172 protein-coding genes and 2 pseudogenes (2 of these 174 cut by a window edge) are annotated in these 230,686 nt (G+C 39.8%); 58 read left to right on the forward strand and 116 right to left on the reverse strand.

Annotated features, from left to right (window positions below):
* Positions 1 to 275 carry the final stretch of a UDP-galactopyranose mutase gene (gene glf / locus FHT21_RS10800; protein WP_167294674.1) on the forward strand. Its footprint begins 832 nt before the window's first position, so only the last 275 of its 1,107 coding nucleotides appear in the window; its start codon lies off the left edge, out of view; the stop codon is at positions 273 to 275.
* 16 nt (positions 276 to 291) lie between these two features.
* Entirely contained in the window at positions 292 to 930 is a 639-nt protein-coding gene (locus FHT21_RS10805) for a DUF707 domain-containing protein (RefSeq protein ID WP_167294675.1), read from the forward strand.
* A gap of 49 nt (positions 931 to 979) precedes the next feature.
* Here the strand turns inward: FHT21_RS10805 and FHT21_RS10810 are convergent, their stop codons facing one another.
* Complete coding sequence (locus FHT21_RS10810) at positions 980 to 1,945, reverse strand: beta-1,6-N-acetylglucosaminyltransferase (RefSeq protein WP_167294676.1); 966 nt, start codon at positions 1,943 to 1,945, stop codon at positions 980 to 982.
* Between the two features lie 12 nt (positions 1,946 to 1,957).
* Between FHT21_RS10810 and FHT21_RS10815 the strand changes: the two genes are divergently transcribed.
* Positions 1,958 to 3,598 carry a beta-1,6-N-acetylglucosaminyltransferase gene (locus FHT21_RS10815; protein ID WP_167294677.1) on the forward strand — a complete coding sequence of 547 codons (1,641 nt, stop codon included), beginning with the start codon at positions 1,958 to 1,960 and terminating at the stop codon, positions 3,596 to 3,598.
* Positions 3,599 to 3,819: 221 nt separating this feature from the next.
* Here the strand turns inward: FHT21_RS10815 and FHT21_RS10820 are convergent, their stop codons facing one another.
* From FHT21_RS10820 to FHT21_RS10860, 10 genes are all read right to left on the reverse strand, one after another.
* The gene (locus FHT21_RS10820; RefSeq protein WP_167294678.1) at positions 3,820 to 4,422 is read right to left on the reverse strand and encodes a DUF416 family protein; all 603 of its coding nucleotides are present in this window, start codon (positions 4,420 to 4,422) and stop codon (positions 3,820 to 3,822) included.
* Between the two features lie 175 nt (positions 4,423 to 4,597).
* Entirely contained in the window at positions 4,598 to 5,086 is a 489-nt protein-coding gene (locus FHT21_RS10825; RefSeq protein ID WP_167294679.1) for an ankyrin repeat domain-containing protein, read from the reverse strand.
* A gap of 341 nt (positions 5,087 to 5,427) precedes the next feature.
* Positions 5,428 to 5,562 carry a hypothetical protein gene (locus FHT21_RS25055; protein ID WP_279590022.1) on the reverse strand — a complete coding sequence of 45 codons (135 nt, stop codon included), beginning with the start codon at positions 5,560 to 5,562 and terminating at the stop codon, positions 5,428 to 5,430.
* Between the two features lie 188 nt (positions 5,563 to 5,750).
* Positions 5,751 to 6,089: a hypothetical protein gene (locus FHT21_RS10830; RefSeq protein WP_167294680.1), complete on the reverse strand. Its 339-nt coding sequence runs from the start codon at positions 6,087 to 6,089 to the stop codon at positions 5,751 to 5,753.
* A gap of 221 nt (positions 6,090 to 6,310) precedes the next feature.
* On the reverse strand, positions 6,311 to 6,922 hold the full coding sequence (locus FHT21_RS10835; protein WP_167294681.1) for a class I SAM-dependent methyltransferase: 612 nt from the start codon (positions 6,920 to 6,922) through the stop codon (positions 6,311 to 6,313).
* 299 nt (positions 6,923 to 7,221) lie between these two features.
* Positions 7,222 to 8,157: a hypothetical protein gene (locus tag FHT21_RS10840; protein WP_167294682.1), complete on the reverse strand. Its 936-nt coding sequence runs from the start codon at positions 8,155 to 8,157 to the stop codon at positions 7,222 to 7,224.
* Between the two features lie 139 nt (positions 8,158 to 8,296).
* Positions 8,297 to 10,573, reverse strand: coding sequence for an AAA family ATPase (locus FHT21_RS10845; RefSeq protein ID WP_167294683.1), 2,277 nt, complete (start codon positions 10,571 to 10,573; stop codon positions 8,297 to 8,299).
* Between the two features lie 192 nt (positions 10,574 to 10,765).
* On the reverse strand, positions 10,766 to 12,463 hold the full coding sequence (locus tag FHT21_RS10850) for a hypothetical protein (RefSeq protein WP_167294684.1): 1,698 nt from the start codon (positions 12,461 to 12,463) through the stop codon (positions 10,766 to 10,768).
* Positions 12,464 to 12,507: 44 nt separating this feature from the next.
* Positions 12,508 to 14,532 (reverse strand): P-loop NTPase fold protein, encoded by a 2,025-nt coding sequence (locus tag FHT21_RS10855; RefSeq protein WP_167294685.1) that lies wholly within the window; start codon positions 14,530 to 14,532, stop codon positions 12,508 to 12,510.
* 148 nt (positions 14,533 to 14,680) lie between these two features.
* On the reverse strand, positions 14,681 to 15,490 hold the full coding sequence (locus tag FHT21_RS10860) for a TdeIII family type II restriction endonuclease (protein WP_167294686.1): 810 nt from the start codon (positions 15,488 to 15,490) through the stop codon (positions 14,681 to 14,683).
* 108 nt (positions 15,491 to 15,598) lie between these two features.
* Here FHT21_RS10860 and FHT21_RS10865 point away from each other — a divergent pair, with 108 nt between their 5' ends.
* Positions 15,599 to 16,363: an Eco47II family restriction endonuclease gene (locus FHT21_RS10865; RefSeq protein WP_167294687.1), complete on the forward strand. Its 765-nt coding sequence runs from the start codon at positions 15,599 to 15,601 to the stop codon at positions 16,361 to 16,363.
* Positions 16,364 to 16,394: 31 nt separating this feature from the next.
* Here FHT21_RS10865 and dcm read toward each other — a convergent pair whose 3' ends face one another.
* Complete coding sequence (dcm, locus tag FHT21_RS10870; RefSeq protein WP_167294688.1) at positions 16,395 to 17,654, reverse strand: DNA (cytosine-5-)-methyltransferase; 1,260 nt, start codon at positions 17,652 to 17,654, stop codon at positions 16,395 to 16,397.
* Positions 17,655 to 17,810: 156 nt separating this feature from the next.
* Entirely contained in the window at positions 17,811 to 18,365 is a 555-nt protein-coding gene (locus FHT21_RS10875; RefSeq protein WP_167294689.1) for a hypothetical protein, read from the reverse strand.
* A gap of 282 nt (positions 18,366 to 18,647) precedes the next feature.
* Between FHT21_RS10875 and FHT21_RS10880 the strand changes: the two genes are divergently transcribed.
* From FHT21_RS10880 to FHT21_RS10890, 3 genes are all read left to right on the forward strand, one after another.
* A complete protein-coding gene (locus tag FHT21_RS10880) occupies positions 18,648 to 19,262 on the forward strand; it encodes a hypothetical protein (protein WP_167294690.1) in 615 nt (204 codons plus the stop codon).
* A gap of 86 nt (positions 19,263 to 19,348) precedes the next feature.
* Positions 19,349 to 21,811, forward strand: a complete 2,463-nt coding sequence (locus FHT21_RS24850) for an AAA family ATPase (protein ID WP_208398906.1) — start codon at positions 19,349 to 19,351, stop codon at positions 21,809 to 21,811.
* Position 21,812: 1 nt separating this feature from the next.
* Positions 21,813 to 23,102 (forward strand): restriction endonuclease, encoded by a 1,290-nt coding sequence (locus tag FHT21_RS10890; protein ID WP_167294691.1) that lies wholly within the window; start codon positions 21,813 to 21,815, stop codon positions 23,100 to 23,102.
* 198 nt (positions 23,103 to 23,300) lie between these two features.
* Here the strand turns inward: FHT21_RS10890 and FHT21_RS10895 are convergent, their stop codons facing one another.
* Positions 23,301 to 23,480, reverse strand: a complete 180-nt coding sequence (locus FHT21_RS10895; RefSeq protein ID WP_167294692.1) for a histone H1 — start codon at positions 23,478 to 23,480, stop codon at positions 23,301 to 23,303.
* Between the two features lie 227 nt (positions 23,481 to 23,707).
* Between FHT21_RS10895 and FHT21_RS10900 the strand changes: the two genes are divergently transcribed.
* The 4 genes from FHT21_RS10900 to FHT21_RS10915 all read left to right on the forward strand — a co-directional run bounded on the left by FHT21_RS10900 (position 23,708) and on the right by FHT21_RS10915 (position 30,737).
* Positions 23,708 to 24,520, forward strand: coding sequence for a hypothetical protein (locus FHT21_RS10900; protein ID WP_167294693.1), 813 nt, complete (start codon positions 23,708 to 23,710; stop codon positions 24,518 to 24,520).
* Between the two features lie 27 nt (positions 24,521 to 24,547).
* Positions 24,548 to 26,374 carry an ATP-binding protein gene (locus FHT21_RS10905; protein WP_167294694.1) on the forward strand — a complete coding sequence of 609 codons (1,827 nt, stop codon included), beginning with the start codon at positions 24,548 to 24,550 and terminating at the stop codon, positions 26,372 to 26,374.
* Positions 26,374 to 26,982: a hypothetical protein gene (locus FHT21_RS10910; protein WP_167294695.1), complete on the forward strand. Its 609-nt coding sequence runs from the start codon at positions 26,374 to 26,376 to the stop codon at positions 26,980 to 26,982. The genes FHT21_RS10905 and FHT21_RS10910 overlap by 1 nt, the downstream gene beginning before the upstream one ends.
* A gap of 854 nt (positions 26,983 to 27,836) precedes the next feature.
* Complete coding sequence (locus tag FHT21_RS10915) at positions 27,837 to 30,737, forward strand: SIR2 family protein (protein WP_167294696.1); 2,901 nt, start codon at positions 27,837 to 27,839, stop codon at positions 30,735 to 30,737.
* A gap of 170 nt (positions 30,738 to 30,907) precedes the next feature.
* On the opposite strand, the gene FHT21_RS10920 is transcribed toward FHT21_RS10915, so the two are convergent.
* Entirely contained in the window at positions 30,908 to 31,471 is a 564-nt protein-coding gene (locus FHT21_RS10920) for a helix-turn-helix transcriptional regulator (RefSeq protein ID WP_167294697.1), read from the reverse strand.
* Between the two features lie 728 nt (positions 31,472 to 32,199).
* On the opposite strand from FHT21_RS10920, the gene FHT21_RS10925 reads away from it, so the two are divergent.
* From FHT21_RS10925 to FHT21_RS10935, 3 genes are read left to right on the forward strand one after another with little or no spacing between them, the layout of a single operon-like run.
* Positions 32,200 to 35,172, forward strand: a complete 2,973-nt coding sequence (locus FHT21_RS10925; protein ID WP_167294698.1) for a SusC/RagA family TonB-linked outer membrane protein — start codon at positions 32,200 to 32,202, stop codon at positions 35,170 to 35,172.
* Between the two features lie 7 nt (positions 35,173 to 35,179).
* Positions 35,180 to 36,553 (forward strand): RagB/SusD family nutrient uptake outer membrane protein, encoded by a 1,374-nt coding sequence (locus tag FHT21_RS10930; RefSeq protein WP_167294699.1) that lies wholly within the window; start codon positions 35,180 to 35,182, stop codon positions 36,551 to 36,553.
* Positions 36,543 to 37,886 carry a TlpA disulfide reductase family protein gene (locus FHT21_RS10935; RefSeq protein WP_167294700.1) on the forward strand — a complete coding sequence of 448 codons (1,344 nt, stop codon included), beginning with the start codon at positions 36,543 to 36,545 and terminating at the stop codon, positions 37,884 to 37,886. The genes FHT21_RS10930 and FHT21_RS10935 overlap by 11 nt, the downstream gene beginning before the upstream one ends.
* A gap of 56 nt (positions 37,887 to 37,942) precedes the next feature.
* Here FHT21_RS10935 and FHT21_RS10940 read toward each other — a convergent pair whose 3' ends face one another.
* The 3 genes from FHT21_RS10940 to FHT21_RS10950 all read right to left on the reverse strand — a co-directional run bounded on the left by FHT21_RS10940 (position 37,943) and on the right by FHT21_RS10950 (position 39,446).
* On the reverse strand, positions 37,943 to 38,224 hold the full coding sequence (locus FHT21_RS10940; RefSeq protein ID WP_167294701.1) for a hypothetical protein: 282 nt from the start codon (positions 38,222 to 38,224) through the stop codon (positions 37,943 to 37,945).
* Positions 38,225 to 38,255: 31 nt separating this feature from the next.
* Entirely contained in the window at positions 38,256 to 38,726 is a 471-nt protein-coding gene (locus FHT21_RS10945; protein ID WP_167294702.1) for a MauE/DoxX family redox-associated membrane protein, read from the reverse strand.
* 132 nt (positions 38,727 to 38,858) lie between these two features.
* The gene (locus tag FHT21_RS10950) at positions 38,859 to 39,446 is read right to left on the reverse strand and encodes a Crp/Fnr family transcriptional regulator (RefSeq protein WP_167294703.1); all 588 of its coding nucleotides are present in this window, start codon (positions 39,444 to 39,446) and stop codon (positions 38,859 to 38,861) included.
* Positions 39,447 to 39,743: 297 nt separating this feature from the next.
* Here FHT21_RS10950 and FHT21_RS10955 point away from each other — a divergent pair, with 297 nt between their 5' ends.
* Entirely contained in the window at positions 39,744 to 40,472 is a 729-nt protein-coding gene (locus FHT21_RS10955) for a LytTR family DNA-binding domain-containing protein (protein ID WP_167294704.1), read from the forward strand.
* Here the strand turns inward: FHT21_RS10955 and FHT21_RS10960 are convergent.
* Positions 40,469 to 40,621, reverse strand: a complete 153-nt coding sequence (locus FHT21_RS10960) for a hypothetical protein (protein ID WP_167294705.1) — start codon at positions 40,619 to 40,621, stop codon at positions 40,469 to 40,471. The two genes, FHT21_RS10955 and FHT21_RS10960, sit on opposite strands and share 4 nt — an antisense overlap.
* Positions 40,622 to 40,707: 86 nt before the next feature.
* Here FHT21_RS10960 and FHT21_RS10965 point away from each other — a divergent pair, with 86 nt between their 5' ends.
* From FHT21_RS10965 to FHT21_RS10975, 3 genes are all read left to right on the forward strand, one after another.
* Positions 40,708 to 41,760, forward strand: a complete 1,053-nt coding sequence (locus tag FHT21_RS10965; RefSeq protein ID WP_167294706.1) for a histidine kinase — start codon at positions 40,708 to 40,710, stop codon at positions 41,758 to 41,760.
* 676 nt (positions 41,761 to 42,436) lie between these two features.
* Positions 42,437 to 44,053, forward strand: coding sequence for a hypothetical protein (locus tag FHT21_RS10970; protein ID WP_167294707.1), 1,617 nt, complete (start codon positions 42,437 to 42,439; stop codon positions 44,051 to 44,053).
* Between the two features lie 904 nt (positions 44,054 to 44,957).
* Positions 44,958 to 45,419 (forward strand): Arm DNA-binding domain-containing protein, encoded by a 462-nt coding sequence (locus FHT21_RS10975; RefSeq protein WP_243853964.1) that lies wholly within the window; start codon positions 44,958 to 44,960, stop codon positions 45,417 to 45,419.
* Here FHT21_RS10975 and FHT21_RS10980 read toward each other — a convergent pair.
* A complete protein-coding gene (locus FHT21_RS10980) occupies positions 45,379 to 46,956 on the reverse strand; it encodes an NAD(P)/FAD-dependent oxidoreductase (RefSeq protein WP_167294708.1) in 1,578 nt (525 codons plus the stop codon). The genes FHT21_RS10975 and FHT21_RS10980 overlap by 41 nt on opposite strands.
* A gap of 475 nt (positions 46,957 to 47,431) precedes the next feature.
* Here FHT21_RS10980 and FHT21_RS10985 point away from each other — a divergent pair, with 475 nt between their 5' ends.
* Positions 47,432 to 48,859: a hypothetical protein gene (locus FHT21_RS10985; RefSeq protein ID WP_167294709.1), complete on the forward strand. Its 1,428-nt coding sequence runs from the start codon at positions 47,432 to 47,434 to the stop codon at positions 48,857 to 48,859.
* On the opposite strand, the gene FHT21_RS10990 is transcribed toward FHT21_RS10985, so the two are convergent.
* Positions 48,849 to 50,357 carry a hypothetical protein gene (locus FHT21_RS10990; protein ID WP_167294710.1) on the reverse strand — a complete coding sequence of 503 codons (1,509 nt, stop codon included), beginning with the start codon at positions 50,355 to 50,357 and terminating at the stop codon, positions 48,849 to 48,851. The two genes, FHT21_RS10985 and FHT21_RS10990, sit on opposite strands and share 11 nt — an antisense overlap.
* 42 nt (positions 50,358 to 50,399) lie before the next feature.
* Positions 50,400 to 52,421 carry a hypothetical protein gene (locus FHT21_RS10995; RefSeq protein ID WP_167294711.1) on the reverse strand — a complete coding sequence of 674 codons (2,022 nt, stop codon included), beginning with the start codon at positions 52,419 to 52,421 and terminating at the stop codon, positions 50,400 to 50,402.
* Positions 52,422 to 52,524: 103 nt separating this feature from the next.
* Here FHT21_RS10995 and FHT21_RS11000 point away from each other — a divergent pair, with 103 nt between their 5' ends.
* The 3 genes from FHT21_RS11000 to FHT21_RS11010 all read left to right on the forward strand — a co-directional run bounded on the left by FHT21_RS11000 (position 52,525) and on the right by FHT21_RS11010 (position 56,019).
* Positions 52,525 to 53,796, forward strand: a complete 1,272-nt coding sequence (locus FHT21_RS11000) for a hypothetical protein (protein WP_167294712.1) — start codon at positions 52,525 to 52,527, stop codon at positions 53,794 to 53,796.
* 208 nt (positions 53,797 to 54,004) lie between these two features.
* Positions 54,005 to 55,321: a hypothetical protein gene (locus FHT21_RS11005; RefSeq protein WP_167294713.1), complete on the forward strand. Its 1,317-nt coding sequence runs from the start codon at positions 54,005 to 54,007 to the stop codon at positions 55,319 to 55,321.
* Positions 55,322 to 55,521: 200 nt separating this feature from the next.
* The gene (locus FHT21_RS11010; RefSeq protein WP_167294714.1) at positions 55,522 to 56,019 is read left to right on the forward strand and encodes a hypothetical protein; all 498 of its coding nucleotides are present in this window, start codon (positions 55,522 to 55,524) and stop codon (positions 56,017 to 56,019) included.
* A gap of 337 nt (positions 56,020 to 56,356) precedes the next feature.
* Here the strand turns inward: FHT21_RS11010 and FHT21_RS11015 are convergent, their stop codons facing one another.
* From FHT21_RS11015 to FHT21_RS11045, 7 genes and pseudogenes are all read right to left on the reverse strand, one after another.
* A complete protein-coding gene (locus FHT21_RS11015; RefSeq protein ID WP_167294715.1) occupies positions 56,357 to 56,830 on the reverse strand; it encodes a hypothetical protein in 474 nt (157 codons plus the stop codon).
* Between the two features lie 259 nt (positions 56,831 to 57,089).
* Positions 57,090 to 59,128: pseudogene (mobC, locus tag FHT21_RS11020) on the reverse strand (conjugal transfer protein MobC).
* Positions 59,129 to 59,137: 9 nt separating this feature from the next.
* Complete coding sequence (locus FHT21_RS11025) at positions 59,138 to 60,061, reverse strand: DUF5712 family protein (protein ID WP_167294716.1); 924 nt, start codon at positions 60,059 to 60,061, stop codon at positions 59,138 to 59,140.
* 2 nt (positions 60,062 to 60,063) lie between these two features.
* The gene (locus FHT21_RS11030) at positions 60,064 to 60,606 is read right to left on the reverse strand and encodes a BfmA/BtgA family mobilization protein (protein WP_167294717.1); all 543 of its coding nucleotides are present in this window, start codon (positions 60,604 to 60,606) and stop codon (positions 60,064 to 60,066) included.
* Between the two features lie 232 nt (positions 60,607 to 60,838).
* Complete coding sequence (locus FHT21_RS11035) at positions 60,839 to 61,183, reverse strand: hypothetical protein (protein ID WP_167294718.1); 345 nt, start codon at positions 61,181 to 61,183, stop codon at positions 60,839 to 60,841.
* Positions 61,184 to 61,739: 556 nt separating this feature from the next.
* Entirely contained in the window at positions 61,740 to 62,147 is a 408-nt protein-coding gene (locus FHT21_RS11040; protein ID WP_167294719.1) for a hypothetical protein, read from the reverse strand.
* Positions 62,148 to 62,721: 574 nt separating this feature from the next.
* The gene (locus tag FHT21_RS11045) at positions 62,722 to 63,177 is read right to left on the reverse strand and encodes a JAB domain-containing protein (protein ID WP_167294720.1); all 456 of its coding nucleotides are present in this window, start codon (positions 63,175 to 63,177) and stop codon (positions 62,722 to 62,724) included.
* A gap of 474 nt (positions 63,178 to 63,651) precedes the next feature.
* Here FHT21_RS11045 and FHT21_RS11050 point away from each other — a divergent pair, with 474 nt between their 5' ends.
* The gene (locus FHT21_RS11050; protein WP_167294721.1) at positions 63,652 to 63,966 is read left to right on the forward strand and encodes a hypothetical protein; all 315 of its coding nucleotides are present in this window, start codon (positions 63,652 to 63,654) and stop codon (positions 63,964 to 63,966) included.
* A gap of 475 nt (positions 63,967 to 64,441) precedes the next feature.
* Here FHT21_RS11050 and FHT21_RS11055 read toward each other — a convergent pair whose 3' ends face one another.
* A complete protein-coding gene (locus tag FHT21_RS11055; RefSeq protein ID WP_167294722.1) occupies positions 64,442 to 65,209 on the reverse strand; it encodes a helix-turn-helix transcriptional regulator in 768 nt (255 codons plus the stop codon).
* Positions 65,210 to 65,310: 101 nt separating this feature from the next.
* Between FHT21_RS11055 and FHT21_RS11060 the strand changes: the two genes are divergently transcribed.
* A complete protein-coding gene (locus FHT21_RS11060; protein WP_167294723.1) occupies positions 65,311 to 65,955 on the forward strand; it encodes a DUF1349 domain-containing protein in 645 nt (214 codons plus the stop codon).
* Positions 65,956 to 66,678: 723 nt separating this feature from the next.
* Here FHT21_RS11060 and FHT21_RS11070 read toward each other — a convergent pair.
* The 4 genes from FHT21_RS11070 to FHT21_RS11085 all read right to left on the reverse strand — a co-directional run bounded on the left by FHT21_RS11070 (position 66,679) and on the right by FHT21_RS11085 (position 72,842).
* Positions 66,679 to 67,116 carry a hypothetical protein gene (locus FHT21_RS11070; RefSeq protein WP_167294725.1) on the reverse strand — a complete coding sequence of 146 codons (438 nt, stop codon included), beginning with the start codon at positions 67,114 to 67,116 and terminating at the stop codon, positions 66,679 to 66,681.
* A 168-nt stretch (positions 67,117 to 67,284) separates the two neighbouring features.
* Entirely contained in the window at positions 67,285 to 70,413 is a 3,129-nt protein-coding gene (locus FHT21_RS11075; protein WP_167294726.1) for a CusA/CzcA family heavy metal efflux RND transporter, read from the reverse strand.
* Between the two features lie 26 nt (positions 70,414 to 70,439).
* A complete protein-coding gene (locus tag FHT21_RS11080; RefSeq protein ID WP_167294727.1) occupies positions 70,440 to 71,546 on the reverse strand; it encodes an efflux RND transporter periplasmic adaptor subunit in 1,107 nt (368 codons plus the stop codon).
* A gap of 9 nt (positions 71,547 to 71,555) precedes the next feature.
* Positions 71,556 to 72,842: a TolC family protein gene (locus tag FHT21_RS11085; RefSeq protein WP_167294728.1), complete on the reverse strand. Its 1,287-nt coding sequence runs from the start codon at positions 72,840 to 72,842 to the stop codon at positions 71,556 to 71,558.
* Between the two features lie 294 nt (positions 72,843 to 73,136).
* Between FHT21_RS11085 and FHT21_RS11090 the strand changes: the two genes are divergently transcribed.
* From FHT21_RS11090 to FHT21_RS11110, 5 genes are all read left to right on the forward strand, one after another.
* Positions 73,137 to 73,610, forward strand: a complete 474-nt coding sequence (locus tag FHT21_RS11090) for a hypothetical protein (protein WP_167294729.1) — start codon at positions 73,137 to 73,139, stop codon at positions 73,608 to 73,610.
* A 28-nt stretch (positions 73,611 to 73,638) separates the two neighbouring features.
* A complete protein-coding gene (locus FHT21_RS11095; RefSeq protein WP_167294730.1) occupies positions 73,639 to 73,860 on the forward strand; it encodes a hypothetical protein in 222 nt (73 codons plus the stop codon).
* A gap of 281 nt (positions 73,861 to 74,141) precedes the next feature.
* Positions 74,142 to 74,609: a hypothetical protein gene (locus FHT21_RS11100; RefSeq protein WP_167294731.1), complete on the forward strand. Its 468-nt coding sequence runs from the start codon at positions 74,142 to 74,144 to the stop codon at positions 74,607 to 74,609.
* A 33-nt stretch (positions 74,610 to 74,642) separates the two neighbouring features.
* The gene (locus FHT21_RS11105) at positions 74,643 to 74,858 is read left to right on the forward strand and encodes a hypothetical protein (protein ID WP_167294732.1); all 216 of its coding nucleotides are present in this window, start codon (positions 74,643 to 74,645) and stop codon (positions 74,856 to 74,858) included.
* Between the two features lie 287 nt (positions 74,859 to 75,145).
* A complete protein-coding gene (locus tag FHT21_RS11110) occupies positions 75,146 to 76,297 on the forward strand; it encodes a glycosyltransferase family 87 protein (protein WP_167294733.1) in 1,152 nt (383 codons plus the stop codon).
* Positions 76,298 to 76,701: 404 nt separating this feature from the next.
* On the opposite strand, the gene FHT21_RS11115 is transcribed toward FHT21_RS11110, so the two are convergent.
* The 6 genes from FHT21_RS11115 to FHT21_RS25125 all read right to left on the reverse strand — a co-directional run bounded on the left by FHT21_RS11115 (position 76,702) and on the right by FHT21_RS25125 (position 84,249).
* Positions 76,702 to 77,292, reverse strand: a complete 591-nt coding sequence (locus tag FHT21_RS11115; RefSeq protein ID WP_167294734.1) for a DUF6134 family protein — start codon at positions 77,290 to 77,292, stop codon at positions 76,702 to 76,704.
* 229 nt (positions 77,293 to 77,521) lie between these two features.
* Positions 77,522 to 78,319 carry a DUF4249 family protein gene (locus tag FHT21_RS11120; RefSeq protein WP_167294735.1) on the reverse strand — a complete coding sequence of 266 codons (798 nt, stop codon included), beginning with the start codon at positions 78,317 to 78,319 and terminating at the stop codon, positions 77,522 to 77,524.
* Positions 78,320 to 78,347: 28 nt separating this feature from the next.
* Positions 78,348 to 80,909, reverse strand: a complete 2,562-nt coding sequence (locus tag FHT21_RS11125) for a carboxypeptidase-like regulatory domain-containing protein (RefSeq protein ID WP_167294736.1) — start codon at positions 80,907 to 80,909, stop codon at positions 78,348 to 78,350.
* Between the two features lie 50 nt (positions 80,910 to 80,959).
* Entirely contained in the window at positions 80,960 to 81,958 is a 999-nt protein-coding gene (locus tag FHT21_RS11130) for a FecR family protein (RefSeq protein ID WP_167294737.1), read from the reverse strand.
* A gap of 13 nt (positions 81,959 to 81,971) precedes the next feature.
* Positions 81,972 to 82,598 carry an RNA polymerase sigma-70 factor gene (locus FHT21_RS11135; RefSeq protein WP_167294738.1) on the reverse strand — a complete coding sequence of 209 codons (627 nt, stop codon included), beginning with the start codon at positions 82,596 to 82,598 and terminating at the stop codon, positions 81,972 to 81,974.
* A 250-nt stretch (positions 82,599 to 82,848) separates the two neighbouring features.
* Complete coding sequence (locus FHT21_RS25125; RefSeq protein WP_167294739.1) at positions 82,849 to 84,249, reverse strand: phosphatase PAP2 family protein; 1,401 nt, start codon at positions 84,247 to 84,249, stop codon at positions 82,849 to 82,851.
* A gap of 576 nt (positions 84,250 to 84,825) precedes the next feature.
* On the opposite strand from FHT21_RS25125, the gene FHT21_RS11145 reads away from it, so the two are divergent.
* Together FHT21_RS11145 and FHT21_RS11150 are read left to right on the forward strand one after the other, a co-directional pair.
* Positions 84,826 to 85,473, forward strand: coding sequence for a mechanosensitive ion channel domain-containing protein (locus FHT21_RS11145; protein WP_167294740.1), 648 nt, complete (start codon positions 84,826 to 84,828; stop codon positions 85,471 to 85,473).
* 57 nt (positions 85,474 to 85,530) lie between these two features.
* The gene (locus tag FHT21_RS11150) at positions 85,531 to 86,139 is read left to right on the forward strand and encodes a DUF6134 family protein (protein ID WP_167294741.1); all 609 of its coding nucleotides are present in this window, start codon (positions 85,531 to 85,533) and stop codon (positions 86,137 to 86,139) included.
* Between the two features lie 50 nt (positions 86,140 to 86,189).
* Here the strand turns inward: FHT21_RS11150 and FHT21_RS11155 are convergent, their stop codons facing one another.
* Positions 86,190 to 86,888 (reverse strand): LytTR family DNA-binding domain-containing protein, encoded by a 699-nt coding sequence (locus FHT21_RS11155; protein ID WP_167294742.1) that lies wholly within the window; start codon positions 86,886 to 86,888, stop codon positions 86,190 to 86,192.
* A 2-nt stretch (positions 86,889 to 86,890) separates the two neighbouring features.
* On the reverse strand, positions 86,891 to 87,913 hold the full coding sequence (locus FHT21_RS11160) for a histidine kinase (RefSeq protein ID WP_167294743.1): 1,023 nt from the start codon (positions 87,911 to 87,913) through the stop codon (positions 86,891 to 86,893).
* Between the two features lie 214 nt (positions 87,914 to 88,127).
* On the opposite strand from FHT21_RS11160, the gene FHT21_RS11165 reads away from it, so the two are divergent.
* On the forward strand, positions 88,128 to 90,569 hold the full coding sequence (locus FHT21_RS11165; protein ID WP_167294744.1) for a TonB-dependent receptor: 2,442 nt from the start codon (positions 88,128 to 88,130) through the stop codon (positions 90,567 to 90,569).
* A 735-nt stretch (positions 90,570 to 91,304) separates the two neighbouring features.
* Positions 91,305 to 93,962, forward strand: coding sequence for a phosphatidylglycerol lysyltransferase domain-containing protein (locus FHT21_RS11170; RefSeq protein ID WP_167294745.1), 2,658 nt, complete (start codon positions 91,305 to 91,307; stop codon positions 93,960 to 93,962).
* Positions 93,963 to 94,718: 756 nt separating this feature from the next.
* On the opposite strand, the gene FHT21_RS11175 is transcribed toward FHT21_RS11170, so the two are convergent.
* Both FHT21_RS11175 and FHT21_RS11180 read right to left on the reverse strand, forming a co-directional pair.
* Positions 94,719 to 97,247 carry a DUF5686 family protein gene (locus FHT21_RS11175; RefSeq protein ID WP_167294746.1) on the reverse strand — a complete coding sequence of 843 codons (2,529 nt, stop codon included), beginning with the start codon at positions 97,245 to 97,247 and terminating at the stop codon, positions 94,719 to 94,721.
* A gap of 483 nt (positions 97,248 to 97,730) precedes the next feature.
* Positions 97,731 to 98,645: a hypothetical protein gene (locus tag FHT21_RS11180; protein WP_167294747.1), complete on the reverse strand. Its 915-nt coding sequence runs from the start codon at positions 98,643 to 98,645 to the stop codon at positions 97,731 to 97,733.
* Positions 98,646 to 99,421: 776 nt separating this feature from the next.
* Between FHT21_RS11180 and FHT21_RS11185 the strand changes: the two genes are divergently transcribed.
* Entirely contained in the window at positions 99,422 to 99,991 is a 570-nt protein-coding gene (locus FHT21_RS11185) for an outer membrane beta-barrel protein (RefSeq protein ID WP_167294748.1), read from the forward strand.
* 273 nt (positions 99,992 to 100,264) lie between these two features.
* Here the strand turns inward: FHT21_RS11185 and FHT21_RS11190 are convergent, their stop codons facing one another.
* The 9 genes from FHT21_RS11190 to FHT21_RS11230 all read right to left on the reverse strand — a co-directional run bounded on the left by FHT21_RS11190 (position 100,265) and on the right by FHT21_RS11230 (position 117,941).
* Positions 100,265 to 100,444, reverse strand: coding sequence for a histone H1 (locus FHT21_RS11190; RefSeq protein ID WP_167294749.1), 180 nt, complete (start codon positions 100,442 to 100,444; stop codon positions 100,265 to 100,267).
* 75 nt (positions 100,445 to 100,519) lie between these two features.
* A complete protein-coding gene (locus FHT21_RS11195; RefSeq protein ID WP_167294750.1) occupies positions 100,520 to 102,112 on the reverse strand; it encodes a RagB/SusD family nutrient uptake outer membrane protein in 1,593 nt (530 codons plus the stop codon).
* 18 nt (positions 102,113 to 102,130) lie between these two features.
* Positions 102,131 to 105,232, reverse strand: coding sequence for a TonB-dependent receptor (locus FHT21_RS11200; RefSeq protein WP_167294751.1), 3,102 nt, complete (start codon positions 105,230 to 105,232; stop codon positions 102,131 to 102,133).
* 148 nt (positions 105,233 to 105,380) lie between these two features.
* Positions 105,381 to 105,875, reverse strand: a complete 495-nt coding sequence (locus tag FHT21_RS11205; RefSeq protein ID WP_167294752.1) for a hypothetical protein — start codon at positions 105,873 to 105,875, stop codon at positions 105,381 to 105,383.
* Positions 105,876 to 105,975: 100 nt separating this feature from the next.
* A complete protein-coding gene (locus FHT21_RS24945) occupies positions 105,976 to 106,458 on the reverse strand; it encodes a response regulator (RefSeq protein WP_347878497.1) in 483 nt (160 codons plus the stop codon).
* A gap of 560 nt (positions 106,459 to 107,018) precedes the next feature.
* Positions 107,019 to 108,530, reverse strand: a complete 1,512-nt coding sequence (locus FHT21_RS11215; protein ID WP_167294753.1) for a family 43 glycosylhydrolase — start codon at positions 108,528 to 108,530, stop codon at positions 107,019 to 107,021.
* Between the two features lie 1,358 nt (positions 108,531 to 109,888).
* A complete protein-coding gene (locus FHT21_RS11220) occupies positions 109,889 to 115,630 on the reverse strand; it encodes a LamG-like jellyroll fold domain-containing protein (RefSeq protein ID WP_167294754.1) in 5,742 nt (1,913 codons plus the stop codon).
* 1,545 nt (positions 115,631 to 117,175) lie between these two features.
* Positions 117,176 to 117,427 carry a helix-turn-helix domain-containing protein gene (locus tag FHT21_RS11225; protein WP_167294755.1) on the reverse strand — a complete coding sequence of 84 codons (252 nt, stop codon included), beginning with the start codon at positions 117,425 to 117,427 and terminating at the stop codon, positions 117,176 to 117,178.
* A gap of 124 nt (positions 117,428 to 117,551) precedes the next feature.
* Positions 117,552 to 117,941: a helix-turn-helix domain-containing protein gene (locus FHT21_RS11230; RefSeq protein WP_167294756.1), complete on the reverse strand. Its 390-nt coding sequence runs from the start codon at positions 117,939 to 117,941 to the stop codon at positions 117,552 to 117,554.
* Positions 117,942 to 118,146: 205 nt separating this feature from the next.
* Here FHT21_RS11230 and FHT21_RS11235 point away from each other — a divergent pair, with 205 nt between their 5' ends.
* Complete coding sequence (locus FHT21_RS11235) at positions 118,147 to 119,031, forward strand: PhzF family phenazine biosynthesis protein (RefSeq protein WP_167294757.1); 885 nt, start codon at positions 118,147 to 118,149, stop codon at positions 119,029 to 119,031.
* Positions 119,032 to 119,916: 885 nt separating this feature from the next.
* On the opposite strand, the gene FHT21_RS11240 is transcribed toward FHT21_RS11235, so the two are convergent.
* The 4 genes from FHT21_RS11240 to FHT21_RS11255 form a co-directional block, all read right to left on the reverse strand.
* The gene (locus tag FHT21_RS11240) at positions 119,917 to 120,261 is read right to left on the reverse strand and encodes a DUF4288 domain-containing protein (RefSeq protein WP_167294758.1); all 345 of its coding nucleotides are present in this window, start codon (positions 120,259 to 120,261) and stop codon (positions 119,917 to 119,919) included.
* A 160-nt stretch (positions 120,262 to 120,421) separates the two neighbouring features.
* Positions 120,422 to 121,357 carry a DUF6268 family outer membrane beta-barrel protein gene (locus FHT21_RS11245; RefSeq protein WP_167294759.1) on the reverse strand — a complete coding sequence of 312 codons (936 nt, stop codon included), beginning with the start codon at positions 121,355 to 121,357 and terminating at the stop codon, positions 120,422 to 120,424.
* Between the two features lie 66 nt (positions 121,358 to 121,423).
* A complete protein-coding gene (locus tag FHT21_RS11250) occupies positions 121,424 to 122,311 on the reverse strand; it encodes an SDR family NAD(P)-dependent oxidoreductase (RefSeq protein ID WP_167294760.1) in 888 nt (295 codons plus the stop codon).
* 53 nt (positions 122,312 to 122,364) lie between these two features.
* Positions 122,365 to 123,228 (reverse strand): AraC family transcriptional regulator, encoded by an 864-nt coding sequence (locus FHT21_RS11255; RefSeq protein WP_167294761.1) that lies wholly within the window; start codon positions 123,226 to 123,228, stop codon positions 122,365 to 122,367.
* 787 nt (positions 123,229 to 124,015) lie between these two features.
* On the opposite strand from FHT21_RS11255, the gene FHT21_RS11260 reads away from it, so the two are divergent.
* The 6 genes from FHT21_RS11260 to FHT21_RS11285 all read left to right on the forward strand — a co-directional run bounded on the left by FHT21_RS11260 (position 124,016) and on the right by FHT21_RS11285 (position 133,605).
* Positions 124,016 to 124,783, forward strand: a complete 768-nt coding sequence (locus tag FHT21_RS11260; protein WP_167294762.1) for a methyltransferase domain-containing protein — start codon at positions 124,016 to 124,018, stop codon at positions 124,781 to 124,783.
* Positions 124,784 to 125,215: 432 nt separating this feature from the next.
* Positions 125,216 to 125,809: an RNA polymerase sigma-70 factor gene (locus tag FHT21_RS11265; RefSeq protein ID WP_167294763.1), complete on the forward strand. Its 594-nt coding sequence runs from the start codon at positions 125,216 to 125,218 to the stop codon at positions 125,807 to 125,809.
* 100 nt (positions 125,810 to 125,909) lie between these two features.
* Complete coding sequence (locus tag FHT21_RS11270) at positions 125,910 to 127,064, forward strand: FecR family protein (protein WP_167294764.1); 1,155 nt, start codon at positions 125,910 to 125,912, stop codon at positions 127,062 to 127,064.
* 286 nt (positions 127,065 to 127,350) lie between these two features.
* Positions 127,351 to 130,644, forward strand: coding sequence for a SusC/RagA family TonB-linked outer membrane protein (locus tag FHT21_RS11275; RefSeq protein WP_167294765.1), 3,294 nt, complete (start codon positions 127,351 to 127,353; stop codon positions 130,642 to 130,644).
* 11 nt (positions 130,645 to 130,655) lie between these two features.
* Entirely contained in the window at positions 130,656 to 132,044 is a 1,389-nt protein-coding gene (locus FHT21_RS11280; RefSeq protein WP_167294766.1) for a RagB/SusD family nutrient uptake outer membrane protein, read from the forward strand.
* Positions 132,045 to 132,117: 73 nt separating this feature from the next.
* Positions 132,118 to 133,605 carry a redoxin domain-containing protein gene (locus FHT21_RS11285; protein ID WP_167294767.1) on the forward strand — a complete coding sequence of 496 codons (1,488 nt, stop codon included), beginning with the start codon at positions 132,118 to 132,120 and terminating at the stop codon, positions 133,603 to 133,605.
* Between the two features lie 283 nt (positions 133,606 to 133,888).
* On the opposite strand, the gene FHT21_RS11290 is transcribed toward FHT21_RS11285, so the two are convergent.
* From FHT21_RS11290 to FHT21_RS24960, 48 genes and pseudogenes are all read right to left on the reverse strand, one after another.
* A complete protein-coding gene (locus tag FHT21_RS11290; RefSeq protein ID WP_167294768.1) occupies positions 133,889 to 136,159 on the reverse strand; it encodes a tetratricopeptide repeat protein in 2,271 nt (756 codons plus the stop codon).
* Between the two features lie 312 nt (positions 136,160 to 136,471).
* Complete coding sequence (locus tag FHT21_RS11295; RefSeq protein ID WP_208398907.1) at positions 136,472 to 138,235, reverse strand: glycoside hydrolase family 9 protein; 1,764 nt, start codon at positions 138,233 to 138,235, stop codon at positions 136,472 to 136,474.
* Between the two features lies 1 nt (position 138,236).
* Positions 138,237 to 138,785 (reverse strand): hypothetical protein, encoded by a 549-nt coding sequence (locus FHT21_RS11300; RefSeq protein WP_167294769.1) that lies wholly within the window; start codon positions 138,783 to 138,785, stop codon positions 138,237 to 138,239.
* A gap of 268 nt (positions 138,786 to 139,053) precedes the next feature.
* The gene (locus tag FHT21_RS11305) at positions 139,054 to 140,166 is read right to left on the reverse strand and encodes an IPT/TIG domain-containing protein (RefSeq protein ID WP_167294770.1); all 1,113 of its coding nucleotides are present in this window, start codon (positions 140,164 to 140,166) and stop codon (positions 139,054 to 139,056) included.
* Positions 140,167 to 140,172: 6 nt separating this feature from the next.
* Entirely contained in the window at positions 140,173 to 141,750 is a 1,578-nt protein-coding gene (locus FHT21_RS11310) for a RagB/SusD family nutrient uptake outer membrane protein (protein WP_167294771.1), read from the reverse strand.
* A gap of 22 nt (positions 141,751 to 141,772) precedes the next feature.
* Complete coding sequence (locus FHT21_RS11315; protein WP_208398908.1) at positions 141,773 to 145,246, reverse strand: TonB-dependent receptor; 3,474 nt, start codon at positions 145,244 to 145,246, stop codon at positions 141,773 to 141,775.
* Between the two features lie 200 nt (positions 145,247 to 145,446).
* Positions 145,447 to 146,610 carry a FecR family protein gene (locus FHT21_RS11320; protein ID WP_167294772.1) on the reverse strand — a complete coding sequence of 388 codons (1,164 nt, stop codon included), beginning with the start codon at positions 146,608 to 146,610 and terminating at the stop codon, positions 145,447 to 145,449.
* A gap of 238 nt (positions 146,611 to 146,848) precedes the next feature.
* Positions 146,849 to 147,433: an RNA polymerase sigma-70 factor gene (locus FHT21_RS11325; RefSeq protein ID WP_167294773.1), complete on the reverse strand. Its 585-nt coding sequence runs from the start codon at positions 147,431 to 147,433 to the stop codon at positions 146,849 to 146,851.
* A gap of 296 nt (positions 147,434 to 147,729) precedes the next feature.
* Positions 147,730 to 148,677, reverse strand: a complete 948-nt coding sequence (locus FHT21_RS11330) for a hypothetical protein (protein ID WP_167294774.1) — start codon at positions 148,675 to 148,677, stop codon at positions 147,730 to 147,732.
* Between the two features lie 94 nt (positions 148,678 to 148,771).
* Positions 148,772 to 149,722, reverse strand: coding sequence for a hypothetical protein (locus tag FHT21_RS24950; RefSeq protein ID WP_243853971.1), 951 nt, complete (start codon positions 149,720 to 149,722; stop codon positions 148,772 to 148,774).
* A 24-nt stretch (positions 149,723 to 149,746) separates the two neighbouring features.
* Positions 149,747 to 150,733: a TMF family protein gene (locus FHT21_RS11340; RefSeq protein ID WP_167294775.1), complete on the reverse strand. Its 987-nt coding sequence runs from the start codon at positions 150,731 to 150,733 to the stop codon at positions 149,747 to 149,749.
* A gap of 1,556 nt (positions 150,734 to 152,289) precedes the next feature.
* A pseudogene (locus FHT21_RS11345) lies at positions 152,290 to 152,637 on the reverse strand (RHS repeat-associated core domain-containing protein); the annotation flags it as partial.
* Between the two features lie 358 nt (positions 152,638 to 152,995).
* Positions 152,996 to 157,069: a DUF6443 domain-containing protein gene (locus FHT21_RS24955; RefSeq protein ID WP_243853972.1), complete on the reverse strand. Its 4,074-nt coding sequence runs from the start codon at positions 157,067 to 157,069 to the stop codon at positions 152,996 to 152,998.
* A 78-nt stretch (positions 157,070 to 157,147) separates the two neighbouring features.
* Positions 157,148 to 160,261, reverse strand: a complete 3,114-nt coding sequence (locus tag FHT21_RS11355) for a hypothetical protein (RefSeq protein WP_167294776.1) — start codon at positions 160,259 to 160,261, stop codon at positions 157,148 to 157,150.
* A 618-nt stretch (positions 160,262 to 160,879) separates the two neighbouring features.
* A complete protein-coding gene (locus FHT21_RS11360; protein WP_167294777.1) occupies positions 160,880 to 161,425 on the reverse strand; it encodes a hypothetical protein in 546 nt (181 codons plus the stop codon).
* Between the two features lies 1 nt (position 161,426).
* Positions 161,427 to 162,614 carry a hypothetical protein gene (locus FHT21_RS11365; RefSeq protein WP_167294778.1) on the reverse strand — a complete coding sequence of 396 codons (1,188 nt, stop codon included), beginning with the start codon at positions 162,612 to 162,614 and terminating at the stop codon, positions 161,427 to 161,429.
* Between the two features lie 2 nt (positions 162,615 to 162,616).
* The gene (locus FHT21_RS11370; RefSeq protein WP_167294779.1) at positions 162,617 to 164,560 is read right to left on the reverse strand and encodes a type II and III secretion system protein; all 1,944 of its coding nucleotides are present in this window, start codon (positions 164,558 to 164,560) and stop codon (positions 162,617 to 162,619) included.
* Complete coding sequence (locus FHT21_RS11375; RefSeq protein WP_167294780.1) at positions 164,561 to 165,985, reverse strand: GspE/PulE family protein; 1,425 nt, start codon at positions 165,983 to 165,985, stop codon at positions 164,561 to 164,563.
* Complete coding sequence (locus FHT21_RS11380; RefSeq protein ID WP_167294781.1) at positions 165,975 to 166,505, reverse strand: hypothetical protein; 531 nt, start codon at positions 166,503 to 166,505, stop codon at positions 165,975 to 165,977. The genes FHT21_RS11375 and FHT21_RS11380 overlap by 11 nt, the downstream gene beginning before the upstream one ends.
* A complete protein-coding gene (locus FHT21_RS11385; protein ID WP_167294782.1) occupies positions 166,502 to 166,918 on the reverse strand; it encodes a type IV pilin protein in 417 nt (138 codons plus the stop codon). The genes FHT21_RS11380 and FHT21_RS11385 overlap by 4 nt, the downstream gene beginning before the upstream one ends.
* Positions 166,919 to 168,525: 1,607 nt before the next feature.
* Positions 168,526 to 171,816, reverse strand: coding sequence for a DUF6443 domain-containing protein (locus FHT21_RS11390; RefSeq protein ID WP_167294783.1), 3,291 nt, complete (start codon positions 171,814 to 171,816; stop codon positions 168,526 to 168,528).
* An 8-nt stretch (positions 171,817 to 171,824) separates the two neighbouring features.
* Positions 171,825 to 175,112, reverse strand: a complete 3,288-nt coding sequence (locus FHT21_RS11395; RefSeq protein WP_167294784.1) for a hypothetical protein — start codon at positions 175,110 to 175,112, stop codon at positions 171,825 to 171,827.
* Positions 175,113 to 175,320: 208 nt separating this feature from the next.
* Positions 175,321 to 176,460: a type II secretion system F family protein gene (locus tag FHT21_RS11400; protein ID WP_167294785.1), complete on the reverse strand. Its 1,140-nt coding sequence runs from the start codon at positions 176,458 to 176,460 to the stop codon at positions 175,321 to 175,323.
* A 1-nt stretch (position 176,461) separates the two neighbouring features.
* Positions 176,462 to 176,938, reverse strand: coding sequence for a hypothetical protein (locus FHT21_RS11405; RefSeq protein ID WP_167294786.1), 477 nt, complete (start codon positions 176,936 to 176,938; stop codon positions 176,462 to 176,464).
* Positions 176,919 to 177,284 carry a hypothetical protein gene (locus FHT21_RS11410; protein ID WP_167294787.1) on the reverse strand — a complete coding sequence of 122 codons (366 nt, stop codon included), beginning with the start codon at positions 177,282 to 177,284 and terminating at the stop codon, positions 176,919 to 176,921. The genes FHT21_RS11405 and FHT21_RS11410 overlap by 20 nt, the downstream gene beginning before the upstream one ends.
* Positions 177,272 to 178,510 (reverse strand): hypothetical protein, encoded by a 1,239-nt coding sequence (locus tag FHT21_RS11415; RefSeq protein ID WP_167294788.1) that lies wholly within the window; start codon positions 178,508 to 178,510, stop codon positions 177,272 to 177,274. The genes FHT21_RS11410 and FHT21_RS11415 overlap by 13 nt, the downstream gene beginning before the upstream one ends.
* A gap of 155 nt (positions 178,511 to 178,665) precedes the next feature.
* Complete coding sequence (locus FHT21_RS11420; protein WP_167294789.1) at positions 178,666 to 179,667, reverse strand: hypothetical protein; 1,002 nt, start codon at positions 179,665 to 179,667, stop codon at positions 178,666 to 178,668.
* Positions 179,668 to 179,677: 10 nt separating this feature from the next.
* Entirely contained in the window at positions 179,678 to 180,604 is a 927-nt protein-coding gene (locus FHT21_RS11425; RefSeq protein ID WP_167294790.1) for a tail fiber protein, read from the reverse strand.
* Between the two features lie 4 nt (positions 180,605 to 180,608).
* Entirely contained in the window at positions 180,609 to 181,508 is a 900-nt protein-coding gene (locus FHT21_RS11430; protein ID WP_167294791.1) for a hypothetical protein, read from the reverse strand.
* Positions 181,505 to 182,434, reverse strand: a complete 930-nt coding sequence (locus tag FHT21_RS11435) for a hypothetical protein (protein WP_167294792.1) — start codon at positions 182,432 to 182,434, stop codon at positions 181,505 to 181,507. The genes FHT21_RS11430 and FHT21_RS11435 overlap by 4 nt, the downstream gene beginning before the upstream one ends.
* Before the next feature lie 3 nt (positions 182,435 to 182,437).
* Positions 182,438 to 183,286: a hypothetical protein gene (locus tag FHT21_RS11440; protein WP_167294793.1), complete on the reverse strand. Its 849-nt coding sequence runs from the start codon at positions 183,284 to 183,286 to the stop codon at positions 182,438 to 182,440.
* The gene (locus FHT21_RS11445) at positions 183,267 to 184,259 is read right to left on the reverse strand and encodes a hypothetical protein (protein ID WP_167294794.1); all 993 of its coding nucleotides are present in this window, start codon (positions 184,257 to 184,259) and stop codon (positions 183,267 to 183,269) included. Before FHT21_RS11445 ends, FHT21_RS11440 begins: the two co-directional genes overlap by 20 nt.
* Positions 184,249 to 185,127, reverse strand: coding sequence for a hypothetical protein (locus FHT21_RS11450; protein ID WP_167294795.1), 879 nt, complete (start codon positions 185,125 to 185,127; stop codon positions 184,249 to 184,251). Before FHT21_RS11450 ends, FHT21_RS11445 begins: the two co-directional genes overlap by 11 nt.
* 1 nt (position 185,128) lies before the next feature.
* Positions 185,129 to 186,325, reverse strand: a complete 1,197-nt coding sequence (locus FHT21_RS11455) for a hypothetical protein (protein ID WP_167294796.1) — start codon at positions 186,323 to 186,325, stop codon at positions 185,129 to 185,131.
* Positions 186,326 to 186,364: 39 nt separating this feature from the next.
* On the reverse strand, positions 186,365 to 187,192 hold the full coding sequence (locus FHT21_RS11460) for a hypothetical protein (RefSeq protein ID WP_167294797.1): 828 nt from the start codon (positions 187,190 to 187,192) through the stop codon (positions 186,365 to 186,367).
* Positions 187,189 to 188,061 carry a hypothetical protein gene (locus FHT21_RS11465; RefSeq protein WP_167294798.1) on the reverse strand — a complete coding sequence of 291 codons (873 nt, stop codon included), beginning with the start codon at positions 188,059 to 188,061 and terminating at the stop codon, positions 187,189 to 187,191. The genes FHT21_RS11460 and FHT21_RS11465 overlap by 4 nt, the downstream gene beginning before the upstream one ends.
* A gap of 40 nt (positions 188,062 to 188,101) precedes the next feature.
* Positions 188,102 to 189,211: a pyocin knob domain-containing protein gene (locus FHT21_RS11470; RefSeq protein WP_167294799.1), complete on the reverse strand. Its 1,110-nt coding sequence runs from the start codon at positions 189,209 to 189,211 to the stop codon at positions 188,102 to 188,104.
* Between the two features lie 18 nt (positions 189,212 to 189,229).
* Positions 189,230 to 190,219 carry a hypothetical protein gene (locus FHT21_RS11475; RefSeq protein ID WP_167294800.1) on the reverse strand — a complete coding sequence of 330 codons (990 nt, stop codon included), beginning with the start codon at positions 190,217 to 190,219 and terminating at the stop codon, positions 189,230 to 189,232.
* Complete coding sequence (locus FHT21_RS11480; protein WP_167294801.1) at positions 190,216 to 191,133, reverse strand: hypothetical protein; 918 nt, start codon at positions 191,131 to 191,133, stop codon at positions 190,216 to 190,218. The genes FHT21_RS11475 and FHT21_RS11480 overlap by 4 nt, the downstream gene beginning before the upstream one ends.
* Positions 191,133 to 191,276, reverse strand: coding sequence for a hypothetical protein (locus FHT21_RS11485; protein WP_167294802.1), 144 nt, complete (start codon positions 191,274 to 191,276; stop codon positions 191,133 to 191,135). Before FHT21_RS11485 ends, FHT21_RS11480 begins: the two co-directional genes overlap by 1 nt.
* A 139-nt stretch (positions 191,277 to 191,415) precedes the next feature.
* Positions 191,416 to 192,429, reverse strand: coding sequence for a hypothetical protein (locus FHT21_RS11490; protein ID WP_167294803.1), 1,014 nt, complete (start codon positions 192,427 to 192,429; stop codon positions 191,416 to 191,418).
* Entirely contained in the window at positions 192,429 to 193,412 is a 984-nt protein-coding gene (locus FHT21_RS11495) for a hypothetical protein (protein ID WP_167294804.1), read from the reverse strand. Before FHT21_RS11495 ends, FHT21_RS11490 begins: the two co-directional genes overlap by 1 nt.
* A complete protein-coding gene (locus tag FHT21_RS11500; protein WP_167294805.1) occupies positions 193,409 to 194,026 on the reverse strand; it encodes a hypothetical protein in 618 nt (205 codons plus the stop codon). Before FHT21_RS11500 ends, FHT21_RS11495 begins: the two co-directional genes overlap by 4 nt.
* Positions 194,023 to 194,511 (reverse strand): hypothetical protein, encoded by a 489-nt coding sequence (locus tag FHT21_RS11505; RefSeq protein WP_167294806.1) that lies wholly within the window; start codon positions 194,509 to 194,511, stop codon positions 194,023 to 194,025. Before FHT21_RS11505 ends, FHT21_RS11500 begins: the two co-directional genes overlap by 4 nt.
* Before the next feature lie 2 nt (positions 194,512 to 194,513).
* Entirely contained in the window at positions 194,514 to 195,458 is a 945-nt protein-coding gene (locus FHT21_RS11510; protein WP_167294807.1) for a hypothetical protein, read from the reverse strand.
* Positions 195,455 to 196,300, reverse strand: coding sequence for a LytTR family DNA-binding domain-containing protein (locus FHT21_RS11515; protein WP_167294808.1), 846 nt, complete (start codon positions 196,298 to 196,300; stop codon positions 195,455 to 195,457). The genes FHT21_RS11510 and FHT21_RS11515 overlap by 4 nt, the downstream gene beginning before the upstream one ends.
* Positions 196,301 to 197,147: 847 nt before the next feature.
* Entirely contained in the window at positions 197,148 to 197,513 is a 366-nt protein-coding gene (locus FHT21_RS11520) for a hypothetical protein (protein ID WP_167294809.1), read from the reverse strand.
* Positions 197,514 to 197,560: 47 nt separating this feature from the next.
* Complete coding sequence (locus FHT21_RS24960; RefSeq protein ID WP_347878499.1) at positions 197,561 to 198,472, reverse strand: RHS repeat-associated core domain-containing protein; 912 nt, start codon at positions 198,470 to 198,472, stop codon at positions 197,561 to 197,563.
* Positions 198,473 to 198,775: 303 nt separating this feature from the next.
* Here FHT21_RS24960 and FHT21_RS11530 point away from each other — a divergent pair, with 303 nt between their 5' ends.
* Together FHT21_RS11530 and FHT21_RS11535 are read left to right on the forward strand one after the other, a co-directional pair.
* Entirely contained in the window at positions 198,776 to 198,961 is a 186-nt protein-coding gene (locus FHT21_RS11530) for a hypothetical protein (protein ID WP_167294810.1), read from the forward strand.
* 28 nt (positions 198,962 to 198,989) lie between these two features.
* Complete coding sequence (locus FHT21_RS11535; RefSeq protein WP_167294811.1) at positions 198,990 to 199,268, forward strand: hypothetical protein; 279 nt, start codon at positions 198,990 to 198,992, stop codon at positions 199,266 to 199,268.
* 52 nt (positions 199,269 to 199,320) lie between these two features.
* On the opposite strand, the gene FHT21_RS11540 is transcribed toward FHT21_RS11535, so the two are convergent.
* The 8 genes from FHT21_RS11540 to argS all read right to left on the reverse strand — a co-directional run bounded on the left by FHT21_RS11540 (position 199,321) and on the right by argS (position 212,987).
* Positions 199,321 to 199,854 (reverse strand): hypothetical protein, encoded by a 534-nt coding sequence (locus FHT21_RS11540; protein WP_167294812.1) that lies wholly within the window; start codon positions 199,852 to 199,854, stop codon positions 199,321 to 199,323.
* Positions 199,855 to 203,262, reverse strand: a complete 3,408-nt coding sequence (locus tag FHT21_RS11545) for a DUF6443 domain-containing protein (protein ID WP_167294813.1) — start codon at positions 203,260 to 203,262, stop codon at positions 199,855 to 199,857.
* Between the two features lie 9 nt (positions 203,263 to 203,271).
* Positions 203,272 to 206,805 (reverse strand): hypothetical protein, encoded by a 3,534-nt coding sequence (locus FHT21_RS11550; protein ID WP_167294814.1) that lies wholly within the window; start codon positions 206,803 to 206,805, stop codon positions 203,272 to 203,274.
* Between the two features lie 145 nt (positions 206,806 to 206,950).
* Positions 206,951 to 207,943, reverse strand: a complete 993-nt coding sequence (locus tag FHT21_RS11555; protein WP_167294815.1) for a hypothetical protein — start codon at positions 207,941 to 207,943, stop codon at positions 206,951 to 206,953.
* A gap of 75 nt (positions 207,944 to 208,018) precedes the next feature.
* Positions 208,019 to 209,002, reverse strand: a complete 984-nt coding sequence (locus FHT21_RS11560) for a hypothetical protein (RefSeq protein WP_167294816.1) — start codon at positions 209,000 to 209,002, stop codon at positions 208,019 to 208,021.
* A gap of 2 nt (positions 209,003 to 209,004) precedes the next feature.
* Entirely contained in the window at positions 209,005 to 209,625 is a 621-nt protein-coding gene (locus FHT21_RS11565; protein ID WP_167294817.1) for a hypothetical protein, read from the reverse strand.
* A gap of 781 nt (positions 209,626 to 210,406) precedes the next feature.
* Positions 210,407 to 211,180 (reverse strand): TSUP family transporter, encoded by a 774-nt coding sequence (locus tag FHT21_RS11570; protein ID WP_167294818.1) that lies wholly within the window; start codon positions 211,178 to 211,180, stop codon positions 210,407 to 210,409.
* A gap of 34 nt (positions 211,181 to 211,214) precedes the next feature.
* Positions 211,215 to 212,987: an arginine--tRNA ligase gene (argS, locus tag FHT21_RS11575; RefSeq protein WP_167294819.1), complete on the reverse strand. Its 1,773-nt coding sequence runs from the start codon at positions 212,985 to 212,987 to the stop codon at positions 211,215 to 211,217.
* A gap of 282 nt (positions 212,988 to 213,269) precedes the next feature.
* Here argS and FHT21_RS11580 point away from each other — a divergent pair, with 282 nt between their 5' ends.
* From FHT21_RS11580 to FHT21_RS11605, 6 genes are all read left to right on the forward strand, one after another.
* Positions 213,270 to 214,715, forward strand: coding sequence for an arginine deiminase family protein (locus FHT21_RS11580; RefSeq protein ID WP_167294820.1), 1,446 nt, complete (start codon positions 213,270 to 213,272; stop codon positions 214,713 to 214,715).
* 87 nt (positions 214,716 to 214,802) lie between these two features.
* Complete coding sequence (locus FHT21_RS11585; RefSeq protein WP_167294821.1) at positions 214,803 to 215,717, forward strand: arginine deiminase-related protein; 915 nt, start codon at positions 214,803 to 214,805, stop codon at positions 215,715 to 215,717.
* A gap of 20 nt (positions 215,718 to 215,737) precedes the next feature.
* A complete protein-coding gene (locus FHT21_RS11590; RefSeq protein WP_167294822.1) occupies positions 215,738 to 216,070 on the forward strand; it encodes a hypothetical protein in 333 nt (110 codons plus the stop codon).
* Between the two features lie 254 nt (positions 216,071 to 216,324).
* A complete protein-coding gene (locus FHT21_RS11595; protein ID WP_167294823.1) occupies positions 216,325 to 216,903 on the forward strand; it encodes an alkylphosphonate utilization protein in 579 nt (192 codons plus the stop codon).
* 353 nt (positions 216,904 to 217,256) lie between these two features.
* Positions 217,257 to 218,645: an arginine decarboxylase gene (locus FHT21_RS11600; RefSeq protein ID WP_029277861.1), complete on the forward strand. Its 1,389-nt coding sequence runs from the start codon at positions 217,257 to 217,259 to the stop codon at positions 218,643 to 218,645.
* A gap of 292 nt (positions 218,646 to 218,937) precedes the next feature.
* Complete coding sequence (locus FHT21_RS11605) at positions 218,938 to 219,834, forward strand: DUF72 domain-containing protein (RefSeq protein ID WP_167294824.1); 897 nt, start codon at positions 218,938 to 218,940, stop codon at positions 219,832 to 219,834.
* Positions 219,835 to 219,876: 42 nt separating this feature from the next.
* Here the strand turns inward: FHT21_RS11605 and FHT21_RS11610 are convergent, their stop codons facing one another.
* Entirely contained in the window at positions 219,877 to 220,374 is a 498-nt protein-coding gene (locus FHT21_RS11610) for a DUF1579 domain-containing protein (protein WP_167294825.1), read from the reverse strand.
* A 179-nt stretch (positions 220,375 to 220,553) separates the two neighbouring features.
* Between FHT21_RS11610 and FHT21_RS11615 the strand changes: the two genes are divergently transcribed.
* The 6 genes from FHT21_RS11615 to FHT21_RS11640 all read left to right on the forward strand — a co-directional run bounded on the left by FHT21_RS11615 (position 220,554) and on the right by FHT21_RS11640 (position 225,000).
* Positions 220,554 to 220,778: a hypothetical protein gene (locus FHT21_RS11615; RefSeq protein WP_167294826.1), complete on the forward strand. Its 225-nt coding sequence runs from the start codon at positions 220,554 to 220,556 to the stop codon at positions 220,776 to 220,778.
* Positions 220,778 to 221,107 (forward strand): PH domain-containing protein, encoded by a 330-nt coding sequence (locus FHT21_RS11620; RefSeq protein WP_167294827.1) that lies wholly within the window; start codon positions 220,778 to 220,780, stop codon positions 221,105 to 221,107. The genes FHT21_RS11615 and FHT21_RS11620 overlap by 1 nt, the downstream gene beginning before the upstream one ends.
* A 172-nt stretch (positions 221,108 to 221,279) precedes the next feature.
* Positions 221,280 to 221,993, forward strand: coding sequence for a 3'-5' exonuclease (locus tag FHT21_RS11625; RefSeq protein WP_167294828.1), 714 nt, complete (start codon positions 221,280 to 221,282; stop codon positions 221,991 to 221,993).
* Entirely contained in the window at positions 221,994 to 222,257 is a 264-nt protein-coding gene (locus FHT21_RS11630) for a hypothetical protein (protein WP_167294829.1), read from the forward strand.
* A complete protein-coding gene (locus FHT21_RS11635; protein WP_167294830.1) occupies positions 222,257 to 223,960 on the forward strand; it encodes an ABC transporter ATP-binding protein in 1,704 nt (567 codons plus the stop codon). Before FHT21_RS11630 ends, FHT21_RS11635 begins: the two co-directional genes overlap by 1 nt.
* Positions 223,961 to 223,968: 8 nt before the next feature.
* Positions 223,969 to 225,000 (forward strand): sialidase family protein, encoded by a 1,032-nt coding sequence (locus FHT21_RS11640; protein ID WP_167294831.1) that lies wholly within the window; start codon positions 223,969 to 223,971, stop codon positions 224,998 to 225,000.
* A 16-nt stretch (positions 225,001 to 225,016) separates the two neighbouring features.
* Here the strand turns inward: FHT21_RS11640 and FHT21_RS11645 are convergent, their stop codons facing one another.
* Positions 225,017 to 225,838, reverse strand: a complete 822-nt coding sequence (locus tag FHT21_RS11645; RefSeq protein ID WP_208398909.1) for an alpha/beta hydrolase-fold protein — start codon at positions 225,836 to 225,838, stop codon at positions 225,017 to 225,019.
* An 83-nt stretch (positions 225,839 to 225,921) separates the two neighbouring features.
* Between FHT21_RS11645 and FHT21_RS11650 the strand changes: the two genes are divergently transcribed.
* The 3 genes from FHT21_RS11650 (at position 225,922) to FHT21_RS11660 (ending at position 229,557) form a co-directional block, all read left to right on the forward strand.
* A complete protein-coding gene (locus tag FHT21_RS11650) occupies positions 225,922 to 226,308 on the forward strand; it encodes a helix-turn-helix domain-containing protein (protein ID WP_167294832.1) in 387 nt (128 codons plus the stop codon).
* A gap of 95 nt (positions 226,309 to 226,403) precedes the next feature.
* Positions 226,404 to 228,536: a ribonuclease R gene (gene rnr, locus FHT21_RS11655; RefSeq protein WP_167294833.1), complete on the forward strand. Its 2,133-nt coding sequence runs from the start codon at positions 226,404 to 226,406 to the stop codon at positions 228,534 to 228,536.
* 46 nt (positions 228,537 to 228,582) lie between these two features.
* On the forward strand, positions 228,583 to 229,557 hold the full coding sequence (locus FHT21_RS11660; protein WP_167294834.1) for a polyprenyl synthetase family protein: 975 nt from the start codon (positions 228,583 to 228,585) through the stop codon (positions 229,555 to 229,557).
* A gap of 367 nt (positions 229,558 to 229,924) precedes the next feature.
* On the opposite strand, the gene FHT21_RS24855 is transcribed toward FHT21_RS11660, so the two are convergent.
* Positions 229,925 to 230,686 carry the 3' portion of a hypothetical protein gene (locus tag FHT21_RS24855; RefSeq protein WP_208398910.1) on the reverse strand. Its footprint extends 81 nt past the window's final position, so the window shows 762 of its 843 coding nt (coding positions 82-843); its start codon lies beyond the right edge, outside the window; its stop codon occupies positions 229,925 to 229,927.

Here is a 230,686-nt window from a genome sequence, read left to right on the forward strand (position 1 = left end):
CATATACACGGATTGTTGAACATAAGTACTTCGAATTTGGAAATCAACCCAGGACAGTTATTACCAAAGAATATCCGCAAGAATGGCTACCTGGTACCGAAGCCTATTATCCAATAAATGATCTTAAAAATAACCTTATCCTAAAAAAATACGCACAATTGGCTAAAGAGGAAGAAAAGGTCATTTTCGGTGGTAGATTGGCAGAATATAAATATTATGATATGCACCAAGTTATAGCATCTGCCCTCGCGAAGTCTCGGGTTTTAAACAAATAAGTTAATCTTAGTGAGTATGAAGAAGAATTGTATCATCGCTGCTGTTGGAAGAGGAAGTTTACATAAAACCTGGCTTCATGAAGAACATCCTAATATAGATATTCATTTAATCGTTTATGATGACTCTTTTGAGGATTTTCAATTTGACACCCCTTTTATACAGCAGGCGTACGGGAGTAAATTTAAACTTATAAATGATTACCTAACTGATGAATTAATCGCTAAATATGAATATTTTTATTTGCCTGATGATGATGTCCTGATAGATCATGCAAATATCGATCTCCTGTTTCAATGCATGAAAGAATTTAGGCTGTCTGCAGCGCAACCGGCAATTTGTAACGAATTTTATTCTTTCGGTCACACCTTTAAACGAGAAAATTCCGTTATCAGATTTACAAACTTTGTTGAAATTATGCAGCCATGTTTTTCTAGAGAGGCCTTGAAAAAAGTTCAGTTTACATTTAGTGAAACTCTAAGCGGATGGGGAATTGACTATCATTGGGGGGTGATATTAGATTTCAAAAAATATAACATGGCTATTTTGGATATTGTAGATTCGGAGCACACCAGGCCAGTTCGTTCAAATTACCAGGCGGAACTCGATAATTATCTATTAAAATATAATCTGAAGAAAGATATTTATTCGACCTGATTATTCGGATTGAATCTAAGTATCCACCGGTAAAATCTTTGATATTCTTTTACATGATGCTTTCCAATTCTTGCAGTAATTCATAGGAATCTGAGGGATCAAACTTTCTAGCAAAAAGTTTCTCGCTATTTTTCAGCTCCGTTAAATCGGTACGAATCATTGTGTTAGGATGCATAAATGGCGGTGACCATTTGATATAATGAAGATTTTGGTTTATTATATTTTCCGATATATATTCTTCTCCGCAATTTAAAAATAGCGTTTGGAAGAAACTTTCATCGGGAATCCTAACATATCTAAAGTATTCGGTAAAATCCGGATTTAAATCGAGAAACTCGAAAATAATATCCAATGCTTTGTATGGTATAGAAAACCATTGGGATCCTCCATACAATGCTATTTTTGTTTTAATGTCATCGTAAAAGGGAAAGCGATTAGTACCGCCTGTATGCCAAACACGTTTAGGAATAGCTTCATATTCAATAAAAATGGATTCCGGATGACTTTTTAAGTAGTCATTAATGTGAATCGAATTTTTTATCGGGTAGCAGGTTCCGCTTAAAAGTACAACCCTGCCTTTATGGTTTAAATTATTTTTAATGTATTTGAATCCCTGAAGGGTGGCCTCCACCAAATTGAATGAGCCCCATTTAGTAGCTAATCGGTCATAAATGAAATAACAGTTTTGTATTTCAGAAAGTGACATCTTAAAAGGAAAAATATCGGAGTTCTTATCTATATGGATAACGAAATAAACCTCCTGATCTTGTAATTTTTTCACCAAATTATATAAAGATTCAGGAGAATCGTGTGCGAGAATTAAATATATCATTGATAGAGCGCGTTGATGCAGATACGCAAGATAAGGATTTAGCATCAAAAATTTAATACTTAGATCAAAAATAACAAATTTCTTGTTTTGCCTTGTATTTACCATTAATAACAACCATTTTAGACTATAGGTTCTATTATTAATTGTATCCATGCCGGATATAGCCACAAATAGTAATTTCACAAAAAAAGCACGATGATTACAATTAGTTACCTCATATTGGTCCATCAAAACCCACTACAGCTGTATCGATTGATTGAGACATTAAGGAGCAATAATAGTCGCTTTGTCGTACATATTGATGCAAGGATAGGACACGATAACTTTATCTCTTATTTTGAAAATGATGCTCAGGTATTCTTTCTACAAGATAGATTTGAATCCAAAGAAGGCAGCTTTGGGCTAGTAGATGCGACACTTTCAGGAATGAAATTCATTCAGAAGCATCTACCCAAAACCAGCCGCGTAGTATTAATGAGTGGCAATGATTATCCTATAAAGCCAATACGGTATATTGAAAAGTTTTTGGAAGCTAACCCAAAGAAAATCTATCTAGAATACTTTACACTGCCCCATTCGAAATGGAATAACGATGATAAAAATCGCTTTCCAGGTTTCGAGGTTATTCAGGAAAGGATGAAATTATACGGAGGATCACAATGGTGGTCGTTCCCTTATGAGGTTGTAGAATTTATTTTAGGATTTTTAGCTCTCAATCCTGAATTTATCTCTTATTTTAAATTAGTTAGCATTCCTGAAGAAAGCTTTTTTCAGACATTACTGTTTGCTAGCGAAGAGCCTTTTATTCTAGACAATCTGGTAAACACTAGCCTCCAACTCATTAAATGGGACTACCCTTTCAATCGGCCAGAAATACTTACTCTTAAACACAAAGGTTTCATTGAAATAAGTAAACATTTATTTGCAAAAAAGTTCGGATACGGCATTTCGGATTCATTGCTAAACTTTCTTGATCAAAACATAATTAAATCCCAGGCTTTATTTTTTCCTGACTCTAAAACGAGGTCGGGTAAACCAATAGTAAGCCAGATTGTCGCCTTTTTAACCAACAAAAAGGATATTCGAATACTTGATGAATATCATCGCCTGAAAACCCAGATTTCAGGACTTTCGGATGTTACGATGTTATACCATAAAACCGATGAAAAATTATTGGATAATGAACTTCTGGATATTGCTCCATACACATTTACCGATAAAATATTTACAGAATTGGGGTATCAAACCTTTCGACATTCGGAATTGGACGGAAGTAACCACTTCCCATTGATTAAATTTTTTAGGGATTTTCCAGAATATGATTATTACTGGTATATTGAAGATGATGTTAGATTTTTAAAGGGATGGGATATATTTTTTGCTTATTTTTTAAATAATGAAGTTCAGGATGACTTTTTGAGCAGCCATATCAGAGACTACGAGGATGAGCCAGGTTGGTATTGGTGGAGTAGCTTGCAGAATGATCTGGAACCTGACAAAAAACAACGCATAAGGTCCTTCAATCCAATATTTCGTATATCGAGAGCCGCGCTGGCATATATTGATCAGTGTCACCTTAATGGCTGGTCGGGACACTTCGAAGTTTTATTGCCGACGCTACTGAAATCAGCAGGCTTTAGCATAGCAGAATTCGGTGGAGAGGGGAAATATGTATTACCCGGCTGTACCAACTTTTTTTATAACGCTTCGCGCCCTGACAAGTTGGGAAATGTGTTAACTGGAAGCATGAGGTATCGTCCTGTAATAAAGGCAGAGGAAATGACGGAAGCCCTGATCTATCACCCGGTTAAATTTTCTAATATAATTACTGGGTGAAAGCTCCTTATGGCTTTTTCATTAGTGCATTACGGTCGCATGTGATGGTGTCTTTTTTTAGCGTTCCAGTACCTGCAGATAGGTTTTGATCTTTAGAAACGTAGCAAGGCTCCTCAAACTTGAGCTTATACAAAAAAAAGCCCGGTAATTTTTAAGCCACTGTAGCGTGTGAAGGACGGCTAAGTTACATTTGATCTCTAATATCAAACATATTGAAGGACCTATGATATCGCTTCGGCATCAATTATAAATGACTTATCTCTTAAGTCTTCTATTATACTATCAGTAACGTTCTCACCATCCAGAGCTTTCAGTTTTTCTATTATGGACAACTGCCTACCTTTTTCTTGTATCATCAAGGGATCGTTGGCAATTCTAGTTTCCAGATCCTTAACGTGCATATCAAGGTTGTCCCTAACCTGGATAAACATATCGACGGTATCTCGGGCATAGCTTGCGACATCTGCGACATGATCTAGATTTTGGTCCCGCATAAAGTTTAGTGTGCTATAGACAGAAGTGCATGCATCCAAAGCAAAAGATACAAAAACCTCTGAATAATCCTCAGTATCGGGTGTTACCATATCAACAGCCTCTGCATGCTCCTGGATTTCGTCGCTACCAAAAAGGGTTTTAAAGAATAGAGATTGGTATATAATCTCCATTGAATCAAGAAGTACTTTGGGGTCACCCCAGTCAAACCTCTTATGAAAGTAAACATAGTTTGGATAGAGCCTTTCACATGTAAGCGCAGCAAACAAAAGTTGCTGTTCTGTCGTAAGAGATTTTAATTTGCCTTTTATATCTTCTCTATATATATCCATATGATCTTATCGCAATCGGTTTATAACTGGTTTTAGCGGTAATACGGGTTTCACTGGCTTCAATGGTGTTACAGCTGCTATACCATTAACCTGTATAGTGAGAGCGCACAGTTGAAACATATAGGCTTGCTCGCACCTATAACATTATTGATTACCTAAAACGTAAATCCTATTTCTAGAAAAAACGTCTAACATCATAATTGGCAATTGTGTTTGCTAATTTGACCGGGCTAATTTGTGAATGATTATCATGGTTTTGGTCAGCTCCACTTTTTAATAAGAATTCAATTATTTTACCGTCACCTCTGTAAGAAAAAACTGCTCTCCAAAGAGGTGTATTGCCATAGTTATCCTCACAATCAATGATTGCTCCAAATTGCAGTATAATCTCTGCTGCTTCTACAGAATTATCCTGTGCAGCATAGTGTAAGGGATCCCAACCGGTCCTATCTTTGATGTTAGGATTCTCGCGAAGCTCTAAAGCCAATTTTAATGTGTTGTTGTTTTTTGCTATAATTGAATGAATGACTATATTCCTACCATCCGCATCAACAGTATCTACTCCTTCTTTATTTATCCAATTTTCAATCTCGAAAATTCTGTTACCATAAATTGCTCTTATTATTTCATCCGACAATTTAGTTTTTTTTAGGTTTTTCTTCATGTTTATGACTTCTATTTTCACTTGTATCTTCCAAATGATACAAGCTGGCATCAATTTCTTTAAGTAGATTCTTACTTGTCTTAATCTATTCCACGTTTTACTCAGTCTCAAGGTTGCCTTAAGGTGTTATCTATACTCTTAATAACCGCTAGTTAAAAGGGGATTAAATAATTTGTTTATGCAAAAAAATCCAACCCCAAAAGCTTAACACCATTGAAGTTGGATTGGATTTCATTATTTAGCCTAACTCTGGATAATCGTGATATAATCCGTATACTAGATAAAGAAATAAAACAAGAAGATTAATTGTAATAATTAACAACCCAACATATATGATAGGTTTATAATTGTTCGGGGCCATTTTCTATTTCTTTTTTAATTTCCTCGGTAACTTTTGTACTTGTGCCTTCATCAATGTTTGAAAGTTCAACTTTCACCTTTTGTTTTTTGTTATCCACAACTTTTGTGTTTGTCACCTTTGTTTTTTCACCGTCCTTCGCCTTAATTTTTATTGCCTACTAAAAACCTTATATTAGTTTTGTGGACAGCTTGCTTATGTCATTTAATGTGTTAAATAATCAAAATACATTAGCTCATTTTATCCTAAATACATTAAACTCAAATACCCAATAAAAATATCCGATATTTGAGTTTAAAGTACTTACTATTTATCTGATTTAAATAAAGGTGGCAATTCACTGTAATAATCAGGTTGATATTTGGACATGAGATCACCCGTTAGGCTAACACTATACTCGAATAAGTCGAAATCGAACCTAAAAAAAATTTCCTCATCAAAAAACTTCTTATTCTTCTTGTAAAGTTTTTTACTAATCTGATAGGTCATCGCATCATCAAAAAGAAACCGCTCCGCTACAACCTGGTCAAGAAAAAGCTCTTCCAGCTTTTTATATGGGATATGGGAGATATTGATGGACCCAAACATATGTTCTTCGTTACGTAATGCCACATCTAAGTAGACCTGATAATAATATTTTTCCATGATATTGTTTTTAACATTTATTATGCACCTCCCAAAGATAAGCAGCCCAACGACAATAAATCCAATTGGACCTGGTCTACTAATTACAGCAAGATTGATTAAAGAACCACTCTAAGCTGAAATGGGGTGACAGTTTAAATGCGGAATGGGCGGCCATTTTTGCCGAAATGCCTACACACAGCTGATGGATATTCTATGCTAAAAACTTTTAAAATCGATTATTATTTCCGCACGCACCATGTGGTCATAGCCCTCATGTTCTGTACGTTGGTCGTCTTGATCGGTTCGTGAAGTTGTCCCCCAAGTTTTTTGGTAAGCCGCAGAAGCATTTCCTGGTTAACGAGGAACCGCTCCGATCCGTCCGGAAGAATATACCTGCCATTTCCGATAAAACGGACCAGTGATTCAATACCGATTTCCGAGGCCAGGCGACAGAAGAAATATCCACCGGGTTTAAGTACACGCCACATAGCGCTTAACATCGCTTCAAAATGTTCCTGGTTTTCTGCAAAGTGGAGTACAGCAGAACTGATAACCAGATCAAAATTTTCATGTTCAAACGGCAATTGCTCTACAGGCGCTATCCTGAAATTTTCTTCGGGATTGATATGGGGAAAGGCACTGGCCATATTTCTAAGCTGTGCAATAGCTTCAGGGCTTTGATCTACCCCATAAACCTGTGCACCACTTCTTAAAAAGTAAAGCAGGTTTCTCCCTGTTCCACATCCGGCATCCAAAACAGTTTTGCACCCGCCATAAGTACCTTTTAATAACTGGTCGAATAAATAAATATCAATATTTCCGAAGGTTTCCCGTATATGCTCGCTTTTCATCTCTGGTGCAAAGATAACCACAAATAGTCCGGGACGAAAATCATTGTCCCGAGAAATGACGGCGTTAGCACCTGGTCTTTTGCAAGCCACCGCCTTTGCCACCTCTTCCACAACCAACAATCCTTTTCCTTTCTCATATCAGACCATTTTAATCAAAAAAAATAAACGGGCAAATAAAAGCGCACCTATCCCAACGCCAGAACAACCATTTCGAAGGCCCAGATTACCAAGATGGAATACCAATTTGTGATAGCAGAAATAGGCAATAATTTGAATACGGGGATATGCCCGTCACGGCTTTAAGGCATATCGTCAAGCATACCCAGTTTTTTCAGAATATCTTTTTTGAATTTACTCAATGGCCGTTTATGGTAATTTTCCTGTTCATAAACAACGCCAAAAAGTATTCGGTATACTTCACTTTTACTCATGTTTTTTTTCAGCAGGGACTGCATTATCCTGATGTAACTTGCGGAATAATTCTTTCTTATAGTAAGCAGATCCCGTAGTTCGGAGATATTGCTATTGTAGATTTCATCGATATACATAGCCTCAAGTGTATTTTTGGCTTTAGATCCCGCGACCGTACCGGCGGCTGTATCCCTTAATGAAATCCGGTACCCGTTGAGAGCAGTGTAGGCGTAGTCAAATTCAAACTCTTCGCTTTGTGCCTCATCGTTGTAAGGATGGATATGATCTGTAAGATTGAAATTGATGGTACCTTTTACCGAACTATTGCAACTCGCGCAAGACGGCACCAGATTGAAAAAAGAAATTCTCAGTAAGGGATACTCTGACTTGGGAAACCAATGGTCGAGAGTTGGACGTACTACCGGTTTTCCACTGTCGGTAATGACGGTTGAGGTGTAGCTCCTATTGCAATAACTACAGGTATATCTATCCAAGGAATTACATAGTGTATAGGCGTTATAAGGCTTTGTTTCTTTGCTACTCAACCATTCGTAGTCGAATATACTTTTGATCTGTTTGACATAGGGATGGATTTCATTGTAATTGTCTTGGAAATCTTGGCTTTTATTTTCCAAGGTCTTTTTACTCAGCTCTCCAAAATAGGGAATCAGATCGTTGAGGTCAGCGCCTGGAAATATTTCATTCCAAAAATCGATATTTATAGCCTGTAGAACCGGGGGTAATCCAGTGAGGATATCATCAATGTGGTTTCCTGTCAGTAGGAACGTTTTAATCCTCGCATCAAGGTTTTTAACTGCCCTCATCCCAGAAGTACATACTGCGCAATCATCATTGGCACATTTCGGTTCACCAATTTTTTTATTTACATAACATTTTGTACCTCTCTGATGACTGAGTTTTGCTACAACGATTCCTGGATGCAATGGATTAATATATAACATTTTACAACTCGTTAAGATCAATATTGTTTTTCCTCATTAATTCCTGGATATAGCGCTTCGCCCTATCCTTTTCACTCTCTTCGCGCCGTATCAATTCGTCGTACATCTCCATAAGCTTAAACCGCACCACAGGTTCACCTACCAACCTAATAGTCTTGCTCAGTTTTCCACTCTGAAGTTCCTCTTGCAACGCTTGCTGGAAACTTTCAAATGGTATCCGGTATTCAAGCCCGTTTATCTGCTTTTCCAGGATTGTGATCATATCGAGTTCAGATGCCGTCTTATCCTTTTTCGATCGCATGCTTTCTATTAGTTTGTACAATCTCATCTGCTCGAGATGCGAGATGCATCTTCCAACTATCTTTTCTGCATAGGAACCTATCAGTTTCTCGTCAAGAAAAAAGGAGTCTGCCAGCATATCATGAATATTGGCGCCAAAGGTCTGGCTCTCGATCTCTGTGCGAAAGGGCTCCCCTCGCTGTAGCCTTAACACGTTTGTATGTGGGATATCAGAAAGAATAAAAGGTGAATGGGTTGAAAAAACAATATTCAGTCCCGAGATCTTTTTTAAGTTGATCTTTTCGATGTTCTCCAGTAGCCTCCTCAGAAAATCCCGCTGATAACTCGGATGATAATAGAGCTCGATCTCATCAAGTATAAGATTGACAACCTCATAACTGTATTTCCCTTCTCGAATACTATCGATGTTAATCAGGTGATAGAGTATTGAGTGGATAGAATGTACCATCTGCTGTTCACCGGAACTAAGCTGGGAGAATCCGTGCTCCTGATCTCCTGAGGTAACGTGTATAGTTGGATTAAAGAAAGCGACTGGAACAAATTGGGCCAAAATCTTCCCCTTGTAGCCTGCGGCACTAAAACTATTTCTGGCAAGTGACTTTATCTTATCAAATGTAAGTGTCGCAGTATAGGCGGAATATTCCGGATACTCATCATCCTGAATAGTTGCCCAGTCAAGTTCATCTAGTAAACCAAAATTATGTGCATTGATAGCCTGTTTAAGTTTGAGGGTTACATGATTCTGGCTGTTAAGTATCTGCTGGCTCAAACCTTTCGGGTCTGATATCACATTGAACATAAACTTTCCTTTATTATCAAAATAAGGAGTTGTAAATGCCATAAATTCTGCATATTTATTGGATATCTTAAGCACTTTGGTCATGATATATGTAGCCAGAAATCCATAAAGCGAATCCAGATCCGGCTTTTCCTCGTCTACTCTGAATAAACCATGGGAATTAAATTTATTTACAGAACTGATACGCTCTCGAAGCTCGAGAATAGTTTTTGCTAGACGGCTTAGCTTATCTGAGGATCCGCCAAATGCGATCATCAGAATACTAAAAAAGCTGATCAGATCAACCTTGTTTTCTTCAAATGTTGCGCGAGCGACCTCCACAATATTACTCTCCTCAACCGCCCCTAATCTCGCAGGCCTGATTTTAAAGATAATATCCTTAATTGCTTTATCGTCAATCAGAAATGATGAATTGAAATCTTCACTGCTAAGATTGGTCAGGATCCTGGTCTGCGCCAAATGCAGTTCGGTATTTACGTTAATGTTTCCTTCTTCGCGGTAAGGATTTAGTACAATGGGTGTGCGATAACCATCGTTTTTACTAAAAAGTGGGGTTAGCCAATCAAAGCTACCCATCGAATTCAATCCATATTGCGAATAGTTGATACAGATGGAGTAAAAGAATTTTTTGAATTCAAATCCCCTTGGCACCCACTTGCCTTCCTTGAGTACGTACTGCAAGAATGCTTTTTTGGCCTTCGTTAGCACCAGGTACTCATCGTTGAGTTGATAGTAAAGCTCAATATTAACTGTTTCAAGAAGTTTTTCTGTATTGACCCGAAGTGACGACCAGTAGGTAATATCTGGATATTGGCTAATCTGTTTCTCGAGAAAGCTGCGTCGATGGAGTAAGTCTTTTTGTTCTGCCAGGCAGAAGATTGTTAGATATAACAATTCCAATAAGGTACTCTTACCTGATCCGTTCCTTCCAAGTACGGCAGAGATATTGACATCTATTTTCCTGTCGTTAAATCCCTTTATAGCATAAAGATCCTGCGGGTAGCTCTGCTGATCTGTGATTTTTGTAATTTCCCGATAGCCTTCAACTTTCTCCAGTTGCTGCTGCTTATCATTTTCGAATACGATGTCGTCCGAAAACTTGTAGAGCAGGTCTGGTTTAAGATTTTTAGTAAATGGAAAATCTGAATTAATTCGGAGCGCTAAAAGTTTAAATTTCATTGAGAGCGGCTTTTACTGATAGGAGAGCCTGGATGTAAAAATATCCAAATTTATTAAACTTGCAGTATTTTTATTTCAGCTTCACATTTCCCAAAATCAACTTTTTAGCCATCTATTTTAACAACCCAAACAACTGACTATGAAAACATTGACAAACAGTAAATAATGCAAATTTCTGAAACAACAAAAAAATCAGATGTATTTCCTAAACGCGGCAACCGTCTGGTAAATCCCATAGGCTATTATAACTTTCCCAATAATAAACAAGGTAGCTCCCCAGGCTCCGCCGGCCAGCCGTCCATCCTCAATTAATTGTTTAAATCCTGCAGGCAACCAGAAATAATCAATGAACCCAGTCCAAAATCGGCCATCAAACAAAATAAAACCAGTACTGCTTTCTCCGAAGAACGCAAAATCAATTCTAAATAACTCAAAGAGCATGTAAAATAGCAGCCCACCAAAAAAGGTAAAAAACACACCCAAAAGCCAGTTTGTACCATAATTATTTGATAGGCGATTTAGCGTCAATATTGCCAGATCAGCTACATTTCTCAAACCTACCTCCTTTCTATGAAGCCTCATTTCTAGTTTGTTGTAGGCAACAGCGGAAATTATATTATTCACTTTTTTTGATTCATGTTTTAACAGTCTCGCCGTCGGCCGATCATGAATGGATGCCCAGAGTGTATTATTATCCTGGATATTACCCAGTACTATTGTAGCATCCAAGGATATAGCTGTTACAAATACATCCCTGATATCGAGATAGCCTTTGATCAATGCATGCGAAAAGACAAGCTGGCCTGCGGAGTTCCCTTTAGCATTCAGTCCATATACCCTGATCAGCGACTCAGAAGAAATAAAGGCACCCTGAAAGGAAATCATCCCGGTAAAAGCCAATGGTGCCTGTCCTGGATGACTACCCAACCAAATATCTGAATGGATCTTAGCCTGCGCGAAATAGACCTCGGCAGAATAGATGTCACAGCTACTAAGATTAAGCCTGGAATGAAATACCGAAGAGTTAAAACTTAGCAATTTTCCAACCTTTACATTGTGGAAAATAATCTCCTTTTCAAATATGCACTGAGTGAGGTAGACCTTTTCAGAAATATCTACATCGATAAAGAATGAACTATCTGAGAAAACTGCACCCCGTCCCCTTAGACTTCCGCTAATTGAAACCCTGTTCACCTCGACCGCGCCAGAACACTCCATCTCCGAGCAATTAAGATCTTCAATGGTAGACTTTTCCTGCTTGGAATCACTGCTTACGATATTCAGCGAGGAAAGTTTAGAGAGTGAGAGGTCTAAAGTCCCCTTAATTGTATTACCCACAAAATTAAGCTGACCTCCAACCACTGCCCGGCTCATATTAATGCCGGAAAGAAATACCGTATTCTCTATATGAAGCATTTTCTCTACCTCCATAGCTGGCAAAGACCGGATCTCGAGCTCAAACTGGCTATTAATTATTACCACATTTGATGAAGAATTAAACACCAATCTCGAAAGACCTAGCGCCGATACCGATCGGATATTTACCTCCTGAGAAAAGCAGCAGTAGCAGATATCCAGCCCATGCTTAAAGACCAGATCGGAAAAACGAACTTCAACACTAAAGCTGCAGTTTGTAAACCGGACAGGCCGATCGAAGGAAAGCGCAGAAAAATCTAGCTGTGGATTGAGCTCCTTAATCATCATCGGCCTGGTTTCTCTTCTCTTTTCCCTAACAAGACGAATCCCCTCAACTGGATTCTCGCTGATCAAGTGGTAAATATCGATATCCGATTCAAAGCTGATGCTCTGAAAGTTAAACTCTCCTTTCAATCCCCTAAGTAAAGAAAGCATATCTGTATCAGTTTTGATTACGACATGGTATGTACTCATATTAAAACACCAATTATTTGTAAAAAGCTTAAAAACAGTCTATGCTACTTTGATTCAAGGGTTTCGCTCCGGACCAGCTCTCTTGCCCCTTCAGCAAAAAACAACAGATTTTTATAATCGAGTGCGCTAAGCTCACTCCTACTATAACCACGGATTGCGCCCAGTAATTTTGCCAGCAAACCGCCCGGCAGCAGCAGCTCTCTCTGACCAAAATCAACCGTACCTGCATTCCCCTGCTGATCAAGCAATAAAAAATGTTTAACTATAGCCACTCCCATCTGCGGATGCTGAAGATTCTCCTCCAGCTTTTCGATATACTCCTTTTGAAGAAACCTTGCCATAGCGAACAGAAAAGTACTATCTACCCAACTAATCTCCCCTTCACGAAAATGCATAAAACTAAAACCTGACTCATCTGCCAGATACTTCTCAAAAGGCGCTGTCAGTCCGGCCTTCTTTGAGCGGAACTGCTCAATGACAGCTGGGCTGACACCCGAGACACGATCAATCAGTATCTGATAGATAATTACAAAGCCGATCTTACCTCCCGGTTTTCTGTTTAAAGAAACAGCTTCAGTTGCGTAATTGACCGCCTTATGGCTATCATCGAAAAAATTGATCAGATTGAAATATGCCGATATGATCAGACTTTTATAACTATAATCTATCCTATCGGGTCTTTGGTTCCAAAAACCGATGAAATTAGCGAAGATATCTTTTGAACTGGAAGAAAGACGAATCTCCAGATTAGGGTTAGAGATGCGCTTTAGAAAGTTATGCATCTTATCTGTTCCAAGGATCTGGCTAAGCAACGCAAACTTATTAGAACCCTCGCTAAAAAAAGCTGTGATATAGCTCTCGGTCACATCAGTAGAAGGAACCATTAAAGAGAAGTAACGCTCAAAATATTCCGGGTCACGCAACCTTTTAGGATCCATATACTTTCTTTTGCCATAATCATTGAGCAATAATAAATCCAATAGCGAGGCAGTTGTGCCGTTCGTAAACCGTTTGACAAAATTCTCATTCACCGCTACATCAGCCCATATTGCCTGGCGCCTAATCATTGGGATCTCTATATGTAAACGCTGATAGCTCCTGTGGTCAAATGTCCGGATCGCCTCCAGCAACAGAAAATCCAACAGAAAAATATCATTCTGTATATTGGGTAAGCTGAAGACCAAGTTATTGAGATATCGGTTGATATCCCTTATCGACTGCAAATATTCTCCTAAGCCATGTAATCTCCATGCGCTCTGCAGATCCTCCAGATCAACATTTAATTCCAGTTTAATCAGATAAGCCTTTAAACGCGAAAAGAATATTTCCTCCAACTGACGCTCAAGTACAGGCGGCATCGAAAAATCGACCTGAATAATCTTCTCCAGGTACCGCTCTCCATTCACTCCATATTCGGTTTCCAATGCACGGATCACCACCTCCTTATCATAGGCGATAAGAAAAAAGGTATTCACCATATTAAGGTTCACCTTTAACATTTTGAAAACAGCCGTAATCTCTTTAGGTGTCAGCCTATCCAGGTCATCTATCAAAATGTAGAGTTTGACATTATTCTCCGCCAGTAACCCGCCTATCGCCTCCTTTAAGTCCCCAACCGTTCCAACACCTTCCCCATTGACATAATCATCCACCCCATCAAGTATACCCTTGACCACGCCATTGGTATGTTTTAAAAACTTGACATATTTAAGGTAGCTCAGGTATTTTTTGAGTTTCTGATTGGCTTTGGATATATCTTTTCCCCATTTAAATCCCGATAATTTTTCGAGTATCGTCTCCAGGAAATTGCGTTCAAGACCATCTTCACCAGTATTTCCCCAGCTATTGAATTCAATTATTTTAATGCCCTGTCCGCTGCTTTGATTATCCAGATGGTTTTTGATATAGGATAGTAGCGTGGATTTCCCAGATCCCCAATTGCCGGCAATCCCTACCACCAGACTCTCACTAGTATCCTTAAAGGAGCTCGTCAAACTTTTAACGATCTGTCTAGCGAATATATCTCTGCCCAAAAGGTCTTTATCGGCTTTGCCGTCTGTTGCGATCATTGTGAACTGTTTCTATTTGGTTATATTTTTATTAAAAGAGGGATAATACCGCGTATTTCTGCACATTATCAGCTATGGCTAAACTGAAATAGGTTTAGCATATCCGACAATTCAGATTTATACAAGCTAAAATCCGATTATTCTAAACTCAATTGAAAAGTGCTTTAAATTCAAGCTCAAGGGTATTATCCGTCTTTACTTCCATAAAGGCCTCAAAAATAAGTTCAAGCGTATTTTCTCTTTCAGAGAGAAAGTTCCAAAACTCATTTCCCACCCATGCCTCGCTATGCGCCGCAAGCGGCCAGCCTTTTTTTATACTTTTTTCCCAAAAATCTTTTGCCCCAAATGGATTATATGGAAACACAATTCGGCATTCGGCCTTTTCTAACGGAAACTCGGTATAGAAGTAACTATACCAGTCAACAATTTGGCGAAAAAGATCTTTGAACTTCTCCATATTAGGGCGTACAGTTTTGGTATCAAAAAGATAATGGATCCCAGTCTTCTTTTTTCTTAGCCAGATATCAACTCCCTGTCCCTTTGTGGTAACCTTGAGGGGAATATTCTTACCGGCGAAATGCTGGCAGTTTTCCCTGATCACGCTATTGATGTCCCTAACAACAGATCGCGTTATCCTCTCCTCCTTGACATTCGCTATCACATTGGAAAGAAAGGTAGTGCTCTCTTCAGGCTGATTAAGTTTTTGATCCAAAACCTCAAAACCGCCTAATTCGGCAAGTCTCTTTGCCAAAGGTTCCCACAATGTACTTCCGATTGAGGTTTCAATGCCGCCGACAATGGAACGTATCTTCCGTTCTGTTGGAATGAGGTAATCTAAGGGGTGAAATGTTTTACTCTTTTTATCGTAGTTTTTAATATATGTCCTAATGCTTGAGACCACAACTGTTTTGATCTCCACCATTAGCTCAGCATCTGAGAGTTTTCTTTGTTCGAGCATTATTTTTAGATTATTTCCCTAAAGTAATGATAAAGTCCGCTTTTTGGCTGATCATCTATCGCAAAAAAATAAATATTGAGGATTTTGCTACATTTGAAAAAAAAACGAATGGCCAATACCTATCTAAATTACATCTCCGATGAGCACTTCTTAAAGTGTATCGCAAATCTCCATAGCTCTTACCTGCGTGCAAAGAATAATGTTAGCAAAAAGGATTTTTATAAAAACAAGGTTGATACCATTAAGCTGACCTTTGATACCAAGTTCAATGAAATTGATGAGGAAGCCTTGATTGAATCCGAGATTTTACGTCAGATCGATAAATCGATCAACAACTCCATTGGAACTTTTCACGAGCAGATTCTTGGAGGGATTAATGGTTTTGAGGTGGGTAAACTTAGCGGGTTTGATATCAAGGCTTCAGATGATACCCTTTTTGCCGATATAAAGAATAAACACAATACCATGAACAGTAGCGCTGCTGAAGCGCTTTTCCAGAAACTTGCCAAGTACGCAGATACCTATAAGAAGTCTACCTGTTATTGGGTGCAGATTTTGGCGACAGATAGCTTTGACAGTAAATGGGCAGGTATTATCAACGGTAAGGAATATAGCCATAGCCGGGTGAACAAGATTTCCGGTGACCGTTTCTATGCCCTTTTATCCGGTGAGGACGATGCCCTGGCGAAACTCTATCTTGCGCTTCCCAAAGCTACTGATGCTTATTTGGCTACGATCCCCAAGGCGGAAGAACAGGCGAAGAATTCTGCGCTTTCTGAGATCAATAAAGAGATTGAAAAAAGCCATCGCAGTATCCTAGATCAGATCACTTTTGATAATTTCGGATATTACAATGGCTTTGATAAGCTTTGATATTATGTATTAAGTAGTTTCTTTTATCAGGCTAAGCGCTTTTGCGTTTATCGGCCTGCGCATAATAGGCGTTCAGGAACTCAACGATTGCGCCGCCTATGGCCGCTGCTAAATTGACCGGCACCGCATTTCCGATCTGTTTGTACTGAGCGGAAACTGGCCCCTGAAATTCCCATTCATCCGGAAAAGTCTGTATGCGGGCGTATTCCCTTACCGTAAACGGACGGGTATGATCGGGATGGCATCTCTCGGTCTGTTTTTGAGCTGGACTGCAGGTCAGGGTGAGTGATGGCTCATCCCAGCTGATCCTTCTGGCCATGCCTGTTTTTCCGCCGCCCAGATAGAAACTTTTCTGCATATACTCCTTTTGGATATCCAATGGCAGATCTCTCCAATAACCGCCCGGGGGAACCAGGTCCAGTACTTCTTTTTTTGAGGCTGGATATTTTGTTCCCGCCGAATGGGGCACATCGGTACCGAAAAGTGGCCCTGCCTTGAGCGCATCGCGCAACGTAAATACTTTTTTACTGGCCACCGGGTATTCGAAATCGATATCAATATCTTTTCTTACCCCTACCAGTATCAACCTTTCTCTCTTTTGGGGTACGTTATAGAAAATTGCACGTAATACTTTTGGATCCAGTACCCTATAGCCGATCTCATCTAAAATGGCAATCATCGTTTTGAGCGTTCGTCCAGAATCGTGGTTCTGTAAGCCTTTTACGTTCTCTCCTATACAGATTTTAGGGTTAGTCTCCTGTACTGTCCTTGCAAACTCGTAGAAAAGCGTTCCCCTTGCATCATCAAAGCCGAAACGTTTTCCGGCATAACTAAAGGCCTGGCAGGGAAATCCTCCCGTGACCACATCAACTTTATCCCTGTATTCTTTAAAAGAGATATCCCTGATGTCGCCGGGAACCACGTTCCACTCCGGCCTGTTCGCCTGTAGGGTCTTTACCGCGTATTTATCTATTTCATTTAAGGCAAGGCACTTAAGACCTGCCTTCTCCATTCCAATGGCCAATCCGCCGGCTCCTGCGAAGAGCTCCAGCACATTATATTGGTTATCGGCTTTGGGCAATGATATTCTCTCATCGAGTTTTTTGTTTTTGGGCATATTCTGGAATTCTTCGAACTGTTGGAGTTGATCTAGGTTATAGTATCTGTAATTGCTCATAGGGTCGCGATGGGCACGTAGCTTTTCTGCCCGATCCCATCTCCTTAAAGTTTCTTTGCTCTTGGAGAGTATTGAGGATACTTCCTCCAGAGAGTATTTATCTTTTATAACCATATTATACAACCTTACACATGGTTACAAATATAAAAAGATATTTGGAGCTGCCAATATGCTAAAATATTTAGTTTTCCACATTTTTTCAGACCATTTTTCAGCACCCTGAAAATAAATCACCTGCAGTGCAGGGGATATGGATTTTTATTTTTTTGCTCAGGCAATCCTGGTAAAGCCGTCGGCATTAAGATCCAGCACAAAGCTTCCCTTGGCATTTCCTTTTTGATCCCCCACCCTTTGAATATAGCGATGTAGCGGTGCCGATGCTACTGCTTTAATCATATCGGCGTATTTGAGGCGCCAAACACCGACCATTGGCTTCACCGATATATCCCCTGCGCCCACGAACCTGATTGCCTGCCAATCAACCCAAAAATAAATATCGATTCCGGGATAATTTTCCCGGTAGCGCAAAAAGTCCTTTTCATTAAAAGTAACCGCATACTGGGGATCGATCTCATATCTGGACTGTGAGAGAAAAAATGGGGTATTCTGTGTTTTAAGATCAGCGTAGGTACCGTTTTCGATATAGGATAGATCCGGAGCGTAAATATTGTTTTGCTTCTCCGGGTTGATCATAAGCCCAAGATGAGGGTAGCGCCCAATGAATACTTCCTCGAAGCTGGCTCCCTTTCCGCACCAGTCTCCCTTGTCCTGCAGATCATGCTGTACAATTTCTTTCCCCTCTATGTCAAAGGTTTTATAGGTCATGATGTTTTTCTGCTAAAGTAAGCAATGACCGAATAAACCACAAGTGAAACCTAAGGAGCTAAGGTATAAGGCGATGAACAGCCTGGAGATGAAAAGATTTGTATATCTTGCCAAACTACCTTAAATTGCATTTAACTATTTAACGCCAAGTCTAGAACATTGTCTTAAGTCTAAAGGATACTCTTTTTATTTCCTTTGAATACCTCATTCTTTTGAGTGTATCCTTCCTCAGGGCTTATCAATATCAATTCATGGCATTTATTAACGCTATTTTTTACTTTCATGCCACAACAGATTCCAGCCTCGAAACTCGATAAGAGTATCCACATTCTAAATACCCTGCTCGGTGGGCTTAATACCCACTTAACGACCTTGGTAACCATTGCAAAAGGAGGTCTTTTGGATGGCGAACTACTCCACAACATTCATATCCTAACCTATAATAATGGTTTAATTGCTGTTGCCAGCTATCTGGATGAGATCAACGATTTCTTTATTCCAGCTTTAAATCCGGCAGAAGCGAACAGTATCATGCCCTATATTTCAAGGATCAAAACTGAGATTGACCGTTTTGCTGATATTAAAAAATATAGGAATAATGTTCTTGCCCATAATTTGAGAAAGAATGATAAAAACATTTATTTAAAAGGGCATCTTAGAGACTATAAGGTGCCTCAGAATCTTGAGGAATATATGTTTTTATGCCACCTGCTCAATCTCCTCACCGAAAAGATCAATGAGGTCTTCCCAGGCGCTTATGACCGCGTATTAGATGAGGTGAGGGATGCCCAGGAGAATATTGCGGTACCTCTTCAGCCAGTACTAAGCGAGGCGGATATAAAAAGTATCTTAAGCACCCTGGATCAGGATCTTATAAACATCCCATCGGCAGTTTAGTCTTCGGATTAAAACCGCTAAGGGCAGAACAAAAAGGCCGGAGATAAAACCAGATCTACGAAACGAACACCAACAACTACTACTACATGGATCTTCAAGATAAACAATATGTTAAGGGATTAATGGATCTCCCTCATTTTAAAGATGTAGGCCAATCCGATGTTTTTTATTTCAAAAAGGGTCAGGAGGTATTGAACCAATGGCTCAACCTATCGGTAAGCGGAGAAGAGCAGGAGCATCTATTGATGTTATCCCGGAATTATGCGCTCTTCCAACAGGAAGCCGAACCAGATGGGCTGGTTCAACGGGTGGCCGGCTTATTTTATAGGGTGATCTCCTATTGTGATTCCAGGGCACGCGATAAAGATAATTTCAATGAATATCCCGATAAGCGTACGCTTGCAAGGGCGGGCGTTTATATGGGCGATTGGCTGAGTCATTTTTTACTTTTCAAATTCGCCCCCGATAAGCTAAAGCAGGGCTCTCCCGTTAATGCATTCAATTATCTGCTCGAACCAGAAAATAACATAACTGTTTTATCTGAAAGCCACAGAAAACAGATAGCCGAAAATGTTTTGGAACTCGAATATCATCCGGCATCATTTGTCGGAGATCTTTTAGCCTATTTTTCTGATTTTGATCTACAGGTATCGAATCCCAATAACTTAAGCTATTTGGTATCGATTATCCTCTATCATAAAAAAGATGAATGGTTTGATCAGGTAGTTGCGCTGGTAGCCAATGATGAGCCGGCTTATCTTGAGCAGATGAGCCAGATCTCCAAAGATCATAACGGCATTATCTTATGGAACAGCAAAAAACCTTCTGATGCCGTTGCCTCTGTTAGGGATTTAAGGGCGATGATCCAGGATACCGGCTTTTTTCATCTCTATTACAGTACTGAAGGAGCGGTCAATTACCGGGCGAAGATTATAGATTTTGCGCTCGATCAAAAACAGCTTCAGGAAAAGAACTGGCACCAAAGGGACAATTTATTTGGATTTGAGGCTGAAATGTCCGCTTATCAGAAAGGAAATTTATCTGCATCGATCGTTTTTTTGGCTGAGGAAATAGAAAAGATAAAACCATTGCCAAAGGAAGCCTTCACCACTTATAACAATAGAAAATGGCCATTGCACGATAACCTCACACCATTGAAATCTGCTCCAGAGGATGCGGATACCGAGGGCGGCTCAGTGGGAAATGATGGCCAAAGTGATCAGCAGCCTTTAAACCAGATCCTTTACGGCCCACCGGGAACCGGTAAAACTTTTGGCACCATTGAGCGGGCTCTTCGTATTCTTGGCGATGAAACAAAAGGTAAATCCAGGGCAGATATAAAGGAACTCTTCAAGATCAGAATGGAAGAAGGCCGCATCGTTTTTACAACGTTTCACCAGAGCATGGGCTATGAGGATTTTATTGAGGGTATTAAGCCCATATCGCCAAAAGAAGCCGGAAAAACACTCAACTTTAAGGTAGTGGATGGAATATTCAAATCCCTTTGTATGCGCAGCTCCATCTTTAAGGTTGGCGAAAAAATTGGGAAACATGAGGTAATAGGAGTAACTGCTGAGCTACTCACGCTAAAGAAACCCGGCGGAAACTACCTGCCTTTGGCTTTTTCAATTTTAAATAGCCTTTTGGCATATCTGGATAAAAAGAAGATAAGACTGGAGGATTTTAAGGGCAAGATAGATTCTGAAGATACAGAAAAAGGGAATTTTCCCGAGCTTGAATCTTATCTGATCAACGGCTATCCCAATATTATCCCTGCCCTGCTCTTAAAGATGAGAGATTATAAGTGGGATCAGCTTAAAGAGGAAAAAACGGTTCTGATCATAGATGAAATCAACCGTGGAAATGTCTCCCAGATATTCGGGGAACTCATTACTCTCATCGAAGAGGATAAGCGCCTTGGTGCAGATGAAGAACTCACTGTTACCCTGCCCTACAGCAAAACCCGTTTTGGTGTCCCCCCTCATCTTCACATCATTGGCACGATGAATACCGCTGACCGTAGCGTAGAGGCCTTGGATACCGCTTTGAGAAGGCGCTTTGTTTTTGAGGAGGTTCCGGCTGATCCATCGTTGATTACTAAAATCAGGATGGACTTGGGAAAAGGAATAGCTATAGAGGGGATAGATCTTGCTCTGCTGCTGACCACTATCAACTCGCGTATCGAACGTATCCTGCACCGGGATAATGTAATCGGCCATAGTTTTTTTCTAAAGTGCACTACTTTAGATGAGTTAAGAACAGTGTTCTACAAGAATATTATTCCGCTTTTGCAGGAATATTTCTTCGGGGATTACGGCAAGATCGGACTTGTACTCGGTGCCGGTTTCGTCCAGCCAAGCCTCACTGACAAACAGATAGGCTTTGCAGATTTTGAATACCCTGACGCAGAATATCTAAAGGAGCGGAAAGTACTCCATATCGTACACTATGACAGGCAAAGCGCTATTCCCATCGTGCTCAACAACTCGACAGTTGAGGGCAGCTTTGCGCTGGCTATACAGGTTTTGATGAAAGGGGCTGCCCTATAAAATGATCACCGTCTACGAACATGACTCGCTCTATCTCCATAAGGGCAACCAGCGTTTAAGCGATGATGAGCTTTTAAGCTTACAGCTTTTTTACAGGGAAAAAAACTTTCCCTATTATAGCCTGGTGCATAACGGGGTAAGGTTCTGCGAATATGTCGGTGTGATAAGGGTTGGCAAATTGACCATTGAGATTTTACCAAAGGCAGACAGGCAGCATAATGAGACGCACTGGCGGGAACTGCTCATCGATATGTTAAAGTCTTCTGTCTTCCCCGAGACCAGAGCGCCCTCAACGGCGCAGCTGAGCTTAAAATCCAATTCGATCCTGGATCATTACTTCGAGCTATTTATCGCCGAGGTAGAACAGCTTACACACAGCGGACTGATCAAAAAGTACAGGAAGATCGAGCAGAATTCAACCACCCTGAAAGGCAAACTGCTTTTCCCCAAACATATCGCGGTTAATCTGGTACATCAGGAGCGCTTTTATATCTCCCAACAGACATATGACCACAGTCACCTATTGAACCAAATCTTGCTAAAGGCATTACGCATGTTAAACCGCAGCCGCCTTCATCCTTCCCTTAGCAGCAGACTGGCCAACCTGATGTTAAATTTTCCGGATCTTGCCGATATCAAGGTAAGTGAGGATACCTTTAGCGGCATCAGCTACGACAGAAAGAACGCCGGGTATCAAAAAGCCATTGATATTGCCAGGCTAATCCTGCTCAACTATCATCCCGACCTAAACAGCGGTTCCAGAGACGTACTGGCACTGCTGTTCAACATGAATGTGCTCTGGGAACGGTTCGTTCTAAAGAGCCTCCAACGCTACCGGCCGGACATCTATATGGTAAGGGGGCAGACGAACAGAAATTTCTGGCGGCCAGAAACAGGTTATACCAGAACGATGAGGCCTGATATCCTGATCGGATCTGATGAAAAACCGCTATGCCTTCTTGATACCAAATGGAAAAATGTTAAAGATAGCGCCGCATCGGATGATGACCTTCGGCAGATGTATACCTATAGCCGCTATCACAACGGAGCAAAGATATGCCTAATCTACCCAGGTGAAAGCTATCAGTTCTTTAAGGGTGTTTTTATGGATGAAATAGATAATCATACCGTTTCTAACCAGGAGTGCGGGGTATTAAAGATCAAACTTTTAAACGGGCGCAGCAGCGGTCAGCAGGAACTTGCCTATCAGGTGATGTCTTTATTGGGTTTTGAGCCACGCAAGAAAACAGTACCAGAGATCGTCAGAGATTTTTCAGTTCCATTGATTTAAAACGCCAATAACTCGGTATCTTTTATAGATCTCAAAACACAATCGATTTTAAATTATTGACGATCAATTGACGACAGGTAGCTGTTCTTTCTGTTGAGCTATTACCAATAGAACCGTTATTTCTCCTAGTAATCGGAACAGACATTAAACAAAAAGGGGAAGCATGTGCCTCCCCTTTTCCAAAACAGTGATAGTGATTTATTTCGCTGTGTTTTTCTTTTCAGTAACTTCTGCACGGATGTCCTGAGCAAGCACCTTTAGATCTTGCATTGCTTTACGAACTCTGGTTCCAGCTGCTGCGTTTCCGCCATTGTAAAACTTCTCTACATCTGCTTCTATTGATGCAATGGTTTCTTTAACTTTTGAAAATTTTTCCATTTGATTTTTTATTTAATATTTTTTACTGGGATAGAACCAATAAGCGAAGTTAGAAAATTTTGGTTATCTGCCAACGGAAACTCTTGTCAATCGCGAATGTTAATTGTTTGAGAATGGAAGATCTGTTTTCCATGGATCATTTATGGAACCGTGTAGATAAAAATAACTGGATTCTTTGAAAAACATTTTTAATGCGGTACTTTGCACAATAAATTAACTTCTCAAACATGCTTCTCTCCATAAGACAATTTATATCCGAGAATCTTAATATTTTCAATGCCATCGTGGGTCTAGGCTCACTAGTTTACACTATTGTCGCCGTTATCACCCTCAAAGAATTGATCAAACAGCGCCTATCTACATATAAGCCTGAGGTTTTGATCAAATCCTTTAATCTGAGTATCTCCAAAAGCCCTCTTTTTAAGGCAAAAGAGGAGGTGCTATTATATAAGACCTCGCCGTTTAATGATTCTTCCATCAACGCCAATGACTTAAAGTTTGGCGTTTCCAAAAACTATAAGATTGACAATATAGGTTTCGGACCGGCAAAGAATGTTTTGTGCAAGTGGCAGTTTGACATTGAAAAAGCTATTGGTATGATTAAAGACGTCCTTCCCTCCGATTATGAGATACTGCACTACAAATTTCCCAGTTATGAATCTTATTCACTGCTTAAAACCCTGGATGTGGATTTCCATTATTCTTCTGGCACAGAGATATACGAACATCGTATAGATTATATTTCTCCGATTAATGTTATGGACAATTTTCAATTACATGCAGTACCTGATATTATCATTTTCACCCACTATCTCTACTTGATATTCAAGCAAAAACTGACCTCTCGTACGGTTCCAAACTTTTATGTAGCCGATTTTGAACCTTTCCCCCGGCCTACATTGATAATCGACTATAAGGATATAAACGGAAAGAAATATAGGCAAAAATCGACTTTTAAGGTATCCGCCGTATCTATACAATTCGAGGAGGCCATGCGCATGGATGAAGAATTTGCCTATCTAAACTTTGAACTGTGTTAGGCTAAATCTAAACTAAAAACAATTAATATGAAACTAACTGCTCTCACCATTAAAAATTTCCGTTGTTATCAACACGAGATCTCCGTTAAAATTTCTGATCTGACAACTTTTGTCGGTAAAAATGATATTGGCAAGTCTACCGTTCTTGAAGCTTTGGAGATTTTTTTTAACAACCAAACGGTAAAATGCGACCAGGGGGATGCCAATATTTATTCTGGAAGCAAGGAAATTGAAATAACTTGTGAATTTGAGGAGCTTCCCGCAGTAATCACATTAGATGCCGGTGCTGAGACTAGCCTTCAAGAGGAGTTTTTGCTGACCTCAACAGGAACCCTAAAGATCAAAAAAACATTTGACTGCAGTAAAAAATCAGTAAGTGAGGATGTTTTCATTATTGCCGATCACCCGACTGCTGATGGGGCTGCTAACCTATTAGAGCTTAAAGAAAGCGACCTGAAAGCGTTGGTTAAAAATATCGGGCTGGATATTCCGTTGAAAGGAAACCCAACGATGAGGAAGGCGATCTGGCAGCATATTGGTGATCTCCATCTAGCGTCAACAGAGATAGGGGTGTCCAAGCCCAAGGAGGATAGCAAACGGATCTGGGAGCAAATTGAGAGCCATCTTCCAATATTTGCGCTTTTTCAAAGTGACCGGAATAGCCAGGATTCTGATAGCGAAGTTCAAAACCCCATGAAGGCGGCCATAGCATTGGCCATTTCCGAAGTGCAAGATGATATTCAAAACATCCAGGATAAGGTTAGGGAACGCGCCGAAGATATTGCCAACAGTACCCATGCCGCTTTGCAGTCTATCGACCCACAGTTGGCAAATAAACTCGTTCCCCAGTTCGTTCCGCCTACTACTGCAAAATGGACGAGTTTATTTTCAATAGGTATGGATACCGATGAGGGCATTCCATTAAATAAGCGGGGTAGCGGTATCAGAAGAATGATCCTGGTCAGTTTCTTCAAAGCAGAAGCGGAGCGGCGTTTAAAAGCATCGAATAAAAGAAGTATTATTTACGCGCTAGAAGAACCGGAAACGGCACAACATCCATCTAATCAGCGTATCCTAATTGATTCCTTTAAAGCATTGGCTAACGGCCCTAACTGTCAGGTGATACTTACCACACACAGCCCTGGTTTGGCAGGCGATCTACCGACAGAAAGCATCAGGTTCGTTCATAGAAATGATCAGGGGAATCCAACGATAGACTCTGGGGTTGATGTTTATGCAGAGGTTGCGCGTGTGCTGGGGGTAACTCCGGATAGCCGTGTAAAGGTAATTTTATGTCTGGAAGGACCTACTGATGTTGTTGCAATGAAATGTCTTAGTAAAGCACTGCATGAACATGATCCTACCATTATCAATATTTTTACAGATCCTAGGGTCGCTGTTATTACCATGGGCGGTTCTACCCTCCAGTATTGGGTGTCAGAGAATTTTTTAAAAGGGCTTGGAAGACCTGAGGTGCATATATATGATAGTGATGTGAAGAAATACCAGGAATCGATCGATCTGGTCAACGACCGTGGCGACGGTTCTTGGGGAACGCTTTGTGAAAAACATGAAATTGAATGCTACCTTCACTCCGATGCAATACATGATAGCAGTGGAATAGCAATGACCATAGTAGATATGCCTGGTGCGGATGGGAAATCAGTGCCTAAAATGTTTGCAGAGCTTTACTCGGCCACGCAAAAATTTGATGGTGTTATGAAGGACAACACATCCAAGGGCTATTTGAGCAAGGCGTTCGCACACATGAACTATCAGCGTTTAAAAGAGCGCGATCCAAAAGGTGAAGTCGAGGGCTGGTTTAGGAAGATAACAGCGATGGTAGAAAAATAATGACCGCGAAGATATATCAAAATGAACTGTTTCCAAAGATGGAAAGAGTATTTGCAGAACTCGAGGTAAAGAACGAGTGGGCAGCTTTTTCTGGACGTATCCATCAGTATTCTCCCAGGATCGATCTAGCTATCGGCCCTTTCAATGTGGAAGGTCCCAATTTAAACCACATATATGATGAGCTGGTTGAGGATGAACACATTCGTCATTTTCTATTGCTCTGCTTTAAATACCATAAAGAGAATTTAAATGCCCAAGTATACGATGAAATTATTCATCCAGAATTTGAGACCATTATTCATAAAAATAAAAATGCAAGGTGTTTTATCGCTATTGAGATCGAAAACCAAAACTCAAAGAAACACATTATGGGCAGTGTGGTTAATGCTGCCTCGCTTGGAAGAGTGGGTATTGGGGTGGCATTCAATGAAAGTACCCTGCGGTCGTTCTGTAGGATTGCCAATTATCTGGCCTTTTTAAAACGGGTGGAAAAGAACACCTATGACACCTACAATTTTATGATCCTAACTGTAGATCAGCTTGAAAGTATTTATCAAGATGTTGTCCACAAATTTCCTGAATCAATATTAGCTAATAGAGTAGAGTGATAAACTAGACAAACCAATCTAATTGTCCCATTTCCACTAAATTACCAGCGTACCGGTAAGCATCAATTTACAACAAATTTATTTCCTATTAGAAGTGGATCAGTTAACTATGATTTATCTAAAAGACTTCAAAATAAAGTAATAAACAATGCTTTCGAGAGTGTAAAATAAACAGTATCAAAAGCTAAAATTACTAACGTATAACACAACTTATTTTACACTCTCCAAACAACACAAAAAAAGCTGGTCAATCTGTAAACAGCAAGATTGACCAGCTTTTGATAATAAATGCCTTATATCATCTCCTCGTCCCTGAAGCTAAAACATCCATAAAAATTACCACTTACCCCTCTAATTCTGCGGGATACCGCTCTACGCTATAACCGTATTTGGGATACAGAATGCATATCTATTATTATTTGGCGGCAGGGAATAAACCACACCGTTCAACACCCTTTTAATGATTACAGCAAACCGGGATTCCATGTTCAAACGTCTGAGATCCGGCCACCTCAGACTCCTGAACACCAATTCCTTCCTTCTTTCTTTCAGTACAAGACCCTATATCGAACATTCACCATAAAACCATGGCGGTTTTAGGAGTGGTACAAGATGACCTTCGAAAATGAAAGATTCCAACTGCCATTAGCAAATGAAGATTGATTCAAGGTTAGTCACTTTGAACACTGCTAAGACTCAATAAAATTATTATTTTTATTTCTATCTGAAATATTGATGAGCAGAAAAAATAATTGATCTGCGAAGATTAGCAGAATTAATTCACCGTTTTTTGTGTATCTAAACTTAATTAATGTAATTTACAACTTCAATTTAATAACGCTTATCAATATTAGATGACACTCTCAATTCCTGAACATTTACAGAAAAAAATTCAACAAAATAATTTGGTAATTTTTGTTGGAGCTGGTATTTCAATGCATGCAGGTTTACCAAATTGGAATACACTCCTTGAAAAAATCCTCGATGGATTGGGATCGAAAGAACCCAAAGCTGAGAAATATAAAGGTGCATTGAAAGATGAACTTTTTAGTGCTATAGAAATATTGGGGAAACTTGAATATCTCAAAGAAAGTGCTATTGAGGTTTTCTTCAAAGAAATGAAAAATTTTGAAGCTTGTCAACCAACTTTAATACATAACAAGATTGGTGAAATCGCCGACAAAATACTTACAACAAATTATGATGGCCTACTTGAAAAAGCGTTACCAACCTTTGAGAAAATTATATATACTAATACTTATAAGGTAGCAAAGCTTTCGGAATTTGAAAAGTACATTTTTAAAATTCATGGCGATATACATGAACCGGATAAATGCATACTCTTTCCTTCTGGCTATGACAATCTTTATTCCAACGACGAAAAATCATCCACCTTTGAGCTTAAAAAAATAATATCTGACAAGTCTATTTTGTTTTTAGGTTTCAGCTTAAACGACCCCTATATTAATTATGTGTTCAACTACATAAACAATCTATATTCTGGTTTTAATCCTGAGCATTTTATTATTACTACTCAAAAAAATAAAGCATGGCCTAAAAAAGTTACACCAATTGAGTTAGATGATTTTAATGATCTGGAAAATTTCCTTGATCAATTAGTTCAAATTAGGGCGAGCCAAAAAAAAGAAATGGAAGTGATTCAGCAAAGACTAGAGGAGCGAGAAGATATTTCTATTGTTGAATTTACTCAAAGTTCTGAGTTTGACTCTCCACCAGTAAATAAGTTTTGGGTAGGTAGAGGAAAGGAAATTATAAACATCGGAAATGATAATTTCAAGGTTGTTTTTATCACCGGCATAGGCGGACAGGGAAAATCAGCTTTGGCAGCACATTTTCTTCGAAATTACTTCAACTCAAAGGTATACGAATTTGGAGATTGGAGAGATTTCAAAGAGGAAACTAATCGGTTTCAGACAAAGTTGTTTTCCATGATTAAAAGGCTTGCCAACAAAGACTCTCCTCCGATTCTCGAAAACCTAAAGTCAAACGAATTAGTGGACGTATTCTTTCACTTTTTAGGGGAGCGAAAAATTGTTTTTGTTTTTGATAATGTTGACAGTTATATTGATTTGGAGACTTTCAAACCGACGGGTAGTCTTGGGTATTTTTTTGAAAATATTCTTTCAAAAAATCATAACTCTAAATTTATTTTCACATGCCGGCCATTCATTAGAGAGGCAAGTGTGAATTTCTATCAAATTTCTCTAACTGGTTTGTCTGAAGAGGAAACTGAAGAACTTTTTATATATTTTAAAATTTCTATAAATCCTACAGAACTAAAAAATTTAAGTCAGAGGGCTCATAAGATAACTAAAGGACACCCTTTATGGTTGAATCTAATTGCGGGGCAGGCTTTGCGAGGAATAGAAATCGTGAATTATTTTATACAACAGATTGAGAAAAAATCAGCTTTTGATGAAGATAATTTTTCTGCAATTCTATCAGAAAAGATTTTGAATGAAGTTTGGATATCACTAAACGATAAACAAAAAACTTTAATTCGTGGAATTGCTGAAACTGTTAAGCCGGAAAGAGAGGATAGCCTAAAAACCATTCTAGATAGTGAGCTAAATAATAACCAATTTACAAAGGCATTGCGAGTTTTAAAAAACTTGAATCTTGTTGAAACCCTTAGCGATGGTGAGATCGAGCTGCATCCACTAGTTAAAGAATTTATTTTGACAAAGTACCCAAAGAATGAACGTGCAAAATTCATAACCTTATTTGTTCAGTACTATGATAAGTTTATTTACATATTAAAGCCTAAGCTTAACTCAAACTTGACGATTGGCGAATTTCAAAATTGGACTTCAAAAATTGAGCTACAAATAAACAAGAATGATTTTATTTCCGCCTTGATTTCGTTGGAAGAAGTGAGTTATGCCATCCTTACTTCCGGATTTACGGAAGAATATCTGCGTGTTTCTGAGATATTGTATAATACCTTGGACTGGAATGAAGCAATTAGCAAAGAATATCCCTACTTTCATACTCAATTATTAGGGTTTACAAGAACTCAAGTACATTTAGGGAAATATGTAGACTGTGATGCTACTTTAAAAAAATATTTAAAACTAATCCCTGGAAAAAGTTCAAATTATTTATCTTATTGCGGAATGAAATCCTACACTTTGTGGTATCAAGGATTACATGAGGAGGCAATAGCTATAGCTGAGGAGGGCGCTTATTTACTTGACGAGTCAAGTTTACAGGATAGTTATAGTTTAAGGCATAATCTAGCCCTAGGTTTAAGAGATTCTAAGGTGGAAAAGAATATAAAAAAAGCGCTGGAACATTTCTTACAGAACGAGAAAATTGAGGATGTTTTGAACAGAGAAAAGATAAACTTCGAATTTAGCGGTCATTTTTATGGGAATATTGGGAAGTGCCTTGAATATATTGGTCTGTCTGATGATGCATTATTTTGCTATTATGTTTCTCTTAAATTATTATTGAAAGAGCAAAGTGATACAAATTCAATTCTAAATATTGGGTACGCTTCGCATTGGATCTCGCAAATCTTACTAGACAATAAATATTTTAAAGATGCACTATACTTTCTAAAATATAGCAGAAATTCATACGAAAAAGTTTCACCACCAATGGCAAAGGTTTTAGAGGTTGTTTGGGCAAATATCCCTTTTGATAAAACAACTAAGCAATCTATAGAGCGGTTAACCAACTGGAAAATTGAAAATCATTGCAAAGAACATCTAGGAAAAGCCCTGCTATAGTTCAGGTGGAAAAATTTACAATTATCTAATTTACATATCAGGTAACATCTTTTAAAATCCAGGGAATCATATTTCGAAATGAGAACTTTAAGCAATTACACTTATTAATCAATCCCATATGATATCTCGTGCGCTATATGAGATCCTTAGTTAAAGGTATCACTTTGAGATTATAATTTTCGTTTGTATTGAAATACTCTTCTATTTCCTCTTAAATCGTCTCTATCCAACAAATCTGTATTCATATAAATTCTACCTAGGGCCTTTGATACTGCTTTACTGTTAAAAATAGCTTTATATGCAGAGTATTTTTTGTCTTCACCTACGTAAGTAATGATCTCCTTTGCTCTTACCCAGGTATCAAAAAGTGGGCTTGGTATCAAATCATTTTTTAGTATCATAGTAACACTGTTCTCCAATGCCTTTTGAACAAAAAATTTTTCGTTACGTACATTTTCTTGATAGAACTTCACTATTGCAGGAATAGACCTTGGTTCCTTAAGTTTGATAATTTCATCTAAAAATAACCTACCCGCCTCAATTGAAAATAAAGCTGCTATATTTTCAGCCGTCTTAATTGTGATCGACGCTTTACCATTCATAATTACTCTTGCATGATTTAGAGATATTCCAGTTGCATGGGAAAAACCTGAGATTGTGATGTCCGTTTGCTCAAGTAAAGACCTAAGGTTTTTGCCAACATTAAAATTACTTTTATTTTCCAGGTATTGCATAACCTAGCAAAATGAAATAAAAAGTAGGCGACATTATTAACGAAATATTTGTTTTATTGTCTCCTTTTAATTAAATTTGATTCTAATAAACAGGTAGTAATAAGAGTCTTGTGATTACAAATTCTGAGGCCGTGACACAAGACAGCAGATTAATACCCATATCTATGTGTAGATGTATATCTTTGTACATCGAAATAGATGTGGGACTGCTGTAATTCCATGTCACTTAAGGCCTCAGAAACTTTACTGTAATCATGGTCTGTAGTCCCACATCTATTATAAATGTGGAACAAGGCAAGACTCGTATCAACCATACGAGCATGAAAAGAAAAAACAATCAGGCAACCCACCCTACATCACTCCCACTGATGAACGGTATTGCCCTGTTTTTTCCTTTCCACCCCCCAAAACCCCATCCCTTCTACCCCTTTGACCGGCTTTACGCCCTCAAGCCCAAAAACCCCATCTAGCTTCGGCATAGTTCTGCCCCTCCGCTTGCAACAGGTGCTTTAATAATGTACCGGACGGGCAGACCTATGCCTAACAAACAAAACATCACCCAAAACCAATCACCAAACCAAAAAATTAAACTACAAAACATAACATACTAAATAGTCCCCATAGACCAGGCGGGACCGCCACGTTCATCGGTTAATGATTATTTCAAACATGGCCCCCGTCCTGGCTTTTTAGCAAACAGTAGTAAACCAACAACTAACCCAAACCACATGAAAAAAACAATAATATTTATTGTACTGGCCGCGCTTTGCCCAATATTCCGGTTAAGCGCCCAGAACACCACCCAGATCAGTGGACGCGTCGTCACGGCAAAGGACGGCAAAGCCCTGCCAGGCGCCACCATCAGCATCAAAAATTCAAGCACTTCTGTCCAGTCTTCACAGAACGGCACTTTCACGCTAAGCGCAAAAACAGCCACCGGCATCCTGCTCATTACCTACACCGGATATCAAAGCCAGGAAATCAGCTTTGGCGGAAACCTAAAAAACCTGGAAATCAACATGCAGGAAAAAACGGGTTCTTTCGATGACATCCAGGTCATCGGATACGGCACAACCACCAGAAGGCTCAACACCGGATCAATCTCTTCTATCGGCGCCAAACAGATCGAAGAACAGCCCGTCACCAATATCCTTTCCACACTCTCCGGCAGAATGCCCGGCGTTTTCATCCAGACCACCAACGGCCTGCCAGGTGGAAACATCAATGTACAGATCAGGGGTAAAGGATCCATGGTCGCCGGTACCGATCCCCTTTACATTGTTGACGGCGTACCCTATGATGGCACGCCCATTGGCAAAGGAAATACCGACGTGATCAATATCGCAGGTGCCCTGAGCCCCTTGAATAACCTCAACCCCGCCGATATCGAAAACATCAGTGTGCTCAAAGATGCAGATGCCACCTCTATCTATGGCAGCAGGGGTGCAAACGGCGTAGTCCTGATTACCACCAAAAAAGCACGATCCGGAACGACCAAAATCGACCTCAACATCCGCCAGGGCATCAGCACGGTCAGCGCAAAACCAAAACTCCTCGATCTGCAGGCTTATCTGCAGATGCGAAGGGATGCTTTTGCCAATGATAAACTCATCCCCTCATCCGACCCAGCTTCTACCAATTATGCCCCCGACCTTACCCAGTGGAGCCAGACGCAGGGCACCGACTGGGTAGACTATATCTTTGGCCGCTCCGCGAGTTCCACTGATCTCCAGACGAGGGTATCCGGCGGAAAAGGAAACACCACCTTCTCGGTCAACGGAAATTTCAGGAATGAAGGAACGGTACTGCCCGGGAACAACAGCTATTACCGCGGCGGACTATCCTCCCAGCTCCAACACTATTCCGAAAACCAAAAATTCAGCATCACGATCTCCAATCAGCTCAGCAGGCAATATAGCGACCTCAGCAATATCGTGAACAATATTGACCGGAGTTTCCTCATCGCCCCCAATTATCCGCTAACAATGCCAGACGGAACGGTAAACTGGTATGCCGGGAATATCGAGGCCGAAACCCGTGCACGCAGTAAAAACACCACCGATAACAGCATTACCAGCGCAGCACTCGCTTACCGGATCCTGCCCAACTTAAGCTTTAAGCTCAATACAGGTTATACCCGGAGCAGTTACGATCAGACCTTTATTTCCCCTTCCTCATCGCTCCCACCCGGTACAGCCAACAGTACCAACTTCACTAAAAGTAGCGCGCAGTCCTTTATCACTGAGCCACAGGCCGACTACAACATCACTTTTGGCCAACATAAATTCACGATTCTGCTTGGGGGAACCTATCAACGCAAAAGCACGGAACGCATGTCCGTTATTGCCAGCAACTTTAGCCTGGAAAGCCTGATGGAAAATCCCGGATCTGCCGGAACCATTGCCAGTACCGGGAGTGACTCCCAATACAGATATGCTTCCCTTTTCAGCAGGGTTACCTACAACCTACAGGACAGCTATATCTTAAACCTGACCTTAAGGCGGGACGGTTCTTCCCGTTTCGGCCCGGGCAACCGCTACGGCAACTTTGGTTCCATCGGCGGCAGCTGGATCTTTTCCAACCTGAACTGGCTCAAAGAAAAATTCCCTGTACTTTCTTTTGGCAAGTTAAGGGCCAGCATCGGCACCAACGGCAATGACCAGATTCCGGATTACGGCTACCTTTCGACCTTCAGCAGCCCCGGTTCCTCCAGTTACCAGGGCACAGCCATTATCCGTCCGAGCAGGATCAGCAATTCCGATTTCAGATGGGAAAGCACCCGCAAAATCGATATCGGCCTGGAACTTGGCTTTTTCAGAGATGCCCTGAGCCTTAGCGCCGATTACTACCTTTCCACCAGCTCCGACCAACTCGTCAACTACGCCATTCCGCTGATCACCGGTTTCAGCAGCTACCAGGCCAACCTGCCCGCCGTCATCCAGAACAGCGGATGGGAACTCAGTATCAGTTCCACCAATATGAAAGGAAAAAAACTAAGCTGGTCAAGCAGCTTCAACATCACGCTCCCTAAAAATAAGCTTAAATCTTTTGAAAATTTCGATAATTCCAGTTACGCTGCAGTTTACGAACTGGGTTATGACATCAGCCGCATCCGAGGTTATCAGGCCTTGGGAATCGATCCTGCAACAGGAAAGGTGCTGTACGCAGGCCGGGACGAACAGGCCTCAGCTAGCCCTTATGCCAATTTCACCCTTGGCAAAACCGCCCCGGACTTTTACGGCGGACTAGGCAATACCCTTACTTACCGAAACTTCGAATTCAGCCTGTTTTTACAGTTCGTCAAACAGCGTACAAAAGGAGGCCTTAACCGGAACCCCGGCGGCGGCGGAACTTTTAATGAATTTGACCTGGAACCCTGGTCGGCAGCCAATCCCACCGCTACGGTACCGCCGCCTTCCACGCAGTTCGACTTTTACTACGGCCAGTCTTCAGCCAATATTTTTGATACCTCCTATCTCAGGTTAAAGAATATATCCCTTTCCTATCTGCTCCTCACCAGGGAGGCCAGGAAAATGGGACTCAGCGTTTTAAGGATCTTTGCCGAAGGACAAAACCTGTACACATTGTGGCACCGGGATTCCGCAGTCATGGACCCTGAATCCGGCGCAATATCGACCACCACCGGCAGGAACATCCCGCCACTGAAAACCTTTGTCTTAGGCCTTCAACTCAGTTTATGATACGACTATGAAAACAACACTAAAATTTACGGCAGTCTTACTGCTGCCCCTGGCCTTCCTAAATTCTTCCTGCGAAAAACTACTGGAAATACCAGCCTCCAAAAACCAGGTGGAAAGCGGCACCGTATTCGCAGACAGTACCACAGCCAATGCCGCTTTGCTTGGCGCCTATTTTACCATGGGCACTGTACACAGCTCGATGAAATTCATCAGCCTATATGCTGATGAATACAATACGACCTCCAGCGCATTGATCAATTTAGAATATGCAAATGGCAAACTCCAGAGCAACAACACCAACAACAATGCGCTCTGGAACAACCTTTATTCCGTCATCTATCAGGCCAACATGATGATCGAAGGTGTAGAAGGTTCCGCAGGACTATCTCCCTCCGCAAAAAAACAGTTCGCGGGCGAAGCTAAATTCCTTCGCGCATTCGCCTACTTTTACCTGGTCAACTGTTATGACGATATCCCCTTGATCCTTTCTACCGATGTTGAACTCAACCGCAGCGCCAGCCAGGTAGACAAGGGTCAGGTCTATCTCCAGATCAAACGTGACCTTACCGAAAGTAGCACCGCCCTTGCGGACAGTTACCAGGGTGCCGGCCGCGTCCGGGCGAACAAAGCCAGTAGCCTGGCCCTGCTTGCCCGGGTCCATCTTTACAACAACGAATGGACGGACGCCATAACTGCATCTTCGAAGGTGATCGCAAACCCTGTTTACCAGATAACAGCAGTCAAAGCGGAAGATGTTTTCCTTGCAGGGAGCCCAGAGGCTATCCTCCAGCTATGGATGGTCAACGGATTCCTGACCGATGTGGCACAGCTCATTCCGGCCACTCCGGCCACGCTCCCTGTTTTCCCCTTAAGGGATGAATTTTATTCCGGTTTTGAAGCCGGTGACCTGCGCAAAAATAATTGGACAGGCCTGGCGAGCGTAACCGGTTCCGGACAAAGCCGGATATACGCCTACCCGGCTAAATACAAGAACCGCATCGCCAGCACCACAAAACCCGAATTTGTCATGGCCTTAAGACTCGCCGAACAGTACCTGATCCGCGCAGAAGCAAAAGCACAGCTCGGCCAGACCGGCAGCGCAACAACCGACCTCAACCTGATCAGGGCCCGGGCAGGTCTTAGCCCCATAAATTCAGACATCAGCAGGGAAGACTGCCTGGAAGCTATTGCAAAGGAACGCAAAACCGAACTGTTCGGTGAATGGGGACACCGTTTCCTGGACCTTAAACGCGACGGAAAACTAGCGGCCACAATGTCCCCAATAAAAACCAATTGGAAGACCGGTATCTCAGCAGCTTTTCCCATTCCCAATAATGAAATTATCTACAACCCTAATTTGAAACAAAACAATGGTTACTAAAATCAAACCACTAATTATGCTGCTTTTGCTGGCCATTTCAACCTATGGATCCGCTCAGCAGGTTACCACCGCTCTAAAGATCGGCGACCAATTACCTGATCTGGCATTCACAACCTACTCGGGCAAAAAGATAATGATCAAGGATCTTTATCAGAACGGGCCTCTGATCATTGATTTCTGGGCTACCTGGTGTGTCCCCTGCCTGAAAGAAATCAGGCTAATGGACTCCTTCGATCAAAGAAAACCAAACCAGTTCAAATTTTTATTAGTCAGCTCGCAAAACAAAAAAGCCATAACAGATTTCATGGCACGCCCGACAAATGAGGATATGAGATCACTCGGCGATAGGATAATTATAGAAGACAGCCTTCTAAACAACTTGTTTCCCCATAAAACTATCCCGCACAATATTTGGATCGACAGCAAAGGGATCATCAGGGCCATTACAAGTGGTGAGGAAATTACTGAAAAGAATATTTTTGATTTCCGGGCAAACCCGAGTGCTTTTAAGATAAGGACCAAAAGTGATAAGCTGGATTTTCGGCCAATGGAAGTATTTCATCTGGGCGATTCTACCTTCACCTACCGTTCCATCATTTGTCCATTTATTGAAGGTATCGCTTCTGGCGAGGTAATCTCGCAACGCGGCGAAATGAAAAGCTACTTTCAGTTCAATCAGCCGATATTGAGAGCACTCTGGGGGGCATACAGTAGTTATAACCATGGAATCAGGCCTGAGATGATCGAAATCCACACACCGGACTCAAGCCGGTTTTTTCAACCAAAAGTACGGAACACCATACATCAGAAATATGCCGACCGGACTGAATGGAAGCAGAAAAATCTCTTTTGTTACTCCCTTACACTTCCTTATGTTGTTCCGGATTCATTATTTGCTTCCTATATCTACAACGACATGGAGCGTCAATTCAATCTCAAAGTAAGTGTAGAAAAGCGTAGGATTAACTGCATTGTTGTCACAGCAGATCAAAAGTTACCAAAACGAAATCCTGAAAGAAAGGAGAATAAGCTAAAAATTAACTACACCAAAGATCGGATTCTAAAGGTTAACAATGCGACGATCACCGAGTTACTGGACTTTTTATTCCGGCTTTTCCCTCCTGAACGCTTACCATATCCTTTTATCAATAATACGGCTTACCCTGCCGATCTGCGTTTTGACATTGAAGAAGACTTTTCATTAGAACCAGATATCTTAAAATCCGGACTATCCTCAGAGATGATTTTTAGGAGACTAAAAAAGTATGGCTTGAATTTTAAGACACAGGTCCAACCCTATCCGGTTCTAGTTATCCATGACTTAAAAAAATAACAGAAAGCCCCTGCACAGAAGTGACAGGGGCTACCTTTGAGCACTAACTTCAAAGGCTAGTTGGGATAACGCAGGATCTGCTCTGTTTGACCTGAAACAATAGGTGTGCCGATTGCGCAGATATTGTTTTCACCATCACACTGCTCGGCAAAAGGGCCGGTAGAATCACCCAATACAGGATCACCATCCGGTGTGGTTCCATCAGGCAGGTATTTCTGCCAGCTGTGGGTGTTGGTCGCTTTGCCATTAAACAGGCTTGAGATTTCGGAAGCGTATGCTCCGATAACACTGGCCATTAATGCAATGCCCAGAATTGCGGTTTTGATGTTTGTTTTCATCTTGTTTAACATTTAAAGTTTTAAAAATTGGTTATTTATATACTCCGCGGTGAATATACTTTGGAAAAAACCTGCCCCAGATAAAAGGAAACAGGGAAATCAGCATAAAAAATGCATTAAAAAACAGGTGCTGCCGCCAACCCAGTTTTGAGATCAGCCCCCCACAGGTGCAGGGCAACCTAAGGCCTGATAGCAACATCAGGGAAATATATAGCGTAAAGGACAGCAGCAAAAAGAAAGAAAGCCAAAGCCCTGTCTTTCTGAAACGTTCCGTGAACAGCAGTCCAACCAACGCCAGCTCGGCAACAGGAACAGCAATTCCCAATACGGGCGCAAGCTGTTTCATCAGCGGCACCGGTGCCAGCTGCATCTGCTGAACGAAACGGTGGTAGTCCGCTAACTTGGAAAAACCTGCGTATCCCCATAGCAGCACCAGCAGCAGCGATGAGATCAGCATAAGCAGTTCACGAGGAAAGTATTTCGTTTTGGATTCTCTGGTCATGGGTCAGTTCCTTTTTTTCCTGGCCATTCCAACCCTGGAAAGGCCAGTACTAATCTCGCGACTAAAGCGTCTGACTATGGAAGGTTTTTGCCTAGAAAGGCGGCGACAAATACCGTGTTTTTTAATACCTGGTCAAAGCCCTTTTTTAAAACGGTGGATACCGTTGTCCTTGATCCCAAGGAAGGATGCGATGTCTTTTGCCCTGGCGGTGAGGAATGCCGCTTTATGGCCATGATAAAATCTGCGTACCATTTCGGCATGTTTCAGGTTCATCAAATCCCCGATATGTGCGGCCCTTGCCGCCTGGTTATGGTAACGCAGTGTTTCGGTAAGCAACGGTCCTTCCTCAAAATCCTGCATCAGTACCGCCAGGTCCACACGCGATAACTCCAAAAGTACTGTTCCACCATAAGCCTCTATTTCCACCAGACTGGGGAGCCCCGCGAAGAAACCCGGATGGGCGAATACAAAATCCCCCTCATACCAAAACCAGGATGTTCTCCCTGTGGCGGTGTCCAGCGAGAGACTGACCTCCCTGACCAGTCCGTTGACCACAAACCAGATCTGCTGCTGTACCTCACCCTCCCTGAGGATATTCTTCGGCCCGGTAAACTGCCTGGAGCAGACCAAGGGCTCCAATGCGTTTTCAAACCCGTCTGATAACGGGCACAGGCGCTCCAGTACCCTGAGCAGTTGCCCGAAGTATTCTTTACTGACCATAATTGAATAGACTATACACCCGGCCCAAAAAAGGGAGCCCTGAGCTCCCTTCCTGTATCCAAGAATCCTATCGGATCCGTTTAAAGAACGATGGCCGAAATGATCGGTTAAAAGTTGATTATTTCGGAAGTCAAGATATGCCTGAAAGGCGTAAAAAATTGAGTTTATTATATAAAACCCGTTAACCACTATATGAAATACCAAAAAAACATAGCGTATTTTGTCTTCATTTCAGTCATCAACTTGTTGATTTAAAAGACAATAACGATATTGCAACTAGCTTAACCTTTTCTGCCTATGGAACTTACCAGTATCGCCATCGATGATGAGCCACATGCCCTTGCCGAAATCGGAGAACTTTTATCACTTACCCCAGGGATCAATCTCCGTACGACCTTCAACAATATAAACGAGGCCATCGTCAATCTCCAGGATTTTGGGCCGGTGGATATCGTTTTCTGCGATATCAGCATGCCGGTTACCGACGGAATTGAAGGCGCAAAGATGTTGAAAGTCTATTGTGACCATCTTGTATATACCACCGCCCACCGGAACTACGCGGAAGAAGCGTTTCACGAAGGCGCATCCGGATATCTGGTCAAACCCATCATCCATGAACGGTTGATCGAAAAAGTGGAACAGTTAAAGGAAATACAGGAAAAAAGCCGACGGATAGAATACGGCGAAAAGAAGTTCGCCTTCGTGACCGGTAATACCAAGCATAGTTTTATCAGGGTGTTCTACAATGAGATCATATACTTTGAGGCGCTGCTGAACCACATCAAGATCATCACGACCAAAAATACCGAGATTACTTATGTGGGCCTGAAACAACTGGAGCGGGACCTGATGCGCCATCCTGATTTCATCAGGATCGGCAAATCGCACATGATCTCGATCAACTACCTGAAAAAAGTTGAAGGCAATATGGCCTTTATGACCAGCGGTGAATGTCTTCCGATCGGCGAAAAATACCGAAATGCATTTACCGAAATCCTGCGCAAGGGCATGCTCAGTGGCGGTTAAATGACAGCGCTGGTATTGGCCGTTGTGGTCAGTACCGTGGTCGGATCTGTACTTGTGGTTGTGGGTTCTGTTGCCGGTCTGATCGGTTTGTTTACACTTTTGAATATGAATACCGTTCTTTTTTGAAGTTTTTTTACCGTGTTTTTCATGGTCTATTGGATTGATTGACCAATTTTACCCACGGCAGACTGCCTGGACATTTTTATTATATGACATGCCCTAACCACTATATGAGATGCGAAATTTTAGCAAAAACGAGTTACGGATCCACCTGATCTGCTGGATGGTCTACATTTTTGTAGAGGTCGTATTGGCCGGATTTATTGCTGGCAAATTCAACAGTTTTTTTCTGTATGTATTATTCTATCCTATCAACATCGGGGTCTTTTACCTACATGCATTATGGGCAATGCCCCTGTTGAACCGAAAGCATAAAAACCGCTTCCTGCTTTTCTTCCTGGCAGTGATTCTTGAATGTATTTTATACTTGGCTGCGGCAACACTGGCAAACCTGCTGCTCAATACTATAGGGCTAAGAGAAACGCCATTGGTGGTCGATTTAAAATACATTTGCATCACCATCTGGCGGGGAAGCTTTTTCATCATGTATGCCAGCGGTTATTTTTATCTTAACAGGCACCTGGAGCAAAAGGATCTGGAGATGCTGCGGGCCTTGGAGATCGAAAGGCTTAGGTATCAACTGGTCATTGCAGAAAAAGACTTCCTGCGCGCACAGATCAACCCCCACCTGCTCTTCAATACCCTTAACTTTATCAAACACTCGACCAAGCATAATGGCGACAATGCAGCACTCGCCATCTCCAGTCTGACCGACCTGATGGAATATGCACTGGAGGACAGCAAAAATGATTATGTTGCCCTTACCAAGGAAATTGAACAGATGGAAAACCTGATCAAGCTGAACCGCCTGCGTTTTGAACACCTGCTTAACCTCAGTTACACCAAGGATATCAGCAACAGCAAAGCGGAAATCTTACCGATCATCTTGCTGACACTGGTCGAAAACCTATTCAAACATGGGATATTAAACGATCCGGATAACCCAGCCAATATTGAGATCCGCGCCGATGAACGGGAAATCTTTTTCCGGACCAGCAACCTGGCCGCAGCGAACGGTAAAACTACAGGGGGACAGACCGGACTAAAAAACATCAGTGCCAGGCTTGAGCATGCTTACCCCAACAGTTATGATTTTGCATATGAGACCAAAGGAAACCGCTTTGAGACGCGGCTGACAATCAACCTGAATAACCAATCAGGGACATGATTTCAATATGCATCATCCTCTGCATATTGTCAATGTAAAGACATTACCAAGAAAATTTTGGGCCGGAACTAAAGTCCGGCGCTTTCGCCACGCCTGCCCCTTGCGGTTAAGGCATATTGGCGTGATTAATACCATATCCAGCAGACATGCCGACATACATCAAATCAATTGACCGCATCGTTCATAAGTTCTGAATAAGCAGGTACGATAGTTATTTTCGATTTAAATGTTTTGAAATTTGGAGGTACAATCGTTTCAGTAGACCTTAAAATAAACCGGACCTGTCAAAAGACAGGATCCGGTATTATTAACGCTCTCGATATACAAGGTATAAAAAATAAGTCACTATACCCACTTTGAACAAGAATTAAAAGCTTTTATAATAATCAACATATACACCATACAGAAAAAACCTCAAGTTTCCCAAACTGATCAGTCCCTTTATAAATTCGTCTGCACTGGTTTACCCTTATCTTGGCCGTCCTTTTTCCATGATAGCCGCTATTATGCCAGCGTTCAAGCCAGTATCGGCCACATAAAACCCTGTTCTATTCTTCTCAACAACAGCTGAGCCGACAAAACCGGAATGCGGGCAATTGTCTTTGGCTTTACCCCAGACAGCGTATCAGAACAGCAAATAATTCTTATATTAGCCGCTTTAAAATTGATCGCTCTCATGAGATATAATATCCTGCACTTCCTTAGGGCATTTGCCTTGCTCTTAACCGTTTTGTCTACCTTACTCATTCAGTCTTGCAAAAAAGAACCGGAAATTCTGCCTGTAACTTCTCCTACCGTTCAGGGACTCGCTAAACTTTTTACTGATAGCGTCTCAGACCTGAGCAACTTCTCGGTCACCTTCCGTGGCAAGATACTCGACCAGGGAGTATCAGCTGTGAGTGAATCCGGGATGGTTGTTGATACGGTATCAAACGCCACCATCAGTAAAAATCTCAATAAGTTTAAAGCAACTCCCGATGCCTCAGGACAGATGAAAGTAATTGTGACCTACGTCCCTGAAGGAACTACTTATTATATGCGCACTTACGCGGTCAACAGCGCCGGAACGGCTTATGGCAATGAAGTCGTATTCCACTCCCCTGAAGGAAAAAGCACCCTGGAGACCTTCGAAATCAAAACCCAGGAGCAACTTGTCGCCCTTGGCGCAAAACATTACACCAGCGTGCAGTCCCTGCGCATCGGTGGCACGGTGAGTGACCTGAGCCCATTAAAGGACCTGGCCTTCGTAACAGGAGGTATGGAAATCAGCGGAACCAGCCTTTTGAAGGACTTCAGCGGGCTCGAACACCTAGAGATGGTCGGTACTAATTTCCCTAACAGCCTTCGCCTGGAGGGCAACCGGGGACTCATTTCGCTTAAAGGACTCAATAAGCTCAAAATGGTCCGGGGCTATTTCTATATTCTTAGCAATCCGTTACTTACAGACCTCAAGGGCCTGGACAGCTATACAATGACCAATGCAGGGGAATTCAGGGTCGACAACTGCGCCAGTTTGCGTAGCCTTGACGGCATTGAAAGCATGATCTATTGTTATGATGGCCTCGCTATTATGAACAACCCGCTGCTGAACGACCTAAAGGCACTGCGGAACCTTAAAGGAACAACTGGAATCATTATCGGCGCAAATAGCACCCTGACCAATTTAAATGGACTGGAAGGATTGACCCAGGTGGGCATTGGCGACCTGGAGTATGCCGGCATCACCCTACAGGGCAACCCTTTACTAACTAGCCTTGAAGGACTTAGAAACATCAGTAAGTGCGGCAATCTGAATATTAACGGGAACGCTTCACTGAGAAGCCTCAACGGTTTGAACGCCCTTTCAGAACTGAACTATGTACAGGTCACCAATAACACTTCCCTTGCGGATCTTCAAGGACTTAACGGCCTGAAAACGGTCAATAATAACCTGAAAATATGGGAAAACCACCAATTGGCAAATATGGAAGGGCTTCAAAAGCTGGAGAAAGTAGGCCGGCTGGACATTGTAATGAATAAAGGAATAAAAGACCTCAGTGGCCTGGACGGCCTGAAGTCTGTCACCGGGCCAAACGGATACGCCATAACCATCTCGCATAATGAGAATCTGTTATCCCTGCACGGATTGGAGCAGCTCGGCTCTTCCACCGAAGGGATACAGATCATGTATAATAAAAATCTGGCGGATTTCTGCCCGTTGAAACTATTAATGAGCAGCTATAAAAGTTACTTTTCGGCACTGGACAACAAAATCAAGATGGATCCGCAGATCCTGCAAAGCAGCTGTAAATAAGCATCCTAACGCATCCATTTAAAAATGACATTATTCGATCTTGTGGAGGCTAATGGGTAGATTGCCATTCTTCCAGCAGCATCAACTCTGGGATCAGCGGAACGATTTCGGCTTCTTTCCTAAACGCTGCGATGAAACCTCGGATATTATAATTTATATCTGCTTAATTGCACGACCTCATATCCGCGTCCAACATTACTGGAAACGGTCAGCGGATGCGACAGCAAGCTTTTAAGGCAAAAGGCAAAGCGGCTGGCTCGCTCTTATCTTCAATCAGGAGGCGCGGAAGCACAGTCATTCAGCCAATATTATCTAAGGTTTAAAATCTGTTTCGCTTACGTCTGAATTGATCTTCAATTCAACAAGGTTCAAGGCCTGCAAACTGTCCTTGTCCCCTATTTTCATTTCGGATGCGAAGGTCAGGCCTGAATACGTTTTATAATTCAGGTAAATTGTTGTTGAAAAGCTGTTTTTGTTTACATCTTCAACCTTATCGTCACGCTACGGCAACTTGCTTTCCTTGTCAAAATACAACAGCTCAACCAACCCACTTTTCCGGGTCGCCTTAATTTTGTAGCAGTCTTTTAGCCCCACTTTTTCTTCATTCAGAAATTCAAGGATCCAGAGTTCCGGTCTGATCCATTCCGCGAAAATAGTTTTAAATCTAACTAAAAGCCTGTTAATTAAATATTTACAGTATTTTTCGTTTTCTGTAAACACCAAATTATTTATTTTTTCGCAAGAAAAAGGTGAGCAATTCGGTGAGCACATTAAACGGTATCAATGCGCACCAATTATAGCTTAAATAGTTGTTTATAAGCTAGTTCAATCATCAAACATCTTGACTGTAAGTGACAGAATTAACAATTTTGTTTCACTTTAATCATTTGTCATGAGAACAAACATGAATCTGCTTTTTTATTTAAAAAAGCGCTCCACTTACAAAAACGGTCCGGTAACCATCTATTTAAGGTTTACGGTAAATGGTAGACGGGCAGAAACCTCAACAGGAAAGTCATGTGATCCCAATCGCTGGAACGCACAGGCTGGAAGAGCCTCAGGCACAAAAGAAGATACCAGAGTTTTAAATTCTTATCTGGATAAGTTACAGTCGAAAGCTCAGGAACTTCACCAATTAATGACGGTAGGGAACGAAACCGTTACTGCAGAAACGGTTAAAAATCGTTTTATCGGAAAAGCTCTGCAATCACGAACTCTTGTTGCGGTTTTTGAAGATCACAACTTAAAAATGAAAAGCCTCATCGGCAAAGAATTTGAAAAGAGCACCCTTCAGCGCTATGAAACCTGCCTAACTTCTATCGTTATTACTCTTCTTTGCTTTCGTGATAATTACTTTCAGTGTTGACGTTCCAAATATTGTGTTTTTCCTTCTGACCTGTTAAAATATTATCAACAGCGACCATTGCAGAAAGCATAGAATGATCTTGATTATTATATCTGTGCATTCCATTTCTTCCAACCAAAAACATGTTGGGAAAACTGTCCGTAAATTCTTTAATTAATTCAAAATGATCATATGTACCAAAATATGCTGGGTATGCTTTTTTTACTTTGATTACAGTATTGTCCAAAACATCCTCCCTATTGATAAAGTCAAGTCTGATCAATTCATTAATTGCAAAGGCAATTAAGTCACTTTCGTCCATAGACCATAAATCATCACCTTCATTGCAAAAATATTCTAACCCTAGCCACACCTGGTCACTATTTGCTACCATATAAGGGCTCCAATTATTAAAAATTTGAAGCCTGCCAAGTTTCACATCGTTTTCCTGAATATAGATCCAATTATCAGCAATTAAATTTTTAAGGGCGCTGTGGGTGGGATGATCCTCTTTATTTTGGATTTTTATAGTTTTGAGCAGCACTCCAACCGTAATGAAATCCCTGTATGCCAATCCATTCGCTACATCCCGAACATCATTCGGCACACTATTCTTGATTCCCAAAATCAGTTCCTTTACAGGCATAGTGGAGACCAAAAAATTGCCAGTGTATTTTACTTCGCAGTTATTAACTTCATCTATCACCGTGACCTCAACACGCTCTTCTGTTTCCCACTTTATTCCAGATACTTTAGAATTAAAATGGACTTTCCCGCCTCGGCCTATAATTCTATCTGAAACTTCCTCCCATAACTGTCCTGGTCCAAACTTTGGATACAAAAACTTCTCAATTAAACTGGTTTCAACTTTTTTTTGATCGAGATCGCGCCCCTTTTCCATCATGCGAACGATAGAATGTTTGATTGCTTTAGAAATTGAAAGCCCCTTGATTCTTTGCGCCCCCCATTCAGGTTTTATATCACGACATGGAATCCCCCAGACCTTTTCAGTATAATCTTTGAAAAAAGTCCGATATAGTACCCGGCCAAATCTATTAATCAAAAAATCCTCAAGCGACTGTTCTTCTTTTATCGGAAACATACGGATCGAAATATATGCGATACCAATTTTTGCAACCTGTTTAAGCCCCAGTTTTTTTAGCGCCTCAAAATTGAGCTTAAGTGGATATTCGAAAAATTTGCGCTGGTAAAATATTCTAGATACCCTGTTTCTTGTGAGCATTACTTTATCCTTATTGCCGCTACAGGCCTCCTGTGTAGTTAAAGTAAGCTCTTGTTCCTTTGAATACCCGCTATCCATATCTGCAGGAAGTATTTTGGACCACCATTTTAAAACCCTATCAGATTTTGAAAAGAATCTATGTCCACCAATATCGATTCTGTTCCCTTTATAGTTCACAGTCCGTGATATCCCTCCGATTTCATCCGTAGATTCGAGTATAATAACGTTTATATCTGATCTCTCAAGTAGTTCAAGTCCGGCAGTCAGGCCACCAGGTCCGGCACCGATAATAATAGCAGTTGGTTTTTCGAGCATTAATAAAAACTTCTTACGCGTATAACAAATGAATTTTTAATTGGAACTTAGACACATACCTACATTTCTAGTAAATAGAATGACACACTTTAATGGGAGGGTGAACACTAAACATAGTGGTGTGATGTGTATCTAAAAGATATTGAGTAATAGTTTTGGTAATTCTATTCATGAATTTATATATTGCAGCAATTACTAAAGTATATAATAAAAACGACAATCAAGCGAAGGTTTATTTGCAATTAATAAAGAAAAATATTTGAAGCATTGTTCAATTGCTCAGAAGAAGAGTTGAGCTTGAAATAGGATATTCATCAAATACCCATTGGATTTAATGCATGCAAAAGCTACCTTTTTCTCAATGATCCGGATTAAAACGCTACATGTCCTTAGCAGGATAATAAGAACAGGATTACTGTTTATCTTTTTGTGTATTTGCTTATTGCTATACGCCTGGTGCTATAAACTTGGTGAAATGCCTGGCCTTCACGGAGATGAGGCATGGTCTGGTATATTAGCTTATTCTTATTCTAAAAAAGGCATACAAAGCCTATTTGGCATGAATCATTATACAGGGATTCTGCAACCCTTGTCGACCTATCTTTCCTTTCAACTTTTCGGAACTGGAATTGCTCAGTTACGAATTATGGGGATCTTCTTTAATACAGTCGGCCTAATTCTAATAACAAGAACATTATACCAAATTAACAAATATTCAGCGGTTATATTCACCTTGTTTATTACCCAATCGGCGATATTTCTCATTTCTCCAAGGATAGCCTGGGAAGTAAATACCTTTACCTTATTTTTCCTTGCTACCAGTATCTGCACTTTAAAGAAACTGACATCAACCAAGGGTGGTCAAAAAGCGTTTTACACGTACTGTTATTTTGTGATAAGCCTCTTGGCAGTCTATAATCATATCATCTTTGCCAGCGTTCCTTTAGCTACCCTTATTGCCTTGATTTTATGGAAAAACTATTGCGGCGAACATGCATTCGCAGGATTAATACCTGTGCTGTTCATTAATTTAGTTAACTGTTTCACTTTTTACCTAATCAATAAGTATATAGGTGCTGTCATTGGAATAGAGTATTTAGCGCTTATAATAACTGGTGGCATTATTCTCTTGATGGAAATCAAAATCATAAAAAAACTTCCCGACAACATCGTCGGATTTAGCCTCCCGTCTAGCCCAATTATCGTCTTGATTATACTTTCGGTCGGAAGCATATGCTTCGTAATCTACCACGGTCTGGCACTATTTGACATTCTTTCAAATTACAAGGTGATGACAAGCATATATGCCTATCAGCCGGCTTATGCTTTTAAGGTTTTTTATACGGCGTGCAGCTGTTTTATAGTTTCTTCAACAATTTACCTTCTTTTTCAAGATATCAGGTCCAAAGGTCGAGCCTCCCTTCCCGCGTTCTTTATACTGTCATACCTGGCGGAATTCAATTTGTTTACAGTCAATAACTCTATCAGGTATTATCTTGTCTTCTACCTCTTGCTCACCCTTTATCTAGCTGTTAAAATTGCTGAACATAAAATACTAAGAAAGTCTTTTCTAATCAGCTTGTCAATATCAGTAATACTGAGCTTCTTTATTTCAACCTATATTTTAAACCTGGACACACGTGAATACCACAACGTAAAGGTTCTGATTGGTAATAAGCAGGAAGAAACTTCCGCACATTTTTTGCCTAAGAAAAATCTGGCTGACACTCTATCAAAATATCAAATAGGTAATATTGAATATTATTCAGACAGGTATTTTACCGAACAGCCTCTCCTATTTTACAAAATAATCAGCCCTTGGAAAGAAAATAGTTCAAATCATGCTAAAATAGATTACCGAGGCGGATCAAAGGGAGGCTTTGTTATTGTTATCAGTAAGTAAAGTCATATACCAAAATCATATCTGTTTTAAAACTACTATCATAAATGCTACAGATAAGGTTCTGCAAGTCACTAAAATTTTGATAAACGAGCTTAAGACCGTTCTTTGCAAAAAGGGCCTCAGTTCTGACACCAGTAATATCTTCACTCCTGATGACCAATAAATTCCTACGCCCTTTTATCCTGTGGAATGCATTTGGTTCCCAGACAGATGACACTTCAGTTTGTGATACATTTGGATGAATGTAAAAACTATCCTTAGGCCAGGTCCAACCCAAATATGGACTTGCACCGTTTACACAGATCACATTAACCTTTTGATCAGCATAGTTTTTATGTATAAATTGCCCAATCGCTACCTGTGCACTACCGGCTCCTCGTAATGAGCTACAATAAATCGCTATTACATTCAGAATTATCAGCACTAAAACTGGTCCAACGAGCAGTTTCTTATCAAAAGCCAGACGTTTACCGAGAAGCTGCCATGCGTCAAGCAATACTACCGGGACTAGGTTGATCAGAGGAAATAAAAACCTAAGTTCTTTATGTGGTATAATGGCGTGTATTATTAGAAAAGGTAAACTTACCCATATCAGGACATTTCTTGGATCATAAATAAGCAAATAGACGTAGGCGATTACTATCAATATACCTAATGGGCCTGTTGAAAAAAGTACGTAAGATAGTATTTCGTACCAGGGTGAAGTACCAAATTGCGAAGCTATGCCCTGTATCAAATTTGCATTGACATAATTATAGAATGTTACTTGAAAGTCACCATAAAATGCAGAATCGATACCAACTCCGGCCAATAGCGTAATTACCAATACGAGTAGCGACAGAACTACTTCACAAAAAGGGATTTGTCGCACTACGAGAAACCATAAATACAGCCCGAACACCATAATTGATGTCTGATACCTAAATAATATTGAAATTCCCAGCACAATCCCGAGAAGAATATTGTTCGGTAAAGAATTTCTTTTCATTCCGCGGATAGCCAACCCCATTGCCAACAGAAAAAAAAGTCCTGACCAAGTTTCAGACGAAAATCTCACATTTACATAGGGCATGAACCATACCAAATAAGATAATAACATCAACGTATTTCTTGAAGTTACCGTCATGTTTTCTGTGTATGATCCAATAAAATATCTGATGATGACTATCGCTAAAGTGGCTGTTATAGCTCTCAAAATGAATGCTAAAAAATATGGATCCTCAATGCCTATAAGCCTAGAAATGTCCAGAATCAGATAGCAGATCAAAGGCTGTAAGGTTGGTCGGATCCTTGCCCCGTACTCCCAGGGCATGTCTTTTAATAAAGCTGTTCCCTTTTTATAACCTGCAAACTCCAACAGCTGAAAATGCTCATCAAAATGATGATAGCCAGAACTTAGGTACGAAACCCACCAGTAGAATAAAAGAACTGCCAGATAGAAATAAGGACTACTAAAAAGACAGATATTGTAAAAAACCTTTGTTTTGAAACGATTCATTATTCAGCTATAAAAAACAGGTAAGACTTTACTGGAACTATGTCAATATTTAAAAACTAACAATATCTGATATGCAGTAGCAATTGAGGTAAATAAGATTACAGTTACAGTCGATAGAATGCTTGCCCATCTTTTTTTACTGTCGAAACCTGCACCCATACCTGTTAATACACAGAACGGCAGCACTGCAGGAAAAATATACCTGAAATCATTGGAACATGAAAACGGATAATTTAATCTGAATACGATCATGGAACCGATCAAACACAATACTGAAATGATTACCGGCAAAAAGATCCTAACATTCTTTATTGCAGAAAAAATACCCATAAAGAAAAGCGGCATAAGCAATAACAGGCTCAAACTTAGCATGCTGGCCGAGACCTTCAAAAGTGTTGACGTTTCCTGAAATTCGCCAAGGATACTTGTTTTAAGTAGAAAATGCCAGAAATTATCCCTTCCAAGAGCTGGGTTAAGGGCACTGGTGTAGGGACGCTTAACAAACTTTACAGGGTTGAAAGTCAAAAATGCATTGAAGTTATTTTCCACCCTTAGTTCATCTCCCAATCCTGTCGCGTTGCTAACAATTAATGGGGTGTCGGGATCACTTCTGAGACGCATGAGTTTATCGGGCACAGATAGACATAAAATCACAGATATGGCAAGCGTTAATAGCAATGCTTGTTTGTAGTAAATACCTCTAATCGGTTTTCGTCGATAGTGGATAAAGAAACCACATATCAGAAGGATCGCAGATGCCCCAATCAGAATAAGTCCATTTGTTTTTGCCCATACAGCTAAAGAAGAAAATATTAGGATCAAAAAGTAATTTTTCAAATTTTGTGAATACCACCATTTTACCATCCAATAAAAGGCCATAGCATAGAAAAGGTCAAAAAAGATATCATTCCCTATCCTTCCCGAGAAAATAGCATTAACCGGCCAGAGCAGAAATAGTAAAACGGCAAATCGGTGACTGTTGTTTAACTGCCGCTCCCTGCTATCCATTTGCATTCTGAAAACCAAGTTAATAGTCATTATACATAAATAGCAGTAGACAATAAAAACCGTTAGCGTGAAGGCCTGTGAGATCTTAAGAAATTCCTCAAAATTTAGGTGCCTACCATAGCTGGCAATTGCCCAAAAGCCAGCAACCGCACGGTAGTAAAATGACGGGTGATAGAATAGCCAGCCTCCCGCCGGGTTAGGACTGTGACCTGTATCTATCATATACTGGATATACTGGACATGGGCTTCAACATCATAGGAATATTGATCATAAAGATGATAGCAGATATATGCTGAACATAGGCAGGTACATAGCGAAAAGATAGTAACGGAAAATTTAGGGTCAATGCACTTCCGGTAAATTAAAATGCAGCATGTAATGAATACCGGTATGACTGTCATCCAGATAAAATACCAACGGTAAACGCTCCCGTCTTTGATGAAAAGTCCCGAAAAATAAAAAAATAGAATTAAGATGATGAATGATAAAAGGGGAGAACTTAAAGCCTTTTTCCAAAAAAGATTTTTCAACCAGTTACACACTTTTACTCTAACGTTTCTATAAAGAATAAGTGATAAAACACATAAAACAAAAGGGATCAGGATCTGATATGCCCCATAGAAAGTTGTATCCACAAATTGCAGCCCGATATATCCTCCAGTGTTCTCGACCTCCAACGTAATGACATTTTCATCTCGTGTTAGATATGGTTTAAGGTTGATATCTATTCCGCTCTTGCTGTCGCAACCTTTACCCGTTTCCCAAAGGTGTTTTACTTCTTTTCCATTAACATGTATGCTAATGAGGCAGTCATCTGGAATAATCTGATAATTCCCGGATGATAACATCGAGTTCTTCAAAGTTATTTTATAGGTATATATTCCGTTAGTGCGGGCATCATTTGATTTAAAGGGAAGAAATACCGTCTCAGATGAATGATCCGCTTTTATAATAGCTGCCTCCTTAATCCTGGGGGTTAGAAAGATCATTAAGCCAAACGATAAAACCGCAACGATTAGAGTGCTATAAAATATTGAGATTTGACACTTATGCATATATTTTTTGAATATAATTGTTTTCGAAGAAAAAACAATCCAAGAGTTTACAATACCTCACTTTACATTTGATTTTCATATATTAACCCCGTTGACAAGCGCTATGAAAAAAACTATTGGAACGGACCTGTCCTTCCTGACCATTGTACTAGTACTAACTGCCTTTGTTTACTGGCCAGTTTACAGATATGATTTTCTGATCGGGTGGGATGACCAGTGGTTTGTAACTAATCATTACACAGAAAACGGGTTTACAGGTAAAAACATATGCCAGATTTTTAGTGATTTTTATTATGGGCAATATGCACCGATAAACCAGATTTACTATACACTCATTTATTCTCTTACAGGATATTCAACTGGGACTTTTCATTTGTTAAGTGTTTGCCTACACTACTGCAACTGTATTTTAGTATACTACTTCTTAAAGGGACTTCTACCGAATCTTACAGTTTTAACTGCCCCCAACAGTTCGAGGGCCGCTTTTATCGCCACATTAATGTTTGCGATCCTTCCCATCAATGTAGAACCCGTTTCATGGGTTGCAGCATCAAAAGTTCTCATTTACGCCACTTTTTATTTGCTGGCATTAATTACATACCAGAGATATCTTAAATCAGGAAAACCAGTGAGATACTACCTGGTAATCCTGTTGTTTTTATTGTCCTTTGGGGCAAAAGAGCAGGCGGTAACCCTACCGGTATGCCTACTTGCTTTGGATTATCTTTATGGAAGGAATCTAAAGGATAAGCTTATATGGTTGGAGAAACTGCCGCTGGTTATACTTGCGGTTTTAATGGGGCTGGTTACAATGGCATCCCAGCAGATCGATAGGACAGAATTTTATACGATAACACAACGCATTCCATTGTTCTTTTTTTCAATAAGCGAATATTTCACCAAAATCATCATTCCCGTCAACTTGTCCTACCTATATCCTTTTCCGTTTCAAAAAACTGATCCTATACCCTCCTGGATGTGGATACACACTTTTTCAATTCCAATTATAACTGTGTTCCTTCTGAAATATTTTAAGAAGCGGATTTTGTTCTTCTGTTTTTCCTTTTTTATCATCCATATTATTTTAGTCAGTAATGCTGTCTCATTGGCACGTTTTTCAGTAATCGCAGACCGTTACGCCTATGTTTCCTCGATAGGGATATGTTTGATTACGGCTATGCTATTTTTTAAATACGCTACTGCGGAATTTAAAGGACACATGGTCGTGAGATTTGTCGGCATCGTTTACCTGACCGGTCTTATATGGACTTCGGTTACCTATGTACGCGTTTGGCAAAATGTGTATACAGTAAAGTCTAAGTTGAGAGAAACAATCGAAGCTAGAAAAGATTATCAAACGATACAAAAAAAATGAGCAACAAATTTTTTACATGGGCTGCAATTTTCCTTGGGTTGATCGTTCTAGCGATCAATATCTATATTTCACTCAATTATTACTTTCTTGACAGCTGTAAACTGCCTGATTTTTATATGTGGCAGACCAACGTTCCAGAAAAATAGGACATTATAAATTTGGTTATTAAGATATTATATATATCTTAGAAAATCTAATTAATCCTACGATGAAGAAAAACTCACTCGTGGCACTCGCTCTTATTATGGGGCTGTGCCTATTCCTATTTGCCTGCCGAAAAGATATCAGTTTGATGGTGAATGGCCGAGACGCCGCCTCGGGAACCGTTCTGGAAAATGCAAAAATTTGGAGATTACAGCATTTAAATGGCAAAAACTCTGTACTCAAACCACTTTGGGATGATTCTTGGAAAGTAATTTCTACGAGAAAGCAAGAATTCTTAATAGTCCCGGCACCCGAACATTATATAGCTGATGAAAACTATAGAATCAGGCGGATCTATGTATTTTCTGTAGTGAACGATGGTATTAAAGATGGACAAATAGTCGAATTTTTTGGAGCAAATTTTAATGTTGAAAAGAATCTCGATCGTTTAATCAAAAATTTTGAAGAGACTGAAATAATTAACTTTAGCGGAGCCATCAACAGATATGATATTAATTATGTTTTTCTGAACAATCGCACTTTCGAAAACGGAAAGTTGAGTAAAAAAAATATTAGGCTATCCCTGACAAGTGTTGAAAGCATCAAGTCAAAAAGCGATTTGATGAGCGCACCTAAACTCAGTAAGATGTTGATGGGACTTCCAGCCGGCAAAACGATGACAACCAGCAGTTGCCCTGAACCTGTTGTAATAAATGAAGGTTTTCCAGCGTCTTATTGTGAGGGGGGTACTGTTCAAATACAGGAAGAAACAGTTTATGCGGATGGGTGCCTGATCAGCCTCAAAAGAACGTACCTTGGGCAAACATGTCCTACTGGTGGTTCGGGTAGCGGTGGTGGTTCAGGAAGTGGCAGTGGAAGTGGCAGTGGCTCCAGTTCAAATGAAAATCCTCCATATGGGAATACTGTAGTGACTTATGAGGCTTCGATCGGATATGAAATTGATGAGAATATTGACCTAGCCGGAGAAACAGAAGACGAAGCATCATACGGCTTTAAAAGTAAAAACCCAGCTAAAACAAGATTTTTAGCAGATATTAAATGCGAAGCATATTTCGGTTCTGGCGCCCCCTTAGCAATTGTCGCACAGGTTAGGAGTATGACTGTTACACTTACGAACGGTTCACAAACTACCTATTTGCCAGACGGAACAGAGGATACTTGGTACAATGTATTAGCGAGTAATCCCTCGTATACACATTCACCAACCGGGTTCCCTACAATAAATTTAAGATGGGTAACATCAAGGACTGCCCGGCATACAGTTAAAAAGCCGGGGCAAGCGGCTGTATCGACACTAAGGACAACACCATATGACGTAACTAGAACTTATAGTGCATATTATAGCGGGTATATCAATTAAGATAAATTTAATGTGCTAGCAAAGTTGATCTGCAAATGATAGTTAAATAAAGATCATTGTCCTTGAAAAAAATTAGTTGAGAATAGAGTGTGATTGATTATGATTTGACATTTATCAATTTCACGCGAAGAGAAGCAACATAGTATTGGATAAAGAGTTCAGAAATCAAGCTTAGCTTATTTAACTGTAAGGTGATAATCATGGTAATTTTCAATATACAACCAATTAAAGTAAATGAATGCGTATTTAATAAGGAATATATTGGTTTGAGCCAAATTGGCGGCAATTATGAATCTGGTTTTGATTATGAGTTTGAGCCCAGTTCACCGAAAACTTTCACCATTATATTTGAACTGCTCTATACGGTTGATAACAACTATTCGGAAACATTAAACCCCATATCCAATATCAATGAATTTTCTGTTGAGATTGGGGGTGAGGCTGAAAGTGATAAAATACTATTCTCATATAATTACTCCTGTGAGTTTAATTTTAAGAATGAAGGTTTTGATTCCGACGTATCATCCCTAAGAGAATTTTTGGAAGATTTTTACATGCATATCAAAAACTATATAAGCAAGCCAGGTTTTGAAATAATAGAAGAAAAGGAACGGCAATTACGTGAGTACAATACCTTAGAAGATACCGTTTTAGAAATTATTGAAAATCTGAGAGCAAATGGTATGTATGAATTTTAGATCTGACATTTCCGCATGAATGTGTTCAAAAAGTAAAATTGCCGTATTTGTTTTAGTATTGCAATAGCCATTCCTGCTACTGTAGTGCTGTCTAGAATTCTACTTTTAACTGGTCTGAATTTGGGGAAGTGCACAAGTGAACAGGACCTTAATCAACTATTTAGAGATAGTTTATCTTCGTTATAGCAAAGAGTGTGGTACAGAATTTACTTGTCGTCCAACGATTGGACAATTGAAGTATCAAAACTAGAACAGCTGTTGAATTACCGCAAATAGGCAAAATTTATCACTACTGAGGTTGACATCTCAGTAGTGATTACTAGTTTAAACAGCTGAATTATAGCTCCCAGTCGGTGTAACCAAATGATTTTTCACCTAGTAGATTTTTCAAATTACGGAACTCCAAAAACTGATTGAAAAGGGCGTTGTATATTGTTACGCCTGTTAGCTTGTCAAGGTACCGAACCTGTAGACCTTCAATTGTCATTGCTGAAATAGCTACCGGAACGATTTTGTAATTTGAAAAAAGACTTTTAACTGTATTCAAACACTCTACGAAGACAGTTTTGAATTCATTAAATGGGGAGACAATCAGAGCATTCTCTGTTCTTAGATTAATGGTTGATCCATCTTCATTCGAGCTCTTAAGATGACTTTCATCGATGCCGTAAATAGTATACAAGTTCTCCAATATACTGACTGCGATACAAACTTTTTTAAATCTCGTTAAATCGTCAGCAGAGGTAGTCTCTAATACAATCTCAAGACTATAACTTGGGGCGCTTCCAAAGGTTGTATCTCTAATCTCCAAGGAATTTTGATTTAAGAGTATCTTTTAAATGGTTCCATTTTTTATGAAGCTCGTTCTGATCAGAAAATGAAGAAATGACTTTCGCTTCAAGGTCCTTTATTCCCGGGTATTCAAAATATAGAGATGGGTAAGCTCCACGGATACCAATTGGATAAAATTTCTTTATCGCATTGTAAATTGGTCAAAAATCATGTAAATGAATGTTAAAGTTAAATTTATTATTCATCGGCGTTTAAAGACGAGGGGCCTTATGAACCAATCAAATACTAACCAACTGCTCCTGATCGTCAACACCTCCACCCTCATTCTTTACCATATCTTCTTCCGATGAAACGCTTCTATCGCCTCTCGCCAGAATCTTCGCACATTCCTCCTCCAGCAAAGCCTCCACCTCCGATTTGATCATCAGGTAATTCTCCACAATATCCCCATAACCCACCTCCCTCGGCCTCGGAATCGGCACATAACCCTGCGTTTCCTGCGCAATCGCCCTATGGTCATTCTGGATCTCACAGTGGAACATCTTTAATTTAATCTTCTGCTCCGGGTTATCCGCCACAATCCCCACAAACTCTCCCGATGACAATGAGGCAATCTTAGAAGCCGGCACCGCATAATCCATCTGTGTAGACCTGGAAATAGAAATATCCGAACTGTTGATACTTTTGCTTTCCTTATCCTGTACGATCTTCCCGAAATTCTCAGACAGCTTTTTCGCCGTATCCCCACTCACCTGCCCGGAGATAATATTGCCCACAATATTTGTAATCACATCCGCCTGCTCCTGCCCGTAATCCTTCCTCAATTGTGAAAAATCCTGCAATCCCAAGGTGGTTGCGCATTTATAGCCTCTCGCCACTGCAATGTGATTGTCCATGCCCCCCACAAAAATCGAAGCATATTCATCAAAGACAATACTGCTTTTCAGCATCCCCTTTTTGTTCACCAGTTTTAGCATCCGATTCACATAAAGCGAAAGCACCGCCCCATAGGTCTGTACCTTCTGTGGGTTATTGCCCATACAGACAATCTTCGGTTCCAGCGGGTTGTTGATATCCAAAGAGAAATCATTACCGCTCAACACATAATACAGCTGAGGTGAGGAAAGCCTGGCCAGACCGATCTTGGCCGAAGCGATCTGGCCTTCCAGTTGTGGCATCGCCTTCCGCTGTAAAGCAGAAATAAATGGATTGATCAGTACCCTGATCTCCGGTTCTTCCTGCAAGACCGCAAAAAGCCTGTCATATTCCGCCTGGATCAGTTCAATCGCATGCGGCAAAGTGCAATAACGCCCGTTTTTATATTTGCGCAGGAACCAGATCACGGCCGTTACAAAATTGATCGCACTCTCTACAAAAAAATCACCCTGCTTTTTGATCCAGTCCCGGTTCAGTCCCAGCATCACCGTCCGGCTGGCCTCGGTCGCATCCGTAATATCCTCCATGCCCTGCGGATCTAACGGATTGCATCTGTGATAAATCCTGTCAAAATCAATTACCCAGAAAGTGGGTTTAACCTTATAATTACCCTGATATTTCAGCAATGCGTTATAGGCAATGATTGAAAGATCGTCGAACTTGAAATCGTACAAAAACATTGAAAAACCCTTGCGGATATGCTGGGTGATCACATGACGGATCACAAAATAACTTTTCCCAGACCGCACCCTGATCCGGGGGTGCCTGTAACGAGCAGCCCCCGGAAAGGATTAATGATATTGATATAAGAATTCCTGATTTTTCCTTTTAGATTGTACCTGGCCGGTAGGTTTACCGAATATTCATTCTCGAGCAAACGCTCTTCTTGCGGAAAGGTCTCGTTCTCGCTGTTGAATACATCTGTATTGACGGATGCTTTGATCAACCTGGAAAGCATGACTCCCCCGGAAAGCATCAAAAGATAACCAGTAGCGGTTATTACGATATAAAGCCCAGCGGTCAGCTGAGCACCAAATCCCAAGCTAAAAACGAAATAAGCCGCAAAATATAACAGTATCCCTGTTATTAGGTAAATAACGATTTCTTTTCTTTTGATCTTTTCATCCTTCCTGCCTTTTACACCCAGCAGGGAAATGACTAAACATAGCAATGCCGCTAACTTTGGCATCAGGAACCCGTCAAAAAGTCCGGTCCTCGAACCATTCAAAATCAATCTATCCGTAATCCCTGCCGTAAAGCCCCAGATCTTAAAAGCTAAATAACAGCTCATATAAAAGTGGATGCTTAAAATAAAAAGGCTGATCAGCCTGGTAAAATCAGTAATCTTACGTAACCCTTGCGTATCTTCTCCCGTATTCATTTTTGATAGTTAAAATTTGAGTTCCTGCTGCTGAGTTTTTCTTTTTTTCCGTTTCCTGTTCCTCAAGGCCGGTGAAACGGGATCAAATGCTGCCCGGGCCAAAAGCAGATCCAATAATGTATCTCCAGGCCCGGCCAATAGCTGTGGCGAAACGTTCGGATGCTGTTCCTGAGCTGAAACAGCCTGTACCTTCTCCTGTTGATCTTTTTGCCCGACCATCGTCAGCCGCGTCTCTAAATCCCCATTCTTTTGCGTATTGGCATATTGGAAACTTTCACCGATAGTCCTCCGATAGTCAAACATTTCGTCGAAGACCTTCTCTCCTGAAGCTTTAAAAGCGACCCGGTCAAACTGCCCGATCTTTTTGGAATGCTGCTGGTTAGATCCCCTGGAATTGTTCATCGGGCTCAGCTTGATCGAATTGGTGATATCCTTACGGCTTACAATGACCTGGATATGCATCTGCTCCCCGGGCTTTGGTTCTCCCCTTTTGGCCGTCCCATTTTTCACCTCTTTATCCTTAGCTGAATAATGGCGGTGGTTTTCGAGCTTTCCAAACCATAATAAATCCTCGTTACTGTTGATACCTTTACGGTGAAAATTACGGGCATATTCATCCATAATCTTAATGGCAAAAGCCTTTAACTCCTCCTTAGCTCCTCTACCTTCCAACATTTTTAAATGCACGATCTCTTTCTGGCTCGGCGAGATATTGACCAGGAAAAATTTGGCATCATGCGCAGAGAGTTTAGCGATATTCCGATCCATCGATCTTTTTACCACATAGGAATCGATCTGCTTTTCACTTCCGTTAAACCAGTGCTCTGTCTCCAGCTCAGAAAATAACCTGTTCTCCTTATCCAGGTAATGCACCAACTGTGCGCTACTGCCTTTATTGTTACCCGTTTCGCTTGGTGAAATATTGATAAACATGCTTATAGACTTTCAATCTGTTTACGCGTCAGCTCTGCCAGTTCTTCTTTTTCCCTGGTTTTAAACGTGCCCAGTTCTTCACGTGCTTTGATATAGGTATTGAGCAACTGGAGCATTTTAAATTTCAAGCTGTCCCTGGATTCTATTTTCTGCGCGATCAACTTAATCAGCCTATCATTATCCTGAGCTGTTTTCAAAAACATCTCCTGGTTTTTAAGCAGGGTTTTATTGGTACCAAGCACCTGCTCATTGAAGAACTTGACAATATCCCTTTGATTGGTAATCATCTTATCCACGCCCTGTTTGATCGGAACCAGCAACAAGTCTTCCTGCGCGCGGATAAAAGCCATATAACTTTTATGTCCCTTAGCAAGCGCAATCTTTAACAGTTCATCATTCAGGTCAACCGGATCCTTTTTATTTCGGTAGAAATAATCCACCATCTGCGCGAAAACCGTGCGCTTGGAGCGGCCCAGGGCGAGGCTGATCTTTTGCAGTTTATCGCCGGTAACCTTGGTATATTTTATTGCGTTCAGGTTTTCCATTACCATATCGTTCGTTGAAAGGGAATTCTTTAGAGATATCCTTTATCGGCCCTGGATGCACTTTTAGTCTACCAAAGAATTCCCGGAGAATTCTACCAATGCCTTTGTAGCTAGCTACAGCGGCATTAAGTGAGGCCTGCCCAACTTCCGCTTGCTCCTTTTTCTACAGGGAAAAAGGACTAACGGCGAGGAACCCGAGCCGGTAATTAAACTGAAATAAACCGTTATGTTGTTAGTGTTTTCGGGTAACCATATCAGTAAGTAGCGGTTTACCCAGCTCATTGGTTTCAACGGTCAGCACCAGTTCGGATCCAAATGGCAGATACCGCACCTCTGTTTCACCAGCCAAATACCTGCCCTGATTGGCCGCTTTACGGTAAACTGATAGGGTTATCTTTTTATGGGAATCTACCAATGTAAAAAAACAGTTGATTGTAAGACCACTTTTTGACCATAACATAAAGTCGAGTTTTGCAGGATAGGTACCTATAGGCACATCCTCTTTGGCATAAGAATAGTTTTTAGGATCGTATCCCGCCTCAAGTGCAGGAAAGAATTCCAATACGGTTGTTTCCATGTTGTTTTGAATTTGATATCCAAAATTGGCCAGGAAAAAACAGCAGTTATCCAATGTTGGAGAGATTGGATAGCACTTCGACTTTATCAGTAAATCAAAAAGATTATGGTCTTCATTATAAATATCTATTCCAAAGCGAGTAGTGTGCTACTACAGACCGCTATTCATGCCCTGCCCCTACAACGTAAAAATCTATACTTTATGCAATGTTGAAGGAAAAGTTATAACAAAGTAGCACAAATTTTGGGCATTCTGCCTCCACGGTTGACAAGCAATTGATCAAGTCTAAACACAATTTGCAGATTACCTTAAAACATATCTGTTTAAAGGTGTAAGATGTTACTGATTGCGGGGAACAGTTGAAGTTGATTTTTCTATAAATACCATTCCAAAGATAGCGAATATGCTATTCTTTCCAGGCCCAAGATTATTGCTGATTGCAACAATTTGGCGATTTCCTTTTTTATTGACACACTATTTTCACTTTTTACGGTCAAACAAGCGATTATTGCAAATAATAAGGGTGACAGAATGTAATATTGAAAGCGTTTTGACGCTATCCGAAACTAATTTCGACTTCAGCAAATGGTTCGGAATTTAAGATGGAAGAAAGAAACTCTTTGATGGTTGAAATTGCCTCTGAAATTTCACTTGTTGAAAAATGTTCCTGAGGTCTAGCACCAAATCCTAATAAATTAACCACGAAAAACTCAGCCTGCTGCTCATTTTCACTATTCCTGACAATTTCAAAGGGTTCTTTCTCATAATATGCTATAGCTGCCTTGGCATTTAAAATATTTTCATAGTTATAAATCCTGCTTTTTCCATTGCCAGACACGCCATTATTATAATCTTCCGCATTTAAAATCTTATACAAATAACTTGACATGACATAATTTGTTGCACCGAATGCGAGACGTGCGATCGGAGTATCATTTTTGAATACGATAATAGAATGTCCCATAGCACAATTTTACAAATAATCGTTGAATTGTTCGTTATGAGTAAAGATACTATGCCGTTAAAAGAGAAAATTCACACGATTGAAAAATATTTTTCATCGTGATGTAGGAAACGATCATGCTAAGCGCGTATTAATAACAAAGACAATAGGTCTTGGAAAATACAATCTACTTAGGTTAATTGAAAAGTGCAGTGACAACAAGTACGCCCCTACGGAATTGAAACAGCTCATTGAGCTAGTATTAGCAGATCTTTAGTAAGAACCAAACGCACAGAGTTAAGAAACAATCATCTTCAAACAATCAATTGAAATATTAAGTGATCCAATACTGAAATTAAACTGATTACAAAAAACAAGGTTATTTTCTTCGGAAACAGTGCTTTCATTGTACTATAGGCAACTTCAGGGTATCTAAGAAATTTATTAAGGAGTTAATTACCGAATATACAAGCATTTTGCATGATTGATATTATACTTGGGTTTATAAATAGTTCTTGCCATAGGTGGCCATTAGTGAATCATCTATGGTCTAACCATAGTATTTATTGGCTGTTTTTTTTTAAAATCATTGACATTACATCACCTCCTCCTCCAAAAAACTATAAAACCCATACCTGGAAACAATCAGATGGTCATGCACACTGATCCCTAAGATATCCCCGCCGGACTTCAGTTTCCTGGTCAATGTCAGATCAGCATCACTCGGAGATAACTCCCCACTTGGATGGTTATGTGCCAGTATGATCGCACTCGCACAGGCCTTCAGCGCCACCGCAAAGATCACCTTGGGATCCGCAACCGTTCCCGAAAAACCACCCTGTGAAATATTCACCACACCCAATACCCTACCCCTCCTGTTGAGCAACATCACTTTAAACTCTTCCACAAGCTCCAACCTTCCATCATCCCAGCGATCCATCAAAACCTCGTAGGCTCCCCTGGAAGAAGTAACCTGCGGCAGCTCTGCCAATTTAAACGCCGGACGGTAACTGATCTCAATCTCTGCCACTTTAAAACTTAAATTTTCCATAATTTTTCTGATTTAATTATGGAACCCCGCAAGGTTCAGCTTCTGCCAAAGCAAAAGGAGGAACGGAATAAATGGGCCAGCGGGCAAAGGCTACAGGAGCGTTTATGCCGGAAATTCCTTTGCGTGCCAGAACTGAACCTTAAATTGGACAGAATTGAGTAAGAAACCCAATCTGTCTTAGAAAATCAAGACTTCTTTATAGTAATTGATTATTGCATGGGTGATGAATCCATGTAGGCAAGAGCAGATCTCTATATTACCATCTTCGAAAACATTTGACGCTTTTCCTCCTATATTAGATTTATCGAATTCCTATGAAAAAGGGTTTATTGACTTCGTTTTCCCTTATTTTATTCAATTTTTCCATTGCACAATCTGTTTCTGATCCATTAAAGGCGTTATTTATTACCAAAGACATTTCAAATTTCTGGAGCGCATTTGACAAAATAGATACTGAATCTCACACTAACCCATTTGAAGACCTTTATCTTAGACCAGGGTTCTCCAGGCATCCAGGCATTTATGAAGGGTAGAATAGAGCATGCAAGCTCACTGCTTAATACGGTTCGGGAACGAAAGAATGAATATTTAAAAGCCAGAGAAAATAGCCTGAAAATGCCCGAGAATAAAAAGCAATGCCGGGCAGCATTTATGGCGCTAAAATATCTGTATCCTAAAGCTGTCTTTCCTAATGAATATTTTGTAATCGGAAGATTTAATTCCAGAGGACATTCCAATCGTAAAGGATTAATCATCGGATGCCAAAACATAAACCAATTTGGTCTGTAAAAGGAAATAAAAACGGCTATAAACTGACTTTTTTGGTAGAAATGTCAGATTAAAGAAATATTGATCATCTGCCTTTCAATAAGCAACTACTTGGTTTGATTTTTGAACCAGGTACACAAATTACTTTAAGTGCCGATATGAAAAAATTTCTTCCATTTTTGTTCGCCAGTGCTGTTTCTGTCATAGCGATACTGTCATCATTTACCCTTGCGGACCCTGAGTTAGGGATCTCCACAGCCTTAGTGAGTTGGATGGCCTGCCTATGGATCATTTCGGGTGACCGCAAGAACCGCAGATGCCTTTCCTAAAGGATATTTTGTGGGACATTATTCCATTTAGATTTCAATATATACTGTATTCTTATGATTTGGGGTATCATCAAGTTCTAATATATACAGGTATTGGACAGAATACAACAGTATATATTTCCTGTCCCGCATTTCAAGTTCAACTGTGGAAGCCTTTCACAGCGATCTTATTTCAATAAACCCGTCGCCTCTGCAATTCTACATGCTTCGATCGCATTTGTTGCATTCAACTTTTGAAAAATATTCTGCCGGTGCCTGTTTACCGTATTAATGCTAATCGCTAATTTTTTCGATATTTCCCTACTCTTGAGTCCATAGCCGATCATTTGTAATATTTCTTTTTCCCTTTCCGATAAAATATCCCCGAATTTTTCCCGGTTTAGGTCGATCACAGTTCCGTTCTGGCTATTGATAATCAGTGCGTCAGGGCATCCCAGATCCGGGTGGTCGAAAATTCTATGGTACAGACAGAGCGCTAAGCTGATACTACCTTCGGCAGTACTGCTGATGTAGATCAACCGGTGCCTCAATGATACAATATTTCCATTTGCCCTGACCAGCCGAAGCCTGGTTACAGCTTCGAAATATGTACGTTCCTCTGGAGAAATCGCATTAAGTAACTGAAAAAACTGCAGTTCGAGTCGGATTTTTTTTTCCATGTCCTCCGGATTGATCAGCTGCAATAAATTATCTTCCCAGATCGAATCCACCTCGGGATCTGTTTTTTCCAGGCCCAACTGTGCCGCAATCGCTCCGTAATAAATATAGCTTTTACGTTTTTTCAGATCACTGAGCACGCTGATACAATTTTCCATCCTTGCATACATCTGAGCGATCAGCTTGCCCTCTTCAAGGTCCAAAACTGGTTTTGCAGGATCATTAAACTCCTGGCTGAACAATTTAATGTTAAGCAGATTACGTGTACTGTTCATCATATTTTAATGGTTAAATATAACCATTGCAGTGGTTTTTTATCCTTATTAATTTGCGGACTTAAACAACGGACATCGGGTTCCGGCAACAATAAAAGCAAAAAATGAAAAAAATCCTTACCGTAATTGGCCTCCTATTTATTTTTAGTAAAACATACGCACAGCGCCTAGAAAAACTGCAATGGTTCAACGAACCTGATAACTGGGAAATCAAAGGCAAAAGCCTAGTTATGCAGGTGACACCAAAAAGTGATTACTGGCGCATTTCGCATTATGGCTTCACAGTGGATGATGCACCATTTTATTACAGCACGTATGGTGGGGAGTTTGAGGCAAAGGTCAAGTTGACCGGTGCATATAAAGCCCGGTTTGACCAGATGGGACTGATGATCCGTACAGATCACAAAAACTATATCAAGACAGGTGTCGAATATGTGGATGGCAAGTTCAACGTAAGCACAGTGGTTACACACAATAAAAGCGACTGGAGCGTAACGACTTTAGACAAAATCCCTCCGTTTATCTGGATAAAAGTCGTTCGTAGGCTAGATGCAGTCGAAATATTTTATTCTTTGGACGATAAAACCTATATCATGACCCGCAATGCTCCATTGGAGGATAACGCACCGGTTCTTGTAGGATTAATGGCAGCCTCCCCTGACGGTGATGGCTTTGAGGCAAAATTTGAAAACTTTTCGGTCAAACACCTACCGGACCAACGCCGACTGGATTGGCTTAAAAATCACTAATAAGAGCTATAACAGCAGTCCTTGGCTCATCAACTTTTAAGGCAGCGTTATTTCTGCAGATAATAGAATGCTACCGTACTTAAAACCGTAGTCAGAAACATGCAGGAATATACTTGTTTCATTACCAAATATCTGATGAAATTGGATAACGTTCTAAAATCCCATAGCAGTTTTGTGGTAAATGAAGTGAAGCGGAATTTGAGCTATCCGCTTCACTAAAACAATGAGTACTAATAACAATTTAGTTAAGGTTTAAAGCCTGGTTATCGGCGTCAACAGCAAGTTGAATAAGGTGATGTACCAGAAAAGCATCAACTGTTCTTTCCGGAAGTAAAAAGCTGCAGCCGCCCGGTTTTAAAAGGATGCAAGATGAGTTTAAATGACTTGGATATAAATCCACATGGGACCTTGTTGAATCTTGGTCTTGTCTCCCGCGTATTAACCTTTAGGTTTCAGCTTCCAAAGCGGTTAACGATGTCAGCAAACCTTTTCCAAAATGGCAAAAGAAAAATTCCTCTAACAATCGGGACAATATCATAACCCATAGCTACACCATTGGTGAGCACAATACAGTTATTCATATATCGCAGCCTGTGTTTCCTGATCGGGCCGATGGTGTGATAGCCGATATAACATTTCATCATTAATACATGGCTTATTTTTCAAAAACCATAAATAAATTAAGCCCCTTATTGTGGCATTTATTTTGGTCTAGTTTTGAAACTATAACTTCCATTGCCTGTTAAAAGCGAGCTCCATAAAATTAAGCACAAGGGTTTGCCTGTTTTTTTTAAAAACAACAAGCTCCAATGATCCTTTTTCTTTAATTAGGGAATCACCTTTGGAAATAGCGCTGCGCCATTCAGGATAGATCTGGTAACGATATCCATTACTGAGTACCAGTGTATCCATTAACTTATTATTACGGCCAGGATGTATAGCATCTACCACTCCCTTAATGGCAATTACTTTATTTATTTGCAATATCCTGTTCGCAATACATCCCCTCAACAGTACAGAAATCAACAGACTGCCCATAACTACCGAACCCACTGCTATCAAGGCAGGAACTAATCCGTTGCGTCGTAAAAACTTCTGGTTAATCTTTTCTTTCAAACCTGCTAATCCCTTTGTGCTCTTTTTTATTTTTTTGGTGTGCATTATAATTTATAGCTTATTGATTCCAGCAGGTTTTATTAATTTACTGTTACAAGTTGCAAAAGGGAGCTACACAAGGCCCAATGTTTCTTTCATTTAGCCTTGTATATGCTCCTGTTGGTGCCTTCTATTTACCCAAAGGGCAACTGGTGTTAAATTCTTTAGTGTTTATCAGGATATGGACTGTTTTCTGTTTAGCACCTGCCTTTTATATGACCAGAAAAAAACTATTGGAAAAACAAACAGGTTGAAAACAGTATCGGTAACCAGCCCCCCTATTACTACTATGGCCAACGGTTTGGAAGCTTCCGATCCTATACCTGATGAAACAGCAGCTGGCAATAGGCCAATTGCGGCCATCATTGCCGTCATGATGACCGAACGGATACGGCTCCCCATCGCATTACGCAAGGCGTCGGTAAAAGTAGCGTCAGGATTTAACTTTAACTCCTCCATATTACTTTTAAATTTCGTCAAAAGGATCACTCCGTTTTGGATACAGATACCAAATAAGGCTATAAACCCTATTCCGGCAGAGATACTGAAATTAACATGGGTAATTAATAGCGCTAATATGCCTCCAGTGATGGCAAAGGGCACGTTATTCAACACCAGCAGGGAATCTTTTATGGAGCCAAAAAGAACAAATAAAATCAAAAAGATCGCCAGCAGACAAATGGGAACAACCAGTTGCAAACGGGCTGTTGCACGTTGCTGGTTCTCAAAATCACCTGCCCATTCTAAAAAGAAGCCTTTATCAAGCTTTACATTCTCTTTAATTTTCTTCTGCGCCTCGGCAATGGTGCTTCCCATATCGCGCCCCCTTATGGAGAATTTAATGGCACCATATCGCATACCATTATCTCGGTAAATGATACTCGGCCCGATCTTTTTTTCAATTGATGCAATTTCCTTCAAAGGAATTTTCGTTCCTGCAAGTGTTGGAACCCTTAGATCTCCAATGGCGTCTCCATTGTTCCTGAAACTTTCAGGATAACGGATCCTCAAATCAAACTTGCGTTCCCCTTCATAAATCTGCGTAGCAGACTGCCCGCCAATGGCCATTTGTATAACTGCATTGGCATCGGCTGTGGTTACACCATAAAGGGCCATTTTTGCTTGGTCTAACTTGATAAGCAGTTCGGGTTGACCAAGATTATACAAAATACCCAGGTCTTCAACACCTTTAATCCCCTTCATGATCTGATAGATCTTCTTTTCTTTTTCTTCGGTAACCTTAAGATCTTGTCCAAAAGTTTTGATTACAATTGAACCCTTTACGCCCGAAACCTCTTCGGCAACATTATCTGATATAGGCTGCGAAAAATTCAAATCTATCCCTGGAAAAATTTTGAGCCGCTCACTCATCATCCCAATGAGCTCGTCTTTGCTGATTTTCCTTGCCCATTCGTTCTTTGGAAACAGATCTACCAAAAATTCCTGATTGTAGAATCCTGTTGGGTCACTCCCTCCATCTGGCCTACCCGTCTGGGAAATAACCTGCTTAACCTCGGGGAATGCTAAAAAAATCCTTCTCATCTGATCGGATAATTTGACCGATTCAGTTAAAGAAGTGCTCAGGGGCCCCGTTGCCCTCACATAGATCGAACCCTCATTTAGTTGCGGCAAAAACTCTGAGCCTACAAACTTGAAACAGACCAGGCCAGTAACCATGAATGCCAGAGCAGTAAAAAAACTTGTCCGTTTGTTCCTGAAACAAGCATCAAATGCAGAAATACAATTACGGCTAAGCCAAACGATAAACAAATTGTCTTTTTCGCGCACATTCTTTTTTAATAAGAAACTTGCCAATACCGGTACCACTGTAAAAGTAAGCAGCAAGGCCCCAAGTAAAGCAAAGCCTAAGGTCCAAGCCAGCGGAGAAAACATTTTTCCTTCTACCTTCTGAAAGCTGAAGATGGGCAGCAATCCGGCAATGATGATCATTTTGGCAAAGAAAATCCCTTTACCATTTACCAGGCATGCTTTTTTGATCAGGCTAAATTTGCTTAACTTATTAAATTTATCCATCCCCATTTCTTTTGCCTTATGATCGAGAATCACAAAAATCCCCTCCATCATTACAACAGCCCCATCAATGATGATCCCGAAATCTATTGCGCCCATAGAAAGCAGGTTTGCAGGCATTCCTTTCAATTTCAGACAGATAAAAGCAAAAAGAAGGGCCAATGGAATAACTACCGATACAATTACTGTAGTTCTCCAATCGGCCATGAACAAGAATACTACCAGCGTAACCAGCACAATACCCTCCATCATATTGTGAAGGACAGTATTTGTGGCATAACTGATCAATACTTCCCGGTCGTAGAAAGTTTTAACCTTCACATCATCAGGTAAGAGGTCTTGATTAAGTTTGTTGATCACAACCTTTAGCTTCTCAATTACCTCACTAGGGTTTTCTCCTTTACGCATCTGCACTATTCCTTCAACGGCATCAGGGTCTGTATCCCTTCCTACCTGGCCAAGCCTTGGCAACGAAGATTCGGTTACTTCACCAATATTTTTCACATACACGGGAAGCCCCTTAATATGAGTAATAATGATATTTTTGATTTCATCGATATTATTCAGGAGCCCGATACCCCTTACCACAAATGCCTGCCCGTTCTGCTCAATCACATCCCCCCCCACGTTTACATTGCTTTTGGAAACCGCTGAGAATATTTCTACCGGCGTTACCCCAAATTCAAGGGCCTTCTTAGGATCAACCGTAATCTGATAGGTTTTTGTTTCTCCACCAAAACTGGTTACATCAGCAACCCCTGGAACTGCCCTGATTTCTTTTTCTACTACCCACTGTTGAATAGTTTTCAGTTCTTTTATTGATTTTTTATTGCTAGTTAGGGTAAATCTAAAAATTTCGCCCGTTGGTCCGTATGGCGGTTGTATAACAGGGCTTACCCCATCGGGCAGGCTGGCCATGCCAATAAGATTGTTGGCCTGCAGCCTGGCAAACGCATAATCTACCCCATCAATAAAACTGATTTTAATTACCGATAGCCCGAAAAGGGATGACGACCTAATCGTCATTTTTTTCTCAGCAGGGTTCATTGCAATTTCTATTGGCCTGGTAATAAACTTTTCAACCTCTTCGGCACTTCTGCCAGGCCATTGGGTAATAATGGTAACGGTGGTATTGGTTACGTCTGGAAATGCATCTATGGGTGTATTTTTAAAACTGATATAGCCCGCAACCGTTAAAATGAACGTGAGCAAAAAAATGAAAAACCTATTTTTCAGGGAAAAAGCGAGGACAGATTTGATGAATTTATTCACAAGATTGATTATAATAAAAGTCTAACTTAGTTTTTAAGGGATTGGTAGAGGTAAACTTGCCTCGAGGCGATCACGCGATCGCCCTCATTAAGGCCTTTGTTAATAAAAACGATATCCTCCATCCGCTTGGCCAGCTCCACCTCCTGGATGCGCACATGCGCTTTTTTATCCAACACCAAAACATAGTTTCTGTCTTTATCGAAAACCAGGCAGCGGCTATTCACAAAAGGCAGCCGATCGCCTGAATGGCCTGTTACATTTACATTCGCAAACATCCCTGGCTTCAGCGCAAAATCTGTATTTTTGATCTTCACCCTTGCACGCATTACCCGGTTATCCTGGTCAAGAATGTCGTATATCTTATCTATTTTACCCTCAAAAACTTTGTCAGGATAAGAAATGGTAGAAATGCTCACCAGATCACCGGTCTTAATTTTAGAAACATCAGACTCATAAATATTTAAAATGGCCCAAACTGTAGAAAGATCTGCCACTGTAAACAGGTTTTGTCCATTATCTGTCCGTACCTGCATATTGGTGGTCACATTTTTTTCAATCACAAATCCGGAGATTGGTGCCCTTAACTCGTATGCCAACTTTGAATTGCCTTTATTAATGCCCATCACCACCTTACTCCTCTGGGTTTCGGCTTTTGCTTTTAGATAGTCGCCTTTGGCCGCTTCGAGATCCTTTTGAGAGGTAAGACCACTTTTATAGAGATCTTGTGCAACTTCCAATGCCCGGCGGCTATTTCTTAATTCGGTTTGGGATACAACAGCATCTTTAGCAAAACCTGCCATTTCAGGGCTTTTCAGTGTGGTGAGCAATTGCCCCTGTTTAACGGCATCACCTTGCTGAATGGCAACATTTCCTGCTATTCCACTAACCAGGGGAAAAATTTTGATCATTTTACTTTCATCTGCCTGTATTTTACCACTTAAGGTAATTAAAGAACTCTGGGGAGCAATTTTAACGGTATCTACCAAAAGCTGCTTGATCAGTTCGTTTGTAACGGCGAATTTTTCTTTTTTTCCATTGGTTTTCCCAGATATGCGAGTGCAGCCCGAAGAGTACATAAAAAGGCAAGCGCACATGCCCGTAATTAGATATCTGTTTAAAAATTGATTGTTCATGACAAGTGTTTAAGGGTTAAAGAATTGGCTTGCGGTTAAGAAATTGATTTTTTCCAAAGCGGTTATCCTTTGAAGCTGAAGATTATTCATTTGGATAACATTGGCTTTAAAAGAGGTATATAGATCTAAAAATTCGACAAGGCTAATGTTGCGTTTCTCATAATTTTTATATACCTCATTAATGAGTTGCTGATAATTATTTCTAAATTTCGGGTCGAATGTTTGATACACTTTTTCGAGTTTGACCGCATCTTCATAACCTGCTGTCAGTTCGTTTTGAACAGTGTTCTGCTGATCTTGTAATAAAACTTTGCTCTGATCTAACATTACCTTGGCTAGCCTGATATTGCCCTGGTTCCTATTGAAGATCGGCAATGGAATGGAGATACCTCCTGAAACATATTGAAGACCATATCCGGCTTTTTTATCATAATTCAGTGAAAGGGTGATATCAGGATATGCCATAGCCTTTTGAAGCTTCAGGTTGGCCATATTGTAATTGATATTGGACTTTGCTATTTTTAAATCCTGCCTGTTTAAAAGTGCCGAATCCAACAAAGTCTGGAAAGGCATTTTGCTAATATCTATGCCATTGCCTATCCCACCACCTAAGTCTGGCTTAACCACAAGTTTTCCATCTGCACCGATAAGCTGACTCAGTTCTGCCTGGAGTGCATGCGTTTGGGTGATCAGACCAGCCTGTTCACTCTGGATAGAATATACCAAAGACTGTATACGGAGTACTTCTTTCTGAGAAATATTACCCTTTTGGTTCAGTAACTGGAAAGCCTGAAGTGTTTTTTGCAAGGATGTGATCTCCTGTTGGTATAAATTGATCGACTGCTGCAAATAATAAAGGTTGTAAAAATTACTCCTTAAACTGAACTTTAACGTTCTTACCAGGTCAAAAAACTCATACCTGGCATTTTCTGAATTTACCTTGGCCAGCTGCAGGGCTTTATTCCGCTTTCCGGCGGTGAGGATAAGTTGGGAGATTCCATAAGTCTGCTGACTAAACACATTGGTATCACGACTTTTCGTGTACAGCCCCTGACCGAATGCGAACACCGGATTGGGGAATAGTTTTGAAGTTAACATTTCTGCATTGGCCCGGTCGATATTATAATGCTGGGCAATCAGTTTAAGGTTATTGCTTAAAAATTTGGCCTCTATTTGGGGAAGGGATAAACTTATGGTGTCCCTATTCTGGGCATGTAGCCTGAAGCTTGATAGACAAATCAAACAAACCGCTAAAAACTGGCTTAAGTAGATCTTTTGGAAACGAAGTATACGCATTGAATAAGTTTGGATATTTTGAATTTGACTCTAAGACACCAGGTTTGAAAAATAGTCCTAACATGGTTATCCAATAAAAAATTCAGATCAAAGCGGATACTAGCTGCAGTCGGAAGATTATACCTGGTAATAAAAAAAACATTAATACAACCTTACCAGGTGCCTTTATCATGATTTTGATACTGGGAAGGCTTTTTTAAAAAACCATTAGGACTTTATATTGAAACTGCGGTCTTAGAGAAAAGTCCTCAGGAAAAAAGAAAATGGACTGTATTACACAACATTAAATTCAACATGAAAACACCAATTAAAATCAACCATATTGCTGCCATCGGGATGATATGCCTGACAGTAATTTCAACAAGTGCCTGTAAGAAAACTACGTTGCAAAAACCTAATTCATCACGTTCCAAGGAAGTCACCTACCGGGTAAGCTCGGTAATGGATGCCAGTATGACCAAAAGCGGTTCGAAGGCTTCGGGAGATCTATCAGGCGCATACGCTGCCAACAGCAAAAAACTGGTATTTGTACTGAACTTTAAAGAGATCGATCCTACTTTGATCGAATTCAGAAATGAAAAAAATGCCGTGGTAGGTACCATCAAAAAGCCAAAAGCAAATTATGTTTCCCCTGTTAAAGGGGAGGTAATTTTAGGCACTGTAGACCCGGTGAGTTTAATGGGTCAAAAAATCTCTGTACACCTTATTTCCACCCAATTTCCCAAGGGCGAAATAAGTGGCCACCTATCAGTAAAAAACAGTAATTAATTCATATAAACAATAAATTAAAAACACCATGAAAATTAAATCAATTTTAAAAAGCAGCATGTTTGCCTTAGTGGCAGCAACTTTGTTAACTTCAACAGTTAGTGCACAAACTAAACCATCTCACAAACCATCAAAAAAGGATACGGCCAAAAAGGAACTTGCGGCAAAAGCTCCTAAAAAAGAGGAGAAAAAAGATCCGGCAGTCGGCAGCAGGCCGGTAATGCAGCCTAAACCGGCAAAGAAAAATTAATTTACCAGAGGTGCCAAAACAGATTTGGCACCTCTTTTTTTCTTTATTCATCGAATGTTGTGCGCTGTACTGTAATTGCACATCTAAATTGTCACGCGGAGAGCCTAGCCTGTACTGAGCTTGAAAGTATTACCCCCTTTAAGACGGTACCGCTATCGGCATTTTGGCGCTCAAAAAACTTTTTGAAAAAAACATTAGGACTTTGGACAAAAAAAGTGGTCTTAAAGATAAGTCCACAGAAAAAAAGAAAATGGACTGTATTACACACTATTTAGTTTAACATGAAAATACAAATTAGATTCAATCATATTGCTGCCATCGGGATGATATGCCTGACAATAATTTCAATGAGTGCCTGCAAGAAAAGTATGCAACAAAAATCTGATTCATCTCGATCACAGCAAGCCACCTACCGGTTAAGTTCGATTATCGATGCCAGTACAACCAAAACCGGTTCAAAAGCTTCAGGAAACCTATCGGGGCTATACTCTACCACCAGCAGAAAATTGATCTTTGCCCTCAAATTTAAAGAGATTGAGCCCACTTTGATCGAATTCAGAAATGAAAAAAATGCTGTGGTAGGCACCATCAAAAAAGCAAAGTATGTTTCCCCGGTTAAAGGTGTGCTAATTTTAGGCGCTGCAGACCAAGCGAGTTTAACAGACCAAAAAATCTCTGTACACCTTATTTCCACCCAGTTTCCCAACGGCGAAATAAGTGGCCCCCTATCAGTAAAAAACAGTAATTAATTAATATAAACGATAAATTAAAACACCATGAAAATGAAATCAATTTTGAAAAATAGCATGTTTACCTTGGTGGTAGCAGCTTTGTTAACTTCAACAGTTAGTGCACAGACAAAACCATCTCAAAAACCATCAAAAAAGGATACAGCCAAAAAAGAACTTGCGGCAAAAGCTCCTAAAAAAGAGGAGAAAAAAGATCCGGCAGTAGGCAGCAGGCCAGTAATGCAGCCAAAACCTGCAAAGAAAAATTAATTTGCTTAGGGTGCCAAAATAAGTTTGGCACCCGTTTTTGCTTTTATCCATCAAAATGAAACCATTCGATCTTATTGAGTGGTTTTTGCTTATTACTACAGGCCATATATTACGTTCTTACAGATTGAAGTTTCCAAAGGCAGCGACTTAGTTATTGATACCAATCCATACAGATTGCTGGAATGGGAATTACCTTTCTTAAGCAGCAATAAAATATTGCAACACATCAAGTTTAAACCAGATTTGCCTTCATTCTACTTGAGATATAGATTTATATAAAATCAGACATGATACCATCCAATTCTCTTGAAAAACCTTTCTACCTGCAGAAAAGATTCGTCCTGCTGTTATGGGTATTAGTTACCATGATATTTGTTATCGATTCATGGATAACCAACAGGCTTAACAATTACCTGATTTTTGAGAACACCATCAGAAACCTTTTGGAAAGAAAGTCGCTTTATGCCTTTTATCCGCATTTCCATGAAGATGCAAATCATTACGGACCTGCTTTTAGCCTCATCATTGCGCCTTTTGCGCTGTTACCCAACTATCTTGGTCTGCTTTGCTGGAACCTGTTTAATTGTATGGTACTTTTTGGGGCGATACAAACGCTGCCAGTAAGCAAAGACCATCGGCAGGCTATTGGCCTAATTGCTATTCCCTGCCTCATTGAATCGATGCTTAACCAACAATTTAATCCTATAGCTGGCGCGTTGATCATTTTAAACTATACCCAGCTTAACCGCTCGAAAGGGTTTATTGCATCATTTTTTATGATGCTTGGGATTTTCGTTAAACTTTATGGCATTATTGGCCTGGCATTCTTTTTCTTTATTAAAGACAAGCCCAGGTACATCATTTATTCGGTGTTTTGGGCGATTATATTTTTTCTGGTCCCTATGATTTTTAGCTCACCTGCGTACATCCTGAATGCTTACCAGGAATGGTTTAGCTCATTGTCCGAAAAAAATGCGCTTAATGTGCTTGGAGCAGGAATTGACATGTCGATTATGGGCTTTTTCAGGAGCCTTTTGCAATTGCCCCACCTAAGCAATACCCTATTTCTGTTTACAGGCGCAATTTTGTTTGCCATCCCCTATTTAAATCACCGCAGGCTTAGGAATACTGACTTTCAACTGCTTATCCTTTCTTCGGCATTGATTTTTCCGGTTATTTTTAGCACCGGAGCAGAAGATTGTACTTTTATCATCGCCGTACTAGGCGTAGGGATCTGGTACATCAAGGAGGAAAATAAGATGTTAAAGAATATACTGCTCCCTGTGTTGCTGTTAATTACCTGCAATTTCCCCCTGCTTTTTTTTCCGGTTTATGCAAAAAGCCGCCCCTTGTTACTCTCCATAATCAGTTTTATCTATTTCGTAGTTTGGCTACGGGTGCTATTCAACGCCTTTGTTATAAGGTTGCCGGATAAGTAAAGCACAGGATTTTATCTCTTGTGATGAAAAACAGGAATGAGATATGTATCGTGCCTTTAGCTAATTTCGCAATTTGTAAACTTAGGTAGGCTATGGTACCTTAAGTGATCATAAGAGTGCTATTTAATTAGCCACCTGAGAACATCTAAGATGTTGAACGATCTACACAATAAAAAATGATTATAAGCTACTTGCACAAGAATCACTATAAACAGAGTAAAGCGAAATTAGGAGCCCGAAGCTCAGTTAAACTAAATCTCTCCGGGAATCGTCACCCATCATTAGTTTCAGGGACTTTCACGAGAGATAAATCGCTCACCCGAACGTTGGGGACTGCGCTTCAGTAGAGATGACGACCATCTTTATCGGCCGCGGTAAATGATTATGAAAAAAGTATGTTGCGATCAGACGCGTTTTAATTTTAATTTTAAAAACGGCGTACTCAGCTCTATTGCAGCGCATTTTCCATTAACGTAGGTATATTGATTATAGCTGCCATTACGTAAGGGGATTTGATAGGTATGTGCTGATTTATTGACAATTTTAACGTTTTGCAAAAGGTTATCTGCATAAATATGCTGGCGGCCAACAGGTTCTAAGAACAGTATACTCAAAAAATTTGAACGGATTTCAGGAACATCAACTGATTGAACCGTTCCTTCATCAATGGCACTGTAAACTCCGTTGGCTATTTTGGTCTGTTTATTGGCCCGTACCTTACCATTAACTTTTCGCAATACTGTAGAATATTTCAATATTCCTTTTTCGAACATGGCTTCTTCATGCCCTTCAATAAGAATGCTTTTAAGCACCACATTAAAACTCGCTGTAAAGTTCAGCTTGATAACGCAGTCCATATCATTGCCTGTTTTAGTGATCAACATCTTCCCCACGTTCTTTTCATTGTAGAACACATCATAAGTATGCGATTGCGACTGTGCAAACACAAATTGAACAGTCAGTGCCAATATTGCAATTAATAAATACTTCTTCATATCATTTTATCTATCTATCGTTGAACAGTGTTACATGTTGAAAAATCAACAGGTGTTTTTTAATAATGACAGTAGATACGCAGAAAAGTCCCAATATGGGATAACTCCTGGCTGGGGTTAAGAAGTTACTTGTGCTTTTTGAGGCCAGTGGTTACCTCAAAATGCAGCGTCAACAGGTAACAGGAACCCTATTGTTTGCCAGGCCCGAAACGTTAAAGCAATTGTTCACTCAGTTACCAGCCAATGTTTTTAATGTGCGTTGTTGCATTTCTACGTCTGTTGCATAAAAAAAGCCGCTTGCATTGCCAGAAATATTGCCTTTAACATCTCCCGGAACGGAAGAGAGTAGCCCCTTCCAGTCCGTTTCCTGAAAAAGGTTATACAGGTAAGTGCTGTACGCTTCAGAAAGTGAAAATTTATAAATATTAACACTATCATTTATTCCCAGATCGAGCACCCTTGCCTCTTGTGTCAAAGGATGCAGGGCATTCGGGGTTCCGAAAACATGCGAATAGCTGAAAGGGAAACTTTCGTCGAATTTATTCTCGGTCCAGGTTTTCCCCTGCACCAAAATCAGCCATTTTTGTGCTACCGATGTACTGAAAGTATGTTTTGGTATGGTAAGCCGGTATCCTCCATTTCTGCTGGTTACAACGGCCGGAACATAAGAGGCATCTATAGGTAAAACGGGCTGCAGTGTATCGGTTGCCATATATTTTTTATTGTTATAGATAACAGTAAGCGTATAGCCCTTAAAAAAATTTTTATTCTGTACTACCTCACCAGAATAAATTCCTGTAGAAGAAATCTCCTTAAATGGAATATCATTTTGGCCATCGTTAATGCTCACTGTAGCATTCGAAACAGGCGTTACATTATCCTGATCTAAGGTAGCCGGTTTTGTAAGCCTGATGAACTGCCAGGTAGTATAGGTACTGATGCCGCCTTCTATAGTCAAATCATAGGGTATTTTAGCAACAGGTTCATCCTTTTTACATCCCAGAAAAAGAAAAACTGTTGCCATCATCGGTAAAACTGATTTTAAACACATAATCTTAAAATTTGAAGGTATAAGATGCGCCTAATGTTCTGCCCGAAAAGGACTGCTGATCAAAGTTCAACTCTTGCAGATTCTGCTGATTGATCCTATAAAATAATGGAGACCTATGGTTATAAACATTAAACAAACCAACACTAAAAGTATTGAACCAATTTCTATTCCATGCCCTTAAAGAAGCCGGGGTCCATTGTATGGTAAGATCCAACCGGTGATAATCGGGCATTTTAGAAGAATTCCTATCGCTGTAGATGGGAACTTTCAAACCGTTCTGTTCATAATAACCAATTGGAGAGGTCACCGGACGGCCTGTGCTATAGGTGAAAAAAGAATTTGCTGAAAAGTTTCTGGAAATCTGATAAGACAAATTTAACTTCAGAACATGGGGGATGTTATACCCGGCCGGATACCGCTTTCCCTCATTGATACCGTTTATTGTACGGAAAACTTTAGAAAAGGCATACATTAAATCCCCCTTAAAGTTACCTACGTTTTTAGAAAAGGAAAACTCCATTCCATAAGCATTTGAAAAACCCGGACGCAGTTCGCCCTCTATAAAACTATTGGAGATAAGCTGTGCATGATCAGTTAATTCAAGCTGGTTTTGCATTTTCTTATAATACAGATCAAAGGTATAATTTCCTCCAAGTAAAACATCTTTGTATCGTAGGGATACAAAATCTGATCGTTGGGGCAACAGGTTTATTCCTGAAGGAATCCAGCTTTCTAAAGAAGAGAATGCCAGTTCATCATTTTGCACCAGCTGTAGATACTGGTAATTCCGGTTATAACTCAACAGGACTGATCTGTTGCCGCCAAGCATATATTGTAAAGATAACCTCGGCTCAAAGCGCAAAAAGGCTTTTTTATTTCCCTCGTCTACAATGACAGGCTCAAACTGCTCGTTCAGGTCATAAGTTCTTTCATTTGAAATCGTATTAAAAAAACTCATCCTGAGTCCGTAATGCAGCTTAAAGTTTTTCCAGGCAGAGAGTTTATGCGAAACATAAAGCGCATGCTCATCTGCCCTTACACGCGAAATATTATTGTAAATTGCACTACTGCTCTCCCCAGGGATAAAAAGGTGATAAATACTGCTAAAGCCATAAAGAAACTGGTTACGGGGATTGGGATAATTGATAAAATCTCCTTTTACAGTTAGGTCCCGGATCCCGGTGATCCATCTGTTGGTTCCCTGCGAGGAATCTGCGTTGATACTTAAGGTATTTTTGTAATTGCTATAGATTGCCGAAAGATTAACAAAGTGTTTTGGACCAAAAATGTGGTTCCACCTCAGCGTAGAAGTCTGATTCCCCCATTTATTGAGGTATCCGTTAGATGAATTAACCCTGTCCCTCCCTACATAAGCTGAAAAGAAAACCCTGTTATTTTGACTTAATTTGTAATTCACCTTAAAATTCAGGTCATAGTAGGCCGGGCGGAGGTTAAACAATTCAAGGTCATGGCTTAAAAGATTATTAAGGCTCCTCCTGGCGGCAAAAAGAAAAGAGCTTTTGTCTTTAACTATCGGCCCTTCCAACGAAGCCCTTGCTGTGAGCAAACTGACCCCTCCTTTTAAATGCAGTTGTTTATCATCTCCATCAGCTGTGCGTACATCGATAACGGAAGAAAGACGGCCACCGAAGTTTGCAGGGATGGCTCCAGTATAGGTCTGGATATTTTTTAAGGCATCAGGGTTAAAAACAGAGGTCAAGCCAAAAAGATGCGAAGGGTTATATACCGTGGCCTCATCAAGGATGATCAGGTTCTGGTCTTTATTTCCGCCCCGTACAAACATGTAACTACTGCCCTCTGTTAAAGCGGTAACCCCATTTTCCATTTGAAGCGCTTTAATAAGGTCGCTTTCTCCCTTAAAATACGCTCGCTGGCGGCCATTGTCCCAGTTAAATGTTTTTCCTGGATTTAAGAAGGCCAATGAATCTTTTTCATCGGGTTGGCTGATCTGAATTTCTGCCAGTTCTTTAACCTGTTTCCGCATACGGAATACCCGGTTTTCATTCAAGACTAAAGAACAGGTGCTTTTAAGCGTGGTATAACCAATAAGGCTAACCTGGATTTCATACCTCCCGGGCGGAACCGTAAGTGAATAAAAACCATAACCATTACTTGCAACCCCCTGCCTAAGTTCCGGGATATATAAACTCGCGCCGATAAGATCTTCACCACTTTCAGCATCAACGATCCTGCCGCTTAAGCTCACTTTATCCAATGGGACAATAATAACCTCGTTGTGGAGTGTCTTATAGGTCAGGCCTGTTCCGGCAAGTATGGTGCGGAGTACTTCTGCAATGGACACATTTACGAATTCCTGATCAACTTTGTTCTCTTCAGGGATTAATTCGGGATCGTATGATAAGGGCAACGAATACCTGCTGCTCATCAGGTCAAGGGCCTGTGAAACAGAAAGATTTGACAAATGAACACTAACCTTTCTGTTCAGGGCACTCTGCTGCCCAAAAGCATTAACCTTTGGAAATAAAAAAACACAAAAAACAATAATTTTTAGCGGAACGAAATTCTTTTCTGTGATTTTATTCATTTACAAATATCGCACATTAATACTGTTGGTTAAATTTTCTACAAATAAAACTAAGGATTGGTTAAGGTAAAACCTCCATTTGTATTTACAACCGTTAGGTTAAGTGAAGTTCCGATGATCTGCATAATTTCTTCAATAGATTTTTGTTTAAAATAGGCGGTCAACCGGCGTTCCCTAAGTTCACCATTTTGAAAAATAATTTTGGTTCCATATATCTTCTCCAGATCCCTGGAGACTACTTCAAGCGGGCTTTGTTTATAGTGTAACGTTTTATCATACCATGATCTGTAATTAATATCCTCATTTTTGCTTTTGGTAATGGCTTTGGTAGCGCGATCCAGAACACCCTTATCCTGCGGATCTAACATTACCCTGTTTTTGATCCCTTTGTATTCCATCGCAACTTTTCCGCTATTCACAATAACAGTTACTGATCCGGGCTCAATGTTCAAATTAAAGCTGGTGCCCAGGTCCATTACCCTAAGGTCTCCGGTCTGAATGGAAAACGGATTTTTCGGGTTATGCTTCACGTTAAAATAGGCTTCTCCATGGCTGAGTTTTACTTTCCTAGACATGGAGAAATCGCGTTTGTTATAACTTAACGAACTGTTCTGATTTAAAATCACTTCACTTCCATCAGGCAATATTAAGTGATAGCGTTCTTTTTTTCTCGTTTGCACCAGTTGTTCGCCACTATTTTTCCAGAAGTTTATGGCAACCAATATACCAATGAGCAATACCGCCGCGGCAGACCACCTTAAATAATTTACTTTTTTCAGCTTTACAACCTTATGGTCCGGGGTTTCATTGTCTTTAAAAGCCAATGCACTGAACTTTTGCCATGATTTTTCTGTATCCAAACGTTTTTTTTCGCCGAGTAGCTCTGCATTTCTGGAAATTTCAACAATTTCCTGGTAAATATCCATATGCTCCGGGGCCTCCGCTTTCCACTTTTCCAGTATCGCACGATCATGGTTTGAAAGGTTTCCATTCAACTCATCCAGAATAAGCTGGTAAGGGATTTCATCTTGAGTATAATTTTCTTTCATATCTTCTTATAATTTAATACCACTTTGTTAATAAGACAATGCCATGAAACATTAGTCCTATTCCCAGAAGTTGAAAAAGCGCAATAGCGATCAGCAAAGAAAAATCTTTTTTCATCATTACCCTGATTTTTTCATATCCAAGCGTCAGGTGGTTTTTAACCGTTTTAATAGAAATGTTTAAAGCATCTGCTATTTCCTGCTGTTTACAATTTTCAAATTTACTCATCATCAGCACTTTTCTACACTGGGGAGGAAGTGTTTCAATGGCCTGTTCAAGTCGTTCCAGCTTATCTTCCAATAGCTGGGCCTCATCGCTAAACTCCTCAACTTCATCAATCGAGTATTGATAATTTTCGATATGTGCATCAAACCGCTGTTGTTTCTTTATCAAATTTAATGAGCCATTGATGATACTTCTGGATAAATAGGCCCCCAATGATTGCTTGATTAAGATTTCGTCGCCATTATTCCAGAGCTTTAAGAAAACATCATGTGCAATCTCTTCGGCCTGCTCCTGGTTGCGAAGGTATTTATAGGCTAAGAGATAATTTTTTTTATAATACAGTTTATAAAGCTGCTCAAAGCTTTTTTTGTCCTTTTGTCGAATTCCTCGCATTAGGTCGGCATCGCGGTCGATCATATTTAGCAGAAAGTTTTAAATATTTTTTATCCAAATGTTTAGAAACCGATTGGATGATAGCATCACTAACCCAATGACAACAGCATTGGTATTAAGTCCCAATCGAAATCGTTATTTATTTATATCTTTTTTACAACTATCTCGTATACCCCCCTATGCACACTGTTCATCGGCAAAGATAGTAAAAGTTCAAAGCGGGGTCCAGGCTTTCCTGAAAGCCGACTAGCCCCGCATTATTAGCATCAGCGCATTAAAACAAGGCATAAAGGCCTACCCCGAGGCAGATGGTATGGAAACGCGATGAATATATTTTGTCGTCGGATTTTAAGTTTTTCAATCCCGGCGTCATCGTGATCTTTCTGGGGCTATCGTAGTTAAAAAAGGTTTTAACACTCAGATGCTGGTTGATTTTCTTTTGGAGATCGATTCCAACTCCCCAATTGAATAGGCTTGCCCTATCTTTTGAAAGTGCTATCGCTATCTGATGGCTGACCGTGGAAGAACCCTGGCCAATGCCAAACATCAATCTTGAATTTAATGTCCAGTCGCTTCCCAACTCCTGCCTAAAAAAAGGGCCAGCCCGTAGGTATCTTCCTGTGGCAGTAACTTTATCATGCTGGTCCGAAAGTTCAAAAAACACGGGGTGTGCAAAAAGCCCCGCCTCTGCCCCTATACCTAAATACTTATTGACCAACCATCCGGCATCGATACTCATCCCACTTCCAGGCCCCACATAAATATTTTCATTGTTGGCATTTAAAGGCATCCTGTAATCCATCCGGATACCCAGGTACCCGTTTTTATCTAAACCGGAACCGTTATTGCTAAGGGGGCTTAAAGCTGAGCCGTTTTTAAATAGTTTTCCGGCCAGGTAATGTCCAAGCTCAGCAGATGCAATACCAATTGCTGCTCCGGCCAATACATCCGATATCCAGTGCCTGTTGTTAAACTGGCGTCCGGCCCCTGTAAGCACCGCACTGGTATAACCTCCTGCACTTAGCAACCAGTATTGATCTCCATATTGTTGATGGAGGAAAGTAGCATTCATAAAGGCATTTGCGGTATGCCCTGACGGGAAAGAATTTCTGGAGCTGCCATCAGGCCTTTCCACCTTGGTAGAATATTTAAGCGCATTGGTAATGCCAGCCATAATTAATGCGGAAAATGCATAAGAGACAAATGTCCTTTTGGTTTCGTATCTGCCTTTCACACCTGAAAGTTTTAGCGATAGCACCGTTAATGCCGGGGCATACTGAAGGTAATCGTCAAACTTTTTGTTAAATGTTGGAAGGTACTGGTTCCGCAACTGCTGAAACGCTCCCCGTGCATGCCAACTTGATAGACTTCCCGCTAAAAGTATGGCAGGCACGATGGTATTCCCCGAAAGTCTGTTCTTTAAGAATCCATTGCTGTTTACCTCATCATACAGGTGTAAGCCACTGGGAAAAATTGTTTTTTGGCGATTAAGCATATTGTTTTCTTCTGCCTGTAGTGGGCCCGGAATAAATTTCCCCGAAGAATCTACTTTTGGAGACTCTTGTCCACAAGAATCTGCTGCCGTTAAAAGCACGATCAAGATCGACGAATAACAGGCTATCCTGGTAACAGGATAAAACCGCAATCCAAGAATATGTTTACAGGTATTTTTCACTTCAGCAAAGAAATACCTTCCGCAGCTTACGATCTAAAATAAATGAGCAACATGTAGTAATAAATGACAAACAGCGTTGGTCAGCCTTTTTTTTGGAGAAAAAAATATAAATATTATAGTAGATAAGCCCAGTGTACCGTTTCAAATATTGGTTTTAAAACATTTTTCTTTTTGACAAACAACGTTTGTAAGGTATTTATACTGGTTGATCATTTAATTTTCTCAACCAAAGCCCACCGGGCTTTCTTTGCATCAAAATATTGGTCACATCCTTTATACGGATGGACAACAATATTCTTGTTAACAATTGAATAAACAGATATGTCAATACCTTCAATAATGAATCATACAACCGATCTAAAAAAGCCGGCTTTATATTTTACTGCAAAAATATTACTCTATTCAGTAATGATATACTTTGGTTTTACCGAAGACCTATTTAAAATAAATACTTCATTGACCGAGGGGCTTTTATACGCAACCACATTTTTCCTCAGTTTCAATTTAGTTGTTTCTTTCGTAAGGCTAATTGTGATCTCTTTGTACTTAAGAAAGCACCGGGATAAAAAAATGGATATGAATAATTTTGTTCTCGGCATTAACCGCATCTCCTCAATTATCAATACCTGCACTTTCATTATTTCCATCATGATCCTTTTTGATATCGACATCAGGAATATGTTTGTGAGCTTAAGCATTGCTGCAGCGGCAATAGCAGTACTTTCTAAAGATTATATTACCAGTATGGCTAATGGTCTGATCATCATGTTCTCTGACAGGCTCTCCTTAGGCGACAAGATAATTATCGGCGAATTCAGCGGGAAGATCCGGGATATTACACTGATCAACATCATCATCGAAAACCAGGAGGGCGATGTGATCGTAATACCTAATTCAGTTGTATCTTCTTCAATTGTACTGAACCGAAGCAAAAAAGATATCAGGCAGGTGATAGCTGAATTTGAACTGGGACTCGATCGTATATCCTCGGTTGATGAAGTAGAAAAAGCATTAAAGTCTTCACTAACGCCTTTCTTAACAAACATTAGGGAAAACAGCTTTTCGTTACAAGTAGTTTCCATGAAGCAAGATCTGATCAATTGCAAGGCCCAGCTTGCGCTAACGGGGCACAATAAGGCGGTTGAACATCAGATCCATCGGACAATCCAGGATGCGATTATTGCCCTGGCCACCAGGCCGGGCAGCCATTTACCAAAAGGTTAGTGCTTAGGTTATGTAATCAATAAAGCCTGATGCAGGCCCATTACATTTAAAGGCGAGATGAATAATATAAAGATGAAAACCACGCAGTTTTTCGTGTTCTTTTGTATTTGTTGGGTTTCAGTTAAAACCGCTTATGCACAGGAGTTTAAATATGAAATATTAAAGGGCGGAAAAAGCATCGGTAACATGCAAATCAGTCAGAAACGAGTTGGAAAGAACCTCGAGCTTGCCATGAAATTTAACGCAGAAATTGATCTGCTATTTAAGAACATGCTGATTGAAGGTTATGAAAATGCAAGTTTCTATGGGGGAAAATTGCAACGATCATCAATATTAAGGAAAGTTAATGGGCGCATCAAAGCAGATATCCAAACCCAATGGACAGGAAAAGATTACATAAACACCCGCTCGGGCAAGTCAAATATATTGCCCTTAAAACCAATTGAAATGCATTTGTTGTCGCTCTATTTTCATGAACCGAAAGATGGAAGCCTGGTCTATTCTGATGGTTTCGCTCAACTTTTAAAAATCCAAAAAGATGGCCAAACCTACGAACTGAAATTACCCAATGGCAAAGAAAACATTTACACCTATAAAAATGGCATCTGTACAAAAATCATGATTAAAAGTGCATACTATGCCGTTAGGCTCCGTAAAATCCCATAATAGACGACAGGCACAGGAAACTGTACATCACCGAACCGAAATAATACTATCTACAACGAATCCAACAAAGTTTTCCGATAAAGGTTTCCAACCGGAAGCCTGGTCCCGTTGAAAAGAATAGCCTCTCCTCCCGAAACCGTTGAAACTTCCTTTATTGCAACAATATACGATTTGTGTATCCTGACAAAATACTTTGGATTTAGTTTGTTTTCAACTTCTGCGGTGGTGATCTGACTTAAGCGCATCCCGTCTGCTGTAAAAAACTTAACGTAGTTGCCGTAACTCTGGGTATAAAGTATTTGTTCAAACTTAAGTTTGAGCATCGCACCATCAACCTTTAGCACCAGATAATCTGTTGTTATGCTCTCCTGTGGCGCAATCTGTTTAGTGCCCATGCGGTTCATTACCTTATCAACAGATGAGAGGAATCTTTTAAAATCGAATGGCTTAACCAGATAATCTACCACATCGTATTGGTAACTTTCCAGTGCGTATTCTTTATATGCAGTAGTGAGCACCACAAATGGCCGGGAAGACATTGCACCGAGCATCTCCAAACCACTCAGGCCTGGCATATTAATATCCAGAAAAACAAGGTCGATATTGTTTTGATAAATATATTCCATTGCATCAAGAGCGGTATAAAATGACCCTGCCATTTCCAAATACCTCACCTGGCCAATAAAGTGTTCCAAAACCCGGTGTGCCCCTTCTTCATCGTCGACGATAATACATCTTAACAAATCCATTCTTAAGTGTTTTTTAAGTTAATAAATACTTCGGTGCGATGGCTGTCCTGTAATCGCTCGCTGGTTAAGCGATGAGCGTCTTTATAAAGGAATTCCAGCCGCTGTTCAATATTTGCCAAGCCGATCTGCGTAGAATACTTTTTCAAGCTCTCATCAGCGAGCGAATTTTCAATTTTCATTTCCAGTCCTTCTTCAGAAAGGTGAATATCAATATGTACAAACCAATGTTTAAAATTCTGACTGTGCTTAAAGCTATTTTCGATCAAAACGATCAATAATAATGGAGCGATAGTATGGTTCTGTGGACCACTGATACTGTTTGCATAATTTAACCTGATGTCGCACCGTTTACCAATGCGCTCACGTTCAAGATCCACGTAATTTTCTATAAAGCTGATTTCACCGGCCAGCTCAACCCTGGTCAGATTCCAGTTTTCGATCTGGTAGCGCATCAGTTCGGAGAGTTTAACAATCAATGCAGGGGTTCTTTCAGGTTCGGTAAGGCTTACCCCATAAAGGTTATTAAGCATGTTAAAGAAAAAGTGCGGGTTGAGCTGTGCATGCAGGAACTTCAGGTTCATTTCATTGAGCAAGAGCTGATCGTGGTTTCTTCGCTGCAATTCTGTTGCGTAACTTTTCATAAGCGAAAGGGCCATAATGGTTACCGTGCTAACAACGCAGATCACAAAATGGTAGACAAATCCTAAGAAAAATTCTCCATCTTCAAAAAACTCGGGCTTTATCCAAAAATAATCAGCAATAAAAAGCGTGCTTGCTCCGAGAGATACTGCTGTAAGCGTAAGAACAGCATAAACCAGATAGTTTTTGCGCAGGTAGTAAGGATAGATATAAAAGCGGTGTGCCTGAGCTTGCGCATATAAGATGAGAAAGAAGACCAGACCTTTCAGAAAGTTTTCCGGTGAGTTGATAAATATCCACTCATGAAGCATAGTTAATGCGAACATTGCGCAGAAAATTACACTCTCCTGTAACCAGGCACTACGCGTTTTACCAGAATTTACCATATTAAATATTTTCTCAATGATTGCATCATTATTTTTTCAGAATAAGCCTTTGTAAAAAGTACAGCGCTTAAGATGCACAAAACTCCTGCTTTTAAGTTAAAGCTACAAATCTTAATGACAAACGGTCTTCGACATTTTATTTGCCCTGCTGGTCATTTATATTCCTTTATAGCACACATGCCTTTGTTGCTTTGCATCATTAAAATACAACTATATGAACAAAGTAAAATTATTTTTGTCCTATCCACTTATGCTGGGCATCATGCTTATTTCGATAGCTACATTTGCCCAGTCAGGGAATAACTCACTGACAACAGTAAAGGGAGTGGTGGTGAGCAAATCAGATAACCTCACGCTTCCTGCAACTACTATAGTGCTACGGACCGAAAGCGGCGATTTATTGGTTACTGTAGCGTCGGGCAATGATGGAGCTTTCTCGGCAAAGGTCAAGTCAGTTCCCAGGATTAAGATACAGATCAGTTATATAGGCTATAACGATTATCACTCGGACGTAATTGCTGTTAAAGGTGAAGTGCTTGACTTGGGCAGAATGGTTCTGGAAGAAAAAAGCACAACCATGCAGGGGGTCACCATAGTTGGCAGCCGTAAAAAGCCAATCATCCAGACCAATAAGGATAAGATTATCTATAACGCGGCCTCCGATATCAGCAATAAGTCAGGAAATGCCGCAGATGTGCTACGAAAGGCACCAATGCTTACGGTGAGTGCTACTGGAGAATTGAAGATGCGCGGTAATTCCAACATCATGGTGTTAATTAATGGTGTTGAATCCAAAATTATGGCCAAAAATCTTAAAGAGGCGCTGAAAGTAATTCCTGCAAGTTCAATTGTATCAGTCGAGATCATTACAAGCCCTTCTGCCAAATACCAAGCAGAAGGTGCGGCTGGTGTTATCAATATTATCACCAAAAAGAAGCTTCAGGGAACCAGTGGCACCCTGGATCTTTCGGCAGGGAACCTGGAACAGACCGGTAACCTTGCGCTGAATATGGCAGTGGGGAAATTAAATATCACCGCTATGGGAAATTATACTGGTGAACGTGAGAAGAACGCTACTGAATTGCAACGGTTCTCTTTCATGGATGGCAGGCAAACAGGAAGTCTGTTGCAAAAAAACGATGGCCTCATGATCAACCGGGGCGGGTCTGCAAGCTTATCAGCACAGTACCAGATCGATTCGTTACAAACCCTGGAAGGTGGTTTTTCTTACTGGAAAGATTCATGGCCGCAAAAAAACAGTTTTTATAACCGCTATAACAATGGAACGCTAAATGATGAATATCGTCAGGTAAGCGATCAAAGTGGCCGGTTTACCTACAAAGAATGGGTAATGAACTACCAGAAGAAGTTCTTGCGCGAAGGCCAGGAGCTACAGCTTCTTGCCCAACGATCGCTATCTTCAGACTTTTCCGACTATCTTACCAAACAGTATAGGACCGATGGAACACTTTCATTTGAGGAACGCGGACCGAACAAAGGGGCTGAAAAAGACTGGAATTTTCAGGCAGACTATACCCATCCATTAAGCAAATCGGGAAAAACAACCATGGAACTGGGTACAAAGTACCAGGGAACTACTTCTACCAGTATTTATGAAATAAACAACAGCCGCATCCAAACAGACCCTACACGATCGGGTAGTATGAGCTACAGGCAGCGTATTCTGGCGGGTTACATGAGTTTGAACTTTGAAACGGATAATGAATGGACGTTCAGGCCTGGAATACGTTTTGAAAGGACAGCAATCAATGCAGATTTCCAATCTGTTCCATCTTTTGAAAGAACGTTTACGAACTGGGTACCCAATTTACTGATTGCAAAAAAACTTGGGGAAAAACACGAACTTAAGCTAAACTATACTGAAAGGATACGCCGTCCGAATATCTTCGACCTCAATCCCTATGTAAATGCCAGCGACCCACTTAATATTACCCAGGGAAATGCGTACCTGAAACCCGAACTAACACGTAATTTGGAGCTCACACACGTTTTTACCGGCGAAAAGGAATCAACATTGATCAGTAGCCTATATTATAGTGCAAACAAAAATGGAATCGAAACAGTAACTACCGTGAGGGCAGATGGCATTTCTTACAGCAACCCTGTTAACATTGGCCAAAACACCAGAATAGGAATGAACCTGAACGGTGTTTTTAAGCCAGCTAGTAATTGGACCGTAAATGCAGGGGCAGAAATTTTCCACCTCCACTTTAACAGCAAGGCCTTAGATATATCCAATAAGGGCATGTTTTTCAATACCACGCTGAACAATACCCTTACCCTGCCCCATGACCTTTTACTGAGCATTTCAGGTGATTATGGAAATGGTTTTATTACCTTGCAGGGAAAAAATTCGGCCAATTATTCTTACCGTTTTGCCATCAGTAAGCAGTTCTGGAATAAAAAGGCAAGTATCACATTTGCAACGGTTAACCCTTTCCAGAAAACATTTAAAGAAACGGTTTATGCTTTTGCACCAACTTTTCAGAGTACAGGCATAAACAGGTTTTACAACAGGTCGGCAACACTATCTTTTAGCTGGCAGTTCGGCGGACTTAAACAATCTCATGAGAAAGAAAGCCATTTCCCGGATAATCCGAACGGGAAACCCGTACGCGGTAAAAGGATAAGGTAAGTTGATACGGAATGATAATATATTATGCCAGAGTTCAGTAAAAACTGAGCTCTGCCATGTTCCTAAACGCTTAATAAGCTATTTAAACAGGTACTTCGACTACGCTACCATTGACAGATTTCAAAATCTGGCATTATTTCGACTAAAGCACAGTCGCGAAGTTCGGGAGAGAAATCTATCGGATGAAGGACCCACGAAACGAGTTCAGGGTGAGAATATCGTTGAGAGATCTGCTTAACATGAAAATTCTATTCAAAATGCTAAATGAATTGTCCAGCCATAACATTATTGGACGGGGTACTCATCACCTGACTTTAGGTGGTATGGAAAATCCTTGGCCATCCAACTATAATAGTTTTTACGGTCATCCATTACCGTTACCAACCGGTATCTACCTATTCTACCGCTTATCGCACAGATTTTAAACTTTGTATCAGGCTTCGACACTCTTTCTTTCGCAATTTCACTCATCGGGCTACAGGATGAAAGAAACCCTACAAGCAAAGTAAAAAAACAAACAGAAATTAGTATACGATTTTTCTTTGGTGAGCTATTGTGATCTATCATACCATAGTGACAACCAATTTCTCAAAAGTCCCAATTCCGGCCTTATACTCATTTAACAGCTTACCGTTAGCAAACAATTTAACATCAGCACTACAGCGTTATCATAAACTTTGCTTTACAGTGGGTTAAAATGCAAATATTAACATGCCAATGGTGCCCGGTTAAACCTTGGGACCTTTTAAGAAAGCAGTTGTCATTAAAGAAAACATTTATAGGCCGCGCATCCGTATGATCAGTAAAGTAAATTATCAAGGGTACAAGATATTTTTTAAAACATTATTTGCCGTCGCCACCTTGGTGATGTTAGCTATATTCTTCATTCACGAAAGGCATGAAATCAAAGTATCTATTGACCTTTTGACTACGCTTAACCTGTGGATAATTATTGGCCTTAGCTTAAGCTTCATCTATATCTACCTTCAAGGATACCTGTATGTAAGCAGTTTTCGTGCCCTGGGTATCAAGGTAGATTTACAGGGTGCTGTTGGTTTATACCTGAAACGAAACTTGCTGAGCATTATTCTTCCTGCGGGCGGCTTCACTTCACTGGCGTTCTTTTCGGATGAATTAAAAGTGGACAAACTTAGCAGAGAAAAGATCAATATGGGGTCAATCATCTATGCAGTTGCTGGTATTGCCTCATTATTGTTACTGGCTATCCCGGTTATCATTTGGTATCATTTTGTGGGCCAGGCAACATCAACTTTCTGGAAATCAGTTTCATGGATGAGCCTGTCGACTGCATTAATAGGCATTCTTACCTGGTCATTTTTACGGCGGGGAGCCGTTTTTAATATATTGTACAGGTTTTTTCCTTCTGTAGAAAATTTGCTTTCACAAATCGATTTGCTCAAAGCCTCAAAAGTAAACTGGTGGAGACCATTGTTTACTGCCCTGCTGACTGAAATTGTCGGGATTGCCCATGTATATATTGCCATGTTGGCGCTAGGTATTGAGCCAAACCTGAGTATATGCATCTGGGCATATACTATAGCAACACTTTTATATTGCTTCTCGCCGGTATTAAAAGGTATCGGGACGGTCGAAATATCAATGGTTATGGTCTTTATGGGAGCCGGAATCAAAGAGTCGCAAGCAATATCAATTACCCTGTTGTACCGTGCCTTTGAGTTTTGGTTGCCGCTTATTGCCAGCATCTTTCCTTTCATTTTTAAAAAGATGGCATTTTGGGCCCGGCTTTTACCAGCATTATTCGTTTTAATACTGGGTTTGGTGAATATTATTTCCGTAATGAGTCCTGCTCTTACCGAACGTATTGAAGTGTTAGATAGGTTTATTCCCCTCATTACTGTAGACCTGTCCAATGGCATGGTTTTGTTACTGGGTGTGTTACTTACTATCAGCACTTACTATTTATTTCTCGGTGTTAAAAGCGCCTGGTACATGGCTTTTATCATGGTCGCCTTATCATTTTTCGGCAACCTAACAAAGGGTTTTGATTATGAGGAGTCATTGCTCGCCCTTATTGTAATGATATTTCTACTGATATCTTACCCATATTACGATGTCAAGAGTAATATTAACCTAAAAAACAGCAAGTTGGCTATTTGGACCTCTATTTTTCTGGCAATCATTTGCTACGGAACCCTGGGATTTTATTTCCTGCAAGGCAGACATATTGATGGTGAGTTTACTTTAGCTACCGCACTGACAAATAGTATAAAGCATTTTCTACTGCTGAACAATGAAAACATACAGCCATGGAGCATCCTTGGTACATCATTTTTATCTTCGTTAAATATACTCGGGATTATATTCCTGGTCCTACTGGTTTACAGATGGTTGAAGCCCCAAACGCCAAGTCTTGAACGTTTGGCAAAAAACACGAGGGAAGCAAAAAATATTGTGAACAGACATGGCCTGTCTCCGGTAGACTACTTCAAATTGTCGGATGATAAGCATTATTATTTTTGTAAGCAGGTTGAAGGTTTCTTTGCTTTTGGTATATCTTCCGGATACGCAATTGTACTGGAAGGACCGGTCTGTGAAAAACAACCTGATAATATCCGTAAGGCTATCGTCGAATTCGAAAACTTCTGTAAAACCAAAGGCATCCGTCCGGCTTACTACCAGGTAAATCCTTCTTTGCAGGCTGTACTGGTAGAGATGGGGAAAAAGTCATTCCACATTGGCCAGGAAGCTTTGATTGACATTGGAAAATTTACCCTGGAAGGGAAAAACCGCAAAGCATTGAGGAACACGGTTAATAAACTGAAGCGGGAAGGTTACGAACCTAAAATATATCATGCACCAATTTCGGATGCTATACTCGATGAATTGAAGACTATTTCGGATAATTGGCTGGCCACCACAGGTAGAAGAGAGCGCGGATTTTCGCAGGGAACATTTATAGCCAGCCAATTAAAGCTTCAGGACATAATCGTCTTAGAAAACGCCAAAGGTAAAATTGTTGCATTCCTTAATGTAATTCCCGATTATGTTCCTGGCGAGACCACCTACGACCTGATCAGGAAACTCACTCCGGAAGAGGGTGGCAATATTGATATATTGATCCTGAAATTTATAGAATACTGTAGAGAACAAGGTTATAGCCACTTAAATATGGGGCTAGCTCCCTTCTCTGGAGCACTCCGTACAAATAACCTCAAAGGAAAACTCATGGAGCTGCTTCGGAAAAACGCGCCACAGATTAGGGCTTGGCAGGGACTTAGAGAGTTTAAAGACAAATTTGATCCACTATGGGAGGACAGATTTTTAGTGTATGAAAATGCATGCGACCTGATTCTTTTGCCTAAGGCGATAAAAAAGGTGATGGAGGTACCAGCCGACCGTCACCCTTATTGAGGAACACAGGATTTCCGACGATATATTCAAGACTTGCAAATGGGAAATAATCACTACCCTTGCACAGTGCCATATAAACATATAAAGCTGCAAGCGATAGAGGCTTCATTACCGTTTTCCAGTGATTGATAATCTTAACCAACCGTGTATAAGGCTTTAGCCTTCCCCGATTTTCGAGAAAGTAATCCTTATAATATAGGTCGCTGCCAGCATGAATGATTGCTTTCCTGAGGGGGTCGGACAGGCTGTTGTTTCTCTCCGCAATTGATGACGATTTTGCTAAAGTCTGTTAATGTTAGCGATTAAAATTTTTCAAATACATCGGATGGATGATGACAGGTATAGAAGGATTGTTCCGTCCGTAGTGGAGAACTGGAATCTCTGCGAAGCAAGATCCGCCTGGATAGATCTTTACCGGATATCATCACCCTGAACCCGTATCAGGGTCCTTCACACAGGATAGGTCTCTCCCCGCCTGTACGGACAGGTATTCCACAGTATTTCTGTCAAGATGATGACCATTTTTTTAAAATATGTCATTGATTATTTACCATCATGCACGAATGTTCCTAAAAAGATGTGCCCTGCATGGCAGCTAGCCTAGTTACAATTGCATAAGAGTTGGTACATTTATTACGTGGTCATGCAACCCCTATTCCCTCATCATATGAGCTCTTAAAAATCCAGCTGGTAAAAAGTCTACCAGCTGGAAGATAAAATCAAAAAACGTTGTATTAAATATTTAACCTGAAGGGGTTAAAAATCAAAAGAAAGCTTCGCCCTGATTCCCCACGGCGAGACGTTCGGATTGTTCAGATAATTTAATCTGCGCACATAATCCACGCGAAGTACTTTAAAAATATTCCCCAATCCTATGCTCGCTTCCATGTATGGCGCATTTCCCAATCTTCCTGAAAACTGACCATTCGAATTGTGGGCAGGGAATCTAAATAAATCCTGATGAACAGAAGGATCGCTGGAGCTGTCCAAAAAACCCTTCAGCACTTTAAACGATACTACTTCTCTTAACTGAAGTTTTTTAAGCAAAGGAATCTTATTCAGAAAAAAACCATTAAACTGGTGTTGTATGTTAATTCCAACATATTTATTACTCGTGAATTCCATAAAATTCATTAAGTTATAGGAGGAAAATTGATACATAAATGATTGATTGGCCCGGTGTATATTTAAAAGTGGGTAAGGAACCTTACAAAAAGTTACACCACCTTCAAGCTGCACATCCGAATAACCCAATTGGGAGAGAAAAAAGCGTTTAGAGGTATTGAATGTAAAACGCTGATAGTTATATGAACTACCGAAAACACCCTTAAATCCAATGTCGGCTTTCAACGAGAAAATCGGATACCCATTGTTGATGATGCGACGGTAGCGTTTCCCCTGAAAAAATGTTTCATTTGGCGCCCATCTAACCTCACCCGTTACCTCTGAGGTGGTTAAAGAACGGTAAGATTGTGTGGGCGAATCAAAATTGAGACTTCCCATAGGTGTTAATGTCTGTCTGTTAACACCAATCTTGAAAGAAAGATGATTTTCAAACTCGTGCAGGTATTCAGCGGAGAACTTGCCTTTATACCACATTTTATTGTTGACTCCCCTTCTTATAGAAAGCAATACGTTGTCATCAGATACGTTGCTGAGTTGTTGTCCCGGAATTTCAGTATCAAATGCATATTGAATGTTTAATGACCTTACAGGAAAGGTATAAATGGAGTGATCGGTTAATGAAAATGTTGTTCCGAACTTGTATTTAAACCGCTTATCGGTGGTACCATAGGCGGCGTAGGCATCAAAAACAATTTTCCTGCTAAAAGCGTCCGTCGTCCGTCCCCCTATCCGAAAACGGCTTCCTTCCAAACTATTGAAGCTATACAGCGAATTTAGAGGCCCTAATTCAACTTTACCACAATTAATAAAACCCGAAAAAAGAAGTGAAGCGATATCCATAGTCCTATTGAAGGCAGCATTGTTTTTTAGGCTGTCGACATTATTAAAACTTGTCTGTTCAAGGGCAGATAGTTTCTCGGGTCTTAAGGCATCGAAAGAAGGAACATTCATTTGAGGCAAAGTTCTTTTATTGGCCTTTACTGTGCTCGTTGGTAGATCTCCATGTTTATAACTGAAATCACTCATCATCAAGGTCCTCATTCCGAAAACATTCATTCCCTCTTTAAATACGCCCAGGTTCAAAGACATGGTACTTTTCGATAGGTAGTACCGTCCGTCTGTGTACTGCTGGTAAAGGATATCAAATTTTACATTATCAACCCAATTTATATTCGCCTTTTCGTTTATTTTCAATTCCGCTCGTTGAACGGCATCTTTACCATCCAAATCAATAAACAATAAACCTGTTGCCAAAGCGTCTTCTTTGTTTCTTGGAGAAACGAGGACTTGTACCTGCCAAGGTTTCGTGTTTTTTATCGTATCGATAATAAAGTATTTATAAAATGTTGGTGCTTCTGCAGCTATCGGGCTCAAAATCTGCCTATTTCCAAGCTGAATATCATGATCATAGAGATCAGGCTTACTGTATATCTTGTCCATAAACTCATCAAAACCGTCTTCATCAAACTTTTGGTCAATTCTATTTTCCTGCATGGCAACAACTTTACTCGCTACCGGCTTCCCATTGCTGTAATTTTCTTTCAGCGAAACCTCCTTTAAAAAAACAGGTACCAAAGTCCTTCCCGGAAGTAGTGCTGTGTCCATATTATTTTTCAGAAACGAAAACTTTCTCAGTAACCTGGATTTTTCAACAGCATCATTTTTTAACGCCAATGACATGGAAAGCTTATCGTACACCGCTTGCGTATACATTGGGCTAACCCGTGCATTATTTTTTTCCCTGGCATTGATGACGCGCTGAATCAATTCTACAGCCGGATTATCTCTGTTGCGGTATTTGATGCGTGTTGCTTTAACCGTTACTTCGTCCATTTTATTATTTGGTTCAAGTTCAATGGTTAAAAGATTAATTGGAGTGCTGATGGAGCGCACTTCCGATCTGAATCCGATTGCACTTATCCTGATACTTTTTACCTGGCCAGAAAAACCAATACCGAAACGGCCGGCACTATCACACCTGGCACCCCGGTTAACTTCATCAACAATATTGATTGTTGCGTATGGAATGGGCTCTTTTGTAGATTTATCGATAACTATACCTGATAACTGTTTTTGCTGTGCCCTTGTATTTTCAGCTGAGAGGATCAATAGCATAACCGCTATTATTAAAAGCCCTGTTTGTTTTATTTTTTTATTCATCTATAATCTCCTGTACAAATGACAAGAAGTAACCCAAAAAGTCCCAATTCCAGGCTGACGAAAAAATTGGCTGGATTAGAAAATCCGTGTAGCCAATAAATTGGCATGAAGATTTTTTACATTCGACACTAAAATCAACATGAATGATTGTAGCATTTAACGGCTATTGATCTCCCCGAAAAATCGTCAGTAATGACGACATTGTTTAGGCAGTTGTAAATGACAGGGTTAATTATTGAATAAAAATCTACTCCCCTTGTTCGCATCACGCGCACCACCAGGTTATTCAACGACTCCATAACACAAACCTTAAACCTCTGATTTACATCACATTGAGCTAACACACAGAAATAACATATACCATGGTTGCCTTTCCATATCATAAAAAGGCTTAACTACAGAGCGTACACAGCGTTGAATACCATAAGCCGCCAATTGGTCTTAGAGATGATTATCAATCAAGATCAAGACAGCATTGATAAACTACCATAGAAAAGCAGATAATCCCAATCCTACGGACAGTCGGTCGCTGGTTAAGGCGACTTTTTCAGTTTTACCATCCAAAGATATTGGTTGGCCCGGAGTTCCACGCTCAACCAGAAGTTTATGATTTGATATAGCGTAGGTCACTTGCGCTTTTAAAGCTACATTCTTAGCAATCATTTTATGAGCCCCTACGCCAAAAGTCCAATTTACAGCAACATTTGATGGGTATCGCACAACCATTTTCGGGGATTGAAATACGTGGTTGTCAGTTTTCTCGTCTACAAGAAATCGTTGCCTGGTCATTGAGGAAATACCCGTTAATAGTTTACCTGTAATAAACCAGTTCTGTGGTAAAGGAAAACTAAAATACTGGCCAACTTCAGCAGAAAACATCTCGAGTTGCTGACCATGGGTGTTCTGGTTTAAATCGGATATGGTGGCAACGTTGGAAAATACGGCTGAATTTAATCCTCCTCCAAAGCCATAGTTTTTGATCGGAAACCAGGCTCCTTCCATGCCCCAGCCGATACTTGTAAAAGCAACCGCACCTTCAGCAGAAGTATTGTCCAATGGCCTGTTGGTAAGCAATACTGCATTCATATCAAGAGAAAGGAAACTTGGTCTTTGTTGGATGGGGCCAGCACTTTTCCATCGCCTTAAGATTGGCTTTTTATCACTACAAACATTCTTGGCAAAATACTCTCGCACTTCTTCAGAAGCGATAACGATTCCTTTTCCCAGTTGGGCATCTGTAGCCCATTGCTTATTGGTGCCGCTATGGGCCGGGTAGCTCACGGTCTCCGAAGGCAGCTGTTTCCAACAAGACCAGGGTATTGTTAAAGAATTTACGAGCTCCGGGGGAATATTGAGATTGGATTGTGCATTATGGGCTTGAATTTTTTCACTTTTCAAATTGATATTTAACGTATTGATATTTTGAGCAATGCACTGCGTATGTATAACAAATATGAAAAAGATCAATGTTATTTCTGATCTGCGCATAAGTACAGCTTTGGAATATTGGACTATCTGGCTCAAATCGTGCATATTATCCGGTGGTATAAAGAAATCTTGAATAGTAATAAATATTATTTACTCAAAAGAATGACTTGTCATAAAAAGCGGCAGGGCGGCGATATGCAGCCTAATAACTTGACAAGAGGCTAACATATCAAAATTCCGCACCACCGCACTTTGCAGTCAGGACAGCTTAACCTGGTTAAATGGTACTAAAAAGGTATCCATATCGCCGACAATCAAATCCTATTGCCATTCTTCAATCTCATGACAAGGCATCTTCGAAAAAGTCCTATTATTTTTTTCAATTGGTGTTTTATTGCTTTAAACCAAAAAAAAACGACCATAATACCGAGCAATCGTCCCACCTCTTTTCTATACCTGAAAAATAAACGGATTTCTTTTTTTTCAGAAAAAGCTAGGACTTTTTAAAGACCAAGTTGTCATTCAGATGAACTTAAAGAGAAACTATTTTAAATATTAGATTAATACAGTTAAAACATCCTATTGAAGTTTTGGTACCATCAGTTTTTCATCTGGTCTTACCAAAATCTCATCAATAATCCTGTTTGTTTGGAATGGTAGTACCGAAAGGTCTACCATTTTTAATTCTAAATGGTTTAAGCCGAAGCAGTTCCGTGAAACAACTTAAGTGAATATATAACGCACGCATGATCAGAAACCTCTTACTAAGCGCACTGTTAATCTTCTCAGCCACTTATGGCCAGTCGCAACAGATCAATTCAAACAGAACAAAGCACTTTTACATTACACCAGGCATTGAAATACTAAAATCTACACATCGGAATTATTTTTACGGCGGGTCCATCAAGGTTAATTATCTGTTTCTAAACGGCCTTGAGCCCGGTGTCGGGATTGAATTTGCGGGTACTTCTCTTCACAAGAGCAACCATTACACGTTAAGAAATCTTCGCTTCTTTCCTATATATGCTAACTTAAAGTATAATATTAAACCGTTGGGAAAAATCAGCCCATTTGCCGAAACATCATTAGGAATTTCTATAAATAGATATAAAAGTTCTTATGATTTTGGTCCGCCAGAAATAATACAGGTTCGGGAATCAGGTTTTTATACCTATTTGGGTTTGGGGGCAAAATTTAGTTTAACACCTAAAATAAAAGCCTTATTGGGTGCCGGTTTTAAAGGATACAAGATGAGTTTAAATGATTTAGATATAAATCCACATGGGGTATCGCTAAATCTTGGAGTTACTTTCTAAAATGGATCAGCATTCCCGAATAGCTGCTGGACCATTTATCTTGATTAATCTATTTTTACCTGAGGAAACAATCATTAATTAAGACAATCAACACACTGACTATAAATAAGTTATACCAATATTTACTCACAAATTTCTTGGAGGTTTACCACTATTTTTCGCATTTTTGTTGCTCATTTGACTTTCACGTTAGCGTTTACGCTAGTGCCGGGCGCACACAAAAAAAGCCACTGATCTATACCAGTGGCCTTATTTCTCAAAACAGTCTCCTGTTTATTTAGCGCTGTTTTTTTTCTGAGTAACCTCGGCCCTGATCTCCTGAGCCAAAGTTTTAAGGTCTTGCATTACTTTACGCACACGAGTACCTGCTGCCCCATTTCCACCGCTATAAAATTTCGTTACATCAGCCTCAACTGAAGCGATCGTTTCCTGTATCTGTTTGAATTTGTCCATTTTTGATTTTTTTAGGGACCAAACGGCCCCGGTTAATGTTTGTTATGTCCCTTAATAATTAAAACAAATGATCTGTTACCAGCCTGCATTTTGTCTTAACATTCCATTAGAAAGACCGATCTGGGTATATGGTATTTGCTGCAAACCTTTTGTAGCCGTGATATTTGCGGCAGATATTTTTTTCTCTGTACTTACCCCACCATTTAATACGGTTGAAGTTTCGGCAATTTCCTGGGCCGCTTTATCTATTCCCTGGCGCAATAAATCATAATAGCGTATTCCTTCGAAAGCAAATTCCAGCCTGCGCTCTTTAATGATGTTATCCTGGCTTATTGCAAGCGGTGTAAATGCATCTTTATATGCACGCTGCCTAACAGCATCAAAATAGGTTTGGGCATTTCCACTTCCCAACTCTGCTGCCATCAATAATACATCAGCATAACGGATAGATACATAATCCTGGAACTGACCAATCTGGAAGTTGGGATTACCATTTGCCTCTGGCAGAGGCTTGCCGTCTAAACCGATCATTGGGCTGTATTTTTTTACATAGTAGCCGGTATATTCTCTTTGACCTTTTTGATTAGTGAAGGGGAGTTTTTCATCAACAATAGAAATGATAGAACCTGCTCTCCTTGTATCAGTTGGCAGATATGCATTCCATAGTTTAGGGTTTACGGTTTCAGCACCCCATCCGTTTCCGTATGGGTACAGTGCCTGCTCACGGATACCTATCATTACCATCCAATGGTTGCCATCGGTATTGCCAGCATAATCACTTGTATACGTATATTTTATTGCAAAAATGGTTTCCTTATTATCTTCACCTGCATAAGATGTTAATGATGCAGCAGGCCATAGGTTGGCAAAATTCTCAATTAAACCATATCCCCCTTTTGTAATTACATCTTCAAGATATGCAAGGGCTTCTGGTTTAGATACAACACCAACTAAATCTGCCTTTGCATAGTAACCCGTATAAAACAGGAATACTCGACCCATTAGGGCTTCAGCAGCATATCTGGTAACCCTACCATGATTGGCTACCGCCTGAGCCGGGTAAGCAACTTCCGGTAAATTTGCTGCAGCGAATTTAAGATCGTTGGCAATTACCTTATAAACTTCATCTGGATTACTTTGTGGTATATTTTCGGTAGATGGAGCCGTTAACAATGGAATGTTACCCCAAAGCCTAACCATATCAAATAACAGGTAAGCGCGCAAAAAGCGGGTCTCAGATTCGTATGTTTTTCTTAACTGGGTATCGCTACCCCATTCTATCTGATCTAGTTTACTCAGTAGCATGTTGCAGCGAAACAACGCCCTATAATACAAAACCCAGTTTCGATTATATAAATTTTGATCAGATGGCGAACGCGACTTATCAAATTCATCAATCATCTGGTAACCAAAACCATCAGAATTTCCGGTTGCACCGAAAGTATTGTCAGACATTACTTCGGCTGCAACGGGCAAAGCAATCCCCTCAGACCACACCACCTGTAATCCATCATAACAACCAACAAGTGCAGTAAATGCATCTTTTGGTGTTTTGTAAAAATTTTGATCTGTTACTGCTGTTACTTGCTTAGTATCCAGAAAACTTTTTTTGCAGGCGCCTAAAGATAAAAGGCTCAGTGCTACAACATATATTTTTATAGTTTTCATATTTTTATGATCTTGTAGTTAAAACTTAAGATTGGCTCCTATCATGAACGTTCTTGGTCTTGGATAATAACCCAAATCGATACCAGACGCGAATCCCTGAGTACCATAACCTATCTCCGGGTCCATTCCATCGTATTTTGTAAAGGTGTAAACGTTTAATGCAGCAGCATATAACCTTACCTGTTTCAGGTAGCTCTTTTTAAATACTTTGCCAAGATTATAACCTACAGTGATGTTGCTGATCCTTAAAAAATCACCTTTTTGAATATACAGATCAGAGAAATTACTCCAATTCCGGTTGTCTTCAGTTACGCGAGGAATGGTGTTCGATGTGCCCTCTCCGTGCCATCTATCGAGTATTCGGGAGGTATAATTACCAAACTGACTAGACGGATTTCTGTAGGATTGAACAATATCATTTCCGGCCACGCCAGAAGCTACAACAGAAAAATCGAAGCCTTTGTAATCGCCCGAAAGTGTGATACCAAATGTATAATTCGGATTCGGATTACCAATCATGCCCCTATCCAGGTTATCTATCATACCATCTCCGTTAACATCCACGTACTTAACGTCTCCGGGAGCAGCGGTTGGTTGTATTACCTTACCACTGGCAGATCTGTAATTTTGAACCTCGGCTTCGTTCTGAAAAATACCCGCTGTTTTTAACCCCCAGAAATAGCCAATTGGGAAACCGGTTTGAGCACGATAGAACTCAAGTGCATTGTTGAACAGTTCATTCTCTCCACCATGAATAATTCCATCGGAAGTAGGAATATTTTCAACTTTGTTCTTGTTATAAGCGCCATTAACACCAACAGAATAATTAAATTCGCCCACCTTGTTTTTATAAGTAAGGGCCAGTTCTATACCTGTATTTCTCACGTTACCACCATTAATAAAAGGAGGATTGGCGCCAGCTGTGGCCAGAATCGGTACGGCTATTAACCAATCTTTAGTCGTTTTATTATACCAGTCAAAATTCAACGCAAATTTGCCTTGCAAAAAATTAGCATCAAATCCGATATTCGTCTGTTCGGAGGTTTCCCATTTCACAGCAGGATTACTGATTCTTTCTTGGTAGCCGCCAGGAGTAAGCACACCCTCAGTAGGACCAAAAATATAATTGGTATTATTCAGCTTAATTGGTGCCAGATATTGAAACGCATCTATATTTTGACTTCCAACCTGCCCCCAGCTGGCACGGACCTTAAGAAAGTCTAACCAATCCTTTTGTCCCTGCATAAAACTCTCGTTGGTTACTACCCAGCCTACAGAAACAGAAGGGAAATACCCCCAGCGGTTTGCCGGGCCAAAACGTGAAGAACCATCTGCCCTAAAAGTGGTATTTAATAAAAATTTTTCTTTGTAATTATAATTTAACCTACCAAAATAAGATAACCTGCGATCAGGATCGTTAGGTCTGCCTCCAATAGTGATACCCGCTATGTTTTTACCCGTTGCATTACTTAGCCAGGCATAATCAAAACCATCTGCAATCAAATTTGTATTAGTTCCAAAAATACTGGAACCATCTGCACGGTATGCGGAACTTCCTACCATAGCTTCAAAAGTATGGTCATTACCTAACTTAAATTTATAGCTCAACAAATTATCCCAGATTAGTGATTTACCTTTATTCATCGACTGGCTGGCTTTGTTAACAAGGTTATAACTGTAAACCGAAAGGCTGTAAACAGGGGTATAAGAACGGCTTTCACTTGCACTATAATCTATACCTAAACTGGTTCTGAATTTCAGATTTTTAATCGGTTCAATTACCATATAAATATCACCAAGTATACGCTGCGTATTATTTTTGTTCTGGCTGTTATATACCATCAATGCATAAGGATTTGCCTCTCCATTATTCCATGTAGATTTGCTGTTATCGAAGAAGTTTCCATTCTCATCATACATCTTCAAAAATGGGCTGGCACTAAATGCACCACGTAACGTATTATTATACTGATTACCAACCAGTATACCGTTATTGTTAATATCTGTATAGGTAAGGTGCTGACCAATTTTGATGATATCTTTATAAAAATTATGCTCTGAATTGATTTTAAAGCTGTAGCGTTCGTAATTAGACAAGCCTTTACCCCCTACAATACCCTCCTGCCCGGTATAAGACAAACCCAATGAATAAACTGAAGTTTCAGATGCGCCCGATGCGCCAAGTGCATAGTTTTGTGTGAGTGCATTGTCTACAAACATCTCGTCCATCCAGCTTGTACCTTTGCCAAAGGCTTTTATTTGATCATTGGTAAACAATGGTTGTTTGCCGCTGTTTACAGCAGCTTCGCTCATTATAGCTGCGTATTGCGAAGCATCAAGCAACTCTATTTTTTTTGCAACGTTTTGTACGCCTGCGTAAGCATCAAAAGTAATCTGCCCTTTCTGCCCGCGTTTACCTTGCCGTGTAGTAACCAACACAACACCATTAGCCGCCTGTGAACCATAAATAGCAGCAGATGCAGCATCTTTTAGAACATCGATCGATTCAATATCTGATGAGTTTAAATAAGTGATATCACCTGTAAGCACGCCATCTACAACATATAGCGGCGATGCATTGCCAATGGTACCTAAACCCCTTATGGTTACCTTGATGTTTTCGCCAGGCTGACCGGAAGTAGAGGTGATTTGTACACCGGGAGTTTGCCCCTGTAAGCCTTGCAGTGCGTTAGTAGTACTTTGCTTTTGCAGCGTTTCTCCTTTAACCTGAACGGTGGCACCGGTTACCAGTTTCTTTTGCTGAACACCGTAGCCCACCACCACTACTTCATCGAGTTGCTGTTTATCTTCAGCTAAACTAATGTTAATCGTAGCACTTTGTCCAACCGGTACTTCTTTAGTTACAAAACCAACAGAGCTAATCTGGAGTATATCTCCATCCTGGGCACTAATGGTATACTTACCCTCGCTACTCGTTCCGGTTCCACCGGTTTTTCCTTTAACTTTTACTACTGCACCCGGTATAGGGAGCCCATCCGCTGAAGTCACTTTTCCGCCGATCTGGCGCTGCTGCGCAAACAAAGATTCGCTGAAAACAAGCAGTGAAAGAAACATCAACAGAAAAATATGTTCTCCTTTAATTATAGAATTCTTTTTCATGCTGTTCTTAAAAATTTAATAAATAATTGATTCATTTTATATTGGTTTTCTAGTTAGCGCTTGATTGTAGTTGCATTACCGTTGTAGGTAAGACTGTAGTTTGCCTTTTGCTTAAATGCTAATACCTTGGCTGATTTAGGGATAATCACTACGACCTCAAATGTGCTACTTCCTGCTGGTGCTGTCCCAAACCGTAAGGTGTTTCATTCTTCTGCGCATCGAATGGCTGAAAAACCCGATAGGACGGCTCTCCGTTAAATACTTTATGGATAAGTGAAAGTCTCTCGGTTTTTGTTTGGGCCAGTAATACTTTACCCTTGGTAACAGAATAAGTAATTAAACCAGTTTTTGTGGATACTTCCACTGTTAACAATGAAGCACTTAAGGCCACCTCGGGTGTGTTGGTTGTTGTAAATTTAACAGCTGCATCTGATAGCTTTACAGCCATTAAACTTCTGTCGTCAGGAATGATCTGATCAGATACCTGTTGAGGTTTTGTTTTCTTAATTCTGGAGGCAGAATTTTGAATCGGGATTTCTACCCCTGAAGTTGTTTGCACATCATCTTTTACCTGTCCGTTTACATTTATCTGAAGTAGAACACTACCTATAAATATTACGGTGCCCACCCTAATTTTTTGCATAGAAATAGATACAGTTTTATACCTGGTTAAATTATTTCTAAAGGTATCTGTACAAAAAAAAGCGAGGGTGCTCAAATGTTAACAATCACCTATACATATGTTAACAGATTAGGCTAATAAATGTCAAATGGGCTGCATCAAGTTTAATAATGCGTATTCTAGAGTCTACGGTATAGATGGAATCTGACAAATATTTTTCAATATGAAAAGACAACTGTCTGATGAACTTATCATCAACAGATTCAATTTCTGTTTCCAGTGGTTTAAACGTTACCTGCTTTTGGTAGGTTTTTTTTGAAAGTGCCTGCTGCTGCAGTAAGTTCTTTATTTTCGATAAAAGAATCTCAAAGTTAAAAGGTTTGGGCATGTAATCATTGGCACCGGTTTCAAGGCCCATCAATTGTTCATTTTCACTAGTTAATGCAGTAAGTAATATCACAGGTAAATGAGCCGTACGCTTATTCGCTTTAATTTTCCGGCAAAGATCAATACCGTTCATTTCGGGCATATTCACATCACTAACAATCAAATCAGGGTGTATAGAAAGTGTTTTTTGCCAGCCTTCTTTACCATTTACTTTCACTTTACCACCCTGTGGTGTAAATTTAAAAGCATTCGAAAGGAGATTAAACAGTATCCTTTCAATTTTATCATGGTCAAAAAAGGTAACCAGGCTCTTTCTATCGGTTTGAAAACTAAAACTGATTTTCTCTCTGTCGGCTATATCGCTAAAGGAAAGTGACAGCTCCTGAATGAAAGAAATGATATCTCCTGTTTTAGGGTAGGTTTTTGCGCTGTATTTTTCCTCAATGCTCCAATCGAATGACAGAGCTATAATGCATCACCCGGTATCATTAAATCCTCTACTTTTGGCTGAGGCTCTATAGCCAATTAAAAAAATTTCCAATTATAATCAATAACTGTTTCCTTTCGTTGTGATACTTATTTTGAGCAAATACGACGCTACAACTCGACATAAGTAAAATACCACCATTAAACTTCCCTATGGTGATATTGAACTTACACGAATGGTGTTTTGACCCGTAAAAATTATATATAAATGTGATACTAATTTCTTTTGACGGCTTAAAAGCTAATCTGGATAAATTAGGCTCCCTGATATTATCGGCAAATAAACTATAATTATTTTATGGCTTTATAGTTAAAGTTCTTAAACGTTACCTTCCCCTCTCCTATGGAACAAAGTCCTATCCGTAAGCTCAAAAATCCACTAAATACATTATGGTGCATGGCCGAAACCTCAAAAGAGTTTTCAATTTTATTCCAGTTCACACCATCCTTGCTATAATACATATCCACCGTGTTATTTATATTTTTCAGACGAAGGAATACATGATTTTTGACTATATCTTTTTCTGCGGCAAACTGCCAGCCACGCAAATTAGCGAGTATATCGTCTTTGTTAGCCAACATGCCTGAAGATGCACCGCTATTGTAAAAAAGAACCAGACCTCCGGTTGCTTTTCCTTCGATTAACATTTCTACATCTACGCTATAAGAGTGGTCTTCAGGAATACACAACAACGGAGAACTATTGCCTACGCCATTTCCCTTTGCTTTAATGGTTAAGCTGTTATTGGCTAATTTAAACCGATTGGTATCCAGTTCCTCGAAAAATGACCATTGTGGCTTCAATTTATTTCCTGCGAAATTATCGTTCAGCGTAAAGTTAGATGTAGAGGTGGCCAAATTTGGTTTTTTAATCGGTCCGCTATCATTTACGTCCTTCTTTACCTTGTACCAACCATCTTTTGTCCATTCTATTGGCAGTAATAAAGTTTGGCGGCCTTTGTTGTAAAAGTCTTTTTCATAAGCGTGAAATATCATCCACCAGTTGCCCTTTACATCGTCAATGATGGTACCATGCCCTTTTGAAGCCCATTTCTCAGTATTGTCTTTTGTTCTGATAATCGGATTATATGGCGAATTTTCCCATGGTCCCAGCAATGATTTTGAACGTGCAGAAACAACCATATGCCCAGTTACTGGACCTGCTGTTCCCCCTTCGGCCGCAGTAATATAATAGTATTCTCCTCTTTTAATTAATTTTGGGCCTTCCAGACAAAAACACTCAATAGACCAGTTTCTTGGGATAGGCCAGCCTTTGTAAGAAGACTTTTGCTCACCTATTATTGATAGTCCGTCATCAGACAAGGGTACAAATCCGCCATTACTAAAGAATAAATATCTTTTGCCTTGCTCATCTGTGATATGTCCAGGATCGATGTTGCTAATTTTCAGATCAACCGGATCACTCCATTTGCCATTGATTGAATCTGCCCAAACCACATAGTTGGTGCCATTAGCGGGGAAATAGATGTAAAACTTGTTTTTATATTTCACCAGATCGGGAGCCCATACATTGCCGATATGCTTGTGCAAAGCATGGGTTACAGGCTTCCAGTTGATCAGGTCTTTTGAATGCCAGATTAACAAACCCGGATAATATTCAAAAGACGAATGAACCATGTAATAATTATCGCCATCGCGCAGTATACTCGGATCAGGATAATCCCCAGAAAAAATTGGATTCGTGTAGAAACCCGGGGTATTCGGTTTCTGGGCTGACTGAGATTGTGCTATTGCACAAATACTAAATTGCAGGAAAAAAATTGTGATTATAAATTTATTCATATTATTATGGGGTAAAAAGTATTGCTAACCTATAATTATAGGCCTGATTATTTATTATTTCTGTGTAATTCCTTTCCAATTGTTTATTCTGAAGAGGTATGGCGGTAAGCCTGCTGAATTCATCAGGTTATATGCAGTGCTATTCATATCTGTCTGATCAGGTGCTTTTTTTTGAGGGGGGAGTAATATAAAGGGAACAAATTACTAGTCTGTGAGTGTAAGCCGTCTGGCTTTGCCATCGTCTGCAATAACAATTATTACCGCAGAACGGGAAAGACCAGCACTGTTAGGTACCGTAGTAAACTTCGATTCTGTAGTCCCCTCATTTCCGGTCATCTGGTTTAACTGTGATCAGAAGTCTGCAGGTTTTTTAAGACTCCATTTAGCATTACTCGTCACTATTATAATGGAGATTCCCCCTTCTGGTTGAAAACCACTTCAGATAAGCAAACCTTGAGTTGTGGTGCATCTCTTTCCTCTTTTTAAAAAATGAAGTATTGATTGATAGGCTTGCCAATTGCACACCTATTGATGGATTACTTTATTTTCACAAGCCTGTATAATCTATAGTAGCTTCAATAAGCCTCTGATTTGGACGGACATGCCACCATCTGGTTGACCCTAGATTCATTGCGTTACTACTTTATGAACTTGCCCATGTAATGCATGATCTATAGTTGCTGGTTCTGATTTAACAATATCTGCCATTAATAAAGAAAACTACCATAAATATGAGAGCTGGCAATTTCCTGATAAAAGTTGTTCGGTTCATCTGAGTTTATATATGGTTTCTTAAACAAGTAAGAGTAGTCTAAAATGATTAGCTGTTATATCTAGTGAACATTTATCTTACTAAAATAACAAGTCAATAGTCTAAGGTTACTGGATTTAATGTCAAAAATAGTTTTAGCTCAGACCTGGGGATGCTTCAAATGATAAAAACAAGGGGAATTTTGTTAACTGCGAGGTTTTAATTAGAAAATCGCAAGATTTAAAGCGACGGATAAAGGCACAAAACACTAATAATAAACACATTAAAACAACACAAACTTTAGCGCAGCTACGGCCATATGTTTTCCAGACAAACTGCCGTCTGAATTTACCGGATCTTCAGCAACGCTTGGCTTACTGCACCCACAAAAGATGGTTAAAGCGCAAAGCATGAGTTTATTCATTTTTGTTTTTATCGGCATAGGATATGTATAAATGGGTTAAGCTAATTTGGTAATAACAATATATTTTCAAAGATTAACTGCTTGTATTTAAAGCAACTCCAATGAGGCATTTATTTCTGAAGTCTCTAGGTGTTTTAACACAAAAGGTTGCTTTAGCAACCTTTTGTGTTATGGAATTCTTATTTATTTATCGACGATCAGCCTGATCGGTGTCAGGTTATTTAGGTACACGAAATAAACACCTAAACGGTAATTTCCGGAAAGGCCTACCTGCAGGTCGCGGTCTGCGGCACGGTGGCTTCCGCTCTGCATTATCCTACCCACAACATCCCTAACCGTTACCTTAATGTTTTGATCCCTCAGGTCAGGCGTAAGCCTCACTTTGAAAGACTGCTCTTTAACCGGGTTAGGATAGATGATATTGCTGCTTGAAGATTCTGGAGCAAGGGCTTGTGCCGGGATTATACCTGATCGGGATTGTATACCTGAAAGATTACCCGATTGGCTGAAGCCAGCGCTTGTACCTTCGTTGGCAATCTCCGTATCACTTAATGCCCTGCTGTAAATCTTAAACTCATCAATTGAGCCCTTAAAAAGGGGGTCATTGAACTGTGATTTACCCAGGTAATTCAACGTAGTGCCCGTAGTTGTACCTGAAGCGGTGAGCTGCGAAGGTTTAATGTTCAGGTTGGTATTGGTGGCTGCCAAAGTACCGTTAATGTACAGCTTTGCTGTATTTCCTGATTGGGTAACGGCCAAATGTGTCCAGGTATCCAAGGGGAAAGCAAAGTTCGCACTTACGTTTAACTCTGTCCCGCCGTTTTTAGCGGCATAACGAACGGTTGATAGTTTTACCCCATTTACAGTAGGCGTTCCCTGCTGAACGGTAAGGAACATATATTGTGCAGTACTGTTCCCAAAATCAAATACACGCATCCAGTTAGATAGTGCATCCATCCTTACCCAACTCGAAACGGTGAAATCGGATAAAGTTTTTACAATTCCTGTTGGCAGGGTAGCATAAGAAGTACTTGTTCCGTCTAATTTAATCGAAGTTCCATCTTGCCCGGTTGCACGGGTTGCGGTTGCGGCCAATGTTCCGTGGGTAGCTCCCCAGTTGTCAATAGCGCGGGTGCCACCAGTCTCATTAAACTTTAGGTAAACCAGCTGGCCGGCAGCAGGTTTTGCGGTTACTGCTGCGCTGGGAGAACCTTCACCCTGACTATCAACTGCTGTAACCACATAATAATAAGTAGTTCCATTGCTCACACCGGTATCGGTAAACATATTGGTCGTTACATTTGATAAAGTTGCATAAGGACCACCCAGTGCAGTTGAACGTTTCACATTAAAGCTAAAACCCGGAAGAGCATCCCATTCGACCACATTTTTGGCATCTCCCGAAGCAACAATAGCGTTGCTGACCATCTTCTCTACCGTTAAGGTAATGGTCTGTTTTCCAGGGATACTATCATTAACAGCGCCGATCACCAGCGGGAATACACCGTACTCGGTTGGGGTACCGGATATGATCCCGTTTGAGGCACTCACGCTTAAACCGGCAGGTAAACCTGTTGCCGTATAATCGCTCAGTGCATTAGTGCTAATAGTATAGCTAAATGGCCTGCCTATCACAGCAGTTGGTTGGGTATTATTCGTAATGGCAACCGACAATACTTTTGATTGCGGAATTGCAGGCCAGTAAATTGAATTTCCTACCTGCGAAGCAGTAATCGCGCTTGTCCCCGTACTAAGAACACGGACTTTGTTATTTACAATTTTTGCAACTGTGGTATCTGAACTGGTATAGGTTACCGGAAGCCCGGATGTTGTAGTAGCCGCAGGATCAAAATCAGCATCCCCCATGAGTTTAGGCGCAATGGCATTCATCGTGATCGACTGGCTGGTAAATGCCGAAGCGATCTCCGTTGTACTTAAGGCCCTACTATAAATCTTAAACTCATCAATTGAGCCTTTGAACATAGGATCTGCGAATTGTGATTTACCCAGGTAATTCAGCGTGGTGCCGGTAGTGGTGCCGGCAGCGTTCAGCTGAGAAGGCTTAATCGTAACTCCGGTGCTGCTGGCTACCAAAGTCCCGTTGATATACAGGCGAGCCGTATTTCCCGATTGGGTAACAGCAAGATGTGTCCAGGCATTCAGCTGCAAAGGATAATTAAAACTGACTATTTGCTCTGCTCCTCCATTTTTAATCCTGTAACTAATGGTCCGTGTGGTCACGCCATCTACTGTAGGCGTTCCTGACTGGACGGTAAGGAACATATATTGTGTAACCGGTGTAGCACCAATACCAAAATCAAATACCCGCATCCAGGTAGAAAGTGCATCCATCTTCACCCAGGCAGATACCGTGAAATCATTTAAGCTGCTCACAATGCCTGCCGGTAAGCTAGCATAGGCATTCCCCGAACCGTCCAGTTTAAGGGCATTTCCGGATTTCCCGGTATCCCGGCTTGCCGAAGATGCTAAAGTTGCATGTTTAGCACCCCAACTATCAACGGCACGTCCGCTTGTTTCGTCAAATTTGAGGTAAGTAAGCTGGCCAACATTTGGCGAGGCCGTAACTATAGGGCTGGAAGCCGAGCCATCTGGCGAAGCAACCTGGTAGTAATAAGTATTCCCATTACTCACACCAATACTATCGGTATATTTGGAGGTACTGATCGTAGCGAGTGTAGTATAAGGACCAGCCGATGCCATTGCGCGTTTTACGATATACGTTTTGTTCGGGATAGAGTCCCAGTCCAGGATGTTTTTACCATCGTTACCAGCCGCTTTCAGGTTGATCGGGATAGGTCCTACCGGTTCAAAACGGAATGGGAAGCTATAAGGAATGGGGTCGTTATCGCTTCCACCTATAGTAAGTATTTTATTACCACTTGGATACCAGTAGCCGTTTCCACCATTTTGTGCCCGCTGAATGGCATACGAGGTTCCGTCAAAGTAAAAATTCATTGAATTCCAGACCAGCGAAAAGGGCGTAACATTACGACCAAATTGTGCACCCTCGCTCAAATAATTGCTAAAAGCTGCAGGGGGTGTACTCAGGCAGGAAATTTTGTACCTGCCGTTACTCTGCTTTCTGACATCCCAGATCTGAAGATATGGATCGGTGCTTGCCAGCTCAAATAAAGGTGTATTGGTTTCGTTTCTGGTAAATAAAGAATCGCTTGTAGTAGGTTTAATATAATAATATCCATCGGCCAGCATATTCGTCTGATAATATTTAGCCGCTAAGTACCGTTTCATGGCATTGTCCAGTATGGTAATATAACCGCTTATCTGTACAGCCGTAGATTGTGTATTATATTGAGACTGTACATAGGTAATGCTGTCATTTAATTGCGCATTGGCTGTTACCGGAAATTTACCCGGCACATTGGTGGTACTCGTTGCTGTGGTATCGCGTAACTTGATGGCTTCAGCAAGTTTTTTCAGGTAAGCCGTACTCAATTCCTGTGCAGAAACCAACTCCAGTCTAAAAATTTGGTTTGTGCCATCAAGCCACCTGTTAATGTTCATTGTAGTTCCGTCTGAAGTACTTGAACCTGGAACTTCCAATGCTTTCTGGCTTTGTTTACCTACGATGTTAAAAGTTCCGTTCTCCCGGTCCTTAATCGACCAAACCTGGGCCTGATCAGTATTTGAATAGGTACGTTGTTCAATAGCAGCGCCATTAGTTATAGCGTTGTTTACTACATCCAATGCCTTTCCGCTAAGCAAATTGATTATTTTGTAATCGGTACCCGATAGCTGGCTTATCGTCCAATGCTGGCCGCTTGTAGCATCGTAAGTTTTTTGCCCTATCAATGCACCCTCTGCAGTAGAATTATTTTTTACCCCAACTGCTTTATTACTATTGGTTGCTATAATACGATAAATACCTCCTTGTATGCCAACAATTTGCGGAACAGGCGGTGCCTCAGGCGTATCTGAATCTGCTGGTGAATCAGGACTTGTGCCTGCTGTATTTACTGCACAAACTTTGTAATAATAGGTCTGGCCGTTAGATGCACCTGTATCCTTGAAACTGTTCCCCGTAAGGCCAGAGGCAATGGTGGTATAAGTCCCATTTACTGAAGACGACCGTTTAACGGTATAGCTATCTGCACCGAAAGAAGAAAGCCAACGGAGATGCATCTGGTTATTTCCGGCATAAGCATATACAGAATGGGGTGCTTCGGGCAAGGTAACTACTCCACCTTGCCCACCGGTAACACTTACATTTTTGAATACAGCGGTATTTAAAACACCGTTTGCGTTCGAACAAACCGCCAATCCGATATAAGCCGTGCCGGTAAAACCTTCATACCTGCCTTGTACTTCAGTAGCCCAGCTGGTACCATCAGGTGAGTAATACGTGTTAATCACATCACCTATGCGTTCAATTTTCACCCAATAAGCATCCTGCGGGATTGGTCTTTCCGCTTTTTCCCAGTTGGAGCCTCCCCTAACCTCGGTCCATCCATGCATAAATGATTCGGCACGCTTGCCAGATTTAACAGCAATCCATATCCTTTGCGCAGAATTAGGGCTAAGATCTGAACGCAGCATTACCCCTGCCCGTGCATTCAGGGCACCACCTCCGGCCGTTTCCACTTTGGCAATGATAGAACAGTTCCCCGTTACTTCTTTATATACGAAGTGAAATCCGTCAGCTCCATGGGTCAATATTTCTGTCCCGCTTCCCCTTACCGTCCATACATTATTGTTGTAGGTACTGCTACCTGCTGGTGAAGCTGTGCCGATATCAAGATCGGTTAAACCGCCTGTTCCCACTTTTGTAGGTGGAGGGACAGTTTGGGTTTGCGCCGGGACCGTAGCAGTAGAATTATCCTCAGATTTATAAAACCAGGTATAAACGGGATCAAACCGACCTGGGATGGTATTAAGTCTTTTAGTGATGTAAGGGGTAGGAATGTTTTTACGTACCTTATAGGCACTTTGCAGTAAGGTTAAGCCCCATCTTCCTCCATCCCATCCATAGGGTGCAGCATTAAAATAGTACCAGTCTGTAGTACCAAAAGGCACAAAGCCGATGGTTTTTCCCGTGTTGGTTTTTGCAAAATATTCTCCTAATGCAAGCAGCCGGTTATCCAGTTCAGAATAAAGGTCTATCCCTTGCTTCCAGAAAACTTCTGCGGTAAAGGCCATCCCGCTCCACATACCATGAGAATGGCCCTGGTCTCTTCCGCTTTCCCCATGTTCTCCACTCGGCAGCGTATTTTTAAATCCGGTAGAACCGATGTACCGCATCAGGTGAACGATATGCGCCATTTTTATCGGATCATCAGAAAAAGCGGCGATAGCGGCTCCTCCGGCTATACTCAATGTGCCTTTATTGGCTGGTCCTAAAGCATAACCGGCACAACCGGTACGCGGCCAGTATACGTTGTTAAACAGGTTTTTTACAGCTGTGGTATTTTCGGCTGTCCAGCCGCTCCAGCTTCCGCGAAGAATAGAGGCCGCACCGCCATAGGCATAAGCGTAATCACCCAAATCGAGGTTAGATTCAATTCCGTTAAATTCCGTTTGGGTAGTTGCCCATGCCATTAGAATGTCCCTCGATTTTTTAGCATGCTCCTCATTGCCCGTTAAGCTCCACATCATGGCCTGAAAAAATGCAGCAACCATATCCCCTCTCCACGGGTTAAGATTTACATTCGGGTTGCGGCTAACCGTGGCAAAAGGGTGTGGCGTGTAAGTCAGTTGCGACTTGCCATCAGCAGCCAGGATATCATAAGCCTGTTTCCAGGGATAGTCTCCGGCCTGCACATGCGCTTTCAGGGTACTCAGATCGGAAGCTGATAGCGGAATACCTGGATGCACGAAAGTCTGGGATCGTGCAGAGAAGCAGGCGCTCAAAATGAATAAAAGCAGGATAAAAAAGTAATTGTTTTTCATAGTCAATAGTTTAGTTTATCAATTAGTTATTTAAGTATTGCAAAAATTGAGATAGCACCTATGGTCTTTAACGGGTTCTTCACTAAAAAAGAGTGTCTGACCCATTGAATGGTGCCAAAAGCAGCAGAATGGCATATTACCTTCCGCTATGCGTTCAGGAAGGTGCTTACAGCCAATAGCCTGGGCATGGTGCGTTTTAAATGAGACCATTTGTTAATTTATTCTGATAAGATTTTAGCATAGTGCGTTGGGGATGAGGCAACGCAGATTCATTTGTTAAATAGACAAATGAATAGAGAAAACATACTCTTCTTATAAAATATATTATACAAATTAAAAATTATTAATAAACTATATTTGCATGATATAGAATACATTGTTTGGTTAGCCAAATATACACCACGTAAATTATAATCATATTACATATTTGTTAATCTAGTGATTTAAACTGTGTATTTTGGGAATAATATCCATACCTGTACGTTTCAAACTGTTCAGTAGTCACTATGGATTTGTAGCCTGATGCTTATCGCTCGGAGAATATCAGATTCTTGTTGTGCCCCTCTATTCCCCCCTTGTCAATAATCTTTTAGAATGCTCCTTTTGCTTTGCAAAAGCCCTTACGAGTTACCAGAAGCACTTAAAGAATAGCAGTCTGAACAGGCCTGTAGAAGGTTGCATCCGGATGTGACCGTAGAAAAGTTAACTTCATTTCTTTCTGTAATACAAGAAAGATACTAGTAAGGCATGTAAGAAACATGATATAACCTTCACGATTTGCTCAATGCAATACTAAAACTTGCAGATAATACCGGGCTTGCAGTGTAGTCAATATTGTTTATTTCCTTGGATATTTATTCCAAAGCCATTTTCAAGCAACCTATATAGCCATCCTATATATTTATTTTAAAAGCAGTGTATAAAATAATGACGACCGTTTCAATCATGATCTTAGTTTTGACGAAACCTCCAACATTCTGAAATATTCATTTCGCCCAATAACAGTCCTTAAATGGAACAAGAATCGGCAAGTTATCAACACACAGGCGAGATAACCACCGATGTTATTTTAGTTTTTGCATTGCTACTTTTTTGACATAAAAATCTGGCTTACAGATAGATGTATTTTCTGTATCGGCAAATAATCCCCAAAACAACCACTAATTTCGACAACATACAACAATCAACTTACTTATCATCAATAAGTTACATCAATATTTCTCCACCAACTCTTTGGAGGTTTGCCACTATTTTTCGCATTTTTGTTGCTCATTTGTTGCTCGAGCGACTGAAATTTTTCCCAGAAAAAAAATCATGGGTGAAATGATGTCGCTTATCGACACTTAACGACACTAAAAAACATTAAACGGTGCTAATAAGCCACTATTTGAGGGGAAATTACCACTGATGTTCTGGGGGCTAAAAGTCCTGTCGACTTGTAGCAAATGCAACAAAATTATCAGCAGATCAATAATGGCAGGATTAAAGCAATTCAGCTTAGCGAACGGAAAATACTGATCAAAAGAAAGCATTTGGATAATGCCTTTAAACAGGTCGATTTTCAACCAGGTACAATCGTCTGCCTGGCTTGCTTACCGGTATTTCCATTCTACTGACTTTAGAGTATAGGGATTGCACGGAAACCTTTAGGTAATCAGCAGCTTCCTTTACCGTTAAAAGGTCACTTGATCCGTCATCCGCCGGATTAAGGTCTGATACCATTTCTTCGATCCGTTCTACTTTTTCAAATAACTGACGGATGATTTCGGGAAGTTTCTCAAAGCCAAATGGTTCCATAGCGCAGTCTAATTTACCGCAATTTTGGGCATTATTTTGCTGCTATTATCCAATATTGGACGGATTGGACTTTTGATGTATTGCCTGCAAATTCCGATCCGCCCTTCTGCGCATTTACGCTGATCTAAGCCGGGAAGCAATTGATCATTGCCTTGATTTTCTCTCGGTGTCTCAATCCCCATTCTACAAGGGTTTCTGTTACAGGAAGTACAGTATAACCATACTCGGTGATCGAATAGGCTACAGTTACAGGTTTAGAATCGATTACTTCTCTCGAAACCAGGAGGTTCAGTTCCAAGTCATGGAGTTCTTTAGAAAGCATTTTAGCCGAAATCCCCTCAATTTCGCGTTGTATTTTCTTAAAGGTATTTCGCTGATCAATGCGGTTTACCAAGTAGCGCATAATCCTAAGTTTCCATTTTCCACCTAAAATTTCAAGACTATCGCGAATAGCCGATAGCTCTTGTTCACAGGTAGCTTCTTTTAATTCTCCGTTAATATTCGTTGAGGCCATGTCTATAATAGTTAACCCAGGGTAACCGGTTACCTTGGGTTAACCCATAACAAAAATAAACTATTGCGGTTTAATTTTGAGATGAATTCTAAACAAAATATCATGGTTACAAAATTTATCTATTATTGTTCCTGTATTAGAAAGTTATACGGAAGGATTGAAAACTATACCATACTTATAGGTTTAAACAATTAAATCGCAAAAAATGAGAAAACTAGATTATTACATACTGGATGTTTTTACCACCCAACGCTACACAGGCAACCAGCTTTCTGTTGTTCATACTCCTGATGCACTCAGCCTTGATGAATACCATAAAATTTCCAGAGAATTTGGTTACTCGGAAACCTCGTTTATCCATTATAGCGAAACTACCGGAGCTCTTGAGGTGAGGTCATTTACACCTGCCGGCTTCGAAGTTAATGGAGCAGGACACAATTTGCTTGGTGCAGTTATCCTTGCGCTTTTAAAACAATGGGATATTTTTAAAACACAGACTACAGCAACTTGGGTCTCCATTAATGGGACACCAATCGGTGTAAATGTAACTCAAAAAGATGATCACCTATTTGTTACAATGAAACAGCATCCTGCAGAGATTATTGGAAGTGTGCCTTCTGCAAAAATTTCAGCCGCTTTGGGGCTTGATGCTGAAATGCTTGGTAGCAATGGCTGGGAAAATAAGATCGTAAAAACTGAAGTAGCCCATTTGATGGTCCCCGTTAAAGACCTTAATGTACTAGCGCTTGCAATTCCCAATAAAACACGCTTAAAAGCAATTAGCGAGGAATATGGTTTTGAAGGATTTTATCTTTTCTCGACGGCACCTTCAGCAAAAGGGTACCTTGCCAGCGCAAGGTTTTTCAATCCAGGTATTGGCATTGACGAAGATCCCGCTACAGGTACCGCCGCCGGACCACTAACAGGTTATCTTGAAAAACTGGGGCATATCCAAAAACAGAGTGACCATATCATTTTCCAGGGAGAACAGACTGGTCATCCTTCAGAAATACATACGCGCGTAGAAGACGATGGAATAGTGGTTAGCGGCTCCTCGGTAATTGTAATGGAAGGCAGTCTTTATCTATAGGCAAAGCAAAACCGGTAACAGCTAATGTCTGTTACTGGTTTCATTTTATAGAATTAGGATATTTAAGGTTTCAACACATTAGCGCTATTATTCATTAACGGACTTTACCAGCTCTTCAAGCATATTTACAAAAAGTTTCGCTGCAATCGGATCTGTACTGCCCTAATACCAACCAAACAACAGCACATTTTACTGGAACAAACAAACGAGCCATATCTAGCGGATTGCCCATTCAAAACTGCTATCCCAAAAGCCAGTTGACTCCTGGTGAATAACTTGCCTGATCAATTACAGGCAAAACAATCAGCAAGCCATAGACAAAATCAGCCATCATAAAACTAATTATAGAAATGTATATGAAACTGATTATGGAGATAAGAATAGTTGCCCCATAGATTATAGGAATATACCCCATAGCGAGAATTAAGAAAAAAATACGGATACTGTATATTGGCAATAAAAAGTATGGCAACCTTGCCATTCTGGCCAATAGTCTGCAAAATATGAAAACCACTTGTATTTAAGTCTGGGGTTTATTAAGTTTAAGAAACAAACCGTTATGAACCAGAACCCAATTGTATTATACTAGATGCTAACAACAATGACAGTTTTCTGAGCTATACTCAAAATCCAGATAAGATTTCTAGAAACATCACTCATTTTGGAGAAGAATATGCCCAAGATATAGAAATACGAAAATTTCTTATACAAACTTGAATACCTAAAGTCCCATTCTTCCCGGCCGTTTTATCCCATTTTATTAAGCAGTAATACCCCTTCCCCTGAATAAAACTTCACATCAATTTCGTATTTCCCACTTGATGCTTTTAATTGTGGACCTACAAAAAACCTGGTCCTAGAAAAATCTCCGCCGACAATACGTATCTACCTGGACTGAATATTCTGTTCAAGAAATATTTTACGCAGTTCGATTTCATTCAGATAAGCCATTATATCTGGTGGCTCACGTAAAATGCTGCTTATTTCAGATCCGTCGGCAGGTGGATCTATCTCAAAAAGATCCGCAATACAGACAAACTTCCATCTAACCGGTTCACCCAAATAATTTTTGAAAGAAGGATGAAAACCGTCAGCCAGATTCCCGGCTTTCTCAAATGCACCAGCAAGGCAATCAGATTCAATTATTCTTTGCTGTTCATCAAACTGACAGTGGTAACTCCCTTCTCCGCTAACTATCTGATAAATATACTTGACCAAGAACCATTTCATAATATTAAGTAAATAAACACCGCCGGCTTATTATTGCATCTGCAAATTTAAACGGCGTTTTTTGGTGATTTTTTATGATTTGCATATATTTATCATGAATAAAATTGATTCAATCTTTATGAAAACCAACTTAAGCTCAAGAAATAGAGCTGGCAACTAATTAAAACCGATAATTAATGCCTACCCCAACAGAAATGCCATTTTTATTATATTCCGTTAGCGGAATCCGATCATCCAGGCTATCAAACGGAGCTAAATCTATTTTTTCATTTTTATCATAAAAGCCTAGCTTTTGAACATAATTATAGCCTGCATTTATATCTACCGAAAACTGTTTGGATGGCAGATAGGAATAAAATAAAGCTATTTTCGACTGCTGGGCATGAAAATAAGTGGAATTCAAAATTTCGGATAATCGGTACGTACCTCCACCGATTCCGAGATTGTTAATTATACCAATATCATTTTTATCCGACAGGCTATATTTTAATTTCTGGTTAATCGGCAATGACCCCGATAGATTAACCCGGCTGTTGATCTGCCAATCAAATCCCAATAAAGGCAGGAATAAAGCGCCAAAAAACTGCTTTGAATAAACTGCTCCAAGAGAATAGGAAAATTTGTCTGATACTTTCACCTTTAATGCAGCGGCTCCCGTATAGATCATATCTTCACCAGAGAAATCATTCAGATCGGATGAAAGTGTCGGAATAAAAGATACAGAAAGCGAGTATTTTCTTGAAAATGATTTCTGATAGGTTAGCGGTACGGAAAATGAGTGAAAGGAAGAAGAGCCATCGGCAAGACTGTTTCCATTAAGATACAATCCTGTATAGGCTATTCCGGTAAGTAAAAAATCAAGTTTGCCATCTTTTAGTCTACTGTACATCGGAAATATTAAGCTTGCATTTGCTTGCTGGGTGTACATATTTTCTCCGTTTACCTCAAAAGGCGAATAAGTATAATCGGCTTTGAAAGAACCCAGCTGGAGTGCGGGTTTTACAGCGTTTTGGCTTGACGGGTTTTCCTGCGCCTGCGCAGTTAATTTAAGCAGTACTGAAATTACAGCTGCCAGTATAGATACTTTTATTTTCATGTTATTATTTGTTAAACCTCTAATTCGTACGAGGCTGGGTTTGTGATGAGATTTATAGATAAAATTTTATACGGATTGATTTAATTCTTTTTGCATCGCCTTCTTTGTGAGATAATCGATGATTTTTTCCGGTAGAAGAGATATGAGAAAATGTTGGATGGCATGTGGCCAGTATGGTATTATGCTTTTTCTTCCGCAGCCCACAACCGATACCACGTGCTTGGCATATTTTGCCGCACTTGGCCGCATAAAGGTTATGGATTTGGTATTGGTTCCGGTATTAACACTTCCGGTAACCAGCGAAATCACTTCAATATTCTCAAGCTCACGGGAAAGTGAAATAGAAAAGGCGTTATTATAAGCCTTTGTGCCAGAATAAACCGCTAGATAAGGGGGTGGATATATTCCGGCGTATGAAGAAACATTTAATATAAGCGATGGTTGGCTACTAAGATGTGGCAACAGATCCTTTGTGAGCTGCGAGGGAAAAGTGGCATTGAGTCTTATCGTTTCAGCTATTTCATCATTGGAAAATTCTCTCAGCTGGCCTATCGGGCCAACGCCTACATTATTCACCAATATATTTATAGTCAGCCCATCTATTATCTCCGTATCCATGTGGCTGTCCTTACCCCCATCGTGGTTTATGCAAACCACCCTGCGAGCCGGAAAAAGCTCCTTTATTTCCAGTGCTACCCCATTTAACTTATCCTCGTTCCGCCCGTGTAAAATAATATTGGATCCTTGTTCAGCAAGCTCAAAGGCAACAGCTTTACCAATACCATCAGTAGAACCGGTTACCATGGCAAAAGCATCATTGTTAATATATTTTTTTAAACCTGAGCCCCGCAGATAAGGGTAAAGAGCATATATTAAACTTAATAGCAGATAAATACAGGATATGAATCCTATAATAAAAACAATATGATATCCCATTTCTAATTTTTTGAACAAAGTTAGAATGGATGGATATTGCAGGAAATGGATTAAATAAGGTAGCTATTGGATTATTTACGGTAGTTAGCTCTAAAACTAGAGGGAGACTGCCCATGTGCACTGGAAAAATAGCGGGTAAAGTATGCATGATCGGTGAAGCCCAGCATATAGGCTATTTGTTTTACCGTATTATCGGTAGCATAAAGCAAGCGCTTTGCTTCCATCATTACGGCCTGCTGTATCCAGAACCCGACGGTATAGCCGGTGGTTAGCTTAACCGCTTCATTTAGGTAGGCTGCACTGATATTCAGTTCTGATGCGAAATCAGAGGTACTTTTATACGTTTTAAAATGTTTCAAAAGCAACCGTTTAAATTCCCGGGTTAAAATTTGCGTTCGCAATGTCGCGTCTTCTTCCTTTTCTATCTGTTGATAGGCAGAGGCAAAAATACCCACGCAGGCCCCTATCAACGAATGCATTACTTGCGGCATAAAACTTAGGGCATCATGATTTTCATTAATATCGGCCATTAACTGAAGGCACTTATCTAATGATACGCATTCTAAATCGGGTAAGATTAAAGGTTTACACTGGAAATAATGGTGATCAAAGATTGCCCGATAGTCATCGCTTATAAAATTAATATCGATGGTAATTAGCCAGGCTTCTGTATCATCACAAACAGATACACCATAGTGCACCTGGCCGGGCAATATTGATAAAACCGAACTTCCACTTAATTCCACATCCCTGAAATCAACAACAATTTTACTTTTTCCCCTCTTTTGAAAAATGAAAAGATAATGATCGTCCCGACGGTGTGCAGGTTTTAAATAGGATACCGTACTCGGTATGCCGCCGATAAACTTATTGACACTTATCACCTGATCGGTGATATCTTTTAAAGAATGTGTCGAAATATTATCTGTTATCATATGGCTCCTATTTCAGAATTATTGGTCAATTATAGGAATAATATTTTGTTCAGGCTTATTTAGGTTGGTCTCCGTTATTTGAAATGTCTTGTCGCGCCTAGTGAATTCATAATATACACTTTATGCTCAGCCGCTTCGAATGTATATTGTTTTATTACAGATTCTAAGTCTTCTCTGTTCTCCCTTTTTTCTGACTCAATGATAATTGGAATAACCCCACATTATTTTATCATCCTGCTCTTGTCTATTTAAAGAATTTGATCAACCTCTAGTGTAGGAAATCTAAGAACGATAAGCCCGAGAATGCACAACACAGTTAAACATTATCCTTTCGAACAAGGGATGTTTTGCAACCCCTCTTTATCCATTTGGCAAGCAGCGAGATTAAACCTAAGTTCACCGCCACTGAGAACACGATCTAGCGCTAGTTTAGATAAAAAGTGCAGCCCCTAAGGTTTGCAGCGCGAAAATAGTTTCGAAATAGAGGAAGCTTAGGCCAAAATGAAATTAATTAATATCCCCATCTTGTATACGTACTACCCTGTCAGGGACAGACGCGGCATCCTTTTCGAACAAAAGATACAGCAGATGCACAGGCGCGGAAGATAACAGCCAAATTTATCTCAAAACTGTAAACCTATGTTAGTTGTTAGTAGAAGACAGTAGCATTAACGATTCGCGAAGACTGACATTGCTGCCCAATTTATTCAACTTTTAGCCTAAAAAATCATTATTTAAATTAAGTAGTTATTCACCATTTGTAAAGTATCACAAAAAAAAGGAAAATATGCCCTGGAATCCAGAAATTTACAACAAGTTCAAAGACATCCGTTATCAGCCATTTTTCGATTTAGCGGATTTTATCCAGCCTGCTGAAAAAATGAAAGCAATTGATCTGGGCTGTGGTACGGGTGAGCAGACAGCCATCCTGACTGAAAAATTTGAACAGGCCTTTTTTGTGGGCGTTGATACTTCTGCCGAAATGCTGAGACAGTCCAACGCGCTGGAAAGCGATCGGCTGCATTTCCGCCAGTCGTCTACGGAGGAGGTAAACAGAAGTACTGAAAAATGGGACCTAATCTTCAGTAATGCTGCCCTGCAATGGTCTGATGATCACCAGCAACTTTTTCCAGGACTGATCCAAAAGCTCCATACCGGAGGGCAATTTGCTGTACAGATGCCGGTACAGAAGGAAAATTTACTTAACAAAATACTTTTCGAACTTATACAGGAATCTCCTTTTGAAGATTTTCTGAAAGGCTGGAAGCGGGCTTCCCCAGTATTGAGCATGGATGAATACGCGCAAATATTTTTTGACCAGGGGTTGGAAGATATCCAGGTCGTTCAAAAAGTCTACCCCATTATTGCCAGCGATTACCAAACGCTATATAATTTTATTTCCGGCTCTTCGTTAATCCCATATCTGGAGCGCCTTGAAGGGGAACAAAAAGAGTTTTTTATCCGTACCTATCAAGAAAGGATCGCAAAACATTTCCCGAAACTTCCTGCTATTTATCCTTTTAAACGATTACTTTTATACGGTAAAAAAGCTTGATTATTCACGAAAGACTTCAGCAATTAAATACTTTAGTTTCGATCCAGTAATTGTGTTGGAGGGTATCCAAAGTCTTTTTTAAGAACATAGGAAAAGTGAGAAATGTTTCCAAAGCTAACCTAAAAAAATTTGCCTGTCACTTTTGCTCCTCTACAACATGTTGTGGGCGAATTTAAGACGTTGTTTTAGCCACCTTTGCGGAGTGGATTAACGGGCAAAAAAATTGGACGGAAAATTCTGCCCCTGATACCCGGACCTCCGGAAAAATGGGCATCGTAAGTCACCGGATTCGTGAAGACCGTGCAGTTATGGTTACACTTAACCAATTTCTTCAGGTGCAGCTTTTAAAGGTGGGACAATTTAGGTGAATGACGTTATTGCACCTTTACAGCAGATTATTCTATATTTTCTTCTATATTCGTTTTATAAACTATGCCATCCCTAAACCATGTACCAGATATCGAACTGATCTTGCTGATAAACCAGGAAGATGAGCAGGCATTTACCGAAATTTACAACCGTTATTGGGAAAAGATGGCATCTTATGCGGTGAGGTTAACCAAATCGGAGGAGGAAGCTGCTGATATAGTGCAGGAAATCTTTGTATCGATCTGGAACAGAAGGACTACCTTAGTGGTTAAAAGTACTTTAGGGGCTTATCTTATTCGTAGCACCCGTAATTTATGCTTACGGTATATCGAAAGAAATATCCACAACAGTGATTTTTTAGATAAAATAAACGAACAAGCGGTTGATAATAGCCTGAATATTGAAGAAAGCATCTCGTTAAAAGAATTACAGGAAAATATTGATCTGGGGATTGCCAAATTGCCTAAAAAAATGCGCGAAGTTTATCTTTTGAGCCGCGATGAACAATTGTCGTACCGCGAAATAGCCAAAAAACTCAATATTGCTGAAGGGACAGTTAAAAAACAGGTGAGCAATGCGATCAAAATAATAGCCGATTCTCTAAATGGCAAGCTCTCGGCTACCATGATGGCCCTATTTTTACACCTTTTAAAGTGATAAAAAACTTTTTTTTATTTTTTTTTAAATAAATCTACCACCAAAACCGCTTTTTCGGAATATCTATTTGTAAGTCACACTCAATGCGCTTCAAAAACCTATGAAAACCGAACAGGCAAAACAATTAATACAGCATTATTTAGATGGAACAGCTTCTGCAAAAGAAGTGTATCTGGTTGATTCTTTTGTGGAGCAGCAGTTACTGGAAAATATTTGGAATGCCGATGAAGCGCAAAAAGCGGCTTTTGGCGAAAAGTTGAAAGCACGCATTGATGCACAAAGGTTAAAAGGGGAAGACAACAGGCAAAACCAGGTGGTAAGACCTAAAACCATTACCCGGCGCCTGTGGATCATCGCCGCTTCGGCAGCAGTGCTGGCTTTATGCTTAATGGGTAGCTTGTTTGCGATCAAGAACAGGACTGAAGACCGGTCAGAGCGCTATGCCAACGATGTGGCACCTGGTGGTAACCGCGCCATTTTAACGCTTGCCGATGGTCGCAAGATCGATTTATCAGATAGTAAAACCGGAGAACTGGCCATTACAAAAGGACTAAACGTCAAAAAGGCTGCGGACGGCTTACTGATTTTTTCTGTTATTGATAATGGAGGAGCAAAAGAGGAAGGAAGAAATAATACCGTAACGACCCCGTCAGGTGGCCAGTATCAGGTAAAACTGCCCGATGGCACCCTGGTATGGTTAAATGCAGAAACGAAATTCACCTTTCCGAGTCATTTTAGCGAAAAAAACAGGCGGGTAGAACTGGATGGAGAAGCCTATTTTGAAGTGAGCAAAGATAAAAACCACCCTTTTATTGTTAAGAGCAAAAAACAGGAGGTAGAAGTTTTAGGTACGCATTTCAACATTAACAGCTATGAGAACAGTTTAGGCACCAAAACAACACTTTTAGAAGGCTCGGTAAAAGTAAAAGGAACAAGAGGTGAAAAGATAATTGCCCCAGGTGAGCAATCGGTACTGTATGGCAATACCATTGAGGTAAATGCAGTAGACCCGACATTTGCCATCGATTGGAAAAATGGCGAGTTCAGGTTTAAAAACGAACCTTTACCCAGTATCATGCAGAAACTATCGCGGTGGTACAGTGTTCAGTTTGTGATGAATGTTCATTCTGAGCAAATGCCTTCTTTTTCGGGCTCGGTATCGCGTTTTGATAATATTTCTGAAGTGCTTAAAATGCTCGAAGAAACAGGAAATATTAAATTTTATATCAACGGTAAGGTAATAACCGTAAAATAATATTGCCAACAGCCTTAACCACGCTGTTTAAATAAATCAATATCAACTAAAACCAGAAAAAAATGAAGAAACCACTACAGGAACAGCGTTAAATAACACAATAGGTTTAGAAGAAAAAACCATGGAAGTGTTGGAAGCACGACCATGGCTATGATCTGAGTTAACCTTTTAAAAACGAATTCTAAGGTCCATTTACGCATTAACCCAAACAAACGAAAGTATGAATATTTATCCTTTTTATCAAGGAAGGCATTCGGCATGCCTTCCTAAAAAAATCCTGTTAATTATGAAACTCACCATCATCATCATGACGACTTTACTCATGCATGTTAGTGCCAGTAGTTTCTCGCAAAAACTCACCTATGCGGCTAAAAACATAACCGTAGACCGGGTTTTTAAAGAAATAGAAAAGCAAACCAACTACAGGGTATTGTACGCCACCAGTACGCTGAACGATGCGGCAAAGGTGAACGTAAACTTTAAAAATACGCCACTCAAAGAGGTAATCGAATACCTTTTAAAAGATCAGCAGTTAACCTACAACATTGAGCAAAATACAGTACTGATTAAGAAGCAAGAGCGCTCATTTATTGAGAAAATAGCTTCAGTTTTTACTTCATCGCGCTTTAACGGCCGGATTGTTGACGAAAACAATGTACCACTTGTGGGTGCAACCATTACCGTTAAGGGCAGTAAAAAGTATGCCTTAAGCGGATCCACTGGAGCATTCGTCCTCGATCTGGAAGAAAATGATGTGCTGGTTATTTCTTACATTGGCTACGAAACCAAAGAACTGAAAATAACACGCGGTTTATTGCAGAGTGGTGTAGCCAGTTTGCTCGATATTAAATTAAGCCCTTCGGCTTCATCTTTAGATCAGGTGCAGGTAGTTGGTTATGGTAGTACCACCAAACGCAATAATACAGGTGCAGTGAGTTCGATCACTGCCGAAGAAATAGGTAAACAAACAGTAGAAAACCCATTACTGGCGCTGCAAGGCCGCATTGCCGGTGTGCAGATTACGCAGGATAACGGTTTGCCAGGTGCTGCTGCCCGGATGAATATCCGTGGCGCATTTACTGGCGTATCTGGGGCAGGTTATATTCCATTGTACATTATTGATGGTGTTCCTTTTACCTTATTTAATGGTGCCCAGCCAGCTACCGATAATCTGAATGCTAACGGAGTAAGCGCTGCAAACGGCGGTGTGAGTCCGTTCAGTATCATTGCACCTGAAGATATTGAACGTATCGATATCTTGAAAGATGCGGATGCAACTGCCATTTACGGTTCGCGCGGATCAAATGGCGTGGTATTAATTACTACCAAAAAAGGAAGTAAAGGTAAAACGGCTTTTAATTTCAATGTCAATTCGGGTGTAAGCAATGTGGCCAATTATATCCCGATGATGAATACGCAAGAATACCTGGCTACCCGTAGGGCTGCCTTTGCACGTTCGGGCGTTACCCCAACCACTGCCAATGCCTTAGATTTAACGGTGTGGGACCAGAATGCCTATACCGACTGGCAAAAATACTTTATTGGCCATACCGGGCATACCACTAATGCTACCGGATCAGTTTCTGGAGGCAATGCACAAAATTCCTTCCTGTTTTCTTCAACCTATCGTAAGCAAAGCACTGTTTTTGGAGGTGATTTTGGCGCCACCACTTTTTCAAGCAGGTTAAACGCTGGTCACAAAAGTAGCGATGGCCGCTTTAATATAGATGGTTCGGTAAACTATACTTATATGAAAAACCTGTTGCCCTCTACCGATTTGAGTACCATTTACAATCTGGCGCCTAACTATCCCTTGTACAATGCCAACGGTAGTGTAAACTGGACATCTACCAGTCCCCTTTCTTACAGCCCTAAAACAACCAATGCACAAACCACTAATTTGTTCAGTAATGCAAACCTTTCGTACCGCATTATCGATGGTTTGGTGGTTAAAGCCAATTTGGGTTACACCTCAACCCGTTTAAAACAACAGCAAATTAACCCGGCCAGTTCGCAAAATCCGGCTACTGCGCAGGTAAGTTCGCTAAGGTATACTGATAATGATAACAACAATTACATTATTGAGCCCCAGGCGGTGTACACCACCAAAATTGGAGAAGGTAACCTCGAAGCTTTAATCGGTACCACTTTTCAGCAGACTAAAGCAACAGGGATCTTTTTAACCGGTACTGGATTTAACAATGAAAAGCTGATCAACTCATTGTCAAGTGCTTCTTCGGTGGTTACCTCTTACAGTGCCGATGCGATATACAGTTACACTGCAATTTTTGGCCGCTTAAATTACAACTGGCAGGGCAAGTACATTGTTGATGGAACCTTCAGACGCGACGGTTCATCACGTTTTGGGGGTAACAACAAATTTGGGAATTTTGGTGCTGTAGGGGCATCATGGATTTTTACCCAGGAAGATTTTATGAAGAACCTTAGCTTTTTAAGCTTTGGTAAATTAAGGGCCAGTTATGGTATTACCGGTAACGATCAGATCCCGAATTACGGCTACCTGTCACTTTATACCTCTACTGGTTCTAGCAATGTTTACGATGGGGTAAGTACTTATGTTCCTTCGAGTATTCAAAACCCTGATTTAAAATGGGAGACCAATAAGAAGCTGGATATAGCAGTAGAATTGGGTTTCTTAAACGACCGGATTTTGCTAAAAGCTGATTATTACCGCAACCGTGTTTCTAACCTGCTAAACTTTATTACTATCCCCTCTCAAACAGGTTCAACCGGTTATACAGCCAATTTAAATGCTACGGTACAAACCAAAGGTTTTGAATTTGAGTTGAATACCATTAATGTAATAGCCGGCGGTTTTAAATGGAATACCAACCTGAATTTAACCATCAGCCGCAATAAATTACTGGCTTTTGATAATCTCGAAAATACTTTTTATGCCAGTTCTTATATTATCGGACAACCAACTGATATCAGGAAGTTTTATAAATATACAGGCGTTAACCCGGCAACAGGTTTACCGACTTACCAGGATTTAAATGGCGATGGCAGCATTAGTTTTGCTGGCGATAGGTATGTGGGCTATTATGGCCATCCTTACTTTGCCGGCATGAACAATAGCCTAAGCTATAAAGGTTTTGCACTCGATTTTATGTTCCAGTACAATCATCGTTACGGCATATTAAATTCGACCTTAAGCTCAAGCCCTGCTGGTATTAACTACACCAACATGAGCACTGCCCTGTTAGACCGCTGGGGAGCGGCGGGCGATACAGCGCTTTTCCCGGCTGCTTCTACCGTTAACGATCCATCTTATGGAAACTTAACTTCGTCGGATGTAAACTGGGGCGACGCTTCTTACCTGAAACTGAAAACAGTAAGCCTGAACTATACTTTCCCCAAAGCAATGGCCAGTAAATTAAAACTATCCAACCTCAGCGTGTACGTACAGGGGCAAAATCTTTATACCTGGGCCAAACAGAAATACACTTACGACCCTGAAACTACCTTGCCGGGCACTGGCCCGGGTTTGGGCACAGGCCAATATATTGCCTTCCCGCAGGTGCGTACCATTGTATTCGGTTTAAACTGTTCATTTTAATCAAGGAAATCATGAAAATTAACTATATATTTTTCAAAAAAATAATGGCATTGGGCTTGGTTTTAATGGCAATGTCGTCATGTAAAAAATTTGTTGAAGCCGATTTAGCCAATAATCTTATCGCAAAGGAAGATGCCTTTAATACCGATAATTCGGCGACCAGTGCTACCTTATCACTTTATTCTTATTATTCAACAACAGATCACTTAAAATTCAGTACCTTGTTTGGCGGTTTATTAGCTGATGAATTGCAGAATACCACCTCAAATGCCGATTTAATCCAGTTCTCGCAAAATGTGGTAGCACCAACCAATACCAATCCTACAGGTTATATCTGGGGCTATTCTTATCAAACTATCCGCTATTGCAACCTGATTCTGGATGGTATTGGTCATTCTACCGGAATGACCACACCGGTGAAAAACCAGTTAAGTGGTGAAGCTAAATTTTTCAGGGCCTTAATGTACTTTAACCTGGTAAACTTTTATGGAGGTGTACCCATCACTTCAGAAATAAACGAACTCGATAATGCTTTTAAACCAAGGGCTACAGTTGCAGAGGTTTATGCACAGATCTTCAGCGATTTAAAGGATGCACAAAATCTGTTGCCCGCTACTTATGTAGGTAGTGCCGCATTAAAGGTCAGGACAAACAAATGGGCAGCAACTGCATTATTGGCTAAGGCTTACTTGTATAATAAAGATTATGCCAACGCCGAGGCCGAAGCAACCAAAGTAATTGGCTCAGGTACTTACAGCATGGCTACTTTATCAAATGCCTTCATTAATACCAGCAGTGAAACCATTTTGCAGTTATCTACCTTGTTTGGTGTATCGGCCTTTAGCACTTACCGCACAACCAGTTCGGCAGCTAATGTAGCGCCACCGGCTTATGTGTTGTACAACAATTTCACCAAAGATTTCGAGCTGAACGATAACCGTAAGACCTCCTGGGTTGATTCGACTACTTTTAATGCCGTTAAATACTACCGGATTAATAAGTACAAGGTACAATCGGCCACAGCAGCAACTTTGGGTAATGAATATACCGTGTTGTTGCGTTTAGGCGAACAATACCTCATTAGAGCAGAGGCCAGGGCACAACAATCGAATATTGGTGGTGCACAGGACGATATTAACGTAATCCGCACACGTGCAGGGCTGGGTAATACCACTGCTGTTACACAAAGTGCATTGTTAACGGCTATTGCCAAAGAACGCAAACTGGAGCTTTTTGGGGAGTATGCCAATCGCTGGTTCGATTTAAAACGTACCGGAACTGCTGATGCAATTTTAGGCGCCTTAAAACCAACCTGGAAAACAACTGCGCAACTGTTGCCTATTGGCATGGACCAGATTTTACTGAACAATAAACTCACCCAAAACCCTGGCTATAACTAAGAGATTTAAAATTAGTCTGCCTGAAATTAAATTCAGGCAGACTAATGATTTCAAAAAATAAATATAAAAGCTTATGAAATTATTAAAAACTGCCTGCTCAATACTGTTATTGCTAGTTGCTATTAATGCAACAGAGGCACAAACCACCAAACCAGCCGACACCCTGGTTCAATACCTGGATAAACTGGTAGCCTCTAAAGATTCGGCTGATAAAACTGTGTTAAGGGCCAGATTGGCTAATTTATCAGAAGCTAAAACCGAAAAAGAAGTATTAACAGCTGCCAATTATTATTACCGCATTGGCGATACTAAAAAATCCGATGCCATCTACAGCAATATCGCCACCCGTTTTCCTTTGGGTACACGAGCCAGAAATGAAGCTTCTAAAGATTTTTACCTCCTTAAAACCGCTGCCGAAGCCGAAGCCGCTTACAAAGCCTGGATAAAAAAGTTTCCGCCAGCAATGTACGAGAATATCAAGGTAGACGACCGCCTGGCTTACGATTATGTAAGAGCCGTGATTGCCGGTAAATTTGCAGCCGAAAAAAATGTCGCCAAAGCTAATGAATATGCCAATATGCTTGAAGTTGATTTCTGGAAAGGTAATGCTTATTCGGGCGTCACCGGTGCTTTTTATAAAAACGGCGATTTAGCCAATGCCGAAATTTATGCCAAAAAAGCAATGGATAATTCTTTTTCTTATGTGGATGGCAAAAAAGGCAATGAGAACTGGGCCAAATTTTCAGCTTCGGCCTATGCGGGCCTAACCAGTACTTATGCCAACATTTTATTCGAAAGGAAAAAATATGCCGAGGCTTTGAAGTATTCGGAGATTGCCTATAAAAAATCGACTAGCCTAAGTCCTAATTTAAACTACCGCTATGCGCAAATTTTAATGGGCTTGAATAGAAACCAGGAAGCTTACGATAAGCTGGAAGAAGTGGTTAAGGCCGGTAAAGCGACCCCGGAAATAGTTGCCGATTTTAAAAAACTCTACGTAAAGTTAAAAGGTAATGAAAGTGGCTTTGATGCTTATGCAGCCTCCATTAGAAAGGCTTATTTGGAAAACTTGAGCAAGCAATTAACCAAAGACATTGTAAAAGAGCCGGCTGCGCCTTTTTCATTGACTGATTTGAACGGCAAACAGGTTTCTCTGGCTGATTATAAAGGCAAAATTGTAATCCTCGATTTTTGGGCAACCTGGTGCGGTCCGTGCAAGGCTTCATTCCCCGCAATGCAAATGGCAGTAAATAAATATAAAGACGATGAAAATGTGAAATTCCTTTTTATCCATACCTGGGAAAAAGTAGCCGATCCAGTGAAAGATGCAGCCGATTACATTAAGGGTAAGAAATATTCATTTGAAGTGCTGATGGATCTTAAAGATGCCCAAACCAAGGTAAACAAAGTGGTAAGCAGTTACAAGGTAAACGGTATCCCAGCCAAATTTGTAATTGATGCGGCGGGAAACGTAAGGTTTAAATTAACAGGTTTTGACGGTAGCAACGAAGCCGCTGTTGATGAGCTGAGCATGATGATTGATATGGCGAAAGCCAAATAATTAACAAAGAAGTCAGGTCCTTAAAGCCTGACTTCTTTGTTAATAAGCGAGTGGGCAAAATAATAACTAAAAGTGTAGAATAATGGATGATAACATTCAGGTACTTCTATACACTGTAGGGTTTATATCCGTTTTGTCAAAAAAGACATTTTGAAAAAAATTACAACTAAATTTATTTAACCCTTAAACTAAGGAACATTTCTACAGCTATTAATATTCAATACCATCTGCCTCATCACCGCCTTGGGCGTTGTCGGTTAATTGCTGATATTTTTCTCCGTATTCATCCTCTTTTTAGAAAAGAGAACAGTCCCCCCCTTTTCCATTCGCGTTTTCGTTTTAATGCTTCTTCGTTTTGCGGCGCTATTTTCAAAATATTATTTACGGTTTCAATTGCGGCATCAACTTCTCCGGCAGCTTTACAGCCATCCGCATATTGTAATGCAGCTTTTATCCATGTGTCATCACATCGCCATCCATTTCTATCATAACAGGCTATCGCAGCCAGCGAATAATCGATAGATTCATCCCATTCCTTCAACGCATAACTGCACTGTGCCAAACTCAAATTGGTGTTGCAGGCGATACTTTCATCACTTTCATTGACGGGCGGCTGACAGGTACCAAGCAGTATATTTAAATTTTCTTTAGCACGATTATAATCTTCCAGAAAGAGGTATGACATGCCCCGCATAAAATATACCTTCTGAACAGAATCCACCGTGATGGCCTCACCTTTTATCGACTGATAATTATTGGCACACGCTATGCATTGATGATAATCCTTTAACTGATAGTAGTTTTGCATCAGCATATACCAGGAAGAGTTATCATCCGGGTTTTTATCCAGCTCATCTTTCCAACGCCGGGTGGCATCTTCCAGGCTGCCTTCACTTAAAAGGTCATGGCGTACATTTTGGACAACAATATATTTTTCGCTTAATGTAAACAGTCCCCGTTCTGTTAACCCATTTCCATAGGTTTTAATAAAGTTGTTATATTCCTCCTCCACTTCAGTTAAATGCGCCTTCGCCTCCTCTTTCAGGCCGAGGCCATAAATAGCCGTGAGGTATTTACCCTTTAAATCAATATAATCTTCAAAGCTTAAATAATCGCTGCCATAAGCCATTGCCTGCTCCAGCACATCAACTGCTTCCTGATACCGTTGAGTTGCCAGCAATGCAACGCTTAAGCTATACAGTTGCTCCCAAAAAGGAGATAATGCATATCCGCGCTTATGTATTTCGATAGCATTTTCATAATCTCCCAGCTCGCTTAAAGCTATCCCGTAATTATTACAGCACATCGCAAAAATATGCGGCTCATTGTCGCCGCTATCTCCCTTACCATTATAGAAATAGTTACAGAAAGCATCGTAAGAGATTTTGTAAAAACCAGCCCTGATCTGTAAAAGTTCCCGGGCATTGCTTTTAGTTCTGATCTCTGCCTCCGACTCATAAAAGAAGCTTACCCCGGCATTGTAATACATAACGGCAGCGTCTTCCGGCCATTCTTTAATTGAGGGCAATTCACTGTTTATCCGGTACGAAATTTCAATGAAGCGTTGCAGGCCAAGGGCAAGTCCTCCTAATTCTATACTTTTTTGCAAGTATGGTAGCGCTTCATGATAACTTTTAACCTCATATAACGCGGCACCTGCATAGTGATAAGGCACAGACCAGTTGGGATAGGTTTTTATATAACGTTGTGCTAAACTCAATAACTCAACGGTACCACCATTTACACGTTCTTTATAAATCTTAAGTGCAATAAACATGGCGTATATAATGGATTGGCTGATGATGCCTTCCCTGGTCAATTCATCCAATCTAAAATATAATTTAATTAACTCCTCATCGGCATCACCCATAAATAATGCAATCTGGGCTACTTTTCCACCTAACTCATAATCCTGATTATCAAGTGCCAGGTGAGCAAACAGACAATACACGCGCACATCTTTATGCCGGAAAGGCAATCCTTCCTGGTATGCCCTAAGTGCGTTGGAAGGGTCGTTCTTATGTTCTAAATACAATGCTGCCTTTTTAGTGTACAATACACCTATTTCATAATCGGCACGACCGCGATCTTCCGAAATGTTTTCTTTACTGATATTTATTAAAAGATCTAAATCTGCTAACGCATGGTCGATGTCTCCACTTTGGTAATAGGCTTCCTGCCGGTACTGGATGGCTTTTATCCTGGTATCAAGAAGATTTGATATGGCCAATTGGTTACAGTAGGCTATAGATTCAGATAAATTAGTACCCCTTATGCAAATGTTAATATAAGCTATAAACAGCATCGCTTCTTCATGACCTGGTGCTAACTTGAGCAACTCTTCAAAGCTACTAATGGCCACCTCTAGCATATTACCTGCATCTTCACTATTATACGATAGCTCAAATGCACATTTGCCTTTTAGTAAAAGTCCATCCCGGCTGTCAGGATTAAAAAGCAGGAAAAGATTTACCGCTTCAAGGCATTCTGCATAATTGCCACTGTTATAAATTGATTGTAAATGTTCAAGATCTGCGATGTTTTGTTGTTGCATATGTTTTTAATCGGATAGATGAATCCAGATTTTTGTCTGGATATGATCAGAAACAAAATTAAACATCAGGGTCAAGGGCAACTAATCTTAACGTTATACAAAACGTCTACTACATTACATTAAAGTGTCTACAATACATCTACAAGTCCTCCATTCTGTATTGGAATAGAGCTAAAAAATGTATTGTGCCATGTCTATAGGCATATCGCCAAAAGGATAAAGCATGGGTTTCTACCGAAGAACCCTCTCAATCCCAAGTGACAGGAAAATCAAAAAACAGGTGCCGAATAGAACAACAACCCTCTATTTTGTTCATTTTTTTCTTGCCTTTTGAATACACTCCACTGCATTTGCCACATATACCAATGGCGCATTCCAATTAATGGCAATTTCGTTACTTGCATAAGAGTTAACATCATCCAGGTACGACAATTCGGGTTCGTCATTATACTTCAGTCCATCTTGTTTTCCTCGATTTGGCCCTCCAACCAGCAGACCCGGAATAGGTTCAGCAACACCATCTGCGAATGACAAGCGGTGGTGCGGGTGCATAGGTGATTTGTAACCTACCCCCGTTACAAAAGAATAACCGGTTGCATTTTTACCCAGGATGTAATCCAGATTACTAAGGGCAGCATCGAGATAAGCATCCTTTTTGGAAAATAAATAAGTATTAATGAGTAATATGCTCTGATTCATAGCTAAAGAATTACTTCCCCATGCAAAGTCGTAAAGCGAGGCGCCGATTACGGTATGATAGGGACCTGTTTCAAAAGCAGCTAAGTAACGATCGGCAAGGCCGAGTATCTTCTTCTTCAAAATACTGGTTACACTTTTGTACTGTTCAGGAAGCTGCCCCTCGCACCTGATCAATGTATAATATCCCAATGTACCTACATTATTCCAGCTAGGTAAGCTTACCGGAGCATTTAAACGCGCAAAAAAAGCATCATAATATTCTTGTTGCCCGGTTGAGGCCAATAGTTCTGCCGAGGCCCAGGTCCATTCATCTTCGAAATTCCCATCACCATAACCACCCGTTGTTACCTTTAGGTCTGACATTTTGTTGAGCGCATCCTGATCGTAAGCGATGCTTGGATTTTTTACCGACCAGCTCCAGGCCTTTTTAGCAGCTAACAGGCAGCTATCTGCCAGCCCAGGATATTGTTCAGGGAATTGCTTAAAAATCCGATAAGCCTGTGCGGCAACAGCGGCTAAATTAAGCGTTGCTGCAGTACCTTTTGCCACCACATAACGTTTTGATGTTGCTTGATCTGGCATGATCATCCCGTCGAAATTAAGGTTGGTACACTTATTATAAACTCCCCCATCAGCAGGGTCCTGCATTTTAAGCATCCATCGCAAATTGTAAATGGCCTCTGTTAACACATCGGGAACTTTATTTTTCGCATGGGGAATATGCGCTTCCAAACCTAAAAAATATTCAGAAAAATCTTCATAAGCAGAAAGTAAGGTTGAGGTTGAGATACCGCTATTCACCACATATTTATTGTAATCTCCTGCATCGTACCATCCGCCCGCAACATTAATCTTACTATCAGCCTTTCGGTTTTTAGAGGCGGCCGATGGATGAATATAAACTGAAGTATCTGGATGCCCGGCAGCACGGTACCATTTTCCTGCGTAGTTTGCATCCAGTGCAGCCGAGGCGCGCTGGTAATAAAATGCTTTTAATGCGGCAACTGCAAGATCGTGATGCACACCATCAGCAATTTTAAAAACAGGAGATTCAGAACCTCCGGCAATACGGATGATATATTGGCCAGGTTGGTTAAAGCTGCTAAAATCGGCAATTCTCGTATTAATTTTCGAGTAGCCGGTAGTTTTTGGCTCAGATAATACACCTGTGTACACAGATTTTCGGTCTGGCATGGATAATAACTCGAATTTATTTTCTGAAGCTGCCCGGAGCACGACTGCACTTTTTTCCAGCTTTGGATAATATCCCGACTGGTTCAGAACAATATCAGGAACCTTTATTTCCTGGGCAGCGGCCGCAGTGGCAACCAGCGATAACCATATTAAAACCGACCTGTACAATATGCAATTCATCATACTACAAATATTTTTCGAACTCAGATTGAGTAATTACTTTAAGGCTTACATCATCTACGAACATGGTGCCAGTGACATAACCCAGTGCAAATAACAACTTTATTTTCGTAATACCTGGCGGAATAATATATGCCTTTTCATACAGCTTCCAATCGGCATCTCCTGTAACTGAGGCAATGTTTATTCCCTCGCCTGTTTTAATTTCCTGTTTGTTAAGGGTCTCGAAAAGGAATAACGCACCGTTCCAGGAGTTTTTTCCGGTACTCACCGCATCTACTTTAATTTTGGCACTCATGAGTATATACTGGGTATTTTTAGGCAAAGATACAATCTGGTGCATACCAATCCATTTAGAAGAATCTGAAGAAAATATAGCACCGCTCATTTTCCCAGAATTATACATGTAAGGTGTTGCCTTGGCCGAATAATCGACCCATCCGTCTAATTCACTTTCGAAGCCACCATTAACAACCAGGTTTTTTTGTGCCAAGACATGGGTACTGGCTGCCAACATCATGATACCGGCAAGCATATATTGTATCAATTTCATTAATCAATTATTTTAAAATTATAAATATGGAAGAGGTTGGAGCATATTTATGTTATGGATTTCCTTAATAAAATCGTCATTGCGAGAAGGCTTTTTCAGCCGACGAAGCAATCTTTATGGCAATGGTTACTGGCAAAAAAGATTGCTTCGTGCCTCGCAATGACGATATTTACTAGGTATTATATCTACGTTAAGATTTTCCGGACTTAGAAAAATTCAGAGCAACTTATTTATGATACAACCTCTTTAAACTTAAATATTTCTTCAATTAATACACTCCAATATCATCCAGATAAATGGTTTCTGGTGCGTTTCCACTCAGCTCCTGAAACCCGATCCAGTTTACACTTGTAGGTTTACCCGGCTGGCTGGCATTCTGGAAACGATCTATCGGAACCACATAATTGGTCCACTTGCCCGCATGCAGTACCACACTTACGTTACGGTTGTCAAAATCACCTAATGCAACCTTTACAACTTTACCTTCAGTACCGGTTGTGCCATAAATAGAAAACTTAACGTAGGTTTTGTCGGTCAAATCAATAGGGCTGTTACTGCCAACGGCATATCCTGCATAGCTTCCAGTATAGGTAAGTTTGATCGCATGCGTGCCGCGCTTTACCATCTCAATGTTATTCACATCGGCGTTAGCACCTCCGAAGTTGAAATCGTAACCAGCTGTTATTTGATCATCATAAAATAAATGCCTGAATCCAAACGGCAGCAATATCGGAACCACAACGCCATCATAAGATACATATGGGCCAGTACCTGTACCACCCGGAGTAGTAACACTTACTGCTCCCAGCGCACCAGTTGGAACAGTTACCTTCAATTCTGTACTGGTTGAAGAGATTACCTGCGCTGCTGTGGTACCGAACTTAACGCTCGATACCTGATCAAAACGTAAGCCGGTAATGGTAATTACATCGCCAGGGTTACCAGTAAACTGACTCAGATCAGTAATTACCGGTGCAGGTTGTTTAATACTAAAATTAAAGCTGGTAGTACCGAACGAATTGGTGAGTGTTAATTTTCCTGTTTGATTGATCCATGTGGCGGTTGTCGGGATCATTACCACAATGCTGTTATCACTAAAAAGCGCAGTATTAAGATAGGCTGATGCCCCGTTGAATTCTACTTTGTTGGTCGATTTTAAATTTACCCCTTCTATCACATAAGTAACACCAACATCGCCCGAAGTAACTGTTGAATCAAGCGGAGTAAGTTGAGTATCTCCCGGCCTTACCAAGGTACGGACCCTGGTAATGCTTGGCGCACCCTGCCCTTCTTTGTCTTTTTTGCAGGAGGTAGCAAAGATGAGCATGCAAAACACGCCTATCAGATAAAGGGCTATAGTATTTTTATATAACGTTTTCATATTAGTTTATTTAAAATTGTAAGGCACCGGAGGCAATAGTAATTTAGGACTTAGAATGGTTTCTGTTGTAGGATAAGGTAAACGGAAATTGGCATCTGTTGGGGTATACTTTTGTCCCCAGACTACTACGGGTGTAGTGTTGCTGTAAATTCCTCTTTCCTGGTTGGAAATAATGGCAATTGCTTTAGGATGCGAGGTAACATTAAAACCATCTAACCGGCCCAGATCAAACCAGTAATCAGCCTCAAATACAAATTCCATACGGCGTTCCTGGTAAATATCTGCGATAGTGATAGAGGTTTTAGGGATGAGGCCTGCCCTTTTTCTGATTTTGTTAAAAGGGATAAGCGCAGCATCATCAGAAGTACGGTCTGCACCAGCAAGAACTGCCTCTGCTTCGATTAACAATACATCGGCGTAACGCATTAAATACGTATTGTTTGCTGTCGAAAATGCGGCACCTTTACCCCCATTATCTGCCGGTGTGCCTACTACATATTTTTTAATAAAAGCCGGCATCCCCTGAGCCACCGCCCCGGCAGGTAAAGTGTAACCACCTTTAGCCTGGTTAATTTCAGGATAAACATCGCCCTGCATCATCACCGTTGGCTTTCTCCTTAAATCGCCGGGCTCAAAAGCGGTAAGCAAATCGATAGAGGGTGTAACGCTTCCATAACCGTCGCCAGTACCCGTAATTTCGGAGTTGAATGCAAGAAAAGATTGCAGTGCATTACCATGGCCATAGGAAGATCCACCCAACCATTGAATGGCTGCAACACTCTCTTCGTTATTATTATTGGCCGTTTTAAACAAGTCAGCATAAGTTTTACCCGAAATATCTATTCCATACAATTTAAATTCGCCACTGTTGATTACCTGTTCTGCTTTTAACCTGGCGTTCGAATAATCGCGCATGTACAAATAAACCTTAGACAATAATGCAGACGCAGATCCGCTGGATACTTTACCCTGAGAAACAGAGCCCGTTCTGATCATTTTATCACAATTATCTTCCGCAAATTTGAGGTCGTTGATTATGAATTTGTAAACATCAGTAACCGGATTGGTATTAATCTGATAATTGCTCACATAATCCAGGCTATTTTCGATAATCGGCACGTTTCCCCATGTTCTTACCAAATAAAAATAGGCCATTGCCCGCATAAATCTGGCTTCGCCAATTGCATTATTAACTACCGGCGCCGGCACGCTCGCTGGCACTTTTGCTTTTAGGTTATTAATTAGCGCATTAGATTGAGCAATTACACTGTATAGCGAATTCCAGGCTGATGCCAATTGGGTATTATCTCCTGTTACAGAAAAATTCCCAAAATTGATCACATCCGGAGAATAAGTGTGCGCATTACCGCTTAGCAATTCTGAAATACACCATGAAGCTTTGGCATTCCAATCGAACCACGGAGAGTTGTACAGGGCAATGGTACTGGCCTGAACCTGCTCGGTGTTCTGGTAAAAATTATCGGCACTGAGTGCATCCTGTGGAGGAATATTAAAAAAGTCTTTTTTACAACCAGCGCTAACAATGGCTATAAAAATAAAGCTGTATATTAAATATGATTTCATTTTGTTCAATAATTGTAGGTCACTAAAATTGTGCATTTATTCCAAAAGTGATGGTCCTGGCAATTGGATATCTACCCAGGTCGATATTATTTAAAATGGCACTCTGGTTCATCGCTCCGATTTCCGGATCGTAGCCCTTGTATTTTGTAAAGGTGTACAGGTTTTGTACACTTGAGTACACTTTTAAATTAGAGAATTTAAATTTCCTGATCCACGAAGCAGGTACCTTGTAACCCAGACTAACATTCTGTATGCGTAAAAAAGATCCGCTTTCTACATAACGGTCAGACACGAACAGATTGGGATTATCAATACCGATTTTAGGTGCAGGAATATTGGAATCAGGATTCTGCGGCGACCAAAAATTACTATATGCCGCATATTGATTTTGATACACAGCTGCCAGGTTACCCATGGTATTGTTTAACAGGTTCATGATTTTGGAACCATAAGATCCGTTCAGAAACAAGGTAAAATCAAAAGCTTTATAACTAAAAGTATTGGTAATGCCATACGTGAATTTAGGATTTGGATTTCCGATCGCCGTACGGTCTTTCTCATTAATTACCCCATCACCATTAACATCTTCATATTGCACATCGCCCAGCCAGGTACTGTTGCTGTTGTTGGCAATACCACGACCAAATTGAACCGGAGCTGATTGAAGCTGCTCTTGTGTTTTAAATATCCCCTTTACTTTATAACCATAAAATTCACCTACCGATCTGCCTACTACTGTACGGGTAACCGGGGTTTGCAGGTAAGCGTTGGTTATTGTTCCGAAAAGTTCGGTAAGGCCATTACCAAGCGCTTTAACTTCATTATTATAATGAGATAGTACCACACTGGTATTCCACTTAAAATCGGCCTTATCAATATTGTGCGAGTTAATGTTCAAATCAAAACCTACGTTATCAATCTTTCCAAGATTTACGTAAGGAGGGTTAATACCGCCCAAATAATCTGGACCACCAACCAAATAGGCAGGAAGGGTAAGCTGAAATAAGAAATCTTTTGATGTTTTCTTGTAAACATCTATGCTCGCGTTAATCTTACCGTTTAGAAAGCTCATGTCAACCCCACCATTGTACTGGATAGAGGTTTGCCATTTTAATGATTTATTATCAATCCGCCCGGCAAGAAAACCAGTACCTAAACCTGTTTGTGAAGATCTTAACAAAGAGCTGTATAAATAATTGGGAACATCCTGGTTGCCCACTTCTCCATAACCCAAACGGATCTTAAGCCCGCTCACAACCTTATTGATCCCCTTCATAAATGATTCTTCAGACAATTTCCATGAAGCCGCAAATGACGGGAAATAACCTGTCTGAGCACCTTCGGCGAACTTAGAAGTTTTATCTCTCCTGATGGTAGAAGTAAGGCTATATCTGGAGTTGTAGGTATAAATGGCACGGGCATAGATTGATTCCTGGCGTTGTGTGCCAATGTATTCATCGTTGGTAGCCGTTATGGCCTGTCCTAAATTTAATGACTGTACGTCGTTACTATAAAATCCCTGACGTGTTCCTTCAATCCCCCTCCAGTTCGATTGTTGAACCTCGTAACCTAAAATGGCACTCAGGTTATGCTTTTGACCAAAAGTCTGGTTATAATTAAGATATTCTTTCCAGATCAAAAATGTACTTTGCTGATACCTTTCCTTTAAAGAAGCAGTAGGATTGGTAAAACGGCCCCATGAATAGCTGGGCGTAAACACATTATTATCAGAGAAATTAAAATCACCTCCAAGTTCCGATCTTAGTGATAACGATTTGATGAACTTAATTTCGTTATAAATATTGGTGTTAATGTTACTCCTGTTCAATCTATTTTTGATCTGCTGGGCCTGGGCTACCGGATTTAACGCAGCTGCGGCAGCAAGCGGATCTGAAACAGGAGGACCTGTATACGAACCATCAAGGTTGGTTACGGCTAAATCAGGTGCCTGTAGTAAAGCATTATAAATAATCCCGTTATTATCACTGGTCACTACATTTTCTGCAGATCGGCTTCCGGTTAAGGTAATTCCAAGTTTAAACCATTCTTTCACTTGGGCATCAGCATTTACCCTAAGGCTATAGCGGCGAAAATCGGAACCGATAACGGTACCGTCCTGACCTAAATATCCACCAGAAATGTAGTAGTTTAATCCCTCTTTACCTCCAGAAACAGCTACCTGATGGCTCTGCTGTGGCGCAGTTTTAAATATTTCTTTTTGCCAGTTGGTACCCTCCCCCAACACAGAAGGATCTGCAAATTCGCCCCTTCTTCCGGTGCCGTAAATATCGCCCAATGAGTTTTGGAGTACGGCGTACTGGCGAAGATTCATCACATCCATATACTTTGCCACACGCTGAAAACCGTAATAACCATCATAATTTATAGAAGAATTACCGCTCCTCCCTCTTTTGGTAGTGATGATAATTACCCCGTTTGAAGCCCGGTTTCCGTATATTGCTGTTGCAGATGCATCTTTTAGTACATCGATCGACTCAATGTCATTTGGATTGATCAATGATAACGGACTTACAGTAGTCTGCGAATTGGCATTGGAAGATGAGGCCTGTAAAGGAGATCTTCCACTGGTACTCTGATTGCCCGCATCGCCTGAAATTGGCACCCCATCTATCACATATAAAGGCTCATTACTACCGCTTAAAGAAGTTACACCACGTACACGCACAGATGTATTGCTACCGGGTGCGCCAGAGTTTTGCGAAATCGTAAGTCCTGAAGCCCTGCCCTGCAGCATCTGGTCGATACTGGTTTGAGGTACATTGGCAATATCGGCCGCTTTTACAGATGAAACAGCTCCATTAAGATCTGTACGTTTTTGCGTGCCGTAACCAATTACCACCACATCAGAAAGTGCTGTGGTTTGTGCCTTAAGTATCACATTCAGTATACTTTTGCTGCCAGGACTAATTTCCTGGGGCTCCATTCCAACAAAAGAAAATACAAGGGTGGTTGATCCGGCAGGCAGCGAAATCTTAAATTTACCATTAATATCGGTTACCGTTGATTGTTTGGTACCCTTTACATTAACCACTACCCCCGGAAGCGTGACTCCTTTTTCATCGCTCACCGTACCAGAAATCTCCATATCCTTAACGGAGATGGTTGTAAATGGCGAATAGGCATTCTTTTTAAGGATAATGGTTTTTTTGATGATTTTGAAATCAAGGTTGGTATTTTTCAAAACTGTGCCCATTACCTGCTCAATGGGCATGTCGGTTACATTAAGGTTTATTTTATATTTATCGTCTATATCGGCACGTCTGAAAAGCAAGTGGTAACCACTCTGTTTTTCTATTTGCTTTAAGATGGAAATGATGTCAGAATTGTTCTGTTTAAGCGTTAGATTCTGACTGAAGCTGCTAGCGCTAACCTGCATCAGGGTAAGCGTAAAAAAAAGCACTACGAGTCTCATTGTTAATAAGATTTGGTAAGAATCACGGCGCAATACCTGCCTGATCCTAAAAAATAAATTCATATCTTTATGGAGTTTTGGTTAAATTATAATGTTGTCTAAATCGGATTGTAAGTAACCTTTACATAACCGGATGTGCTGCGAACACGATCCGGTTTTTTCTTGAAAAGCATGGTCACCCATTTACATTATGCAGTGTTGTAGTAGTTTCTCATGTTAAAATATTTATTTGGTTAAAATTTATTTTCTATCAGTAGGTCCCTTTAATCGATTATGGTAAGCTGATGCCCGTTCAATTCATATTTTAATCCCGTAAATTGAAGCATACTTAACAACTCTGAAAGTTCTACATCTTTAGAAATGGTTCCTGTATAAGATATTTTAGAAGGCGTGCCTCTAAATACAACCTGAATATCATACCATCGGGCCAACTGCCTGGCAATTTCTTTAATCTCCATATCTTTGAAGATAAAAAGGTCGTTCCTCCAGGCCATTACAGCTTCCAAATCACAATTGTTATTCACCTTTATTCCATACGGATCTATCAGGGCCTGTTGCCCTGGTTTCAATAGCTGTGAAAATTTACCAGATGATAAATGGATACTGCCTTCAATTAAGGTTGTTTTCTGCTCCGCCTCATCGCCATAAGCCATTACATTAAAATGCGTACCCAATACCTTTATTTCCGTTTCACCAGATTGTACCTTAAAGGGCTGCTTGGGGTTCTTGGCCACTTCGAAATATACCTCACCCGTCATCTGTACAACTCTTTCAGCACCGGTAAAAGCAGTTGGAAACCGTAAACTCGATTTCGCGTTTAACCAGGCTTTACTTCCATCAGGCAAAACAACGCTGTATTTCCCGCCAAGTGGTGTGGTAATCTTATTATAACTTATTTTAGCAGAGGCAGATCCGTTATGCATTTCATAACTGAGTTCGCCTTCGGCTGTTTTTACCACACTCACATTCTGCTGATCAGCCAATGCACCTATTTTGGCTTCGGTTAACACAACAGACGATCCATCGCCTAATGTTAAAACCGCCCTATTGCCACCTGGTTTTATATGAACCGATTGATGTAATTTTGCAGTTTGATTTTGCAGATGTAGCTCCGGATGATATCTCCAGATCAGCACTGCACCCAGCACCAGAATGAGTGATGCTGCTGCCCATAACACTGTACTTACACGTATTGATTTTTTAGGGATTGGTATTATTTTTTGTTGCCCTTTAGTTTCGATATTGAGCAGGATACGCTCAAAAATTTTATCTTCCACGAGCCTGCGCTGGTCATCGGAAAGGCCAATAAGATCTTCAGGTACCGCATCCATACTATCGAACCATTGATCTACCTGTTCGATCTCGTTAACAGTACAATCACCAGAAAGATATTTTTTAAGTAAGGAAACGGCTATTGATCTGCTCATGTTGATGTGTAGTTATATTTGGTTCGTTAATAGTATAGTCGGGTAGCCTGCCCCTAGCCCCCAAAAAAAAATAAAAAAATTAAAATAGGGCGGTATGATCAATATAAATGGAAAACCCGAAAGTTCAGCGAAGCTAAATCCGTTTGGGATATCTCTCCAGAATATCGTCACCCTGAACTCAGTTTTGAGTTAGATGTGAAATTTTGCTTATGATAGATCCTCAGGGAAGATTGTGATTTTAACGAAGTAACCAGGCAAAACCAGAAGCGATCAAAATTACCTTATAATGCATCCTAAAATACTTTAAGGCATTGGTGATATGGTTTTCTACCGTCTTTTCAGATAATCCCAGTAATTCAGCGATTTCTTTATTGGATTTGTGCTCTTTCCTGCTGAGCTCAAATACTTTCCTGCATTTTACAGGTAACTTAGAAATCACTCCGTTGATTCCCTTTTCCAGCTCATTGATAAAGATGGTTTCTTCGGTGGTATTTGTTGCCTCCTGATAATTAAATGAAAGCAATTCCAGGTAATTATTCCTGGTAGCCTCTTTAGCCATATAATCTATAATAGAATAACGGATAGCAGAATGGAGATAGGCTTTTAAAGACCCTTTGATATTTATTTTTTCCCGATTGATCCAAAATGTGGTGAAGAAATTCTGGATAATTTCTTCGGCAGCTTCTTTAGACCTTAATCTTTTATTGGTCATTACATACAACTCATACCAATACTTAGTATAAATTTTCTTGAAAGCAACCACCTCGTCCTCCCTCAACATTACGATCAGTTCCTCATCAGTGTGATTATGCGGGTTGCTCATAGCCAGTAAAATTATAAAAAAAATTGAATCCAAAACGACGAACATAAGGCCAAACTTGGTCAGCGTTTATGATCATCGTAACTATTTGTGCCATTAAGCTACTGATATTGCCCATCATACCGTAGCTAATGGCTTCGTTCAGGTTGTTATCTGCTGTCGTGGTGGTTAAATGTTGTAAATAAAACTGAAAGTATTGGGCACAATTATACGCTAGGTCTTAGCAAGATGCTAAGACTGGATGGGCATTAGGACAAACCAGCGCTATTGAAAATTTAAACAGGCTCTTAACGTGATGGTTATTTCGATTTCTCTAATGCAGAAAGCCTGATCAACACCGCGGCTAAATCTTCGGCAGCCTTTTTATCTGAAGCAGCCTGTGTAGTTTTTATTTCTTTAATTTCTTTTTCTTTCTCAATAAGGTGAAGCGTAAGTTCCTCCACCTTTTTTAAAAGTAATTTATTCATTTCGCCCAGTGCAACACCATTGGTTTCGACTTCCTTAGCTGTTGGTATTTCTGGCAGGTGTTTATTCATTTTAATGTAGCTTTCCAACCCTTTCAACGTTTCAATATTGTAACCCTCTTCAAAAACATAATCAGGCCAGTTGGCTGTTTCTATCTTAATTTCATGTGCCCGGATTTTTCCATTAACGGAGAGTTTTTCTTTAGGTGATGTTGTGCCAATACCTAAATTCCCTCCGTTTATATAGCTATCACCCAGTACATTTAAATAAACTCTTCTTTCCCCCTGATGACTGACAGCAAAACCATGATAACCAGCGCCCTGATTAGTCATCCATTCCAATTCACCATCTTGAGGAGAATATAATTTTTTATCTGCAGAATTGTAATCAAAACCGATTCCACCACCTTTTATAGTAAGTTTCTGGTCTGGATTTGATGTTCCAATACCAACATTTCCATCGCCCTGTACCACCATCCTGTCGTACCATTGGTTATCTACTGCATAAGTAACGCCAATCGCAAATTTGTCTTCTGCCTGAAAATCATCGCCAATACCGAAACGGAATTCACTTTGATTTCCTCCTGAGTTATAATGGCTGATAAAAAAATCATCGGAGTTTCCGAGGAAATAAATCCTTGGCCCATACCCAAATGCATTATGAAAACCCGCCCCAATATTCAGGTTCCCATTAATGGTTTGATCTTGTGCATTTGCGCGGTCTGCATACGCAAACAAAAGGCAAGCAGTAGCTGATGCCAAAATTTTGTAAAAGTTTTTCATAAAAATATATTTGTGTTAATTCAAATCAAAAAAATCAGGTGTTCTGATTACACCTGATTTTTCAATAATTAGAGTTATACTTAGAATGCATCACTTATTTTTTAGCAGAGGATTTTTCCTGAAGTGCTTTAATCACTTTTCCTTGCTCATTAAGTTGTTTTTGTTGTTCGATTAAATGAAGTGTAAGTTCTTCCATTTTCTTTAACAATAACTTATTCATTTCACCTAAGTCAACACCATTACGCTCTATTTCTTTTGCGCTCGGTATTTCAGGAAGGTGTTTATTCGTTTTAATATAACTTTCCAATTCTTTCAGCGTACCAACCTTATAATCTTCTTCAAAAACGTAATCGGGCCAGTTAGTGGCTTCGACCTTGATTTCTTTCGCACGGATGTTGCCGTTAACGGAAAGGCGTTCCCTGGGCGTTAACGTTCCAATACCTACATTCCCATTAGAATTGATCGCCATTGCAGTTAACTTACTGTCTGCTATATCAACATTGCCATGTACATTGAAATTAAGTCCCATGTTCCGTATCCCTGGATAGCCCGTCGCTGCAGGGAATCCACCGCAACAGATCCAATCTGGTGTTGATTCGATTGAAGCACCAAAATAACTGGGCATTATATCACGAAATCCAGGAAAATATATCCCCTTTGTATCGTTAGAATTATTATAGTCTCCAAGCATAATTCTTTCATCTCCTCCAGCAATATGTAAACGACTATGGGGACTTGATGTACCAAGACCAAGATTTCCTCCCACATCCATAAACATTCTGGGCTGCCCTTGAGCAAAAAACCTTATTCCAGAATACCCTGAAAAATAGGCCATTGGAGGTGTATTTGGCAATTCATAATACCATCCTAAGCCATAATGCGAAACAGTATTCCCCATAAAATTAAAAGCATCAGGTGGGTTGTGGGCTATGGCAAACTGATTTACATTGGCTGTTGTTTGGCCAAAGGTTTTTGTAGTTATAATGCAAAATATTAAGCAAATTATTGCACAGGCATTTGCTACCTTATTGGTAAAAGTTTTCATAAGAGCATTTATTTAGTATTAAATTTATTTTTTAACTGATTTTTTTAAGTTATTTATTATTTTATCCTGTTCGTCAATCCGTTTTTTCTGTTTGGTATTCGATTCTTCCAAACGGATCAGATGCAGCGTAAGTTCTTCTACTTTTTTCAAAAGTTTAGCTTGAATCTCTCCCAGATTTTGGCCTTCTTTGGCAACAACATCAGCAGATGGCATATCAGGAAGATGACCGTACTTTTCGATGTAACGCTTTGTCTCGTTAAGAGTAGGCAGTATGTATTTTTTCTCAAATACATAATCCGGCCAATTGGTGGCTTCTACCTTGATTTCTCTTGAACGGATATTGCCGTTAACGGAGAGCCTTTCCCTAGGAGATATTGTACCAATACCCACATTACCTGAGCCATCTATCCTAAGCTGTTCGGTATTATTATTAGTAGAAAAAGTAATAAAACCACCAAATTGACTCGATCCACGGTAAAAATTGATGGAGCTGTTGGTTACGCCGTAGAAATTATGTTCAATGGAGAACCCCTTACCTGAGTACACAGTGTTCTGAGTTTCATAGCCCCTAACACCAAGAAAAGTGCCGCTACCTTCATTGTTACCCTCAGCCATACGGCCAAATACCATACCTAGGTTCCCACCATCCAATGTTTGCGCCATATCAAATGATGCCTGAGGACTATAGGTTCCAAGGCCTAGTTTTCCTTTGATATAAGTATTGCCCGAACCGCCTTCAATAGTTAAAAGAGGCTGAAGACCTGTTGACCAAAAACTGAATTGGCGACTTCCGTGCATATGGATCCCAAAGCCGCCCCTGATAACACCATTTGAAGAAGGTGAGGTTTTAATAAGTCCTTCATCCCAACCCGCAGCGATATCCTGCTGCCAAATAACCCTGGGCCATTCAAAGTTCTCTAAATTGGTAAAATTCCCGAGCACCTGCTGAGAAAAAACTGCAGAAGAGCAGCTCATAAATACTAAAACTAGGGATAAAAATTTAATCTTCATGGTTTGGGCTTGAGTTAATCTATAATTAATGCTCAAGTTATCACATATCATCAAAAAAGAGAAATATTTTTGACGAACGATACTTTTCGGATGATATTCTATGCCTATTTCTTGATAAACGTGATTTTGGCTTTTCTTAAAAACACCAGTTAGTCCATCAAAAATTTCATGAAAAAGCTTTAATTCGCTTCCCTGCAAACTTCAGTTCCTCTGTTTTTCTTCGCTGCTATTTGCGGTTTTCTTCATCAGTATGGCTCCGGCAATTTTGCCAATTCCCAGGGTGGTACGTCAAGCTTGTTTTTGCAGTTTTTCGCCAGCAGCATTGTAAGTATAAGTTAAGTTCTGGCCTCCACTTATGGTTTGCGGCAGGTTAAGGAAATTATATCCCAAACTAATGTTCTTTTGGCTATCGCTGGTAAGGTTGCCATTGGCATTGTAAGCATAAGTACTGTTGGTAAAGCCGTTAATAGCGGTTAGCTTGTTACCATTGTAGCCGATATAGCTGTTGGCTGCAAGATTATCCCAGCTTGAGCACTGGCCTTGATATGATAGAAAGCAAACCTTATTAATAACTAAATATGACCGGGATTACAAATCCCGACCAACCCGGAAAACAACACAGCCAATTTTAAAAAGAAGCCTTTCGGGCTAAAACTGATTAAAACTCATGAAAACCTGCTGCAGTGTGCAGCACCAAATCATGAGTATCATGAAAGTATGCTGCAGTGTGCAGCAATAAATCATTAGAAATGCTTAAAAAACCAAATTAACAACATTTCATTACAACCGCTTAGAAACGGAGAATATATCCTGTTCTTAACTGATGCCTTGCATATTGTATCGAAAAACAACTAAGAAGCCTATTTTAAAAGATTGCTTCACGCTACCGCACGGTTTCCCTCCTTTCTGTTCGCAATGGACGGGCAGGTGCTGATTTAATAATCAATCTGGTTGAAAGCAAGTGCAACACAATCAAGTCTTAAATGCCAAAGCCTGTAAGTTTAACTTATAATTACCATTTAATGCCAAAATAAAAAGCCTGGCGCAAAGGCCAGGCTAAAGTTAAAATTATTTTTAAGGACAAGTTATCCACCTACGATCCCATTAATTAATCCGTAGTCTCCCTACCCTCAATCCAAGGGCTCAAGACTACGGATAGATGGTAATATTGCCCCATTACATCGTAACTAATGGATTGCCTAGATATTGCCCGCTGTCGAGTTGGTCAATCGGTTCAACTTGTTGTATGTATAACTAAAGGTATTGGCCGTACCGTGAGAAATAAAAAGCCTGGCACCATGGCCAGGCTAAAGAATAAAATTGTTTTAAGTATCAGTCCTCAACTAGCGTTCAACATTGATGAATCCGTAGTCTACTTAAGCTCAATCTATAGCTCAAGACTACGGACAGATGGGGGTTAGGACTAGCTCCTTCTTTTGAAAATTCAAACGGAATTGCGGAAATAGAAAAATCGAATTTACCTCCTCCTTTACCTTCATTCAAAATATAACTCCATCTGTTCTCTCTGTTTTTAGGATCTAGCGCTCCCGAATTCCCTAACTTTTCACTATTCTTTCAGAGCTCACAAATACAACTTTATAAATTATTCCATTTTCGATATTCTTACTATCTGTTACGGGATCAACAAAATTATAAGATTTTCGGGTTCCTGCATCAGTGTTTTCAACAACTAATTTGTTTGGTTTTCCATTTCTATCAATTCTTTGAAAATATCCATATTGATCAAATATATAATCATCAAATGGCATTGAAGCCATCCCATCCGGATCAACAAACCTAATCGGATTGTTAAACCCATAGTTGTACGGAGAATGCCTCCCCATCTTCTCTGACAGCGGATCAATCACGTTCCATCTTCCAATTACCGGATCATAGAACCTTACGCCGTAATCTAGGCTTCATGCTTTATATAAAATCAATGAAACGGGAATACATTCTTAATCCCAAAAATGGCTATTAGTAACAGAAAGAATATGCCAATTAGTAAAGGGACTACAATTAATATAATTCTATTAACATTGTTATTTTCTTTATCAAAAAGCATGATGATTGAGAGAAAAAAGATGAAAACACAACTAATGAAAAACGAATATATTAAGGTATTTCTAATCAATGTAATTCGATGATAACCTGGGTTAAACGCGTATCCAATTAGTTTCTCCTTGACGAGATTCAGCACAAATAAAACTACTGTGATAATAAAAATAATATAATATTTCTCAGAAAAAAATTTAAGCATAATTACTGATTTTTATATTTCGGGCTTAATTTTGGAAGACTTTTATAATTCATCATACCCATACCATACTTCCAACGATCTTGGATACTCAATAAATTTCCTTGAAATACTGCACCTGGAATAAATTTAGATAGAAAATAGTTCTTTTTTAAGGAATTTTCTAAGATTGTCAAAGATTTATTAGACAAACTCCAATAGGAATTATTAATCACATTTTGTTCTTTTAATAATTGCTTTCCATCCCACAAACGTGCCGCATCCCCTTTAATAGGATCACCATTATATAAATTTTGTAGCCCTCCCCACACATCATCCATAATTAATTTATTCCCGGACTTAACAAAACTTTTTATTTCATCATTTGAATAGCCAGTAATAGTTGCCCCCATGCCTAACAGATTTTTTAATTTATCCACAGTAGATGCAGCAGCTCCAGCCCATCGAGTTTCAAATCCACGGCTATCTGTTTCTGATTGAAACCATCTATAAAAATCGGCTCTTTGATCAAGATTTTCGTATTCTTTATATCCGTTATTCTTTTGAATATTTGTTTCATTAGCCCTATTCCAAACACCTGTATTATTTTCCCTGTCAGATTTAAGCCAATGCCCATCTTTGCCATCTAATTTCCCATTTGGATTATCTTTCCTATAAGCTTCTTTATCCTCATATTCCTTAAAGAACATTCCGTCTGGATCAATAAAACGAATTGGATTGTTCCTCGCATAATTATACGGCGACCACGCTCTATCTAATTCAGCCATCGGATCTGTCACATTCCACCTGCCAATCACCGGGTCATAGAACCTTGCGCCGTAGTCATACTGTCCTAGCCCATCTTGCAACTCCTTTCCATTGTAAAGGTAATTATTTTTATCTCCAAATAAATATCCTCCGGGTTTTACAAGTCCGAATGCATAATATTCATTTTCTTGTACAACCCTTGCCACATTATTACCCTGATCATCTATAGTTACCCTCACATTGCCTAAGTGATCACTTAAATTATGCTCGTAGCTATAGTTCTGCGTATTTCCAATTCTTACTGCTCTTCCTGTTTCAGTAGTTATGAACTTTATAGTCTCATCCTCATAGTGAATTCCATCCACATAATCTCTGTTTACTCCTCCCATAAAGGATTTCAATTTAGCACCAAGGGCGTCATAAGTATAGTTGGCTGTTGCTGCTCCGGAAATTGACACTGGAAGATTTAAATGATTATAGGTCCAGTTAGCTGTGCCCCCCTTGGTACCATCACTAAGCATATTACCATTAAGATCATAACCATAACTTCCGTTTAGTGCACCATTAACATGGTCCAGGACATTGCTCTGATTCGTGTTTTGATAGGTGTAAATTATAGGATTACCATTACCAGCTCTTTCCAGACTGGTGATATTGCCCATCACGTCATAGGCAATAACCTCGTTCAGTAAGTTTCCGGTACTGTGTACTGCATTAGTAAGCCTGTTAAGTTTATCATACGTATACTTAAAATATTGCGCACCGCTATGGTCGCCGTTGTAACGTTGTGCCGAAATGTTACCATTGTAATTTGCCTGTGGCGCATTGGGTATATCTGTTAAATCAGAAACTGTATACTTAAGTTCTTCTTTAAATTTTCCAGATTCTGCTTTATTTAGCCAGCCACGTTCATTGTAAGTAAATGTTGTACTTTGCAAGAATGAATCGTCAATAATACTAGCCTTAAATACTGATCCTTCTTTGGCAATAAAACCATCGCTTAATGTAATACTTTTACTTGCAGTAACAATTCGGGTTTGCCCGGGTTCTACGGTATCGGCTGCATCAAGAACAACATGCTGTACAAGAGATTGCTGGTTAACATTTTTTCTGTAAATATTCTTTGTTTTCAACTGTCCGATCTCATCATATTCGAGCATATTCAAAACAACTTGTCCTTGCTTGTTTATATTTTGCTTAGTACTGATTTTTCTGCCCATATGATCGTAGGTATAAACATCTTCGATTATTGTGGTTACATTCTTTGCATTATGTGTTCGAGTACTGGAAACAAGTTCACCCGGAAAATTATATTCATTATCGACCTGATCGGTTCCACCTAAATGGTTGGTAGCTTTTGTCTGAATTATACGCCCCTCTATATCATAATAATTTACGGTCAAATCCATGGCGTTAGTGCCTAGATTTTTTACTTTTGATCCTGTCAATAAACTCTTTATACGCTCACCAGAAACCTGATCTCCTGAAGCACCTCCAAAATTATTGTCCGGAAAAGCATAGTCATCATAATAATTTACAGTTAATACATCTAAGCCTGACTGAGGAAAAGAGAGATTATTATAATCTGATCCAGGCTGACGGGTTTCGTATAAAACCGTTTCAGTTAATAAGTCATTTTGAATCTGGCTGGCTGTCCTTACATCAGTATAAAGACCTGTGATTACTATCCTACCAAAAGCATCGTATTTTGTACATAGATATTGGTTTTTATCTTTTTGATTGGCGTCCTGGGTCATCACTAATTGATCTAGTTTATTATACACCAAGTACTCCCAGCCTTTACCTGGTATTTTTTTTTCTATTAAACGCTTTAAGCCATCATAGTGGTAGCCATATATAAAATGATTAAAAACTGGCAATGACTCGTCAAAACTTTCAATCTTATTCTGCCCATTCTCATTTACTGCAGGAGGTAAAACATATCGCAAAGCTCCTAAATCGTCGTAAGCATAATAGGTATCCAAACTGATAGCATTATCTTTCCAGCTACGTTTTAGTACTATCTTACCTTCAAAATCCTTAAATTCCTCGGTTGTATTTTCATGTCCGCTTATCCAATTTTCGTTCTTGATTATCGATTTATATAGTTTACCTGCATCATAAAAAGTTGTCCCAACTGCTCCATTATTATTAACTTGCCAAAAATGAACTTCATTTGTACCATTGGTACCATATTCCATTTTTACGGTATGATTTGCCACAGGTTGCCAATCATCGCCCGGGGCCCCTTGCTGCTCAATCCTATTTAAAGGGCTAGGTTCAAAAACACTTATACTGAACGGACTTGGAGTCGCTTTTATACTTGATGAACTACTTTGATTGGCATAAAAATTTAATTGGGCAGGGAGTGCGTCTGTTCTGAATGCACCGTTATTACTTGTTATACTGTATGGCTGATATTTTATATTTTCCCGCCCAAACCCATCATAAGTTGCAGGTTGCACAAGGTCATTTTTCCCTGGACTCCCCATAACAGATACCATCTGTATCGGTCTGGCCATGCCATCAAAATATTGAACACTTTGGTTTTCGTCTTCAACAGACCTAACGTCACCAATGTTATTTTCGTTTACACCAGCTTTTTTAAAAATTCTGGTCAATAGAAAATTATTCTGTCTACTCACATTTGCAGTAGCTGTGCCTTGTATATTCTGCCTCAAAACCTTGAATTTCATCTCTCCGCTAAAAGTACCGTTATCATATTGTTTTGTGGCTTTTATAATGTGATCACCAGAGCTTAAAGACATTAGATCTAATGTTGTTATTATTGAACCATCCAAACTAAAAATCACGCCACTTACTGGAGTTTTGAGAAAATCAGATAATTGAACACCAGCAGGTACCTGACTCAAATCCTCAAACTTTTCGTCCCCAATAAATTCGGGACACTCTACTTTAATCGTAAAAGTATTATATGGAGTTGCATCATACGGGGTATTGGTATGATTATTTGGTTTACGCCCAGAGAAGGTAACAAACTGATAAACGGGGATCGTCTTGCCATCAAGCGATCGTTTGGGCACAAAGGAAAAAGAGCCATCACCCGCAGTACTATTATTAAAGAAACTATTTCCATAATCCGTAAGGGAATACCATGCGTTTCTATCACTATACCGGCTACCACTACCTTGCACCCTTCTACCCATTGTTTGAAAAATTGCAGTGGGTCCGGCTTCCTGACCTGGAGTGACATACATTACTTTGTTTTGATATGTAGGTATCTCGTCTGAAAAATAAGGACCTAAATCACTACTCAGATAGAATGTGCCGTCTGGAGGTAGCGAAACCTGCCCTTTTGAAAAGAGCGGCATAAAAATTAAGAAAAGAGTACAATACTTTATTATCTTCTTAGCGAATGTCATACAATTAAATTTAAATACGATAAAAAATTATTCTGTTATTACTCTAATACTAAAAGGACGGGTTGGAATACTTAAGCTATTACAATCAACCATCTGTCCGGCATAGTTATAGCAATAACTTTTTATGATATTTCTATGTTGGTCTCTCACATAAGCTAGTCGGTTAAAGCCATCATACTCATAATAAACAGTCATTCCTTTAACATCTGTCATGCTTGCCATTCCTACTAAAGGTTTATGGGTATAGGAAGTAATCTGAGCAGTAGGTATCGCATTTTTTAAAGGAGAAAGAAATGAATCAACCGTCGATTTTTCTGGATTTATCGCATTACTGAATGATAAAATAGCACTATTACCCCCTAATACGGATTTTACAGTAGCAAGATCACTGCCCACAATTTTTGCAATTGGACTCTGAGCGCTATAACTCCATAGGTAAACTTCTCTTAAAGCAGAATTAGCTTCTTGCTTTTCTAATATATTACCAACAACGTCGTAATTATAAAAAGTTGTCTTGGTTTGCGGTGGGCCTGAACCGACTTGCATTTCAATAGTCTTCGGAAAGATTCCGCCAAGATCAAATTGATCATAATTTACACGGTTTAACAAGGTTTGAACATTATCTACACTTGTTATTTCTTCAACAACAGGGGTTATTAAATTTCTACGGACCATTTCTTGATAAACACTTGAAGAAAAGTCATAAGGATATTTATAAGTCGTTTTGGTTATTCCGGCAGTTTTAGAATTTTCGGAGGTTTCTTCAACTATATTATTGTAAGTATCATACTTTAATCGTTTTGTGCTGACTATGGTACCCGATTTTTCGTTTTTAATATTTTTCACCTCTCTTAATAAATCGGCATATCTTTTATACGATATAGCGGAATAGTAAAAATTAGAGGTTGTATTAGACATATATATTGCCCTGTAATCTGGAAAAGAATCTTCGCCATAATCATGTTGGTACTTATAAACAGTTTCTTCTATTGGCAAAACCTGATCATTACTTAAGATTTTTACAGATTTCACCTTTCCTCTCTTAAAAGAATTATCTACAAAGGCATTTTTAATATTATATACATTACCTGAAAAATTTTTATTCTGACTTTCCTGATCACCAAAGCCATTATCAAAATTTGTAAATTCACTAATTGTACTAAGGGAGTTATTATTTTTTTCAATAACTCTTGAATAAGTTACAATACTAGAATTGGTAATATTTGTAGTAAATCCGGAAAGCTTAAAAGAATAATTAACATCTGAATTGACAGGCATTTTATATAGATACTGAGGGGGAGGGGTAGCTAGAACGCCACTAGATAATTGATTTTCTTTAACATAATAATAATTTTTTGAAGATAGTATATGACCATTATCTGTTATTTTAATACTTTTAATCCTAACTCCCCCGCCTGTACTTGGTCCAACAACTGGTTCTAATTGCCTTGAAACATCATTAACCTGTGTATAATAATCATTTGGTTCATATTCAAATGTAGTCTGTGCACCTGCCGCATTCTTAATACTCTCAAGTATTTCAGCTTTACAAAGAATTGGGTCTTGTATTTTATAGTTATTAAAAGATTCCAATACCTGGTCACTGTATGGGCCGTTTGGATAAATGTTAAAAAAGTCAAGCCCATTATAATATCCCCAATGATCAGTTTTTCTGCTACCATAAAGTGGCAACTGAGTCTGATTATAAAAAAACGAATAGGAATCATATGTATTGGTTCCATCAGAAAAATTGATTTTTTTCAGCTGAAGTCTGCTTGTTACTTCTTCTTTATAACCAAAACTTATTTTCCTGATTAGATCATTGTCGTTATAAACACTGATATTATTTAGTTTATACAAATTGTATGATAAGCTCTTACCATAAAGAAATCGATCTTCAGAAAAACCATCAAAAAGCGAAACACCAGTATTCCCCAATAATTGATTTGACAAACTAGTGTTAAATAAGATTTTATAACCATTTGAGCATGTAATTGCCTTTATGATTTTCGTTCTATGAGCAACGTTATAATTTGCAGTATAATAAAACCTATCGTTCTCGTCTGTGGGCCAAGTATTCCTAGCATTTTCATAAACGATACTAAAACTACTACCAAAGGCAGAATTAAATTTTGAAACCTCAAAAATTGAAGAATTATAACTAAAATTTATTTCTTCTTTTGTATTAAGATTCTTGATTTTCGTAATATTCCATAAGGTAGGTACAAGGTCATAGAAATAATATCCATTGGCAGGGCTAGGATAATCGAAATTATATGCATTTGATACCTTTGAAAATTCAAAATCACCGTCAAATGTATATTCAATTCCATTACTACTAGTCAATACTATTTTAGTGATCACTCCTGGGGTTATTAAACCTTCAGTAGAATAATTTTCTTCAATGGAAACTTCTACACTGCAGCTTATATTGTTATTGGAAACGAAAGTCCATTCCCCATTAAAATTTTTATAAAAGACCCCATTTAATTCTCCAATCTGCACCACAAAATCATCTGGAGCTAGGTCAATAACCGAGCTCATGTTGGTTGATGAAAAATCTTGTTTTACATAATCATATTGTGTTTTTATCCATCCAGTTGTATTAGAAGCAGAAACCGCAGCATTAGGATTATAAGACATAATCCTATTGTAAGAATTCCAATCGCCATTATTTAAAAGAGAATAATTATTGATATAACGCTTATTTTGAGAATGTAATGTAGTGGTTAGTAATTTCTCGTAAATTTTTGTAAAATTACCTGAGTCGTAGGGGTTAATAGACCGTGATGTTGTTGTTAGCTCTGAAGTATAAGTTTGTTGCTCATCAGGAGCACCTTTAACAGTCCTGTAAACATAGCCTGGGGTATTTAAACTCCAGCCTAACCCTACCCAAGAAGGCAGATCATTCAATTTCACACCATTGCCAGCCAGATATTTCAATTTTACAGACAAATCCTCTCCGGCAAATTTTAGATTTACCAAATCAACTCCAACATCAAGCTTACCAGTAAAAAGATCTACGTTTTGGCTATATGTGTTGGAAAAGTTAGCCGAAGGGCTTGCCTGCTTTAATGAGTTTTGTCCATAACTCTTTAATAACAAAAAGAGAATACAGATTAGCGTTAAGTTTATTTTCATATTTTAATTTTTCTTTTTTTAATTGTTTTTATCATTTTACTTGGTTTCATAAAAGATTACGCTTTAAATCCACCATATATCGAATCAATAAATTTTCCTCATTTTAAATCTCATCTTTATTAATTTCAAGCACTATTTTTGTATAATTTCTATAATCATCTCATTGAAATATCTGTTGAACACACTTAATAAAAGATTTTCTTTACAGGTAACATAATATATCAATACCTAGAGTATATACTTATACTCTTAGTATCTCTCAAAAATGATGGACTGAATGTCTTTTTAAACCTGTAGTAATTTGGACGGTGATTTGTGAACTGAATTAACCAGATTTGGTTGTGTTGTTACTTTTTGTAAAAGCAAAGGTCGAGCAAGCGCTAATAGTATTTTTTTCATTTTTATTTGTTAATTCAGATAGTAATTCATCTAACTTTTCCAGTTAAATTATATCATCCCGATTGCGAGTCGGCGAAACTAAACTAAAAAAAAGAAATAGTTAAATCTTTTTGACGAACGATGCTTTCCGAGTGATATTCTATACCTTTTTCTTGACGAACGTGATTTTGGCCTTTCATAAAAACGCCAATTACTGCTTCAAAAAAACAAAAAAAAGCCTTAATTCTCCTTCCCCACAAGTTCCAGTTCCAGGCTAAGTTTATCGCTTTTTTCTTCGTTGCCGTTTGCTGTTTTCTTTAGCAGTTTGGCACCGGCAATTTTGCCAATCCCGGGACTTTTGGCTAAAGTATCGAGTAGTTTAACGATATTAAAATAACTGCCCCTGAAAGTAAATTTCTGCGCGACTATACCTCGTGCAATTTCGCTGGTATCTCTTTCGGCAGTGGCGATGTTAGGACTAAAATTGATCTCTACATTTTTGGCAATGGCCATTGCCGATACCGATTGCCATAAGCGGTTTTCACGGTCTTCGTGCCTTACCTTATAACCTTTTAATACAGCCTGGTAAAAAGCATGTTTCCGCTCCAGTTGAGGAAAAGCCGCATCAGATTCCTGTCCGGGTTGTTGTGCTGCTTTTAACTGTCGGTTTAATGCAATTGATGAGATAGCCTTTTCGAAAGAAAAAAGATAGGCCAAGTATACGACGGCGAGCATGAGCAAAACCAATACGATTTTCTTATTTTTCAGGTTTAGTTTGGCGAGCATATCAATATTGGATCAAAAGGTTAAAGGCAAAATTTTCCGATTCTGTATCCTGCTGGTAACGCAAGAGTTTAACTTCTTTTGCCCATTTCTTTTCTTTAAGTAAAAATATCCAGTTGTTCACTGCCGATAAATTGGATGTTTCACCACTGATTTTTATCGAAGCAAGTGCATCTTTATTTTCTGCTGATTCTTTTAAGCGGTCGAATTGTATGTCGTTTAACGTAAGGGCCCGTGGTTTGCTGCTACCGATCTCGTTGAGCAAAAAGGCATAACTATAACCACCATTCCAGCCCAGTTTTTCTAATGATATTTTTTGATTGGCAATTTCTTTCTTCAACAGATCACTTTGATCTGCCGTAGCTGTAATTGCCCCTACCTGCTGATTTAGTTTTGCATTTTCTGCATTGTAATGTGTAAGTGCAAAAAAACTGATTACCAACAATCCTAATAAAACAAATATAAAAATACCAGCTGTTTTTTTGAGTTTCGAAAATTCAAGAAAATCTTCAAAACGGTTATCAACCTGCTCATTTTCAACTTTAACTACAGCAAGTTTGTCATGTAGAAAGAGCTGAAAAGCCAATGCATACGGAACCAAAAGCGTAGATTTAAGTTTGGTATTACCCAATTTCAGGCTCCCTTTATCTTCTGCTCCTTCCCCATACCGGTATGCGATCAGGTTCCCTTCTACCGCGACCTCAAATTGATGTCCATTGGCTGAAAACCCTTCGCCAGCTCCGCTTAATAATTCCCATATCGAAATAACCGGTAATGCACCGAGGCTCAACATATAAACATTTAATCCGGACGATTGCAGTTTAGCAACAATATCGTCGACAAATGTTTGCCTCACAATACTTACCCAGGCCAGATCACCTGAAAAAGCCTCCTGCACATAAAAATCTTTTCGTTCAACGGATGAAAAAGCCGCTCTAAATAAATCTTTTGTATCTGTGCCAGCACCTTTAAGCTGTTTGTGTATAATACCTTTTCCGTTAATTGATAACGCCACCGGGTATTTTCGTGGAATACGTTCCAGTACTTTAACTAAATTGCCTTCTACCGTATGGTAATCTGCCGCATCTATATTATCGCCTTTGCGCGTAACCACCGCATAACCACAGCGGTACGTTTCGTTTTGCAATAGCGTAAGCTCTACACCCAAAATATGTTCAAAAGTTTCGAACATGCCTAATATAAAATTGTAGGTTTAATAAATACCAGTGTTACCACTTTGTTGTTGGATTTTTCCCTGCTGCTGAAGAGCCACTTCAATACCGGAATCCTCGATAGGATTGGTATGCCCGAACCGCTCTCACTACTCTCGGTACGTTCTAAACCACCCAAAACAATCATATCTTCATTTTTTGCCCTGATAATAGAGCTAAACTTACTGGTTGATTTTGGTGGTGGTGCATTTAAAGGCGGGTTGCCTATAAAATCGGAGATGTTTACCTTAATGTTCAGCGTCACCTGGTCGTCGCCCGAAACCACTGGCCTGATATCTATTTCCAGGTTGGCATTCACCTCTGTAAACTGCTCGGTTACAACCGTTTGTGCATTAAGCGAAGGAATTACATTTTGGGTTTTCTGACTATAAAAACGCGAGCTACCGATACTTAAATTAGCCGAGTGCCCATTAAGGGTTGACAATTTCGGTACTGAGCGGATATCGACATTGTTATTGTTTTCTAAAGCACTGAGTTTAACATAAAAATTAGGGGTTACCCTACCGAGATTTACCGAGCCGTTTCTGCCCAGTTTGGAGAGGAAATTATTGATGGAGTTGGCTCCAAAAGTATAATCGATGCCAGGCAATATGGTTCCGCCTGTTTTTACACTATCTGAAACCCCTGCCGAAATACCGGTTTTAACAGATTTACCTTTTCTAACATCTACCAACGTCACTTCTATCAGTACCATAGGCACTACCCGATCAATTTGTTTAATGTAATTCTCGATTTCGTTTACCTGAGGGGAAGATCCTGAAAGCAGCAAGGTATTCTGTTCGCGGAATTCCTTTATCTCTACCCCCCTTTTCCACTCATTTGGAATCATCATCTGGATGGTATCCAAGGAGCGGTGCTGCAGTTGCACAATCCGATTTGCCCGCAGGCCTTCCAATTTACGGTCACCGATGAGGTAAACGCCACCATCCTTTTTAAAAGTATATTCAGTACCCTGAAGTAAAGCGGTAAGAAAAGTATCATAACCGATACCGCTCAGCCTGGTGCTCACTGTACCTTTAATGTCTGAATAAATAAAGTAATTGGCACCCACCTCGCTTGAAGCCGATTTAATCAGGTCTAATATAGGTGTATTTAGGGCATCAACACTTACCGTACGGTTGCCTTGGGCATCTTTTTTGCCGTTTAAGCTAAAGTTAGAGGGACCGCTTTGTGCAGCGCTCTTATTGCCTCGTTTAACAGCGGTTGCATTATCACCGTTTACATAAAGTTCTTCTCCTTCGCCTAAAGCCTGGAAAATAAATACCCCATCATTGGTTTTGTTCATTTTAAGTTCATTGGCATAAGCCAATTTTTCTAAGGCTACCTCGAACGGAGCTGCAGCAATAAAACCACTCACTTTTTTACTCATTAAGGCAACAGGAACCACCACATTTTTTTGCGAAAGCTGGCTGATTTTCTTGGCTACCTGGCTTAAAGTGTCATTATTAAGTTCAAAACCCAGGTATTCGTTTGAAGCATTGTAATTTACGCGAAAATCTTTAGGTACCACCGCTGGTTTTGGGGTTTGCACTTTGGTTACCGACATGATGGAGCCGATGAGGTTAATATCCAGGTCGTATTCTTTGGCAATGAAGAGGATTACGTTCATGGCCGTTTCGTTACGGAAATTGGTATAAACCTTAAAGTTCAGTTGCGGGTCGATATTGATATTGAGGTTATTGGCCTGTGCCAGGGCCCTTAAAAATTCCTGTGCAGAAGCACCAGACATTGACAGTTGAACAGGTTGGGTTAAGCCCGGTACAGTTACCGAAAGGTTTCTGAGGCGTTCTTCGATGGCTTTTAGCCGTTCCTGACTGTTAACCTGGGCTGAGGCGGTTAAAAAGGATAGATTTAAGACGATAAAGGCTAAACCCATCAACATTTTTAGTAGCGTTTTATTCTTCATTTAGATAGCGAGTAACAAGGGGTAAATTTCTTCAATGGAAGTTAATCCATCGGCAAATAAAGTAAAAGCGTTTTTAGATAGTGTACTTATTTTTTTTTCTTCGAGAACAGGTTCAATAGCCATATTCCCTTTCCTGATTTCCTGTGAGAGTGCTGCATCGATCGGGATAACCTCGTAAACAGCTTTACGCCCGCTATAACCGGTATAGTAACAATGTGCGCAACCGGTAGCCACAAAATGGGTGCTTACTGTTTTGGGTGGATTAAACTGCCGTGGGTATCGTCCTGCCTCAAAGGTTTCTTCTTTTTTGCATCTCGGGCAAAGCAGCCTCACCAGACGCTGGGCTACGGTAGTGTTCAGTGTATTGGCCACCAAAAAGCCAGGTATACCCATATCCATTAAGCGCGATACGGTGCCCCAGGCCGAGTTGGTGTGAATGGTAGACAATACCAGGTGGCCCGTAAGTGCCGCCCTGATGGCCATATTGGCCGTTTCGGGATCACGAATCTCACCAACCATAATCACATCAGGATCTTGCCTTAAAAAGGTACGCAAGGTAGCGGCAAAACCCAGTCCAATATTTTCTCTTAACTGAACCTGGTTTACCCCTTCGAGCGTATACTCAATCGGGTCTTCGATGGTGAGAATATTGCGGGTACTTTTATTTAAAAGTTTTAATGTAGCATATAATGTGGTGGTTTTACCCGATCCGGTTGGCCCGCTAATTAAAATAATACCATTGGGCCGCTGTACACCTTCCATATAATGTTGCATATCCTGTTCAGATAAGCCCAGGGTATTGAGATCGATATCGGTACTGCTGTTGTTTAATAACCTCAGTACAATTTTTTCGCCGTAAAGCGTTGGCAATACCGATACCCTGATATCAAAAGAAGTAAAACGTGCAGAGCTGAACTGGATCCTTCCATCCTGAGGCAAACGTTTTTCGGCAATATCCAGGTTGGCCATGATCTTGATTTTATTGATCAGTGCGGGATAATCTTTCTTTTCGATCTGATAACGTTCAATCATCATCCCATCTATCCTTACCCTAACGCGGGCACGTTTTTCGAAGGTTTCGATATGGATATCACTACTTTTTAAACGCCTGGCTTCTTCAATCAACACATTTAAAAAATCATCGTTGGCCGAGATTATTGAAACTTCTTTATCATCACTTTCGGCCGCTACATCGCCCAGGTAATATTTGGATAGCAACCTGCTGATTTCCTGCTGATCGAGCGGTAACAAGGAGACATTACAGCCTAGCATAACCTGCAATTCATCGGTAAGCTGATCCTGATTGCCGAGGCCATCCCAGCACAATACCAAACTACCATTTACTCCGCGTTCTTTCGGAAATACACGGTACTCCATCGCAAATTCTTTGGATATCAATCCCAGTATTTCAGCTTTAACTTCCATAACCGAGCAAATTTATAAGGTTATCATCAGCAAGCAGATTGATATGCGGTGTAAACCAACCGGCAACCATCAGTATCATAAACAGCAAAGCCTGGTAACCTGCCAACGGTATTTTTTTTCCATGTGTTTTACCATGATAACCAAAAATCGCTGTAAGCAGGATAATGAGCATCAGACTTAAAAGATAAAAAAGTACATAGTTTAAAAAGGAAAAACCAAAACACAGTACCACCAGAAATAACAAATCTCCCAAACCGAAAAATCCATCGAATATGCTGGTCAGTTTTTTTTGTTTGACAGAAATATAGCCCGTTAACACCACAAATTGCAAAGCTAAAAACAGTCCGCTTTTAACCGCCTGCGAAACTGTGGCGGTAAAACCCAGTACCCTTACGGTAGCTGCTGCCATAAGCAGTAAAAGTACCGGAAACATCCACCAATAAATTCCACGGTATTTAAAATCCTGATAAACCATACCCGCTAACACCATAAAAATCCCCCCCTGCAACAAAAACATCAATCAGCAACTATCTCTTTTAAGTTTTTATCCTGGTCTATCTGCCAAACATTATAGGTTCCATCGCCATCAAAATCGGCAACGGCTGTAGCTTTGGCAGTAAAAGTATTATTGGTTGCCGCTGTAATTTCGATTTTATAGTTGGCTTTGCCATCTTTTGCATCCGAAGTTAACTTTTCCTGGATAAACCCGATTTCCAACAAATCTGCCGAATATTTGGAATGTTCGTAAAAGTAACTCTGTTCCAGCTTGGCTACATGCTCTAACTGCATTTTGGCCTCTGTAGTTTTGGCTTTGGTAATGAGCGGCATCAGATTGGGCAATGCCAGCAAAATCAATATGCCGATAATAGCCAATACAATCAGAATTTCGGTTAGGGTATAAGCATTAAACTTTTTAGACGTGTTTATTTTCATTTTGCGCTAATTTCTTTGACCTACTTCGTTTTAATAAGACGAGCCTGTAAATTGCAAAGAAATAAATAATTTTCCCAATATTTTTGACAAACAATGCAAATTGAGTGATTTTCTTGGGTTTTGGAGTAAAAAATTAATCCGTAGTTTTCTTATGCTTAATCTTCGTGTTATATTGATTTATCAATGCGTGTGTTTAGAGGCTTTATAATAAGTAAGATTGTCAATCCTGAGGGATAATTTATTTTATAAAAATCACTATAAATGACGTACCTGATTTCTTATGCCATACCGCTCAGTCTTGCCTCGGCTCGCCGCCGCCGAAGGGCTCTTACTTTTTGGCATCAAAAACTAACAAAACCGAGGCATTGCCGAGCTCATTAATACAGCTAAAAACAGAAGACAACCATTAATAAAATGCCGACTGAAAATTTATTCATTTTTCGATATGGTTTTCATCGGTATTCATGAGGACTTCTCCGTTTTCTTTTGAAGCCACTGTTATGGCTAGAGCTGTGCAGCCCGAAAAATTTATTAGGCCGGTTTTAAGTAGAACGGTGATACGGTGCTATGGCCTAGCTATACCGAAATGCATGATGCCAAAATCTACTCATTAACGGGCAATTATAAAATAACGTCAATTAGGTTGTCCAAAGGCCATGTTTTAAATGCGTTTCGACAGGCTCAACGTGACAGACTATAATAAATTATTTTGATTATCAGTCCTTTACTCGCGTTTCAACATTAATGAATCCGTAGTCTCCTTACCTCAATCCAAGGGCTCAAGACTACGGAAAGATGGGGGCTAATCCCTTTTGTATTCTTAATAAATTGGATTCAGAATAAGTACTGCCATTAAACAAAGCTTCATTTTTCCAAAATCTCTGTCTTACCGTACTCCACGCAGGTACATTACCATTTGCTTATATACTGGTATTAGCGTCTCGTTAAGACCAGATGGGGGATTACTCAATTCGCCAAACTACATTCTAGGATCTACAAGGCAATCAAAGCCAGATTGCTTAAATTCGAGATCCTAAAGAAATCAAAGCCCGGCAATTTTAAACTGCCGAGCTTATAATTTTCTATTTGGTACCAGCTGCAGGCTCGCACCAACGAACCGACTAAACATGCGATGCAACAGTGGCGGCATTATTCTCAATTCATGAACATGCAACACAAGTGCACCAACAAATGAGTGCCAGCTTAGGACCACAAATTTTTATAAAGTTGATAAATGAGCAAGAGTATACCAGCGATAATAAAAAAAAACCAATACTTTTTATACGATGACCATCCATCGTTTACCGAAAACCTAAGCATTATCCCTAGAAAAAAAAGTAAAAGAGGTGTTAGAAATCTAATAAAAATCTCAAAATCCATAAATAAAAACTATAAATTAAATAAAAACTTAAAAAAATAAACAATTCCTATACAAGCAAACAAAAAGATTAACAACCAATTTCTATAAATGGCATTTCCTTTATCAAAGGAACCTAAATCTCCATTTTTTTTCTTTTGAGATATCCATCGCTTATTTTGAATATATAAACCAACTGAAGTTATTAAACTCAAGCTACTATATAGTAAGAAATTCCAATTCATTTATTTTAGTCCTTATCTTTGTTTGTTAAAATCTTCGTGCTTTCTACTGCACTTTTTGTTGTTTCCTTAGCATTTTTAACAGCTTCTCTGACTGGCTTGCTCATTTTAGGCGTGGGACCAGGCAATACAGCATCTAGGGTAGAATCGATTATCTTATCTTTTATCTGATCTCCTACGCCATCAACGCCTTTTTGTGTATCACCAGATACGAAATTTGTAAAAATCTCAATTCCATCTGCTATTGTACTTAAAGCTGCGCCACCTCCGGCCATTGCTAATCCAGGAGCAGCCCCCACTCCTGCTACTGGTGCACCAGCTACTGCTGCTACAGTACCTGAGACGACAGCTGTTTCACCTACTTTTTTTAAAGTTTTAGCTGTATTTAAAAGTTCTGTTTTATTTTCTTTGGTCCAATTTTTTACTGCTTTTGATGCATTATCGATAGTGCTTTTTGTCGTAGCCACCGTTTTGTTATAAGTAGACTGAACTTTAGTAACAGTATTATTAAATAGAGATTGCACACGACTCCAAGGATTTGGCCAAGGCCACATCCCGTCAGGATCAATAAATCTAATCGGATTATTAAATGTATAAGTATATGGTGACCATCGCCTTCCAAGTTCTGCCTTAGGATCAGTGACATTCCATCTACCAATTACAGGATCATAGAACCTTGCACCGTAATCATATTGTCCTAACTCTTCCTGCAACTCCTTGCCATTGTAAAGATACTTATTCGTGTTCGAATTTGGAACGCCCATTTTTCTTAAACCAAAGGCATAGTAGTCATCGCGCTGCAATACTTCCAGCTGGTTGGTAGTCGGGTTTTGGTAAAAGGCAACCCGAACATTGCCCAAATGATCAGACAGGTTATATTCGTAACTGTAACTGCTGCCGCTCTTACGGGCTAAGCCCTCCTCTGTTTGGATGAAATCGATGCTGTTATTCGTATACTGGATACCATCAATATAATCAGTAGTGGTACCTCCTGCCTGTTTTTGTAATTTTTCACCAGCAGCATTGTAGGTATAGGTTAAGTTCTGGCTTCCACTTACCGTTTGCGGCAGGTTAAGGAAGTTGTATCCTAGAGTGATGTTCTTCTGACTATCACTAGTGAGATTGCCATTGGCATCGTATCCATAACTGCTGGTGGTAAAACCATTGATAGCTGTTAACTTGTTGCCATTATAACCAGTGTAGTTGTTCGTACCAAAATTATCCCGGCTTAAACTGGTAATATTGCCCATTACATCGTAACTAATGGCCTCGCCCAGGTTGTTGCCTGCTGTTGCATTAGTTAAGCGGTTCAACCTGTCGTAAGTATAATTGAAGGTATTGGCTGTACCGTTGGTATAACCCTGGCCCGAGATATTGCCATTGAACTGTGGCAAGGTACCATCGTTATATTTCAGTTCCATACTGAACTGATCGGAGGTACTGTTCTTCATCCAGCCACGTTCGTTGTAGGCAAAAGTAGTGGCCTGGCTGTCGTTGTGCAGGTTCTTTTTACTCAACTGCCCAATTTCATTGTACTCCAGGTGGCTTAGTGCGATTTCGCCTTTATCGTTGATGTTCTCGAAAGTGGCGATCTTGCGGCCGGCATGGTCATATTCATAGCGATTGGCAATGGTTGTAACTGCCCCACCTACTGTGTGGGTACGTGTGCTCGCTTTCAGGCTGCCATCAAAGTTCCAGGTATTGTCTACCATATCGGTACCGTTTAGGTGGTTGCTGCTCTTGCTCTGTACCACACGCCCTTCCAGGTCGTAGTAGTTTACCGTAAGCAGCATCGTTCCGGTACCCAGGTTCTTTACCTTGGTACCCGTAAGCAGGCTTTTGGTCCGTGCCGCAGGCGCCTGGTTGCCTGAAGGCTGGCCAAAAGTGTTACCTACAAAATCATAATCGTCGTAGTAGTTCAGTACATAGTAATCCCCGATACTGCCCTGTGGAATGGCATCATTGCTGTAACCAATCTGCGTATTTGATGCATCAGGTTTTTCATAAGCAGCAGTTCCGTTTGCGATATCCTGAAAAGAAACCCTATAATTGGTGCCCGACTGCCCGTTATGAAGATCATCAATATAGCGCCCGTTAATCACTACCCTGCCAAAGGCATCATATTTAGTAAAATTCCATTCCTGAGGGCTCTTGTTACGCTGATTGGCATCCTGACTCATCACCACCTGGTCGAGTTTGTTGTACACCATAAACTCCCAGCCCTTGCCCGGGATCTTTTTCTCTACCAGCCTTTTGCGGCCATCGTAATGGTAACCGTAGATAAACTGGTCGAAAACCGTTTGGCTTTCATCAAAATTGCTGATCGGCGCAGACAGTCTGTCTGTAAACTCGTTTACCGCCGGTGGCAGCACATAACGCAGGTTGCCCAGGTCATCGTACACATAATAGGTATTCAGGCTTTTGGCATCCGTTTCCCATACCCGTTTCAGTACCACACGCCCTTCAAAATCCTTAAATTCTTCGGTGGTTCCGGCCTTTAGATCTGCTTCTTTCCAGTTCTCATCCTTAATGATGGTTTTGTAGAGTTTGCCCGGGAGGTAAACACTAGCTGTTGCACCGTTATCCGTACCATTGATCGTCCATAGTTTTACCTCATCCTGCACATTAGTGCCGTAAACGGTTTTAAGGGTATGGCCAGAACTGATCTGCCAATCTGCACCCGGAGCGCCCTGCTGCTGTACACGGTTTAAAGGCGAGGCCTCGAAAACCGTTTCAGCAAAAGGATAGGCCGTTGCCTTTACCCCTGCTGTCGGGCTGTTATAAAAGGCAAGCTGATCGGCCAGCGCCCCTGAACGGTAAGTACCAGTGGTACCGCTCTGCGCAGCATAAGGCTGGTATTTAAATTGCTCGCGGCCAAAGGCATCATAGGCCACAGGTTGTACAATATCTTTAAAACCCGGGCTGCCCTGTACCTGCACGGTCTGTAAAGGCCTGCCCAAACCATCAAAATACTGGATGCTCTGGTTTTCCTCGCAGACATTGCGGCCGTTGCCCAACGTGGCATCGGTAACTGGCTGTTTAAAAGTACGGGTAAGGATATAGTTCTGGTTGGTACTGGGGGTTGAAGATAGCGGCTGGCAGTTGAGATAGCTTAGTCCAGTAGTAAAAACGTGCACAGGCCCCATGGTATGAAAACCGTCGGTTAGCGTTACACTTGATGGTGCACTGATCTCGCTTTCGCCATTATAAACCGATACCACTTTCTGGGCAGAAGAGCGGCCCGCAAGCAGCAATAGCGCTGCCGCAGCGTAAAAATATTTTAGATGTTGTTTTTTCATGGAGCGTCTTAGTTTTTATAGTGGTAATCGGTCTGTTTTAAAATGTTGCCGTTCTGGTCTTTAATGGTTTTCAAGCGCTGAAAGGCATCGTATTCATAATAAGTGGTCATGCCTTTGGCATCTGTAATACTTAAAGGTCCGGCTAGTGTATTGTATTTAAACTTATTTAAATGTCCATTACTTAGCGGGGCCAAGAAATTATCAATCTGGATGGGCGTTGGGTCTTTAATGTTGCGAAACGCCTCAACATCGCCAAGTTGCGCAACTACTAGCGTATAATCGGGCGAATCTTCCAGTGTAGCGATCAATTTATCTCCGCCATATCCCCAAATGTAAGTGGTTTTCGATCCATTTTCTTTTTGCACTGAAACAGGGGCACCGTGGCTATCATAGGCCAGATAACGTAATCTTATATCAGGATCATTGTTATAAGTTTGGGTAATCACCTTTTCAGGGGCATATAAAGTACCCGACCAGTTTTTATAAGTGGTTTTGGTCATTAAAATCTGGATATTATTCCTGTAATGAATTTCTTTAATTACTGGATTTATCATGTTCAGATTTAACATTTCGGTATGCAGGGATGCATCCTCATTTGCATCAACCATTTCCTTAGGATGAATAAAAATAGTTTTCAGTTCTTTATCTTCGCTGTCGTTTATCCGTTCATCAAGGGCATAGAAATTATTAAGATCATAATTGTATTTAGTAGTGCGTGTTGTTGCGGGTTGTCCATCTACATAGTCAATTACTGTTGATTGACTAAGCTCAGCTCTTCCTGCAACCGGGGTAAAACTCTTTACCTTAAACCAACCAGGATACGCCGATGGATTAATTTGAATTAATGCAGGATCAGTTAAAAAAGAAGCTGGAGAAAAACTGATGGATTTAAAATTTTCAACCCTCGACTGGTCAGTTGAATAACCATCAGTAAAGTTAAAGTACTGGTTTTCGGTCTTCTTTAATATCGTATTACCAGCATCATACACCTCCTCCGTAAGCAATTGCCCGTAATTCCATGGTGAAAATTGAGCCGGTATGGTTGGAAATTCGTCTGAAATAAAAGGTGGGTTATCAGCAAATGAAGTAAAAGTTCTAACTATTTTACCGTTAAAAACACCGCTTTGTCCGGTTTTTTCGATTACTCTCTTATAGGTTACCGGGTTTCCATTTACTAAGGGGATTTCATTTGCTGTAGATGATGAACGAATCACATAATCAGCATGCGGATTAAACCCATAAGCAGCTCCACCGTCATCACCATCATGTATTGTTCTAAAATCATATTTTACAAATTTTGAATAAACTGGGTGATAGCCCAGCGATCCTGAAGAAGTTAATCCATCGGCAAGTACATATTCATACTCTTTCGAACTAGCTACTGCACCACTAGCCGTATAATCCGTAATTTTCTTTGCTCTCAAGCCTCCTACATAAATCTGGTTAGTACCTAAAGTCACCGGAGTGGCAGTTCCCTCGGGATTTTGCTCCCTTCTTGATAATGAAGCATAACCATAATAGATATCGCTACCAGTATAATCAATTAAAAAGGCTCTTACAAAAAAACTATCGCCATGCTGCATGTTAGGAATTGTAAAATTTTTACTAATATCTGCCGAACTTGACGTACTCAAACTCATTATTTGCGTGGAATACAATTGTGAGGTGCCGGTTTTGTAAAGTTCAATTTTTAATGAGCAGCTTGCGCAATCCATAGCTATCGGCGACGCTGACAGAGTGAACTGTACGTTAGTGTTGCTGGCGCCAGCATAGGTAAATGAAGGATTATCGCTACCTGCTGTAGAACTATTGAACGAAATTCCATTTTGAAAGTCGGAATACGGGTTTGGTATTTGTGTAACTATTGCCCGGTTTAACCAGCTATCTACCGCTTTGTTTGCTTCCATCTCAAATTCGGTATAACCTCCTGTTGGATAGGTGATGCGGGTAAGACTTCCGGCCAATACAAGGCTAGGATCGGTATCTCTGTTCCCACCTAAAAATTCGCGGTACGGTGAATAAGGCCCGTTATTGGCACCTACAAGCAAAAATTCGTGCTGAACTAAACTACCTGATGGATTTCCATTAGCAAAACCCCAATGATCTTTTTTTGAGCCAAACCTGGGTGGTAGTGGCGTGGTAGAATAGGTAAATACATATGGGTTTAAAATCTGTTGTTCTGAGCTACCAAATTGTTGTACTGAAAGTAATGTTAAGCGGCCTGCTAACGAATAATCGGTATTAAGCAAATAACCAAAGCTTTGGCTGCCATTATCAATAATTATTTTTTCGAGGGCTTTATCTGTACTTAAAGGCGTTAAATCTGAACGGTTAGTTTGTTTGTATTGGAAAGTTACCGACCGGTTATCGTTAAAGATAATTTTGGTGATCCTTTTTCCAGAAACGCTCTGTGCACTATTGCCGCCTAAATCAGCAGGTTGAGAAACTCCGTCAAGTGTTAGTGGAATCGCTGTATCTTGACTCATTCCGGTTTGAACAACTGCCAGATAATAATCTTCGTATTGAAAAATAATCTGGTCATTTCCTGAAGGGTTAATTACTTTACTCAAGTACCATGATGAGCTATGAGGCGGTGGTAGACCTGCTGTTGAAGTGGTTGTTACTTCATAATCTGCAAACTCATATTTATATCCCATTTCATCGGTAATGATAAATTTGGTTATTCTGGCGCTATAAGAAGCAGGATCGGTAATTACCTTTTCAATTTTAAGTTTGGAGCGATCAAGCATTAAAATATCGTTGTTTTTGCCCAATACAAAACGACCACTTCTTCCATTGAAATTAAAGTTAAAAATATCGTTCTGCGAGTCTGCTTTTCCGGCATACATTTGATTCAGGATTCGATCAGGGCCTGCATAATTAGTTGGGCCATTACCAGTATATTCGTCTGGTACGGGTTTATATAGAAAACCTTCGGTTGGGTACTCATCGTAAATGCCCCTCATGGTTCTTGATATTACCCCACCGGCATTTAGTGCCCAGCCCAAACCTACATTAGAAGCCTGTTGATCGACCTGGATCCCCCCTGCATGATAGGCAAGTGAGATATTCACTGATCTACCAAAGTTTTTCCCCTCCCACGTGTAGATAGGCACTTCAACTGAAGGGATGCCCGTTGATAAGCCTACGGGTACACTTCCAAATTTGCCGATTGAAGCCGCATTTGGGGATGGGGGAATTACATTATTAAAACTCGGATTGAGAGTTAAAGGTGTTTGTCCAAAGGCTGAGCCTAAAAACATGCAACCGATAAACGCTGCTTTAAAAAATTTCATATAATAATTGGTAAGATGGTTTAAAAAATGATAGTATTTAATTTAAAGACTAGACTTAGTCATAATTGCATTCGCCTTTCTGGTTTAGCAAAAAAATGGCATGGTAAATCGGACAGTTAAATACCCGTTTTTGAAATATCCAATTTAAACGTTTTAGTTGATTCAAATTATAATAATGCATTAATATTAATATAGATTATTTAAAGGTTTAAAAACTACTGCTCATCTGGAACATCGGCAGGTACATCGCAATCAAAATCACGCCTACCACCAGCCCCAAAAAGATAATGATTAAGGGTTCCAATAAGCCGCTGATGGCATTGGTTTTGTATTCTACCTCTTCGGTATATTGTTCGGCCAGTTGTTCAAAAAAGTATTCGAGGCGGTTTACTTCTTCGGCTATTTTGATCATCTGGATAAATTTTGCCGGGTAAAAATCATATTTGGAGAGTGCTGATGAAAGGCTGCTTCCTAAAAGGATATCTTTTTCTGCCAGACGGAGTGAATTTTCTACAGGGTAAAAGGTAATCATCTGCCTTACCAGTTCGAGTGCCTGCAGCAAAGGGGTATTGGTTTCGGTAAGCAGGCGCATGGTATTGGCAAAACGGGCCAGGTAAACTTTACGCGTAATCTCGCCCACAATAGGAATGCGAAGTAAAAGCAAGGCGACTCCTTTTTTGAACCAGAATTTATTGCGGTTAATAAAATAAAGGATGACGATTGCAACTAAAACAACCAGCATGAGATAGATATACCGATCGAACCAATCAGAAAAACTCACGATAAGCGAAGTGATGTAGGGCAGTTTGCCACCAAAACGCTTAAACACATCGGCAAACATGGGTACCACAAACTTGATCATGAAAAATACCGCTGCAAAAGAGGTAAACAGTACAAGCAACGGATAGGTAATGGCACCGATAATTTTACGCTGCTGACTGATCTTCGATTTATAATATTTGGCCAGTTCGCCCAGCACCTCGCCCAGTTTACCGGTTTCTTCTCCTATTTTTACACTGTAATATTCATAGGGACTGAATTTCGATTCGGCCTGCATGGTTTCTGATAGCGATTTACCGGCTATTACCTGTTTCTGTACGGATGAAAAAAGTTCTACATCCTTTTTTTGCGTATAAGAACCCGCAGTAAGTTCAAGAGCAGAGCGGATATCGATACCCGAGCGGATCAATGTGCCAAGCTCATTGTAAAAGCCTTCTTTTTTCTTATCTGATAATTTACCCTTCCCGAAAGAAATGTCTTTGCTCAAAAAATCAACAAGGCCTGCTTTCTCCTTCTCTTTGAGCGGATTTTTCTTTTTCTGGATTTTTGAAATATCTATTGACGGCATGTTATTTAAGTAAATCGTGGGCACTATAAAATTTCCCTAGTGTGATCGGGATCATCTGTTGTTTTTCCATTTTAAGCATAAAACTGATGCGATCAATGGTGTCCGTTTCAAGCGCCTCTTTTTTTTCGAAAAGAAAACTGGTTTCAACCGGACGTACATGAAAGCTATCGGTGCGCAAATTTTCTACCTTTCGCAATATGGCAGTATCTGCAAATTGGTAAGTAATATTCAAACTATCTGCAAGGATATTGATTCCTTCTGCTGTTCTGATCAGGTAGCGCCCCTTAGCAATATCTCTTTCCATGGTTCTGCGTAAGGTAAGTACCTCTTCTGCCGCAGCATTTCTTTTCTGAAAAGCCTGAAAATAATCTCCGATCATACCGTATGCAGTATAACAGATACTCATCACTATCGCAGCGAGCAGCATGGCAATAGCTATTTCCATTAGGGTATAGGCCTCAATTTTCTTTGCTTTCATTATTCATCTTTAAAAGAAACCTGATATTACCTGCCGGAGCCCCATGGTCATTTGCTTTGATCTCCAAAAGCTGCATAGCTGAAGCGGTCTGTTTAACTACACTGATCTCGTAATCGACACTGTCGATCTGGAGATGTTCCTGTTCAATACTTCCGTTTTCCATAACCTTCCTTCGGAGGGTTTCCATCTGTTGACCAATCTGCACTTTCCGCATGGATACACCGCCACTCAGCACATTGGAAAAAAGCCCCATAGCAATAGAAAAAACAACCATGATGATCACCATGGCAATGAGTACCTCGATCAATGTGGAGGCTTCAAGCTGCTTTCCTTTTAATTTTGCCATCTCAGTATATTTTGTTTTTCTGCCCCTCCAGTAAATATGGCTGAGCTGAGGTATACCCGGCTCCTTGCCTTTCGGTTCAGTGTTACATCAATCAGGAAATTCTCATAAAGTGTTGCGGGGGTTTTCATGATAAAGCGGTTGCAGGAAACCTTTCCTGCTACCTTTACCTTTTTATCGAGTTTTATCAGTCCTGTTGCATAAACTTCGCCCTGTACCGTGGTTTGCTCTCCCAGACCTACCAGGGTTTGCAAAGCCGATCTTTTAGGTTCGTAACTGAAAATAATGCCTTCAAAACGGTTGTTTTTTCCCAGCGTGATTTTTGCCTGATCGACCATTTTTTCTTTACTGACCAGCCCCAATACCGATGGATAGTTCAGGGTTACATCATTTCCGAGAACAATCGAGTCTCTGGCAAAAAGCTGGCAATTGCCTTTAAAGCCATCGGCCACTACAATGCTTTTGGCATAAATGATGGTATTATCAAGTTTTGCCGCTGCCGAGATCTTCACCGTAGTATCTGAGTACAGGATAACCTGCCCCGAAAGCTGGTTGGTAATCTGGCTCAGCCGCGAAACATTAAACTTTTTAACGCTGGCGAAAAAAGAAACCTGTTCATCAGCCCCATTCAAATTGGGAAGCTGCACGGGATCAAAATCGAGTTCACTTTCTATTTCCTTAATCCATGTGCTTTCCAATCCTTTTAATGTTCGTTTACTATCGCCAATTTTACCATAAACCAGCTGATCGCCCGAATATGGCCGACTATCTACATACGATTTGCGCATCCCCGCCTTGGGCACTTCTACGTTACCGGTAATTCGGGTATCGCCACTAACTGATAAAGGGCGGTCTTCATCGCTCAGGTAAACGGCTATGGTATCATTACTAGTTTCCTGGCCCATCAAAAAACTCCGTTTAAGGGTATCTGCCAATACGAAACTTTTTACGGTAGCAAGGGCAAAAATGCCCCAATGTTTTTTCTCAATCAACACACTATCAGTCTGGTCGCCGAAAAGATCTAAAGCGATGTTATTTTGCCTGTTATTAGTACTTTCTGCCAGTATATAGGCGATCCCCGAATCCATATTCCTGCTAAGCCGGGCCATCCGCATTTCTTTCAGGTAATTTCCACGATAATGCGCTGCCAGCATGATCAGCGATGCGCAGATCACGGCAATGATGAAAGCCACAATTATCGAGAAATATAAAGCGCCGGCTTTGAGCATATTTTTAGTTTATTGGTTCACTTGTCATTTGGTTCATTTGTTCATTGGTCAATAGTTAAGAGCTAAATCCATCTGAAGATTAATTCTTGATAATTGAAAACTGTTAACTGCATACTGTTAATTGGTCATTTGAAGAACTGAAAACTGCCAACTGTTTATTGTTTAACTTTCTTCTTCAGTTCATCGATTTCTTTTTGTTGGCTGATCATGTACAGCGTAAGCTCTTCTATCTTTTCGAGCAGTTTTTTATTCATTTTCCCGAGTTCGATACCGTTCTCTTCGGCTTCTTTTGCTGAAGGAAGACCAGGCAAGTGTTTATTAACCGAAATGTATTTTTCAAGTTCATCCGGACTAAGTGGGCGATAGTCTGTAGCGAAAACATAATCAGGCCAGCCCTCCATGTTTACCTTAATTTCCTTTGCTTTAATTGTTCCATTGACCGCAAGTTTCTCAGAAGGCGTTGAGGTACCAATACCTACATTTTTGGTTACAGCATTAATATGAAAAAGATAATCAGACTGTGTATTTCCAACCTGGTTAGAAATAGAAAAATCATTCCCAGTATTAGCATTATAACCAATTGCCCAGTTGCCATCATAATTATTAGTTAATGGATCTGCTCTTGAGATCCTCAGTCCACCCCATCCTGAAGGTTTTACCACCAAAACTCCCTCTGCCCACGCGGCATCTTTAGCTAAAACTTTTAAATTATCCTCCATCAAAGAGCCACCGGCAACATGTAAAAGGCTTTGTGGATTTTCGGTACCTAAACCAATGTTCCCATTGTCCAAAATCGTCAATCTGGATTGATACAAACTACCATTATAATTACCGATACTCAGTCGCCCCTGGTTCCCAGATGGCGCTTTGGGGAAATAAATACTATGTTCATATGAATGTCCGCCCATATCTGTTCCAAGACCCATCCAAGCATTAGGATCTTCACCCAAGCCATAAATCTGCAATCTTGGCGTCCCTGTATACCCTCCTCCAATCATGATAGCAGGAGCCGAAGACTCTTTTTGAACCTGTAGCCGAATAATGGGGGAACTTGTTCCAATACCTACATTTCCCGTTGGGGGGAAAGTATTTTGGGCAATACATATGGAGCTTAGGCATAACATGCCAGTAGCGAATAATATTTGCAATTTCATCATCAGTATGTGCTTATTTTTTTACTTTTCGTTCCATTTCGTCCATCCTTTTGAGGATACCTTCAATCGTTTTATCCTTTTCAATCAGGTGCAGGGTAAGTTCTTCTATTTTTTGGAGCAACAGTTTATTCATTTCGCCAAGTTCAATCCCATTTTTTGCCACTTCTTGTGCGCTTGGAATGCCCGGGAGATGTTTGTTTGCTTTGATGTAACTTTCCAACTCTTCTAACTTTCCAACCTTGTAACCCTCGTCAAAAACATAATCGGGCCAGTTGGTGGCTTCTACTTTAATTTCGCGGGCACGGATGTTGCCATTAACAGAAAGTTTTTCGTTGGGCGTAGTTGTACCGATACCGATATTTCCATTCCAGGCTACTCTCATTTTTTCTGTTTGGCCAGAATAAAAAGATAAAGCGGTTTTATTGCTGTGCAAATCCTCTGCTACACTGGCTATACCTGCCCATTTATCTTCTCCTAAGTAGCCCGAATAAAACTTTATCCCGTTAATATCACCAGGATTAAAAGCATTGGCCCTCAAACTTATTGGCCAACCGTTATTTGGGGTTTGTACCTCAAGCTTCGAAGTCGGGGTAAGGGTCCCCAAACCTAAATTCCCTCCCGATAACACCATAAAAGTTTGTCCCGCATCTCCCCACATCTGTGTTCCACTATAAGGATTTCGTTCCCACCAGGTCCGGGTATCTACCTGCGGCTGCAAAAAAGAAAGATCAACTGCAATACCATCATGCAATGAGGCTGAAAACCAGTTATTACCTGCTTGATTTCGGTACAACCATTGTTTATGATGCATCATGTTGCCCTCGGTACTACCTCCGATTGTAGAAATTTCGAATGCATCGCCCTTAGCAGTACCCAGTTGGGCCTTCGCACAATTAATAAAGCTGCCTAAAAAAGTTAATATCAATACTATATTCTTCATCTTGTTATTTTTTGGTTTTAAATAATGCTTCCAGCTTTGCAATTCTTTCCTCCTGCGATTGATTTTTTTCTTTTACCTGCTCAAGTTGTTTATTCTTTTCGATCAGATGCAAAGTCAGTTCTTCTATCTTTTGCTGTTGCATTTTAAGCATTTCACTTACCCCAATTCCATTGGCTTCTACATCTTTGGCCGATGGCATACCAGGCAAATGTTTATTCGCTTTGATATACCTTTCCAACTCTGCTAACTTTCCAACCTTGTAACCTTCGTCAAAAACATAATCTGGCCAGTTGGTGGCTTCTACTTTAATTTCGCGGGCACGGATGTTGCCATTTACGGAAAATTTTTCGCGTGGGGTATCCGTACCAATACCAATATTGCCATTGGCTTTAATTAACATTGCAGTTGCTGGACTGGCATCATTTACAGATACTTTAAATGCCAGTCCGGAAGCTTGCCCGAAACCTCCACTACCATCTTCGTATAAATAAATACCAGCATGGCCCGAGGTACCATTTACAGCCTGTGTACCTGAAATTAATGGATACTCGCTATTACTCCCGGCGCGTAAAGTTTTAATGAATACACTGCCATCCTGAAGATGTAACTTCGATTCGGGATTTAATGTACCTATTCCAACTTTGCCACTTCCGTCAATAATCATTCTTGCCTCTCCCCAGGTAAAAAGCTTAATTCCTGCAAAACCTGACATATACATATAGGGCGGGATGTTCATCGCCTCGCTATACCAACCTAAACCATAATGAGCCACCGGTTTTCCTAAATAGTTAAATGCATCGGCTGCTGTCATTGCTACTGCGGGACCATTTCCCCCTGCGTCAAAAGTTTGTGCTTTAGCTAATAAGCCTACGGAAAGCATTGCGATTAATACCAGCCTTTTCATTTATTTTTCTTTTTAATTGCGTTGATTTGATTCTCAAGTAATTTGATATGATCACCTTGTTGTAAGAGTTTTTTATTTTGGATGCTCATCGACTTATTCTGCTCAATCAGGTATAAGGTAAGTTCTTCTATTTTTTTCTGTTGGAGTTTGAGCATTTCACTTACGGCAACCCCATCTGTTTCTACCTCTTTTGCAGTAGGCATTTCGGGTAGATGTTTGTTTGCCTTGATATAACTTTCCAACCCTTCCAATGTTTCAGCCTTGTAACTTTCCTCAAAAACATAATCAGGCCAGTTGGTCGCTTCTACTTTAATTTCGTGCGCTCTGATTTTACCATTTACCGATAGTTTTTCGCGGGGAGTTGTAGTACCTATGCCCACATCGCCATTACCAGAAATGGTTAATTCAGTTGAATAAAGACCTGGAAGGCTTGATGGTATAAGCTGAACATAATCAACATACACGTCGGTTGCGCCGGGCTGAAAATTCATTCCCCGCAACTCAAGGTTAGTAATTCCGTGTGGAATGGATACGGGGATGGTAATCAGCTGCCATTCGTTATTCGCTCTGAACATATTTGGCTTGATCCATAAGGCTCCATGTGTTATATAACCATACTGACTTACAATATCGAGCAGAAAAAGGTTAGCTGTTGAACTATTTGACGCTACTTTTATCCTCGCCTGGAAAAGATAATTACCCGCAGTAACGGTTACATAAGGGCCTGCCCAAATGGTTCCACCGGTAGCGCCAGCAGGTCTGAACATACAAGTCCCGCCGTTCGCACTTCCATCATTAACCATCGTAGTGCCTTCAATAACATTAAGTCCATTACTTTCATCGTAGAAAAGGGTTGATACGCTACCCTGGGAAAAGCAGTTGCCAAAAACCAAGGCAAATGTTAAGGTTAGAAGTAATTGTTTCATTTATTAATTATTTTTCTTTTTATTTTCCAAAATATCTACTCTATTGATCAGTGAGTTGATCTGTTTATCTTTTTCGATCAAGTGTATGGTGAGCTCTTCTATCTTCTTTAACAGCAGTTTATTCATTGCTCCTAATTCTACTCCGTTTGATTCAGCTTCTTTAGTTGTGGGTATTTCGGGCAAGTGCCTGTTCGCCTTAATATAACTTTCCAACTCTTCCAACTTTCCAACCTTATAACCTTCCTCAAAAACATAATCGGGCCAGTTAGTTGCTTCAACTTTGATTTCCCGAGCACGAATCTTACCATTTACCGCTAATCTTTCACTTGGCGTAACGGTGCCCATGCCGATATTACCATTGTTTACCACTAACCAGTCGTTCATGAAGCTGAGCTCCGGACGACCGGAGAAAGAAGGTGAAAACTTAATCACCTGCTCTTCCTGGTCTCCGCCATTCGTTCCCACAATATCCAGATCTATGGCATTACCTCTATCGGTAGTTTTAAACTTCCAGCGATAAATATTCTCGTAATTAGCCGATAGGATGAGGTTTGTTGCGGAAGGAGAGTTACCGTAGATGTGGAGTTCGTTATTGTTAAAAGAATTGGTATTGATACCTATTCCTGGCACACTGAATGCACCAGATGAGATTAACCTGCTCCCAAAAATAGCAAACCTTAAAGAAAAATCCTCTGTACCATTATCACTCTCGTGGAAATCGATATATTTCCCCAATTCTGACACACCATCACCACCTATATATATCGACTTATTCCAATTCTGCGCGTCTGCATTTGTAAAAGCTAAACATAAAACCAGTACAGCTATAATTTTATCTATTCTGTTTTTCATCTTTTTTTAATTTTAATTCAATTTCATTTAAATGTTTCTGCTGCTGTTTTAGTAAGGTTTTTAGTTCATCCATCTCTTTTTCCTGCACAACAGTTTTATTGTGTTCTTCAATCAGATGAAGTGTGAGTTCTTCAACCTTTTGCAGCAGTTTGATATTCAGTTCTCCAAGATTTACGCCGTTATCGACCATTTGTTTAGCAGTTGGAATTTCGGGCAGGTGTTTATTGGTTTTTACAAATTTTTCCAGTTCAGTTAAATCGGTGAGTTTGTAATCAGCTTCGAATACAAAATCCGCCCCTGCATTAGTAGAAACTTTAATTTCCCGCGCACCAATTTTACCAGCTACAGTGAGCATATCTGTTGGGTTGGTTGTACCAATACCTACTTTACTGCCTGTAGGATTAATAATCAGGTCGCCACCCCACTGAGTTAAATTATAATTATGCGTACCAATTATAGTTTTTCCACCAAAGCCACTCCCGATCACCATTCTATCTGACAAATTATCTGATCCTCCAAAATCTGCAGCTATCCAGCCCACTTGTAAAGCAGCATCTTGCCCGGTATTAAAGGAATTAATTGAATTACGGCTATTACTACTAAATACGGCATTTCCTAATCTCAAGCGGTCTAAATGAGTATTTCCATTTACATTAAAAAGTTCAGTAGGATAAAAAGTTCCAATCCCAACCTTGCCCCCTTGTGGATTGATATAGGTATTACCTTGATTGTAATGGTTGATGTAGGTTGCAAAACCAACTTTTGAATCGAGATGCAGATTCCCATTCGTTACAGCCACAAAAGCATGATTGGTTGCTTGCCCGTTTCCGCCGATCTGCAAATATTCAGACCAAGTAGAGTTGGGACCATAAAGATGATATTGATCTCCAGTGATGTTTATGGCTTGTCCGTTTGCTGATAAAACAGCAAAAGAAAAGAATAAAGCAGTAAATAAGGTATGTTTAATTTTCATTTTTCTTTAATTTTTGGTTCTCGGCCTCTAGCTTTTCCATCCGCTTATTCAGCTCAATGACATGCAATGTGAGTTCTTCTAGATTTTTCAACAGCTTTTTGTTCATTTCTCCCAATACCAGACCTTCTTTTTCAATTAATTTAGCAGAAGGGATTTCAGGTAAGTGTTTGTTTTCTTTAATATAACTTTCCAAACCTTCCAACGTTTCAACCTTATAACCTTCTTCAAAAACATAATCTGGCCAGTTGGTGGCTTCTACTTTAATTTCTTTAGCCCGTATTTTGCCGTTTACAGACAATCTTTCAGTAGGATTAGTTGTACCAATACCTACATTGCCATAAGCATCAATTCTTAATTTTTCCTCATTCGCATTAGTGCTGAAACTAATAAATCCTCCTGTAATATCTCCACCTCTATGGAAATTGATAGAACTGTTGGTTTGACCGTAGAAGTTATGCACAATGGAAAAGCTTTTCCCTCCTAAGGCATTGGTATTATGTCCCTGCGTGCCCAAAAAAGTTCCGTTTCCAACATCGTCACCCTCAGGTAATCTTCCTAATACCGCGCCTAATGCTCCATAGGGAATTGGCTTGGTAATGTCGAAAACAGCACGTGGAGCAGAATGCCCAATACTTACATTTGCTGCTTCAATAAATAAGTTATCAAAGCCGGTTGTTATATCATAAGCACCAATCCTTGCATAGCCAAGGTTCCCACCAGCAAAAGCATATTTGTTTGGATTTGCTACTGATCTGAATTGGATTTCCTTATTTGTTTCTGTTCCCCTATCGGTAACTGACTGTAAAGTTTCCTGAGCAAAGCTATTTATGCATAAAACAGCAAAACATAATGTTGCTAGTGTTTTCATATTAATCTTTAAGAGTGTTTTTAGATTCCTCAATCGTTTTTAACTGTTTCGCAAAAGCCTTAAGCATTTCTGCTTGCGATTTTAACTGTTCTGTTAGCTGTGTAATATTTTTATCTTTCTCTATTAGGTGCAGGGTGAGTTCTTCAACCTTTTGCAACAGTTTAATATTCAATTCTCCCAGATTTACGCCGTTATCGACCATTTGTTTAGCAGTTGGAATTTCGGGCAGGTGTTTATTGGTTTTTACAAATTTTTCCAGTTCATTTAAATCGGTGAGTTTGTAATCAGATTCGAATACAAAATCCGCCCCTGCATTAGTAGAAACTTTAATTTCCCGCGCACCAATTTTACCAGCTACAGTGAGCATATCTGTTGGGTTGGTTGTACCAATACCTACATTCCCCAAAGCTGTTCCATCGGTTTTGGTAGCCAATATCGTACTGCCATTCAACGATTTGATCACATCCAGATCGCCTCCATCGGCATTATTACCAACTCCGTTACCATACTGGTAAACACTCCTTAACGCCCAGTTCTTTGCCCCTGTGATGCCAGAATATCCCAGAGAAACTATATTTACTACATTTTTTGAGGGGAAAGTTCCTTGATCTAGGATAAGCTTTAAATTACCGTTTACAACAAGTTTTTCGTTTGCTTCACTTGTTCCTATTCCAACATTACCATTTTGCAGGAAACTAAAAACATAAGGATTATTTGTGTCAGAAAAATTCCCTGTATGCCCTCCAAAACCATTATCCATCGCCAATAACTTAAATACCCCATTGCTCGTTCCCATTTTAAAGGATGAAATATTCGGTTGATGAAAGGTAATAACTGGTTGGTTTGCTCTAATTTCGAGCAACTCTGCAGGTGTATTTGTTCCGATCCCAAAGTTCCCCATCATATAACTTGTTCCTCCTATTTCTGATGAGATTGAAGCATTTGGCGTTTGAGGAGTAGCCCATACAGAAAAATTAAAAGAATTCCCCGTGTTACTAATGCGAGAGGCACTCAAATTAGACCACCACATGATGCTACTGTCGTGCCTTGTTCCTCCAGCAGCATCACTGCCGATCACCACATCGGCCGCATAGGGGTTGGAGGCATTTATCACATTGTTTCCTGTGGTTACAACCTGTGGCTGAGCCATGACGATGCTTGCTGAACACAGCAATAGAGAGAGTAAGAAAAATTTCATTTGTTTGGTTTGGATTAAAGTTTTAAAAGAGCAGTATTTTTATTTTTTGTTTTTTAGCTGTTTGATATAAGCATCCTGAGCCTCTACTTTTTTACCTAACTCAATGAGATGCAGCGTTAATTCTTCTATTTTTTTCTGTTGGAGCTTCAGCATTTCACTCACTGCAATCCCATTTGTTTCCACCTCTTTTGCTGTAGGCATTTCTGGCAGATGTTTGTTGGTTTTGATATAACTTTCCAACCCTTTTAATGTTTCAACCTTATAACCATCTTCAAAAACATAATCGGGCCAGTTAGTAGCTTCTACTTTAATTTCTTTAGCACGGATTTTGCCATTTACGGAGAGTTTTTCAGAAGGAAGGTCTGTACCTATACCTACGTTTCCATCAATCACGTTCAGGTTGCCGACGTAGGTATGACTATTGTCTCTGATGGTATTATAAATAGTAACGATACCTCCGTTATCGTTTAAGTTATCATCACTTATCGAACCCAGTTCTAAAGATCCCGTCAAAAAATTACTGACTTTAAAAACGCCTACATCAGCTCCAATTGCTGCCTTTACCCATATTTGGCTCTCTCCTCCAAAATTTAACAATGCAAACTGTGGTTGCAGCCAATTTCCATAACCCATACTATGGTGTTCTTGAATAGAAAAGTTCTGTGCATTGATAAACTGAATCCTCCCTGAAACTAAAGAGGGTGTATGTGCGGTAGCATGTTTATAGACATATTCAAATTCGCTATGCATACCACCTACTTTAGCTACCAGATACCATTTACCATCAGCAGGTAAACTGAACTGTTGAGCAGATAAGCTTATCACACTACTAAAAAAAAACGTAATTAATATGTATAAATGCCTCATTTGATTCTTTTTTTAAGTTTAGATATTTCTTTTTTTTGTCTTACTAAAATTTTTGCCTGCTCTTTCATTCTGTGCTCATGTTCGATGAGGAATAAAGTAAGTTCCTCTATCTTCTTTTGTTGCATTTTCACAATTTCACCAAGTGCTATTCCTTTATCCTCAATTTCTTTAGCGCCTGGCATATCAGGAAGGTGTTTGTTGATTTTGATATAACTTTCCAACGCTTCCAATGTTCCAACCTTGTAACCTTCCTCAAAAACATAATCGGGCCAGTTAGTCGCTTCCACCTTGATTTCTTTAGCTCTAATATTACCGTTTACAGATAGTTTTTCCCGGGGAGTGATAGTTCCAATACCCACATTGCCCATATAAAAAGAATTACTCGAAACTAAAAGTTCTTCTGTTAGATCTAAAGCAGCCAGATTAGATGGCGGATCTAATTTAGCAAGTGATGGCTGCCAGGTACCAGCAATTGTACTAAGCGATAATACAGCTGCCTGCCCTGTAAAGCTTGGCATTATTGCATAAAATTCCCAGGTAGATTCGTCTATCTGAATCACACGGATTGCTGCAAGAATTTTAGTTCTGCCTGTATTATAAAAACTACCAGCAGCAAAAAAACCATTTGCTTCCGAAACAGCATTGCTGGTTCTAAAATGGATATGGCATTCACCATTTTGATTTAATGATGCATTGTAGCCGCCTCCGGAAGTAATCTGAATAGAAACATCTGCTCCCTGCTGAGGTAATGTTAATGTTCCTAAACGGAACCAACCAAAATTATTACCGGTATTACCAAGATTGATCTGTTGTGCATGCACACCAAGAGCCACACTAAAAACAATCAATAAAAAGTATATTTTTTTCATTTTACCTAATTTTCCTCAAGAATAATAAGTTTTCCAACCTTTATTTTTTTTCTTTCATTAAGAGTTGCAGCTGCTGCTTTAATTCAAGAAAGTTTTTTTGTAGGAATTCAATCTGAACTTGTTGATCTTTGGCTAAAGATGCTCCTTTTTCGATAGCTTTGTCTTTTTCAATTAAATGAAGGGTAAGTTCTTCAATTTTCTGCTGCTGTAGTTTCAACATTTCACTCACCGCAATCCCATTCGCTTCTACTTCTCTGGCACTAGGCATTCCAGGCAAGTGTTTATTAGCCTTGATATAACCTTCCAACTCTTCTAACGTTCCAACCTTGTAACCTTCCTCAAAAACATAATCAGGCCAGTTGGTCGCTTCTACTTTGATTTCGCGGGCGCGGATGTTGCCATTTACCGAGAGTTTCTCTCTAGGGCTTAACGTCCCCATCCCAACATTCCCAACTCCATCAATCACAATATCATCGCCATAAAACCACTGTTGACCATTCCCGTACTTATCAAACATTCTACGTGTTCCCAAAATCATTTTACCGGTAGCATTACCATTACCGCCGTTCCCTGCAACTGTGATAATCCTTCCCTGCCCCCAAGGATTATCACCTGCAGTGTTAGCAGGGATTACAAACTCGAGTGAGGAACCTTTATCTTCAAATCGCCCTCCCGTTTGGGCCTCAACAATAAGATTACTATTAGTGTTATAATTATTGCCATCATTAAGATTTGCTCCAGAACTTAAAACACGAACTTTTGAAAGATTATTCAATTGTGCTTGTACCCAATCTTGTGATGCTACCGTATGCCAGTTACCCCAAGTGCTTTGATATTGCTGACGATAGTATAAGCCATCAGTAAAATAACCGAGTCCGATTTGCCCTATCCAGTTATTGTCATGATCATGCTGCATTTCAATAATATGATACCAATCAGAAGATGTAGGGGCATTCGTTTGGGTTTGGGCGTTAAATATATACATCCCCGGCATGCCCGTTCCTCCCCAGTTTTGATTGATATTTAAATCACCTGTGTATTGATTGGCATTCGTTTTAACACCATTGGCTGTTGTTAATGGCTCCTGCGCAATTACCCCTTCAGACAATCCAAGGGCGGCAATCACTAAAAATATTTTCTTTTTCATCATTTTCTTAGTTTCTATAAGTTATCTGCTTTTGTTGCTTTTCCTTTCTAGCTTTAGCAAGCGTTCTTCATAGCTTTTATTCATTGTTCTCTGTTCAGCAAGTTGTTTTTCTTTTTCAATGAGGTGTAAAGTAAGCTCTTCAACCTTTTGCAGCAACTTAATATTCAATTCCCCAAGGTTTACGCCGTTTTCGATCATTTGTTTGGCGGTAGGGATTTCGGGCAGATGTTTGTTGGTTTTTACAAATTGCTCTAATTCAGTTAAATCAGTAAGTTTATAAGTGGGTTCAAATACAAAATCGGCACCTGCAGTGGCAGAAACCTTAATTTCGCGGGCACCAATATTTCCTGCCACGGTAAGCTTATCTTGTGGGTTGGTAGTGCCTATGCCCACATTTCCATTGGCCAATGCTTTTATCGCAATTGATGCTCCTTTTTCTGGATCCGTTAAAGGTCCGACATAAAGTTCCCATTCGTTTGTCATCGGTAAAAACTTGTTCACGGTTAAATCATTGCCCGTTGCACTTAATGGCGTAAAAGAGTCATTAAAGTTGATCGATCTTATCTTGATATACACTATAAGCGGAACCTCTGGCACTCCAAAAGTATTTATTGCCCGAATCCTGAACTTGGGACTGCCATATTGTGGATTACAATCAACGGTAAAATTTTGTTGCTGATCTACATATTTGTTCCTGTTTGAACATCCGGTTTCTCTCCAGGCATTGGGATTGACGTGAGAAATAGCTGCAATGTGGGTAGCAGCTGCAGCAATGTTTCCCCTGGTGTAGGTTATTGAGATTTCATAAAAACCTGAAGCGCCAGCTGAAATTGGCTGCACCCCCACAAACTCGATATAATCGCCAACGGAAAAACCTGCAGGAAAGGTGACGTTGGTTTCATAACCATCAGCTACCAAATGGCGAACTGAATTTTTATTTATTTTTTCGATAGCCTGAACGCCGTTTAAAAAAAACACCATTAGGATTAAGATTAAGCGATAATTTTTCATCTTCTTTTAGATTTGGTTTTTAGGCTTTGCTGACTGATTATTTTTTCCTCTAGTGCTTTAATTGTTTTTTGTTGTGCAATTAAATGAAGCGTAAGTTCTTCTTGATTTTTAAGGAGTTTTTTTACTAAATCGCCCAGTTCTACTCCATTGCTTTCGACTTCAGTAGCACTAGGCATTTCAGGAAGATGTTTGTTGGTTTTAATATACTTTTCCAGTTCTCCAAGTGAAGCGATCTGATATTTTTTTTCAAAAACATAATCGGGCCAGTTGGTAGCTTCTACTTTGATTTCTTTAGCACGGATGTTACCGTTTACAGCTAACTTTTCTGCAGGGCTCGTTGTACCAATACCAACATTACCATTATTTGAAATGGTTAATCTGGTAGCTGCTCCAGTTATAATCGAAAAAGGATGATTGCTATAAGTGCCTGTTATTCCCCCTGCTGGTGCGCCATAATAACCTAAATTATGAGACCAAATGCCGCTGATCACATTATTGGTTTCGACTGTTACTTTAGCATGCGCATTAGCTTTAACCCCAAAAAATTTTTCCCACCCATCATGATTTACCGGGGCACCAGTTCCTAAATATGCTGATCCATTAGTTTCCATTAAAACCCGTGACCATTGCTGGCTAGGACTGCCGTTCGTCTTCCTGAAATAAAGCTCCTGATCAAAAAAACCACCTGCAAATTGCATCGCGTAGTTATTGTTATTGTTGCTGTGGCGAACATCTAACAAGTGCCACCAGCTACTGGCTCCTACGGGATAGTTTACCGGATTAACAGTTTCAAAAAAGCCGGATACGGCACCGGCATCGCCTTGCAAACCGGCATTATCTCTTGTTTGCGCATTTACCATTAATGAGCTAATGCTGAATAAAGCGAGGGCTGTTAATTTGATGGTGTTTTTCATTATTTTATTTTCTTTAAAATTTCCTGTATAGTTTTTTCCTGTTGAGCGAGTTTACTTTCTAACTGAATGACTTTATTTTCTTGATTTCGAAGCTGTTTTTCTTTTTCGATGAGGTGTAAAGTGAGTTCTTCAACTTTTTGCAACAGTTTAATATTCAGCTCACCGAGGTTTACGCCGTTTTCTTACCAAAATATGGACTGCTACCGGGATTAATACTTACGCCTATGGAAGCCGATCTTATAGGTGAATAAAACGAGGGCAGTTAATTTGATGGTATTTTCATTATTTTATTTTCTTTAAAATTTCCTGAATGGTTTTTTCCTGCTGAGTGAGTTTGCTTTCCAACTGAATCACTTTATTTTCTTGATTTAGAAGCTGTTTTTCTTTTTCGATGAGGTGTAAGGTAAGCTCTTCTATCTTTTTCTGCTGCATTTTTACCATTTCACCCAATTGTAAACCTTGATTATCAATCTCTTGGGCAGATGGCATATCAGGAAGGTGTTTGTTTGTTTTGATATAACTTTCTAACTCTTGCAAAGTTCCAATCTTATAACCTTCCTCAAAAACATAATCGGGCCAGTTGGTGGCTTCAACTTTGATTTCGCGGGCGCGGATATTGCCGTTTACAGAAAGTTTTTCTTGTGGAGTCGAAATTCCTATACCAACATTTCCTCCTGCCGCTACGATAAATCTCTGGTTACCAAAACCACTACCGTAAATACCATCGCCTCCATCTTCCCATATTCCAAAGCTTGTTGTTCCATTATTGCCTCCAATAGACCACTGCTTTGATTTATTCCTATAGCTGAACAATAACTTTGCATCATCATTGCCATTTGCGGCATCTGTTGCTAATGTTAATACGTTCCCCCAGGCTTGATCGCCACGTAGATGAAAAACTCCCGCAGAACTTTCATTAATTGCTGGTGGCATTACTTCCAACCTTGTAGATGGTGATGAAGTCCCTATGCCAACATTACCATTTGTTTCTAAAAGAACTTTCGACCAGGGCTGACCAGCGTTATTATTCGTTTTCCGGAAATATAATTCCTGGTTAAAAAAACTACCTGCAAACTGCATAGCATAATTATTAGCCGGATTACTATGCCGAATATCTAATAAATGCCACCAGCCACCTGCTCCTGCCGGATAGTTAACAGGATTAACAGTTTCAAAAAAGCCGGATACGGCACCGGCATCGCCTTGCAAACCGGCATTATCTCTTGTTTGCGCATTTACCATTAATGAGCTAATGCTGAATAAAGCGAGGGCTGTTAATTTGATGGTGTTTTTCATTATTTTATTTTCTTTAAAATTTCCTGTATAGTTTTTTCCTGTTGAGCGAGTTTACTTTCCAACTGAATGACTTTATTTTCTTGATTTCGAAGCTGTTTTTCTTTTTCGATGAGGTGTAAGGTGAGCTCTTCAACCTTTTGCAACAATTTAATATTCAGTTCTCCAAGGTTTACACCGTTCTCAACCATTTGTTGGGCCGTAGGGATTTCGGGAAGATGTTTGTTGGCTTTTACAAATTGCTCTAATTCAGTTAAATCAGGAAGGTTGTAGCCAGGATCAAATACAAAATCGGCACCGCTGGTATTCACTACAATTTCGTTGGCCCGGGCTTTGCCATTTACATCGAGGATATAGCTGGTATTGCTTTGGCCTGTTTTACCGATTAGCACATTTCCATTATCGCCTATGACTAACCTCGGCCCCATTATGGTGTTATCATGGTTATAACTCCAAAACTGCAGGGAATTACCATAGCCCCCTGTCATATTGTATATTGCCCAACGTTGGGCCAGATTATTGTCGGTTTTAAAAGAGTTTTCGAGCCACAACGCTCCACCTTCGTTCGAACCGACACTCGATAAGATATTTCCTGCAACAGATAATTTTTGAGTTGGAGTAGTCATTCCTATACCCACATTACCTGAAGTTATCCGCAACCCTCCGCCCATAATATCAACATAACTCTTTTCATAGCCAGTTCCAGGATCTAAAATAATTCCGGTATCCCATTGAAGTCTCATTTGTTGGTATGCGGGTGCGAGCCAGGCACCTGGTGTGCGGTAAATACCATAATTTAAAGGTGAACCATTATACCAGGTAATTCCATCAGGGGTATCGGCTCCATCATTTACGTTATTAAAACTAATTTTTGCAGTTGGGCTTAAGGTACCAATACCTACATTTCCTGAAGTTGGAAAAGTATTTTGGGCAAACAACAACTTACCTGTAAGTAAAGAGAGGCTAATTAAGATGATTTTTTTCATTGTTTTATTTTCTTATCTTTTTTAAAAATGGATTTTAACCAATGCGTAATTTTTACTGCTTTGCTGGGTTGGTAAGCTATAACCTTACCTTTCTTATATCGAATTACCCGGATACTATCGGCACTCACACGTTTTTCTAATTTCCCATTTAATTGTCCATTGCGATAGACTCCCCTTTCCGACAGTATACCTTCATTATCGTATTTCTCAAATCTGCCATTGGCTTTTCCGTTAGCATAATTTACAATCGAATCTAAAACGCCATCTTCTCCCCAGCTTTTCCATTTTCCAACCTTCAGCCCCATATCGAAAACACCCTGGGTTTTAAGTCCTTTGGTATCGTAAAATTCATTGTAAACCCCGTCAAGCAGTTTACCACTATAACCACCCTGGGTATAACGGATTTGGTTGCCGCTAAACCAGGCATATTTCCGGTCTGATTTGATGTTACCTGTTCCTATTTCTGGCCTTTGCACATAAAAAACAGCTTTGTAATGGTCGTAATTAACCGTATGGGTATAATTATCTACATTAAAATAAGATTTTATGCTTTGTGCATCGGCCTTAAAAAACTGCAAGCACAGCAGGAGCATGGTGATGTAAACTAATTTCATTGTTTTATTGATAAAAATTTTGTTGCATTCTGGTATTCGACTTTTATTGAGTCGCCAACCCTTTTTATAAATTTTAAGCCATTTGCACGTTCACCTTCACTAAGCATTACTTCCTTACCATTCACACTAATAATGGCTACATGTTTTTTTTCTGTACGATTATAGATCTGTCCGCTGTAAATAATTCCAGTCCAGTTTACCTGTGGTTTTATTGGCACAGGCATTGAAGGTAACACAGGGACAGCTGATTTAACAATGGGTTCTGGTGCTGAATTGGCCAATGCAAAAGGATCTGTGTAGCCCATTTCTAATGTAACCTGATCATTTGCATGATCAGTCATATTAAAATAAGGTTCTTTAATTGTCTTCGAATTAACCGGTATATTATCTTCTGCAGCTAATCCGGCAAAAACCCTATAAAAAATGATGCCCCATACACCTGCAACACAGCAAATTAGTATATAGGTCGTTTTTTTACTTTTCATCCTTATTGTATGGTAAAAGTTCTAATCTCACTATAGGCACCGGCGTTTCCTGCTTTATCAAAAGCCCTTACCCTCCAGGCAATGGTTTCTCCAACATTACCGGCATCGAATACGTGTTCTGTAGAAGTCACCATCTGTGGATAACTCTTGCTATAGGGCGTTTGTTCATCACTTTGATATACCGATATCTCATAGCGTTCTGCGTCAGCAAGCCTATTCCAGGTTAACCTTACCGGCCGTGATACAGTTTGCTTATTTAACGGGGTATTGAGCAGCACTCGTTCAGGCCCAGTAGCATCGTAGGTAAAACTTCTTACAGTACTCCATTTCGAATTTTCTGTGCTGTTTTCTGCCCTTACACGGAATTGATAGGTTCCTTCCTTAGTAAGTGTTTGTAAAAAGCCAAGATTATCTGTAGTAACATTAAGCGTCATGTTATTTTCGTCGAGAAAATTATTGTTATCTACCTGTAACCTATACACTGTAGCACCAAAAAGCTTAAGCCATTCGTACCTGACGTCTGGTTTAGACGAATAAAGCCCACTTGCCGGAACCGTAAGCTGTATACTCTGATCTTTAAGACTGGAAGGAAATATTTGGAGCGAACGGGTACTGTAACTGCTTGCACTGCTACCATTTTCGCCCCGCACACGCCATTCGTATTTGCCTGGGTCCATGGTGTATACAAATTTTTCAGTCCTGATCAGGGTATCCAAAACCAATTTACTTACACTGTCAAATTTTGGCGAAACGACCTGCAATCTGTAAAACAGTGCATCGGCCATTGGGTTCCACCAAAAAGTTTGTTGATAGCTATTGGTTTCCAATCTATTTGCAGGAGCCAGTATGTCTATCTTTCTGTTTTCTATAGAAGGCTCAATAAATTCACTACAGCCTGCCAGCAATAGCAAAATACTTCCCATTAAAAGATTTATATTTTTTTTCATATGTAAAACGGTATGTTAAATTCGCCCAGCGCCTGCACTTTTATCAGGATTTCTCCAAAGGTAATTAAAGCCACAGCTAATCTGGAATAAGAAAAGATTTGAACACCAACTTTTTTTTTGATCATTTTTTGCGCTTTTTTTTCAAAAAAAGCTTTCCGGTATGTGCTACCGATCAGGAGTTTATTCGTTTCATCGCCGCTAAGCATTACAGTATTCCCCTCTATAGCGGTAATTTTTTCATCATTGATAATGTAAGATTTATGTATCCGACTAAAACAGCTGGCGGGTAAACTGTCTTCCATTTCTTTCATGGAATTATGGCAAGAAAAACGTTGGTCGTTTTCCATATGAAGGACAACATAATTCTGCATGGCCTGTATGTAGATCAGTTGATCACATTTGATCAGGAATTCTTTTAGACCTTTGGAATCTGCTTTGATAAAAAAAGAATCTACTACATGTTGCTTCTTAGGCCCGTGTACGGAATGAACCAATTGTGTAAGGTGATCGAACTTATTGATGCTTTTTACAAAACGGTTAAAGGTAACCGGCCTGATCAGATAATCGAAGGCAGCATGCTCAAAAGCTTCGAAAGCCATGTCGGTATTTTCTGATACCAAAACAATTGAAGAAAACTGTTTGATACGCTCCAGCCAGCCATTACTGCTACTTAAAAATGCAACATCCACAAAAACAATATCCGGCCTGATGGAATATACGGCATCAAAGCTTTCGGGCCGCTGTACTGCGTATCCCTTTAATTGGGTAAGTGGGTAGTCGTTCAAGTACATACATAAAGATTCTACGGTATGCAGTTCACCGATTACGTAACAGCTGATCATAATGCATTAAGTCTAAAATGTAATATTGCTATGTCCCTTACCAGGCACTGAAATTTATTATTGATTATAGCAGAAACCGACTGGTTTGTTTATGAATCTTAGATGGGATAATACCTGTAAAGCAGGATATTTTGAGAGAAGCATTAACAATAGACGAGTACATTTTTTTGCCATTTAACCATGTCTAATATCCTCAAAAAAATATAAATTGCAAAAAAACAGCAAACAAAAAAACAAATCATGCGTTACTTATAGTTATTTAAGTAAATACAATTAAAATTTTAGTTGGCTTTAAAAAGTAAATCAACACAAATGCTTTAAAAAGCAAGTATTAAACTACAAAACTAATCTAACAAATTAGAACAAGCTGCTTAAAATGTATTATTCACTACTGCTCATTTGATATTACGCAGCACATAGTCCCCTATCTGAATTGTATCATTTCCAGCAATTCTTCGCTTTTTAAAAGCAGTTTGTAAAACAGAACTGAATAAATTAAAATATCTATTATCAAATATTGGTCCGTAGTCTCCTTACGCTAAACCCTATAGCGCAAGACTACAGGCAGATGCGGGTAGCTTCCTAACTGACGGCATTATTGCCGGTAGTTCTCCCTCCTTTAAAACAGTTCTAAAAATGGCTGAATAAATTAAAATATCTATTAAAATTACCTAGCTCTTTAAACTCCATTCATATACCTACGAGGCAATCAAAGTAAGGCTAATCAAACTCGAAATCCTAAAGAAATAACAAAGCCCAACAATTTTTAAACTGCTAGGCCTTGTTATGTAAGTTTACATTTTAGTCGTAGCGAGACGCTAAGACCAAATGGGGCTAATGAGTGACTTCATTTCTTTTTATAAGTGTTTCTATAGTCTAAAACTATTTTTTGTTTATTATGCGAATAAATATAAATTTTATATGAATTTTTTGTTTTCAAAAGAGAGTCTCCACATTCAATATAACGCTCCCATATAGCAGGCATAGGAAATACATATTTATTGGTCAGTACCGCTTTTTTTGTACCGTGATCCTGTCTGTCAACAAACAATGAATCGACAGTGCCTCTAAAATTTTCTTCAAAATCTGCCTTTCTAATAGTTTCTTCTACCCCCTCACCAAAAATAAAAGTCCACAACCCAAACCCAAATAATAAGATTACAGGTACAATAAAAACAGAATATAAAATTACTTTATCTTTTTTTTTCATCATAACATTTTATATTATAAATTACAATCCAAGCTTAAAGATATTTTTTTTTAGTAAACCCATGTCGTTCCAAAACTGTACATTGCTGAAGCACTAAGTTTCATCCCCTTAGTTGGACCAGCGAAGCCAACCTGTGAAGTTTTATACCCTCGTACCCCTTGCCCAAAATTATCTACATTTAATGCCGCTGTTCCCCCTGTATGAGGAAGTAAACTTCCCCCTTTTGCCCATCCAACCGAAAGGACAGGAGTTGATAGTCCTACATTGTAAGATCCCGAATTACCTGCAAAATCTTCTTTATAAAATTGACCTGAACCAGTTGGGGTATTCATTCCAATGTCTAATCCTGTGCTTTCTCCTAATCCAATATTGCCATTAAATGTAAAATATACTCCCCATTTCCCAGTTGCATCATGCACTAGCCCCCCTCCATATCCAAATCCCCCCAAAGCCGCAATATTTGTTGACAAACCGTAATGAGTGCCAGCTGTCTGTCTTGGTACAAACTCTGACCCTGAAGCGTTTGTAAATATTTGATCTGAATTCTGAACTAAAGTAACTCCTTCTCTGGTCACCGTTCCATCACTGTTAAGGTTTACGGTAGCGCCGACAGCAGTTCCGTCGGCTTTCACAGGTGTTACTTCAGCCTGTACCCCGATATACTGAGCCTTTTCACCTTGATTCTGTTCTGCAGTTTTTTGATCAACGACCCTATCATCCCAAATATACTGGTTACCTCTTTTTACCCAATCTTTGCCTTCCATCCCGTCAGGATCTACAAATCTAATTGGGTTGTTATTTCCATAAACATATGGACTGAATCGCCTCATCTTCTCCGCCAATGGATCAATCACATTCCACCTACCTATCACCGGGTCATAGAACCTTGCGCCGTAATCGTACTGCCTACCACAACTTTTTAGCTGTTTTTCAGGTTTTACTACCGCATTTTCTGCTGTTATAAAGAACGTTCCTTATGCGTAAAGTTAGTTTTTTGTTCGGGTTTTACAAGCCTGTTGTTGGTGCATTTTTTTTGTTCCCTCCGGGATTTTTAGGTTTTTTTTAGGCATTGAGTGCTCTGAAGTATGAACAAAAAAAGAAAAGCCAGAACCTTAGCCCTGACTTCCTTTTCAACGTTATACTTCGTCGCACACTGGTGTATTTCCTCGCAGGTTGCTCCTCAGCAGAGCCTGTTTCCGCTTTCGCCAGCAACATAAAGATAATGGCTTTTTTTTTCCAAGCCCTCTATTGAGGTCGTGATACGAATGGCCAATGCCCTTGAGGTTTCACTCGATTATCTCATTGGTAAAACCGATATGGAACTTGACAGCTCCACCCTTAACAGAATACAGGAAGTGTCAAAACTGCCTGAAGAAGATAAAAAACAGGTATTCTTAGTAATTGACGCACTAATCAGGGACTTCAAGGCCAAAAAAGCCTATGCAGGATAACAACCGACACCTGGAAATTCTGCAGGCCTTGGCCGCCGGCACCGACCCTATAACCGAAGAAGTATTCCCTGCAGATAGCCCATACAACCAGCCCGAAATCATCAGGGCGCTTTTCTTCGCCATTAACCAACTCGAAGCCCTCGCCCAAAAAGGTAACCAGGGACTGCCATGGAGTGAAGAAGAAGATGCATTGCTCACACAACGCTTTAACGAAGGCATCAAGATTACCAAGCTCGCCAAACTACATTCCCGGACCTACGGGACGATAAAAGCAAGGCTAATCAAACTCGAACTTTTACAGAAATAACAAAGCCCAACAGTTTTTAAACTGCTGGACTTTGATTTATCTATTTAGTCTTTCAGCTTTGCTCAGTTTCGTAAAACCAATGTTCATCTAGCTTTTTTATTTTTTTAAGATGCCTTAGCCATTCTATATTTTTGACATTTGCAATATCTTTAATATACAGCAATGACTCTAAGGAATTGAAATATACTTTCATACTAATGCCCTGATTTTGAAATTCATGGCTAACATCTCTAATGTTATACTTATCCATTAGTTTAACCTTTCTTTCGGCTAGCAACATTATCTGTTTTTCGAAAAGTTCATCTTCTTTAAAAAGCTTTTCATTATTTTTTTTACTAGTTTGAGTTAAAGTTAGCTTGCCTTTATCTACATCGAAAAAAAATTGATTTTTATTCACTCCATTATAAAGATAAAGTATAATTGTATTTTTTCCTCTACTTCTTATTATACTTACATTATTAAATTCATCAATAAAGACACTTCTATTTTCAAACACCTTTAAAGGATATTTATCTATATGATTGCATGCTGAGACAAAGCATAGTACAAAAATTACAATAGGAATTCTCTTATACACTCTTTTCATTTATTTAGGATTTCTAAAAAGTTCGGCCCAATTTATTTTTCTTACTGTCGGGTTCTTATTGTTATTATATCCATTGCTAATTGCACGCTGATCCGCAGGAGAATCCCAAAAACCTGGACCTCCGTATGTTCCCGGCCCAAAATCATATGATGAAGTTTTCTGATCACGTCCATTCACAATATTATTATAGTGAGCTCCCGTTTTAGCTGTACCAAGCCCAATGCCTAATTCAGACATTCCTCGACCCCATAAGTAATTTCCAATATCTCCTATGTTATATGCAGTTCCTTCTCGTACGTAAAACGTATTTGAAGCTAAATCACCTGTTTCCTGACCTCTTACGCCATAATCCATTTTTTTCGTAGCCTGGTCTTTTGCATAATCCTGTGGACCTGACTTCACATCTTTAACCCCACTATTGTTAATTTGCCTATCCACTTTCTCGTCCCCCATAATTTCTACATGGGTTATCGCTCCATTTTTGATAGCTTGAACATCTGTTTTTGGATCATTAAAATTATAATATACTTTGGTAGTTATAGTCATATCTTTACGATCATCGACAAATTCCATTACCAACTTATCTGGTTTGTTATTTTCATCAATCCTTTTAAAATTACCATTCTGATCAAAAACATAATCATCAAATGGCATTGAAGCCATCCCATCAGGATCTATAAAACGAATTGGATTATTGTTACCATAAACATATGGATTAAACCTTCTACTGGTTTCCGCCAGCGGATCTATAACATTCCACCTACCAATTACCGGATCATAGAACCTGGCGCCATAATCATACTGTCCCAACTCTTCCTGCAACTCCTTGCCATTGTAAAGATACTTATTCGTATTCGAATTTGGAACGCCCATTTTCCTTAAACCAAAGGCGTAGTAATCATCACGCTGCAATACTTCCAGTTGGTTGGTCATCGGGTTCTGGTAAAAGGTGACCCGAACGTTGCCTAAATGATCAGATAGGTTATATTCGTAATTGTAACTGCTGCCACTTCTGCGGGCTATTCCTTCTTCGGTCTGGATGAAATCGATACTGTTATTGGTGTACTGTATCCCGTTAATATAATTGATTGTGGTACCATCTGCTTGTTTTTGCAGTTTTTCGCCAGCAGCATTGTAGGTATACGTTAAATTCTGGCTTCCAGTTACCGTTTGCGGCAGGTTAAGGAAGTTATATCCCAGGGTGATATTTTTCTGGCTATCGCTGGTGAGGTTACCATTGGCATCGTAACCATAACTGCTGTTGGTAAAACCACTGATGCTAGTCAACCTGTTGCCATTGTAACTATTGTAACTATTCGTACCAAAATTATCACGGCTTAAACTGGTAATATTGCCCATTACATCGTAACTAATGGCCTCGCCCAGGTTGTTGCCTGCTGCAGCGTTAGTCAAACGGTTCAGCCTGTCGTAAGTATAATTGAAGGTATTGAGCGTACCGTTGGTATAACCCTGGCTCGAGATATTACCATTGAACTGTGGTAAAGTACCATCGTTATATTTCAGTTCCATACTAAACTGATCGGATGTACTGTTCTTCATCCAGCCACGCTCGTTGTAGGCAAAGGTAGTGGCCTGACTATCGTTGTGCAGGTTCTTTTTGTTCAACTGTCCGATTTCATTGTATTCCAGATGGTTCAATGCTACCTCGCCCTGATTGTTGATGTTCTCAAAAGTAGCAAGCTTACGGCCCATATGGTCGTACTCATAACGGTTGGCAATGGTGGTAACTGCCCCGCCTATCGTGTGCGTACGCGTGCTGGCCCTCAGGCTGCCATCAAAGTTCCAGGTATTGTCTACCACATCAGTACCGTTCAGGTGGTTGCTGCTTTTGCTTTGTATGATACGCCCTTCCAAGTCGTAATAGTTTACCGTAAGCAGCATCGTGCCGGTACCCAGGTTCTTTACCTTGGTACCCGTAAGCAGGCTTTTGGTCCGCTCCTTTGGCGCCTGACCTGTGCCGGGCTGGCCAAAGGTGTTACCTACAAAATCATAATCGTCGTAGTAGTTCAGTACATAATAATCTCCGATACTGCCCTGTGGAATGGCATCGTTACTATAACCGATCTGCGTATTTGATGCATCAGGTTTTTCATAAGCAGCAGTTCCGTTTGCGATATCCTGAAAAGAAACCCTATAATTGGTGCCCGACTGTCCGTTATGAAGATCATCAATATAACGCCCGCTGATCACTACCCTGCCAAAGGCATCATATTTGGTAAAATTCCATTCCTGAGGGCTTTTGTTACGCTGGTTGGCATCCTGGCTCATCACCACCTGGTCAAGCTTATTGTAAACCATAAACTCCCAGCCCTTGCCAGGGATCTTTTTCTCTGTCAGCCTTTTGCGGCCATCGTAATGGTAACCGTAGATAAACTGATCGAAAACCGTTTGGCTTTCGTCAAAAGTGCTGATCGGCGCAGACAGCCTGTCCGTATGCTCGTTTACCGCAGGCGGCAGCACATAACGCAGGTTACCCAGGTCATCGTACACATAATAGGTACTCAGGCTTTTGCCATCGGTTTCCCATACCCGTTTCAATACCACATGCCCTTCAAAATCCTTAAACTCCTCGGTAGTGCCGGCTTTTAAATCAGAAGGTACCCAGTTCTCATCCTTAAAAATGGTTTTATACAGTTTTCCCGGCTGGTAAACCCCGGCTGTTGCGCCATTGTCGGTGCTGTTTATCGTCCACAGTTTTACCTCATTCTCGGCATTGGTTCCATAATCGGTTTTAAGCGTATGGCCACTGTTAATTTGCCAGTCGGCACCAGGGGAACCCTGCTGCAGTACCCGGTTTAACGGAGAGGCTTCGAAAACCGTTTCGGCAAAGGCATAGTCTGTAGCCTTTATTCCAGGCACCATTGGTAAATGAAAAAAGTCATGCTGCTCGTTTATGGCTGAAGAGCGGAAACTGCCCGTAGTGCCTGTCTGCGCTGCATAGGGCTGGTATTTAAATTGCTCGCGGCCAAAGGCATCATAGGCCACAGGTTGTACAATATCCTTAAAACCCGGGCTGCCCTGTACCTGAACGGTCTGTAATGGCCTGCCCAGCCCATCGAAATACTGGATGGCCTGGTTTTCTTCGCACACACTGCGGCTATTGCCCAGTGTGGCATCGGTAACCGGTTGCTTAAAAGTACGCGTAAGGATAAAGTTCTGGTTGGTACTGGGGGTTGAAGATAGCGGCTGACAGTTAAGATAGCTCAGCCCTGTGGTAAAAATGCGTACAGGCCCCATGGTATGGAAACCGTCGATCAGTGTGACACTCAGCGGTGCACTGATCTCGCTTTCGCCATTGTACACAGATACCACTTTCTGCGCAGAAGAGCGGCCAGCAAGCAGCAATAGCGCTGCCGCAGCGTAAAAATATTTTAGATGTTGTTTCATGGGAGCGTCTTAGTTTTTATAGTGGTAATCAGTCTGTTTTAAAATGTTGCCGTTCTGGTCTTTAATGGTTTTTAAACGCTGGAAGGCATCGTATTCGTAATAGGTGGTCATGCCTTTGGCATCGGTCATGCTCGTCATTCCAACCAAAGGGTCATAAGTATAGGTCGTAATTTGTGCATCTGATGGATAAATCCTGACGTCATCATAGGCTGTTCCTCCACTTAACTGAGCTGAATTCCCGGTGTAAATCTCTTGCTTGAAAACCCATAAGTTATTATTTAAACACCAGTAACTTATTTCATAGTTACGGTTATTAGGGCGACTCCAATTAACGGTATAACTACCATTCCAAAGTTTCTCTCCGGTATGTGAATGCCCAACTTGCCCGATACTTTCAAAATTCTCGAAGAAGAATTCGTCAGCAGAAGCATTCCGGACCTCAGCAATAACATGTTGTTTTTCATATCCCCACAGGTAAGAAACCCTAACATCCCTATCATTGGAAGTCTCATTGCCATCAACCTTAGTATTGATCTGTGCAATATTACTTGCATCGTCATATTGAGATACATTGATCTTTCTAAAATACCTGTTATCTTTTTGATACATGCCGGGGTTACCTGAAGTAACAACACTTCCCGTTCCGGCATTTGAAATCTTAAACCCAGATAACGGTAGAACTCCATTTGTTTCGAGCAGATACATATTTTCGATCAATCCTTTTCCTCCGCTCTTATACTCTGAAATTTCCCCCGAAACAATATTCCAGCTCTGATCAGTGTCTATTTTATAGGAAATAGATTCTATTGGGACTGTGACCAGATTATTGCTTTTAAGATCATCAATAAACGGTACTCCTGATGGGTAATCATAAGCATAGGTATATAATTTTCCGTCAAAACCACCCTTACTATTAGAAGTCGTACTTCTGGTTAATTGAGAATGCAGGGGATTATCATAGTAATTATTTGTTACGAGACTTACCTGAGGTCCATTTTGTTCAAAAATATCTTCCGTTGAACGTTGCAAATACACCCAGGATGAGATTAGCTTGAAAGATTCTATCGTAAATCTTGCAGGATATCGGCCTGCACCAATAACATATTCAGGACGATCCACAATAACGTTCAAACCAAGTGCATGTGCTTCATTTGGTTTAGTTGGAGGGGTATAGTGCCCACCTGATTCAGATGGATTTTGAGTATAATCTGGAGGAGTATAATTAAAGTTATATTCGTTGGTTACTCTTCTTTTCAAGATATACCCATTATCATTTTTTCCATAGGTCTCAGATTTGGTAAGATACCCACTCATCCATTCATAACTTGTAGGAGGCGTAAAAGGATACATGAAATAGGGTTTATAATCCTTAAAAAAAGAATAGGTATTATTGGTATAACCATTATTCTCACCAGTAGAACTTTCTACAAATTTCTGAACCTCAGTATATACCACATTCCCAAATTGGCCTCCAGTTAGCGGCAATTTACTCTTTGAACTCTGTAAATAATAACGGCATATCTTCTCATCTAAACCACTGTTATTGTCAGGATTAATGGCATAGGTATATTTATCGTAAACAGTACTATACAACGGCTTGCCGAATGTCTCTCCACTGGAAAGTGTCGGGCTGGCACTTTTTGTATACGTATAGCTTCTGGACAACCTGGGATCATTTGATCCTGGATCATAATCCTTTATACTTTTGACCCTAAGTCCGCCGCCATCTACATCTCTGGTTTCTATCGTACCTGGCACAGGTTTTTCTTTCCATATTACCCTAAAGTTCCCTTCTTCATAAAGACCATACTCATAAACCTCGATTGTATAATTGCCCGGATATAGACTCAATCCCTCACCCATCGCTGGAGAAGTACCACCAAAACCCCGGTTATAAGTATAACCAGCATTATATAGCGAGATTGAAAACTGCGGATTATAGGTGCCATTGGTACATTGCCAATAAGCAACAATACTTCCGGGCTCGACATTATCCGGAATAGTGAAATGAACATATCTCCTGACAGGTTCATTTGTATAATTCTCAAAATAAACTGAGGCATCTTTTTGCGCTCCGGGCGTTTCTCCAACCGATACCTGATCGGGAAACCTGTTGAGCTCATGATCAAAAACAGTATAGCCACCTGTAGGATAGGTTATTTTGTTCAACACACCAACTTTTGTATATTCCAGATTGGGGGATTTGTCTGATCCTGTGGAAAAACCATATTCAGGGGCAGCAGCAAATAAGCCTCCTACGCCATTATAATAACCCCAATGATCAGTAACAAAACTGAAACGATCTGGCATAAAACCCCCATAATAATCAAAGATATAATCACCTTTGGAATGCTCCTTAATTCGCTTAAGCTTCAATTTGACACTGCTGGCGTTAACCTGTGTATTGCAGTTGAAAGTTTCCAACCCAAAGTATTCCTGAACCATCTCAACACTTCTTACCGCACCATTTAGGTAAATATCTATTTGCTTTAATGGATATGTTCCAGGCATATCCAAACGTTGACAGTCTGAATAAAGGAATTTAACTTTATGTCCCTTGTTAGAAACAATCTCATCAATAAATTTTCCATCTACAGTTGTGGTAGTCTCCGTATGGGTTTCACCATCAATATTCACACAAAACGACGATCCGGGTAAGGTTCTGTAACGGGAGAACGAGGGATGCGTTACATAAGAATAATTTTGGGTTTTATAGGTAATGGTGATTACATCATTTGTAGGCGTGACAATACTGGAGAGGTGATACGAAGCACTCAGAACAGAAGTCGAGCCTCCACCCATTTCAGGATGGTTACTGAAAGTTGTACTACTGGTATGGATGTTCTCAGCTACATCATAAATATAAACTACTCCACGTTCATCTTTTATTTTGTAACCAATGGTTGTATTCCGTTCAATGATCAGCCTGCCAGCCGGAATGGTATGGGCAACACCATCTTTTGTAAAGAAAAATTTGCCTGCCTTTTCAAACATGGAATAATAGAACATGTCTGGCTGAAGATCGGCCCGCTGTACCTGCCCAGAAGAGGATCCGTAAATAATGGGGTTCCCCATTAAGTTCATCAATTGAGTATAATCTGCATTTTCCTGGAAAATTCCACCTACCTGTATTTTTTCAGGATGTAACTCCCTGTCCTGCGGAAAATCTGCGTAAGGAGAATTTACACTGAAATCCGGCAAGTCATTAATTGAACTGGTGATGGTTCCTCCTGCTTCTATCGCCCAGCCCAATCCGATATTACCCGACTGCTCCTCAACCTTTGCCCCACTAGAATGATATTTCAAGCTGATTGGAAAGGAAAAAGACTTTAAATTGATCGTATAGATTGGGATCGAAATATTTGGAATTCCTGTATTCTCACTAACAGGGGTTTCCACAAATTTAAATAACGAAGATGCCTGAGGAGTTGGAGGTATAGAGACTAAATTTTGAGGTACATACTGAGCCTGAACCTTCAGCGTACCTAGGCTCAAACAAAGAGCAGCCAAAAAACTTAAAAGGCTTATTTTTTTTCCTTTCATATAATAAAACAAATTAAAATGTTATTTGTGGTTACACCACTTGATTGGGATATTTCCAATGCATCTCCTTTGGTTGTCCCCAACTGGGCGTAAGTATTTATAGATAGCCAAAAGATTAAAAAAAAGCCAAAATATATTTTTTTCATTATTTCTGATTTTGTTTTTCCAATAACTCCATTCTCTTTGTAAGGTATTCAAGTGTTGCTACAAAACTCTTTTGGCTTTCTATCAGTTGAGTATTTTTCTTCTCTAGCGCTGTTATGGCCTTATCTTTTTCGATGAGATGCAAGGTGAGTTCTTCTACCTTCTGCAACAGTTTAATGTTCAGCTCCCCCAGGTTTACACCATTTTCTACCATTTGCTTGGCAGTCGGGATCTCCGGCAGGTGTTTATTGGTTTTTACAAATTTTTCGAGTTCTGCTAACTCGGGGAGTTTATAGGCAGGCTCAAACACAAAATCAGCACCTGCAGTGGCAGAGACCTTAATTTCACGTGCACCGATCGTTCCCGCTACGGTAAGTTTATCCTGTGGGTTAGTGGTGCCAATGCCCACATTACCAAGGGCAGATCCATCCGTTTTAGTGGCCAGAACTGTATTTCCATTTAGTGATTTAATCACATCCAGATCACCACCATCAGCATTGTTACCCACACCAAAACCGTGCTGATATACGCCTCTTAGCGCCCAGTTTTGTGCCCCTGTAATTCCTGAAAAACCTAACGAAACGATGCCTGCCACATTTTTATTGGGGAAATTAGCCTGATCTAGAATAGCCCTAATATTTCCATTTACCACAAGCCTATCATTTGCAGCAGCTGTACCAATCCCCACATTCCCCATCAAAAAGCTGGTTCCGCCTAAGTCTGCCGCAAGAGAAACATTAGGCGTTTGTGGACTATCCCATACCGAAAATTTAAGGGAAGTACCGCTACCGCTGATACGGGTAGCACTATAGCTAGACCACCACATCATACTACCATCATGCCTGGCACCCCCATCACCATCGCTTCCGATTACTACATCAGCAGCATAAGGATTAGCTGCATCAATAAGATTGTTTCCTGTAGTTAATACTTTAGTTTGCGCAGCAGCAACACTGGCTGAACACAGCAAGATTGAGAATATTAAAATTTTCATATGATTTGATTGGTTTTGGGTTAAAATTTAAAAAAGGGTATCGGTTTTCAGACTCCTAACAGATATACGGCTAAATCATTTCACCTTTTTATTTAAGGTTTTGATGTACGCATCCTGAGCTTCGACTTTCTTACTTAACTCAATAAGATGCAAAGTGAGTTCTTCTACTTTTTGCAATAATTTAATATTCAGCTCACCGAGGTTTACACCATTTTCTACCATTTGCTTGGCAGTCGGAATCTCTGGTAGGTGTTTGTTAGTTTTTACAAATTTTTCCAGTTCGGCTAACGCTGGAAGTTTATAAGCAGGATCAAACACAAAATCGGCACCTGCAGTGGTAGAAACCTTAATTTCACGTGCACCTATGTTTCCCGCCACGGTAAGTTTATCCTGTGGGTTCATTGCCCCTATTCCCACATTCCCATTGCCTAATACCCTTAACAGTTGTTTCTCTTGACTGGCGTTGTTATAACTATAAAAAGCGAATCCACCTTGAGATCCTGCCCCTTCATTAGCCACAAAATCCGTTTCTCCATGCCCAGCAGCCCTATTCCACCCAATAAGCATTTTACCTGTACCTACTAAATTTTGATATGAAACAGGATTTCCTGCCGCATCAAGATTTGCATTATGACCTCCAAATTTTGCAGTACCGTGAACATCTAATGTTGCGCTAGGGTCTACTGTCCCTATCCCCACATTTCCATTGTATTGCCAGGTCATTGCATGCTGATCGGGAACATTTGTTTGGTTACTAGCCCCATTCACAAAGAGATCTAACCTCGATCCCCAATAATAAGGTCCACCATGGGCTATCCTAAATTCAGCAGATTCGTTGTAACTGTAGTTCGGTGTACCAAACCTTGAGAACTTTAATGCAGATTGTGCAGCTGAAACTACTCCCGCAGGTTTACTGTCTGGACCGACGAATATCTGCAAGGGAGCATCTGGATTAACTGTTCCAATACCTGCAGGGCCATTAGTCGGAAAAGTGTTCTGCGCATAAGCCAAGCTGCTGCCAGATAATAAGGAAAAGATCATTAAAAACTTAAAATTCATAACTATGGTTTTTGTTTATTGGTTTTAGATTTATACTCCAGAACTTCCACCCTTTCAATTAGTGCATCGATTTTTTTATCCTTTTCAATCAAATGCAAAGTGAGCTCCTCTATTTTTTTTTGCTGCAGCTTAAGCATTTCACTAACGCTTACCCCATTTGCTTCAATTTCTTTTGCTGAAGGCATTTCGGGCAGGTGTTTATTTGTTTTAATGTAACTTTCCAAGCCTTTCAGTGTTCCAAGATCATAACCTTCCTCAAAAACATAATCCGGCCAGTTGGCCGCTTCTACTCTTACCTCTTTCGTACGGATTTTCCCATTTACCGATAATTTATAATTGGCATCGGTAGTTGCCATGTTTATGGCCACATTCCCTTCATGGTCACTTGTTTGTATCGGGCGAATATTTAAAGGTGCAATTTCAACCAGCCCAGATGGCAGTGTTTCGGTCACCGTATTCGCAATCAATTGGGTTGCTTTTTTTAAATTAGAGGCATCGTCGGGAGGAAAACTTCCTAAATACACATAAAGTTGTTGCCAGCCGTTAGCTACCACTTCTTTACCATATTGAGCCTTTAATAAAAACGGACACAAGAAAAATAGAGTAATAATAATTTTTTTCATTTGATTTAATTTGAATTAGTGATAATTTTTTAGATGAAATTGGCTGCTTTTTATCCCGTTTAGCCTTTTATATATGCACATTAAGCATCATGTTAGTTTTATTCTGAAAAGCAGGAATAGGCCGATCAATTAGTAAAACGATAAAAAAGCAGGATGAATCCGTCTTTATTTAGACGAACTAAACCTTCGGTAATTTTACCGATTCACGAGATATTATTCCTATTTATAAGTTGCCAATAAGGATTAAAACTGCAATAGGCAGGAAGGATGATGAAAGTTTTGAGCGTCATATCTGTACATGTTTAATTATGAATTTAGATTTTACGAAGTTATCAATTAGACACAACGAAGTACCATTTTTTAAGAAATAAACCAAAAAAAATTACATGAACGTGCCAGTTTTTGTGACCAAACTTAATAGATCAATAATTCAATCATCTTTCAACAATTTTAAATTGTACCAGGAATTATTATTTCAATAATAGACCACATTAACTCCTATTCTTTCACTGAATCCTCGTCGCCCTTTGAATATAGATGCCAAACACAAAACTTACCTGATGCCCCCCAACTTGATCTGTTGTTTAATCAAAATGAGTATTTAGATGGATAAGCTGTTATTTTAGTTTTCGAATTGTAGATTTTACGTATAAATATTTGTTTTTTTAGCCGATTGCAATTCTTGCATCCAAAAGTAATTGATGCTGTTTAATAATTAAATGATTAGCGATAAACGGAAGTGTATCTTAAAATTATTTACTTTACCGTATCCATTTACATCTTACACAACATGCGCTTTCAAAATATCGTAAGCAAAGCGTAGAATTGTTCCGAAAACAACGATCAGAAAAAATACACGTACAAATTTATTCCCTTTAAGCAAGGCCAGTTTTGTACCGAAAAAAGCACCGGTGAGGTTAAACAGCGCCATTGGGATGGCATATTGAAATAGGATATGCCCGGTAGAACTGAAATAGATAATAGCGGCCAGATTAGTAGCCATGTTTACAATTTTGGCGTGCGCACTGGCACCAATAAAATCGAAGCCCAGTACAGCAATAAAAACCAAAATCAAAAAAGATCCCGTTCCGGGGCCAATTAAACCATCATAAAAACCAATCAATATGCCAAATAAAGCAGCCATTAAAACCTGTTTTTTGATCGAATGGTCTTTCTCTTGGTGGATACCAAATTGTTTGTTAAAATAGGTATAAAGCGCAACTAAAATGAGCACGACAAGAATTACAGGCTTAATGACCGAATTATCTATCCTACTCACCAAAAACGCGCCTAAAAGTGCCGCTAAAAATGCCGTAAGCACACAGGCAGCAAGTACCTTATAATTAAAACGAACCTGTTTTGAATATTTGAAAGCGGCCAGCGTTGTACCCGCCATCGATGGAATTTTGGTAGTCCCTAAAAGCGTAGCCACAGGATAATGTGGTAAAATAAGTAAAATGGCGGGTGTTTGTAATAAACCACCGCCACCTACAATAGCATCTATAAATCCGGCCGCAAAAGCCACCAAACAAAGTAAAATAAGTTCAGTTGCCATATTGCTCGTAAAACTGCATCATCTATTTCCTATCCTACATTCTTTCCGGAGAGGTAATCCCCAGAATCAACATTCCGGCTTGAATTACATCAGCAGTTTTTTTACTCAGGTTTAAACGGAACTGTTTTACTTCACCTTCTTCTGTTTTTACAATTGGCGGTACTTCATGATAAAACTTGTTGAACAGCTTAGCCAGTTCGTATAAATAGTTGGCCAAACTCGCCGGACTGTAGGCCTTAGCGGCAATAGCAATCTCCGCAGGGTATTTCGCCAGTTGAAGAATCATTTCCAATTCTACATCCGATATTCCTGAAAATTGTTCACTGCCAACCGCAAACTGATAATCCGATTTACTCAACAATGATTTAATCCTTGCATGCGTATATTGGATAAATGGACCAGTATTCCCTTGAAAATCGATACTTTCGGCAGGATTGAACAACAAACGTTTTTTAGGCTCAACCTTTAAAAGGAAATATTTCAAGGCACCAAGACCTATATTTTTATATAGCTCTTCTTTATCTGCTTCACTAAAATCGTTGGTTTTACCCAATTCTTCTGTTTTTTCGCGGGCGGTGGTTACCATGCTTTCAATCAACTCGTCAGCATCTACAACGGTTCCTTCGCGGCTTTTCATCTTACCATTTGGCAGATCGACCATACCATACGATAAATGATATAAACCTTTTGCCCAGCTTTTGCCCAGCTTTTCTAAAATAAGGAACAACACTTTGAAATGGTAATCCTGTTCATTTCCTACCACATAAATCGACTCATCCATGTTGAAATCGTCGTGTTTCATCTCAGCAGTGCCTAAATCCTGTGTAATGTAAACCGAAGTTCCATCAGCACGTAAAACCAGTTTCTGGTCTAAACCATCGGCAGTTAAATCAATCCATACCGAACCATCTTCCTTTTTAAAGAAAACGCCTTTGGCTAAACCTTCCTCAACGGTATCTTTTCCCAGCAGGTAAGTATTGCTTTCGTAATAGAATTTATCAAAATCTACCCCAAGGTTTTTATACGTAATATTAAAACCCGCATAAACCCACTCGTTCATCGTTTTCCAGAGCGAAACCACTTCTTCATCCCCTTGCTCCCATTTCAAAAGCATTTGCTGTGCTTCTTTAATCAATGGTGCATTTTTCTTGGCTTCTTCTTCGGTTTGTCCTTCCGCCTTTAAAACATCAATCTCTTTTTTGTACTCTTTATCAAATATGACATAGTATCTTCCAACCAAATGGTCGCCCTTTTCACCTGTACTTTCTGGTGTTTCGCCATTGCCCCATTTTTGCCAGGCCAGCATTGATTTACAGATGTGTATACCACGGTCGTTAACCAGGTTTACCTTCACCACATCATAACCGTAAGCTTTAAGCAGTTCGGAAACCGAATAACCCAACAGGTTATTACGCACGTGCCCCAGGTGAAGCGGTTTATTGGTATTTGGCGAAGAATACTCTACCATTACCTTTTTACCGTTCGGTGCATACACACCAAAATTAGGCGATAAAATTTCCTCATTAAACTGTTTTAAGAAATAACTTTCGGCAATGCTTAAGTTCAAAAAGCCTTTAACCACATTAAATTTGGTGATATCCGTTACGTTAGCAACCAAATACTCTCCAATTTCAGTAGCCGTTTGCTCCGGCGATTTCTTCGAAATTTTGGTAAACGGAAAAACAACAATGGTTGCCTGTCCTTCAAATTCTTTACGTGTTTCTTGTATGTTGATTACACCCTCAGCTATTTCTTCCTTATAAAGTTCAAAAATGGCTTTCTGTGTTTCGGCAATAATAAAATTCATGGGCCAAAAATATGCAAAAAAGGTGGAAGGTGAAAGGTTTAAGATGGAAGGTTTTCGAGCTTTTAAAGGTTTGGAAAGCTGCTATAGTGCACATCGGTTCCGATAGTCCTTCTTTTCGCTATAGTCCCGATTGAAGGAATCGGGAGCTGTCGCTTCAATAAGGTTTATTAAGTTGGTTCTGTGCAATAAATAAACCTATCTACGTATTAGTCTATCTCAAATCTATCCTCTCAATTCTCATATCTGAATTTTTCTAATAGATTTGCAATAACTAACTTTTTTATGAGCGAGCAGAACCCAAATTTTAAAGTGAGCGTAAACACCGAAATCGGCAGATTGCGTAAATTATTGATACATAGTCCTGATAGTGGATTAGGCAAAGTAGTACCCTCTAAGGCACAAGATTGGCTTTTCGAAGATATTGTACATTTAGATACCATCCGTAAAGGCGAATACGATTATTATATTAAACTGTTGATGTATTTTCTTGATCCTGATAAGATTAAAGGAAAACTGGCCGAAATAGATTCAGAAGCAGCTAACCGTAATTTTTACAAGCCCAACCACCCCGATTTTCATAATTCTAAATCGGTAATCGAGATTCAGAACCTGTTAAGTGAAATGCTGGAGAACGAATCTATCCGGAAAAAACTGGTTGCTGCCGTTTGTGCGATTGAAGGCTGTACTTATAAAGTTCAGTTAGAATTAAGCAATACTGATCCGAAACAGCTGGCCGAGATTTTTATCTCCGGTACGTTGGCCAACGATACGATGATTTTTGCGCCCATCCCCAATTTAATTTTCACCAGGGATGTAGGCACAACCATTAACAACCACATTTTATTAAACAAACCGGCAAAAAAAGCCCGTGTGCGGGAAACGCTTTTAATGCGTTATATTTTCTTTAACCACCCTTTGTTTGAAGGCTACCGCGATAATATTCTCGAGATTCCAGATGTAACCATGCACTTTTTAAGGCCAGGTGATGAGCCAGCATTTAGCACTACTTTAGAAGGTGGTGATGTGATGATGGTAAGCCCCAACCACGTATTGATTGGTTGTAGCGAAAGGACATCGGAACATGGTGCCAACGAAGCCATTAAATTATTGTTTGATCAGGATGTGGTAGAAAAGGTAACGGTGGTAAAAATACCGAGCAAACGCGATTACATGCACCTTGATACTGTTTTTACGCAGGTTAAGCGCAATACCTGGGTAATTTTAAATTCGATTGCCCACTCACCAAAATATAATCCCTACGAGCCGATCAACTTTTTAAAAGAGCCAGAAAAGCTTGAAGCAACCACAGCTATCCAGTTTACAAAAGCCAACCCTAGCGAACCGAAACATTTCGAACATGTAGAAGCTTTGTTAAATGATATTAGCCAGAACGATTTAAAAAGCACCGAACCGACCAAAATTATCTACAGTGGAAATAACCAGTTCCCTTACGATTCGAGAGAGCAATGGACAGATTCATGTAACCTTTTGGCCATTAAAGAAGGCGTGGTTTTAGGTTATGATAGAAACGATAAAACCGTTGAAGCTTTTAAAACAGCAGGCTTTGACGTGGTGGATGTAAAAGATTTGATTGAGGATTTAGAAAGTGGCAAAGTAAATGCAGAAACCATAACCGATACTTTGATTTTAATGCCATCGGCAGAGTTATCGCGTGCCCGTGGTGGTTTCCATTGTATGAGTTTGCCTGTTTTAAGAGATAATTTATAGATATGATAACGTCATGCTGAATTTATTTCAGCATCTCATCAGAGAGATCCTGTAATGAATTCAGCATGACGAATAAGAGAAAGAAAAATGCAGACTACCAACCACATCCTCATGATCCGACCTGTTGATTTTAAATTCAATGAGCAAACGGCCGGAAATAACAAGTTTCAAGTTGCAACTACCGAAACCAACGTACAATCAGCAGCCCTAAAAGAGTTTGACGCCTTTGCTGATTTACTACGGAAAAACAAGGTCGATGTAACGGTAGTAGACGATACTTTACAGCCAGAAACGCCTGATTCCATTTTTCCGAACAATTGGGTTTCTTTCCACGAGGATGGCTCAGTATATCTTTATCCGATGTTTTCTGAAAACCGCAGGTTAGAACGCAGAAAAGAAATACTGGAAGATTTAAAAGAAAAATTCGAAGTTAACCACATCAGCGATTTAAGCTTTTACGAACATCAACATGCGTTTTTAGAGGGCACTGGAAGCATGGTATTAGACCGCACCAACAAAATTGCTTACGCCTGCTTAAGTGTACGCACTGATGAAGAAGTGCTGAACAATTTCTGCATGCTTACCGGATATGAACCCGTGGCCTTTCAGGCGGTTGATGAATCAAATTTCCCGATTTACCATACCAATGTAATGATGTGCATTGGCGACCGTTTTGCGGTAATCTGCCTGGATTCGATTAAAAATCCTGAAGAGAAATTAAATGTAACCATCAGTTTAAAAAGCACTGGAAAAGAAATCATTGAAATTAGCCTGGAGCAGATGAATAAATTCGCTGGCAACATGTTACAGGTAAGCAATGCAGAAAACGAAAGTTTACTGGTCATGTCAGAACAGGCTTATTTATCATTAACTGCTGAACAGATTGCTCCATTAGAACAATATAGCAGAATCGTTTATGCGCCGCTTTACACGATCGAAAAAAACGGTGGTGGTAGCGCAAGGTGTATGTTAGCTGAGATACATTTGCCGGTTAAAGAATAACAGATTGCATATCTATTTTAATGGAATCAGATTTAACAGAAAAAGAATTGCGTTTAGCAACATTTATGAGTGAAATTTCAGAATATTGTTATTCCGCAGGTTGGATGCAGAATTTAGAATATGCCCTATGGAATGCGGTAATAAATGGTGAAAGGAAATATGGACAGTCCTACATTACAGAAGATGATATCTCCACATTGATTAAGCTTTCTACAGATGCAAATGCCTGGATCGTATATGATGACGATAAAGAGGTAACAGCTTTAAGCTTAAAAGAATGGATAGAAAAGTTTAAAACGGATGTGGGGCAAAACCATCTGACAAATGTACACTCGCTATTCAACTTTAAATAGTAGCACTCCCCTAACTGTATAAACCTGATCGGAATGAACACGAGTGCAACGAAGTAAAATGAAGAGCAGGTCTACTGAAACCGATAAAAACAGTAACCTGCTTTCCAAATGATCAGCAAACATTCCCTTTCTATCAAACCAAAATTTAAAAGGTTTTCTCCTTCAAAGGAGTTCCCTTGGAACACTTCAGTAGAAATGCCGATCCGCGTGATTCGGATTAGTTTTATTACTTTCGCCAAAAATCCAGTATCAATATGTCTTTAGTACAAGAATTACAGGCCCGCTCGGGCAATAAATGCGAATTATGCACCGCTGAAACCAATTTATCGGTATACGAAGTGCCCCCAACCAGCAATGCCAATAGCGATAACAGTATTTTAGTTTGTAAAACCTGCTTAGATCAGATTGAAAAAACGGAACAGCTTGCCCCTAACCACTGGAAAATATTAACAGAAACCATGTGGTCGGAATTTGCCCCGGTACAGGTTGTTGCCTGGAGAATGTTGAGCAGGTTAAGAAACGAAGGCTGGGCGGCAGATAGTCTGGATATTTTATACCTGGATGATGAAACATTGGAATGGGCTAAAAAAACCGGCGACCATGAACAGGATGGTACTGTTGAATTTCACCAGGACAGTAATGGTACCCGTTTATTTGAAGGCGATACCGTTGTTTTGGTTAAAACACTTGATGTTAAAGGCTCAACTTTGAGCGCTAAATTGGGTACTGTAGTTAAAAATATCCGATTAGTTCATGATAATACCGAACAGATTGAGGGTAAAGTAGAGGGGCAAACCATTGTTATTTTAACCAAATACCTGCGCAAAGGATAAAACGTCATTTGATAATTGATTAGGCATTCGCTATTAAGCCGCAAATAGATGTATTGTCCAAAATCAATAAACCTGATCGGAACGAACACGAGTGCAACGAGTAAAGTGGAGAGCAGGGCCAACCTCACCCTATAAAAACAGGAACCTGCTTTCCAAATCTTAAAAACTTAAAATACATTATTAGCACCTGTTTTTCAGATCATTAACAAAACAGATCTATTCACTTTTTATCGAAAACAATTTATCGGCATTTTTTGTAGTTAGGCTAAGCGTTTCCTTACAGTAAAAATATTTTCAATACCGTTTAATTCTCGATTTAAAATTACATTTTTGCAAAAATTATTTAAAAGTAAATGCAGAGTTACTCAGAATTTCTTGATCTAAGTGTTGGTTTCCCTCAGGAGGGTTTCGATGTAATAGATGATGAATTATATTTTCAGGATTTAAACCTGATGGAAATGATCGAAACTTACGGTACTCCCCTACGTTTCACGTATTTACCAATGGTAAGTAAGAAGATTCAGCAGGCGAAGATTCTTTTCCAAACCGCTATTTTAAAGAACAATTATCGTGGCGATTATAAATATTGCTACTGTACAAAAAGCTCGCATTTTAAGCATATTGTAGAAGAAGCTTTAAAAAATAACATCCACCTGGAAACTTCTTCGGCTTTTGATATGCCAATGGTTGATGCGTTGGAGAAAAAAGGGGTGTTAACCAAAGATACTACCATCATCTGTAACGGATTTAAAACCTACCAGTACAAACAATATATCATTGATATGTTGCACGATGGTTATACCAATATTATCCCTGTTTTAGATAACAAAGAAGAGTTTAATCTTTTTGATGATGAGGTTGATATCGATACCCCTTGTAACTTAGGTATCCGTATTGCTGCTGAAGAGCAGCCAGATTCGCAGTTCTATACTTCGCGTTTAGGCGTACGTATGGAAGATATTATTGATTTTTACAACAATAAAATCGTTCACAATCCTAATTTCAGGGTTAAATTATTGCACTTTTTTATTAACTCGGGTATTACCGATTCGCCATATTACTGGAACGAGTTAGAGAAATACGTAACGCTTTATTGCAAGTTCAAAAAAATCAATCCTGATTTGGATACCCTTGATATTGGTGGCGGTATGCCATTTAAAGATTCGCTGGTGTTCGATTTCGATTACGAATACATGGTAAACGAAATTGTAAAAAGGATTAAAGAAATCTGCGCCATCCATGATGTAATGGAACCAGATATTATTACTGAATTTGGTAAATATACGGTTGCTGAGGCTTCTGGTATTCTTTATAAAGTACTGGGCCGTAAACAACAGAACGACCGTGAGCGCTGGTTGATGCTGGATGGTTCTTTTATTACCAATTTACCTGATGTTTGGGCATTAAATCAAAAATACATTTTATTGCCAATCAACAATTGGGATGCTGAATATGAGCGGGTTAACTTAGGTGGAATTACCTGCGATGGGCAGGATTATTACAACCAGGAAGCACACATGAACAGTGTGTTTATGCCAAAAACGCGTAAAGTACAATATCTAGGTTTCTTTCATACGGGTGCTTACCAAGAGGTATTGAGTGGTTATGGTGGTATCCACCACTGTTTATTGCCAAGCCCTAAACATGTGCTAATCCGCAGAAATCGTGATGAAAGTTTCAATTTTGAGGTTTTTGGAGAAGAACAGAATAGTAAGCAGGTGTTGAAGATTCTGGGTTACTAGGTCTAACCGCAAAGAACATAAAGTTTTTCGCAAAGAGCGCCAGGTTAATACTTGGCGCTTTTTATGTTTTTAACCTCTTAGGAGAAGCTTATTTCTAGTGCTAAACTAAGCGAACGTCATGCTAAATTTATTTTATTAGTAGTTTTTATTGGGTTAAAGGCCTAATAGCTAATCGTGGCCAGTATCTTTCTTGTGGGATAGACCCTGAAATAAATTCAGGGTGACGATCGCTTATACGGAATCCTTTACAATTTTCTTTATTAACTTAGCGGTTAAACAAATCCATATTACAATGAAATTCGGCCAAGTAGAAGATCCAACCATTATAGATTATACCCTTCCCGCTGATGCTCCTGAAACAGCAGCGGTTTTAGCAGCAAATAAACCTAAACAATCCTTTCAGGCTTACGTGGGTTGTGCTAAATGGAATAAAACAGATCTCAAAGGTTTTTATCCGAAAGGAACCAAGGATGAATTAACCTATTATGCTACCCAGTTTAATTCGATCGAATTGAATGCAACTTTTTATGGCATGCCAAGCCGTGAACAGGTAATCACCTGGACGCAAAAAACGCCTGCAGATTTTAAGTTTTTCCCTAAACTCACCAATACCATCAGTCACTTTAAAAGATTGATTAACGTTAAAGAACCTGTAGAGCAATATTGCGATGCCATCAGTAATTTTGAAGATAAATTAGGAATGGCTTTTCTTCAATTGCACGATAACTTTAAACCTAAAGATTTCGAAAGGTTAAAAATCGTAATCAACGAATTCCCAAAAGTAATTCCTTTGGGTGTTGAAGTGAGAAATGGCGAATGGTTTTCAAATCCGGCCATCGCCAATGAATTTGCACAATTATTTCAGGAAAATGGTGTGGCCAATATTATTGTTGATACTGCTGGCAGAAGAGACATGCTGCACATGCGTTTAACTTCTCCAACGGCTTTTGTACGTTTCGTAGGCGCCAATGATGATGACATAGATAAAAAACGCTTAGACGATTGGATTGAAAGAATTGTAAGCTGGAAAGAACAAGGCTTGCAAAACTTATATTTCTTTGTCCATCAAAATGTTGAGCTATCTTCTCCATTATTTTCCGCCTATTTTACAAACAAGCTGAATAAAGCAGTAGGAACAGATTTAAAGATTCCGGTAATGGCCAACCAGGCTTCGCCTTCTTTATTCTAGATTCAAAACCTATCAGGTTTTAAAAACCTGATAGGTTTAAGTTTATTTCCTTCTATAAACCGTTTCGGTAGCTTTTGCTTCTTCCCCTTCTGGCGAAACATTATAAGCCGTTAATACGATTTCATTTTCGTTAATTATTTCAAGCACTGTTCTCCAGCCCCAAAGCTGCTCGCCATATTCCGGACTGCCATATTCACCAAAAACCGAAAAACCATTTACTGTAGCCTCACCGCTCGAAAGCATAATCTGTGTACCCATATGGAAGCTATCAACCCAGCTTGTCGTAAATCTTTGGTAAGGAATATCGAAACCGACAATCATTTTGCCTTCAAAAGCTTTTCCTTCCAAACTTCCCTGGTAATCAATAGAAATAAAACGGTTACCCAAAATTGAAGTGATTTTTGCTTCAGCTGGAGATTCATCTGCCAGCACATCTTTTTCGAACCAGGTTTTGGTAGTACCGCTCCATTTACCAATTAAACCTTGAAGCAGTTGATGAGCACCATCTATTAAAGATTGCTCGAATTTACTTTTTGCCATAAACCAAACTTATAAAATAAATTTTCAACAAAAAATACATTAAGATTAAAACAGGTCAAACGAAAGTGATTTATTTTATCGAATTTTAACATTGAATTGAAGTTTTAGGTGTGAAATCAGGCTGAACAAGGTCCCTGAAACAACAATTTACATAAACAGCAAACAATCAAATAAAATAAATGATAAACTACGAGATCGAAAATGAACTAAAACCTAGTTTAAACACGGACGAAAAATTGATCTGGGCAGGAAGACCTAAGACAGGAATTTTATTTAGAACAACAGATACACTCTTAATTCCCTTTAGTTTTCTTTGGGCTGGTTTTGCAGTATTTTGGGAAACAAGTGTGATTATAACTGATGCCCCTTTTTCTTTAAGCTTTGGGGTATTCCATTTGTTTTAATGGGACTATATATCACTTTAGGAAGATTTTTTGTCGATGCAAAAAAGCGGGCAAATACCGTTTATGGAATTACTTCAGACAGAATTATTATTAGTAGCGGAATATTCAGCAGGGAAATCAAGTCAATAAATATCAAAACTTTGTCTGACATAACAATTAATCAAAAATCTGATAATAGTGGAACAATTACATTAGGACCTGCTGATTTTAGAAATGTAATGATGCAAGGAATAGAGTGGCCGGGTTTAAAACAGCCGACACGCCTTGAGTTTATTGAGGATGTAAAAAATGTTTATGACCAAATAATTAACCTCCAGCGACAGAAATAATGGTCAACCTGCTAGGTTTGGATTCAGAAATCGGCCTTAATATAAAGCTGTGCAAACCTAATTAACATTTATAAGGAGTCATCTGACCACAAGAAAACCAATAAAAATAATTAATGACGGCTATAACTATTATGAACAGAAAACTGTAAATTGATATTTTAAAACTGTTTATATGTTAAAAACGCTAGATCTCAACCAGGTAATGGTTATCGATATCGAAACTGTACCTCAATATCAGTCTTTTCAGGATGTGCCTCCCCATTTCCAGGAACTTTGGGAACAAAAAACACATTATCAAAGAAATTCAGACCAAACAGCTGAAGAATTTTATGAAAAGGCAGGTATTATGGCCGAATTTGGTAAAATTATCTGCATCAGCATGGGGATTTTTAGTATCCAGGGCAAATCCTGCTCACTGCGCATTAAATCTATTTTTGGCGACGATGAAAAAGAAATACTACTGAAGTTTTCTGCCCTATTGAGCAAACAAGCCCTCGCCTTAATGTTCTGTGCGCACAATGGAAAAGAATTCGATTTCCCCTATTTATGCCGACGGTTATTGGTTAACGGCATAGAAATTCCGGTTCAACTGCAGCTTTCAGGTAAAAAACCCTGGGAAGTAAACCATATCGATACGATGGAACTCTGGAAATTCGGCGATTATAAACATTTTACTTCCTTAAACCTGCTAGCTGCTATTTTAGATATTCCTACTCCTAAAGATGATATCAACGGCGCGCAGGTGAGACAAGTTTATTACGAAGAAAAAAATCTCGATAGAATTGTGACCTATTGCCAGAAAGATGTAATTACTACCGCTCAGGTATTACTAAAATTTAAAGGAATGGATATAATTTCGGCAGAAAACATTACCATTGTAACCTAAATGATAGTCGAAGTAAAACTGGAAATTCCAAAATATGATGATGAGGTAGGATTGCAATCTAGCTGGATTGATGGATTCATTGTTAGAACAGATATTATTGAAAATCAAATCCAAATTCAGGCAAATAAAGCGGGACTCATTTCCCTTGCAAAACAGCTACTTTGCTTAGCTCAAGATACAACCCCAATTGGCTCTCATTACCATTTAGATGATTATAATAGCCTGGAAGCAGGTTCAAATGATCTTACCATTTCAAAAATCTAATGCTAAACGTTGAAAACCTAAATATCGATTTTTATAACCAGGACGAAAAAACCTGGTTTAATGCGGTAAAACAGATCAGTTTTAATGTAAAAAAGGGAACTGTTTTAGGTATTGTCGGCGAATCTGGTTCTGGAAAATCGGTTACATCTTTTTCCATTATGCGTTTGCATGATGAACGTATGGCAAAAATTACCGGAGAGATAGATTTTGAAGATATTAGTCTGCTTAATCTCAGCTCGAACGAAATCCGCCAGATCAGGGGAAACCAGATCTCGATGATTTTTCAGGAGCCAATGACTTCACTCAACCCCGTTTTTACTTGCGGCTACCAAGTGGCCGAAGCCATTATGCTGCATCGAAAGGTAGATAAAGCAGAAGCTAAAAAACATACTATTGCTTTGTTTGACGAAGTACAATTACCCCGGCCGGAAAAAATATTTGATAGTTACCCACATCAAATATCAGGCGGACAAAAGCAAAGGGTAATGATTGCCATGGCTTTAAGCTGCGATCCGAAATTATTAATAGCTGATGAACCTACCACAGCACTAGATGTAACTGTTCAGAAAACAATTTTACAATTGCTTTTAAAATTGAAAACAGAACGCAACATGGCTATGATTTTTATTTCGCACGATTTAGGTGTGGTAAATGAAATTGCCGATGATCTGGCCGTAATGTACAGAGGCGAAATTGTAGAACAGGGACCGGCAAAATCTATTTTCGAAAACCCTCAACACCCTTATACCAAGGGCTTACTTGCCTGTAGACCCTCACCCGGTCTACAATTAAAAAAATTACCTGTGGTGGCCGATTTCCTATCTGGGAAAGTTGATGATGCTTCAGCACATTTACAGGCTTCAAATCAGCTAACAACAGCCGAAATAGTTGGGCGGAGAGAGAAACTTTATGTCCAGAAACCTTTACTTCAGATTAAAGACCTATGTACCTGGTATCCCATTCATAGTGGCCTTTTCGGCAAAACAACCGATTATGTTAAAGCCGTTGATCAATTGAATTTTGAGGTTTTCCCTGGTGAAACTTTAGGTCTGGTTGGTGAATCGGGTTGTGGTAAAACCACTTTAGGACGGACTATTTTAAGATTGATCCAACCCACTTCGGGAGAGATTATTTTTAATGGAGAAAACATTACACACATCAGCAAAACCGATCTGCGTAAATTAAGGAAAGATATTCAGATTATTTTTCAGGATCCTTACGCTTCACTAAACCCTAAATTAAGCATCGGACAATCTATTTTAGAACCTTTACAGGTGCATAAGCTACACAGCAACGATGCCGAACGCAAAAAGAAGGTATTAGAATTGCTTGATAAAGTTGGTTTAAAAAAAGAGCATTTTAACCGGTACCCGCATGAGTTTAGCGGAGGGCAAAGGCAGCGTGTGGTGATTGCCAGGGCTTTAGCCTTGCAACCAAAATTTATCATCTGCGATGAATCTGTATCTGCTTTAGATGTTTCCGTGCAGGCGCAGGTTTTAAACCTCATCAAAGATCTCCAACGCGAATTCGGACTCACTTATATATTCATTTCTCACGATCTAGCTGTTGTAAAACACATTTCAGACCGTATTTTAGTGATGAATAAAGGAAAAATCGAAGAAGAAGGTTTTCCAGAGCAAATATTTTATGCACCAAAAGCAGCTTATACCCAAAAACTGATCGAGGCTATACCCGGACACTAATAATAAAAATGGTTAAATATCTTTCAATTGCTTTTACACTGATTTTTCTTTCTTTAAATGTTTGTGCACAAAAAGTAGAAATCATTCAGTCGACTACTATTTTTGAAAAGGCTCCATTCGAGGCCTGTCACGCCTCAACTTTGGTTGATTTAGGCAAAGGAAAAATAATGGCCGCCTGGTTTGGCGGTAAACATGAAGGCAGTAAAGATGTAGTTATCTGGTCGTCGGTAAAAACCGGAGCGCAATGGAGTCAACCGATCGAAATCGCAAATGGGATAATAAATGATACCAGTAGGTTTGCTTGCTGGAACCCCGTACTGTTTAAAGCAAAAAACGGCACTTTATTTTTACATTATAAGGTTGGTGCAAATCCAAGAACCTGGTGGGCAGAATATAAAACATCTGTTAACAACGGCAAAACATGGTCGGAAGCACACAAATTGCCCAAAGATTTCTTAGGACCAATTAAAAACAAACCTATCCAATTATCAAATGGAACAATTCTATATCCCTCCAGTACAGAAAGTTTAGATGAAAAAACGTGGGCAATCCATATTGAAAAATCAGATGCTAATGGTAGAAACTGGAAAAAGATTAATATTAATTGCGATACTTTTGGCGTAATCCAACCTTCTATTCTGAGTTATCCAAATGGGAGATTGCAGGTATTATGCAGAAGCCGGCAGAATGTGATTGTAGAAAGCTGGTCTGAAGATAATGGCGAAACCTGGTCAAAACTTACGGCTACTCAATTGCCCAATCCAAATTCGGGCAGCGATGCCGTAACCTTAAAAGATGGCCGGCAGTTGCTTATTTACAACCCATTAACTGCAGGCAAAAACTGGTGGGAAGGGCGTTCTACCTTAAAACTGGCTATTTCTACCGATGGTAAAAACTGGCAGGACATTTATACTTTAGAAAAACACGACCAAGGTGAATACAGTTATCCCGCCATAATCCAAAGTAATGATGGTTTGATTCATTTATCATATACTTCTCTCAGACAAAAAATCAAATACTTTTGCATTAAGCTTAAATAAGATATCATTTTACCCGTTATCTTAAATGCTGTTTAAAGTAAATGAAATGGTATTCAATGGCTTTCTTCCAGTATTCAGTATTATGATTACCTGGCTGGCTTATAAAGCTGATGGGAATACCTAATTTTTCTGCTGATACTTTAACAGTAAGACTCGCAGGATACAGTATATCGGATGTTCCACAATCCATCAAGAAAGGTTTATTAAAGTTTTGATTTCTAGTTAACAAATTTGAAATGCTATACTGATGCCAATCGTTTTGTTCAGGATGCCCAAAAACTTTTATTAAATCATTTGTCATTCTGCTCGATTGCCAAAACTGTTTGCTCGCTTTTTCCAGATCATTAAAATCGATTTCCAGTGCGCCACTGGTAGATGCGGCAGTGTTGAAGTAGCCCTGATTAAGGATAAAATAGCGAAGAGCACCATAGCCGCCCATACTTAAACCACCAATAAAAACATTTTGCTTATCTATGCTTAATGATTGATGCACCCTAGGCAACAATTCTTTGAAGAAAAAATCCTCATATTGGTCTCCATCAGGCTGATGGCTATTAATATAATAAGAAGTGAAACCTTCAGGCGTTACAATAATAAATTGATATTGATTGGCCAATCTTTGCAAATCTGTTGTTTTTGACCACTGGGTATAATTTTCACTGTAGCCATGTAATAGATAAACAAGTGGATAATGTTTAGATTTTAGGTAATTTTGGGGTTTAAATACCATTACTTTACCTGGAGATTTGAGGTATTTGGAATTTAAAATCCATTCTTCATGGCCAAATGCATTAAAAAACATAAAAATTGCAATTGCTGTGATAATCAAATTTTTCATAGTTGTAAATTTGATTCAAAAATCATCATGCATTTTTAGATTTACAATAACGAACAAAATTGTTAGTTTCCATAAATTATGTTATGCGTAAAGAAAATTCAACCAATGTATTAAATCAGCAGTTCTTATTTCAGGTATGCGAACTCAACTCGGCCATTGCTATGATTGGAGGCCGCTGGAAATCGCAGATTGTATATTCCATTTACGAAGGAAATAATAGGTTCCATCTCCTTAAAAAAGAACTGATAAATATTTCGGAACAAGTATTGGGGAGGCAATTAAAAGAACTGGAAACCCACGCAATCATAGTTAAGAAAGAGATACCTGGATCAATTCCTCAAGGTATTGAATATATCCTTACCAATAAAGGTTTAGAATTAATTCCAATATTAAAGATGCTTTGTGATTGGGGGAAGACCTACGCTGACGGTAAAAAAATAAACATCGAGTTACCTCATCTTTGTGTTTAGACAAAGAATTTTATTCGGGCAGTTTTATCTTTTCATCCCGCTGTTTATCCATTGTAGCCATCTTTTCTGTATCTTCGGTAAATTCAGTTTAGCATATGGCAAAGAAAAAATCGGCAAATATAAAATTGGTTCTGAATCAATTGGTTAGTGATGTTTTTGAAAAAAACAATAATCAGTTGCTTAATTACAAGCAGGTTTCGGCCAAATTAAATTTGAACGATCAAGAATCAAGAGAAACCATTCTCGAGATCTTAAAAGAAGGAAAAAGTGCAGGAATTTTCTTAGAACCAGAAAAAGGTAAATTTAAACTTAAAGAACTGCAGAACTTTATCATCGGTACGGTTGATATGACTGCCGATGGTTCAGCGTATATCGTTCCAGAAGATGAATTTGAGAAGGATATTTTTGTAGCTCCTCGAAAACTAAAAAATGCATTACACGGCGATACTGTAAAAGCTTATGTTTTCGCAAAAAAAAGCGGTCGTAAAAACGATGGTGAAGTTGTCGAAATCATTAAAAGAGCAAAATCAGATTTTACAGGTGTAATCAAGATATCAGATCGTTTTGCATTCGTTATTGCAGATGATAAAAAAATGATGCACGATATTTTTGTACCATTGGCCGATACCCACGAGGCCAAAAACGGACAACGTGTATTGGTAACCTTATCAGATTGGCCGGAAAGTGCCAAAAATCCGATCGGTATTGTTAAACATGTGCTCGGCAATCAAGGTGAAAACAACACCGAAATGAATGCAATTTTAGCACAGTATGGTTTTCCATTAGAATTTCCACCTCAGGTAGAGCGCGAAGCCAATGCCATTCCTGAAGAAATCCCCGCAGCAGAAATTGCCAAAAGAAAAGATTTTAGAAACGTATTAACCTTTACCATAGATCCGGCAGATGCGAAAGATTTCGATGATGCCATTTCTTATCAAAAACTCCCAAATGGAAACCACGAAATTGGTGTCCACATTGCCGATGTTTCACATTATGTAATCCAGGGAACTGAGCTCGATAAAGAAGCTTACAGCCGCGCGACTTCGGTTTATTTGGTAGACCGTGTAATCCCAATGTTACCTGAACGTTTAAGTAATGGTGTATGTTCATTACGTCCTCATGAAGATAAATTGTGTTTTGCAGCAGTTTTTGAATTAGATGAACAAGCCAATATCCAATCTGAATGGTACGGCAGAACAGTAATCCACTCAGATAGAAGATTCAGCTATGAAGAAGCACAGGAAGTAATCGAGAATAAAGCCGGCGATTACGCTCAAGAAATATTGAAATTGAATGAGCTGGCCTATATCCTTCGCGACCGTAAATTTAAAAACGGCGCCATCAGTTTCGAAAGTACCGAAGTTAAATTCAAACTAGATGAAGCGGGCAAACCAATTGGTGTTTATGTAAAAGAGCGTAAAGACGCCCATAAACTGATTGAAGATTACATGCTTTTAGCTAATCGGAAAGTGGCAGAATTTGTGGCAAAGAAAAGCAAAGGCAAAAACAAACTCACCTTTGTTTACCGCGTGCACGATTCGCCAAATATGGAAACCTTAAATACCTTTGCTACATTCGCTTCCCGTTTTGGTTATAAAATCAACACCAAATCGGATAAAGAAATTGCGAAATCGTTAAATAACTTAATGAATGATGTAGAAGGCAAGAAAGAACAGAATATTTTAACCTCATTGGCCATCAGATCAATGGCGAAAGCCATTTATTCTACCAAGAAAACCAGCCATTATGGTCTGGCTTTCGAATACTATACCCACTTTACCTCTCCTATCCGCCGTTATCCTGATGTAATGGCACACCGGCTTTTACAAACTTACTTAGATGGTGGTAAATCAGCAGATATGGAAGCCTATGAAGTAGCCTGCGTACATTCTTCAGCCATGGAGAAAAGAGCAGCTGATGCCGAACGTGCCTCTATTAAATACAAACAGGCCGAATACTTGGAAAATAATATCGGTACAGCGTACAAAGGTATTATTTCTGGTGTTACAGAATGGGGCATGTACGTAGAAATTGAAGAGAACAAATGCGAAGGCATGATTCGTTTAAGAGACATATCAGATGATTTTTATGTACTTGATGAGAAAAACTACTGCATTGTAGGCCAACGTAAAAAGAAAAAATATCAGCTTGGTGATGAAGTAATGATCAGGGTGAAAAAAGTAGATCTTTCTAAACGTCAGATCGATTTCACCTTAATTCCAGATTAAAAATTTAAAATTGTGCCTTAAACACAGTGTTTACGCAATAATTAGAATGCATACTACAGAAGAATTACAACAAATTTTAGATACTGCAATACAAAATTTAAAGTTTCCGGATCATCCTAAACAGCTCTACGATCCGATTACTTATATCATTAATCTGGGTGGAAAACGGGTAAGACCCCTATTGGTTTTAATGGCTACCGAATTATTTGGTGAAAATGCTAATGAATCGATCCATGCAGCTATGGCTATTGAGATTTTTCATAATTTCACGCTCGTTCATGATGATATTATGGACAATGCACCGCTCCGCAGAGGGAAAGCCACTGTACACGAAAAATGGAGTACCAATATTGCCATTTTAAGTGGCGATGTAATGATGGTAGAAGCAAATAAAAGCCTTGCAAAAGTTAACCCAGCCTTTCTCGGCCCTGTATTAAATACCTTTAATGCAACGGCTCAAGGCGTTTGCGAAGGTCAGCAGTTAGATATGGAATTTGAAGGTCGTGATGATGTGAGTATTGAAGAATACATCAACATGATCAGATTAAAAACTGCCGTACTTTTGGGTGGCGCGCTAAAGCTCGGAGCCATTATTGCCGGTGCCTCAGAAAAAGATGCCGACTTAATCTATCAGTTTGGTGAAAATATAGGCATTGCCTTTCAATTGCATGATGATATATTAGATGTTTATGCTGATCCTGAAAAATTCGGAAAACAGGTTGGTGGCGACATTATAGCCAACAAAAAAACCTTTCTGCTGTTAAAAGCTTTTGAATTAGCTGAAGGTGAAATCCGTACTTCATTAACCACATGGACCTCATACAAAGAATTTAATGCGCAGGAAAAAGTAGATACCGTACGCCAGGTATATGATACTTTGGATGTACAGGATATTGCTAAAGAGAGCATGAATTACTACCGTAACAAAGCTTTAGCTGTATTTGATCAGATTAATGTGAGCGATGAAAAGAAAGCAAATCTTTTAACCCTTACAGAGCAATTGATGGCAAGGGAGTATTAATTAGAAAGAGTTGTCAACTTTTTTAGCCAAACGGGCCTGAAAGTTGACAACTTTATATTTCTTTGCTGGTCAGTCTGAGCCTGTCGAAGCCCTTTTATCGTTAAATCAAAAAGATCGTCCTTCGACAAGCTATCAATTACAGATTCCAAAAAAAGATCGTCATTGAGAGAAGGAACGACGAAGCAATCTTTCATGCTGGTGTTCTTTGCCATAAAGATTGCTTCCTCGGCTGAAAAAACCTTCTCGCAATGACGATTTCTTGCAGTCTATCACTGCAAAAACGCCTCCGTCATTTATAATGATTTTATATAATAAATTACCCTTCAGGATGAAATGTTTTCATTTAAACACTCAAAATTCCTGTATGTTAGGCTTTTACTAATTTATACTTGATCCAAAAATCAGAAGATTTAGCTGCCGATTCGCCGCCTTCTGATGGTCGTTGGCCTCCACCTCCCATTCTTCCACCACCCATACCGCCACGGCCGCCACCACCCATTCCTCCCCCTCCCATTCCACCTCTACCGCCCGATCTGCCTTTACCACCACTTGCACCTTCAGGTCTGGCTTCTCTTTTAAAACCAGATTTATTAGGCTCATTAATTTTAATATTGTAAACCAATGGTTTTTTAAGGTCTAATCCTACCTGTAATTGCGCTAATGGAATGCTTAATTCGTAAATAAGATCTCTATTGGGATGAATGCTCATTCCGGTTTCAATGCCATCCTGGTTTATTGCTGGCAACTCACCATCTGCAATATTTTTAAAGCCAGAAACCCGAATGCCTTTGTTCATCGCTACAGGACCTTGTGTTGCTCCATCTGGCAATAAAGGAGTACGATTATGGTACTCTTCTCCCTCTTTCGGCATTGGAGGTCGCTCCATTAAGGGAAAAGTTAGTTTCATACCATCTTTCTTCTTCCCTTCTGTATTGATATTTAAGGTAATGCCACCTCTTAATACACTAAATGTGGTTTGAGGATCTAACGATTCGATAATGATGTACAGGTTTTTATCATCATTGGCCAGGGCAAAGGCCAACTTGGTGGCATCGTTGTATTGGTTAAGTGGCTCATTCCATTCGTTCGATATACCATCGGCCTTAAATGGCTTTACCATGCGGATATT

Source organism: Pedobacter sp. SG908, assembly GCF_011759615.1.
In the GTDB taxonomy this organism is placed as follows: domain Bacteria; phylum Bacteroidota; class Bacteroidia; order Sphingobacteriales; family Sphingobacteriaceae; genus Pedobacter; species Pedobacter riviphilus.

Excerpts from the sequence above, each read along its gene's own strand:
- FHT21_RS10805 (WP_167294675.1), top strand. The coding sequence starts at position 292 with ATGAAGAAGAATTGTATCATCGCTGCTGTTGGAAGAGGAAGTTTACAT.
- FHT21_RS10815 (WP_167294677.1), top strand. The coding sequence starts at position 1,958 with ATGATTACAATTAGTTACCTCATATTGGTCCATCAAAACCCACTACAG.
- FHT21_RS10820 (WP_167294678.1), bottom strand. The coding sequence starts at position 4,422 with ATGGATATATATAGAGAAGATATAAAAGGCAAATTAAAATCTCTTACG.
- FHT21_RS10825 (WP_167294679.1), bottom strand. The coding sequence starts at position 5,086 with ATGAAGAAAAACCTAAAAAAAACTAAATTGTCGGATGAAATAATAAGA.
- FHT21_RS10830 (WP_167294680.1), bottom strand. The coding sequence starts at position 6,089 with ATGGAAAAATATTATTATCAGGTCTACTTAGATGTGGCATTACGTAAC.
- FHT21_RS10835 (WP_167294681.1), bottom strand. The coding sequence starts at position 6,922 with ATGAAAAGCGAGCATATACGGGAAACCTTCGGAAATATTGATATTTAT.
- FHT21_RS10840 (WP_167294682.1), bottom strand. The coding sequence starts at position 8,157 with ATGAGGGCAGTTAAAAACCTTGATGCGAGGATTAAAACGTTCCTACTG.
- FHT21_RS10845 (WP_167294683.1), bottom strand. The coding sequence starts at position 10,573 with ATGAAATTTAAACTTTTAGCGCTCCGAATTAATTCAGATTTTCCATTT.
- FHT21_RS10850 (WP_167294684.1), bottom strand. The coding sequence starts at position 12,463 with ATGAGTACATACCATGTCGTAATCAAAACTGATACAGATATGCTTTCT.
- FHT21_RS10855 (WP_167294685.1), bottom strand. The coding sequence starts at position 14,532 with ATGATCGCAACAGACGGCAAAGCCGATAAAGACCTTTTGGGCAGAGAT.
- FHT21_RS10860 (WP_167294686.1), bottom strand. The coding sequence starts at position 15,490 with ATGCTCGAACAAAGAAAACTCTCAGATGCTGAGCTAATGGTGGAGATC.
- FHT21_RS10865 (WP_167294687.1), top strand. The coding sequence starts at position 15,599 with ATGGCCAATACCTATCTAAATTACATCTCCGATGAGCACTTCTTAAAG.
- dcm (WP_167294688.1), bottom strand. The coding sequence starts at position 17,654 with ATGGTTATAAAAGATAAATACTCTCTGGAGGAAGTATCCTCAATACTC.
- FHT21_RS10875 (WP_167294689.1), bottom strand. The coding sequence starts at position 18,365 with ATGACCTATAAAACCTTTGACATAGAGGGGAAAGAAATTGTACAGCAT.
- FHT21_RS10880 (WP_167294690.1), top strand. The coding sequence starts at position 18,648 with ATGCCACAACAGATTCCAGCCTCGAAACTCGATAAGAGTATCCACATT.
- FHT21_RS24850 (WP_208398906.1), top strand. The coding sequence starts at position 19,349 with ATGGATCTTCAAGATAAACAATATGTTAAGGGATTAATGGATCTCCCT.
- FHT21_RS10890 (WP_167294691.1), top strand. The coding sequence starts at position 21,813 with ATGATCACCGTCTACGAACATGACTCGCTCTATCTCCATAAGGGCAAC.
- FHT21_RS10895 (WP_167294692.1), bottom strand. The coding sequence starts at position 23,480 with ATGGAAAAATTTTCAAAAGTTAAAGAAACCATTGCATCAATAGAAGCA.
- FHT21_RS10900 (WP_167294693.1), top strand. The coding sequence starts at position 23,708 with ATGCTTCTCTCCATAAGACAATTTATATCCGAGAATCTTAATATTTTC.
- FHT21_RS10905 (WP_167294694.1), top strand. The coding sequence starts at position 24,548 with ATGAAACTAACTGCTCTCACCATTAAAAATTTCCGTTGTTATCAACAC.
- FHT21_RS10910 (WP_167294695.1), top strand. The coding sequence starts at position 26,374 with ATGACCGCGAAGATATATCAAAATGAACTGTTTCCAAAGATGGAAAGA.
- FHT21_RS10915 (WP_167294696.1), top strand. The coding sequence starts at position 27,837 with ATGACACTCTCAATTCCTGAACATTTACAGAAAAAAATTCAACAAAAT.
- FHT21_RS10920 (WP_167294697.1), bottom strand. The coding sequence starts at position 31,471 with ATGCAATACCTGGAAAATAAAAGTAATTTTAATGTTGGCAAAAACCTT.
- FHT21_RS10925 (WP_167294698.1), top strand. The coding sequence starts at position 32,200 with ATGAAAAAAACAATAATATTTATTGTACTGGCCGCGCTTTGCCCAATA.
- FHT21_RS10930 (WP_167294699.1), top strand. The coding sequence starts at position 35,180 with ATGAAAACAACACTAAAATTTACGGCAGTCTTACTGCTGCCCCTGGCC.
- FHT21_RS10935 (WP_167294700.1), top strand. The coding sequence starts at position 36,543 with ATGGTTACTAAAATCAAACCACTAATTATGCTGCTTTTGCTGGCCATT.
- FHT21_RS10940 (WP_167294701.1), bottom strand. The coding sequence starts at position 38,224 with ATGAAAACAAACATCAAAACCGCAATTCTGGGCATTGCATTAATGGCC.
- FHT21_RS10945 (WP_167294702.1), bottom strand. The coding sequence starts at position 38,726 with ATGACCAGAGAATCCAAAACGAAATACTTTCCTCGTGAACTGCTTATG.
- FHT21_RS10950 (WP_167294703.1), bottom strand. The coding sequence starts at position 39,446 with ATGGTCAGTAAAGAATACTTCGGGCAACTGCTCAGGGTACTGGAGCGC.
- FHT21_RS10955 (WP_167294704.1), top strand. The coding sequence starts at position 39,744 with ATGGAACTTACCAGTATCGCCATCGATGATGAGCCACATGCCCTTGCC.
- FHT21_RS10960 (WP_167294705.1), bottom strand. The coding sequence starts at position 40,621 with ATGAAAAACACGGTAAAAAAACTTCAAAAAAGAACGGTATTCATATTC.
- FHT21_RS10965 (WP_167294706.1), top strand. The coding sequence starts at position 40,708 with ATGCGAAATTTTAGCAAAAACGAGTTACGGATCCACCTGATCTGCTGG.
- FHT21_RS10970 (WP_167294707.1), top strand. The coding sequence starts at position 42,437 with ATGAGATATAATATCCTGCACTTCCTTAGGGCATTTGCCTTGCTCTTA.
- FHT21_RS10975 (WP_243853964.1), top strand. The coding sequence starts at position 44,958 with ATGAATCTGCTTTTTTATTTAAAAAAGCGCTCCACTTACAAAAACGGT.
- FHT21_RS10980 (WP_167294708.1), bottom strand. The coding sequence starts at position 46,956 with ATGCTCGAAAAACCAACTGCTATTATTATCGGTGCCGGACCTGGTGGC.
- FHT21_RS10985 (WP_167294709.1), top strand. The coding sequence starts at position 47,432 with ATGCCTGGCCTTCACGGAGATGAGGCATGGTCTGGTATATTAGCTTAT.
- FHT21_RS10990 (WP_167294710.1), bottom strand. The coding sequence starts at position 50,357 with ATGAATCGTTTCAAAACAAAGGTTTTTTACAATATCTGTCTTTTTAGT.
- FHT21_RS10995 (WP_167294711.1), bottom strand. The coding sequence starts at position 52,421 with ATGCATAAGTGTCAAATCTCAATATTTTATAGCACTCTAATCGTTGCG.
- FHT21_RS11000 (WP_167294712.1), top strand. The coding sequence starts at position 52,525 with ATGAAAAAAACTATTGGAACGGACCTGTCCTTCCTGACCATTGTACTA.
- FHT21_RS11005 (WP_167294713.1), top strand. The coding sequence starts at position 54,005 with ATGAAGAAAAACTCACTCGTGGCACTCGCTCTTATTATGGGGCTGTGC.
- FHT21_RS11010 (WP_167294714.1), top strand. The coding sequence starts at position 55,522 with ATGGTAATTTTCAATATACAACCAATTAAAGTAAATGAATGCGTATTT.
- FHT21_RS11025 (WP_167294716.1), bottom strand. The coding sequence starts at position 60,061 with ATGTTTATCAATATTTCACCAAGCGAAACGGGTAACAATAAAGGCAGT.
- FHT21_RS11030 (WP_167294717.1), bottom strand. The coding sequence starts at position 60,606 with ATGGAAAACCTGAACGCAATAAAATATACCAAGGTTACCGGCGATAAA.
- FHT21_RS11035 (WP_167294718.1), bottom strand. The coding sequence starts at position 61,183 with ATGGAAACAACCGTATTGGAATTCTTTCCTGCACTTGAGGCGGGATAC.
- FHT21_RS11040 (WP_167294719.1), bottom strand. The coding sequence starts at position 62,147 with ATGGGACATTCTATTATCGTATTCAAAAATGATACTCCGATCGCACGT.
- FHT21_RS11045 (WP_167294720.1), bottom strand. The coding sequence starts at position 63,177 with ATGGAAAATTTAAGTTTTAAAGTGGCAGAGATTGAGATCAGTTACCGT.
- FHT21_RS11055 (WP_167294722.1), bottom strand. The coding sequence starts at position 65,209 with ATGATGAACAGTACACGTAATCTGCTTAACATTAAATTGTTCAGCCAG.
- FHT21_RS11060 (WP_167294723.1), top strand. The coding sequence starts at position 65,311 with ATGAAAAAAATCCTTACCGTAATTGGCCTCCTATTTATTTTTAGTAAA.
- FHT21_RS11070 (WP_167294725.1), bottom strand. The coding sequence starts at position 67,116 with ATGCACACCAAAAAAATAAAAAAGAGCACAAAGGGATTAGCAGGTTTG.
- FHT21_RS11080 (WP_167294727.1), bottom strand. The coding sequence starts at position 71,546 with ATGAACAATCAATTTTTAAACAGATATCTAATTACGGGCATGTGCGCT.
- FHT21_RS11085 (WP_167294728.1), bottom strand. The coding sequence starts at position 72,842 with ATGCGTATACTTCGTTTCCAAAAGATCTACTTAAGCCAGTTTTTAGCG.
- FHT21_RS11090 (WP_167294729.1), top strand. The coding sequence starts at position 73,137 with ATGAAAACACCAATTAAAATCAACCATATTGCTGCCATCGGGATGATA.
- FHT21_RS11095 (WP_167294730.1), top strand. The coding sequence starts at position 73,639 with ATGAAAATTAAATCAATTTTAAAAAGCAGCATGTTTGCCTTAGTGGCA.
- FHT21_RS11100 (WP_167294731.1), top strand. The coding sequence starts at position 74,142 with ATGAAAATACAAATTAGATTCAATCATATTGCTGCCATCGGGATGATA.
- FHT21_RS11105 (WP_167294732.1), top strand. The coding sequence starts at position 74,643 with ATGAAATCAATTTTGAAAAATAGCATGTTTACCTTGGTGGTAGCAGCT.
- FHT21_RS11110 (WP_167294733.1), top strand. The coding sequence starts at position 75,146 with ATGATACCATCCAATTCTCTTGAAAAACCTTTCTACCTGCAGAAAAGA.
- FHT21_RS11115 (WP_167294734.1), bottom strand. The coding sequence starts at position 77,292 with ATGAAGAAGTATTTATTAATTGCAATATTGGCACTGACTGTTCAATTT.
- FHT21_RS11120 (WP_167294735.1), bottom strand. The coding sequence starts at position 78,319 with ATGATGGCAACAGTTTTTCTTTTTCTGGGATGTAAAAAGGATGAACCT.
- FHT21_RS11125 (WP_167294736.1), bottom strand. The coding sequence starts at position 80,909 with ATGAATAAAATCACAGAAAAGAATTTCGTTCCGCTAAAAATTATTGTT.
- FHT21_RS11130 (WP_167294737.1), bottom strand. The coding sequence starts at position 81,958 with ATGAAAGAAAATTATACTCAAGATGAAATCCCTTACCAGCTTATTCTG.
- FHT21_RS11135 (WP_167294738.1), bottom strand. The coding sequence starts at position 82,598 with ATGATCGACCGCGATGCCGACCTAATGCGAGGAATTCGACAAAAGGAC.
- FHT21_RS11145 (WP_167294740.1), top strand. The coding sequence starts at position 84,826 with ATGAATAATTTTGTTCTCGGCATTAACCGCATCTCCTCAATTATCAAT.
- FHT21_RS11150 (WP_167294741.1), top strand. The coding sequence starts at position 85,531 with ATGAATAATATAAAGATGAAAACCACGCAGTTTTTCGTGTTCTTTTGT.
- FHT21_RS11155 (WP_167294742.1), bottom strand. The coding sequence starts at position 86,888 with ATGGATTTGTTAAGATGTATTATCGTCGACGATGAAGAAGGGGCACAC.
- FHT21_RS11160 (WP_167294743.1), bottom strand. The coding sequence starts at position 87,913 with ATGGTAAATTCTGGTAAAACGCGTAGTGCCTGGTTACAGGAGAGTGTA.
- FHT21_RS11165 (WP_167294744.1), top strand. The coding sequence starts at position 88,128 with ATGAACAAAGTAAAATTATTTTTGTCCTATCCACTTATGCTGGGCATC.
- FHT21_RS11175 (WP_167294746.1), bottom strand. The coding sequence starts at position 97,247 with ATGAATAAAAAAATAAAACAAACAGGGCTTTTAATAATAGCGGTTATG.
- FHT21_RS11185 (WP_167294748.1), top strand. The coding sequence starts at position 99,422 with ATGATCAGAAACCTCTTACTAAGCGCACTGTTAATCTTCTCAGCCACT.
- FHT21_RS11190 (WP_167294749.1), bottom strand. The coding sequence starts at position 100,444 with ATGGACAAATTCAAACAGATACAGGAAACGATCGCTTCAGTTGAGGCT.
- FHT21_RS11195 (WP_167294750.1), bottom strand. The coding sequence starts at position 102,112 with ATGAAAACTATAAAAATATATGTTGTAGCACTGAGCCTTTTATCTTTA.
- FHT21_RS11200 (WP_167294751.1), bottom strand. The coding sequence starts at position 105,232 with ATGAAAAAGAATTCTATAATTAAAGGAGAACATATTTTTCTGTTGATG.
- FHT21_RS11205 (WP_167294752.1), bottom strand. The coding sequence starts at position 105,875 with ATGCAAAAAATTAGGGTGGGCACCGTAATATTTATAGGTAGTGTTCTA.
- FHT21_RS11215 (WP_167294753.1), bottom strand. The coding sequence starts at position 108,530 with ATGAATAAATTTATAATCACAATTTTTTTCCTGCAATTTAGTATTTGT.
- FHT21_RS11220 (WP_167294754.1), bottom strand. The coding sequence starts at position 115,630 with ATGAAAAACAATTACTTTTTTATCCTGCTTTTATTCATTTTGAGCGCC.
- FHT21_RS11225 (WP_167294755.1), bottom strand. The coding sequence starts at position 117,427 with ATGGAACCATTTGGCTTTGAGAAACTTCCCGAAATCATCCGTCAGTTA.
- FHT21_RS11230 (WP_167294756.1), bottom strand. The coding sequence starts at position 117,941 with ATGGCCTCAACGAATATTAACGGAGAATTAAAAGAAGCTACCTGTGAA.
- FHT21_RS11235 (WP_167294757.1), top strand. The coding sequence starts at position 118,147 with ATGAGAAAACTAGATTATTACATACTGGATGTTTTTACCACCCAACGC.
- FHT21_RS11240 (WP_167294758.1), bottom strand. The coding sequence starts at position 120,261 with ATGAAATGGTTCTTGGTCAAGTATATTTATCAGATAGTTAGCGGAGAA.
- FHT21_RS11245 (WP_167294759.1), bottom strand. The coding sequence starts at position 121,357 with ATGAAAATAAAAGTATCTATACTGGCAGCTGTAATTTCAGTACTGCTT.
- FHT21_RS11255 (WP_167294761.1), bottom strand. The coding sequence starts at position 123,228 with ATGATAACAGATAATATTTCGACACATTCTTTAAAAGATATCACCGAT.
- FHT21_RS11260 (WP_167294762.1), top strand. The coding sequence starts at position 124,016 with ATGCCCTGGAATCCAGAAATTTACAACAAGTTCAAAGACATCCGTTAT.
- FHT21_RS11265 (WP_167294763.1), top strand. The coding sequence starts at position 125,216 with ATGCCATCCCTAAACCATGTACCAGATATCGAACTGATCTTGCTGATA.
- FHT21_RS11270 (WP_167294764.1), top strand. The coding sequence starts at position 125,910 with ATGAAAACCGAACAGGCAAAACAATTAATACAGCATTATTTAGATGGA.
- FHT21_RS11275 (WP_167294765.1), top strand. The coding sequence starts at position 127,351 with ATGAAACTCACCATCATCATCATGACGACTTTACTCATGCATGTTAGT.
- FHT21_RS11280 (WP_167294766.1), top strand. The coding sequence starts at position 130,656 with ATGAAAATTAACTATATATTTTTCAAAAAAATAATGGCATTGGGCTTG.
- FHT21_RS11285 (WP_167294767.1), top strand. The coding sequence starts at position 132,118 with ATGAAATTATTAAAAACTGCCTGCTCAATACTGTTATTGCTAGTTGCT.
- FHT21_RS11290 (WP_167294768.1), bottom strand. The coding sequence starts at position 136,159 with ATGCAACAACAAAACATCGCAGATCTTGAACATTTACAATCAATTTAT.
- FHT21_RS11295 (WP_208398907.1), bottom strand. The coding sequence starts at position 138,235 with ATGATGAATTGCATATTGTACAGGTCGGTTTTAATATGGTTATCGCTG.
- FHT21_RS11300 (WP_167294769.1), bottom strand. The coding sequence starts at position 138,785 with ATGAAATTGATACAATATATGCTTGCCGGTATCATGATGTTGGCAGCC.
- FHT21_RS11305 (WP_167294770.1), bottom strand. The coding sequence starts at position 140,166 with ATGAAAACGTTATATAAAAATACTATAGCCCTTTATCTGATAGGCGTG.
- FHT21_RS11310 (WP_167294771.1), bottom strand. The coding sequence starts at position 141,750 with ATGAAATCATATTTAATATACAGCTTTATTTTTATAGCCATTGTTAGC.
- FHT21_RS11315 (WP_208398908.1), bottom strand. The coding sequence starts at position 145,246 with ATGAATTTATTTTTTAGGATCAGGCAGGTATTGCGCCGTGATTCTTAC.
- FHT21_RS11320 (WP_167294772.1), bottom strand. The coding sequence starts at position 146,610 with ATGAGCAGATCAATAGCCGTTTCCTTACTTAAAAAATATCTTTCTGGT.
- FHT21_RS11325 (WP_167294773.1), bottom strand. The coding sequence starts at position 147,433 with ATGAGCAACCCGCATAATCACACTGATGAGGAACTGATCGTAATGTTG.
- FHT21_RS11330 (WP_167294774.1), bottom strand. The coding sequence starts at position 148,677 with ATGAAAAACTTTTACAAAATTTTGGCATCAGCTACTGCTTGCCTTTTG.
- FHT21_RS24950 (WP_243853971.1), bottom strand. The coding sequence starts at position 149,722 with ATGAAAACTTTTACCAATAAGGTAGCAAATGCCTGTGCAATAATTTGC.
- FHT21_RS11340 (WP_167294775.1), bottom strand. The coding sequence starts at position 150,733 with ATGAAGATTAAATTTTTATCCCTAGTTTTAGTATTTATGAGCTGCTCT.
- FHT21_RS24955 (WP_243853972.1), bottom strand. The coding sequence starts at position 157,069 with ATGCCGCTCTTTTCAAAAGGGCAGGTTTCGCTACCTCCAGACGGCACA.
- FHT21_RS11355 (WP_167294776.1), bottom strand. The coding sequence starts at position 160,261 with ATGAAAATAAACTTAACGCTAATCTGTATTCTCTTTTTGTTATTAAAG.
- FHT21_RS11360 (WP_167294777.1), bottom strand. The coding sequence starts at position 161,425 with ATGCTCGCCAAACTAAACCTGAAAAATAAGAAAATCGTATTGGTTTTG.
- FHT21_RS11365 (WP_167294778.1), bottom strand. The coding sequence starts at position 162,614 with ATGTTCGAAACTTTTGAACATATTTTGGGTGTAGAGCTTACGCTATTG.
- FHT21_RS11370 (WP_167294779.1), bottom strand. The coding sequence starts at position 164,560 with ATGAAGAATAAAACGCTACTAAAAATGTTGATGGGTTTAGCCTTTATC.
- FHT21_RS11375 (WP_167294780.1), bottom strand. The coding sequence starts at position 165,985 with ATGGAAGTTAAAGCTGAAATACTGGGATTGATATCCAAAGAATTTGCG.
- FHT21_RS11385 (WP_167294782.1), bottom strand. The coding sequence starts at position 166,918 with ATGAAAATAAACACGTCTAAAAAGTTTAATGCTTATACCCTAACCGAA.
- FHT21_RS11390 (WP_167294783.1), bottom strand. The coding sequence starts at position 171,816 with ATGAAAAAACAACATCTAAAATATTTTTACGCTGCGGCAGCGCTATTG.
- FHT21_RS11395 (WP_167294784.1), bottom strand. The coding sequence starts at position 175,112 with ATGAAATTTTTTAAAGCAGCGTTTATCGGTTGCATGTTTTTAGGCTCA.
- FHT21_RS11400 (WP_167294785.1), bottom strand. The coding sequence starts at position 176,460 with ATGCCGTCAATAGATATTTCAAAAATCCAGAAAAAGAAAAATCCGCTC.
- FHT21_RS11405 (WP_167294786.1), bottom strand. The coding sequence starts at position 176,938 with ATGAAAGCAAAGAAAATTGAGGCCTATACCCTAATGGAAATAGCTATT.
- FHT21_RS11410 (WP_167294787.1), bottom strand. The coding sequence starts at position 177,284 with ATGGCAAAATTAAAAGGAAAGCAGCTTGAAGCCTCCACATTGATCGAG.
- FHT21_RS11415 (WP_167294788.1), bottom strand. The coding sequence starts at position 178,510 with ATGCTCAAAGCCGGCGCTTTATATTTCTCGATAATTGTGGCTTTCATC.
- FHT21_RS11420 (WP_167294789.1), bottom strand. The coding sequence starts at position 179,667 with ATGATGAAATTGCAAATATTATTCGCTACTGGCATGTTATGCCTAAGC.
- FHT21_RS11425 (WP_167294790.1), bottom strand. The coding sequence starts at position 180,604 with ATGAAGAATATAGTATTGATATTAACTTTTTTAGGCAGCTTTATTAAT.
- FHT21_RS11430 (WP_167294791.1), bottom strand. The coding sequence starts at position 181,508 with ATGAAAAGGCTGGTATTAATCGCAATGCTTTCCGTAGGCTTATTAGCT.
- FHT21_RS11435 (WP_167294792.1), bottom strand. The coding sequence starts at position 182,434 with ATGAAACAATTACTTCTAACCTTAACATTTGCCTTGGTTTTTGGCAAC.
- FHT21_RS11440 (WP_167294793.1), bottom strand. The coding sequence starts at position 183,286 with ATGAAAAACAGAATAGATAAAATTATAGCTGTACTGGTTTTATGTTTA.
- FHT21_RS11445 (WP_167294794.1), bottom strand. The coding sequence starts at position 184,259 with ATGAAAATTAAACATACCTTATTTACTGCTTTATTCTTTTCTTTTGCT.
- FHT21_RS11450 (WP_167294795.1), bottom strand. The coding sequence starts at position 185,127 with ATGAAAACACTAGCAACATTATGTTTTGCTGTTTTATGCATAAATAGC.
- FHT21_RS11455 (WP_167294796.1), bottom strand. The coding sequence starts at position 186,325 with ATGAAATTTTTCTTACTCTCTCTATTGCTGTGTTCAGCAAGCATCGTC.
- FHT21_RS11460 (WP_167294797.1), bottom strand. The coding sequence starts at position 187,192 with ATGAGGCATTTATACATATTAATTACGTTTTTTTTTAGTAGTGTGATA.
- FHT21_RS11465 (WP_167294798.1), bottom strand. The coding sequence starts at position 188,061 with ATGAAAAAAATATACTTTTTATTGATTGTTTTTAGTGTGGCTCTTGGT.
- FHT21_RS11470 (WP_167294799.1), bottom strand. The coding sequence starts at position 189,211 with ATGATGAAAAAGAAAATATTTTTAGTGATTGCCGCCCTTGGATTGTCT.
- FHT21_RS11475 (WP_167294800.1), bottom strand. The coding sequence starts at position 190,219 with ATGAAAAATTATCGCTTAATCTTAATCCTAATGGTGTTTTTTTTAAAC.
- FHT21_RS11480 (WP_167294801.1), bottom strand. The coding sequence starts at position 191,133 with ATGAAAAACACCATCAAATTAACAGCCCTCGCTTTATTCAGCATTAGC.
- FHT21_RS11490 (WP_167294803.1), bottom strand. The coding sequence starts at position 192,429 with ATGAAAAACACCATCAAATTAACAGCCCTCGCTTTATTCAGCATTAGC.
- FHT21_RS11495 (WP_167294804.1), bottom strand. The coding sequence starts at position 193,412 with ATGAAAAAAATCATCTTAATTAGCCTCTCTTTACTTACAGGTAAGTTG.
- FHT21_RS11500 (WP_167294805.1), bottom strand. The coding sequence starts at position 194,026 with ATGAAATTAGTTTACATCACCATGCTCCTGCTGTGCTTGCAGTTTTTT.
- FHT21_RS11505 (WP_167294806.1), bottom strand. The coding sequence starts at position 194,511 with ATGAAAAGTAAAAAAACGACCTATATACTAATTTGCTGTGTTGCAGGT.
- FHT21_RS11510 (WP_167294807.1), bottom strand. The coding sequence starts at position 195,458 with ATGAAAAAAAATATAAATCTTTTAATGGGAAGTATTTTGCTATTGCTG.
- FHT21_RS11515 (WP_167294808.1), bottom strand. The coding sequence starts at position 196,300 with ATGATCAGCTGTTACGTAATCGGTGAACTGCATACCGTAGAATCTTTA.
- FHT21_RS11520 (WP_167294809.1), bottom strand. The coding sequence starts at position 197,513 with ATGATGAAAAAAAAAGATAAAGTAATTTTATATTCTGTTTTTATTGTA.
- FHT21_RS11530 (WP_167294810.1), top strand. The coding sequence starts at position 198,776 with ATGGCCAATGCCCTTGAGGTTTCACTCGATTATCTCATTGGTAAAACC.
- FHT21_RS11540 (WP_167294812.1), bottom strand. The coding sequence starts at position 199,854 with ATGAAAAGAGTGTATAAGAGAATTCCTATTGTAATTTTTGTACTATGC.
- FHT21_RS11545 (WP_167294813.1), bottom strand. The coding sequence starts at position 203,262 with ATGAAACAACATCTAAAATATTTTTACGCTGCGGCAGCGCTATTGCTG.
- FHT21_RS11550 (WP_167294814.1), bottom strand. The coding sequence starts at position 206,805 with ATGAAAGGAAAAAAAATAAGCCTTTTAAGTTTTTTGGCTGCTCTTTGT.
- FHT21_RS11555 (WP_167294815.1), bottom strand. The coding sequence starts at position 207,943 with ATGAAAATTTTAATATTCTCAATCTTGCTGTGTTCAGCCAGTGTTGCT.
- FHT21_RS11560 (WP_167294816.1), bottom strand. The coding sequence starts at position 209,002 with ATGAATTTTAAGTTTTTAATGATCTTTTCCTTATTATCTGGCAGCAGC.
- FHT21_RS11565 (WP_167294817.1), bottom strand. The coding sequence starts at position 209,625 with ATGAAAAAAATTATTATTACTCTATTTTTCTTGTGTCCGTTTTTATTA.
- FHT21_RS11570 (WP_167294818.1), bottom strand. The coding sequence starts at position 211,180 with ATGGCAACTGAACTTATTTTACTTTGTTTGGTGGCTTTTGCGGCCGGA.
- argS (WP_167294819.1), bottom strand. The coding sequence starts at position 212,987 with ATGAATTTTATTATTGCCGAAACACAGAAAGCCATTTTTGAACTTTAT.
- FHT21_RS11580 (WP_167294820.1), top strand. The coding sequence starts at position 213,270 with ATGAGCGAGCAGAACCCAAATTTTAAAGTGAGCGTAAACACCGAAATC.
- FHT21_RS11585 (WP_167294821.1), top strand. The coding sequence starts at position 214,803 with ATGCAGACTACCAACCACATCCTCATGATCCGACCTGTTGATTTTAAA.
- FHT21_RS11590 (WP_167294822.1), top strand. The coding sequence starts at position 215,738 with ATGGAATCAGATTTAACAGAAAAAGAATTGCGTTTAGCAACATTTATG.
- FHT21_RS11595 (WP_167294823.1), top strand. The coding sequence starts at position 216,325 with ATGTCTTTAGTACAAGAATTACAGGCCCGCTCGGGCAATAAATGCGAA.
- FHT21_RS11600 (WP_029277861.1), top strand. The coding sequence starts at position 217,257 with ATGCAGAGTTACTCAGAATTTCTTGATCTAAGTGTTGGTTTCCCTCAG.
- FHT21_RS11605 (WP_167294824.1), top strand. The coding sequence starts at position 218,938 with ATGAAATTCGGCCAAGTAGAAGATCCAACCATTATAGATTATACCCTT.
- FHT21_RS11610 (WP_167294825.1), bottom strand. The coding sequence starts at position 220,374 with ATGGCAAAAAGTAAATTCGAGCAATCTTTAATAGATGGTGCTCATCAA.
- FHT21_RS11615 (WP_167294826.1), top strand. The coding sequence starts at position 220,554 with ATGATAAACTACGAGATCGAAAATGAACTAAAACCTAGTTTAAACACG.
- FHT21_RS11620 (WP_167294827.1), top strand. The coding sequence starts at position 220,778 with ATGGGACTATATATCACTTTAGGAAGATTTTTTGTCGATGCAAAAAAG.
- FHT21_RS11625 (WP_167294828.1), top strand. The coding sequence starts at position 221,280 with ATGTTAAAAACGCTAGATCTCAACCAGGTAATGGTTATCGATATCGAA.
- FHT21_RS11630 (WP_167294829.1), top strand. The coding sequence starts at position 221,994 with ATGATAGTCGAAGTAAAACTGGAAATTCCAAAATATGATGATGAGGTA.
- FHT21_RS11635 (WP_167294830.1), top strand. The coding sequence starts at position 222,257 with ATGCTAAACGTTGAAAACCTAAATATCGATTTTTATAACCAGGACGAA.
- FHT21_RS11640 (WP_167294831.1), top strand. The coding sequence starts at position 223,969 with ATGGTTAAATATCTTTCAATTGCTTTTACACTGATTTTTCTTTCTTTA.
- FHT21_RS11645 (WP_208398909.1), bottom strand. The coding sequence starts at position 225,838 with ATGAAAAATTTGATTATCACAGCAATTGCAATTTTTATGTTTTTTAAT.
- FHT21_RS11650 (WP_167294832.1), top strand. The coding sequence starts at position 225,922 with ATGCGTAAAGAAAATTCAACCAATGTATTAAATCAGCAGTTCTTATTT.
- rnr (WP_167294833.1), top strand. The coding sequence starts at position 226,404 with ATGGCAAAGAAAAAATCGGCAAATATAAAATTGGTTCTGAATCAATTG.
- FHT21_RS11660 (WP_167294834.1), top strand. The coding sequence starts at position 228,583 with ATGCATACTACAGAAGAATTACAACAAATTTTAGATACTGCAATACAA.